Here is a 230,686-nt window from a genome sequence, read left to right as displayed (position 1 = left end):
TTTAACTGTTCTATTAAAAAAGTCAGATATTAGCAGTCAATTAGCCCAACACAGGCGTTTATTAATGGATGCCGTTATTGACGGTAATCCAGAACAAGCCCGTTTAGCAAGTAATGCGCACTTAGCATTTATAGAAGAAGCATTGCTTGAAGCAGGCAAAGAACATTCGCGAATTGAACGTAGTTTAAGACGCACTAAACAAAATTAAGTTAGTACATAATTACTTTGAACACACATTAAGTAGCTGTGATATTAAATTAACAATATTCGTATTTTAAACATAAGGAAACCTCCATATGTCTGAAGTCAATAAAATTGACGTAGACGCGCTAGAAACACAAGAGTGGTTACAAGCTCTTGAATCAGTTGTGCGCGAAGAAGGTGTTGAACGAGCTCAGTTTTTACTTGAGCAAGTATTAGAGCAAGCCCGTTTAGACGGCGTTGATATGCCAACGGGTATTACCACGAACTACGTTAATACTATTCCTGTAGATCAAGAACCTGCTTACCCGGGTGATGTAAATCTTGAGCGTCGTATTCGTTCAATTATCCGTTGGAACGCGATTATGATCGTTCTACGTGCATCTAAAAAAGATCTCGACTTAGGCGGCCATATGGCGTCTTACCAATCATCTGCTGCATTTTATGAAGTGTGTTTTAACCACTTCTTTAAAGCACCAAATGATGTAGACGGTGGTGACTTAGTTTATTACCAAGGTCATATTTCTCCAGGTATTTACGCACGTGCATTTGTTGAAGGGCGTTTATCTGCTGCGCAACTAGATAACTTCCGTCAAGAAGTTGATGGCGAAGGCTTACCATCGTACCCACACCCTAAGTTAATGCCTGAGTTTTGGCAGTTCCCTACGGTATCAATGGGCTTAGGTCCTATTTCATCAATTTATCAAGCACGATTCTTAAAATACTTAGATGGTCGTAGCTTAAAAGACACTAAAAACCAACGTGTATATGCGTTTTTAGGTGACGGTGAAATGGATGAGCCAGAATCACGCGGTGCTATTTCTTTTGCTGCACGTGAAAAGCTAGATAATCTTTGTTATTTAGTTAACTGTAACTTACAGCGTTTAGACGGCCCGGTTATGGGTAACGGTAAAATTATTCAAGAGTTAGAAGGCTTGTTTAAAGGCGCTGGCTGGAACGTAATTAAACTAGTGTGGGGCAGCGGTTGGGATATTCTTCTAGCTAAAGACACAACGGGTAAATTACTACAGTTAATGAACGAAACTGTGGATGGTGATTACCAAACATATAAAGCGAAAGATGGCGCGTACGTACGTGAGAACTTCTTTGGTCGCTACCCAGAAACAGCTGCTCTTGTTGCGGACATGACAGATGACGAAATTTTCGCGCTTAAGCGTGGTGGTCATGAATCGTCAAAACTATTTGCTGCATTTAAAAAAGCAGAAGAAACAAAAGGTCGTCCAACTGTAATTCTTGCTAAAACTGTAAAAGGTTACGGTATGGGTGAAGCCGCTGAAGGTAAAAACATTGCGCACCAAGTGAAAAAAATGGACATGTCGCATGTTGCACATTTACGTTCACGCCTTGGCCTTGATGACTTAGTATCTGAAGATCAATTAAAAGAATTACCATACCTAGAGCTTGAAGAAGGTTCACCTGAGTACAAGTACCTACATGCTCGTCGTGATGCACTTAAAGGTTATACACCTAAACGTATTCCACGTTTTAGTGAAAAACTAGCATTGCCAGAAGTAGACGCATTCAAGCCGCTACTTGAAGAGCAAAAACGTGATATCTCTACCACTATGGGCTTTGTTCGTGCACTTAATATCTTATTAAAAGATAAGGGCATTGGTAAAAACATCGTACCAATTATTGCCGATGAAGCGCGTACATTTGGTATGGAAGGTTTATTCCGTCAAATCGGTATTTACAATCCGCATGGCCAAAACTATACGCCGCAGGATCGCGATATTGTTTCTTACTATAAAGAAGCGACTTCTGGTCAAGTACTGCAAGAAGGTATCAATGAGTTAGGTGCTATGTCGTCATGGGTTGCTGCTGCAACTTCATACAGCACTAACGATTTGCCAATGATCCCATTCTACATTTACTACTCTATGTTTGGTTTCCAACGCGTTGGTGACATGGCATGGATGGCGGGCGATCAACAAGCACGTGGTTTCTTATTAGGTGCTACTGCGGGTCGTACCACGCTAAATGGCGAAGGCTTACAGCACGAAGATGGTCACAGTCATATTCTTGCCAATACGGTTCCTAACTGTATTTCTTATGACCCAACTTACGCGTTTGAAGTCGCTGTTATTGTACAAGACGGTATTCGTCGTATGTACGGTGATGACCAAGAAAATATTTACTACTACCTAACGCTTATGAACGAAAACTACCATCAGCCAGCTATGCCAGAAGGCGCTGAAGAAGGTATTCGTAAAGGTATTTATAAGCTTGAAAGTTACGAAGGTAAAAAAGCCAACGTACAGCTATTAAGCTCAGGTACTATTATGACTGAAGTACGTAAAGCCGCTACGATTCTAAGCGAAGAGTATGGTATTGCGTCTGACGTGTTCTCTGTAACGTCTTTCAACGAATTAACGCGTGAAGGTCAAGATGTTGAACGTTTTAACATGCTTAACCCTGAAAGCGAGCAAAAAACAGCATTTATCACAAGCGTATTAAACGACTCTGTGACTGTTGCAGCAACGGATTACATGAAAAACTACGCAGAACAAGCGCGTTCATTCATTCCAAGCAGCAACTACAAAGTGTTAGGTACAGATGGTTACGGTCGTTCTGATAGCCGTGAAAACCTACGTCGTCACTTTGAGGTTAACGCGGGCTACGTTGTTGTTGCTACGTTATCTGAACTTGCTAAACGCGGTGAAGTTGAGAAGTCAGTAGTTGTTGAAGCACTTAAAAAGTTCAACATCGACACTAACAAACTTAACCCACTGTACGCATAAGAGGTTTGCAATGAGTATTGAAATTAAAGTACCTGATATTGGTGACGACGAAGTAGAAGTAACCGAAATATTAGTAAGCGTTGGCGACAAAGTAGATGTGGACCAATCACTATTAAATGTTGAAGGCGACAAAGCATCAATGGAAATACCTGCTTCGCAAGCGGGTATAGTGAAAGAGATCAAAGTAAACGTTGGCGACACCGTTACAACGGGCTCTTTAGTGTTTTTGTTTGAAGGTGAGAGTGAAAGCACTGGCTCGACTAATGCATCCGCCGCTGCTCCAGCTAAACCTGAAGAGGCAGCACCAGCTGCTTCTACAGGTTCTTCGACTAAAGAAGTAACTGTACCAGATATTGGCGATGACGAAGTTGAAGTAACTGAAATCATGGTTGCTGTTGGCGACACCGTTGAAGAAGAGCAATCTATCTTAAACGTTGAAGGCGACAAGGCTGCAATGGAAGTGCCAGCACCATTTGCTGGAACGGTTAAAGAAATTAAAGTAGCCGCTGGCGATACAGTTAAAACAGGCTCGTTAGTGTTTGTTTTTGAAGTAGCAGGAAGTGAATCTGCAGCACCGGCTAAAGAGTCGGCTCCTGTAGAAGCGCCAGCAGTTAGCTCAACAGCAAACGCAGCACCAAGTACTAAAGAAGTTAATGTACCTGATATTGGTGGCGATGAAGTTGAAGTAACTGAAATTATGGTTGCAGTTGGCGATACGGTTGAAGAAGATCAATCAATCTTAAACGTTGAAGGCGACAAAGCTGCAATGGAAGTACCAGCTCCATTTGCAGGTACAGTTAAAGAAATTAAAGTAGCCGCTGGCGATAAAGTATCGACTGGCTCATTAATTTTTGTATTTGAAGTTGCAGGCAGCGCGCCAGTAGCAGCATCTGCACCAGTTGAAAAATCAGCACCTGCAGCAGCGGCTAAAACTGAGTCAGCACCGGCTCAAACAGCACCTGCAAAAGCAAGTAATGAAAGCTTCACAGAAAACAGCGCGTATGCTCATGCATCACCTGTTGTTCGCCGTTTAGCACGTGAGTTTGGTATTAACCTAGCTAACGTTAAAGGCACTGGTCGTAAAAACCGTGTGGTTAAAGAAGACGTGCAAAACTATGTTAAAACACTGGTTAAGCAAGTTGAATCTGGTCAATTATCAGCAGGTAGTAATGCTGGTGGCAGCGAGCTTGGTCTAATTCCATGGCCTAAAGTCGATTTTGCTAAGTTTGGTGAAATTGAAGAGAAAAAACTATCTCGCATTCAAAAGCTATCAGGCAAAAACTTACACCGTAACTGGGTACAAATCCCACACGTTACACAGTTTGACGAAGCTGATATCACCAGTCTTGAAGTATTTCGTAAAGAGCAAAATGCACTTAGCGAGAAGAAAAAGCTGGGTGTTAAAATCACACCTCTTGTGTTTGTGATGAAAGCAGCGGCTAAAGCACTTGCAGACTTCCCAACATTTAACTCTTCACTGTCTAACGATGGCGAAAGTTTAATTCTTAAGAAGTACATTAACATTGGTGTTGCTGTTGATACGCCAAATGGTTTAGTAGTGCCAGTGTTTAAAGATGTTGATAAAAAAGGCATTATTGAATTATCACGTGAACTAATGGAAGTATCTGTTAAAGCCCGTGACGGCAAGCTTACATCGTCTGATATGCAAGGTGGCTGTTTTACTATCTCTAGCCTTGGCGGTATTGGCGGTACGGCATTTACGCCGATTGTTAATGCGCCAGAGGTTGCTATTTTAGGTGTATCTAAATCTGAAATGAAACCTAAATGGAATGGTAAAGAGTTTGAACCTAAACTAATGGTTCCACTTTCTATGTCATACGACCATAGGGTTATTGACGGAGCATTAGCTGCACGCTTTACTGTGACTCTTGCAAGTTACATGAGCGATATTCGCCAGTTGGTGATGTAACCAGTTTAGAAAAATTGGTATACGCAATAAAATAAATAGAATCAAATCCCAGCCAGTTGTTTTTAGCTGGGATTTTTACCATTTGCAATGATACAATCTTTGTACGAATTGCATCACTTTGTGCGCTGCTCACTCTTTCTGCCTTGCAGAAACATGGCAGTTAAATTTTAGGGCAGTGTCCCGTTCAAACAATTAAGGTAAAAGCATGAGCAACGAATTAAAAACTCAAGTTGTTGTACTAGGCGGTGGTCCTGGTGGTTATTCTGCGGCTTTCCGTGCTGCTGACTTGGGCTTAGAAGTTACATTAGTAGAATCTCGCGAAACATTAGGTGGCGTATGTCTTAATGTTGGTTGTATTCCTTCTAAAGCACTTTTACACGTAGCTAAAGTGATTGATGACGCAGCTGAAATGTCATCTCACGGTGTTACTTTTGGCGCACCAAAAATCGATCTTGACCAAGTTCGTACTTGGAAAGATTCTGTAGTTGGCCAGTTAACTGGTGGACTAGAAGGTATGGCCAAAATGCGTAAAGTGAAAGTTGTATCTGGATACGGCAAATTCACTGGCAGCAATACTTTAGTAGTTGAAGGCGCAAACGGCGCTACAACTATCACGTTTGATAACGCGATTATTGCAGCAGGTTCTAAACCAGTTAACTTACCTTTCATCCCACAAGATGACCGTGTAATTGATTCAACTGGCGCGCTAGAGCTTAAAGATGTACCAGAAAAGCTACTTGTATTGGGTGGTGGTATTATCGGTCTTGAAATGGGTACAGTATACCGTGCGCTAGGTTCTGCAATTGATGTTGTAGAATTTGCTGATCAATTAGTACCAGCAGCTGATAAAGACATTATCAAAATTTACCAAAAATACGTAAGCAAAAAATTCAACGTAATGCTTTCAACTAAAGTTGTTGGTGTTGAAGCTAAAGAAGATGGCTTATACGTAACGTTTGAAGGTAAAAACGCACCAGCAGAACCAGTACGTTACGACAAAGTACTTGTTGCAGTTGGCCGTACTCCAAACGGTAACTTACTTGATGCTGAAAAAGCGGGCGTAAACGTTGATGAGCGTGGCTTTATTAATGTTGATAAGCAATTACGTACTAATGTAAGCCATATTTTTGCAATTGGTGACTTAGTTGGCCAGCCTATGCTTGCGCATAAAGCGGTTCATGAAGGTCATGTTGCTGCAGAAGTTATTTCTGGTCAGAAGCATTTCTTCGACCCTAAATGTATTCCTTCAATAGCGTATACTGACCCAGAAATCGCTTGGGTAGGTGTTACTGAGAAAGAAGCAAAAGAGCAAGGCTTAAAAGTTGAAACTGCGGTATTCCCGTGGGCAGCATCTGGTCGTGCAATTGCATCTGCTCGTACTGAAGGTTCTACTAAACTTATCTTTGATAAAGAAAGTGGCCGTATAATCGGTGGTGCTATGATCGGTATTAACGCGGGCGAAATGCTTGGCGAAATCGGTTTAGGTATTGAAATGGGTGCTGATGGTGAAGACTTAGCGCTTACAATTCATGCTCACCCAACATTGAACGAATCAATCGGCCTTGCAGCTGAAATCTTTGAAGGTTCGATCACTGACCTACCAAACAAAAAAGCAGTTAAAAAGAAGTAATTTAACTCTTTAGCATTTGTTTGAAAAACCCAACTTAGGTTGGGTTTTTTTATGTCTGATTTTTAATTTGAGAGATGTTGAATTAATTCAATGATACCAATCTGCTTATATATGGGGTCTATTTAACGTTAAGAAAATTACGCTAGAACTAGGCAAAAGTTTTTGTATCTAGTTGTTCTAAATAAAAAAATTTAACGACGTTATAGTGCAATTTAATTCGTTAAATTGATCAAAGATTTATGCAGGTTGGTATGGCTATAAATATAAGATTAAATAACAAGAAGTCGTTACAATGCGCGCTTAATTAATTGAAGGTAAATACAGTGAAAAACTCAGTTTTAGCATTACGCGCTCAACAAATAAGTGAATCCCGTCGAGAGTTTAATGCTCGAGGCGGTAAATTAGATCGCTGTGAGCAATGCTTAATAGCTAAGCACTACTGTATTTGTAAAGGTGTTGAACAGGCAGATTGTACGGCTGCGGTCTGTTTATTGATGTACCATAATGAAAGCTTTAAACCTTCAAATACCGGACGTTTAATTGCTGAAATAGTACCTGATAATCACGCTTTTAGATGGGACAGAACAGACCCTAACCCAGCGCTTTTAGCTTTAATAAATGATTCGCAGTATCAGCCAATGGTCGTGTTTCCCGCTGAAGATGTAGAAGAGGGCAGAGCTATTACCGAAGTGAGTATTGAATTAGGTAAAAAGCCGCTATTTATTTTTTTAGATGGTACGTGGCGAGAAGCAAAGAAAATGATTCGTAAAAGTCCCTATTTAGATAACCTGCCAGTGCTTTCTGTTACTGCTGATAAACTATCTGATTACCGATTACGTGTAGCCCCTCATGCGCATCAACTAGGTACTGCTGAAGTGGCTATTATGGTGTTAGCCCTTGCGGGCGAAATGGATGCATCAACAAAGCTTGAGCAACATTTTATAAAGTTTCGCGATGCGTATTTATTAGGTAAACGTAATAAAGGCAGGCCTGAGTCTGATCAGAGCTAACTTAAGCCGATTGTTTGATCGTGTATTCTAAGTAAGCTATCGCTTTATTTTGAAGTGCTGTAAAATTTTCTTCAGATGTTAACTTTACAACTGTTTCATATAGTTGATTCATACTTGTATGCACTTGACTAAATGAATGGAAGTCACTGCTTTCCATTTTTTTTGCTTCTTCTACTCTTTTTAAAAAATACTTATTAACTTTACCATTAAAATTTGTGCGGCCTATTGCATTTGCTAGCTTATTTAATTGATAACTAAATTCGTCATCACGGGCGGTTTCACCTCTTTGGGTTGTTCTTATATCACTTTCTAATTGAATAATAACGTTGAGTATCGTTTTAAACTCACTCATAGACATGTTAGAAAAATCGTATCCTTCTGGATTAAACAAAGCAGAATAAGGATTTTCTTTTGGGGTAGGAGCCGTAAAAATACAAATATACTCTGCTGTGCTATTTACTGGGCTATTAAGTGTGGAGACGTTTTTACTCGATTTAAAATTTATATCCATAAACTATTTATGTTCCTTCATATAAGTTGTGCTCTGAAGCTGATGAGATTGCTATTTCCTCTATTATTAATATGTTTGACTTAATTACCTATGCAAAGAAAAGCGCGCTCTATCTCTAGGCGCGCTTGCGGAATCTTCTAATTTTCTGCATCCTGCAATTGAACTTAATCAACTCCAATTTTTACTAATCCATGTTATTACAATATTACTTTTTAGTTCTATGTAATCTAGGCTATCCGGGCCTGTCTCCTTTAATTCCTGAACATCCTGTAAGGTAAATACTATTACCAAATCCTTCCATTGCACTTCCTAGTGCATCCGTGTATTAATCAATCCATTGTGTTGCCTAAAAGGCCTGTCCATCTATTCCTTAAACATCCTGTCGAACAACTTAAACCCTTGTTGTTATCCCTTTCGCACCTTCCTGATGCTATCCATTTTTACAACATTCCATTGTGTTACTCATCCTGAGCCTGTCCTAAAATCCGTATTTCCTTGGTAACCTAATCATTGGTTGGTCGAATAAATAATTTGCTTGTATTTAATCGATAAGCATCACTGCTTGGTTGATGAGTAAATTATAGGTGAATGGAGCAACTTAAATAGGGCTGAAACTATATTTAATTAGTATTTATGCAATAGCTAAAGTTTATTAATGCTTTATTTTCAATTGGTTATTTAATTAATGCTTGTTTTATATGTTGCTTTTTACTCATTAGCTGTCACATCCGTGAGAGATGTCTTACATGACATTTCTGTTTTAGACACCCTTTACCTACTTACATCTATTTAAGGTGTGCACTTTTTAACTGTTCACGGTAGAATTATTTGATAATAATTATTATTTAGGTGGAATAATGAAGACACTCGCTATCACTTTAGGATTAATAGTATCGGCGCCAGCCTTTGCAAACGACGTCGTTAATATTTACTCTTTTCGCCAACCGTTTTTAATACAGCCAATTTTGGATGATTTTACAAAACAAACCGGCATCCAAACGAATGTTGTTTTTGCTAAAAAAGGATTAATTGAACGTGTTAAGCGCGAGGGAAAACATAGCAAAGCCGATTTAGTATTAACTTCTAACTTTAGTGCACTTATTCAATTAGAAGATTTAAAGTTAACGCAAACTATTAAAAGTGACAGCGTAAATAATAATGTGCCTGCAGCATTTCGTGATGGCGAAGGCCAGTGGGTTGCGCTAACAAAGCGTGTGCGTAATGTGTATTCATCAAAAGAGCGAGTAGGTGCGTTACCAAACCTAACTTATGAAGAGTTGGCTGACCCTAAATATAAAGGGCAAATTTGCACTCGTTCGGGTAAGCATCCTTATAATTTGGGGCTTGTTGCATCAATGATAGCTCACCATGGTAAGGCTGATACTAAAACATGGCTTGAAGGCGTTAAAGCTAATTTAGCGCGCAAACCCCAAGGTAATGACCGTTCTCAAGTTAAAGCTGTTAAAGAAGGGTTGTGCAATTTAGCACTAGGTAATAGTTATTACCTTGGAAAAATGTTGCAAGATAAAGAACAAAAAGGTTGGGCGGAGGCGGTAAATATTAATTTTCCGAACCAAATTAATCGTGGCTCGCACATAAATGTATCGGGTGCGGTTATTACTAAGTTCGCTAAAAATCCTGAAAATGCCTTGAAACTCATAGAGTATATGACCGACAATAAAGCACAAAACATGTATGCCTCACTAAATATGGAGTATCCAGTTAAGCCCGGTGTGCAATTATCCAGTTTGGTTGCGTCTTGGGGGAGCTTTAAGGAAGACAGCTTGCCACTCGATGAGATCAGTAAATATCGTCCGTTAGCGCTTAAGCTGATTGATGAGGTGAAGTTCGATCTTTAATGACTTATAAATTTAAGCTGTCTAAATGGCAGCTCTTTGCGTGGTCGACGGGTTTGATTCTGTCGGCCCCGTTGTTTTTCCTTCTTTTTGAATCTCTGCAAGGTAACTCTGAGGTGTTTTCTCATCTTTGGGATACAGTGCTTTGGGATTACATTACTAATACTGTGTTGCTGGTTTTAGGCGTTTGTGTGCTTAGCTGTGCTATTGCGCTGCCACTCGGTTGGCTTACTGCTTACTGTAGTTTTCCTGGTAAAAAGCAGTTTGAATGGGCACTTATGCTGCCCCTTGCTATGCCTACCTATATTATTGCCTATGTATACACTGATTTATTAGACTATGCGGGCCCTGTGCAAATAGCACTTAGAAAATGGTTTGGCTGGCAATCACCTAGTGACTATTGGTTTTTTGATATACGTACACTACCTGGTGCTATCGTTATGATTGCCTTGGTACTTTACCCGTATTTATTTTTAATTTTTAAAACAGCCCTTCGCGAACAGTCATTCAAATTAGTACAAGCTAGTCAATTAATGGGGCTATCTCCTAAACAAAGTTTTTTTAAAGTAAGTTTGGTGCTCTCTCGCGGCGCAATTGTTGCGGCTCTTGCACTCATTAGTATGGAAACTATGGCTGACTTTGCAACCGTCAGCTATTTTGCCGTGAGCACATTAACGACCGCCGTATATGACACATGGTTTGGTTATTATTCGCTTACAGCGGCCGCTAAAATATCGGGTGTAATGCTCTTACTTTTATTTTTGGCATTAATGGCAGAACGCTTTAGCCGCCGTAACCAAGCGGTATTTGAGCGCCAATCAAGTGTAAATAGCGAATCTCTCTATGTATTAAAAGGAAAGTCGGCTTGGCTAGCAACTGCATTTTGTGGTTTTATTTTACTTATCGCTTTTTTAATTCCCATTACAGTACTCGTAAACTACGCAATTACCTACTTTGATAAAGCGTGGAACATTGAGTTTTTTAGCTATGCTTGGCAAAGTTTAAAAGTAGCAGGGATAGTGAGTGTAATAACCATTACGTTGAGTATTTTTGTGGTTTTTTATCAGCGTGTTGCAAAGCAAACGTATCCGCTTATTCCTGGGCGTTTAGCCAGTACGGGCTATGCATTGCCTGGTACAGTGCTCGCTATTGCTGTTTTATTACCACTTACATTATTAGAAAACACCATCAATGAAGCGCTCGAACCATATAATTTAGATATAGGTTTACTGCTTACAGGCAGTATTCTTACTATTATTATTGCTTATATTGTTAGGTTTTACGCCATCGCGCACGGAGCAATAGAATCGAGTTTTTTACGCATTAGCCCATCACTCGATATGGCAAGTCAGTCAATGGGTAAAAGCCAAGGGCAAACATTGCGTTTAATACATCTACCTTTATTACGCCGTGGACTACTTACGGCTGCATTACTGGTGTTTATTGAGTGCATGAAAGAGTTGCCAGCTGCGCTATTGCTCAGACCGTTTAACTTTGAAAGCTTAGCAACTCATGTATTTCAGTATGTGAGTGACGAGCAGTTAGAGCTTGCTTCAATTTCGGCATTATTTATTGTTATTGTCGGGTTTATTCCTTTGTATTTTATTAATCGTTCTATGGAGCAGCGTAGTTAAATGAGTAGTTTAATTTTACAAGGCGTGAGCTATCACTATAACGGCACAAAGGTTATTCACGATTTAGATTTAACGGTGGGTAAAGATGAAATTGTTTGTCTACTCGGAGCGAGTGGGTGCGGCAAAACGACCACATTAAAAGCGATTGCAGGTTTAATTGAAGCCAAACAAGGGTCTATTTTTATAGACGGAAAATTGGTGAGTGATGAGCAATCGTTTGTCTCACCTGAGCATCGCAACATCGGCATGATGTTTCAAGATTATGCGTTGTTTCCGCATTTAACGGTGGCAAATAATATTGCATTTGGGCTCAGTAAAATGAGTAAAACTCAAAAACAGCAACGCGTTGATGAAATGCTTAAGCTCGTACATTTAATTGGTTGTGCCGACAGGTTCCCGCATCAATTATCGGGTGGTCAGCAGCAACGCGTAGCGATTGCTCGCGCATTAGCTTATAAACCTAGTTTATTACTCCTTGATGAGCCTTTTTCAAACATTGATACACAAGTACGCTTTGAACTAATCGCCGATATACGTCGAATTATTAAGGCAACACAAGTCTCTGCTGTATTTGTTACGCACTCAAAAGAAGAGGCATTTGCCTTTTCCGATACACTTGCCATTATGCATCGCGGTAAAATTGCGCAACAAGGCACGCCAGAACAGCTTTTTGCAGCCCCAAGCTCAAAGGAGGTTGCAGAGTTTCTGGGTCAAGGCATATACTTAGAGGCAGAAGTATTAACGACAACTGAATATAATACACCGTTTGGCTTAGTTAAATCATATATTGGACATGAGCATAGAGCGAGTGTAGGGAAAATATATGTTCGTCCTCACCAGATTGAATTGGTAAGTGACAATCTATGTGACAGACACTGTGAACGAGCTACAATATTAAGTAGTCGCTTTATTGGTTCAGCGTATGTTTACACAGTCGTTATTGCTGAGCAAGAAGTTGAAGTTGCTGCACAATATGACCAATCATTTGAAAAAAATGAGCAGGTTATAATAAAAATAAAACCTCACACGGTGAACTTTTTCGAATCATAATTAATTTGTTATTCGCTGTGTTTTTATCTATAAAACTAAGGAATAACAATGGCGCAAGCGCAATCAGGGATTTGTGCTGAAGCAAACTTACACGGTTTGCACTTATTTTTTAATGTGTTTGATGGTCAAGATGAATCGTTACGCGTAAAACTAAAGCAAGTAAGCGCTATTGAAGAAGAATTTAGCGATCAGTTTTCAGAATCAATGCTCTCTTGTATGGTCGCTATTGGTGCGCAATATTGGCCACATATCCTTCCTGAGTACATTCCAAGCGAATTACAGAGCTTTCCTAATATAAATCAAAGCGATCACCAAATGAGCGTACAACCGTGTGATTTGTTTGTGCAAATTCGCTCTGACCGTGAAGACGTTAACCATTTATTTGCCCTGCAAGTATTAAAGTTATTTGCTCCTGATGTAGAGCTGGTAGAGCAGGTTCGTAATTTTCGCTTTTTAGATGGACGAGACTTTAATGGCTTTATTTATGGTGGCGATTCTGCTCATGGTAGAAAAAAGCGTGCGACGGCACTAATAAATAAACCGGGTAGCTTTGAAGATCAAGGAAGTTATATTCATGTACAACGTTATAAGCATGACTTAACTGTGTGGCAGCATTTATCATTAAGTGAGCAAGAGCAAATAATGGGTCGTACGCGCCTTGATAACACACTAATTACCCCCGCGATCGAAACCAGCCATGCTTCGCGTAGTGAACTAAAAGACGAAGACGGGCAACCGCTACTATTAAATCAAAGCATGCCTTATGGCGATGTGTATGAGCAGGGAATGTTATCAATTACATGTGCATGTAAAGGAACCGCGTTCGAAAAAATACTTAAAAGCCGTTTAGGCGAAGGTGATTGTTACGACCACTGGCTTGATTTTACTCAAGCCGATATGGGTTCTGCTTTTTTTGCACCTTCGGTCGGATTTTTAAAACAGATTTAATTACGATTAATAATCAAACCGTATCAAATAAAATGCGAACGCGTTCAAGTGTCACGTCTATTTCAGATATTTTAGCCGGGGCGATAAAAATAGTGTCATCGCCGGCAATAGTTCCTAGTACGCCATCTGCTTTACCTAATGAATCTAATAAACGAGCAATAAGCTGAGCCGCACCTGGGCTGGTACGAATGATGATCATCATTTCGTTGTGCATAATGTCGATTACTAATTGGCGTAATGGGCTTTTAGCCGTAGGTACACCCATTTCAGCAGGTAAGCAGTAAACCATTTCTTGCTTGGCATTACGTGTGCGTACAGCGCCAAACTTACTTAACATGCGTGATACTTTACTTTGGCTTATATTGTCAAAGCCTTGCTCTTTTAACGCATCAACTATTTCGCCTTGAGAGCCAAAGTTTTCTTCTTTTAAAAGCGATTTAAATGCTTTTACCAGTGCTTCTTGTTTATCTTGTGGTTGCATAGTCTTTATTCATTTTTGTTATTTATGCTGCAAATTCTACACAATAATGAATAATTATGCAGCAGTTGTTTAGTTAACTTGCCAGTTTGATGCGTTAAATCACAAAAGTTTACGACTATGGTCGAAAATATACTTGAAATAGACAGGATAAATTTGTTTTTAGTCGCTAATTTCATTATCTTAAGAGCCACAAATATTTCCTACCTCAAATGACGGAGAATTCCAATGAAAGTTGCTGTATTAGGTGCTGCAGGCGGTATCGGCCAAGCGTTGTCTTTATTATTAAAAACAGGCTTACCAGCTGGCTCTGAATTATCACTTTATGATGTTGCACCAGTAGTACCAGGTGTTGCGGTTGACCTTTCTCACATCCCAACAGATGTTAAAGTAGCAGGCTTTGGCGCAGATGAACTAAACAAAGCGCTTGAAGGCTCTGACATCGTTCTTATCCCAGCGGGTATGCCACGTAAACCAGGTATGGATCGTGCTGATTTATTTAATGTAAATGCTGGTATTATCAAAACTTTAGCAGAAGGCATTGTTGCCAGCTGTCCTAAAGCGTTAGTCGGTATTATTACTAACCCAGTAAACGGCACAGTTCCAATTGTTGCTGAAGTATTCAAAAAAGCAGGTACTTACGACGCTAAACGCGTATTCGGTATTACTACGCTTGACGTTATTCGTTCAGAAGCATTTGTTGCTGAACTTAAAGGCGTAGACGTAGCAACTGTAAAAGTACCAGTAATTGGTGGTCACTCAGGCACAACGATTCTGCCTCTACTTTCTCAAGTTGAAGGTGTTTCTTTCACTGATGAAGAAGTTGCTGCACTTACTCCACGTATTCAAAATGCGGGTACTGAAGTTGTAAATGCTAAAGCAGGCGGTGGTTCAGCTACGCTATCGATGGGTGCTGCTGCAGCGCGTTTTTGTATGTCTTTAGTTAAAGGCCTACAAGGTGAAGAAGTTGTAGATTACGCTTACGTTGCTGTTGAAAATGGCGATGCAGAGTACTTTGCACATCCAGTACGTTTAGGTAAAAACGGCGTAGAAGAAATTCTTTCTTACGGCGAACTAAGCGCATTTGAAACAAAAGCAAAAAATGACATGCTTGAAACTCTGAAAAAAGACATTAAAGAAGGTGTTGATTTCATGGCGTAATAGCCGGTTTAAGCAACAAAAAAGCCTGCATTTGCAGGCTTTTTTGTTGCTCAGAATTAATGTCACACTGTGTAACTAGTTAAAACTAGTGGTCGCGGTCAACCGCAATACGGGCAAGGCTTATAAGTGCTTGCTTATAGTCAGACTCAGCTAAAAAATCTAAACAGGCAATGGCTTTTTCGGCCTCAAGCTCTGCTTTTTGCATTGTAAACTCAAGCGCATTAGTTTGTTTTAGTGCAGATAAAATTTCTTCTAAATGCTCCATACCATTACTGTGCTCTATTGCATCACGAATGAGCTGCGTTTGCTGCTCGCTACCATGTTGCATAGCATAAATAAGCGGAAGGGTTGGTTTGCCTTCAGCTAAATCATCGCCAATGTTTTTACCTAGCTGCTCAGCATCTGCATTGTAATCGAGTACGTCATCCACTAACTGAAACGCGGTGCCTAAATGCATACCGTATAAGTTTAGTGCATCAAGTGTCGCTTGGTCTTGCTCTGTGATAATGGCAGCAAGGCCTGTAGCTGCTTCAAATAATTTAGCCGTTTTAGAGTAAATAACCTGCATATAGCTGGCTTCAGTCGTATCTGGGTCATTGCAGTTCATTAGCTGCAATACTTCACCTTCAGCAATAATGTTTGTTGCATCGGCAAGTACTTGCATAACCTGCATTTTTCCAAGGCCAACCATAAGCTGAAATGAGCGAGTGTAAATAAAGTCACCAACCAATACGCTAGCAGCATTACCAAATTCAGCATTTGCAGTAGGCGTGCCACGTCGTAAGTTTGATTCATCTACAACATCATCATGTAATAGCGTTGCTGTATGAATAAACTCAACAATTGTTGCAAGTGTTATGTGATCTTTACCCTGATAACCGAGCGCCTTGGCTGCTAAAATTGCGAGCATTGGACGAACACGTTTGCCGCCACTGCTAACTATATATAAACCAAGCTGATTAACTAACGCCACATCTGAGCGCATTTGCGCATGTATAAGTTGATTGACGTCATTCATATCGCTTTCGATTAACGCCTGGATAGCTTTTATATCCATTGATCTCCGAGCCAATTTTTATGTGTGAACGGCGCAGATTGTACAACAAAAAATGCACTAGCTCGATATTTTGTGACGATTGATTGAAAAAACACTATTAAAGTACTGAATAAGAGCTTAATTGGTTGAGATAACTGATTAATAGATAACCAATATGCAGTCTGAGTCGCGCTTAGATATTATACAGCGAGAGCTCTATTTAAGCGCATTAACTTATTTCACTTAACAGCTAAAAAGCACTTGGCAAAAGGGTCAATTAATATAAACTGGGGGAAATATTGAATTACTCTCAATGCAGCTACTTTTTATTCATTTTAATTACAAAATAGGCTTGCTAGTTATTTCGCGTTAGCGTAAACTTCGCGCCCTATCGAAGAATATTTTAGTTGCACCGATTTGAGGGTGCACAGACGGAGTTAATTATGTACGCGGTTTTCCAAAGTGGTGGTAAACAGCATCGTGTGACTGAAGGTCAAACGATTCGTCTTGAAAAATTAGACGTTGAAACTGGTGCGGCAGTAGAATTTGATTCAGTACTTTTAGTTGCTGATGGTGAGAAAATCGAGATCGGTGTACCGTTCGTAAACGGTGGCAAGATAACAGCTGAGGTTGTTTCACATGGTCGCGGTGAGAAGATTAAGGTTGTTAAATTTAGACGCCGTAAGCATTCTCGTAAGCAAATGGGCCATCGTCAATGGTTCACTGAAGTTAAAATCACTAGCATTAGCGCTTAATTAGAGGTACTTAGAAATGGCACATAAAAAAGCAGCTGGTAGTACTCGTAACGGTCGCGATTCAGAAAGCAAACGCCTAGGTGTTAAGCGTTTTGGTGGCGAATCAGTTCTAGCGGGTAGCATCATTGTTCGTCAGCGTGGAACTCGTTTCCACCCTGGTACAAACGTAGGTATCGGTAAAGACCACACTATCTTCGCAAAAGCAGATGGTAAAGTTCAGTTTGAACAGAAAGGTCCTTTAAACCGTAAATACGTAACTATCGTAACTGAGTAATCAGTAAGGTAGTTAAAAAACCCCGCCTTTGCGGGGTTTTTTGTTTTAAGAAAAAAATATATACCCAAGCCAAGCCTGCAATCAGCTTGGCTTCGGTATATAATAGTTAAATTAACAAGCCAATCCCTAAAGTGAGTAATCATGAAGTTTGTAGATGAAGTAGAAATTCGCGCAGAAGCTGGAGACGGTGGCAGCGGCATCGTGTCTTTCCGTCGTGAAAAATATGTTCCAGATGGTGGACCAGACGGCGGTGACGGTGGAGACGGTGGTAGTGTTTATCTACAAGCTGATGAAAACTTAAATACCCTCATTGATTATCAGTTTGAGCGTTTCCATAGAGCTGAACGTGGTACTAACGGTCGTAGCCGTAACTGTACAGGCCGAAAAGCCGATGACTTATTTGTTATGGTGCCTGTAGGCACTCGTATCATGGATGTTGATACCCAAGAGGGACTTGGTGATTTAACGCAACATGGTCAACGTATTTTGGTTGCAAAAGGTGGTTTCCACGGCTTGGGGAATGCACGTTTTAAATCAAGTACTAACCGAGCACCTCGTCAAAAAACCTTGGGTACTGAAGGCGAAGTACGTAATTTAAAATTAGAGTTGCTACTATTAGCGGATGTAGGCTTACTAGGGCTTCCTAACGCAGGTAAATCTACGTTTATCCGTAGTGTATCAGCAGCAAGGCCTAAAGTAGCTGATTACCCGTTTACAACGCTTATTCCTAATTTGGGTGTAGTGCGTCCAGAAGCGAATAAATCATTTGTAATAGCTGACATACCAGGCTTAATTGAAGGTGCATCTGATGGTGCAGGCTTAGGCATCCGCTTCTTGAAGCATTTAGAGCGTTGTCGTGTGTTATTACACATTATCGATGTAATGCCGGTAGATGGTTCAAACCCTGTTGATAATGCATTCTCGATTATTAACGAGTTACATCAATACAGCCCTAAATTAGCTGAGAAGCCACGTTGGTTAGTTTTTAATAAAATAGATTTATTACCAGAGGACGAAGCAAAAGCGTTATGTGAAGCTATTGCAGAAGAACTGGGCGAAACTGAAAATATTTATCACATTTCAGCGATTAATAAACTCAATACTCAACCTTTAATTCACAACATAATGACACTACTCGATAGCATGCCTAAAGAGAAGTTTGTACAGGTTGAAGATGAAGAGATTGAATTCAAGTGGGATACCTATCATGAAAAAGCCACTAAAGGTAAGGGCAATGATGATGATTGGGACGACTGGGATGAAGATGATTACGACGTAGAAGTTGTCTACGAGCGCTAATTAAATAGAATTTATAAAAAGGAGCTTATGCTCCTTTTTCTTTGTTTAAAAATAAAGTACTAGGTATTTAATATGATAATTTCAATGATTGCAGCAATGGCAAATAACCGTGTAATTGGCCTAGATAATAAAATGCCATGGCATTTACCTGCAGATCTTCAGCATTTTAAAAAAGTGACTACAGGTAAGCCTGTAATTATGGGCCGTAAAACTTTTGAATCTATCGGACGTCCTCTGCCTGGGCGACGTAATATTATTATTACTCGTAATCTTGGGTATCAAGCTGATGGAATTGAAACGGTAGCAACACCAGAGGCCGCATTGAATTTAGTTTCTGACGCTGAAGAAGTAATGATCATTGGTGGTGGAAATATTTATCAGCAGTTTTTAGAGCGTGCAGAACGCTTATATTTAACGTTTATAGATTTAGATGTAGAAGGCGATACACAATTCCCAGATTATCAAAAAATAGCTAAATGGGAGCTTAAAGAAGAGTTAAGTATGCAGCCTGATAATAAAAACAAATCTAGTTATAAATTCGTAACTTTATATAAAATTCAATAACATTATTGCGAAAATCTACGTGTGTTGGTACAATATTAACCAATCAACATAGGTAAAAAGTACCATAAAGGGTTTTTCATGTTTAAATTACCAAAGCTAGTTATTGTTACTGCTATCGCAGTAGGTTCATTTTCGTATGTAGCGCCTGCAAACGCTGAAGATCAATTAGCTGTATCTATTTGCGAGTATATAGCAGCGGACGATAAAAACCGTTTACGTAGTAAACTTAAAAGTTCTCGTGTAAAAATTCGTAATATCTACGATGCAATACAATGTAATGGTAATAATTTATTACGCCATGCAGTTGCAAGCAATGCAGTAGGCACTGGTGAATACATTGTTAAAAACCTTTCAAAAAGTTCATTAGCTGATGGCGCAGATATCGCTTGGGCTGAAAGTAACCATGCTGGTTCACCACTTATTGCTGTAATTAAAGACCGTGCTGGTCTGTAATTAAAAAGCATTTAAAGCCGCGTTTCATACGCGGTTTTTTTGTAACTAAAAATCATGTAACTGTGATTTTTCAATAAAAAGCCGATTATCTTATACCAATCTGCTTATATATTGGGTCTATTTAACGTTAAGAAAATTACGCTAGAACTAGGCAAAAATTTTTGTATCTAGTGTTCTAAATAAAAAATTTTTAACGACGTTATAGTGCAATTTAATTCGTTAAATTGATCAAAGATTTAAACAGGTTGGTATTATACCAACCTGTTTAGATATGAGGTCTATTTAACTCTATGCAGATTGGTACTACTCTTTAATAAAGGCCTCACCTTCAACCATCCATTTAGCAGCAGGTTTACCTTTTAAGTAATGATCAAAATACTGCATCATACGCACTGAAAAGTTGACCTGATTAGGAAACTTTTTCAAATGATGCGGTTCGCCTTCGTACTGCAAGAAGGTGGCGTTCTTTCCTGCACGACGAAGTGCTAAATAATACTGGACGCTTTCATGCCAAGGTACGGCATCATCTTTATCACCAGACATTATCAAAATAGGCGTATTCACCTTGTCTGCAAAAAACACCGGTGAGTTTTCTATGTACAGATCTGGTGCTTCAAATAAGTTTTTACCTATACGGCTTTGCCCTGTTTCGTATTGGAATTGACGAGCAAGACCCGATTTTAATCGAATGCCGCTATAAGCACTGGTCATGTTTGATACTGGTGCACCTGATACAACTGCTTTGAACATATCTGTTTGGGTTATCATAAACGCACTTTGATAACCTGCCCATGAGTGGCCTTGTAAGCCAATTTTATTTTTATCAGCTATACCTAAATCAATAAGCTTTTGGGTGGCGTTTATCATGGTTTGTGTTGACGATTTACCCGGGTGACCTATTTCAAAACGAATATCAGGTAAAAATACAGCATAACCGTTTGAGGTAAACAGAGGGAAATTAGGGCGATGGTTTAACTCCATTTTTGGAAAGTCATACATACGCTGGCTCATGTAACGGTAAAAATACACAACTACAGGTACTTTATCGCCTGTTTTATATCCCGCTGGTTTTATTAGTACGCCTTGTAAGTCTTCGCCATCAAAGCCTTTATAGCTTATTAGTTCTGGCTTTTCGCCCCACGCAAAATTACTAATTTCTGGGTTTAGGGTGGTCACTTGTTTTGGTGAATTAAAGCTAAAGTCTGTTTGGTAGTAATCAGGAAATTGGCTATAAGTTTGTGAGGTAAACAAGTACTTGTCAGCTTTTTTGGCTTTTTTAACTACATCAAAGCGTTTATTACCACTAAGTACTTTGGTTATTGTGTTAGTGGTTAAGTCGAGTTTTGCAACTTCGCTTTGTTTAGTTTGTAAGTTAATAGCAGAGACAAGTAATGTATCGTCTTTTTTAAAGCCCACTTGGGTTTTATCAAGCTTAATAACACGGTACTGCGTATTGCTTTGCTTACCATTAGTTAGGCGTTTAGCTTGCTTAGTTTTTACGTCAAATGCCCAAATATCGTATTTGCTATAAGCAAGCACTTGGCTGCTATCGGTCATCCAACCAGCAAAACCATAACCAGGTTGAGTAGATGGGTAGTCGTGTTTATCATCAGCAAAGGTTGCCTGAATCGCTTTTGTAAGCGATGTTACTTTATTATTTTTTAAATCTTTTAACTGTATTTGGCTGTCGCTAAAATAAGCTGCAAACTCACCATTAGGGGCAAGGCTCGGTCTAAACGGGTAGTTGCTAATAATTGGAGTTTGTTTACCGGTATTTATATCTACTGCAAAGTAATCAGCAAAAAAACCGCCGTACATTATTTTTTCTAGGTAGGGGATGTTAGATGAGCCAAGTAAAGATACATCTCGCTGAGGGTTTAGTGCAACCTCAGGCATATTAGTGGTACTGAGCTGTACCACTTTTTGCGAGTTAACGTGATATACCGCGCTGTAATGGCGGTTTTTATTAACTTCGTTCCATTGCTGTTCTTCACGCGGTTTTATTTGCGCATCGTTGTTGTGCCATACATCTAAACCTTTATGTTCACGTATGGTATCAAAGTCGTACAATGAGGCTTCGTCGGTATATTCTTTGGCTTTTACTTTAGCTGCTAATTTTGGATGGTTTTCAAAATATAAGCGCTCGCCATTTTCTGACCATTTAAGGTATGCTGTTTTACCTAGGGTCCATGCTTTATTAGGTGAATCTATAGTTGCAAACTTCTCGTTTTTATATAGCTGTAAAGTGTAGCTTCGACGGCGCGTGTCATCATTTACATAGTTACCCAATGTAAATGCTGCAATATTGTCAGTTGGGTGCCACGCTATTTTATTTGCGATTACGCCCGGTTCATCAATTAATACACTGCTATTAAAGTCACTTAGCTCAATTAACGCTATTTGGTTGTTATTACCGTCGCTGTAACTTTGACTCACTAATAGCTGGCTGTTAGCTGAGTTAATAGCGTAGCTAAATACGTTTTCTATTGTATGGCTGCGTTTATCAGATAAATTTACGATAACAAGTGGATAGCTCTTATCTTTTTTATCGGGCGTGATAGCGTTGTCTTCTTCGTTTTTAGCGCTATCGGTTTTATCTTCTACTTTTGCGTCATCGTCTTTTTTATTTAAACGATAAGCAAGCCACATACCATCATCAGATAACGTGTAATCTTTTACATCAGCAAAGCTTTGTTGAGCACCTGATTGTGTGTTTACGAGTACCAGATTGTTTTTAAGTGTGTCTTTTTTTTTGGTTGTTTCTTTTTCAAGTAAGGTAGGTACTTGTGTAAAAGCGACCCAGTTAGCGGCCTTATTAATATGAGGCTTTGTACCGCGTTCTACTTCTGCGATGAGTGTATTGCTTTGTAGTGAGTAAACTTGGCCAGTTGCATTTCCACGATACGGCGTTGCACTAAAAGTGAGTACTTGGCCATTGTCAGATAGTTGCGTGCTTTTAGCTGATTTAAAACTAAATACGTCTTTAAATTGTAGCGATTCTTTGGCGTGTATGCCGGTGCTAGTTAAGCTGGCAATGAGTGCCGTGCTTAATAAGGTGAGTTTTGTTTTCATTATTGATTCTCGTATTATGACATTGTTTCATTGTAACGAGTTTGGTTCATAATTCGAGCGGATCAGATAAATGGCAGCTATATACGATAAAACGACCCGTAGGTCGTTTTATCGTATTTAATTTATTAATTTAGCAAACATTACAGCCAAATTTTTTGTAGCTCAAGCCATTGTTTTTCAAATTGAGTACTTGGTTTAACTTTAAAGTCGCTACGTACAAACTGATTCATTTTTCCTTCAACGTAAGCAAGTAAAAAGTTTGCAAGCGTAAGCTCATCACTTTGAAAGTTTTTACCTTCACGAAGCTTTCTCTCACGAAGTACTTGTTTAAACTGAGTTTCTAGTTTTTCAAAAAAACTTTGTACACGCTCACGTAATCGCTCTTGTTCACCTTGCAGAGCATCGCCAGTTAGAATACGTGTAATACCTGGGTTTTTTTCAGCAAATGTGAGTAGCAGCAATAAAATATTATATATACGTGCTTGGCTTTCTTTTTCGTTTTCTAAAATAAGGTTAATGCGCGATAAAAGAGTATCTTCAATAAACTCAATTAAGCCCTCAAACATACGTGCTTTGCTCGGAAAGTGGCGATATAGCGCAGCTTCAGATACACCTACCTCAGCAGCTAGCTTAGCTGTAGTGATTCGTTGCCCAGGGCTGGTTTCTAGCATTTGTGCGAGTGCTTGCAGTATTTGCTCTTTGCGATTACTTCTTTTTGTCGCAGGCATGAACATTCCTTTTTATTAGTTATTCTTAGTGGCGCAGTTAAGAACCCTAGTCATTTTTTGTTCAAATGAATGGCGTATGTTAATGTTTTATTCAGTTTGTTTCCAGCCTTTTTATAGATGTTTGGCCAGCTGTTCGATCACCTTGCGAGCTATTTCTGTTTTACTTGTTGGTGGTAATTCTAGTTGTTCATTATGCCAGTACAGTGTTAAAGCATTATGATCGGAATTAAACCCTAAGCCACTTTTTGACACGTCATTAGCGCAAATCATATCTAGGTTTTTGTTTTTTAGTTTACCTTTAGCGTAGTTTTCTACGTTTTGTGTTTCAGCGGCAAACCCTACTGTATAAGGGCGGTTTTGCTTAAGATTAGCAACAGCAGCAATTACGTCAGGGTTTTTAGTTAAAGTCAGTGTGAGTTCGTCGCCTTGCTTTTTCATTTTTTGAGTCGCAATATTTGCAGCTCGGTAATCTGCAACAGCAGCACAGCCAATAAAAGCATCTGATTGTGGCGCGTAAGCAAGTGATTCAGTTAATAACTGCTCAGCGCTTTCTATATTAATAAGATTTGCGCCAGTAGGGGCTTTTATAGTTACAGGGCCTGAAATTAAGTTAACCTTTGCGCCGAGTAATAAAGCCGCTTCTGCAAGTGCGTAGCCCATCTTCCCTGAGCTGTGATTTGATATAAAACGCACCGGATCGAGTGGCTCTCGCGTTGGACCTGCTGTTATTGTAATTGTTTTGCCAACAAGCAGTTGTGGGTGCTCTTTTGTAATACATAGCTGGACAAGTTCATGTGGCTCTAGCATGCGTCCTGCGCCAACATCGCCACAAGCTTGCTCGCCTTTGCCTGGCCCCCAAATAAGTACGTTACGTGCCTTTAGCGTTGCCAAGTTAGCCTGTGTGGCTGCGTGGGCATACATTTGTTGATTCATTGCTGGCGCAACAGCTACTTTTGCAGGTGTCGCCAGTAGCAGCGTAGTTAGTAAATCATCAGCAATACCAGCGGCCATTTTGGCGATAATATTACACGTTGCAGGAGCAACTAAAATTAGATCAGCCCATTTTGCAAATTCAATATGGCCCATTGCAGCTTCGGCTGAAGGGTCTAATAATGAATCTGAGACAATTTCGCCGCTTACAGCTTGCATAGTCAATGGTGTAATAAAGTGCTTAGCGGATTCAGTCATGACTACTTTTACTTCACAACCAGAATCTTTTAATCGCCTTACTAGCTCAGCGCATTTATAAGCCGCAATACCACCGCTAATGCCAAGTACAATTTTTTTGTTCGTTAAAGTGATCATGGTTGTTTATCAGTCTTATTTAATATTGTGTCTAAAATAACAAATCTTTGCTTATTGAGCTAAGTTTTAATACTAAAATAACGGGCAAAATTTGAATTTTGCATTACATTTATAGAACACTTTTGCTCCTCAAGGATGAATAATGCAACTCACTGCACTACCTAATTCGCTTCGCCCTCGTGAAAAGCTCATTGAAAAAGGGGCCAAAGCATTAAGTGATGCAGAGCTTCTAGCTATATTTTTACGTACTGGGTTACCGGGTATGAATGTTATTGAGCTGGCTCAACATTTATTGAATGAAAATAAAACACTGCATAATTTATTTAACGCCAGTATTGAAGAGTTTTGCTCTCAAAAGGGGTTAGGAACTGCTAAGTATGTGCAGCTACAAGCTGTACTTGAGTTAAGTCAACGTTACATGCAGGAACGTTGCCAACGAGACGCCGTATTTAATTCGCCAAATTCAGTCTACGATTACCTGACAATTCAAATGCGTGGTTTGCAGCAAGAAGTGTTTATGGTGTTATATCTCGATAGTCAAAATCGTTTAGTTAAAGACGAAATACTTTTTTATGGCACAATTAATTCTGCCAGTGTTTATCCGCGTGAAGTGGTAAAGGCTGCGCTAAAGAATAATGCGGCTGCTGTTATTTTTGCCCATAATCACCCAAGTGGCATTGCAGAGCCAAGCCAAGCAGATAAACTCATCACTAATAAATTACAACAAGCGTTGCAATTGGTCAACATAAGTGTGCTCGATCACATCATTGTTGGCGGTGAAACTTGTGTTTCGTTTGCTGAGCGAGGCCTAATTTAGCTCCTTAGATAGATAAATGTGCTAAAAATGAGCTGTTTAATACGTTTTGGCAAATTAGTTTAATTTAAATGCAGTTTTTACTTTCCCTAAGGGCATTCGATCTTTATAATTGGCCGCTATCAAATTTACATATGAGCTGGTTGGATAGATCAGTATTTGATCTTTGCCTGTAAAAGCTGTATAAAGAGCGCCCTTCGATTTATCTCTAGGGCAGAAATACACGGCCTTAGATTAAATTAAGCTCGAGCGAAGTTATTGGAGATATATAGACATGTCTAAAGTATGTCAAGTTACAGGTAAGCGTCCAGCGGTTGGTAATCACCGTTCACACGCGAGAAACGCGACTAGACGTCGTTTCCTACCTAACCTACAAACACACCGTTTTTGGGTTGAAAGTGAAAAACGTTTTGTAACATTACGCACTACTACTAAAGGTATGCGTATTATCGATAAAAAAGGCATCGACACGGTTCTTACAGAAATCCGTGCTCGCGGCGTTAAAGTTTAAGGATCTGAATCATGCGCGATAAAATCCGTTTAGTTTCAACTGCCGGTACTGGTTTTTTCTACACTACTGACAAAAACAAACGTAACATGCCTGAGAAGATGGAAATCAAAAAGTTTGATCCAAAGATTCGTAAACATGTTCTTTTTAAAGAAGCTAAAATTAAGTAATTTTAGTTCTTCTTTTAGAATGTAAAAACCCAGCCTAGGCTGGGTTTTTTGTTTTTGTGGTTAAGTAATTTAATATTGGTTTGAATAATTAACTAACCTGAACTCTGCTTGAGATAGATTTATTATCCAGAGTTCAGGTTAATTACATAGCTTTAATTTCTTAATTATACCAATTTTCTTGGGTCTGTTGATCTTTGCGGATTAAAATTTGTTCAAACTAGGGGCTATTTAATCATGGCGCGAGATTTGTAACCTAGTGGGCTCGGTAACTGCTCCTGCGTTACTCTACAGGCTTACATCCCTGTCTCTTGATCACAACTTTTCTGTCTGCTGAATTGATATTAACAATTCGGCAGATTCGACCATTTCTGCTAATTTCAACCACCCCTTCCAGAGTGCTTTTACGCCAACTCGACCATTTCTTTTACTGTCATACCACCCTCCCAATTTCGCTAAACTATAGTATAGCCAATGGAGAGACGGTACTTTATCCGGCAACACATCCTTTTCAACCTTTGCCCATAGTAATTTCCACGTCATCTCTTTAACACAAGTTGTACATCTCACTTCTTTGTCTAATTCACTCCTTTGCGCCATATTTTGCAGCTGTAATAACCTGACAGCAATAAACGCCTTAATGATCGCAATTCGTAAAATATTATCACTGTGCTGCAAACGTAAATCTTCTACTTCGGTTCCATCTGTTTTCCATGTTTTATGAAACTCCTCTACACGCCAGCGAAGTTCATAGTATCTTACTAATTTCTGGGCATCTTCTGCTGTATTTACGGGCTCTGTCGTATATAAAATCCAACATAATGGATTTTTTTGCGTACTTTCTTTTTCCTGACAGACAATGACATTGACGCTCAATGTCGGTGATTCTTGCCCTTGTACTCGCTTAGGCTTGGCGAGTGTTATAGGTTGATAGCTCAATGTAATTCGGGCCTGACGCGCTTTTCTTCCCGCACGTTGCGCTATATTAATAGTGTAACAACACTGACCCTGCGCTGTTTCTATTAACTGATTGAGATTGCATTGAGGCTCTATTAATTTTCTATTTTCTTTTGCACTGACTAAAAATCGATGCCCTTCATCTTTTTGGTAAGTCATGTACTCATAAATGTCAGCTTCTCTGTCGCAGATGTTAAGTATATTTGATAATTCACCTGTACGTTTTTTTATATCCATTAATGTTTGTTGCCAGCGATAGCTTTCTTTCTCTTCGTAAGGGCGTTGCTGTTGTTGATCTTTAGTCCCTTTAACCTTTGATTTCCTAAACCAATAGGACTGGTCGAGTAAACCAATAACGTGCTCCGTATCTGCATCAATTGCTAAAGTTGAATGCGCATATAGCGTTCTTGTTTTTGATGGTTTTCCTAATGTATTTGCACAGTTCACATCGCCTAATTCTTTGCAAACACTGTGTTTAAATGTCAATCCTGTCGTATCTTGGATAGCGAGAACCAAAGGCAACTGCTTTACCGCTTCACTCGTTTGTGAGAATCCTGAATCGGCAATCGCTTGAGGGGATATTTTCTCATTTCTAATGAAACGATAAGCGGCTTCAATTTTTGCGGGTGTATCAGAAGCCTTAACAATTGAGCTGTCTGCATTCTCAGCCATATCGCTTGCTAGTAGAGCTAATCGTCGGGTGCGTCTCGGATCTCCTAAATTAGCATTACCAAAAATTAATTGAGCCCATTCTTCAGAAGTGTTTGTGTGCATATGATAAATCTATGAGTGATGATGATCGATTAGATCACAGACTTAACGATATTCAAAGACTTGTGTATAAGAGACAGGCTTACATCCATGTAAGAATAAGTAAAAACCGAGCAAAGCTTAAGCGTCCTGCTCACGCCCCTTACCTACATCCATGCAGGCAACAAAGAATAAATAGCCCCTAGGAAGAACCCTTTGGGCAGCGCCTGTTTGGCATTAATGCTACGTTATCGCCCATTTATGGGGAATAACCACACTGCATAGGCTCTGCCTTGCTCAAATACCAAACAGGCTACTGCAAATTTAACCTTGAAAGAACAACATACCCTAATTAAGTGATCTACTTTGAGGTGAGAAAACCGTGTTGATAACAAGGCAAAAATTTCATTATTTAGTTGTCCTATATCAGAAATTTTTAACACAGTTAGCGTCAGATTTAATCCTCCAAATTGATTAAGTATTATTGCGGGTTGGTATTGCTCACCGTATTAAAAATGATTCATAGTCGAGTGTATGGATGTAGGAGATAAAGTAAGGCACGAAGCAATTAGTGATAACAACTATATGTCATACTTCACCTTGTTATTGCGCAATTATCTTATCGTTAAATAAACCCATATAAGCAGATTGGCATAATCCGAGTTGCTATAAATTGTTTTTAAATAAAAAAAGGCCAAGCTTTTCAGCTTGACCTTTGCTCTCAGGGAGTTGTTTCAATAAATTATGGCTGATATTGTCCGGTAAGAGTTAAGCCAGAGAATGTGCTGTAAGCGTTAACGCTTAAATGCCATGTTCCTGCTTGTGGGCTTGAGAATGTACATGTTTCAGCGTTACCATTTTTATATGGACGGCAGTCGTAACTTGATGCTGTTGGTTGGCTACCAAATTTAACAAATAAGTCAGCATCGCCAGTCCCACCTGATGTTGTTACGGTAAATGTAGACATACCGGCAGGTACATCTAGGGTGTAATGTTTCCATTGACCAGCATTAGCACTTACATCACTTACTGAGCCACCACCGGCTGCAGGTGGTGTTGTTGTCGTACCGCCACTTGCTGCAGCAACAGCGGCTGCTGCATCTACAATACCAGTGCCACAGTTATTACATGAAGCTGGGAATGAACGCGTTGTCGATTTTAGAATATTTTCTATTTCATCAGGCGTAGCATTTGGTTTGGCTTGCTTAATAAGTGCTGCAACACCAGCAACATGAGGAGCTGCCATAGATGTACCTTGTGAAAAACCGTAGCTATCGCTTGAAGGTGTTGACGAACCTGTATTATAAGTTGATAGAACGCCTTCAGAGTCGTTTGCAAAACTTTGTGCGCCGCCAGGTGCTGCAACATCAATATTGCTACCGTAGTTTGAGTAATAAGCGCGACCGCCGTTGCGCCCAACCGATGCTACGTTTACTACACCGCTACAGTTACCTGGATTATAGTTTGCTGAGTTGTCGTTATCGTTACCAGCTGCAATAACCACAACGGTGCCATTGCTACGTGCTGTGTTAATCGCATTTTGCGTTGTAGAACTACATGAACCGCTGCCACCTAAACTCATGTTAATTACATCTGCAGGGTTTGAGTTTGCAGGAACGCCTGAAACACTTCCACCTGATGCCCAAATAATGCCGTCAGCAATGTCAGATGTTAAACCACCACACTTACCAAGCACACGAACAGGAACTACTTTTGCATTATAAGCAACGCCAGCAACACCTTCACCATTATTAGTGACAGCAGCAACTGTGCCAGCAACATGCGTACCATGCCAGCTAGGGGCTGTTGATCTTTCACATTGGTAGCCAAATCATTGCACATGCCAGCGCTAACATACTCTCAAACTGTAATTTCAATTTATCGTACCTTGTCGCTATAGCACGGAAGTGCTTTAGCCTTGCAAAGGCATTTTCAACTAAATGCCTATATTTATATAAGCACCAATCAATATCACCATTACCTGTTTTTGAGTTTTTCTTTCTAGGGATCACTGGGCTTGAGTTTCTCTCTCGAACCTTATTTCTAATGACTTCACTATCATAGCCTTTGTCTGCGATAACAAAATCGCCTTGGGGCAATAATTCAATCAGTTCATTTGCCACTTTACTATCATGAACATCGCCGCCTGTAATAATAAATTCAATTGGTAAGCCATAACTATCAACAGCTAAATGAATTTTACTTGTATTACCGCCACGACTTAATGCTATCGCTTGTTCTTGTTGAGACGCAGCACCTGTACTGTGTTGATGTGCTTTAACATAACTGCCATCAATGAATTCCCACTCAGTGTCACTATTGGCGGATAATGATTTGAACAACCTTATTAATATTCCTTTTTTAGACCAAAGTAGAAATCGGCGGTAAATAGTATTCCATAAACCAAAACACTCAGGGAGGTCACGCCATGGGCAACCAACACGTAAGCGATATAAAATTCCTTCCATCGTTTGTCTGTGTTCAAGCTTGTTATAAACTCTATCTTCAAGCAAAATTGATTTTAGCTTCGACCACAACTTATCAGTGAGCATTAATCGGGGCATGGTAATCTCGTAAGGTTTGTTTTTGGCGAAGTAAATTATACGAGATTACCGCTTACGCACAAAATTCAAACAAAGATCAACAGCCCCTAGAGTTTTGTGCACCGTTAGAACCACATTCATTTGCTGCAACCGCATCGCCAGGATCGCGAGCATCGCTATCACGACCACCGCCATCATTTGCTACCGACAAGTTAGAAATCATATCGTAACCAGGGAGAATATTTGCATTCAAATCAGCATGAGGGCGGTAGCCTGTATCAAGCACCGCGACCACTACGCCGCTACCTGTTGCTGTATCCCATGCTGCTGGCAAGTTTAGACCACCCGCTTGCTCGTAGTAATGCCATTGATCATCAAAGCGAGGATCATTAGGTGTCGAAAAAGGTTGCAACATTTGATCGACTTCAATGTATTCAACATTGCCAGAAGCAATAACGTCTTGCATAAACTCTTGCGCTTCGGCTGCATTTAGCTTCTTGTCTGCACGCATAACATGGTGATTATTAAGTGCCATTGCACGTACATATTTACCTTTTACCTTCCCTTTTTTAGACGAAAAGTTTTTGTAACTATTCAGCCACATTTTCAATAAATATATCAGGTAACTGATTTTTGAAGAGTAATTCAAGGGCTAGGCTTGCTGATACATGCTGTTTTCTGCAAGTCGAGAGGTAGCTTCTGATTAAACAAAACATCTCTGCACCTTGCATGCTTCTGAAGCACCCAGATATCTTTTGATGAACCTTGGTCATCCTAATATCATTCTCACCTTGGTTGTTGCTAAAAGGCACCGCTGTTTCCGTCATGAACCGTAAGACATCATCTTGATAATCTCTTAACCGCTCTAACAACGCTCTAGACTTTGTTCGTTTCAATCTGCCTCGCTGGCCTTTTACTCGGCTGTTTCTATCCGGTGGAGGGCATTTAATGTCACCTTGAGCCAATATTTGTTGATATTTCTCTATATAGTGAGCTTTTGTGTCTGCATCTAGCTCGGGGTTATCTATTTGATGTTTATTGATTTCAGTCAGTAGGGTTTGCAAATCCTTTGCCCATTGCATACCGTCTTGCTCCCATGCCCTTTCTAACTCTCGGATATGATGTGCATTACACAAGGCATGTTGGCACTGTGTATATTGATAATACGGTTTCCAGTGGTCGTGGCATAGTACCCCAGTAAAGTGAGGTAAAATATCGGCGTCATCCATCGCTATTTTCCCTCTTTTCTCATGCGGGTAAAAATACGTCCACCACGTCGTTGATGCACCATGAAGCCATCGTCGTTTACCACCTATATTAATCCCCGTTTCATCAACGTGTAAGGCTTGATAAGTCGTTTTCAGGGCTTTCTTGAGCGCGGCTTCTGCGCCGGAGGACTTTACCAAGGCCGCTGCTTGTTCATTAAAGTTAAATAAACTACCCGCACTGATTGGAATACCGAGTTGATCACAAAAATATTCTTCAATGCGGTTGTAAGGGAGTAATTGATATTGGGATAGGTAAACTGCATGGGCTTTTACACCAACCCCATATTGAATAGGACTGTTAACGTCTTCTGGAAATTCACCAATAAAACGCTTACCTTGCTCATTTTCCAGAATTTGTGCTTGGTATTCAGTGACCACTTTCCTGATATCTATATCGACAACCTGTCGTTTTTGAAAGCCAATTTCACGGTAGTGACCTTTCGGTAAAAAATCACGTTCAACTAGGATGATTTTGATCTCATCAGGCGTCTGTGTTTGGGTTAGTGTTTTACCTGCACGGCCTTTTTGACCACCCGCTGACTTGGCTGATTTCTCTTTGTTTTGTTTTTTTCGGTTGATGTCTTTTGATGGCGGGATACTGCTATTGTTACTGTTAAGTCCTAATTTACTTGCTAACATAACAACGACAACCAGAATGAGTTCAATAGACATCTTCAGCGCAGGCGTGAGAGTTTTACCTTCTTGTAATTGAGCTTTGGTTTTCTCAACGATTTCGTCGATGTTGATGCTGTTTAAATTCATTGAAGCTAGGGCTATTAGGTCATAGCCCTAGCTTGGCATACTGGCGGGATCGGTCAATAGTTAAAAAAGATCCTTTGAAAATAATTTACCATGGTGAATAGTTACAAGTTTTTAACAAAACGTTGAGCGCGTTGTTTCATATTTGATGAGTTAGCGCTCGCTGTTGAAAAAGTGGCTATTTCATTATTGTTATTTTTATATTTAATAATGAATTGGGTTTCAAAACCGCTTTGGATTTGTAGTTTTGCTGTGGTTTCAGCCATTGAAGGAGCAATTGCTTGAGCTGGATTTGCCATACTTGATGTTGCTGAAAAAAGCGTACTTACAGTTAAAGCTATAGCGCACTTTTGAAAAGTTTTTCTTGTTGTCATAATTTTTCCTAGATTTTATTAGTAATTTCGTGATTAATGCTCACGATGTAGGAACAAAGGTAAAGTATTTGTTAATAAAGTTAAAGTATTAATTTCGTTTTATGTATTTTGTTTGGTTATAACTAAGAACTTTAATGATTTTTTAATACTTTTGTCGTTGTTTTTAAGGTGTTTCGTGCTTTTTATGATTTGTTAATATTATTGGTTGTTTTTCTGGTTTGTTTTGTTGCGTTATTATTGATAATGATTGCGCGCTGTTTGTTGTTAAACTTTGCTATAATCGAAAAAAATTTTAACGAGATAAATAAATGACCCAAGTAGATGTAATAGTAATAGGTGCGGGAGCTGCAGGATTAATGTGTGCAGCGCAAGCAGGATACCGTGGCCGAAGCGTTACAGTACTTGATATGGGGAAAAAACCAGGTCGTAAAATTTTAATAAGTGGTGGTGGGCGTTGTAATTTTACAAATGAAAATGCAACCCCCGATAACTACTTATGCGCAAATGCTCATTTTGTTAAATCATGTTTAAGTCGCTATACACAGCATGACTTTATTGAGCTGGTGGACAGGCACGGATTAGCGTATCACCATAAAACACTAGGCCAGCTATTTTGCGATAACAATGCACAAGACATTGTTGATATTTTACTGACCGAATGTGAGTGGGCAGGGGTAAATATAAAGCTACGCAATGAAGTGATCAGCGTATCAAAAACCGAAACCGGCTATAGCGTTACCACAGAGCAAGAAACATTAAGCTGTGAGTCGCTAGTTGTCGCATCAGGTGGCTTAACTATGCCAAAACTAGGGGCTACACCAATAGGTTATAAAATTGCAGAGCAGTTTGGCTTAAGCGTGTTACCAACTATGGCTGCACTTGTGCCGTTTACTTTGCATCAGCATGATAAAGAGCGTTTTGAAGGGCTCTCGGGAATTAGCATTTCATGTGAAGTTTCAAGCGAAGACGGCACCGTATTTAAAGAAAATATCCTCTTTACTCACCGAGGGTTATCGGGCCCAGCAATATTGCAAATAAGCTCATTTTGGCGAGCAGGGCAGGCTGTAACTATAAACCTATTACCTGAAATTGATTTAAGGCAGCAACTTGCTGATTGGCGAGAAACGCAAGCCCAAAAGTCGTTAAAAAATAGCCTTGCGACTATTTTACCTAAACGCTTTATAGAAATACTGCACGAAAGCAAAGCGATACCAGATTGTAATATTAATCAGCTTACACATGCTCAAATAGATGAGTTAGTAAATTACATTCACGCTTGGCAAATTAAACCCAATGGCACAGAAGGCTATAGAACAGCAGAAGTAACATTGGGCGGTGTAGATACCGACGAGTTGAGCTCAAAAACCTTTGAAGCTAAAAAAGCCAAAGGCCTATACTTTATAGGCGAAGTAACCGATGTAACGGGTTGGTTAGGGGGCTACAATTTTCAGTATGCGTGGAGCTGTGGATTTGCTTGTGGGCAGTATGCATAGGTTGTGCAGAGACAATAAAATTTGTAACCTTGGGGTGATCGCTTCACCCCTTAACCTTGGTGAAATGTGCGACTTAAATTATGGCGAGTGCTTGAAAGGCTTATAAATAGTGAATTATAGAGCTATATTAACTTGTCATAGTTTAAGTGATAAAGTGCGTTTATATTTGAATAAAAAGCATACATTTAAGTCATACTTTTTATTCAAATTTAGGGGAATACTTACAAGTATACAAATGATTGTGGAGCATGCAAAACATTAAAGTCTTTAAGGTATTTAGGTTTTGAATATCGCTTCGCTTTTATGGTGATAAATGTTTTGGCGCAGTGGTAACGCGTTATGGCTACGAAAGTAGCGGTGATACTGGGCGAATTAAAGTGCTTAGTGCAAACCACCCAACACCAGACGATAACAGCTTAGCTGCTGGCAAAGAGTTATTGGAGCTTGTAAGAAATAATCCGGCTGATATTCCTATTTTGTTTATTATTTCGGGGGGCGGTTCGTCGTTGATGTGCCTACCTGTTGATGATGTGCCTTTTTCACAAAAGCAAAAGCTTAATCAGTTTTTACTTAGAAGTGGTGCAAGCGTTGATGAAATAAATGTAGTACGTAAGCAGTTGTCACTTGTTAAAGGCGGTAAGTTAGCGCAGGCCGCTAAGTCGAATTACGTTACGCTCATTATTTCAGATGTAGTAGGGGACAAACCAAGTGATATAGCATCAGGCCCTACCATTAGCGATGGCAGTACTAAAGCCGCTGCACTGGCTATTTTACAAAAGTACAATTGGCCAGTAATGGCAGAGGTTGAAGCGCATTTATTAAAACCAGAGCAAGAACGAGTTGCTGATACTGTGGGTGAGTACTTTATTATTGCAAATGCGCAGCATGCTATTGATAGCGCTATAAGTGTTGCACAGCACGAAGGCTGGGAGACCCAGGTACTAGGGTATGATATTCAAGGCGAGGCTAAAGAAGTTGCAAAGCAACATGCGGCTATTGCTCTTGAGCAAAAAGCCCAAGGCAAGCGCGTTATGCTGTTCTCTGGTGGCGAGCTTACAGTAACTGTTGCTGATGTTTATGGCGATGGCGGGCCCAATCAAGAATACTTAATGGCGTTGGCTGAGGTACTTAATGGCGAAGCGGGTATTTACGCACTTGCTTGTGATACCGATGGTGTTGATGGTAGTAAAGATGTAGCGGGTGCGTATATAAATAGCAGTACGATTGCTCGCGCACAAGATGCAGGCGAAAACTTACACGCACAATTAGAAGGTCATAATAGCCATCAGTTTTTTAAAGCCATTGATGATTTAATTATTACTGGGCCAACTAACACAAATGTGAATGATTTTAGAGTGATAGTGATTGAGTAGGCGCAGTTTGCCCACTTGTTCTTTATAATGGTTTCACGTAATCTTGTGCTCCAATTTTGTTAGGGTTAATACCTATGTTTTCGTTAAACAACAGTAACTTATTACGCTCTGGTTTTGAGCTTGGAAAAGGCGAAAAACTATTTCAAGATATTGAGCGCGATATTATAAAAGTGGTGTTTTGGGAAAAGTGCGTAACTCAAAGTCATATTGTGAGCGCAACTCGTATTCCACAGCAAACTGTGTCGCGTTTACTTAAGTCGTTAACCCAACACGGTGTAATTGTACAAACTGATACGCTAATTCCTAATAAAAAAGGTAAGCCTGGGTTTGGCATTGCCCTTAATCCCGATTACGGATTTACCTTTGGCTTAGCTATTTTGCTTGATGCTATTTCGCTTGCTGTAATGGATTTTACGGGAAAGGTGGTTTACACCCATATGCAGCTAATGTCGGATATGAGCATTAATAATGTGCTTAAATGTGCACAAAAGCTGGTAGAAGATATAAGCGCTGAGCGTGACATTCCAAGTAAAAAAGTACTGGGAATGGGCGTGGGTATCTCTGGCTTTTTTAGCTCAATGGATGGGAAAATGAATACCCACCATATGCTAGAAGAGTGGTCGCAGGTTGATATTATCGATATTGTGTCGCAGCATTTTCAACTCCCTACTTGGGTTGTTAACGATGCTACAGGTGCAGCCGCAGGTGAGGGTGTTGCTGGTATTGGACGCGAGTATAAAAACTTTGTTTATATGTTTGTGTCGGCCGCATTTGGTGGCGGTATTGTAAATAATGGTGACGTACTGCGCGGTACATACGGAAACGCAGGTGAGCTTGGCGACATGCTACCGCCTAAATTATATGCCCACCCTAATCTTGAATTACTAAAACGTATTTTGAAAAAAAATGGCGTAGCGGTTACTTCTATTTACGACCTGCATGACAACTTTGACCCCGATTGGCCTGGCGTTGAAGAGTGGCTGTTTAAAGTTCAAGACTCATTTGATTTAGTGGCAACCTGTTGCTCGGCATTATTAGATGCTGAAGCGATTATTATTGGTGGCCATATTCCAAAAGAGTTGGCTGAAAAAGTTATTGCACGCACGGAGGTCTATGCACAATTTAGACGTGGCGCTAAACGTCCTATGCCAAAGCTGGTGGTTTCTAATATTGATAATTTTCCGGTATCAATTGGCGCAGCCACATTGCCATTTAGAGAGTTGTGTTTGTAGCTTAATACCAATCCGCAATAATACTTAATCATTTTGCGGGGCTAAACGTGTCACTACCTGCGTTAAAAAATTCTCATTTAGAACAACTAAATATCGAATTTTTTGCCTAGCTATCAACACGTTTTTCCAGCCTCAAAATAGCTTATTTAATTAAGCGAATTGGTATAAGAAATACACATTTTAAAAACAAAAAAGCCGATATTGCTTTATGCAATATCGGCTTTTTTAGTGCTATTTGTTAAAGCTATTAGGCTTTTGAAAACGCATCTTGCAGTGGTGGAACTACTTGCTTTTTACGGCTCAGTACACCATCTAACCATACTTTATCATTCTCTGGTTTTACACCGTAAGCCTGCTCAACTAAGTTTGCATCGTCAGATACAATTAGCATTTCTGAGCCTTCTTTCATTATATCGGTAAGCAGTAAAAATACAGAGTGGCGGTTGCCCTCTACTTTTAACTTAGCAATATCGGCTGCAAGGTCTGCTTTAATATCGTCAAAAACAGCAAGGTCGATTACTTCTAGTTGGCCAATGCTTACTAGGTTACCGTTCATGTTGAAATCTTTAAAGTCACGCATTACTAAATCGCGCGCTGGTGTGTTTTCTACCGCAGATTTAACGCGGAACATATCCATACCAAGTTCTTTAAAGTCTTCTATACCTGCAATTTCTGCAAGCGCTTCAACACATTTAATATCGGCAGTGGTACATGTTGGTGATTTAAATATGACAGTGTCGCTTAAAATTGCGCACAGCATAATACCAGCGATGTCTTTAGGGATTTCTACACTGTAAAAATCGTACATCATTTTAATAATGGTGTTCGAACAGCCAACAGGACGAATCCAACATTCAAGCGGAGTCGATGATGTTAAGTCACCTAGTTTATGGTGATCTACCACACCAACAACGCGAGCTTGGTCGATATCATCGGGTGCTTGTGTTTTTTCTGTGTGATCCACAATGTAAACGTCTTCGCCAGCGTAGCTTAATTTTAGCTCTGGTGCTTCGAAGCCAAATTTATCAAGGATAAATTGAGTTTCTGGTGAAATTTCACCAAGACGTGTTGGAATTGCTGGCTCATCGATTTGGTTTTTTAAATAAGCCAGTGCAATTGCACCACAAATAGAATCTGAATCTGGGATTTTATGGCCCACTACATACATAGACATTGACGGAACTCCTTTAAATTTGCCGATATTCTAACAAAGTCTGCACGGTTTAACATATAGACAGTGCAATTAAGTTTTAGTTACACTTTAAAATCTTGAATTAAATAGGAAGTGTGCACATGCAACTTGGTCGCAAAGGTTGGAACAACGTTATTATTTTTTCAATGTTGATTATGATCTTCTTTTTAAATGGCTGGCATAAGCAACTTTTTAATTCAGCTGATGAGCCTTCGGTACAGCCTGTATTACCAATTCAAAGCTTTGTATTGACGCTTACATTTGTTGATCAAAAAATTGAGCGTATTGGAACTAGTTGGCGTACAACAATGTTACAAAAAGATGCGCCATTTATCTGGCAAGCTTCTGAGCAACAACTTAGTGATTTAATTAACCAATGGCAAAGCGCGCAGTTAATGGGTGTTAACGAATCTGTTGTTTTTAATCCTAATGCGCCTTTATATGTTGCTACTTTTGAATTAGCTGGTGAGAGTTTACCTTGGATTTATTTGCTTTATAGAGGCGATGGGCAATATTACTTACTCGAAAAGAGTAGCCAACGAATACTCGCACTCGATTTAAAAACTGCACAGCAGTTATTTCCTAGTTTTGATTTTTCACAAAGTGAGTCTAATTAATGCCTGAATTACCAGAGGTAGAAGTGAGCCGAATGGGCATCACTCCCCACGTACAAAACCAAGTTGTCACAAAGGTAAATATTTACAATGCCAGTATGCGCTGGCCAGTGCCAGATGACGTGTATCAACTTGAAGGGCTAATTGTTACAAGTATTGAACGACGAGCTAAATATTTACTATTACATTGTGAGCTAGGCAGCACTATTTTACATTTGGGTATGTCAGGTAATTTACGTGTTGTAGATAAAAGTGAGCCGCTTAAAAAGCATGACCATGTAGAGTTTATTTTTGGTAACGGTAAAGCACTGCGCTTAAACGATCCTCGTCGCTTTGGTTGTTGCTTATGGCAAGAGCCAGGGCAAGTACATAAGTTACTCTCTAAGCTTGGTCCTGAGCCGCTTACCGATGATTTTTTTGCTAAACGTGTGTATGAACAATCGCGCAATAAAAAAGTACCCGTAAAGCAGTTTATTATGGATAACGCAGTGGTGGTTGGTGTTGGTAATATTTACGCGAATGAATCGTTATTTAAAGCGGGTATACATCCAAAGCGAGAAGCGGGAAAAGTTTCACAAAAGCGCTATCAAGCACTTATTCCAATTATAAAAGACACGCTTGCTGCGGCTATTATGCAAGGTGGTACTACGCTTAAGGACTTTGCACAAAGCGATGGTAAACCAGGGTATTTTGCACAAGAATTATTAGTATATGGGCGTAAAGGCAAGCCATGTATGACATGTGAAAGCGAACTGCAAGAAATACGGCTAGGGCAGCGCAGCACCGTTTTTTGCAGCCATTGCCAAAAGTAATAACACCAGCCTTCTTAATGAAGCGCATTGGCATAAGTAACCTGAACTCTGGATAATAAATCTATCTCGAGCAGCTATTTTAAGCGCTAACTGCGTTGAATTTATTTGCAATAGGTCAGCTATTGACGCGTAAATTCGCCTTGTTTTCACTAAAAATCTCTGGCTAGAGAAAATAAATTTAAATATCACTATGATTCAATACGTTAGTAAACTTATTAACCAGAGCTCTGGTTAAGTACTTTATTTAAGTAAACAAAAACCCCGTTGATACTTGGTATCAACGGGGTTTTTGTTTGCGCTAATTGCGCTAATTGCGCTAATTGCGCTAATTGCGTTATTTAAACTTTAAACTCATCGACTGATAAACGAAGTTCTTCAGCAAGTTTTGCTACTTCTGAACTTGAGATGTTTGTTTGGCTTGCGCCTTCAGCGGTTTGTTCTGCAATGGCTACGATTGATTCTAAGCGTTCACTAATCTCTTGTGCTACTTGTTGTTGCTCTAATGCAGCAGTTGATATTTCTTCACTGACATCGTGAGCTTGAGATACCGCAAATGTAATAGAATCAAGCGCGCTACTAGCTAAGTCTGTTTGCTCAACACACGATACAGCACGTTGTTTACCTTTGCTCATTGCTGTTACCGCAGCTTCTGCGCCTGTTTGTAGCGATTCAATCATTGATTGAATCTCTTGAGTTGACTCTTGTGTTTTACTTGCTAAAGAGCGAACTTCATCGGCTACAACCGCAAAGCCTCGGCCATACTCACCAGCACGTGCAGCTTCAATTGCAGCATTAAGTGCTAATAAGTTTGTTTGGTCTGCAATACCGCGTATTACATCTAATATGCTACCAATTGATGCGCTATCTTGATGTAGTTTATTGATAACTTGAGAGGCGTCGTCTACTTCACGAGCAAGCTGCTCAATCGTCGCTTTATTGTTGTTAGAAATACCTTTAACGCGTTCGGCTTCTTTGTCAGCATTTTTAATTTCACTAAGCGCTTGTTGAGCACTGTTGCTAACTGTTTGCGATGTACTGCTCATTTCAGTGGTTGCAGTTGCTGCTTGTTCAACTTGTGCTTGTTGATTGCGAATTGCTTGGCTTGATTCTGCAGTAATTGCAGACGTTTCTTCTGAAGCGGCGGCCAGTTGAGTCGAGCGAGAAATAATGCCTTTAATTAAGCTGCGTAAGCTATCAATTAAAGTATTACAACTTTTAGATAGTTCGCCAAACTCATCTTTAGCAGTGTCATCTAAGCGTTGTGTCATGTCGCCACTGGCAACAATATCTAAAATACGATTAACTTCAGCAAGCGGTTTGGTTATACGACTAACTGTAATAATGGCAATTGCTATCGCTAGAAGTGTTGCGATAACCATCCCTACCCATGTCCATAAATTAGCTGAATCTACATCGCTGCGCACACCTTTTTGTAACTCAAAGGCAACATTGCTTGCTTGTGTAACTAATTCATCAATTTGATTAAGTGCCATTTTTGTTGCTTGCTCTGATTCGGCAAGCTCTTTTTCGGTCAGTGTGATTGAGTCAATTAGGCGTTTTTTGTTTGCAGCTAAACCACTATTACCTTTAATATTATTTTCGAGGGTATCTACATACTCTTTTAAGTTATTGAATAAATCACTGTGAGTTTGCTCTATAGCAGGCTTTATTAACGCTAGAGTGCGTGTTACTTCATCAAAATAGTAGCTTTGTTCGTTTTTAACAATATCAAGTGTATTGAGTGTTTTAACTGTCAGCATGTCGGTACTATTACTTACAACCGATATAAAGTTATTCTCTAAATTATTAGCTGCTTGGAATGCGCGTGCATGATTTTGCTCAAAACCGTCTATGTCCAAAATGTCGAGTACGACAGAATTTGCATCTTCAGCGTTAAGTTCGATAATTTCTAATTGAGACTTTAATGTTTTATTAAGTGCTAATTGTTTACTCTTATCTACAAGCAAGCTCTCTACAGTACTTAAAAAACTTAGGTAGGTTTGTTCTACATTTCTACTGCTTTGGTTTAAAGCTGGATCATCTTTTACGACTGCTTGTAGTTCGCTATGAAGGCTATTAAATAGCTGTTTTTGTTCGAGTACTTGTTTTTTTATTGGCGCCAGTTCATTTGCAGATGAAGTGTAAAAACTCGCTTGAGCGGTTTTACTCATTAAAATGAATTCAGCTTGTAACTCAGCGCTTTTATTCAGAGCTGGAAGTGATAGTTGGTTCACTTTTTGAGTTGAGCGGTCAATATTTGCTATTTTTATTAAAGAATTGCCACCAATTATTAAAAGTAATAGCGTGATAAATATAAAACCACCCCAAATACGTTGGCTTACTGTTAGATTCATATAGGTTTCCACTCAAAAGTACTTCAGTTAGAACTTATCGGCGTTTGTACTGATAAGTTAAGTAATTAATTAATTTTAATTATTAGTCTATAAATCTAACAGATGTATTAGATTATTTCAGGTTATTTAGACAAAAGGTGGAAATTTTCTACAATTTTTTGTTTGCTAGGTAGTTTCATTAGCGTCATGCTGTTACCCCACACACACCCTGTATCTAAAGCGTGTACACATTTATGGTTTGTATTACCTTCAAGGGCAGCCCAGTGCCCAAAAATAATATCCTGTTTAATGTTTAATATATTTGGATGCATAAACCAAGGTGTTAACTCATTATTATTGATTATTGCGCCTTTTGCACTAAGTTCTAGTTGATTATTACTTGTTAAAAAGCGCATTCGAGTAAAATAATTAACTATGTATCTAAATTTTTCAAAGTCGTCTAGGTCATTATGCCATTTCACAGGGTGTGGCTTATACATTTTCTCAAAGAAGGTTTTTGCATTATTTGATTGGTAACAGCTTTGCGCAAACTGTGCATATTTTAACGCATTTTCAATTGACCAATCAGGATTAAGACCAGCATGAGATATAAAGCTATTATATTTTTTTAAGTATAAGGCAAGAGGCTGAGTTTGAAGATATTCAATGTAATGGGTGAGTTTATGGCTATTAAATATTGGGCTAAGTTTGTCTTTTGGGTTAGTTGGTTTATTTAAGTAATAACAGGCAATCATATGCAAATCATGATTGCCAAGTGTAATAGTTACGCTGTCTTGGTTTTGGTAAATGTAATCTAAGCAGGCTAAAGAGTCTGGTCCGCGAGCGACTATATCTCCTACTAAGTAGAGGTGATCTTTACCTGGGTTAAAATCTACCCGCTGTAGCAAGGTGCTAAATTCGCTAAAGCATCCTTGTAAATCACCTATTACATAATCAGCCATACAATTTAGTTATCATTTAATGCAAAATATTAGGGCAAGCTAAACGAAACACAGTAATAGGTGCCTGAAACTCAGAACCAAATTCATTGCGTAAAGTATAATGCCCTTGCATAGTGCCTACTGGTGTATCAAGTATAGCTCCACTGGTATATTTGTAGCTTTCACCAGGGCCTATGGTTGGCATTTCACCAACAACACCTTCACCTTCTACTTCAGTTTCCTTGCCATTTGCATCTGTAATCAACCAATAGCGGCTAAGTAACTTAGCGCTACACAGACTATGGTTTCGAATAGTTACCGAATAGGCAAAAACGTATTTTTCGATCTCTGGTTGAGACTGACCTTCTACGTAAAATGTTTCTACAGATACCTTAACAGGCGATCCAATATTACTGCTTGTTGTCATAAATCCAATTAGCTATATCAATAAATTGTTGTAAAGATAAGCGCTCAGCGCGCAACGTTATATCTATCCCAATGCTTGTAAGCTCTTCTGCTGTTAGTAAGTTGCCCAAGCTGTTGCGCAGTGTTTTACGGCGCTGGTTAAAGGCTTCCAAGCACACAGTGTTTAGAATTTTAACGCTTTTAGCCGTGCGTTGTTCTGGCTTTTTAGGGATTAAACGAATAACTGCAGAATCAACCTTAGGTGCTGGCTTAAAGCACTCAGGTGGCACTTCTATCACTGGCATTGCATTACAGTAGTATTGAGTCATTACACTTAAACGGCCAAAGGTTTTACTACCAGGGCCTGCAACCATACGCTTTACGACTTCTTTTTGTAGCATAAAATGCATGTGTTCAATATTGTCAGCAAATTCAAAAAGATGAAACAGTAAAGGCGTAGAAATATTATAAGGTAAGTTGCCAAACACTTTTAATTTTTTGTCGTCTCTTACCAGGCTTGCAAAGTCAAACGTCATTGCATCGCCTTGGTTAACGGTTAATTTAGGACCTAAAAATGGGTGCTCAATTAAACGTTGTGCTAAATCTTTATCTAGTTCAACAACCGTTAGGTGGCCACTAAGATCAGCGACAGGCTCTGTAATAGCGCCAAGTCCAGGGCCAATTTCTACTAAGTTGTCTTCTGGTTTAGGATCGATTGCTGAGACTATTTTATCGATGATCATTTCATCAAATAAAAAGTTTTGCCCAAAACGTTTACGGGCGCGGTGTCCTAAATGTACTTTATCGGTCATTGATTTTGTGCTTTTTCTTGGGCGAGCTTAATTGCTTCGCGGATCGCTAATTCAAAACTGCCAACGTCAGCTGTACCTGTACCGGCTAAATCTAGCGCCGTACCATGATCAACTGAAGTGCGGATAAATGGTAAACCTAATGTAATATTCACAGAATTACCAAATCCTTTGTATTTTAGCACAGGTAATCCCTGATCGTGATACATAGCAAGCACAGCATCAGCTTCAGATAGATATTTATCTTGGAATAACGTGTCCGCAGGTAATGGACCTATTAAATTCATACCTTGGCTTCTAAGTACATCGAGAGTAGGTGTGATTGTTTCAATCTCTTCACGTCCTAAGTGACCATCTTCTCCTGCATGCGGGTTTAAACCGCATACCAAAATACGTGGCTTTTCGATACCAAATTTAGTTTGTAAGTCGTGATTTAAAATACCCGCTACTTTAGTAAGACGTTCTTCGGTAATAGCACGCGATACATAAGCAAGTGGGATATGGGTTGTCACAAGTGCGACACGTAAGCCCTCAGTTGCCAGCATCATCACAACGTCAGCAGTATCTGATTGCTGTGCAAAGTATTCAGTATGACCGCTAAAAGAGATACCAGCTTTGTTAATAATACCTTTATGGACAGGACCAGTTACAACAGCATCGAATGTACCATCCATGTTTTTTTCACTTGCGATACGCAAGGTGTCTAAAACGTATTGGCCATTACCGTCGTTTAATGCCCCAAGTTCTACATCAACACCTAAATCAACTTGATGTATATAAACACTACCCGCAGGTGCTACTTTTGCGGGGGAATTTTCATCAAACTTAATTAAATTAATGGGCAAACCAAGATGTTTAGCACGTTCTTTAAGCAGTTTACCATCAGCTAGTACGACAAGCTGAGCATCCCACGCTTGCTGAGCAAGCGTAAGAAGTAAATCTGGGCCGATGCCTGCTGGCTCGCCCGGGGTAATCGCAATTCTTAAGGTCATATTTATTGGTCTGTAGGGAAAATTTCAACGTGAGCTTGCTCGCGCATTTCTTGTTGCCAGTTAAAACTTTCTTCTTTAAATTTACGATTGAATAACATGCCATGAGCACGATTGCGTTTAGCAAGCTCTGTTTTATCAGCTACACGTTTACCAAGTAACTGAACAATATGCCAACCAAATCGAGTTCTGAATGGTTCACTAATTTCATCTTGTTTAAGAGAAAGTAAAGTATCTCTAAAAGCTGGAACGTAAGTTGTTGGATCAGTCCAATCGTATTCGCCACCTTTGAGAGCTGAACCTGGATCTTCAGAATATTCTTTAGCTAGTTCACCAAAATCAGCGGTACCAGCACGTAAGTCTTTTGCAAAACCAGCAAGCATATTTCGTGCTTTTTCTTCGCTTAAGATAATAGAGGGTTTGATTAGTATATGACGTGAGCGCACTTCAGTTGTTTCTACAACTTGTAGTCCACGAATTTCTTGTACTTTAATTATATGAAATCCAGCGCCAGAGCGAAGAGGGCCAATAATAGCACCACTTTTTTTGCCTTTAACTGCTTCTGCAAATAATGATGGCATTTCATTAATACCCATCCAGCCTAGTTGTCCGCCTTCAAGTGCTTTTGAACCGCTTGATGATGAAATGGCAATACGTTTAAATTCTTGATCATCATTTAATAGTTCTATTACTTTATCTGCTCGTGTTTTTGCTGCAGATATTTCATCAGCAGTCGCATCATTAGGAATATCGATAAGAATGTGACCGATATTATACTCTTCAGAGTTTTGTCCCTGACTTTCCATAATTTTTAGCAAATTATCAACTTCTTGATCGCTAATATAAATTCGGCGATCTACATTGGCGCGTGTAACTTGTTGAGTGGTTATTTCTTTACGGATTTCTTCACGGTATGCTTGAAAACTCTCGCCAGAACCTTCAATGGTTTTACGTAGATCAGCAATTGTACCGCCTTGTTCTTTTGCCATATTTGCTAGCGTTTGGTCTAGCTGGCTATCAGATATTTGTAATCCCATACGTTCAGCCATTTGCATCATCAATGTTTGGCTAACTAAGCGTTCTATTGCTTGTACACGTAAGGTTTCATCTTTAGGAAGTTGTTGCCCTTGCTCTTCGGCTTGTTTTTTAACACGATTTACAATGGTGTCTACTTCACTATTTAAAATAACGCCTTGGTTTACAACGCCAATCACCTTGTCGATTTCTACAGGGGCTGCTAATGCACTTTGGCAAAGGCTGATACTTAAAACTGTTGATACTAATAATTTTTTTAAAGTCATGTTCTCTTTACTACTCTTGCTAATAGTACTGTTGTGATACTAGTTACTAAGAAAATACGGTCTACGATAGCCAAAAATACCTTGTTGTAATAGTTTTTGTGCATCATAGCGGCTTTTACTACCCAGTCCTTTTAATACAAAATTAAAACCAATACTTGAGTCAAAAGTTGCTTGTTCTTGTCCTATTGACTGATTTAAGTCAGTTTCGATTTGGCGATGACCAGTAATTTGGAATGCCCAACAGCATGATTCATACTGTAATCCGCTCAATATTTCGATACTTCTGTTATTTTCAAGATCTCGATGATAGCTTGCAATAAATTGCCATTCGTCACTAATGGGAATACTTGTAAATACACCCGCTTGCTCGATTGTATTTCCTGAGACATCATTTGCATAGCGATGGTTCAATTGTACTAGCTGATTATTATCACCTTTGTAATCAAGAGTTACATTTGACTGAACCATTTGTTTACCATCTGTATCGTATTGAATACCTCCAGCAAGGTACCAACGTCGATGCCAATGTAACATGGTTTGGGCTGCAAATAGTGCATTATAATTAGTGTCTGAGTTTAAGCCTTGCTCTGTAGGTTTAGCTGAGTCACTTAAATAAAATATTTGTCCAGCGCTAAAGTTAAACACTTCTTCTTGTTTTTTATTAAACAAACGCGTTGTTGCACCCAATGTAAATTGGTTTGCAGCGGCAATACGGTCAACACCCGAAAATCGAGTGTCTCTAAATAAGCCATAGTAATCGTCTTGTAGCTTAGTTGTATCGAATAACCCAATATCAGATTGGTCTTTATTGGGGGTATATAAATACTGAACTTGAGGCTCCAAAGTTTGAATACCATCTTCAATAAAAGATGATGTATTACGTTCAAAATTTAGTTGGGAATATAAACGAACTTTAGGGATTGTACGTGATACGCTTTCGCTGTATTGCGTGCCATCTAAATCACCATGTTGTTTATAATTTGTTTGCAATAAACTTACTTCAGATAAAAACGACCATGCATGTTGTTTGTAGCCAAAGCGGGCTTTAGGCTCTAAATGCACTCGCGTTGCTTGATCTATAATGGCTGAGTCGTTAGTAAAATGACTGATTTCGCCAGAAACTGTAAAATCAAAATTATCAATACGCCATGGGGCTGTTTGAGTAAAGTTGATTTGAGGTATAGCGGTATATGATTCTAAGTGATCACCGAGTACTTCAAAGTTTTGCACTTTAATATCTGTACGCCATGTCTCACCTAAGTGTGTTAGTGCGCCAGTTCGGTAAAGTTGGGTATCGGTTTTATTTGCATAGTTAGAATCAAGATCAGTAATGTAATTGTCATCACTTACGTTGGTAATATCTACATTAGCTCGCCAGCTCTCACCTAAATAACTTCTTTGTTGCCAATGAAACATATAACGTGAATCAAGAGTTGGCTCTGAATCGTCTTTATTTAAGTACTCTACACCGACCAAACCTTCATGTTGCTCAGTTAAGTACCGAAACTCTGTTTGCAGTTGCAAGCCTTTACGAGACATATAGCGCGGGGTAATAGTGGCATCAAAATTTGGCGCTATGTTCCAGTAATAAGGTGTAATTGTTTCAATACCATAGCGATCTGAGCTGGAAATATTAGGCTTTAGTAATCCTGATTTACGACGTTCATCGAGTGCAAATGTAAAATAAGGCAAATATAAAACAGGTGTATCAAGAATTCTTAGTACCGCATTGTGAGTTTCACCCCAGCCTTCCTCGCGGGATAAATTAATTTCGTCTGCTTCTATTTCCCATACAGGGCTTTGACCAGGACAAGCAGTAAAGCTTGCATTCATGAGCACTAAGCCAGAATCATTCACGGTCAGCTTTTCTGCACCACCTTTGCCTTGTTGATCGGTTAAACTGTAATCTGCACCAAGTAGGCTAATTTCTGAGTTGCTCAAATCGGCGTTTAGCCCTTTGCTGCTTATTTTGCTAATTGTGTCACGGTAAGTAATTGGTCCGGTTGCATTTAATAAACCACGCTGTTTATCTATCAACGCAGTTTGTGCGGACAAACTCATATTAACGGTGTTAATATCAACATTGTCGGTAAATTCAGCACTTTGAGTGCCGAGGAACTCTACATCATCAGCTTTAATATCAACAGTACCAAGCTCAAGGCCTGGAAGTGGTTGCCAAGCTCTGGTTTGCATTGAAATGCCACAAAGGTTGTGCGTCAGTTCAGTTTCGGCAAGCGATGGTGCGCTAACTACGCTTAGCATCAATATGCCCCAGGTTTTGCTCATTTATTGACCTTAATGCTTTGTGATTAAATATAATTTACACATAATAAAGGAAAATAATGGCAAATACAGTAATTGACCTAATTAACTTAGTTAAAAATAGATATCTTATAAAATGACACGCTTTGATAATTTACAACAATTTATAAACACACACTTTAATACGCAGCCTACTTTGTTAAGTGCGATAACAGGAGATGCTAGTTTCCGTCGCTATTACCGTTTAACGTGCAGTAATGAGCATTTTATTGTGATGGATTCAGAACCCCAAAAAGTAAATAACGCGCCTTATATATCACTTAATAAGGTATTTACCGAGCAAGGCTTTTTACTTCCAAAAATAATTGCTAGCGACGAGCAGCAAGGCTTTTTTATACTAAGTGATTTAGGCAGTAAGCATTTGGCTGACATGCTAGATGATGAAAATCGTATTGAGTATTACAAAGCTTTAATAAGTTTAAGTGCTCAATGGGCAAAAACACCACCCTCAGCTGTTATGCAAGCTTACAATACAGACTTTATAAAACTTGAGCTCGATATATTTAGTCAGTGGTTAGTAAACGACTTTATAGATGAATCCCCAACTGCAGCGTATCAAGCTATGTGGCAAACAAGCTGTGAGTTACTCACTCAGGCTATGCTTGTGCAGCCTACAGTAACCGTGCACCGTGATTATCACAGTCGAAATATTATGAATAGTAATGGCCTGTGGGCGATTATAGATTATCAAGATGCGGTACGTGGTCCGCTTTGTTACGATTTAGTATCGCTGCTCCGAGATTGCTATTTTAAACTTCCGGCAAAAGAGCTAACAAGCTTGCTTGATTTTGCTTATAGCGAGTTCACTGCTCAAAATTTAATGGTTAATACCTCATTTGATGAGTTTAAATATTGGTTTGATTTAACCGGTATTCAGCGCCACTTAAAAGCAGCTGGTATATTTTGTCGATTATATTTACGCGACGGAAAAACGGGTTATTTAGATAATATTTTACCCACACTTGATTATATTATTGAAGTGGCTGCTAATTATCCCGAGCTTAAAGCATTGAGTGATTGGACTAAACATACCATAGTGCAAAAAGTGACTGAAAAGTTAGCAAAGGAGCGCACATGAAAGCGTTGATTTTAGCCGCAGGACGCGGACAGAGGATGATGCCGCTAACACAGCATATGCCAAAGCCAATGTTAAAAGTAGCAGAAAAACCACTTATTGAGCATCATATAAATAACCTCAAAGCTGCCGGAATTACCGATATTGTAATAAACCTCGCTTGGCAAGGTGATAAAATAAAAGATTACTTTAACGATGGCAGTCAATTTGGGGTAAACATACTTTACAGTCAAGAGGTTGAAGGTGGTCTTGAAACTGCTGGCGGTATTATTCAGGCGCTACCTCTGCTTGGAGAGTCTTTCATTGTAGTTAATGGCGATGTATATACCGATTATGATGTAAGTGCGCTAATGCAGCTGCATTTGCAAGCGGGTGAGGCGCATATTGTGCTAATACAAAACCCACCACATAATCCAGATGGTGATTTTGCATTAAGTCATTTATCGCCAGAAAGCCAAAAGTATACATTCTCAGGGATCAGTCGGTATCAGGCTGATTTTTTCAAAGGGTTAACGCAAGGGAGGCGTCCTTTAGGGCCTATTTTACGTGAAAAGCTAAGTAAGCATGTAATCTCTACTGAGCTTTATATTGGTCAGTGGGATGATATAGGTACACCCGAACGTTTGAATGACTTAAACAAACGCCTTGCGGCGCATTAACTAAATTTTTTAAAAAGGCAGCATTATAAATGTGGGGAAAAATACTCGGTTTTTGTTTTGGCTTTATGTTTGGCAAGATTTTTGGTGCCATTTTAGGTTTATACCTTGGCCATTTATTTGATAAAAGCTTAAAAAGTAACTTTGATAAAGCAGGTGGCTTTTCAAGCTTGTTTAACGATGCAGATGTAAACGAGCGCCAAGCTTTGTTCTTTTCGAGCTGTTTTGCCGTAATGGGGCATATTGCTAAATCGAATGGCAGAGTTAGCGAAGTGCATATAAAAGCCGCCAACTTGTTTATGGATGAAATGGGTTTGAAAGGCGAAGAGCGCCGCGAAGCACAGCAGGCTTTTCAGTCGGGTAAAGAGGGCGACTTCTCACTTAAAGAAACCGTGCACGACTTTAAAGAACGCTTTGCTAAGCGAAACGACTTGATGCAATTGTTTTTAGAAATACAAATTCAAATGGCATTCTCTGATGGGGTGTTAGCCGAACAAGAAAAGCAATTGTTAGCAGAGGTAAGTAAGCAGTTAGGGATTTCGAAAACGCATTTTGCATTTGTATTAAAACGCTATCAAGCAGAATTTAATTTTAGAAAGCAACAACAGCGCTTTAATCAACAGCAACAAAGCCAAGGGCAAAGTAGCAGCTACCGTGAAGGCTCGGGTCATCATGTCCCACCCAATAATAATATGAATCGTACACAGGCATTGGCGTTATTAGGGCTTAATGATGGCGTGACTGAGCGTGAGATAAAAGTAGCGTACCGTAAACTTATGTCCCAACATCACCCAGATAAATTGGTATCGCAAGGTTTACCAAAACACATGATGGAGCTTGCAGTTAAAAAGAGCCAAGATATTCAAGCGGCTTATGAATATTTAAAAAAGGCGGCGTAAAAAGCCGTCTATTTCTTTTGTTAGGCGTGCGTGTTGATCCGGTTGATCGCGCAGGCCAAATAGCTGGCGTTGGCGATAATCAAATTTCGCATTTCGGTTAACCCAGCGTTGGCGATTTTTAAGGCTCATTAAAATATCATTGCTGTCATTAGCATAGTAAATATCGAGTAAAGCTGGCGTAACAAGTGATGTTGTTTGGCTCAAATCTTTATTACGTTTAGTATTAGGTAAGTAACTGCTTAAACTTATAAATGCATCTACTCTCTGTTCTGGAAAGTCGGCATAGTGCTCAAGTAATACGCCAGCACTGGTACCTTGTGCAATAACCACTACGTTACCTGGCTCTTGCATTGCAGTTTGGTATAGCGCATTAAAGCGAGCAATCAGATTTATTTTATAATTGTCGAGTACTTCATTAGTCACTTTTTCTAAAGCATTAACATAATGAGGTTCTGCATTTTTCTTCATATCTGCAGTCGCAGGCTCTGTGCTTGTAGCTGCATCAGGTGTCGTTGTTTCTGCAGGCATTTCTGTTGATGAGTCTGGTACTTTGCTGGCTTGCCAGTCTATGTCGGGTACCGTCATTGCGTAAGTGGTATAGCCTAAGTTATTAAGTTCTTTTCGTAAAAAACTCATGCCAGCATTGTTTGTTGGCACTGATTGCCAGTCGGGTATAAGTAATACAACACCTCTAAAGTCGGCGCTCATATATTCGCTGTATAAACTCAAAAACTCGGTTTCACCTGCAAGTATTGATTTTATTTCGTCATTTGGAAGCAAGCGTTCAATATCGTTGTTTTCAATACTTGATAATGTAGGAGGGGCAATATGCTCTGCAGCTGTTACCTGTACGCTTAAAAATAGCGTACACATTAGTAATACGTTAAGTATACTTTTTAAAAACTGCGCAGATACCATAAGAAGCTCAAATAATGAATACTAATTAGGTATCGGCGTAGTACGGTAAAAGTTTAGCACTATGGCTTAATAATCATTAATGCAATGATTAAAACTCAGGTTCGGCTTCAAATGTAAGTACTTGCTCAGTTGTAGGGTGCTTCAACTTCAGCATTTGCGCGTGTAATTGTAAGCGAGGAGCTGCGGCAAGTGCGTCTTTATGGGCATAGAGCCTATCACCTAAAATAGGATGTCCTAAACTTAGCATATGCACACGTAACTGATGTGAGCGCCCAGTTATTGGCGTTAGCTCTACACGGGTAGCATCGGCTTCGCGCTCAAGTATTTTAAAGTGCGTAAGTGATGGCTTACCATTTTCGTGATCAACCATTTGTTTTGGGCGATTAGGCCAATCACAAATAAGCGGCAGATCCACGGTTCCCGTATCGACCTCAAGCTGCCCAAATACACGTGCAATATAACGCTTAGCGGTTTCGCGTTCTTGAAACTGCATACTTAAATGCCTGTGCGCTACTTTATTCATAGCAAGGCAAAGTATGCCCGATGTTGCCATATCTAAACGATGAACTATTTTAGCTGTTGGAAAAACACGATTAACACGGCTTATTAAACAATCGGCATGTTTAGGATCTTTACCCGGGACGGTTAATAACTCGCTTGGCTTATTAACGATGAGCAAATCGTCGTCTTGGAAAAGTATTGTTAAATACGGGCTCATTGGGGGATTATAGTTAACTAACACAGCCTGCCTTAATGATTTTTAAGGGCGCTATTTTAGTGGAGCGAGGCTGAAGGCTCAAGGGAAAAATTTATTGCGTGTTTTTTGTTCTGGTGTAAAATTACACCAACTATTGCAAGCAAGGTTTAATGTTATGGCTAGACAAAGTATTTCGCTTACTGAGCAAAATGATTTATGGTTGCGTAATCACGTTGAAAACGTGGGTGATTACGCAAATAAAAGTGAACTGGTAAACGACCTGATCAGGCGTGCTCGAAGAGCTGAGGTAATAAATAGTAAGCTTGCAAAGTCTGAGCAAAGTGGCTTTAGCACTCAATCTGCAGATGAAATGCTAGCAGAATTCAAATCAAGCACGAAGTAATGCGTACATACAAGCTTTCAAACGATGCTAAAGAAGATTTACGTCGCATTTACCAGTACGGCTGTGATGAATATTCACAACAGCAAGCAGATAATTATTTTTATGCTTTTTTTACTGTGTTTGAAAAACTAGCAGCAAACCCTTATTTCTACCAATCAGTTGAGCATATACGTAAGGGTTATCGGCGAGCAGTCTGTGGTTCAGACAGTATTTATTACAGGGTTACCGAAGAAAATGTAGAAATTATGGCTATTTTGGGTGGACAAAATACACAAGAGTGGTTGTGAAAATTTAATCTGGATACCAAGCAAAGGAGGTTTCATGTATGGAAATATAGAGTTTTATTGCAGTCGATGTGGTCAATTAAATAGTCATGAGCCCGATTCTAATAATGACTTACCTCTTGCTATTGACGGGGAGGTTGAGCACCAATTAGAAATCCTTAATTGCACTAACTGTGACAATCCTTTTCAGGTGCATGTAAGTAAAGATCCTAACTCTTTAAATTTTGATTATCACCTAAATGATGGTTATAAGCTAGGAGAAGGAGAAAGTGAGTATCAAGCTGTATTTAAAAGTGCCGTATTTAACTTAGAGCAATTAACCTATCATCTTTTATCAGAAAACTATGTCAATAATACTTATTTTAATAGACTGTTTTATACTCAATGTATCATTACGTTGGAGACTTACTTTGGTGATGCATTAAGGTGCCATGTACTCAGTTCAGATGAGTATATAAAAAAGTTCATCCTTACTTCGGAAAAGCTTAAAAATGAGACGTACTCTCTTAAGCTTATTATTCAAAAACCTAATTTATTAGAAGATATAGTCACCGGTAGATTATCAGAAATTCTTTATCATAATCTCGGGGTAGTTAGTAAAATATATATGAATGTATTAGATATTGATCTTCAAAAGCTGATAGTAAATGAAAGGCGATATTTTGAGACTGCAATACTTATTAGGCATGATTGTGTTCATCGAAGTGGAAAGACAAAAGATGGAAAAGCTCATTATATTTCAAGGGATGATATCCAAAAGCTTGCAATCTCAGTCAGCCAATTGATTTTAAATTTACATGATGCAATGCAATATCTCGACGTGAACATAAGCGAAAATATTGGAGGTATTAGCTTCTAGTTAATATAGATTGTGAGTCTAGTGACGGAATAGTTACTGTGTTTTAGATGTATTTTTATGAAAAAAAGTGCGATATAAATACCGCACTTCTATTTAACTTACGCTTATTGGCAGTCTTTTCTGAAACCTTAGTGCGAAACAACAATTAAGCGAATGGCATCAAGTTGTAACTGCGTTTTTTCAATATACGTAGTTAGGTCGTTGCGTTGCTTATCGTAAAACGTTATTTCTTCTTGTCGAATATTAGGGTTAATTTGCTTAAGGGCAACAAGTCGCTCTTGCTCTTCACTAAGTGATGTTTGCATTTTAACAAGCGACGCTGCACGAATAACTTCAAGTTTTTCTTGTGCCATATCTTTAGCGGTAGTGATCATCGGGTGAACAGCGCTTTGCAGTGCTCCCGCAAGTTTACTGGCTGTTTGGCGGCCAACGGCTGATAGCTGCTGATTAAAGCCTTCAAAAGCTACATTCTCACCTAAGTTATTGCCTGCTTTATCAAGCAATATACGAATTGGTGTAGGCGGTAAAAAGCGACCAACTTGCAATACTTTTGGTGCCATTGCTTCTGCAACAAAAATAAGCTCAACAAAAAAGGTGCCAGGCGGTAACTTTTTGTTTTTAAGCAGTGCAACTGATGCGCTACCAAAGTCGTCGTCACAAATCATATCCATGGTGCCTTGCACCATTGGGTGATCCCAACTAATAAAGTGTACGTCTTCTTGCGAAAGTGCCGTATCGCGATCAAAGGTAACCGTCATACCGTCTTCTTTAAGCGATGGGAACGATGCATTTAACATATGTTCCGTTGGCTTTAAGATAATGGTGTTTTCGCCTTTATCTTCTTGGCTTACGCCAAATGTGTCAAACACGTTGATCATGTAGCTTGGCAATTCAAACTGGTTATCGAGTTTTTCAATATCAGCTACAAGCGAATCTGCAGCACCTTGACCCGATGAATGTAGCTCTAGTAAACGATCTCGTCCGCTTTCCATTTTTTTACGCAGTACTGCATTTTGCTGTGCTACTTGCTCAAGTAATGGATCGAGTTCGTCTTCATCGCAGTTATGCGCAGAAATATATTCAAGTAGGTCATCACGGAACTCTTTATAAAGCATTTGGCCTGTTGTTGATGTAGATTCGAATGCATCTAGACCTTCGTTGTACCAACGTAGCAATACTTCTTGAGCGGTGTTTTCAAAATATGGCACATGAATGTTCACATCTTGCGTTTGACCTATACGGTCTAATCGACCAATACGTTGCTCTAGCAAGTCAGGGTTTAGTGGTAAATCAAATAATACTAAGTGATGCGAGAACTGAAAGTTACGCCCTTCTGAGCCAATTTCTGAACACAGTAATATTTGTGCATTATCGTACTCGTCTGCAAAAAATGCAGCAGCGCGGTCACGCTCAATAATCGACATACCTTCGTGGAATACCGACGCTTTAATTGCTTCGCGTTCACGCAGTATTTGCTCAAGGCTGATAGCTGTTTCAGCTTTAGCACATATAAGCAGTACTTTTTCGCGCTTAAGTGTTTTAAGGGTGTCGATTAACCAATCTACACGTGGATCGAATAAACCCCAGCTTGCGCTTTCGCCTTCAAATTCTTGAAATATTTTTTCAGGAAACAGAGCACGGTGTGCACTTAGTTCAGCATTTTGAATGCCGCCCATGTTACCAAGAACCGACATAGCCGTTTTATACTGTTTTGGCAGTGCCATTGGGTAGGCGTGTAATTTACGGCTTGGGTAGCCGTCAATACCGCTGCGGCTGTTTCTAAATAATATGCGACCTGTGCCATGGCGATCGAGCAGCATATTAAGTATTTCTTTACGCGCTGGTAAATCACCTTGCTGTGCTTTTGCAAGAATATCAGTAATGTCGGTTTCTTTTAATAGCTCAATTAGCGTGGCTTTGGCTGCGTCGTCCAGAGCTTGCTCTTGCAGTAATTGATTTGCAGCTTGCGCTACGTCTTTATAATTTGCTTCTTCTTCTTTAAACACGTCGTAGTCGTAAAAACGATCCGGATCGAGTAATTGTAAACGCGCAAAGTGACTGCTGTGACCAAGTTGATCAGGCGTTGCTGTAAGCAAAATAAGGCCCGGAATATCTTGGCTAAGCTCTGCCATACGTTGGTACTCTGAGCTTGGCTTGCCGTTATTGATACTTAGATGATGGGCTTCATCTATTACTAAAAGGTCCCAATCAGCAAGCGTTGCTTGTTCAAACCAGCGTTTTTTCTTGGTTAAAAACTCAAGGCTGGTAAGTACTAGTTGCTCTGTATCAAATACGTTTGGAGAATCTGCAAACGCTTCGTCGCAGCGCTCTTCATCAAAAATAGAAAAACGTAAGTTAAAGCGGCGTAGCATTTCTACTAACCATTGGTGCTGTAAGTTTTCAGGCACCACAATAAGTACGCGGCTTGCACGGCCACTAATAATTTGTTGATGTAGTATCATGCCCGCTTCAATTGTTTTACCAAGGCCTACTTCATCTGATAAAAGTACGCGTGGGGCAAAACGTTTACCCACTTCTTGGGCAATATAAAGCTGGTGCGGAATAAGATTAGCACGCTGACCAATTAAGCCTTTAATAGGCGATTGCTCACGTTCAAATTTATGTAACCACGTTTGGTAGCGAAGTGTGTAGCGATCAAAACGATCTACTTGGCCTGCAAATAAACGATCTTGTGGTTTATTGAATTTAATAAAATGATCTAAAAAGGTTTCTTTTAACTTGGCTGTTTCGCCGTTATCAACACGGGTGCCGTGATAACACAGTAACTCGCCTTGTACTTCAATAGACTCTACTTCTAATTCCCATTCTTCAACGCTTTTGATCACATCGCCAGGATTAAATGCCACACGGGTAACAGGTGCTTCTGCACTAGAATAAACACGGTTTTCACCACTGGCAGGAAATAATATGCTGACCTGACGGCCTTCAATGGCAACAACGGTGCCTAATCCTAAATCTGACTCTGTATCACTGATCCAACGCTGACCTAAGGAAAAATTCATGTATGTCTCGTCTATGATGAAAAAGGCGGCTATGTTACCTGTAAGCTAACACCACTGCAAGGCGCTATTTGGCTCACTTTTAATTAATTTTGTAAGTGTTAATTATTACTATTAAAACAACTTGTTTATGGCTGCTTTTTTTATAAATTAAAACTAATTATGGTTTGTAATAAAACGGACTTTTATGACAAATAGACTAAACTTACATTATGCCTTGGCAATTAAGTATTGCAGGTTTAAGTTTTGCCCGTTTTACTTAGTTATTTTGGTATAGCATAAAAATCATAAAACGTAAGGAAAGTGCTATGGAAAAAGCTTCGAACCTTGAAAGTAAAATGTATGTGCTAGATACCAACGTACTACTTCACGAACCACTCGCTTATTTGTCTTTTCAAGAGCATGACGTTGTAATTCCGATGACGGTGCTTGAAGAACTTGACCATATAAAAGACAGAAAACACGACGTAAGCCGTGATGCGCGCGTCGCTATTCGTGGATTAGATGAAGTTCTTAAAAATGCAACGCCCGAACAAATGCTACAAGGCGTGGCGCTGCCGAGTAACAAAAAGGCAAAAGCGAGCTCTGCAGGTACCCTCATTATTGTAAACGATCATTTATTTGCCGACTCCATTTCTGGTTTACCAGGTAACGAAAACGACCATCGTATTATTAATTGCGCCGTGTATTTACAAAAGCAACACAGTGATTCAAAGGTTATATTGGTTACAAAAGACATAAACATGCGCCTAAAAGCCAAAGGCGCTGGGCTTAAATATGTTGAGGATTACCGCACCGACCAACTTATTGACGATATAAGCCTGCTTACTAGGGCGTGTTGATCTTTGCGGTATAAAAAACAAACAGCATAAGGATAAGGTATAATTGAATTCGCTAAAAAACATTACACGAACCCTCATGCCAAGATTAATGTTAACAGACGCGACATGGAATGTCTTATCAAAAGTAATGCACTTAAGTGGTCGAATTTATAATAAGCCTGAACATAGAAAAACGCTCGAAGGCATACTCTATAGGATGCGTACCGGTATTCCTTGGCGAGATTTACCGTCTTATTTCGGCTCGTGGAGTGCTATTTATAGACGATTTAATTTATGGTCCAAAAAAGATATTTTGAATGAATTATTTCGAGTGTTATCCCACTATGCTGATATGGATTGGATCTTTATTGATGGCAGTATTGTCAGGGCTCACCAGCATAGTTGCGGTGCAAGAACCGCTGACAATGAATCAATCGGTAAGAGTCGAGGTGGTAATTCGACTAAAATTCATCTTGCAGTAGATAGCGGAGGATTGCCTGTTTATTATGAATTATCCTGTGGAAATACGCATGATATCGTCCATGCAGAGTCACTTGTAGCCAATTGCCCAACGAGTAATGTTGTTGTCGCAGATAAAGGCTACGATAGTGAAAAACTAAGAGAGTTTATTCGTGACAATAGCGCTACACCCGTTATTCCACGCAAGGATAACAGTTTAGTGGGTAATGAAGATATTGACTGGTGCATGTACAAATATAGGCACTTAGTTGAGAATGCCTTTGGTCGGATCAAACAATATAGAGGGATAGCCACACGGTATGAAAAGCTTGAGCGGAATTATCATTCCATGCTCGCTTTAGCATTCACTATGATGTGGCTACCAATATGGGCTGATTAATATATATACTACAAAGATCAACAGCCCCTAGTGGTTATAAAAAAATTGAAGGGGATTTTTGGGAGCATGTAGGGGAGTGTAATACGCAGCAACACGGACGTGATACGTTTCATCATGTGCCTAAAAACTTAATACCTGATGTATTTTGTAATGAATATTTATTTGATGGAGGGGATCAGTTTGCGGCACGTGTTAAATCGTACGATGACGAGCACATAACGCTAAAAGATATTGGCGTTGAGCGTTTAATGCATCAACAAGCATGGGGCGTTAAACCTAAAAACATTTATCAAGGTATGGCGCTTGATGCACTACTGGATACAAGTATTGAACTTGTTATTTTAACCGGCCCTGCGGGGTGTGGTAAAACCTTGTTAGCGCTTGCCAGCGCCCTTGAAATGGTCATCGAAAAAGGTATTTACGATAAAGTAATAGTCACCCGTAATACCCTAAGGGATCCCCAAAAATAATCATTAAGTTTCAATTACATCACTCACATCCATATTTTTCCAATTGAGTTGCACTACCACTTGTGCGAAATAGGCGAGCCCTTCTAAATAATCTCGCCGTCGCAGTTTAATGGACTGTTTTTTGAAGTATCGCAACCCAACAAATGCCCATGACACTACTCGCCTGCTTTTGGTTGAGTTAGCTTGAAAAGATCCTGTCTTTCCTGCTTTGTCTATCACTGCACCCAGCATCATTGAGAACCAATGCGCCAGTGTTGCGAGCAGTAAAAGTATGTCTAATCGGTAGAGTTTGTTCGTTCTGTGTAGATCTGAGCCTAAGCCGAACCTAACACTTTTTTGATCTCGAAATCCGGCTTCTATTTGCATTCTCATACCATATAATTTGAGCACTTTTTCGAGAAAGTGGTGCTTTTTTGGAAGTGAAGAAACGAGTAGCCAAGGCTCCTTATAACCACGTTTTTTATCTCTTTTTAATAACTTATGCCCCTTGCCAACCAGCACTGCATGCGTTTGATATTTTGCACTTTTGGTCAACTCGGTCGCGCCAAGATACTGGCTCTTACGTTGATTGCTCTTGAATAGTGACTGGCATGGAACAAACTCATCGCTGCCCTGCGTTTTCAAGTGTGCCGTACCTCGAACTCGGCTAATATAATGCCAGCCATTGTTTCGCACGGCTTTGAGCCAAGGAACTTTAAAGCCCGCATCCGTCACAATGACGGGCCGGCAATCACTCGGCAAGATCAGTTTGAGCATCTTCAAGAACCGTTTTTGTACTTTTGGGCAATGATATTGAAAGCTGAGTGCACTTTCCTGATACAGGGTTAAAGAGCGACCTTCACTGACAATGCTGGCACGCAGAATACAATATTTGGTTTGTGTATCGGCATGACTCCAATCAACCAAAATGACGGGATGCTTTTCAGTGACCACAAAACGGCTTAAGTGAACATAAACCGTTGTTGATTCACGTAAAAGCTCGTGGTTACTGAGCAGTCGATCAATACGTTTAATATCATGTTTTTCAGTTGTTTTTGAATTCAAATTGCGACCGATAGACGTCAAGGTGCATTGCTGACAGTGCAAAAGAGATTTAACGGCAGCGACTAGAGTATTAAATCTGGCTTTATGAATTGATTTAGGGGTGACAGCGCGGAGCATATTGTGCAAAATAGTAAAAGCATTCATGGTGTTTAGCTCTGTTGTTTGTAAGTGATTCATAAGATCACAAAACACCATGAATGTTCCCTCGCTTCCCACATTTTTTAATACTGTTAGTTTATTGATATATAAAGGCTAATTCTGGGGATACTTTAGCGTAATACCCCTGAAATAGCAGAGTCCATTGGTTTTTTACCCGGCACAGAAGAGGAGAAAATGGCGCCATGGCTTGCAGCCATTACCGATACGCTGGAGGTATTGCACAAAGGCGACGAAAATCCGATATCAAGCCGAAACTACATTATGGAAAAAGCCAATGTGCAGTTTAAATCGGTTAACTTTATGCGTGGGCGTAGCATTCAAAATGCGGTGGTAATTTTAGATGAGAGCCAAAATTTAACGGCATCTCAACTTAAAACGATTATTACTCGCTGCGGCGAAGGTACTAAATTAATTTGTACGGGTAACTTGGCGCAAATAGACAGTAACTACCTAACACCGGTGACTTCGGGCTTAACGTACATAGTAGAGCGTTTTAAAAACTTTGAGGGCAGTGCAACGATAAACCTTAACGGGGTTGTACGTAGTCGCTTAGCGTCATTTGCAGAAGAAAATTTATAACTTGCGCTTAACAAATTGGCTCGATAGTCTATCGATTGATTTTCGAGCCATAACGCAGGCAGTACGTTGAATTTTTTACCTCTTAAACATTATTATCGTTCTTTATTTGTTGCGCTTTTGGTTCCATTAGTTGTAGCTCTTTTATTATGCTTACATTTATATAATATTAAGCTTGAACGCATTGTTGAAAAGCGCGAAGCCGATTTTATCAATGTATCTGCACAAGTAAGTCATGGCATGCAAGCGGCAAGTGACTTACTTACTACGATGTTTACACTGTACGAACTGCCTCCTTATAATCAATTAAATAGCACTCTTCTTGAAGGTATTAGCCAGTATGATGGTTACTACTACCGTCATTTTATAAACCAAGGCACTGAAATTGTTGGTAAAGGAGATTTTTCACTTTCTACTCGTGAGCTTTTACAGTGGCAGCAATTAGTCGCGTTAGGCCCTTCTTTTAATACGACGCTTTCGCTGATGCAGTCACTTTCAGCAGTCGCTTATGTGGATGAGCGTGGTATTGCATATGTGGCAAGGCGTAATAAAAGTAAAAGCTTTTTATTAACCGAAATTTTAGACGGGCAATTTAAACCCGAGTTTTCTCCAAATAACCTTTCATCAAGCCCAATAATTAATATAGATGGTAAAGCTTATTTTGCTATAGGCCGTCAGCGAGAACTTGGTTCAAGCGATTACATTATTTTAATTTACGATGTGCAGGCAATGTCTACTTGGCTAAAAAAAGTATCACCTAACCACGGTGAATATGTATTTATGAATCAGTTCCATCACATTATTGCCAGCTCAAAAAATCTAATTGACGAAGCCATCGATCTAAAAACCTATTGGCCAAGCATCGCAGGTCCGGAGAATAAACTGACGATATTAACCAGTAACACTAATTATTTTATGCAACCAATGGGCAATTTGCCTATTCATGCTGCATTTCACGAACCTAAATCAAATTTAGTAAACTCTATTCGTTACGAAGTATTATTAGAATTTATATTTTTAACACTATTTTTAAGCATTATGTTTGGTGTGTTTTTTTGGTTAAGCCAGCGTATTTTTATAAAACCGATGACGCATTTAATGCACTATTTAGAGCAAAATGATACACAACAAAATAAACAATTAGATTATCAAATACCTCTTAATTGGCAGCCTTGGTTTTCGAAAGTAAAACGCGTATTTGCTAAAAATAAGCAACTGGTGGAATCACTGCAAAATGCTAATAAAGATCTTGATGAGCAAGTGCAGCTGCAATCCGAAAAGCTAAAGCGTAGCTATGAAGCAAAAGAACGCCACCTAGCATTACTCAACACGATGCTTAACAGTGTGCCCGATTTAATTTATTTTAAAAATATTGACGGTTTGTTTTTAGGGTGTAATAAGGCATTTGAAGCGTATATAGGTAAAGAGCAAACAGCATTAGTGGGTAAACGCATGGAGGAAATTAGCAATGATGATGAACAAATTAGCGTTTTAGAAAAGCAAGTTCTACAAAACCGTCACGATATACAACAACGAATAGACACAGAGAATAAGTCCTATCAATTAACCATAGCTCCTTTTTATAATGAGCATCAACATTTTTTGGGTACAATGGGAATAGGACGAGATATAACTGAGCAACAACAAACGTTGTACGCTTTAAAAGCTTCAGAATCTAAATTTAGAAGTGCGATTGAATTTGCTGCTAATAGCGTTGTGCTGCTGTCGCTTGAGCACACGATTGTACAAGTTAATAAAGCGACCAGAAAATTATTTATAGAACATCCTGTTTTAGTAGGAGAGCAGCTTAAAATGCTCTTTGACGACAGCCAATGGCAAGAAATAAAAATCACTTTAGCAAAGTTACTCGACGACAAGAAAAAGGTATACCATTTAACCTTAGCGCAAGGGAAATTAGCCAATTGGTTACAATTGAGTGTATCACTCGTGTGGGATGAAAAACGTGATCCTTCTTATTATGTTATTCATTTACAGGATGTAAGCGCACTAACTAAAGCTAAGCATGATGCTGAGCGAGCAACCCTTGCTAAAAGCCGTTTTATTGCTAATTTAAGCCATGAAATACGCACTCCACTTAACGCGGTATTGGGCCTACTTGATATGTTAATAGATCAGGGGCTTACCCAAAAGCAACTACAACAAACAGGCCAGGCTAAACACGCTGCGCAAAGTTTATTATTGATGCTTAACCGAATGCTGGATTTTGCACGCGTAGAAAGTGCGCAAGCTGAACTTAAGTTAGCGCCATTTAATATTGTAGAGCTAATTGATATTTGCGATAGCTTAACGGCGCCGCTGTGTGAAAATAAAAATGTTGAGTTTATTATTGATGTAGACCCTTTAATTGCTCCTGTTTTTATATGCGATAGTATCCGCTTACAGCAAATTTTAGGTAATCTACTAACGAATGCGGTTAAGTTTACAAGCTCGGGCTCTATTGTACTAAAAATGGATTTAGTACAAAGCGTAAGTATTGAACAACAGCTTATCTGTTTTCGTGTAATTGATACTGGCTGCGGGATTGATAAAGCTGATCAAAGGCGTTTGTTTGATGCTTTCACGCAAGGTGATGAATCATCAACAAGGATCCACCAAGGCGTTGGATTAGGACTCGCTATTGTTAAGCATGCGGTATCACTAATGGGTGGTGAAATTGCATTAAATAGTGAGAAAGGTCATGGTTGTGAGTTTTATTTTAGTATTTTGTTACAGGTGGATACAACAAAAAGTAGCGTATTACCAGCAAATGCATTAGCCGTTATATCTGAGCAAAGCTATGAGCTACAACGTGTTGTGGGCGCTTTACCGAAGTTAATAAGTATTGACCTAAAGGAAGCGTTAGAATATCCCATAAAGTTAACCGAAACTGAAAACTTAATTATAGATGCTGATGACTTACCTAAATTACTAAGTGTGCAAGCAATCAACGATTCATTATCTTCAAAAGCAATTTCAGTGGTTATCATCAACCATCAACACACATTAAATTTGTCAACAAGTCAGCTGCTATCAGTTCAACATGTTAAAGCATCAGCACTTGCTCAACGCTTGCTTAATTTGGATGTTGCCTCGCAGCCTAATATAAACAGTGAAATAGTAGTAACGAATGAACAGGTGTATAAAAGGGGTATAGCGGGATTATTAGTGTTAGCAATTGATGACAACCAATTAAACTTAGACATTATTAGCAGTGTGTTGCATCAAGCTAAAGCTAATGTTGTTACAGCTATGAGTGCCGTTGAGGGAATAGAACTATTACGCGTTTTAAAGCCTGATTTAATTTTAATGGATGTACAAATGCCGCATATTGACGGCTGTCAAGCAACGGCTTTAATTCGCCAACAGTTTGACACTAAGCAATTACCTATTTTTGCATTAACCGCTCATTGCGAACCAGCTGATGTTGAGCGCTCATTAAAATGCGGTATGAATAAACACTTAACAAAGCCTGTAGTGGCTGACGTACTCATTGATGCAATTGCAGACTTAGGGCTCTCCAAACCTAGCTTTTTTGAAGAATCATTTGCATTAACGCAGTTCAGTTTTGATGAGGCATTACTCAAAACCATGATTGATAAGTTTGCTAATTTGTGCCAAACCCAGCTCACCCAAATAGAAGGAAGTACCAATAGAAATGATTTGGTACGCTTAGTGCATAGTATAAAAGGTGTGGCAGGCAATTTAGGCTTCAAGCGGTTATCACTTTGTGCCCAACAATGTGAACATCAGTTTAAGACAACCAATGAGTCTGTTGAAATTTCGTTAAAAGAGCTTATTATGCAGCTAGAGCAGGTAATTGTTTTTATAAAAGGCTTGGGAGCAATGGATGTCGAAAAAAGCTAAGGTATTAATTGTTGACGACGATCCTCTTAACCGTTTAGTGCTCGAAAAAACACTCAAAGGTGAGCATGATGTGTTTTTAGTTGAAAGCGGTGAAAAAGCACTGACTTTTGTGAAAACAACACAGGTTGATTTGATCATTCTCGACGTTGTAATGCCGGGTATTGATGGCTACGAAGTACTTGTGCAATTAAAAGAAAACCCAATCACACACTCTATCCCCATTATTTTCATATCAGCTAATCAAAGCCATGAAGATGAATCTAAAGGTTTAGAGCTGGGGGCTATGGATTATATAATTAAGCCATTTAGTGCTTCAATTGTCAGGGTGAGAGTACGTAATCAGTTACTCATTAAACAAAAAAATGACTTGCTTGAGATGTTAGCTTCAATTGATGGCCTAACAGAAATACCTAATAGACGTTATCTTGATGAAAATTTATCTCGTGAATGGCGCAGAAGTAAACGAGGTAGCACACCCCTGTCGGTATTACTGATGGATATAGATCACTTTAAACGTTATAACGATTGTTATGGGCATCGTGCCGGTGATGAGTGCTTAAAAAAAGTGGCGCAAGTACTTGTTGCTCAGTGTAAACGTGGTGGTGATTTTGTTGCACGTTATGGCGGAGAAGAATTTGCTGCCGTGTTACCTGGTGTTAATAAACACGAGGCTATTCAATTTGCTAACACATTACGAAATGCTGTAAACGCACTGAAGATAGAACATAAAGCGTCACTTAATGCTGAACATATAACTATTAGTATCGGAGTAGCAACGACTGAAAGTGGTAAAGTGTATGCTGAGCAAACACTTTTAGAAGAGGCTGACTTAGGTTTGTATGCAGCGAAAGATGCTGGGCGTAATCAAATTATTGCACGCTAATTGAGCTTTTATCTCCTAAGTGACCTGTATTGCGTATAATAAACTACTTTTACTTCTTATCTTATAACAATTAACACCAGCGTGTTGAGTGGATTTACAATAAGAAAAAGTTGGTTTGTATATGCCATACCAACTTGCATAAATCGTTGATCAATTTAACGAATTAAATTGCACTATAACGTCGTTAAAATTTTTTATTTAGAACAACACGCCCTAGATACAAAAACTTTTGCCTAGTCCTAGCGTAATTTTCTTAACGTTAAATAGACCCCATATATAAGCAGATTGGTATCACACTCCTACAAATAACCTAACCTAAGTTCCATCAATAAAGGCGGCAATAACAATGTAGTGACGGTTTTTTAATTATTTATCATTCCCAAAGCACTTTCGCCCATACCGACTAATTTGTCATTTTTAAATACCAGTGGAGTACATTCATCTTTCGTTGTTTTTCCGTCAGAATGAACGCTATGCGTTACGTAAAACAGTATTTGATAAACATCATCACCTTTTTTTAATAATTCAGTGAAGTCAGGTGTTTTTAATTTAGTTAACACGGATTGATAGCTACTATCCATTGCAAGCTCTGAGATGGCTTCACGATTATTTTTATTCTTAGTTTCCCAACTAGATGAATTTTTACCAGCCCAATGTGTTTCTGTTTCGCCATCTGACACTGCAATAACACAGCCTGTTAAAAATGGAGCGATTAAAGCTGCAGCTAAAAGTGATTTTTTCATTTTTATTTACCTTAATAAAGTTTTTAATTTGTTATTAGCTGTATTAAAGCAAAGGGTATACCATAATTATAAGTTGTTATTAATCATTGTCTTAAGTTGTCTTGGCTGTTTTTATCTAGCAAAATATTAAATGTGTTAGTAAAAACAGCCATTTTTTAGTTTTTTTGATTACTACAATAAAATCACTACACCAAGCGGTTACGTGATTCACCATTATTAAATGCAGTAATATTTAAACTTACTTCATTAATTAAGCGCACGATAGATTCAGTACTTGCCCATGCAATGTGTGGAGTGAGTAATAAATTATTGCCTTTGTAATTAGCAAGTGGATTTGAAAGCTCGGCAGGCTCTTTAGTTAGTACATCAACACCTGCGCCTGCAATTAGGTTTTGCTCAAGTGCTTTAGCTAGGTCGGCTTCGTTAATAATGCCACCACGTGCGGTATTAATAATAATGCTACTTGGCTTCATCATTTTAAGCTCATTAAGCGAAATTAAATCACGTGTTTCATCTGTTAGCGGGCAGTGTACGCTGATTATATCTGCTGTTTTAATGGCGTCTTCAAAAGGCGTACGACCATCTCGACATTTAACCCCTTTACGCTCTGCTACAATAACATTAGCGCCAAATGCCTCAGCCACTTTCGCAACACCCTTGCCTAACGTACCACCGCCTATAATGGCAAATGTTTTACCTTGTAGGTCGTTAAAGCTGTAATCGAGTATGCAAAACATGTCACTTTTTTGCCACGCGCCTTGCTGGCAATCCGCCTGATAGCGGTGTGTGTTACCCAGTAAATTAGTAATTAAAGAAAACGTATGTTGAACAACAGAAGGTGTTGAATAGCCAGCTACATTAGTTACGGCAATACCAAATTCTTTAGCGGCTTCTAAATCAACATTATTAGTACCAGTTGCGCTAACGCAGATTAGTTTAAGCTGAGTCAGTTGACTAATCGTGTCGCGATTTAAAACTGCTTTATTAGTGATTAATACATCAGCATCTTGGCAATGTTCAATAACTTGCTCTGGGCTAGTAAGTTCATAAGTCGTTAATTTACCAAGTTGTTCAATACAAGTAAGAGATGTTTTAGCTAATGTAGCGTTATCAATAATAGTAATGTTCATTATGAGCCCTAAAAATAGATCGAAAATATGGGCTTAAGGTACTACGAAAGAAAGTCTTTGTTAATGGTATTACTACCAAATGATTAGGGCTTGTTTATCTTTCGAGGTTGAATTTACAGCGGCATGCTTGGTATTTAGGCAAGGCAGAGCCTATGTAGTGTGGTTATTCCCCATAGAATAAATGCCAAACATGCGGTGCCTGTAGGATTCTGCCAGGGGTAATTTACTCTTTGTTGCGCGGTTTTTAATTATTCTTACATGGATGTAAGCCTGTCTCTTGATCACAACTTTTCTGTCTGCTGAATTGATATTAACAATTCGGCAGATTCGACCATTTCTGCTAATTTCAACCACCCCTTCCAGAGTGCTTTTACGCCAACTCGACCATTTCTTTTACTGTCATACCACCCTCCCAATTTCGCTAAACTATAGTATAGCCATTGGAGAGACGGTACTTTATCCGGCAACACATCCTTTTCAACCTTTGCCCATAGTAATTTCCACGTCATCTCTTTAACACAAGTTGTACATCTCACTTCTTTGTCTAATTCACTCCTTTGCGCCATATTTTGCAGCTGTAATAACCTGACAGCAATAAACGCTTTAATGATCGCAATTCGTAAAATATTATCACTGTGCTGCAAACGTAAATCTTCTACTTCGGTTCCATCTGTTTTCCATGTTTTATGAAACTCCTCTACACGCCAGCGAAGTTCATAGTATCTTACTAATTTCTGGGCATCTTCTGCTGTATTTACGGGCTCTGTCGTATATAAAATCCAACATAATGGATTTTTTTGCGTACTTTCTTTTTCCTGACAGACAATGACATTGACGCTCAATGTCGGTGATTCTTGCCCTTGTACTCGCTTAGGCTTGGCGAGTGTTATAGGTTGATAGCTCAATGTAATTCGGGCCTGACGCGCTTTTCTTCCCGCACGTTGCGCTATATTAATAGTGTAACAACACTGACCCTGCGCTGTTTCTATTAACTGATTGAGATTGCATTGAGGCTCTATTAATTTTCTATTTTCTTTTGCTCTGACTAAAAATCGATGCCCTTCATCTTTTTGGTAAGTCATGTACTCATAAATGTCAGCTTCTCTGTCGCAGATGTTAAGTATATTTGATAATTCACCTGTACGTTTTTTTATATCCATTAATGTTTGTTGCCAGCGATAGCTTTCTTTCTCTTCGTAAGGGCGTTGCTGTTGTTGATCTTTAGTCCCTTTAACCTTTGATTTCCTAAACCAATAGGACTGGTCGAGTAAACCAATAACGTGCTCCGTATCTGCATCAATTGCTAAAGTTGAATGCGCATATAGCGTTCTTGTTTTTGATGGTTTTCCTAGGGGCTGTTGATCTTTCACATTGGTAGCCAAATCATTGCACATGCCAGCGCTAACATACTCTCAAACTGTAATTTCAATTTATCGTACCTTGTCGCTATAGCACGGAAGTGCTTTAGCCTTGCAAAGGCATTTTCAACTAAATGCCTATATTTATATAAGCACCAATCAATATCACCATTACCTGTTTTTGAGTTTTTCTTTCTAGGGATCACTGGGCTTGAGTTTCTCTCTCGAACCTTATTTCTAATGACTTCACTATCATAGCCTTTGTCTGCGATAACAAAATCGCCTTGGGGCAATAATTCAATCAGTTCATTTGCCACTTTACTATCATGAACATCGCCGCCTGTAATAATAAATTCAATTGGTAAGCCATAACTATCAACAGCTAAATGAATTTTACTTGTATTACCGCCACGACTTAATGCTATCGCTTGTTCTTGTTGAGACGCAGCACCTGTACTGTGTTGATGTGCTTTAACATAACTGCCATCAATGAATTCCCACTCAGTGTCACTATTGGCGGATAATGATTTGAACAACCTTATTAATATTCCTTTTTTAGACCAAAGTAGAAATCGGCGGTAAATAGTATTCCATAAACCAAAACACTCAGGGAGGTCACGCCATGGGCAACCAACACGTAAGCGATATAAAATTCCTTCCATCGTTTGTCTGTGTTCAAGCTTGTTATAAACTCTATCTTCAAGCAAAATTGATTTTAGCTTCGACCACAACTTATCAGTGAGCATTAATCGGGGCATGGTAATCTCGTAAGGTTTGTTTTTGGCGAAGTAAATTATACGAGATTACCGCTTACGCACAAAATTCAAACAAAGATCAACAGCCCCTAATGTATTTGTACAGTTCACATCGCCTAATTCTTTGCAAACACTGTGTTTAAATGTCAATCCTGTCGTATCTTGGATAGCGAGAACCAAAGGCAACTGCTTTACCGCTTCACTCGTTTGTGAGAATCCTGAATAGGCAATCGCTTGAGGGGATATTTTCTCATTTCTAATGAAACGATAAGCGGCTTCAATTTTTGCGGGTGTATCAGAAGCCTTAACAATTGAGCTGTCTGCATTCTCAGCCATATCGCTTGCTAGTAGAGCTAATCGTCGGGTGCGTCTCGGATCTCCTAAATTAGCGTTACCAAAAATTAATTGAGCCCATTCTTCAGAAGTGTTTGTGTGCATATGATAAATCTATGAGTGATGATGATCGATTAGATCACAGACTTAACGATATTCAAAGACTTGTGTATAAGAGACAGGGATGTAAGCCAGCAGGGTAACGCAGGAGCAGTTACCGAGCCCACTAGGTTACAAACCTCACGCCGCGATTAAATTACCCCTAGATTGAACAGATTTTAATCCTAAAATGCCAACAGGTCCTAGTTGGTTTTAATTTAAAATGGAGTTGCTCATGTGGTCAGCCCACTAACAGTCTAAGAATATGGTATTTTATTGGATTGGTTAGCTAAATTTGTTGCACTAATACCAGGTTTCATGGTCGAACTTTATGTAAAGTAAAGAGCATGATCCACTTAAGTAATAAAAGCCGTTTATTGGTTATTTCGCATTTTAGATTGGCTGAGTTATAATTGAACATAGACATAAACGGTGCGCTTTGGCGTGCCGTTTTTTAACATTATAGATGTAGTAATGAGTGAATTAGAAGATAAATACACAGATATACGCCCATATAATGACGATGAAGTTGCGGCTTCGCTTACGCGTTTAATCAACGATAATGCGTTTATTGATGTAATAGCAAAATACAACTTACCGCGTTTTTTATCGTTTGTGCCATTCATTACACGTCCACTGGTAAGAAGCCAGCTGCGTAAAAAATGGGGGCAGGTAAAAACTGTTGAAGACGTACAGAACGAGGTTGCACAATACCTTGATAAGCTAGTAAAACGCACCACGTCAAAAGTTACTTTTTCAGGTCTCGATGAATTAGACCCTAAACAAGCTTATTTATTTATCTCTAACCATCGCGACATAGTACTGGATCCAGCATTAGTCAATTGGGGTTTGTTTCAACACAAAATGAAAACAGTGCGTATTGCCATTGGCGATAATTTATTACAAATACCTTATATCACTGAACTTATGCGCTTAAATAAAAGCTTTATAGTTAAGCGCTCAGCTAAAGCACCTAAAGAAATGCTAAAAGCACTTACTCAACTTTCATCCTATATTTATGATTCGTTGATGAGTGGTAATTCAATTTGGATTGCACAAAAAGAGGGGCGTGCGAAAGATGGATTTGATCAAACGGATCCTGCGCTTCTAAAAATGCTGCAACTTAATGGGCGCAAGCAAAAGAAAGAATTTGGTGATTATATAAAAGAGTTAAAAATAGTCCCTGTTTCTATATCTTATCAATACGAGCCGTGTGCTATTTCTAAAGCTAAAGAGTTATACCATAAGCAACTCCACGGTGAATATATTAAGTCTGCTGGTGAAGATATTGCCAGTATCGTCGAAGGCTTTAGTACCGCCAAGGGACATGTTCATTTAGCGTTTGGACGGCCTATTGAATCCCATTGTGATAGCGCAGAAGCGTTGGCAAAAACGATTGATCAGCAAATAGTGGATTCATTTTATTTACACCCCGGAAATTATATTGCTGGTGGCTGTAAAAAAGCAGTAATTGACTCACCAGATACAGCCACCTTCGAACAGCGAATGGCTAATGTACCTGAAGAGCTTAAACCGCTTGTACTTGCAATGTACGCTAAGCCTTTTCATCGTAAGAGTGAGATTAATATTAAAAGTTGTGAGCACTAAGCGGGGTCTGCTTACCTTTTTTAGATTAAACATACGCAGCCCTTTGAGTTAGCTCTTGGGCGACTTACTCTTTGTTGCTCTGTATTTACTTTGCCCACGAGGTTGCAGACCTCGCGCCGTGATTCAATTGCGTCTAAATAGAACTTTTATGCTGAAAGGTCACAGGTGAGTTTAATAACCTTTGAAAAGTGACTGTTTATTTGTCACTTTTTTTTTGCTTAAAAAAAACGCTATACTAAAAGTCTGACCTTCTTAAGTGGTATTAATACAATGCAACAAATTGAAATATTTGATATTCCAAGCCCTTGCAAAAGTATTTGTCTAGTGAATAATAGAGGGTATTGCAAGGGATGCTACCGCAGTCGCGATGAGCGTTTTACTTGGAACTCACTAAGTAATGCCCAAAAAAAGAAAGTGCTTAGTTTATGCCAACAACGCTACAAACGTTACCTGCAAAAAGATCAAAAAAATTCAGTGCTAAATAGTAAAACCAAACAGCAAGGATTTGATTTTTAATTCTTATCTGCCTTTTGGCACATATAATGCCAATGCTGCATAGAATTCGAACAATTTAGCGAGTTGGGATAATTTACATTAAGTTTAATTTTATGGCGACTCGAATTTTTATAGTTTTATTTACAGGCCTAATACAAGTAAATTCAAGGCAGTTAGCGCTGAAAATAGCTGCTTGGGATAGATTTTTTATCCAAAACTTCGATTAATTAGCCAGTCACTAAAGTACTATTTACGGCCACAAAGCTACTGTTACGACTATTAATCTATAATCGATACCTCATAACTAATTTCATCTAAAGCTTGCTTTTCTATGTGCCAATTGTGTTCTTGGAACACACAAAACGGTTGTTATACCAACCTGCATAAATCTTTGATCAATTTAACGAATTAAATTGCACTATAACGTCGTTAAAAATTTTTTATTTAGAACAACTAGGGCGTGTTGATCTTTGCGGTATAAAAAACAAACAGCATAAGGATAAGGTATAATTGAATTCGCTAAAAAACGTTACACCGAACCCTCATGCCAAGATTAATGTTAACAGACGCGACATGGAATGTCTTATCAAAAGTAATGCACTTAAGTGGTCGAATTTATAATAAGCCTGAGCATAGAAAAACGCTCGAAGGCATACTCTATAGGATGCGTACCGGTATTCCTTGGCGAGATTTACCGTCTTATTTCGGCTCGTGGAGTGCTATTTATAGACGATTTAATTTATGGTCCAAAAAAGATATTTTGAATGAATTATTTCGAGTGTTATCCCACTATGCTGATATGGATTGGATCTTTATTGATGGCAGTATTGTCAGGGCTCACCAGCATAGTTGCGGTGCAAGAACCGCTGACAATGAATCAATCGGTAAGAGTCGAGGTGGTAATTCGACTAAAATTCATCTTGCAGTAGATAGCGGAGGATTGCCTGTTTATTATGAATTATCCTGTGGAAATACGCATGATATCGTCCATGCAGAGTCACTTGTAGCCAATTGCCCAACGAGTAATGTTGTTGTCGCAGATAAAGGCTACGATAGTGAAAAACTAAGAGAGTTTATTCGTGACAATAGCGCTACACCCGTTATTCCACGCAAGGATAACAGTTTAGTGGGTAATGAAGATATTGACTGGTGCATGTACAAATATAGGCACTTAGTTGAGAATGCCTTTGGTCGGATCAAACAATATAGAGGGATAGCCACACGGTATGAAAAGCTTGAGCGGAATTATCATTCCATGCTCGCTTTAGCATTCACTATGATGTGGCTACCAATATGGGCTGATTAATATATATACTACAAAGATCAACAGCCCCTAGTTATAGCGTAATTTTCTTAACGTTAAATAGACCCCATACATAAGCAGATTGGTATTAAAATACGGCGGGATAAAAATAAATTAATCAACAATAATAAGATGCTAAAATGTTGTGGCTGCTATTTTAAATTACTACAGAAGTAAATAAAATACGCGGCGTATAATGCAATATGGCCACCTTATTGGTTGGTTTATAGCATTATTGCTATTTAAGCTGGTAATTTATTGGAATGAATTAGGAAATACTATGAGCTTTAACTTATGTCTGTTACCACGTGAAGAAAAATACCAAATTCAGCTCGATTATGAAGCGTCATTTTGGGCGTATCAAATTAAACGCAATAAAAAAACGCGTGAACAAGTGTATAACACTATTCATAGCCGTCCGATTGCTGAGCAAATGTTTTTAAAACAGCAATTTGAACAGTATTTGTCAATGATGCTAAGTTAGGTATGTATAAGGTTGAAATATTAGAACAAGTTAAAAGTCCACTTGTTAATAAATTTTATAAGCAATACAGCGTAAGGGGGCGTGCTAATAAGCAAGATCAACTTTGGGTTGTTTATAATAAAACAGATATTGTTGCTGCGTGCCGCTTACAACATAAAGCCGAATTTTTATTTTTGTCGACCGTTTTTGTCGCTCCTCAGCATAGATCTAAAGGTTTAGCAAAGCTATTAATAACAACACTCTTAGGGAAGCAAAATAAAGTTGTTTATACCTTTGCCTACAAAACACTAGTTGATTTATACCGCACTGTTGGTTTTAACCAAGTGTTAACATATACTCTTGCTTTACAAGTACTTTTCGATACTTATAAACACCGCAATGTAGTCGCCTTAAAATACCCATAGCATCAAATAATATGGAATAAGCATGAGCAGATGTGTTAACTGGATCATATGTAGTTTAATAGCTTTTACTGCTATTTTAAGCTCTCAAGTAGGCGCACAAGTGAAGCGTTTATCTCCAAACGAAGGTTTGTCACAGAGCTACGTTAACACTATGCTTATTGATAATAGCGGTTACTTATGGCTTTCGACAGAAGCGGGATTGAATCGTTATGATGGTTATCAGATTATTCCTATTAATGGCCCTAATGGTGAATTAGAAGATGCTATTATTGACCGCATTTACCAAGACCCTCAGGACCATATTTGGATTGTATCATTGCTTGCTGGCTTGTTTAGGTACGACCCTGCAACTAACTCATACAAACAGTTTCTAGAAAAACCCACCAGCGAAGAACAAATTATTAACAAATTTGCTTTTAGCATGCTGGCGATTGATGAAAAAACACTGTGGATTGGGCGAGGTAGAGACTTTGCAAAGTTAGACATTGAAAGTGGCATAGTAACTTCTATTTTTGAGCTTTCACATGAATATAAGAACACTTTAGTTAGGGAACTTTTTCACTACAATGGCTATATTTTTATTGGCACTAGCCACGGTGCTTATATATTTGATATCGCGACGGAACAAATACGTCCACTACAGCATTTAAAGGGGGAGCCTGAACATATTTACCAAAATAATGTGAAAGCGTTCGCCTTAGGCGAAAGTAATCAACTTCTCGTTGGTACTGTAAAGGGGTTGTATCAAGTAGATATCACTAATTTATCGAAGATGTTTGAGCGCCCCGACCTACCATTTAAAAATAAGGCTTTGTTAGCAGATTTAAATATTTGGCAAATTGTTAACGCTCATGGAAAAGTAGATTTAGCTACAGATAAAGGATTGTTTAAGTTTGACTTAACCAGTGGTGAATTGATTAAAAATACGCGTATAACGCAAAGTAAATATACGCTTGCTGATACTAGTATTATTGATATGGTAAAAGATAAATCAGGCGGCACATGGGTGGCGACCAAAACAGATGGCGCATTTTATTTATCAAACGATAATTATAATTTTAGCAATGTTGATGGCAGTTTATTAGGTGGTGATGGATTGTCGCATCATTCGGTGTGGGGCATTACCGAATACAATGATAAGTTATGGTTAGCCACGCACAATGGCATAACCGAGGTCGATTTAAAAGCCAATACAGGAAAGGTCTATTTAAAAGACTATAAAGTAGATTTACTAACAACCGAATTTACTGTTTATGAAATAATGCCCTATAAAAATAAATTGTGGCTTTACAGTAACCGAGGGCTGTTTGTTTTTGATCCAATGACACATGATGTTAGTAAACCAATAACAAAAAATCCTGCTAACCAAAATAAAATAAAAGGCTGGGTGCATGGTGTTACACTTATGCCAAATGGCGATTTATATTATGTGCACTCAGATCATGGCGTGTTTATTTATAACATTGATACGCAAATAGTGACTCGTTTAGGTGGTGAATTTGCACAATTTCAACCTTTCCTAGCCCATGGTTTTTTACCACCACTTTCTAGTAAACCCGATTCACCATTGTTTTTTAATGCGGGAATTTTATATCAAGTAAACCCTGAAAATTTTGCATTGAAAATGATTTATAAAGTACCCAAACAGCATGAAAATGTTGCTATTAGTGTGTTGTCGTATGTTATAGATAACAACAATATTTTATGGATATCATTGTCTAATTTTGGCCTAATAGGACTTGATGCTTTAACTTACCAGCTAGTACATACAATTGATTTGGAAAAAAATAAATTGGGCACTTTACTCTATGACATGGTGCTAGATGATGACGGCATGATTTGGATGAGTAGCCACAAAGGTATCTGGCGGTTAAACCAAAAAACATTACATTTTCAACAGTTTACTGTATCTGAAGGGCTGCTTTCGGCTGAATTTAATAGCAACGCAATGGCACGCCTAAAAGATGGCCGTATTGCATATGGTGGCTTAAAAGGTCTCACCTATTTCCAGCCAACGGAAAATAAAAATACTCAGGTGCTAATTGATCATGTCAATATTACACGAGTCAATTTGATGTCGCGTGATTTATCGTTTGATTTAAAGCAGCCGCTAAATGAAGTTATTTTGAACCATGATGACATAGGACTTGAAGTTGCTTTTTCAGCTATGGCATTTAGTAATCAAGAGCGTATTATTTATGAGTATCAATTAGGCAATGGCCAGAAAACGTATACTCGCAATAATAATCGCGTTTTATTCCCTAAACTTAATCCGGGTAACTATCAATTAAAAGTGTGGGCGAAAGATCCACTTACAGGCAAATACACAGCACCTGCAACTTTAAAAATAAGAGTAAAATACCCGCTTTGGCGAGCGCCTTATTTTATGGTGCTATATGCAATGTTACTCGTTGCATTTGTAACAATGTGGGTGATGCGACGCAATAAAATTCAACGGATTCTATTAGCAGCAAATAAAGAGAGCAAAGAAAGTGAAGCCCGCTTAAAAATAGCGTTAGAAGGCAGTGAATCTGGGGTATGGGATTGGCAGTCAAGTAACCCCTCCATTTATCAGCCTCGGTTAAAAAATGAACTTGGCTACGATAATGAAACAGTGAATTTGGATGATTATTTAGCTAAAATTCACCCGCAAGATAAACAATTATTTCGCTTAGAATGGTTAGAATTTTTATCTACTGATAAAGGTTACTTTAACTGTACCTACCGCTTGCGCCACGCAAAAGGCTATTGGCGGTGGTATAAAGATTTTGGCAAAGTTGTAGAGTGGGACGAAAAAAATCCACAAAAAGTGGCGGGGACCTACACTAATATGACCCGTGAGATGGTATTTGAAGAGCATGCATTGCTGTTTACCGCAGCATTTGAGCAAACCCGTGATTGGGTGCTTATACTCGATAAAAACTTTAATATCCGTGCCTCAAATAAATCACTTCAAACAGCCTTTAACTTCTCTGCTGAGTCGCTTTCTAGTCGCTCTTTAAATTTAGGAATTTCACGGAGCAATCGTTTTGGCTATTTACGGATTATACAAAAACTATTAGTTGGCGAGCATTTCACTTGCGAAGATACTGTAGTGCTCGCAAATGGTGAGTCTCATTATGTATTAGTGAAAATAAGTGCGGTGGCCGATAACGAGCAACGATTAAATAGTTATGTTGTTATATTAACTGATATAAGTGCTCAAAAATCAGCTGAAAATGAACTTCATTTGCTCGCTAATTACGATGTATTAACGGGATTACCAAACCGTATGTTGTTTAACGATCGTGTTGGGCATGCGTTAGAACAAGCAAAAAAGCACAGCTGTAAAGTTGCACTGTTATACATAAATATTAAGCGCTTTAAGTACTTTAATGATTCCTTAGGGCATGAAGCGGGTGATGAATTAATTAAAAAAGTCGCAGAGAGATTAAAATGTGTATTACGCCCATCAGATAGTGTCGCACGTTTTAGTGGTGATGAATTTGTTGCGCTCGTAGAGGATATTCATAAAATAGAAGAGGTTTTACTTATATGCGTAAAACTAATGGATTGCGTAAACCAAAATATTAGTATTAGCGGACAGGTCGTTAATATTAACTTAAGTATTGGTGTTGCTATATGTCCTGATGATGCAAAAGAAAGCTCTACATTATTAAAAGCGGCTAACATTGCGCTTTATCATGCTAAAGATTCACTTGAAAGTAGCTATCAATTCTATAAACAAGAAATGAATCAGCATGTACAAAAAACACTTCACCTGGAGTCACAACTTACTAAAGCTTATCAAGAACATGAATTTTGTAATTATTACCAACCCATTGTTAACGCAAAAACTTATATAACTGAAGGGTTTGAAGTGTTATTACGTTGGCCTGAAAATAATCTTATCCAAACTCAAGAATTTTCTTTAGCGGCTGAAGGTATTGGTTTAATAACAAAGATAATGCTGCAAACATTGGCGCGTGCTTTAGAGGATTTGAAAGAATGGCGTAAGGTATCGCCGAAGCTTTATTTATCAATAAATTTATCGGCACTTGATTTTGAGTTTATAGAGTTGGTGCCAGAGATCAGAAAAGCGCTAAGTAATGCCAATATACCGTCAGACGCGATTGTATTTGAAATTACCGAGTCGATACTTATGCGTGATTCAAAACAAGCATTGCACAGTATGGAGAAGCTTAAAAGTTTGGGCTGCAAGTTTTATATGGATGATTTCGGTACTGGTTATGCTTCATTGACTTATCTAAAACGTTTTCCTATCGACGTACTAAAAATTGATAAGAGCTTTGTACAAGACATAGGAATTGACTCTGATGACGAAGCCATTATTCAATCAATACTTGCCCTTGCACACAGTTTAGGTAAAGAATGTGTAGCAGAGGGGGTTGAAAGCTCACATCAGCTCGCCTTTTTAAATGAAAGGGGATGTAGCCATTTCCAAGGTTACTTATTTAGTAAGCCTGTACCAAATAACGAAGTACTACCGCTTATTAATCGCGATTGGAGTGATATGTTCAATTGATAATATTGCACTCATTTAAGGCCTTTTACCGCAGTGCCTGCAAAACAAATGGCTATTATGCTCATTTAACTGCGTTTTAATGGCCTTATTAGCTTCTAGTTTACTCAAGCCTAATTTATAGCGTAGTTCTTCTAGGTGTTCTTGTTGAGTATCATTAAGAGTGCCATCTTGAATTTGTTCATGTACGGCATCTTCAAAAAACTGGCGGCGTTTACGTATTTGTTCTGAAAAACTAGACGCCAGTAAACCTGTTGGTATCGCAACCATACCCATGCTCAGTAGTGTGATAACGCCGCCGAAAAACTTACCCAATGGCGTTATAGGTACTACATCACCATAACCAACGGTCGTTAGTGTGGCCATTGCCCACCACATAGCTGCAGGAATAGAGCCAAATTTATCGGGCTGTATGTCGTGCTCAATTAAATAAATTCCGCATGAGGCTAAAATAAGCACCACTGCCATAATAAAAAAAGCGGCCATTAATGAACTACCTTCATCGTTAAAGGCTTTTAAAAGTAGCTGCATGGCACGTGAGTAGCGTGTGAGTTTAAACACTCTTAATAGTCGAAGCACACGTAAAAAACGTAAATCGAGAGGAAATAAAAACATCATTAAGCTCGGCAAAATCGCGATTAAATCAACAATTGCCAAAGGGGAGAAAAAATAACTAAGCCGACGTTTGGTATTAGATCCTTTTATTGCAGCATATTGTGTTTTATCTACGCAAGCCCAAAGTCTGGCTAAGTACTCAATAGCAAAAATAGCGACTGAGACAATTTCTAAAACTAAGAATTCGTTGTAATACTGCTCTACCACACTTGGGATTGATTCAATAACGATGGCTACAACGTTGATCATTATTAAGCTAATGAGTGCAATATCAAGAATATGCCCTGCTCGGCGGTACTGGCCTGTGCATTCAAACAGGCAAGCCAGTTTTTGTCTTAAAGTCTGCGAATTATTCATTATGTAAATTTAAGTACCATGTTAATACTGCCTTCTTCAAAGTCGCGGCTAATTTTAAAACCTAGCTTACGGGCAAGCTCAATCATCCCTGTATTCTCAGGTAAGGTTATGCCTTCAATCGACTCCACACCTTGGCGTTTGCAGTGATTAATTGCAGCACTCATCAGTATGCGACCAAGCCCTAAGCCTTGGCAGTCTGAGCGTACTACAATAGCAAATTCAGCATGTAGGTTATCGGGATCCATAATGACGCGAGACACACCCAGAGTGCGGGTTTTACCTTCAAAGCGTTGGCAAACAATAAACGCCATTTCACGGTCGTAATCAATTTGGGTCATTTTAGCGAGTTGATCGTGGTTAAACTGTGGAAGCTCGCCAAAAAAGCGTTTATATCTGTCTTCTTTGTTAAGTGACTCGTCAAATACTTTATGAGCTTGTTCATCTTCTGGTTTTATCGGCCTGAGCGTAGCTTGGGTGTTATTCTTAAGTGTTACCACTTCAACAAGTTCAATAGGGTAGGGACGAATAGATAACCGCTTACGATTGCTCTGAGCTTGATAGCGATTAAGTGTCATAGTGGCATCAAGCACTAAAAACTGCCCATTACTGGCAAGAATAGGATTTAGTTCCATTGAGCTAATGTCAGGTTGATCAATTACTAACTGAGAAATGCGTGTTAGCAGTGCACATAAACGATACTTATCAACCTTTTCTGGGAGTATGCGCTCCTTTAATACGCCTTTGTCGTGCGCTGCAGCAATTAAATACTTTGCCAAGTTCATATTTAGTGGAGGCAGTGCAACGGCGGCTTGTGCATATTCAAGGCCAGTGCCTGCTTCACCTAATAATATAACAGGGCCAAAATTAGGCTCTGTTTTGATCGCAATTCGCAGCTCATTTGCTCCTGCTCGTGGCGCCATTTTTTGTAATGAAAACCCTTCAATAACAGCATCCGGATACGTGTTTTTAATACGGATAAGCATTGCAAAAGCAGTTTGTTCAACCTCGTTGGCGTCGTTTAAGTTAAGTACCACACCACCGACTTCAGACTTCGAGGCAATACTTGGACTAATAAGTTTCAACGCGACCGGAAAGCCAAGCTCTATGGCTTGCTCTTTGGCTTCTGTTGGGGTGTAAGCGACCTCAGTTTGAATGCATTTAATACCATAGTGGTTTAATATTTGACTTGCCTGATGAGTAGGTAAGTAGCTTTGTCCGTCATCTAAAAACTCATTAATAAGCGCTTTAGCTGCCACTTTATTTATTTTAGCGTAATCAGTGTTCGACTCAGGTGTTTGCGTTAAATGCTTTTGGTTACGACGATACGTTACCAAGTGCATAAACGCGCCTACAGCACCCTCTGGTGTTCTATAAGTTGGTATTGCGTTGTTTGAGCACACTCTTCTGGCGGCGTAAGATGCGTCTTCACCCATAAAGTTAGTTATAACGTAAGGGCGCGCCATTTTGGGTAATGTTTGTAAGGTTTCTACAATAATGTTGGCGTAGTCTTCGCTGGGCGCAAGCGCTGAGGGAGTATGGATAATCAGTAAGTTTTTAACTTCTTTTGCGTGCAGTAAAATTTCTAATGCTTGCTTATAACGCGCAGGTGCTGAGTCGCCAAAAATATCCACAGGGTTTGAGGTGGTTTCTGATTGCGGAATGACTTTATTTAGCGCATTTCGGGTTTCAATGCTTAGTTCTGCTAATTTACCGGAGCTTTGAATAAGTTCATCAACGGCCATAACACCTGGGCCGCCACCATTAGTTAAAATTGTCAGTTGTTCTACTTTTAATAATTTTGGATGCATGGCGAGTGTTTGTGTCGCTGCAAATAGCTCTCGTAAATCATTTACACGCAGCATACCCGCTCGTTGGAATAACGCATCATAAACAGCATCAGAGCTTTGCTTTGCGCCGGTGTGAATTTCGGCTGCAAGTGCGCCCGCAGTTGTTTTACCTGTTTTAATCGCAATTACAGGCTTACTAAAGGCCGCTGCTCTTGCTGCTGATATAAAGCCACGAATATCTTCAATGTTATCTATGTAGAGTAAAATAGCTTTAGTTTTAGCATCACGACCTAAAAAATCGAGTAGTTCATTAAAGTTTATATCAAGGCAATCACCTACCGAGACAAAATATGAAAAGCCAATTTCTTTGTTTTTAGCCCAATCTAAAATGGTTGAGCATACTGCTGCTGATTGCGATACAAATGCAATTTTACCTGGGCTTGCCACAGTATGTGAAAAGCTCGCATTTAAACCAATATGAGGGATCAGCAAGCCTAAACAATTGGGTCCAAGCAAAGTCACTTGCTGGGTTTGAGCACATGCTTTAAGCGCGCTTTTTTGCTCTCCAGAAAGTCCATCTGCAATAACAATAGCCGTTTTACAGCCAAGCTCTCCAAGCTGCTCAATAACATCAATTAAGGTATTTTTATTAGTACAAATAACAGCAAGATCGGGGACTTTTGGTAAATCAGCAATAGAGGGGTAAGCAAGTACGCCATGTACTGCGCTATGGCTTGGAGTAACTGGCATTATCGGCCCTTTAAAGCCACCTTGGAGTAAGTTGCGCATAACTACAAAACCAGCACGAGTTGATGTATTAGAGGCGCCAATAACAGCCACTGAGCTTGGGTTAAAAAACTGGGTAATACGCTTAAGGCTCATGGCTTTTCCTAGGTTGATTAAATTTTGCGTTATTTATAGTCTCAATGTACCTTGTTTACTGTGTTATTTCGAGCGTCTCGATGCTTATTATTGATATCAATCAAGGAGATTATTGTGAATAAACAACCCGGTTTTTACATTGTTATAGCGGCTATTTGTTTAAGTATAGGCTTAATTAGCTTAGGGTTTATTTTAAAAAGTACCGCTCTGGGTGTGAAAGGAATGGAACGTACTGTGCAGGTTAAGGGATTGGCCGAGCGAGAAGTAATAGCTGATACGGTAATTTGGCCTCTGCAATTTAGTGATGCCGACAATGATCTTGAAGAATTAGTCAGCCGAGTTGAGAAAAAAAATGATGCGGTAACTGCTTTTTTAAAACTCCATGGTTTTGACGACGATGAAATAACTATAGGTAGCCAGTCAGTTATTGATAAACAATCACGTGAATACAGTAATGAAAATCAAAAGTTTAGATACATAATACGCTCAAATATTATTGTTTATTCTGCTGCGCCAGATAAAGTACAAAACGCCCTGAGTAAAGTAAGCCAGCTTGCTAAACAAAATATCGCAATAGTGCAGGATAGTTACGAAACAAAAGTTGAATACATTTTTACAGGCCTCAATGATGTAAAACCTGCGATGGTGCAAGAAGCAACTGAAAAAGCGCGTGAAGTCGCTAATAAATTTGCTAAAGACTCTAATTCAAAATTAGGCAAAATAAAAACAGCTCGCCAAGGGCAATTTAGTATCAGTAATCGCGATTCAAACACTCCACAAATCAAAAAAATACGCGTTGTTACTAGTGTTGAATATTATTTAGATGACTAAATTGCTCTAATTAAATGCGCCACCTGTGCGGTTGAACGCTGCAAGTAAGCAGCACTAAGTAAAATGCTAGTTTCGTTAAGGCCTGCGCCTTTTAGTGTATTTGCCAGTTGCTGTTTAGCCATTGGGTTTTGTTTTTGCTCTATTTCCATGAGTGCTAATAACGCTGAAAACTCATGTTTTACCGGCGTGCTTGGCTTATTCGCATACGCAATGTAACAAGCTACGGGTGTTAGGCCGCGATCGTTTGGCTGGGCAAGCGCTTTTACTAAATTATCGTTAGATTCAAACAGCATTAAAGAGCGCACATAATTAAAAGGTAATTTTTGATCGTCGGCGTGTTTAAATACATTATGCAGCGCGTTATTGCCCCGCACGTCTTGCGCTAAAAAGCCTTTATTAACTTTAAGTGCTGGGGTAAAAAAGGTTAACGTATCTGTTGTTGTCAATTGGTTTATAAACGCGGCTGGAGGTGCATTGGTAGTTAAAATACGCGTTGCCACATTTTGCATAAAGTCGTATTTAATGCTCATACGCTGAGTGCTTTCATATAAATGATTTAGCTGCAATGTCTGTTGGGCTGGGCTTAACTGTTTAAAGTCGTTATCAAGCTCATCTAGCTGATGCTTTGAAATACGTGCGTTAAGTAGTTGTATGCTTAAATCCATTATTATTTCCAAAGTCTTTTTTGCTACTATAAAACAAAAAAGGTCGCAAATGCGACCTTTCATCTTAAAACCAATTGTTTAAATTGGTTTTAAGCTTTTTTGCTTGCTACCCATTCATTAACAAAGTTTTCTAGTACATTAAGTGGTACAGGACCATTTTTAAGGACAACGTCGTGGAACTGGCGAATATCAAACTTATCACCCAGTTGCTTTTTAGCGTCTTCACGAAGTTCTAAAATCTTAAGCATACCCACTTTATAAGCCGTTGCTTGAGAAGGCATTACAATGTGACGCTCAACCATTTTAACACCGTCAGATGTTGCATTAGGCGTGTTATTTACGTAGTAATCAATACCTTCTTGGCGAGTCCACTTCATTGCGTGAATACCCGTATCAACCACTAGACGACATGCGCGCCACAGCTCCATTGAAAGGCGACCAAAATCTGAGTAAGGGTCTGAGTACATGCCCATTTCTTTAGGAATGAATTCTGAGTATAAACCCCAACCTTCAATATACGCAGTGTAGCCACCAAATTTACGAAACTTAGGCACGCCTTCTAGTTCTTGCGAAATAGCTATTTGCATGTGGTGACCCGGAATACCTTCGTGGTATGCCAGCGCTTCCATTTGATACGTTGGCATAGCTTCCATATCGTAAAGATTCGCGTAGTAAATACCTGGGCGTGAGCCATCAGGAGCTGGCTGTTGGTAAAATGCTTTGCCCGCTGCTTTTTCACGGAATGCTTCAACTGCTTTTACTTTTAAATCAGCTTTTGGTTTAACAATGAATAGCTCATCTAAACGTGTTTTCATTGTATCGATAAGCCCTGTTGCTTCATCAAGGTAGCGTTGTTTACCTTGTGCATCATTAGGGTAGTAAAATTGTTTGTCAGTTTTCATAAACTGCATAAAGGCTTTTAAGTCGCCTTTAAAGCCAACTTTATCTTTAATTTCACGCATTTCATCATGAATACGTGTTACTTCAGACAGGCCAATTGCATGAATTTCTTTAGCCGTTAAATCTGTAGTTGTAGTGCGCTTAAGTGCGTTGTTATAAAACGCTTCGCCATCAGGTAATTTCCATGCGCCATCACGGTTATCTGCACGTTTTTCTAACTGTGCTAGGTAGTTAATTAGCTTAGAGTAAGATGGTTTAACAGCCGATTTTAATGCATCTGATGCATCGCTGATTAACGAGTCTTTTTCGTTTTGGCTAATTTCAAGCACTGCTACTTTACGTTTAAAATCAGCAAGCAATGTAGAATCATCGCCTTTTTCGAATGGGGCACCGTGAATAATGTTTTTACTTGAATCAATAACATGCGGGAACACAAATTTAGGAGCGATAATGCCTTTTTCTGCACGTACATTTAAATCAGTAATAAGCTGATCAATAACCTCAGTAACACCATTTAAACGTGAAATGTAGTCTTTAGCTTCTTTTGCATTACTAATTGAGTGCTGATTAATTAAAAACGCAGGGATCATAGAATGCGTACCAAACATTTGGTTCACAGGGTAATTATGGTAACGCCATTTAAAGTCGGCAATTGAACTTTCAAGATCTTGTTTTTTTAAGTCGTAACTTACTTTTGTTGCATCATCTAATAAATCACGATTAATTGCTTTTAATGCAACTAGGTCAGCTTTTGTTTGTGCTAAATCTTTAAGCTTTCTTTCTTCGCTGCCATCGTCCCACTTATCGTAATCTTGCTTAATACCCATATATGTTTGATATACAGGACTGCTCATTACATCGCGATTAAATGTATCTTCAAAAAATGCATTCGCTTTGTCTATTTCACTTTGTTGTGATTGAACTGCTTGTGCAACAGAGGCTGGAGTTGATTGTTGTGTTGTTTGCTGGCAACCAGCAAGCAGTGCAACGCTTACAGCCGCTGCAATAAAAGTAAGTTTACGCATTGTTTTCCCTTTTGTTGTTAGAAACCCATTAGGGTGTTTTATATTTATTCGCTTTATATTGTCGTGTAGTGCCTTAGCACTACACGAACAATTCTAGTAGGTCATTTAAAAAGCGATGACCTTTTAAGGTTACCTGCCAATGACTGTCTGTTTGAGTCAATAAACCTTTATTAAGTGCTTGGTTTAGTGCGCTTTGTTGACTTTTCAGTGGCAGTGTTGTTAGTTTATTAAAATCATTAATTGGGCAAGGCTCAACAAGGCGAAAGCGATTCATAAAAAATTCAAATGCTAAATCGTCTTGCTCTACATGCCAGTTTTTGTACATATATGGTTTAATTAAATCCATATAACCGCGCGGGTGCTTAACCTTTTCGGTGCGCGTTATAAGCCCTGTATTTTCATCAGTAACCTTACCATGTGCGCCGCAGCCAATACCAAGATAATCGCCAAAACGCCAATAATTCAAGTTATGTTGGCATTGATAGCCCGGTTTTGCATAACCCGATATTTCGTATTGCACGTAACCGGCTTGCTTGAGTAATTCTACTCCTTGTTCTTGAATGTCCCACAGTGTTTCGTCTTGTGGCAAGGTAGGGGGTTTTGAAGCAAACTGCGTATTGGGTTCAATAGTTAGTTGATACCAAGATATATGTGGTGGATCGAGCGCTATAATTTGCTTTAAATCACTCAGTGCATCGTCAAGTGTTTGCCCTGGTAAGCCATGCATTAAATCAAGGTTAAAGCTGTTTAAACCGGCTTCTTTAGCCTGCTGCGCAGCATAATTAGCCTCGTCGCTGCCATGAATCCGACCAAGTGCTTTTAACTTGTCGTTTTGCATGCTTTGCACGCCAATAGAAATACGGTTAATGCCTGCTTTTACGTAATCTTTAAAGCGACCTGTTTCTACTGTACCAGGGTTGGCTTCAAGGGTAATTTCGCAGTGTTCTTCAAGCCCAATTAGGTTGTCGACTTCATTTAATAATCGGGTATAAGCTGCACCAGTTAATAAGCTCGGCGTGCCGCCACCAATAAAAATACTGTGAATTTTACGCCCTTGTACTAAGTGCAAATCAGCTTTTAAGTCATCAATTAAGTGTTGAACATATTCAGCTTCAGGTATTTCACCTTTTTGTCCGTGGCTATTAAAATCGCAGTACGGGCATTTTTGCACGCACCAAGGCACATGCACATATAAGCTCAGTGGTGGAAGGTTCACAGGCCGCCTTTTTGCTGTAGCTCTAGTAATAATTTTTGCAGCGCTTGTCCGCGATGACTCACTGCATTTTTTTGCTCTTTTGTAAGCTCAGCACTGGTGCAATTTTGTTCTGCTACAAAAAACACTGGATCGTAACCAAATCCACCGTTGCCATTTTGAGTGAGCGTAATTTCGCCCTCCCAACTAGCACTACAAATAAGCGGAGTCGGGTCGTCTGCGTGGCGCATTAACACCAGTACACACCAAAAACGTGCACTTCGGATAGGATTATTACCTAAATCAACGAGTAACTTATCAATGTTATCTTGATCACTGGCACCTGTACCTGCAAAGCGAGCAGAATACACACCGGGCGCACCATTTAAGCCATCAACTTCTAAACCGGAGTCATCGGCAATAGCTGGCATGCCGGTAATTTTAGCGGCATGGCGCGCTTTAATAATGGCATTTTCAACAAAGGTAGTACCGGTTTCGGCAACTTCACCTACGTTAAAGTCGCTCTGTGGAACTACATTAATATTCAGAGAGCTTAGCATATTAGCTAGCTCTTTTACTTTGCCAGGGTTACCTGTAGCAAGTACTAAAGTTTTGGTCATGTTATTAATCTACGTAAAATTTTTGCTGAAACTGTAATTTTTGAAATTGATTACTTTGCTGTATTTCAATCTCAAAGCGTAAAATCTCTTCGTTGGTGTAATCAACTTGGGCAAGGTAATAAATTGAATCACCTTCTTTTACTTCTTTAAAAGTAAGCGTTTGTTTGTTGCCAAGTAGGTTTCTAGCTGTGCCAGTAAGCTTTGCTGTTTGGGCTGTATTTTCGGCATCATTTTTTAAAACAGAAATATTCACAATGCCTTTGTATCCGCTTCGCTCAAGGCCATACGCTTTTGCTATTTTTGGCTGAATAAAAGTAGAAGGAAAAGCAATGTAATGCACTTGCCATGGGCCAAGCTCTTTGTATTGTGCGCCTTGCATTTCTTCGCTTTGCGCGTTAAATGCAAATGCTAAACAAGCAATAAAACAAAACTTAATTAAACGGTTCATTATGTATTCCTCAAAACATATAAAAAAGAGGCCTTTGGGCCTCTAATTAAAAAATCCATATTAGACTAAAAAATCCATAAGCAGCATTTGCAAAAACTGAATACCAATAATAAGTACTAAAACTGATAAATCTAAGCCACCCATTGATGGCAATATTTTACGAATTGGTTTTAGCATTGGTTCAGTAAGCTGATGGAAAACCGCTTCTATAGGGTTATAACCTTGGCTAACCCAACTTAAAATAGCGCGAATAATAAGTACCCAAAATACTAAATTAAGGCCTTCTTTTAGTACCGTTATAAGTGCTTGAATAAGTACAGGCTGTATTGCCCACGCATTATATATAACAAGCATTAAAGTACTGATTTTGGCTACAGCGACTATAAATGCCAGCAACAGAGAAGCTAAATCAAGCCCACCAAATCCAGGAATGATTTTACGCAGTGGTTTTACTGCAAACGAAGTGGCTTTAACCACAAACTGGCTCATTGGGTTGTAAAAGTCGGCTTTTGCCCACTGCAGCCAAAAGCGCAGTAATACCACCATTAAAAACAAATCAAACAAGGTACTGATTAAAAATTGCATGGCATTCATAGTGTAACCTTCAATAAAAAAGTAGTTTTAAAGTTCTTTTTCCATTTGCTCTGCACGCGCAATACACGCATCCATTGCATCGCCAACGGTTTTAGTTAAGCCTTCATCTTTTAAGTGCTCAACAGCTGCGTGAGTAGTACCGCCTTTAGATGTTACGTTCGAACGTAGTTGCGAAATACTAATATCAGGCTGGCTAAGTGCCATTTCGGCGGCGCCAAGGGCTGTTTGTTGCACTAAACGACGAGCGTCTTCGTCGTTAAAGCCCAGTGCTTTGGCTTTTTCTTCAATGGCTTCCATAAACAAGAAAAAGTAAGCAGGTGATGAGCCGGTCACAGCAATAATATCGTTTATTTGTGACTCTTCTTCAACCCATACCACAATGCCAGTGCATTCAAAAACTTGTTGTACAAATTCGTGTTCGCTTTGTGTTTCGCCCGCACCATATAAACCTGATACTCCGCGACCTAATAAAGACGGTGTATTTGGCATGCAACGTATCATTTTAACGTCTTGACCTAGCATTTCGCGCAAACGTTTTACGGTTAAGCCCGCAGCAACAGAAATAAACAGTTTATTGCTAAAGTCTATGCCTGACTCTTGAAACGATTTACATAAATCGCCCATCATTTGTGGTTTAACAGACAAAACAATTACATCAGCATCGCGCAGGGCTTCGTTATTGTCACTGGTGGTTTGCACCTTGAAATCAAATGCTACCTTTGCAAGCTTTTCTTGGTTGCGGTTAGTTGCAATAATATTACTTGCGTTAAAACCGTTTTTTACCATGCCACCAATAATGGCGTAACTCATATTACCTGTGCCTATAAATGCGATTTTTTTATCTGACATAAATCTGTTATCACCTTTTAAGTTCGTGTTCCAAAAATGTCTGTGCCGATCCTCACCATGGTTGAACCTGCACTAATGGCAGCTCCAACATCGTTACTCATACCCATCGACAAAGTATCTACTTGAGGATATTGGGTCTTTAGTTTATCAAAGCAAGTTTGCAATTGCTCAAAAGATTGAATTTGTGTATCCAGTTTGTCGCTTTTAGCAGGAATTGCCATTAAACCTCGAAGTGTTAGGTGCTCACATTGGTTTATATAATCGGCAAGTTCATCTATTTCATCGCGGTGGCAACCTGACTTTGCTTCCTCATTACTTATATTTACTTGAATAAGTACATTTAGAGGCGCTTTATCGCCTGGGCGCTGGGAGTTTAATCGTTTCGCTATTTTCATGCGATCAACGCTTTGCACCCAGTCAAAATTGGCAGCCACTAAGGCACTTTTATTGGATTGAATAGGGCCAATGAAATGCCAAATGATGTCGCTATATGACTGTAGTTGAGCTATTTTATCTATAGCCTCTTGAACATAAGATTCACCAAATTCGCGCTGGCCGTGTTTGTAAGCTGCAATTATATCTTCGCTTGGTTTCGTTTTAGACACTGCCAGCAAGGTTATTTCATTGTTATTTCGCTGTGTGTTTTTTGCAGCCGTTGCAATTCTAGCGTAGGCGGATGTGAGTCGTTCTGCTATTGTAACCATATATTTATCAGTTAGTTGTGGAGTCATAAATGGATATTACCGAATTATTAGCGTTTAGTGTGCAACATAAAGCATCCGATTTACACCTATCCTCGGGTGTTTCACCTATGATACGCGTAGACGGTGATGTTCGTCGCATTAATATACCTGCATTAGAAGATAAAGACGTAAACAGTCTGGTTTACGATATTATGAACGATAATCAACGCAAGGACTACGAACAAAACCTCGAAGTGGATTTTTCGTTTGAAGTACCTAATTTAGCACGCTTTCGTGTGAATGCGTTTAATTCTAATCGCGGACCAGCAGCAGTGTTTCGTACCATACCAAGTGAAGTGTTAACGCTTGATGATTTAGGTGCGCCAGAAATCTTTAAAAAAATATCTGATACTCCTCGAGGACTAGTTCTGGTTACAGGGCCTACGGGATCGGGTAAATCAACGACACTTGCCGCGATGGTTGATTATATAAATCAAAATAAACATCATCATATTTTAACAATTGAAGATCCAATTGAATTTGTTCACGATAATAAATTAAGTCTAATTAACCAGCGAGAAGTCCATCGCGATACACATAGTTTCTCAAATGCGCTACGTAGTGCTCTGCGTGAAGACCCTGATGTAATACTTGTGGGTGAGTTACGTGATTTAGAAACAATTCGTCTTGCAATGACCGCAGCCGAAACCGGGCACTTGGTATTTGGTACGCTACATACCACTTCAGCACCAAAAACGATTGACCGTATTATCGATGTATTTCCTGGTGAAGAAAAAGCAATGATCCGTTCAATGTTGTCTGAATCATTACGTGCAGTAATTTCACAAACATTACTTAAAAAAGTGGGTGGTGGGCGAGTCGCTGCACATGAAATTATGATTGCAGTGCCTGCTATTCGTAACTTAATTCGTGAAGATAAAGTAGCGCAAATGTATTCATCTATCCAAACTGGCGCATCCGTTGGTATGCAAACAATGGATCAGTGTTTAACAAACTTAGTTAATCACGGTATTGTTAGTAACGTTGCAGCTAAAGAAAAAGCACAAGACAAAACACAATTTGGCGGTTAAGGAACTATTATGACGTTATCTTTAAATCATTTTTTACTGTTAATGATTGAGAAAAAAGGCTCTGATTTATTTGTATCAAGTAGGTTACCTGTAAGCGCTAAAATAAATGGCGAACTTATCCACTTAGGTGATGAAAAGTTAACTGATGAAGAAGCGCTCGAGCTTGTTGAGTCTGCTATGAGCGAAAAGCAAAAAGCGGAGTATCACGCAACTAAGGAATGCAACTTTGCGATTGCAACTGACGAAGGGCGTTTTCGTATTTCTGCCTTTTGGCAGCGTGATAGAGCAGGTATGGTTATTCGTCGAATAGTTACGCAAATACCTGATGTAGAAGAGTTAGGTCTGCCCTCTACGCTCACGGATGTAATTATGTCTAAGCGTGGGCTTGTGTTATTTGTGGGTGGTACAGGGACGGGTAAATCAACGTCTTTAGCGGCGCTTATTGGTTATAGAAATCGTCATCAACGTGGTCACATTTTAACAATTGAAGATCCTATTGAGTTTGTTCACGAACATCGTAAAAGTATTATTACTCAGCGCGAAGTAGGGCTTGATACAGAAAGTTTTGAATCAGCACTCAAAAGCTCATTGCGCCAAGCACCCGATGTAATTTTGATTGGTGAAATACGCTCACAAGAAACCATGGAATATGCACTTAGCTTTGCTGAAACAGGTCATTTATGTGTTGCTACACTACACGCTAATAATGCTAACCAAGCTATTGATCGAATAATGCATTTAGTACCTAAAGAAAAGCACGATAAGCTTAAATACGATTTAGCGCTAAATTTGCGCGCTATTATTGCTCAACAGTTATTACCTACTTCTGATGGTGAAGGTCGTGTTGCAGCAATCGAAATACTACTTAACTCGCCGATGATTGCAGAGCTCATTAAAAATGGTGATATTGGTGGTATTAAAGAGGCGATGGCAAAATCGAAAGAAATGGGCATGCAAACTTTTGATCAAGCATTATTTGAACTTTATAAACAACAATCAATTAACTATGCTGATGCGCTGCACCATGCTGACTCGCCGAATGATTTACGTTTGATGATTAAACTACGTAATAATGAACAACAAGGAGCTGGTTTTTTACAAGGTGTAACGATAGATGGTTTAGATGGAAAAGACAGTAATTACTAAATGCTAAATGAAAAATATAAAAGCGCCAAGTTGGCGCTTTTATATTTTATACGGCCTTATTATTCACCGTAACTAGATTCAAAAAAACTTTCTAAAATAATAACCGCAGACATATTATCTACATTACCTTTACCCAAGTTTTTATAGCCGCCTTGCTCGAATAAACGAGCTTTAGCATCGGCTGTTGTTAAGCGCTCGTCTTGCGTTTGCACAGGAATGCCGTAATGGTTATGCAGCCTGTTAGCAAACTTTTTAGCTTTAAAGGTTACTTCTTGTGAAGTCCCATCCATATTTAGCGGCAAACCAACAACCATTAAGTCGGGCTGCCACTGCGACACTTGTACTGCAATATGATCCCAATTTGGAATACCATCTTGCGCTTTTACAGCCTTTAGGCTCGATGCACTACCAGTGAGCTCTTGACCAATAGCAATGCCAATACTTTTGGTGCCAAAGTCAAAGCCCATTACGGTTCGCTCGCCTTGCGGTTTAAGCGTTTTTTTTGTCATGTTTGTCTTGTTTAAGTTTTAAATAATTAAAATTACTATGCGTGACCGGCTTCAGGGCTTAGTTGGCTTATATCAAAGCCCAGCATTGAAACCGCTTTTTCCCATCGTTTTTCAACGGGCGTATTAAAAATGATCTTCGGATCAGCTTCTATAATTAACCAACTATTATCAAGCAGTTCTTGCTCTAGTTGACCTTGCTCCCAACCTGAATAACCTAAGGTAATGATAAACTGCTCGGGTGCTTGTGCGGTTGTTAAACTTGCGAGTACATCTTTAGATGTAGTGATCATAATGTCACTACTGAGCTTTTGACTTGAGGTGTAACCCAGTTTTGGAGAATGCAGTACAAAGCCTCGATCGGTTTTAACCGGGCCACCTGCATATACAGCAACTTGTGCAGCTTGCTGGGTTTTATCATTATCTATTTCTATTTTGTCCAGTAGTTCGCCAACGGTAACATTAATAGGTTGGTTGATCACCAAGCCCATAGCCCCATCTTCATTGTGCTCACAAATATAGGTAACGGCACGTTTAAAAAAAGGGTCTTGCATCGACGGCATCGCGATTAAAAAATGATTTTCTAATGACTGCATAGATTTCACCCTTTTAAGTTAGTGGACTTTGAGTATGGCATATACCTATGTTTTTAAAACTAAATAAGCTTATGTATATCATTAAAAATTAATGCAGCAGTTACTGCATTAATTTTTAATGCGAAAAAGCTATAAGTAACGATTAGGTATGTGCTTATTTACCTAGTTTTTTCTCAATTGCGTCAAATAAAATACCCGTAATTGAAATATCATAAGCAGCTTCAATTTCGCGCACGCACGTTGGTGCAGTGACGTTAATTTCAGTTAATTTATCGCCAATAATATCTAAGCCTACAAATATTAAGCCTTTTTCTTTAAGCGTTGGTGCAACAGCTTGCGCTATTTTTAAATCTGATTCGCTAAGAGGACGCGCTTCGCCTCGACCGCCTACAGCTAAGTTACCGCGTGTTTCACCATTTTGTGGAATGCGCGCTAAACAATACGGAATGACTTCGCCATCAATAACCAATACGCGCTTGTCGCCTTGTTTGATCTCAGGAATATAATTTTGCACCATAGCAAAGCGACTGCCGTGTTCGGTTAACGTTTCACAAATTACACCAATATTAGCGTCGTCTTCTCTAATGCGGAAAATAGATGCGCCACCCATGCCATCAAGTGGTTTTAAAATAATGTCTTTATGCTCGGCTAAAAACTCACGAATTTGTTTTTGACTACGTGTAACCAGGGTATCTGGCGTATGTTTGCTAAACCATGCTGTAAATAGCTTTTCATTAGCATCGCGAAGGCTTTGTGGCTTGTTAATTATTAACGTACCTTCTTGTTCTGCACGCTCTAAAATATACGTCGCGTAAATGTATTCAGTATCAAAAGGAGGGTCTTTACGCATTAAAATTACATCAAGGTCGGCAAGGGCTATAGTGGCTTTTTCTTCAAGCTCGTACCATTTTTCTGCATTGTTGAATACTTGCGCTTTAGACGCCGTAGCGTAAGATTTACCTTTACGAAGAGATAAATCATCCATCTCCATATAATAAATTTCGTAGCCGCGTTCTTGCGCTTGCATCATCATTGCAAAACCGGTGTCTTTTTTGATGTTAAATCCACTAATAGGATCTGAAATAATACCTAACTTAATTGCCATGCGCTGTGCCTTACTATAAATGTTACTGTTTATATGAGGGTGCTTTTAGTTATTTCAATTAGCTAAATCGCCAAATTGAAGCTGTAATGCACTTAAGACCGTTAAAGCGGCCGTTTCCGTTCGTAAAACACGCGGGCCTAAACGAATATCTACAAAATCTAGTTGCTTAGTTAGTGCCATTTCATCATCGGTAAAACCACCTTCAGGACCGACTAAAAAGCGCACGCCATCTTTAGGTACTGTAATAGTTTTAATGCTGTGCTCAGCACTAGGGTGGAGTGTGAGCTTAATTGCATTGGTTTGTTGTGCAAGCCATTGTTTTAAATCAATCGGTGGATTAATGATTGGTATAAAGTTACGTCCTGACTGCTCAGCTGCTGCAATTGCGATTTTTTGCCATTGTTGGTGTTTTTTCTCAAGGCGATCACCCATTAGTTTTACGCCACAGCGCTGACTAAAAATAGGCGTAATTTCGGTAATCCCTAGTTCAACTGATTTTTGAATCGTAAAATCCATTTTATCGCCACGTGAAACACACTGACCTAAATGAATTTTTAAGGGGGATTCAACATCATGAGCATTAAATTCATATGGCATTACTACAACTGTTTTTTTAGTTACTTCAATTATTTCACTAAGGTATTCGCCGCCTTCGCCATTAAAAATAGACACATTTTCGCCTACTTTCATACGAAGTACACGGCCAACGTGGCCTGCAGCGTCTTCATCTAACGAAACGGGGGTATTTAAGATAATGTTAGATTTTTGATAAATATGAGGAACTCGCATGTAATGTCACTTATAGGTTAGCGCATAAAAGTTATATACCGCTATGGTAAGTAAGCTGTGAGCTTGGTGCAATTATTTATTTTCTATTAAGTTGTTCTGTTAACTCAACTAGGTTCAAAGGAGTTTCCGCTATATCGGTGTGGCAAGATAGATGATTTGAGTGACTTTGGTCTGTTAGTGGGCAAAAGTTAAAACCATTTTCATCTTGGCTAACTAAAATGCGATTTTTATGCAAAGAGTTATAAATAAATCGCTGTGCATCATCGGCCAGTAAGTAGTCAACTTTATTTAGTAAAATACCTTCGATACTGTGATGCTCATGCAAGTAGCTGGCAAGTTCAGAAACACTTATTTCGTTTTCAAAATCGCAATAGCAATAGTCTTTTATAAGCTCATCAAACATCATTTTTACTAATTGGCGCATATTAGAACCCGCTATGACTAAGGGGCTCGATGTATTTCGTCGTTCACTATTAAAATAGTGCTCAGCAAATGATCGGCTAAACTCTTTATCTATGTCTATTAATAAATAGTTAGTCACTTGGAATGGCATAAGTCCCCATCGTATTTAGGTCAGTGTATACAAACTTAATTAAAAGTAGATTGTTTACAGTCGTTTAATTTAAAGAACTCACTGAAAAATAACTTGAGCCAAAAATAGCCAATTTATCTTACACAGCTGAATTCAACATTAACGATGTTGAATTCACGTGCAGTAAGCCCACTATTGATGTGTAAATTCACCTTATTTTTCCAAGCGCTAAATAAATTTTAATATCATAGCAATCTAGTACGCTGGCCAACCTTTTCAGTCAAAGGGAGGCTAAATAGAAAACATGCTAATTAGCAAGTAGCCAATAGCACAAAAAACAGCAAATTCAATACAAGCAATCCCTATGTTATCTTGATGATCAACCTCAAGCGCTGTATCAATATTAGGTAAGGATATAACTTTTATTACAAAAGTAAGCGCATACAGTAATATCCACATTACACCGCAGTGCATGACGAGAGTGAATAAATTTTCTACCATTTTACCATTTTGAAATTCAGCACTGGATAAACCAGCATACACAGCGAGTGCTAAACCAATCGACTTACCAGCATAGCGTATCCCTATCGAGGTGTTCTCTAAATTAAAGTTGCTCTGTAATGAAGCTCCTTGATTCGCTTTTGCAAAGCGGTACTCGCGGATTTTACTATCAAAAGCGAACATACCTTGCAGGACAAAAAAACTAACAAAAGCAATTAGCAAGTTACTTAGACCTTGTGTATGGGTCCATGTATAAAGCCCTAAAGTCATAATGCAGTTAGCGATTAACATACCTGAATCGACTAATGCAGCACATACGTTTTGTTTTAATATAGCGGCTTCTTCATTAAAACGATGGAGAATCCATTTTCGATGAATTAAGTGTCCCGCTTTGATAAAAATAAACAGTAGAATAATTAGTACAATCACTTTTAAAGGGTTGGATTGCGCAGTACTTACGCTAATTTCATCAAACAAAAAAGCCATAGTTGCAATAACAACTGATATTTCAGAGGCAAAACTAATCCCCATTGCAAAGTTATCGTGCTGCGCAAGTTCATCTTTAAGCGCTTGTTTTGCTTTAATTTGAGTTACGACTCGTAGGCAAAATATAGTTATGCAAATAACCGCAAAACTAATAGCAATCGCAACAAAACTAGTGTTAGATAATGACAAATAAGACATGGTATTCCTAAGTAGAGTTAACCTTTCTAGGTTTTAATCATTCTAGTACGGTTACTGATGATATAAAAGAGAGTATTGATGAGTAACGTAAAGCAACTTCCTATTCAATTACAAAAACTTGGCTTAATGCGCTTTGAGCAGTTGTACCCAGAGCAAAATAAAGAGCCCGTTATTGTAAAGTTACTCGGATTAAGTGACTTTGCGTGGCGTAGTTTAAGATCCCAACCAGACTTAAAAGAGTGGCTAACATGCAAAGACGAAATACAAAGCCGAATTATTAACTCTCCTTTTGAAAATAGAAATTTAGCTGAGATAGATGAAAATGAATGCCATAAGATACTTCGTCAGTTTCGAGAGAAGTACTGGCTTAAGGTCGCATTTTTAGATCTATGCTGTAATCACCCAATTGCTGATAGCATAAAATACATTAGTCAGCTTGCTGATATATTGATAGAAAGTGCGAATCAATGGGCGCATACGCACGTTGCTAAAATTAATGGCGAACCTTTAGATGAGGGTAACCGAGCAATGCCATTAATGGTACTTGGTATGGGTAAGCTAGGGGGGCAAGAACTTAATTACTCATCAGACATAGATCTTATTTTTGCTTATCCCCGCAGTGTTAAAACACAAGGTGGACGTCGAAACTTAGAGGCGCAAATATTTTATACAAAGGTGGCACAAAAGCTAATTGCAGCGCTAAATCAAACGACCGGTGACGGGCAAGTATTTAGGGTTGACATGCGACTTCGCCCGTTTGGTGAAAGTGGCCCACTTGTTATGAGCTTTAACGCAATTGAAGACTATTACCAAGAGCAAGGACGAGATTGGGAACGTTATGCCATGTTAAAAGGGCGTTTAATTGGTACACCTAATCAGTATTGGGATGAATTTAATCAGCTTTTAAAGCCATTTGTATATCGTCGCTATATTGATTTCTCAGTGATTGAATCACTACGAAAAATGAAGTTAATGATTGCCCAAGAAGTGCGGCGAAAAGGTTTAACTAATAATATCAAACTAGGTGGTGGTGGTATTCGAGAGGTTGAGTTTATTGTTCAAGCGTTGCAAATGGTAAGAGGTGGACGAGAAGCTAACTTACAAACGCAATCATTACTTAAAGCGTTAAAGGAGTTAACGGTTAACCAAGTTATTAATGAGCTTGAAGCGCAAGGTCTTGAGAATAATTATCTTTATTTACGTAAAGTTGAACAGTACTTGCAAATATTCGACGACCAGCAAACACAAACATTGCCGGATGATGAGTTAAACCAGCAACGCCTAAATACTTTATTAGAACAGGATGATTTTGGCGCAACATTGGTTGAAATAGATCACGTCATGCAGCAAATACATAACGAATTTACACAGGTGATTGGTGAAGAAACGGAGCCTTTAGATACAAGTGAAGGGGCATTTGTGAGTGCATGGGATCATGGTGATATTAGTTTTTTAAATGAGCCAAAAGATGATTGGCAATTACCATTAAAAGATTTTAAACAACGTATATCAAAGGCAAAAATAGGTAATCGGGGGCGCGATATTCTCGATAAATTAATGCCAGCTTTACTAAAACAGTTAAATAATTTTAACGCCAGTGGTGCAGCATTTTCTATGGTTTGCCAAATACTAAATAAAATTATTTCGCGTACTGCGTACTTGGAATTATTATACGAAAATCCAGGAACATTAAAGCAGCTGGTACTATTGTGTTGCCATAGCAAATGGATAGGAGAACATATATCTCGCTATCCTATCTTACTTGACGAGCTTATTGATCCTGCAGTTTTGTATAAGCCGACCCCTTTAACTGCTTATAAATATGAAATAAGGCAATATTTCTTACGCATTGAACATGATGATTTAGAACTACAAATGGAATCTCTAAGGCAGTTCAAACAAACACATCAATTACGTATCGCAGCAGCTGATGCTACTGGAGTAATTGATGTTATGAAAGTAAGCGATCACTTAACAGCACTGGCCGAAGCGATTGTTGATCAAGCTGTTAATATTGCATGGCATAATACGGTTAAGCGTTTTGGCATGCCGCCGGGCACTGACGATGAAAATAAAGGGTTTGCCGTAATTGCTTACGGTAAAACAGGGGGATTTGAAGTGGGTTACGATTCAGATCTTGATTTAGTTTTTGTACATAACCACGACGGTTCTAGTCAAACTGATGGCGATAAGCCAATTGATTCAAGGCAGTTTTATCTAAAACTCGCACAACGCCTAATGCATTTATTTAATACACGTACCGCATCGGGGATTTTATATGAGCTTGATACACGCTTACGACCTGAAGGTGCATCAGGGTTGCTAGCGATCAACCTTGAAAGCTTTAATCATTATCAGCAAACTCAAGCATGGACGTGGGAACATCAAGCACTTGTTCGTGCTCGCTTAATTTTAGGTCAAGATGAGCTAGTTGAACGCTTTCTAGAAATTAGAAAAAATATACTGAGTCAACAACGCGATGCTACAACACTAAAAGATGATGTTATAAAAATGCGTGAAAAAATGCGTGATCATCTAGCAAAAGGAAATACTGATCAATTTGACTTAAAGCAAGATATTGGTGGTATGGCTGATATTGAATTTATTACGCAATATATAGTGCTCAAATATGCCTATAAATTTGAAAAGCTAATAGTTTATTCTGACAACGTAAGAATTTTAACTGAGGCTGCTAAAATTGGTTGTATTACTGAAGAGCAAAAGCAACAGTTGGTCAAAGCGTATATTGATTATCGTTCTTGCTACCATGTACTGAGCTTAGATCAGCAAGGTAAATTAGTATCACGAGAAGCATTCCAGAATGATATTACTCATGTAACACATATTTGGAATAGCATTTTTGCGTTAAGTTAAATTTAAAAACCCAAGCTAAAGCTTAATGCCGATCAGTTAAGAAATATTTGACGATCCATTGACCGATCTTCTGGTTAGTTTATAAAGGCTTCTGAATTTATTCAGGAGCCTTTTATTTTGCAACTCACTACCGCACTTTCTCTTGCCAATAGCTACGCACCCAATTCAGAAGGCTTAGGTCAACTGAGTGATTTTTTATGTCCTGAGTTTATCAAACAATGCGCTGAAACCGCTGGTGTCGCGACGATAAGGAAAAGAAGGCTTCCTGTTGAGATGGCCGTTTGGACAGTCATTTGTATGTCGTTTTATCGTGAAGACCCACTGTGGAGTATTGTCAGTAAATTAGGGCTCGCTTTACCAGGTAAAAAAGAACTCGTTGCACCCAGTGCGGTTGTACAGGCTAGGCAGCGGCTTGGGGCTGATGCCGTTAAACAGGTTTTTGAGAAAAGTCAGCAAATGTGGAATGCTGATGCGAACCATCCCACATGGTGCGGGCTATCACTACTGGGTGTTGATGGTGTTATTTGGCGCACACCGGATACTGCTGAAAATCAACATGCATTCTCCGTGTGGAAAAATCAGCATGGTGACACGGCTTTCCCTCAGGTTCGCATGGTGTGTTTGATGGAGTTAACTAGCCATTTATTAATGGGGAGCGCCTTTGATAGTTGTCGTACTAGTGAAATGGTGTTGGCTGAAGACTTAATCGAGGCAACACCCGATAACTCACTGACGTTATTTGATAGAGGCTTCTATTCTCTAGGCTTACTCAATCGTTGGCATCATGCTGGGGAAAATAGGCATTGGCTTCAACCGATGAGAAAAGGCACGCAATATGAAATTGTTCGCTCTTTAGGTCGTCAAGACAAACTTATCAAGCTAAAAGCAACAGCACAAGCGAGAAAAAAGTTCGACGATTTACCACAGAGCATTGAAGTCAGGCTAGTCACAAAAACGGTTAAGGGGAAAGAGGTGAATATACTCACTTCACTGACTGATCCAATGCGTTTCCCTAAGGCTGACATTGTTGACCTCTATAGTGAACGGTGGGAAATTGAACTTGGTTATCGAGAAATGAAACAAACGTTACTGAATAGTCACTTCACGCTACGCAGCAAGAAACCTGAGATGATAGCGCAAGAATTATGGGGCGTAATGTTGAGCTATAACTTGCTCCGATATCAGATGGTGAAAATGGCGCAGAAAAAGTCTGGAATATATGCAAAACACCTGAGTTTTACGACGTGTGCTATTAGTATTATTAACCTTATTCATACAATGTTTATAGAAAATGCAGGACGGATACCTAAATCAATAGAGCAATTACAAGCTCAAGTTGAACATCACATATTACCGATAAAACAGGAGCGGGCGTATCCGAGATGTGTGAAACCAAAACCCAGTAAATACCCCAATAAAAAACGCCAGTCAGCTGTTAACTGACTGGCATTAAGCTAAAGCTTGGGTTTTTATTTTAAGTGGTTAAATGTTTAATTTTAAGCAGTTAGCACGTACAAATTCAGACGGTTTTTCAGTAATTATTGCGGCACGTTGCTTGTGGCAAAAATAAGTGTAGACCTCATATTCAAAGTCATCATTAATAGCTCTGCCTACTTGATATAATGCAGAGGTGAAATTACTGTCAACTCTAAAATGATCTTTTACTACGTAGTCTTTACTTAAATACCAATAAAGCGCAATACCTTCATTATCAGCATATTGAGAAAGTGCTTTTTTTAACGTTGTTCCACTTTTAAAGCGTCTGGGCTCAATTCCGCCCGTCCAGCTAGTTGGCATAGGATCAACCGTTCGGCCTCGCTCCGCTAACACGCGATCAAGAGTCTGATCTGGCTTTTTGAGTTGGAGTACAAATTGATCTCGCTCTTTATTGCTTTGAACTTGATTACGGATGGATGAATAAAAGCGAGATAGCCCTTCAGCTGCCGCATTTTTAGAATCTCTAATATCAAATGTTGGCCCATCACTGAATAAAAAATAGATAGCCAGTATAATCAATACTGCAGCAAATGATAAATGTTTAACCCAAAACCACATAATCTCTACTCACTTTTTGTATTTAGTGTTATCCCACTGCTACTTCTTATAAAAAGAAGGGGTATTTTTGTCTGGTCTCGTTTTAAAACGGCGATGGAGCCACATATATTGCTCAGGCGCCGCGTTAATTGAACGCTCCATACGTTGATTTACACGTATTACATCCGCTTTATCGTCACCACTTGGGAAATCTTCAAGTTCAGGTAGTATTTCTAAGTGATACTTACCATTGTCGTCACGACGCGTGATTAAGCTCATTGTTTCGCAGTTTTTACTACCAGCAAACATCAGTGTGCCTGTTGTGGTTGCTGTATCGGGTACTGCGTAAAAAGGAACAAACTCACAACGGTTACGACCGTAATCTTGATCAGGCAAGTAATAACAAACTTTTTTATTTTTTAATGCTTTTAATAGACCTTTTACGTCCTTACGACCAATTAAATATTCGTTAGAGCGGAGGCGTCCATTGGTTGTAAAGTATTCCATCAATGGGTTGTTATGAGGACGATAAAACCCAACTCCTTGGCACGCTAATCCCATTATGCGACTAGCCATTTCAAGATGTAAAACATGAGGAATAAGTAATAATACGCCTTTGCCAGAAGCTTGCACCCGCTCAAAGTGTTCAAGCCCTTTAAAAGACCCTAATGCTTTTTGAGCACGCCATTGCGGCCACCACCAAGCCATACCGGTCTCGACCATCGCAATTCCTGTATTTTCCATATTTTTGAGCACTAGGTCTTTTTGATCTGCTTCGCTCATATCAGGAAAGCATAGTTTAATGTTTACCTGTGCAATATGGCGACGGCGTTTCATGAATTTATAAACTAAACGCCCCAGCTGTTTACCCATGGCTAATTGTAGTTTTTGTGGCAACCAAGAGAGTAAATATAAGAATAAAACGCCAATCCACGTTAGCCAGTATCGAGGACCTAAAAAAGATGCTTTAAAAGGAGATGAGGTGACCACAAAAAACTCTCTATAAATAAAAATGCTAGTTTAACGCTAAGCGCTATAAAATACAAAAAGCCAGCAATGTCGCTGGCTTTTCTAGTTTTACATTACAAAAAGTGTAATTTAAGCGGCTTTTAACCCTTGGTTTATTGCCACTAAATCTTTACTTGTTAATGTTCCTGCTGCTTGTTTTAAGCGAAGGGTAGATAGTACATACCTATAACGCACATCAGCAAGGTTACGCTTTGCATTGTATAAGTTTTGTGTACTAACCAGTACGTCAACGATAGTTCGTGTGCCTACTTCAAAACCTGCTTCAGTTGCTTTAAGCGCACTTTGGGCCGAAACAACCGCTTGCTCAAGTGCTTTGTAAGTTGCAATGTCTGAAACAACTTGGTTGTAGGATGTAATAACAGTGCGTGTTATAGCACGGTAATTTGTTTCATAATCTTGACTTGCAGCTACGTAAAATGCACGGGCTTGATTAGTTGCTGCAACCGTTGCACCACCCGAGTAGAGTGGGACGCTGAAGTTAATACCGACCGAGGATAAATCTTCACGCGGGCGGTTATTGAAACTCAAATTGTTTGTTGTTGTATCAGTCAGAGTGTCACCATAGCTAGCGTTTAGAGTTAGTTTTGGGTAATGCCCCGCTTTAGCTAGCTCAATTTGATCTCTTGCAATATCAACGGTTACTTTGGATACTTGTAAACTAATATTTTTATTTTCAGCGACTTTAACAAAATCTGAAGAAAGTTTAGCTGGCTTAGTTGTAGAGAAAGTATCGGTATTTAAAAAATCTAATTTTGCATGGTACTTACCCGTGATTTCACGAAGTTGCTCACGGGCTGTTTCTACTGCATTGCTTGCAATAATTTCTTGAGCTACTGAATTATCAAACTGTGCTTGTGCTTCGTGTACGTCTGTAATAGCTGTTAAGCCTACCGCATAGCGTTGTTTTGTTTGTTCAAGTTGGCGTTCAATAGCACGTTTTTCGGCTTCTATAAACTCAAGATTGTCAACCGCACTTAATACGTTAAAATAACCTTCAGCAACGCGTACAATTAAGTTTTGCTTAGCTGCATCGTATTGCGCGCTTGCTTGCAGAGCTTGTTTATCTGCAATATCTAATGAGTTCCAAGCGCCTAAATCAAATAAAGTTTGACTTAAACTTAAGCCTCGAGAAAACTCATCGTTATCAGTATTAAACTGATTAATAGCCGACAAATCTTCAGATTGTCTATAAGTGGTTGAATCAGTTTTTTTGTAACCCATGCTTAAACCAATTTGAGGTAATAATGCACTCATAGCACGATCACTTTCGTAAGATTGTGCATCTGCTTGGGCTTTTGCCTTTAAAACGGTAGGATCATTAGCTGTCGCTATTTCAAAAACGTTTAGTAAATCTTCAGCATTAGCTGCTGTTGAGCCTAGTGCACATGATAAACTAATCAGTGCCGCAAGAATGTTCTTTTTCATATGGGTTCAGTCCTTAGACAATTTTTATACTAAAAGCATGTTAACCTGTTTTACTTAATAAAAAAAAAAAATTTGTAAAACCGCATGTTCAAATGTAACAGAATATATTAACGCATTTTAATCGTTTAGATATACAGGAGTCGATGCATGGTAAATAAAAGTTTGGTTAAATTTACACATAAAGATGTGAAAATAAAACCTGTAATAAATCTTTATAAAGGTTTTTTTCAGGTGAACTTATATCAGTTCGAACACGCATTATTTGCAGGTGGAAAATCAAAAACTATTCGTCGCGAAATATTAGAGCGCGGTGATGCTATTGCTGTATTGCCGTACGACCCAGTATCAGACACTCTCCTTTTAATTGAGCAAATACGTATTGGCGCTATTAAAAGCAAGGACTCGCCATGGCTGCTAGAATGTATTGCTGGCATGACCGATGGTAGTGATGATTATGAAGCTGTCGTTAAAAAAGAAGCATTTGAAGAGGCTGGGCTTGAGTTAGATGAGTTGGAGTTTATGCTTTCATACTTATCAAGCCCCGGTGGCACAACTGAACGCCTACATTTGTATTTAGCACGCGCTGATTTAAGCCAAATAGAGTCGGGTGTTTATGGGCTGGAAACGGAAGGTGAAGACATAAAAACCCATATATTAACGGTTGATGATGCCTTAATTCGCCTCAATAACGGTGAAATGGATAATGCAGCAACGGTTATCTGTATGCAATGGCTTGCACTTAATCGCGAAAAGATGGCAAGTAAATGGGCATAAATTCTTACTAATATTATGGTGGTACTTTGACAGCACGATTAGCAACAAAACGATATATTCAAAGCCTCCCAAAGTATTTAACGCTTTGCGAGCATAATTATGTGCGACTATTAAAATTACTGCCTAGCGAGCGCAATATAGGAAGCATTCGTGAAGTAAAACTTGGCAACAGTGAGTTTGCTACAAAAATTGATGGTAGTGCAAAATACACTATGGATATTTCAATTAAGCAGTTAACAGGAATGGTTAAAGGCATAGCACCGCTTTACTTAACGGTTAGATTGTATCATGACGCTAAAGTAGCTGAGATTATTCATCACGATTATCATCAAAGGATAAAGCCATCTTATGGGTATCCTAACCCTAAAATGCATCAAAAAGATGAAAAATACCAACTTAACGCTTTTTTATATGATTGGCTTGTTGCCTGTGTTGAACACGGACAAGCGACCCTTAATTGGGATGTAAATAATGGCTTGGTTTGATGATAAACATACATTTAATAAATCGGTGCTGCGCATAGCGCATGTAACCGATTGCCATTTATTTGCCGATAAAGACGGTGAGTACTTTGGAGTAAACACTGCATCGCATTTTGAACAAGCACTAGCTCACATGGCTCAAAAACCACTTGATTGTGTGATATTTGGTGGTGATTTAACACAAGATCACAGCTTTGAGTCTTATCTATTGTTTAGTGAGCTGATACATAAAAGTGCATTAACATGTCCCGTATTCTGGTTGCCAGGTAATCACGATGAGATAACAATGCTTAACCGTATAAGTGGTGGGCAAATAAATAGTGCCAAACACATAGCGGCAAGCGGCATTGAGTTACTACTTATTAATTCGAAAGGTCCTACACCTGCTGGGTGGGTGACTGGCGCGCATTTAGATGAAACAACGGAGTGTTTGGTTCAATCAAGCAGTAAAAAGATCATATTTTGTCATCATAATCCGTTACCAATAAATGGCTACCTTGATAAGCACATGCTCGAAAATGGGCCTCAATTATTAAATGTACTGGTAAATAGTGGTAATATTATTGGGGTTTTCCATGGTCACGTTCATAATGAATATGAGCAAAGTTATAGAGAGTTAAGCGTGTTTGCAACACCGGCGAGTTCTACGCAGTTTAAAAAATACAGTGCCCAGTGGCAACAGCAAAACTGCGGCCCAGCTTATAGAATGCTTTATATAGATACAGAAAAAGATAAAATAGGCATGAAAACGGAAGTAGTATGGCTAAACGGGTAATTTATGTTCATGGTTTTAATAGCTCACATAAGTCATATAAAGCTGTGCGCTTTGGCGAGCTTATGGCACACTATGACGTTGATTATTGTGTACCGTGCCTAAGCCATGAGCCTATACAAGCTATCATTAAGCTTGAGCAATTACTAACACCTAATACAGTATTATTAGGGAGCTCGTTAGGTGGTTTTTTTGCCACATATTTATCGCAGCGTTATCAAATTCCTGCAGTGGTTATTAATCCAGCGGTAGCACCATACAATTTATTACAAGCGTTACTTGGGCCAAACTATAATCCTTACCAAGATTATCATTATGATTTAAATAGCAGTCATATAAATGCCTTAAAAATACTGTCTGTAGATAAGCTAAAATACCCTGAGTTGCTGTATTTATTACAGCAAACCGGCGATGAAGTGCTTAATTTTCAACACGCAGTAAACTATTATTCACAATGCAAACAACGGGTAGAGTTTGGTGGCGATCATAGCTATACAGGTTTTGATAACACCTTTACCAGTATTGTAGATTTTCTTAAAATCACGTAAAACTAGCTAAGCATAGCCTTAGCGCATATAAAGATAAAAACTATGAGTGATCAAAATTATAACGCCGAAGCCATTGAAGTACTTAATGGATTAGATCCGGTAAAAAGACGCCCAGGGATGTACACCGATACCGTACGCCCAAATCATTTAGGCCAAGAGGTTATCGATAACAGTGTCGATGAAGCTATGGCTGGTCATGCTACACGTATCGACGTAATTCTGCATGAAGATAACTCACTTGAAGTGAGCGATGACGGTCGTGGTATGCCTATTGATATCCACCCTGAGGAAGGTATTCCTGGGGTTGAGTTAATTTTCACTAAATTACACGCAGGTGGTAAGTTTTCTAATAAAAACTACCAATTTTCGGGTGGTTTACATGGTGTGGGTATTTCTGTAGTGAATGCGCTATCTACGCGCGTAGAAGTAACCGTAAGGCGCGATGCTCAACAATACAGAATGGCATTTGAAAATGGCGATAAAGTAGAAGACTTGAGTGTCATAGGTACGGTCGGTAAACGCAATACGGGTACCACCGTTCGTTTTTGGGCTGATGTTAGCTACTTTGATTCACCAAACTATTCAATTACCAAGCTTAATCATTTATTAAAAGCCAAAGCGGTTTTATGCCCAGGGCTGCGTATTAAGTTTGTTAATAAGCAAACGAAAGAAACTCAAGAATGGTTTTACGAAACGGGTTTAAAAGATTACCTAATTGAAGCCGTTAAAGGTTTTGAAACATTACCACAAGACCCGTTTGTAGGTGAGTTTAAAAGCTCTATTGAAGGCGCTGATTGGGCTGTTGTATGGCTACCTGAGGGTGGAGAATCAATAGCTGAAAGTTACGTAAATCTTATTCCTACCGCGCAAGGTGGTACACATGTAAATGGTCTGCGCCAAGGTTTACTTGAAGCAATGCGTGAATTTTGTGAGTTTAGAAACTTACTCCCGCGTGGTGTAAAGCTAACGCCTGATGACATTTGGGAACGTTGTAGTTATGTATTGTCAGTTAAAATGCAAGATCCACAATTTGCAGGGCAAACCAAAGAAAAACTTTCATCACGTTCATGTGCCGCATTTGTATCGGGTGTTGTAAAAGATTCGTTTAGTTTATGGCTAAATGAACATACCGATACTGCAGAATTATTAGCTGAACTATGTATTTCAAACGCACAAAGCCGTTTGCGTGCAGCTAAAAAAGTAGTACGTAAACGAGTTACTGCAGGCCCTGCATTACCAGGTAAACTAACCGATTGTAGTGCTGCCGATAACGATCGTACCGAATTGTTTTTAGTGGAAGGTGATTCTGCTGGTGGTTCTGCTAAACAAGCGCGAGATCGTGAGTTTCAGGCAATTATGCCGCTACGTGGTAAAATTTTGAATACGTGGGAAGTCGAATCAGGCCAAATATTAGCATCACAAGAAGTACACGATATTTCAGTGGCACTGGGAATTGATCCAGAATCAACCGATATGTCGGGACTGCGCTACAATAAAATTTGTATATTGGCCGATGCAGACTCGGATGGACTACACATTGCAACACTATTGTGTGCATTGTTTGTTCGCCATTTTCCAGAGTTAGTAAAAACAGGGCATGTGTATGTTGCAATGCCGCCATTATTTAGAATAGATATTGGTAAAGAAGTTTATTACGCACTAGATGAAGGCGAAAAAACCGCTATTTTAGCGCGTATAGAAGCAGAGAAGAAACGCGGAAAAGTAAACGTGCAACGATTCAAAGGTCTGGGTGAAATGAACCCACTGCAATTGCGCGAAACAACCATGGATCCAAATACACGACGTTTAGTACAGCTTACGCTTGATGAAGAAATAGAAACCATGGAAATGATGGATATGCTGCTTGCTAAAAAACGATCGCCGGATCGTCGTCAATGGTTAGAAGATCATGGTAACAAGGCACAAGTTTGATCGCCTGTGTTTAATACTGGGAGATATGAATGAATAAACTACTAGGAAGTTTGCTATTACTTGGGCTAACTACTGCTCCTGCAATGGCTAAAAATATACTCGATAAGCTCACCGTAGCACCGGGATTTGAAATAAGTTTATTTGCAAATGATGTAGAAAATGCGCGTCAAATAGCTGTTTCAAAAAAAGGTATTGTGTATGTTGGCTCTCGTAAAGCGGGCAATGTATACGCGCTTATTGATCATAATAGCGATGGCGTAGCAGATAAAAAAATTGTTGTGGCTAAAGGTTTAAACATGCCCTCTGGCATAGCGATTAAAGACGGCGATTTATATGTAGGCGAAGTGCATCGTATTATTCGCTTTAAAAATATTGATACCCAATTAAAAGAGCCAAAGTTTGATGTGGTTTATGGCGCATTACCGAGTGAGCGTCATCATGGTTGGAAATTTTTACGTTTTGCACCAACGGGAGAATTAATCATTCCAGTGGGTGTACCGTGTAATATTTGTGCTGAAGATGAGCGTTTTGGCCGTATTTTTGCGCTTAATGTAGAAACAAAACAAATAAAAACAATAGCCAAGGGCGTTAGAAACACAGTGGGTTTTGATTTTCATCCAGCGACTCAAGCCTTATGGTTTAGTGATAACGGTCGCGACATGATGGGCGATGATATTCCACCTGATGAATTAAACCGCGCAACGCAAGAAGGTGAGCATTTTGGTTTTCCGTATGTTCATGCCGGTGCGATTATTGACCCTGAGTTTGGTGAAGGTAAAAACATTGCCGATTACACGTCGCCAGCACTTGCGCTTCCTGCGCATGTAGCGCCACTAGGTATTCATTTTTATAACGCTAAGCAATTTCCAGCAAGTTATAAGCACCAATTATTTGTTGCTGAACATGGCTCATGGAACCGTTCTAAAAAGGTAGGTTATAAAGTAGGGCTAGCAACAATTGAAGTAGGTCGCGTAACTAAATATACGCCATTTATTACTGGCTTTATGAAAGACGAAACAACATTTGGACGCCCTGTTGCATTTGCAGAATTAGGTGACGGCAGTCTGTTAGTAAGCGATGATTACGCCAATGTAATCTACCGTGTAAGCTATAAGAAAAACTAGGTAAGCTTTAATGAGTGATACAGATACCTTGCTAATGCAAGGAATTGAGCAACAAACAATGGGGCGTTTTACCGAAGACGCCTATTTAAATTATTCCATGTACGTGATCATGGACCGCGCCTTACCGCATGTAGGTGATGGTTTAAAACCAGTACAGCGTCGTATTATTTATGCGATGAGCGAACTGGGTTTGTCGGCTAATGCCAAGTACAAAAAATCAGCTCGTACTGTGGGTGACGTACTCGGTAAGTACCATCCACACGGCGACAGTGCATGTTACGAAGCGATGGTATTAATGGCGCAGCCGTTTTCTTACCGCTACCCTTTGGTAGATGGACAAGGAAACTGGGGCGCGGCAGATGACCCTAAATCGTTTGCAGCAATGCGTTATACAGAAGCGCGTTTATCTAAGTTTTCAGAAGTACTATTAAAAGAGCTTGGCCAAGGCACCGTCGATTGGACACCAAACTTTGATGGCACAATGGATGAACCAGTAGTACTGCCTTCTCGCTTACCGCATATTTTACTCAACGGTATAACGGGTATTGCCGTAGGTATGGCAACCGATATTCCGCCACATAACGTACGTGAAGTGGCTAGTGCATGTTGTTTATTACTTGATAAACCAAAAACAGAGCTTGAAGAATTACTTGAGCTTGTCCATGCACCAGATTACCCAACAGATGCTGAAATAATTACCCCAAAAGCCGATATTCATAAAATATATAAAACCGGTCGTGGGTCAATCAAAATGCGTGCGGTTTACACCGAAGAGCATGGCGATATCGTTATTACAGCGCTGCCGCATCAATGTTCTGGTGGTAAAGTACTTGAGCAAATTGCAGCGCAAATGAACGCTAAAAAATTACCAATGATTGCCGATTTACGTGACGAGTCAGATCACGAAAATCCAACACGCATTGTAATTATTCCACGCTCAAACCGCATTAAAGCTGAGCCATTGATGGCGCATTTATTTGCAACCACCGATCTTGAAAAAAATTACCGCGTAAATTTAAATATGCTAGGCCTAGATGGCCGCCCGCAAGTTAAAGACTTGCGCTGTATTTTAAGTGAGTGGCTAACATTTAGACGCGAAACAGTGCGCCGTCGTTTGCAGTATCGCTTAGATAAAGTATTAGCGCGTTTGCATATTTTAGAAGGTTTATTAGCCGCCTTTTTAAATATTGATGAAGTGATTGAAATCATCCGCAGTGAAGATAAACCAAAGCCTGTACTAATGGAGCGCTTTGATTTAACTGATACACAAGCAGAAGCTATTTTAGAATTAAAACTTCGTCATTTAGCAAAACTTGAAGAGTTTAAAATTCGCGGTGAGCAAGATGAACTAGCCAAAGAGCGTGATAAATTAGCGCAAATACTTGGCTCAGAACGTCGTATGTTGACACTGCTTAAAAAAGAAATTCAAGAAGCCGCTGAAATGTACGGTGACGATCGTCGCTCGCCAGTGATTGAGCGCTCAGAAGCGAAAGCACTTAACGAAAAAGATTTAATTCCATCAGAGTCAGTCACTGTTGTGCTATCAGATAAAGGCTGGGCACGCGTTGGTAAAGGCCATGATTTAGATGTACAAGGCTTAAATTATCGTTCAGGTGATGGCTTTAGAGCCTCGGCTCGGGGTAAGAGCAATCAACCGGCTGTATTTTTAGATTCAGCAGGGCGGGCATTTGCAACCGATGCGCACAGTCTGCCTTCGGCGCGTAGCCAAGGCGAACCAATGACAGGTCGTTTTAACTTAACACCAGGTGCTAATTTTGAGCACGTGGTAATGAGTGAAGACGAGCAAGTCTTACTTATGGCGTCAGATGCAGGTTACGGCTTTATTACCGACTTTAAAGATTTAGTGAGTAAAAATAAAAATGGTAAAGCGCTGGTAAGTGTTCCTAAAGGAGGCATATTACTTTCTCCTATTAGGGTGAACGATGTTGCTAGCGATTACTGTATGGCTATTTCTAACGAAGGTCGAATGCTTTTATTCCCACTGCGAGACTTACCAAAATTAGGTAAGGGTAAAGGTAATAAAATCATTTCTATACCAGGTGCTAAAGTACAAGCCCGTGAAGAGTTTGTAAAAGTGCTAGCTGTTGTGCCATTAGGAAGCAGTGTTACGCTTCATGCTGGTAAGCGTAAACTAACACTTAAACCAAGTGATTTAGAGCATTATCATGGTGAGCGAGGTCGTCGTGGTAATAAGTTACCACGTGGCTTACAGCGTGTTGACGAAGCCGTTGTTGAGCTAACTCCTCAAGATGATGAGCCAATAGAAGCCATTAACGAAGAGTAATCAATTACTTTTTGTATAATTAGAAACGGTCTGCATTTGCAGGCCGTTTTTGTTTTAAAATAAAGCACTTAAAGTTTTTCAGCGTACACTTGTGCGCTATTGTCTCGTTTGTGTCACAAAATAACGCTATAATAGTTGTAACTGATTTTTGGAGAAGCCGATTTGCTCGCTGTTATACGTATTTTTATTATGCTGCTATTTATACTATTGAGTTGTTTTTTTGGCTTACTATTGTCGTTAGTAAGGCCATTTCATCCCAATAACGTACACATTATAGCGGGCTGGTTTGGCTCAATGGCTAAAATGATTGGTGTTAAATTAGTTTTAACACGTCATAAAGATGCTGTTGATATTGGTCCTGCCGTTTATGTTGCTAATCATCAAAATAGCTACGATTTATTTACAGTGCCAGCAATGGTGCCCAAAAACTGCGTAAGTTTAGGCAAAAAGAGCTTAAAGTGGATTCCATTTTTTGGTCAGCTTTATTGGCTTTCGGGTAATATTTTAATTGATCGGGCAAATCGTTCAAAAGCAGCAGGTACAATCTCGAAAGCTGCTGAAAAAATAAAGAAATATGGGTTGTCTGTTTGGGTATTTGCCGAAGGCACACGCAGTTATGGAAGAGGGTTGCTACCGTTCAAAACAGGGGCTTTTCATACTGCTATGAGTGCTGAAGTACCGATAGTCCCAGTGTGTATGAATACAACACATAAAACCATTAAGCTAAATCGTTGGGATAATGGTACAATCTACATTGAAATGTTAGCGCCTATATCACTTGATGAAAGTATTAGCGCGCGCGAGCACGCCCAGAATGTACACAATATTATGGCTGCTAAAATAACTGAATTAGATGCTCAAGTGAGAGATAAATAATGGAAAACTGGCGTGAAATAAGTGAAGACATTGTATCTTCATTACTCGAAGACGGGTCTGATCCTGAAATACTTTATGAAGTAGAGCACCACTTTGTGTGTGAAGATTTCCCTAAATTGGAACAAGCAGCCCTTGCTGCGTTCAAATTGGGTTACGATGTTGAAGAGCCTGCAGAGCTTGAGCTTGAAGATGGCAGTAAAATTTGGAGTTTTGACATCGTTGTTGAAGCCGAACTTGATGTAGACGTGATAATGGAAGACGTTGATAAATTAGCGCAATTAGCCGTCGAATGTGAAGTAGAATATGATGGTTGGGGCACTTACTTTCAAGAGTAGTTAGCTGCACAACCATAAATAAAAGGCGAGCATTATAGATGCTTGCCTTTTTTAATGTCTTTTGAAAGTGAGTATTATTGAGGTGTGTGATACCAATCCGCAATAGTGCTTAATCAATTTGAGGGATTAAATCTGACGCTAATTGTGTTAAAAATATCTGATATACGACTACATGCTTGCAGAAGGTAGAGTCATGTAAGAACAATTAGTTATAACAACTAAATAACTAACTTTTTGTTTTGTTATCGACACGGTTTTTACCTCAAAACAGGTCACTTAATTAAGTGAATTGGTATTAGTTCAATGCAGTTAGCGCTGAAAATAACTGCTTGAGATAGATTTATTATCCAGAGTTCAAGGTGACTTAGTAAAAGATCCAGCATTACCCTACTGTCTTACATCTACACAAAATGAGTAGAAGCCGAGCAAAGCTTCTGTGTCCAGAACATTCACCTTAACTATAGTCATATAGACAAAAAACAAAGAATCAATCGGCCTAGGGCGAACTCAAAGGGCTGATAATGTGTGGTGTTTATGTTGTGTTATCGCCTATTTAGGGGAAATAACCACACACTATAGGCTCTGCCTAAAAAAATACATTGCTGTAAATTTAACCTCGAAAGATAAATAAGTTTTAATACCTCACTAAAATAGATGAAATGTATGAAAGTGATAACTGAATTTTTTATTTTCTTAATAAACTTCATGTACAGGTTAAGGCTTGCTTAAGTGTATTAGTATCTATTTTTTAAAGCATTGACCGTTCGAGCCACATGAATAATTCACTTGCTGCGTTAACTCCCCATTTGAACCTGTATTTTTTACCTTGTTATTAAACCATTTACCCATTGCTTAATTTATTAATGCAACGGGTACGAAGTTTCATGTTTAGAGCATTCTCTATGTTGCCATTGTTAAGTGACTTTTTATCTTATATTTACTTTAAGTAAGTTTAATTGGTCAACCAATGTTGGCGTGGTATTTATAAAAAAGACTAGACCAGTATTTTTGTTTATGCAAATTTTTAAATTGTATTTTATTGGTATACCAATTTTTTGTTTTTTTGATACTTATTCATTATTTTAAAAAATTTAAATTCTATCATTTTTATATTTTAATTAATGTTAGTTATTGTTTTAAATCATTTTTAGTATGTATTTAATCAAAAATAGAAATGGTATTAATACTTATTACCTATTGAATTAATTATTGAAAATTTATTTCAAGAGATATAACTTGTGTCTCGCCACACTGGCAGTATCAATTGGTAATTTATTTTTGTAAGTCCATTTGTTGGTTTTTATCTAAAATTAAATTACCAGTTACACAAACACAAATACAAGTTGAAACCTGTTTACAGGCGGTGATCTAGGTTCGGTGGAAATGCCACTAAACTGGGCAGTTAGATTATTTTCATGTGCAGGTTCGGAGAAATGAAGATAATGATTAATCAAAAATCCCTATTTATTTTTGCAATAATGACTACAAGCTCAAGTTTTTTGCAAGCAGCAACGATTAATAATGCTGGTTTTGAAGACGGCTGGAGTAATTGGAATGAAGTCGAACCAGCAGCTATTTCGGGAAGTGCTTACAAAGGATCCAAATCCTTAAAAATTCAAGGTAGCCCTGGTCGTGTACATCAAGTTGTTGATATAGAAAGAAACACTCAATACACATTAAGTGCGTACGTACTAGGCAAAGGTGAAATTGGAGTCAATGATCTGAATGGTTTGTTTAAAAGCGAGAAGTTTGATGTTTCTTCGTGGACTAAAGTATCTAAAACCTTTACTTCTGCGAATACGGATTCATTACAAGTTTTTGCTAAACATAATAATAGTTCGAATGATGTACGTTTTGATGATTTTACGCTAAGCAGTGGCGGCTCTGGTGGGGGTGACACTGGTGGGGGTGACACTGGCGGCGGTGATACTGGTGGCGGAAGTAATATTCCAAGCAGTATTACAAGTGGTAGTATTTTTGATTTAGAGGGGGATAATCCTAATCCATTGGTTAACGATAGCACATTAGTATTTGTGCCATTAGAAGCGCAACATATTACGCCTAATGGAAATGGTTGGCGTCATGAGTATAAAGTTAAATCTAATTTACGTGTTGCGATGACTGACACTTACGAAGTATTTGAAGCTAATGTTAAAGTTGAAATGTCCGATGGTGGAAAAACTATTGTTGCCCAACACCATGCAAGTGATACAGGCACTATTATGAAAGTGTATGTGTCTGATTCGTCAGAGTCAGGTTTTGATGATAGTACTGCAAATAATGGTGTTTTTGACGTGTATGTACGTTTGCGTAACACCAGTGGTAATGAAGAAAAGTTTGCACTAGGTACTATAACCAGTGGTGGTTCATTTAATTTAAAAGTTGTGAATAATTACGGTGATGTTGATGTAACCGCACTTGGCAGTACTTTTGGTATTCCGGTCGAAGATGATTCCGAATCTTACTTCAAATTTGGTAACTACCTACAATCGCAAGACCCATATACATTAGATAATTGTGGTGAATCGGGTAATTCAAACTCCTTTAAAGAGTGCTTTAAGGATTTAGGTATTACTAAATCTAGGGGCTGTTGATCTTTCACATTGGTAGCCAAATCATTGCACATGCCAGCGCTAACATACTCTCAAACTGTAATTTCAATTTATCGTACCTTGTCGCTATAGCACGGAAGTGCTTTAGCCTTGCAAAGGCATTTTCAACTAAATGCCTATATTTATATAAGCACCAATCAATATCACCATTACCTGTTTTTGAGTTTTTCTTTCTAGGGATCACTGGGCTTGAGTTTCTCTCTCGAACCTTATTTCTAATGACTTCACTATCATAGCCTTTGTCTGCGATAACAAAATCGCCTTGGGGCAATAATTCAATCAGTTCATTTGCCACTTTACTATCATGAACATCGCCGCCTGTAATAATAAATTCAATTGGTAAGCCATAACTATCAACAGCTAAATGAATTTTACTTGTATTACCGCCACGACTTAATGCTATCGCTTGTTCTTGTTGAGACGCAGCACCTGTACTGTGTTGATGTGCTTTAACATAACTGCCATCAATGAATTCCCACTCAGTGTCACTATTGGCGGATAATGATTTGAACAACCTTATTAATATTCCTTTTTTAGACCAAAGTAGAAATCGGCGGTAAATAGTATTCCATAAACCAAAACACTCAGGGAGGTCACGCCATGGGCAACCAACACGTAAGCGATATAAAATTCCTTCCATCGTTTGTCTGTGTTCAAGCTTGTTATAAACTCTATCTTCAAGCAAAATTGATTTTAGCTTCGACCACAACTTATCAGTGAGCATTAATCGGGGCATGGTAATCTCGTAAGGTTTGTTTTTGGCGAAGTAAATTATACGAGATTACCGCTTACGCACAAAATTCAAACAAAGATCAACAGCCCCTAAAATCACAATGACAAATGTTAGCTATACTCGAGTAACTAAATAATTAAGTATTATTTATAAAGCCACTTTAATTCAAAGTAGAGTGGCTTTTATACTCGTTGATAGTATATGAATTTAATTTATAACCATTTTTTGTTTTTAAAGTAAATGCCAATACTGCCCGTTAATACGATTAAAAAAACCACAAATAACGTAAATGCATATGGACTCTCTGTGCCAGGTATGCCCCCTACGTTCACACCTAATAAGCCAGTTAAAAACCCCAGAGGTAAGAATAAAGCAGCGACAACCGACATGACGTACATGCGCTGATTTAATTGCTCAGACACTTGGTTTGTGATTGTTTGTTGAATAATTTGTGCCCGCTCTATGGAACTATCTAGCTCTTCTAGATAGCGAATAAGCAAATTTGTCGTTTCATTTAACTTTGCTTTATCGTCATCAAATAACCATGGATAGTGGTTGTTCACCATACTGCTTAATGCTTCTTTTTGCGGCCTTAAGTAGCGCTTTAAGGCGATTGTTTGGCGACGCAGTTGCGATAACCCTTGGTTATCAAAAGGTTTACTTGGTTCGTCTATTTCTTCTTCAAAATCATCTAATGTTTCATCAAGCGAATCAATGACGCTTTGCATTCGTGATGTCAATTTTTGTGCTATTGCGCATACTAATTCTGATATGTTGCATGGGCCGGTATTACTACTAAACGATGTTAAAATATCTTGAATTGATAATAATCGACGTTTACGTGTCGTAATTACAATATCTTCATTAATGAAAAAGCGAATTGATACCATATCTTCAGGGCTTTGCGCCGGGTTTAAATTCACCCCGCGTAAAAATAGCATGTGACCATTTGTGGCAGATGTAATACGTGGGCGAGTCTCATCTGCGGTTAACGACTCTAGCTCGTAATCGGTTAAAAACTCACAATTTTTAAGCCATGTAACGACTTCTGTTTGACTGTAATCCATGTGTACCCAAAGCTTACCCTGTCCAGGTTTCCAATTATGTAGCTCATCAGTGTTTGAAATGGGGCGTGCACCACCTCGTTCGTCAAGAACTAGGGCGTGGAGTAAACCATTAATCATATTAGTTTCTCATAATAGTGTATTTTTAATACTGTTAACTATAGTGTATCTACTTAATCAAAATAGACTTATCTTTATTTTTAATAAGTTAGTTTTTAAATTAATAAAGCATAAATTTGGTGTGAATTAAATTGCTAGCAAACCAAGATAGTTAACTGTGCAGTAGAAAAATATAGTGAAGCTTGCGGTCGATATTTATCAATCAAATTCACTTGTCAACGGGATAAATTTATTTTGTTGGTGTTTTTTTACCTGTAGCGTATAAGTCACTTTTTTATTAAGGGCACATTTATGACGACAAAGATCACTATTGGTTGGCGTGAGTGGTTGAGCTTACCTGAACTGGGTATTGAGCGAATAAAAGCTAAAATTGATACAGGCGCTCGTACATCATGTATTCATGCTATTAACATTGAAGAGTACGAAGTTGATGGAGAAAAATGGGTTAAGTTTACAGCCCAGCCATTGCAAGATGATGAACAAACGAAAATCACTTGTAATGCAAAGGTTAAAAAAATAAAAAACGTAACAAGCTCAAGTGGACAAAAAGAATTACGTTATTTTATAGAAACAACATTGCATGCGGGTAAGCATAGCTGGCCTATAGAGATGACTTTAACTAGTCGAGCAACAATGAAGTTTAGAATGTTATTAGGGCGTACAGCCATGGAAAATCGTGTCATTGTTGACACGGCTTTATCTCATTTATTATAAAAGTATTGAATTTTATGTCTGAAAATCAGCCATAAATAATTAATGCATACAATTTAGTTAAGGTTTTAACTATGAAAATCGGTATTTTATCTCGTAACAAAAAATTATATTCAACACGTCGTTTAATCGAAGCGGCAGAAGCGCGTGGTCATGAAGTTAAAGTAATCGACGCACTACGCTGCTATATGAATATAAATTCAGAGCAACCAGAAATTCACTATCGCGGTGAAAATTTAAAAGAATTTGACGCAATCGTCCCGCGTATTGGTGCATCGGTTACATTTTATGGTTGCTCGGTACTTCGTCAGTTTGAAATGATGGGTGTCTACCCTGTAAACGAATCCGTGGCTATTTCTCGTTCGCGCGACAAATTGCGCTCGCTTCAGTTACTTTCGCGCAAAGGCGTTGGTATGCCAGTAACAGGTTTTGCTAGTAAACCAGATGATGTAAAAGACTTACTGGAAATGGTAGGCGGTGCACCGGTAGTTATTAAATTACTTGAAGGTACACAAGGCATTGGTGTGGTACTTGCTGAGACGCGTAAAGCGGCTGAAAGTGTTATTGAAGCATTTATGGGCTTAAAAGCTAATATTATGGTTCAGGAATATATTAAAGAGGCAGGTGGTGCAGATATTCGTTGTTTCGTATTGGGCGATAAAGTAATTGCAGCAATGAAGCGCCAAGCACAAGAAGGTGAGTTCCGTTCTAATCTTCACCGTGGTGGTAGCGCGACATTAGTACGTATTACTCCTGAGGAGCGTAAAACAGCAGTTGCAGCCGCTAAATCAATGGGCTTAAATGTGGCTGGTGTCGATTTACTTCGCTCATCTCGTGGGCCACTTGTGATGGAAGTAAACTCATCACCTGGTCTTGAGGGTATTGAGATCGCAACAGGTAAAGATATTGCAGGTATGGTGATTGACTTCATCGAAAAGAATGCTTCAAGTAAAGGAACAGCGACACGTGGCAAAGGTTAAAATTAACCGTCCTTTTACCTTATTAGGTGAACAGATTGGCGTAGGCGAGCGTAAAACGCTTGCCTTAGAAGCCGCAAAGCTTTACACCCATTCACCACTTAATATTCCTATAGAAGTGGTAAATGGTGTAATGGAAGGACCTGTGCTAATGGTCTGTGCTGCTATTCATGGTGATGAGCTAAATGGCGTAGAAGTTGTACGCCAGTTACTTGCTAAAATAGATCCTAGTCAGTTACGTGGCACGTTAATCGCTGTGCCTATTGTGAATGTGTTTGGCTTTATTCATAAATCGCGTTACTTACCAGATCGACGTGATATGAACCGCAGTTTTCCAGGCTCTGAACGTGGCTCGTTAGCAGGACGTATGGCTTATATGTTTTTTAATCAAGTAGCAGTACATTGTACGCATATCATTGATTTACATACGGGGGCTATTCACCGGACTAATTTGCCACAAATTCGTGCTAATTTAGCAGATGAAGCAACAGCTGAAATGGCTAAAGCATTTGGCACGCCAGCGGTTATAGATGCATCACTGCGTAATGGCTCTCTTCGCAGCGAAGCGGCTAACTTAGGCATACCTGTTATAACCTATGAAGCAGGTGAAGCACTACGATTTGATCCTATTGCAATTGCAGCCGGTGTGCAGGGCGTTGATTATGTTATGCGTCATTTAAAAATGATTCGTGGCAAACGCCCGAAAAAATTACCAGATCCGATTATTGCAGGTTCTACAAGTTGGATACGCGCAGAAGTTGATGGCATTGTACGTGCTCAAGTATCATTGGGCGAACGTGTAATTAAGGGCCAAATACTTGCTTATATTAGTAGTCCGTTGGGTGACTCTGAACTTGAGCTTTTAGCACCTAAAGGTGGGATTGTTATTGGCCAACAAACGATGCCATTAGTAAATGAGGGCGATGCAGTCTTTCATCTAGCTTACTTTGCGAGTGACAATGGTTTAGTTGAGCAGCAGCTAGAGAGCTTTATAGACGAAATAAATGATTTAGATGACGAACTTAAAACTGCGGAACTAAATAATTAATCGTTAACCTAAGTTCTGTTTAGTTAAGCATTAAAAAGCCGCAGAAGGTATTTACCTTCTGCGGCTTTTTTGTGACTATTATTTTTTAAGTATGTTTTTAGGGCCAATAATACGCTTTATAACAGGCGTTTTTGTTGGTTTTGGTTCTTTATTTAAAACCATGACAGGGCGCGTCACAAATAAATTGTTAGGATAAATAACACGATGGCCATCAATGTGTTCAAGTACTACATTCATCAAACCCATTTCGACAATGCGACCTTCAACATGATTCGCGCCATCAATAATTCGTACTCAATAACCAACGCGGCAGTCGTTTTGAATAAACATTAATAAGAATGCAGTTAAGTTACTTAATAACGACCATGCGGCAAAAAGTGCAACACCTAGCATGGCAAATAATGAGGAGCCAAGTACAAGTAAGCCACGTAATTCAATGCCCCAAAATACCAGTACTAAGCATATCATTACACAGGCAAGTATTATTTTAAGCAGTAGTTCTGCGCGCGATTTGTGATGTAAATCTACTTTACCCTTAATGGTTTTTTCGAGAAGCTTTTTAGTCAGCTTTAATAGCAACGGATAAAGTAGTAAGGCGATTAGGGTCACAATCAGTTTATATTGTGTACCAAAAAAATCTAAAATCTCTAACGGTTCCAAAATACATTCTCATATGGGGAGTAAGTAATAATTAAGTAATTAAGTAATTAGTTTAACGTTTTAAGATGATGCGAAATAGTTATTTAAAAAGATTTTTTCACATTAACTAACCATTGTACTGAGTCTACATCGTCATAACTATCAAGCGGTGCGGCGATGTCAATGTGGATCATAGTACCTGCGTTAGCTCTGCTTGGGGCTAAGCGTAAACCTATACCAATATTTTTAAGTACGTGATCGTTCTCGCCATTGTCTTTGTCGTTAAACCACGCTCGGCCAACGTCAATAAACCCAGCGGCACCTACTTTAAATAGCTGAAGCAAATCGTACTCCCAATAATAGCGTTTTTCTAAACTAACTAAAAAACTGCGATCGCCGTGTTGATAATCCATAGGGTAGCCTCGTAAACCAGTTTCACCACCCAAAGTAAGTTGTTGGTCGGCAGTTAAGTTTTTAGCATATTGCAAACGTCCTTTTACATACCACGATTGATCAACACTGGTGTTTAAGTAGTATTGAATTTGACTAGTGGCCCTAAAGTTTTCTAATTGTTTGTGTTCTTTATTCCAATATCCTTCAATGTCAGTGTTAAAACGCCATAGAGTATTATCGCCAGAAAAATGTGCTTTTTTAAAATTTAATGAATAAATAGCACGACTATCATCATCACTCAAAGATTCATCAGAGTAACCAATAAGGGCTTTAACATTCCAGCCTAGGTTTAAATCTTCAGTGCGGTACATACTGTCGAAATTGCGTACTTTTATAAAGTTATCTTCAAACCAGTGGCCGCTTATAAATGGGTAACTTAAACTTCTGTCATCGGCAAGTGGTGCAAAGGTGGTGTCTATAGCTTCAAAGGTATGCTGCTCGTCGGTATAACCTAAGGTTAAGCGCTGGGTCCAGTTATTATTAAGCGCTTTAGAGTGCCCTATAAATGCACTGGTTAAATCGCTAGTTTGATCAAATTCGCTAAACTCTTCGCCGCGTTTATATAATGACTCTTCGCGCTGTTCTGAATAGCTTAAAATACCGTAACTAAAAGGGGTGTCTATCGCGTAAAATGGATAGGTTAACTCAAGCAAATGGCGCTTGCCATCGCTGTTATCGGCGTACTCTAGACGGCCGCGGTAGCGAGTAGATAAAATATTAGGATCGTCGTAAACAAATAAGTAACCACTGCGGTCGCTGTCAGTCGTGCGTGAAAACGATAGGCGTTTACCCCAACCAAAGAGGTTGGATTCTCTAAAGCCAATGCTTGATTTATTTTCACCACCGCTGCGGCTAAAGTTTATTTCAGGTAGAAGCGTCCATAAATCACGAGTCACTACCTTTACATCAATGTCACCATCGCAGTTCTCAGTTGCACTAATTTGGGCGTCATATAAGTAACTTTCTTTGCGTAGGAGGCGCTCTGATTCAGCTAATTTTTTAGCATCATATTTATCGCCGGTGGCAAACAGTAGGAGGTTATTAATTACATCCGGTTCGGTTTGAATATGTGCGCGGTTGGCAAAGCGAAATAATGCATTATTTTCTTCTTCGAGTTCGGTATTAAATACATTGAGTTGCTTAAGTGAAATAGTGGCAATTTTAGCATTGGGTTTAGCGCTTACAATGGAGATATCGTCGTTGAGTTGGCGGCGTAAGCTTTTATTATTAGAGTGGTCTAACTTTTCAACTTGGCAACGAGTATTATCATGAGTTTGTGCTAATGCACTTTGCATGAATAAGGCTAAAATACTTAAGCTAATACAGTACTGTGTGATCCATTTCTTAGTTACCATTCAAACCCTTTACTGCTACGTAGCAAATTACTACCGTAATATCAGCTTACATCATAGTTACTAAAATGTAAGTTAAAAGTATTGAGTTTGAAAATTAAATATAACGACTTTGAACTAAAGCCGCTAACTTAAATAAAAGTTGAGTGCAGCAAGTAGATGATCGGCCTCAGTGCCTTCTCCATTTATCCAAATACTTTGGCTGTAGTGCTCATAGTTTAAATTAAAGGTTTGCTGCTGGTAGCTAAAGCGAACTTGATGACGGTCAGCACCAGCAGAATACTCGTTGAGCGATATATCGTCTGAATGTAAAAATAATGTACTCCACAGCTCAAAGTCTTCATCATGCGGAGGCTCGATGGGCGTAATTACAATACATTTATGAGTATGGTCGTATTCTATTTTTGTCATAATGCTCTTAATTTGTAGCTAAGTAATTACGAATTGCAGTTAAAAAGGCGCCGCCATATTTATTTAATTTAGTGAAACCAACTCCCGACACTTTTAAAAACTCACTGTCATTTGTTGGCATAAGCTGCGCCATTTCAGCCAAGGTTTTATCATTAAATACTACATACGGTGGTACATCGTCGGCATCAGCAAGTTCTTTACGCAGTGCTCTTAAGCGGGCAAAGAGCTTTTTATCATAATTAAATTGCGCTAATTTATCTTGGTACACGTGCTTAGCTTGTAGGCGAGGTTCAGCCAATTGCAAAGCATATTCACTTTTTAAAATTGCACGCGCGGCTTCTGTTAATCTAAGTGACGCACCTTGTGTTATATCTTGGCTTAGTAAACCCTGATGAATAAGTTGACGTAAAATACTAAGCCAAAATTCACTGCTTTTATCTTTACCGATACCGTAAGTACTTAACTCATGATGGTTGTTATCGCGTATGCGGCTCGTGTTTGCACCGCGAAGTAATTCTACAATATAACCTAGGCCAAAACGTTGCTCAGCTCTATACACGCACGAAAGCGCTTGCTGTGCGACTAAAGTACCATCAAAGCTTTTAGGTGGGTTTAAGCAGATATCACAGTTGCCACAAGGTTCGCGCTGGTATTCACTAAAGTAGTTTAGCAATATTTGGCGGCGACACGTTTGTGCTTCAGCAAAGCTAGCCATGGCGTTAAAGCGTTGTTCTTCTACACGGCGACGTTGTTCGTCATCAATGTCTTCAAAAAAGCGCCTTACACGGCCAATATCAGCCGGATCAAAATACATGATGGCTTCTGCGGCAAGGCCATCTCGCCCAGCTCGTCCTGTTTCTTGATAGTACGACTCTATACTTTTTGGAATATCGTAATGTAATACAAAGCGTACGTTAGGTTTATTAATCCCCATCCCAAAAGCAACAGTTGCTACTACAATTTGAATGTCGTCGCGGGCAAACCCAGTTTGCACAAATTGTCGTTGTTCGTTGCTCATACCTGCATGGTAAGCGGCAGCGTTTAGCCCTGCATCTGCAAGTTTTTCAGCAATGTCGTCTACGCGCTTACGACTGGTGCAATAAATAATACCGCTTTGGTTTTTTTGCTCTTTTAAGTAGCGAAGCAGTTGCACCATAGGTTTAAATTTTTCTTCTATGGTGTAACGAATATTGGGACGATCGAAGCTACCAGTATGAATATAAGGCTGCTGTAGTTTGAGTTGCTCAACGATATCAAACCGGGTCGCTTTATCAGCCGTGGCGGTAAGCGCCATCATAGGAACATGTGCAAAACGTTGCTTTAATTCGTTTAAGCGAAAGTAATGAGGTCTAAAATCGTGACCCCAATGCGACACACAGTGCGCTTCGTCAATGGCAAATAAGCTCACATTTAAATGCGATAAACGTTCTAAAAAGTCACGCTGCAATACTTTTTCAGGCGCAACATATAATAGTTTAATTAAACCTTGGTGAAGTTGTTGATACACCAATTGCTGTTCTTCTCGCGCTAAGCTGTTATTAACGTAAGCGGCTTTTACGCCAAGTGCTTGGAGTTGCGTTACCTGATCTTGCATTAGCGATATAAGCGGAGATATAACAATGGTTACGCCTTCAAGCACTAAAGCGGGTATTTGATAACACACAGATTTCCCACCACCTGTGGGTAGCAATACAAGCGAGTCATGCCCATTTATAGCTGCATCAATAACTGCTTTTTGACCGTCGCGAAATTCGCTGTAGCCAAACACTTGTTTGAGGACAGTTTCTGGTTTACGCACAAGCGTACTAGAAGGTGGTGTTAATGTATTCATTGGCGGGTATTTTAGTGGTTTTTTAACGAGATGTCTTTAGCTGAGTTACTTGATGAATTATTTAAGTGGAGTCTCGTAGTTTTGCACTATGTATGTTTTACTCATCTTACCAGTTTTGGCATAGAGAATAATAATGAATAAAGAAATGTTAATTGAACAAGTTGGGGCGTTGTTTGTAAATGGCATGCCGTTTAATCAGTTTTTACAAATATCGGTAGAATCACTGAGTCCTGAACAAGCAAAAATTACCTTTCCTTGGCAGGATGTATTTATTGGTAATCCAGCGCAAAAAATATTACACGGAGGCGTTATTTCAGCCGTGCTTGATAATGTGGGAGGAATGCTTGCTGCAGCAAGTGTGATTGATAAATTAACAGACTTAGATATTGATAGTGTGCAAGCGAGGCTAGCTACGCTTGGAACCATTGATTTACGTACTGATTATTTACGCCCAGGCAAAGGCGAAGTGTTCACCGCGAGTGCAACGCTTATTCGTTCAGGCAACAAAGTGTGTGTATGTCGAATGGAGTTACATAATGAAAAAGCAATTCAAATTGCGTTTGGTACTGGTACGTATTTAGTTGGATAAACAATCCATGGAGAGTAAACTAGCGACCTTTTAGTATCACTAAGTGTTTTTATTATGTCGATTGATACAGAGCAGCGTAAAGGCGCTGTTTTTGCTTGCCTAGCATTTGTGATGTGGGGTTTAGCACCTATATACTTTAAATTTATCCAGCATGTGTCAGCTTTTGAAATATTAATGCATCGCGTTGTTTGGTCTGTCGTTTTTTTAGTACTTGTAGTAAGTGTTCTTAAATACTGGCACAAAATAAAGCGTATTATTGTTCAACCCAAACTTGTGTTAATGCTTGTTATTACTTCAGCGTTACTGGGATTTAATTGGGGACTTTTCATATGGGCGATAAATAATAACCATATGCTGGATGCAAGCTTGGGATATTACATAAACCCGTTGTTAAATGTATTGCTGGGTATGCTTTTTTTAGGCGAGCGTCTACGTAAGTTTCAGGGCGTTGCCGTTGCACTCGCGTTTTCGGGAGTATTATTGCAACTCGTTAGCTTTGGCTCGTTTCCGGTAGTTGCTTTTTCATTGGCAATATCATTTGCACTTTATGGCTTATTACGTAAAAAACTCCCCGTTGAAGCTCTGCCAGGGATATTGCTAGAGGCACTTATATTATTACCCGTAGCGCTTGTTTATTGGTGGTTAATGGCACCTTCTGACACATCAAGCCTTCCCGCTAACGATTGGCATACTAATGCGTTACTAATTAGCGCGGGCATTATAACTACATTACCTTTATTGTGTTTTACTGGCGCTGCTAAGCGTTTGCAATACACTACATTAGGCTTTTTTCAGTACATTGGGCCAAGCTTAATGTTTATGCTAGCAGTGGTGTTTTACGGTGAGGTATTTGATGCAGAAAGGTTAGTTGCATTTGCATGTATTTGGAGTGCGCTTGCTATATTTAGTTGGGATTCTTACCATCAATCACGTAAACGAAGAAAAGCGGCAGTGGCGACAGCACAAGTGGCTAGTTAACTATTTTAGCTAATAATTTTGTTACGGCCAGTTTCTTTTGCATCATAAAGTTTTAAGTCGGCCTGTTTTAATAGTTCATCAATTTGATAAACAGGCCCTGACGAAAAACCAATAGAAATTGTGAATCGAATGTTGGCTTTACTAAATTCTTGGCTATTAGCTTCTATAAAACATCTAAATCCTTCAAGTTTTTTGAGTGCTTCTTGTTTATCGGTATCGGCAAAATAAACAGCAAACTCTTCGCCACCCAGACGTGCTACTAAATACTTTTTAAAGTATTTGCTAAAACAAATAGATAAACCTTTTAGTACTTCGTCGCCTGCATCGTGGCCATAGGTATCATTAATTGCTTTAAAGTGATCAATATCAAGCATAGCTAATGCGCCATTACCGTTATCAAGTTCAATTTTTTTAAGGGATTTTCTAGCCTCTTCAAAAAAGTAACGACGATTGGGGATTTTTGTAAGGTAGTCAGTATTAGCTTGGTTTTTTATGGTTGCTAAAAGCGTTAACATATCGACGTTTTGGCTTAATCGACAATAAAACTCCTCACTATTGAAAGGCTTATGTAGGTAATCATTTGCCCCATTTTTTAAGAATAAGGTAGATAAATCTGAAGAATCAGCGCCTGAAATGCCAATTATTGCTTTTTCATCGTTATCATATAAACGCCTGATTTCTGTGCATAGTTCATCGCCGTTCATATTAGGCATTTCATTATCAGTGATAATAACGGAGATATCAGGTGATGCTTCAAGCATAACAAGTGCTTGTTTACCATCTTCAGCTTGTAAAGTTTGATATTTATGACGGGTTAACAAGCTACATATATACTGTCGTGTGGATAAAGAGTCGTCAACAACGAGTACTTTTACATTTTCGTTTCGAGGTAGTCGTAATAGCTGTTTTTCGAGATACTGATACGCTTGTTTATTTTCTTTGATTATGTAGTCAATTATAGGGTATTTTTCTACTGTTTCACGGGTTTTTTTGTCGATATTACCCGTCATAACAATTGTTGGAATTTCAGCGGCGATAGTACAAGGAACTGCTTCGCCATTAGGCGCATCAGGTAAAATAAAGTCAACTACAGCACAAAAGTAGCTATTTTTACTGATAAGTTCTTTTGTTTGAGTTAGAGATTCAGCTATATCTACTTCATAACCCGCTTTAAGCGCGATGTGTTTTTGCACCCGCGCTATTGTTGGCGTATCTTCAACTATTAGTATTCTTCGCGTCACGTCACAACCTTGTTTATATTTTTGCAAAAGTATTTGCTTATACAAGTTGTAACTGCTAAAACGCAAAAAAGCAAATAAGTGAAGAGCTTATAGGTTATCTGCTTCAGAATAATACTCTTGGCTTATAGGAGCTGGCCCTGATATTTTTGAGCGCCCAAATAGGGTATGAAACTTACTCTTACATGTTGTAAGTTTAAGGTATTTAATCCAAGCACGCTCAATCGGATTTGTTGGCTCTAAAGTCCCCATTGCTACGGCTAAAAATTGTTCTTGGTGTTCGTTTTGTGGCTCAATAGTTTTATTGTGTAAGCCTTTTAAAACAACGCCATGTTGGTCTAATATGCTGGCTTCTAATAAGGTGAAGTTTCCACTACGGCTAAAACCGCGTGGGAAGTTGTGATCATCATAAAACTGACGTTGGCTAACAAATGCTTGACGAAGTAGTGAAATATCATTGCTCATAGCTTTATCCTCATGCCTTAGTAATTAGCTGGAGTATGATGCAAGTTTGGCAATTTATTAAACAAGTTATTTTTATCGTGAGGATAAAAAATTGGATATAGATTTATTAAAAACATTTGTTGAAGTTGTGCGTACACGTCACTTTGGTAAAGCGGCCGAAAACCTTTATATCACCCAATCTGCGGTGAGCTTTAGGATTCGTCAGTTAGAGCAGGGACTTGGGGTTAATTTATTTATACGCCAGCGTAATAATATTCAACTTACAGCGCCGGGTGAGCGTTTGTTGCCACATGCTCAAATGATTATTACGGGTATGCAACGCGCCAAAGTAGATGTTGCGCTTGCCGATAATATGCATAAGCAAATTAGCTTAGCAGGAACGCCTAATATTTGGGATGCTTTTTTACAGTTTGGTATAACAAATATTGTATCGGCGATGCCGGGCGTGTCATTAGTCGCAGAGGTTAAAGCACAACAAGAAAGTACTCGGTTGTTATTAGAGCGAACTCTCGATTTAGCCATTTTATTTGATCCGCCTAAAGTAGATGAATTAGTAGTAGAGCGAATTTGTGAACTGCCTATTATTCCAGTGAGTGGCTATGATACTGCAACTAACGAAAACTTTTTTGATAACCAATATGTATATGTTGATTGGGGAACAACTTTTTCACTTTGGCATGCGCGTCAGTTTACAGGTAAAACGCCGCCTTACTTCAGAACAAGTACTGGTCGTATAGCACTTGATTTAATATTACAGTGCGGCGGGAGTGCGTTTATTCCTCAAGTACTTGTAGAGCATCATTTAAATAAAGGTGATTTATTTCATGTAAAAGATGTAAAAAATACGTCACGAGATGTATTTATTGCCTATCATAGAGATAATGAACAGAAAGAATTAATAGAAACGTTGGTAAATTTGTTATCACAAATGACACCTAGCTTGACGTTGGAGCCTAATTTATAGGTACAAATGAGTTGCTGAGTATCGATGTTGTTTTGATTTCATATTTAATACACTTTTATTAATTTAAAATTACAGAAATATTTCGATTGTAATACTTCTGTAATTTTACAGTGACAAACTGCTGCTGTTTTAAAATTAGTCTTTTGTGATTATCCAAGGAAATAACATGAAATTTGTAAAATCGAGCTTATGTTTAGCGTTATTAAGTGGCTTATCTTTTAATGCTCTTGCTGATGTAAACGTGTACGGCAAAGCTAATGTAACTATTCAATCATCTGATGACGGTGAAGGGTCGTTCACTGAAATTAAAAGTAATAATTCTCGCTTTGGTCTTAAAGGTTCTGAAAAAGTAACAGAGGGCTTAGAGGCTGTTTATAAATTTGAGTTTCAAGTTGACGTGTCTGATGCGGACTCAAAGGGTGATAATGATGACAATATTTCTGCGCGTAATCAATATATAGGGTTAAAAGGCACATTTGGCCAAGTTGTTGTTGGTCAACACGATACTGTACTTAAGTTATCTCAAGGTAAAGTTGATTTATTTAGCGACCTTGAAGGCGATATTAAAAGTATATTTAAAGGTGAAAACCGTTTAGGTGATTCTGTTACTTATTCATCAAATACTTACGAAGATTTTAGAGTACTTGCTACTTTTATTGCAGAAGATGACGAAGATGCAAAAAATGGCTATTCACTAGGACTTACTTATGGCGATTCTTCACTTAAAAAGAGTAAAGTATATGCATCAATTGGTGTTGATAGTGAAGTAAATGGCTACGATGTAGTTCGTGCAACTGTTCAAGGTAAAATTGATGATTTTAAAGTAGGCGCAATGTACCAAACACAAGAAAAAGTAGACGGCAGCGCAGAGGCTGACGGGTACTTATTAAGTGCAGCTTACATAATGGGAAACAATACATTTAAAGTGCAATACCAAGCTATGGATTTTGACGATAGCGATGATAAGTCAGCAATCTCAGTAGGTGTTGATCACAAGTTAAATAAAAACATTAAAGTATTTGGTTTTTACTCGGGCTTCGACATGGACAACAACGTTGACCAAGATTACTTAGGCTTAGGTATGGAATACAAGTTTTAACTATTCGCTAAATTAGTTAAAACACTCCCTTTTTAACCGCACTCTTTTGAGTGCGGTTTTTTTTGCTTTAAATTATTTACTTAGCCGCCCATAATAGAGCTTAATTTGGAATGAGGTGCGAGTCCTCGACTGTTCCCGCAACTGTAATTAGCGCAAAGCTTTAAGTCAGATACAAATGGTATAGTACCAATTTTATTAAAAACATGATCTTTCTAGTGAATTAAATAACTTACTAACTTCGTTAAAAATTATTCATATAGAACAACTATATGTCATAATTTCCGCCTTGTTATTAAGCTGTTTATTTGTCGCTATAATAAATCACTAATTTAATGCAATTGGTATGAATTCTTTTAACGAGCGGGTTTACTCATTTTTCTTGTAGTGCATTAGTATTTTTATCGCATTTTTGGTGAGTTTAATCTAGGGTCTGTTGAACTTTGCGGATTAAAATTTGTTCAAACTAGGGGCTATTTAATCGCGGCGCGAGGTTTGTAACCTAGTGGGCTCGATAACTGCTCCTGCGTTATTCTAATGGCTTACATCCATGTAAGAATAAGTAAAAACCGAGCAACAAAGAGTAAATAGCCCCTAGGAAGAACCCTTTGGGCAGCACCTGTTTGGCATTAATGCTACGTTATCGCCCATTTATGGGGAATAACCACACTACATAGGCTCTGCCTTGCCTAAATACCAAACAGACTGTTGCAAATTTAACCTTGAAAGATCAACAGACCCTAGCCTAGGACTGACTATTGCACACTCAAACGCCATTAAATACACCATTACTAAACGTTAAAAACGTATCGTGGGGTATTGGCAATAAAACGATTCTCAAAAAAATAGACCTTAAAATAACTACAGGTAAATTTGTTGGTTTGATTGGCCCCAATGGCGCTGGTAAATCGAGCTTATTGCGTTGTTTATATCGTTTTAGTAAACCCAGTGATGGCGTTGTAGAATTTAACAACACCGATATTTGGCAATTAAAAAGCGATGAGTACGCAAAAAAAGTAGCAGTCGTTTTACAAGAAACCCCGTCGCAATTTAACTTAAGTGTATTTGACGTTATTGCGCTTGGGCTAACGCCTCATAAATCGCTATTTAGCTCGGTAACTAACATTGATAAACAAAAAATTACCCAAGCTATCAACACTGTAGGGTTGGCAGATCATAGCGAACAAAGCTTTGAGTCACTTTCGGGTGGTGAAAAGCAACGTGCCTTGATAGCCCGTGCGATAGTCCAGCAACCTCAGCTGCTAATAATGGACGAACCAACTAGCCATTTAGATGTTAAATATCAAATACAGGTAATGGAGCTTGCTAAATCGTTGGGTGTAACGGTGTTTGCATCGTTTCATGATTTAAACTTAGCCTCTGCAATGTGCGATGAACTAGTGGTTATTAAAAACGGTGAAATTACACATACAGGCGCGCCAAGTGAGGTATTAACCGAAAACATGCTAGGCGACGTTTTTGGTGTATGCGCCCAAGTAAATAACCATCCGCAAATATCGAAGTCGGGAAATAGCATCCCTCATATCACTTACTTTTATGGTTACGAATAATATGCGTGCAGTTAATACTCGTCACTCACTTGCACTATATATAAGTATTGCAGCTGCTTTATTTAGCTTATTTGCAGCACTTAGTTTTGGCGCCGCAGAAACCTCGCTTCAAGACGTACTTAATAGTTTTTTACTCTCAAATGATGCGTCTTTTAATATGCGTATTATTTTTGAACTAAGAATGCCACGCACATTACTCGCCTTTTTAGCAGGATCTGGCTTAGCAATTGCGGGGCTTATTTTACAAACGGTAACGCGCAACCCTTTAGCCGATCCTTACTTATTTGGTATATCGTCGGGTGCCTCATTTGGCGTGGTATTACTTATGGCATTTGCCGGTATTAGCGCAGGCTTTATGCTATCGGCAGCGGCACTGTTAGGTAGCTTACTCGCTATGAGCTTATTAATACTCATTGCAGGCAGGCAGCAAAGTGCACAGGTAGAGTCAATGTTATTAGCTGGCGTTGCTCTGTCGTTTTTATTTAGTGCATTTACCAGCTTGTTGCTTTATTGGAGCGACCCTCAGGCGGTAGCCGCTATCCTATTTTGGACACTGGGCAGCTTTGCACGTGCGCAGTGGGCAACGCTTTGGTTGCCTTTGTTGGTAATTACATTATGTACGTTTGTAATGCTGAGTTTTAGAAGGCAGCTCAATGCTATGTTACTTGGCGATGAAAGCGCAATTACATTAGGTGTTAGGGTCCAGCGCTTTAGAATACTTATGCTGGTTTTGAGCTCATTAATTACCGCTGTGCTGGTGGCTATGTGTGGTGGGATTGGGTTTGTAGGATTAATGGTGCCGCATATTGTGCGCTTTTTTATATCCCAAGGCACTATAGCGGGATTGCTGGTGACCAGCTTAGTGGGCGGTACATTTATGGTGTGGGTTGATGTACTTTCGCGCTCATTGCTTAAAAACCAAGAGCTGCCCGTAGGCGTTATTACTGCAGCTATTGGTAGCGTGTTCTTTCTAAGTTTATTGTTTTTTAGAAAGCGAAAGGTGTAATTCCATGAAAACCATAATGGTGCAAGGCACTACATCAGATGCTGGTAAAAGCACTTTAGTTGCTGCCCTTTGCAGGGTGTTTGCTAAGCGTGGGGTAAAGGTTGCGCCTTTTAAACCACAAAATATGGCACTTAATAGCGCAGTAACAAAAGATGGCGGCGAAATAGGTCGTGCGCAAGCTTTGCAAGCAATAGCAGCTAAAGTAGAGCCCGAAATAGACTTTAATCCTATTTTGCTTAAACCTAATAGCGACACGGGCGCACAAGTGATTATTCACGGAAAAGCCATTAGTAATATGGAAGCGGGCAAATATCACGACTATAAAAAAGTGGCGATGGATGCAGTAATTACCTCACATAACCGCTTAGCTAAATGCTTTGAATTACTCCTTGTTGAAGGAGCGGGTAGCCCTGCTGAAATAAACCTGCGTGAAAACGATATTGCCAATATGGGCTACGCCGAAGAGGTAGATTGCCCAGTAATTATAATTGCTGATATTGATAAAGGCGGTGTGTTTGCACATTTGGTAGGTACGCTTGCGTTGTTAAGCGAGTCAGAACAGGCGCGCGTAAAAGGCTTTGTTATAAACCGCTTTAGAGGCGATATAGGTTTGCTGCAAGGCGGGCTTGATTGGCTTGAAGAATACACAAACAAACCCGTGCTTGGCGTATTACCTTATTTGCACGACCTCGCGCTTGATGCTGAAGACGCCGTCGCAATTGATAATAACGTAACTAACGCCACAATTAATATTGCAGTGCTACTTGTTCCCCACATTAGTAACCACACCGATTTTGATGCACTGCGTCTGCACCCAAACATTAATATAAATTATGTGCGCCATACGCAAACGATCCCAGACGTTGATCTGATAATTCTCCCAGGCAGTAAAAATGTACTGGGTGATTTAAGTTTTTTGAAAAATGAAGGCTGGGACACTCAAATTAAGCGCCATTTACGCTATGGTGGTAAAGTACTTGGTATTTGTGGCGGCATGCAAATGCTGGGCAATACAATCAACGATCCCGAGGGTATTGAATCGTCATTAAAGCAAGTAAATGGACTTGCTCTGTGCGATTTTGAAACCACGCTGACAACACAAAAAGTATTAACTAAAATAACCGCTACACTGCTTTTAAATAACCAACAAACACCCTGTAGTGGTTACGAAATACATGCAGGGATTAGCCAAGGTGCAGCGCTTAATAAGCCATTTTTAACCTTTGATGAAAGCCACCCACATGGTTTTATGTTCGATGGCTTTATTAGCGATGATAACGCCATTGCGGGCACTTATTTACATGGCTTATTTGATGAAGCCGATGCGACATCGCAAATTTTAAAATGGGTAAAACCAAGCGCCTCAATTAACCCAATTAGTATTGCCACTCATCGCGAGCAGCAGTTAGAACGATTAGCAACCATGTGCGAAACGCATTTAAACATACAGCAAATTATCTCGATTTATGAAGGGCACAATAATGACTGAACAAAACAACGATAAGCATAAGCAGCGCCAACAAAAAGTAAAAGAACAAGTGGATGCACGTGTTGCCGCCGCACAAGATGTAAAAGGTATTTTTCAGGTAATCACCGGTAACGGTAAAGGTAAATCAACCTCGGGCTTTGGCGTTGTAGCACGTTGCGTAGGGCATGGTAAAAAAGCAGCCGTTTGCCAATATATTAAAGGTACGTGGGAATGTGGCGAGCGTAATTTATTACAAGGTGCAGGCGTTGAGTTTGTTGTAATGAACACCGGTTTTACCTGGGATACGCAAAATAAAGAAGCCGATACCGCAGCCGCCCAAGCAACATGGCAAGAGTCAAAACGTATGCTTGCTGATAGCAGTATTGATTTAGTATTACTCGATGAGCTTACGTATATGGTGACCTACGGCTACGTTGATTTAGATGAAGTGGTAACAGCGCTTAATAACCGCCCACCAATGCAGTCAGTTATTATTACAGGGCGTGCAGCGCATCGTACTTTAACCGACCTTGCCGACACAGTAAGCGAAGTGCGTAATGTAAAACACGCATTCGACTCAGGTATAAAAGCGCTCGAAGGGTTTGATTACTAATGTTTAGAGCGTTTTTTATTGGGCTACTGCTTTTTAGTGTATCGGGCAGTGCACTTGCAGAGCAGGCTAATGATTCTAAAAAGCTGAGAATAATTGCGCTTGCACCGCACATTGTCGAAAACCTATTTGCCATAGGAGCGGGCGATAATATTGTGGGCACGGTTGATTACGCCGACTACCCAGGTGAAGCCCAAAGTATTGAGCGCATAGGGGGTTATTACGGCATCTCGCTTGAAAAAGTATTGGCGCTTAAACCCGACTTAGTTATTGCGTGGAAAAGCGGAAATCAAAGCGAAGATTTAGCCCAAATAGAGCGTTTAGGTATAAAAGTATATTTGAGTAATCCCACCACAATCGCTGGTGTAGCCGACGAGTTACTTACTTTTGGTGAATTTACAGGGAATATTGAGCAAAGCCAGCAAGCGGCAAATGCATTTAAACAAAAGCTAAACGCGATTGTTAAAAGCCAGCAAGATAAAAAAAATATTACCGGATTTTATCAGTTATGGGCTGAGCCCATGATGACAGTAAGTAAAAATACATGGATAAGCCAACTGATTGAAACATGTCATGTAAGTAATGTATTTGCACAAAGCATTACAGATTACCCGCAAATTAGTATCGAAAATGTTATTGTTACTAAGCCGCAAGTTATTATTATCCCTGATGAAAAATCAAAAACGCCACAGCCGGTTGTTAATTGGCAAAAGTGGCCAGAAGTGCCCGCTGTTAAAAATGATCAATTTATTAGCGTAAATGCCGATTTATTACATCGTTTTACTGTGCGCATGCTAGATGGACTCGCGGATATGTGTGATAAAATAGACGCATCACGTAAACAGATTAAGAGTACACAATGAGCAATTGGGCTACATTTTTAGAAAGTGAATTACAACAACCTTACATGCAGCAAACGTTAGAGTATGTGGCTAATCGCCGCAATGAAGGTGTTGCTGTTTATCCGCCTGAAGCTCAAGTATTTAGTGCTTTTGATGCCACCGCACTTAATGACATCCGCGTTGTAATTTTGGGACAAGACCCATACCACGGAGAAGGGCAAGCGCATGGCTTGTGTTTTTCGGTATTGCCTGATGTAAAAAAGCTGCCGCCGTCGCTTAAAAATATGTACAAAGAGTTAGCTACCGATATCAGCGATTTTATTATTCCTGAGCATGGTTACCTGCAAAGCTGGGCAGATCAGGGCGTGTTTTTACTCAATACAGTATTGACCGTTGAACAAGGGCAAGCGCATTCACATAAGCATTTAGGATGGGAGCAATTTACCGATAATGTAATTGCGCATATTAATAAACACTGCGAAGGTGTGGTATTTATTTTATGGGGTGCACACGCACAAAAAAAAGGGAAAGGCATAGATAGCGCTCGCCATCATGTTTTAAAAGGGCCACACCCATCGCCGCTTTCGGCGCATAGAGGCTTTTTTGGCTGTCAGCATTTCTCACAAACGAATGAGCTATTGCAAGCCCAAAGAGATAAGCCAATTAACTGGCAAATCTAATTTATTCCAAAGAACTCAAATTGTTTAAGCCATTAAAAAAGGCTTCCAGATTCTGGAAGCCTTTTTGTTTAGTTGGGGCGTATTGAATTAAAAATCGAGCTCATCAATTGCAATACTGTCTGTAAAATAATCTAGTTCTTGTAGTTCTTTGCGTAGGCGCTGTTTGTCTTTTATTGCTTCTATTTCACGCCACTTCCTTTTTTTATTCTTTTGAGAGGTTTTTCTAGTTGTATCAGGGCCTTCTAATATCTCTAATATATCGTTTAGGCTATCCATGAATTTCTCCTATTGATTTATGACCTCAAGAATACCTATACCACAGGCCTAGCTAAAATAGAACAAAAAAGTGACAGTTATGTTACGTAAGTGTGATTAATTGATGAAGGTTTATACGAGGATTATATGAAGTCGATATGAAGATTATATAGAGGGGTAGCGTATTTTAGGCATAAAAAAACGCCGCTATTGCGACGTTTTTAAAACACGATTATAGCAAATTACATTGCTTTAAAGCGCGCCTCTAGTTGTTCTTGTGCATCAGCAAAAGAGCGAATACCTTCAGCTAGTTTTTCAGTAGCCATAGCATCTTGGTTATGTAACCAACGGAACTGTGCTTCTGTTAATGGCTCTGGTTTTGGCTCTTGTGGAACATCGCTTTCAAGCAAATATTCTTGTGCGCCTTCAAGGTTGCCTAAATCTTCTAAAAGATTAGGGCTAATAGTTAGCTTGTCACAACCTGTAAGTGCAATAATTTCGCCTGTGTTACGGAAACTTGCACCCATCACAACTGTTTTGTAGTCATGGCGTTTGTAAAATTCAAAAATGCTGCGTACAGACTGAACACCTGGATCTTGTAGCGGATCGGTTGGTTTTTCCATACCGTTAGCAACGTGCCAATCTAAAATACGGCCAACAAATGGCGAAATTAGAAATACGTTTGCATCGGCACACGCGCGGGCTTGGGCATCGCTAAATAATAAAGTAAGGTTACATTTAGTCCCTTCTTTTTCTAGCTGCTCAGCGGCTTTAATACCTTCCCATGTAGACGCTACTTTAATTAAAATTTTGTCTTTGCTTACACCTTCTTTTTCGTAAAGGCTAAGTAGGGTATGTGCTTTATCAATCGTAGCTTGCGTATTAAATGAAAGGCGTGCATCTACTTCAGTAGAAATATAACCAGGTGCAATAGCGCTAATTTCTTTACCAAGTAATACGGCAAAGTAATCACATGCTAATTCAAGTTGTTTAGCCGGCTCTTGCTCGGTTTCTTTTGCATAGCTCCAAGCTTTATCTAGGTAAGGCTTATATGCTTCAATCTCGCTCGCTTTTAATAGAAGCGACGGGTTTGTAGTTGCATCTTCTGGTTGATGCTTTTTAATAGCTTCAATATCACCAGTGTCGGCTACGATAGATGAATGTTGTTTTAGCCTTTGTAGAGCTGAAGTCATTTGCTTTCCTCATTCCAAGCAAGTTAAAAGAAAAATCTAATCACTCTTAATATATACAATCCATACTGCAACAGTGTGACAATGCTTGATAGGTCTTATGTCCTGATCAATAAAAAAACGGTAATGCATGGGTTATTAAGAGAGGATTTATTTAAACAAAACGTGCTTTTCGTTTCATTTAATGTTGAAATTGACACTAAATAAATTACAAGTCAATAGCTAACTATGATCACTGTTATTTCACCTGCAAAAAATCTTGATTACGAAACGCCACCCGCAACAGACAAGTTCACTCAGCCTGAATTACTAGAGCACAGCGAAGAGCTCATGAAAGTATGCCGTGAACTAACACCAGCGCAAATTGGCAGTTTAATGAAAATTAGCGATAAGCTATCTGGGCTTAACGCAGCACGCTTTAGTGAGTGGACACAGCCGTTTACACAAAGTAATGCTAAACAAGCCGTGCTTGCCTTTAATGGTGATGTATACGGCGGTTTAGATGCAAGCACGCTTAAAGCTAGCGAGCTTGATTACGCACAAAACCATTTACGTATCCTTTCTGGCTTATACGGCTTATTAAAACCACTTGATTTAATGCAAGCTTATCGCCTTGAAATGGGCACCAAGCTTGAAAACTCACGTGGCAAAAACTTATACGAGTTTTGGGGCAGCGTAATAGCGAACAAACTAAACGAAGTATTAAAAGCACAAGACGCGCAATACTTAGTTAACCTTGCTTCAAACGAATACTTTAAAGCGGTAGATAAAAAAGCATTAAATGCACAAATTATTACCCCACACTTTAAAGACTGTAAAAACGGTCAATACAAGGTAATTAGCTTTTACGCTAAAAAAGCACGCGGCATGATGGCGCGCTACATTATCGAAAATAAAGTAACGCAATTAAGCCAACTTAAAGAGTTTACTGTAGCGGGTTATTACTTTAGCCCTGAGGCAACGGTTAAAGAGCTTGAGCCGGTATTTATGCGCGACGAACAAAATTAGGTCATAAGCTTAAATAAACAATTGAAAAGCCATGCATTGCATGGCTTTTTTGATGTTGGCGTTATATTTGCAACCTCATCTAATATTAATGAGAACACTAGGGGCTGTTGATCTTTCACATTGGTAGCCAAATCATTGCACATGCCAGCGCTAACATACTCTCAAACTGTAATTTCAATTTATCGTACCTTGTCGCTATAGCACGGAAGTGCTTTAGCCTTGCAAAGGCATTTTCAACTAAATGCCTATATTTATATAAGCACCAATCAATATCACCATTACAGGGCGGGATCACACTTTGTAAATAAACAAATTTTATGATCTAATACCATAAATTTCATCACCTTAAACTTATTATGTCACTCTTCTCACATTTAGAACTCGTCAAAGATAATCGTTCACATATAAATCAGCACCATAACTTAGTTGATGTGCTTTTTCTTATTATTACTGCCGTTACATCAGGGTGTGAAAACTGGCAAGACATTGAAGTCTATGGCGAAAGTAAGCTTAATTGGTTAAGAGGATTTCGTTCTTTCAAAAATGGCATACCCACTCGACATAGTATTGCTCGGATTTTTAGAACCGTTGATACTGACTCATTACTACTCGCGATGTATAGCTGGGTCAATCAAAACCGCGTTAAGTCAGCGCATCCTGTCATTGCCTTCGATGGCAAAACTATTCGCGGAGCAAGTAAACACATTGCTGATAAATTACATCTCGTCTCAGCATTTGATTGTGAAGCAGGTCTCACATTATTCCACCAAACAGTTGGCAGTAAGACGAATGAAATACCGGCAGTTCGGGATTTATTGAAAATACTCGATATCAATAACACCGTCATTACACTTGATGCTTTGCACTGCCAAAAAGAAACGCTAAAACAGCTAATTAGCAGACATGCAGATTATCTAGTGCAAGCAAAGGGTAATCAAAAGAAACTTTATAGCGCGATTCAAGATGCATTTACACACCAGTATGAATCTGAAAACTCAGAGATACTTAGTCATGTAACACAAGATGAAGGGCATGGGCGAAAAGAAGTACGCACGATAGATTGTCTTGATGCGCGTTTATTACCGAGTGAAATTAAAGAGAGCTGGCCATCAGTTAGAACAATCGTTGCGGTGCAGCGAGAGCGAACGAAGGGTAATAGAACGAGTATTGACACACATTACTACCTAACATCGTTGACAGACAATATATTGATAAGTAAAGCAATAAGACAACATTGGCTGATAGAAAATCAGCAACACTGGATACTGGATGTCGTATTTAAAGAAGATGCCTGTCAAATACATGAGCCATTAAGTGCGCAACATATGGCACTATTTAGACGCGTCGTTAGGAACATGATAAAGCAGCATACGAAAAGCAAGGGGTCAATAAGAAGTAAGTGTGTAAGAGCTTGTTATGATGATGCTTTTAGAGAAGAACTTCTTTTTGGTTAACATTTTTAACAAAGTATGCTCGCGCCCTGATCACCATTACCTGTTTTTGAGTTTTTCTTTCTAGGGATCACTGGGCTTGAGTTTCTCTCTCGAACCTTATTTCTAATGACTTCACTATCATAGCCTTTGTCTGCGATAACAAAATCGCCTTGGGGCAATAATTCAATCAGTTCATTTGCCACTTTACTATCATGAACATCGCCGCCTGTAATAATAAATTCAATTGGTAAGCCATAACTATCAACAGCTAAATGAATTTTACTTGTATTACCGCCACGACTTAATGCTATCGCTTGTTCTTGTTGAGACGCAGCACCTGTACTGTGTTGATGTGCTTTAACATAACTGCCATCAATGAATTCCCACTCAGTGTCACTATTGGCGGATAATGATTTGAACAACCTTATTAATATTCCTTTTTTAGACCAAAGTAGAAATCGGCGGTAAATAGTATTCCATAAACCAAAACACTCAGGGAGGTCACGCCATGGGCAACCAACACGTAAGCGATATAAAATTCCTTCCATCGTTTGTCTGTGTTCAAGCTTGTTATAAACTCTATCTTCAAGCAAAATTGATTTTAGCTTCGACCACAACTTATCAGTGAGCATTAATCGGGGCATGGTAATCTCGTAAGGTTTGTTTTTGGCGAAGTAAATTATACGAGATTACCGCTTACGCACAAAATTCAAACAAAGATCAACAGCCCCTAACTAAATAGGTGCAAATAAAATGATCAGCATTCCGTCAGTTGGCGAAGCCGAAAAACTAATAGAAGAAAAGCTCGGAGGGTGGTTTGATGTTGTAATAAGCCATATTCCTAATTTTATAGTGGCAATTGTTATTGCTATTGTTTTTTCAATTTTGGCGCGCTTTGCTGGCAAACTGGTGAAAAACGTACTGCGCCGCTCTCTCGACTCAACACAAATTGCCGATTTAATGGCATCAATTTTTAAAGTTATTGTGTTGTGCATAGGTTTATTTATAGCGCTCGATTTTGTTGGCCTAAAAGGCACCGTTACTTCGCTACTTGCTGGTGCGGGTATTGTGGGTTTGGCCATTGGTTTTGCGTTTCAAGACATGACCGAAAACCTAATTGCAGGTATAGCAATGGGTGTACGCAAGCCATTTAAAACAGGTGATGTAATAGAAACCGATGATGTGTTTGGTTCAATACATTCAATAAACCTACGTAACACGCTAATAGAGAGCTTTTACGGGCAACTAATACTTGTACCAAACAAAGTCTTATTTAGAAATGTACTCAAAAATTACACCACGCTAGGTATAAGACGTATAGAAGTACCCGTAGGTATTTCGTATGGCGACGACATAGAAAAAGCATCTCAAGTTATTACCGATAAAATAAATGAATTTAACTTTGTAATACGTAAAGACGAAACCGCCGTATACGCTGAAGGTTTTGGCGACAGCAGCATTAACTTACTGGTATGGTTTTGGATTAAATACCCAGGCGAGCCTGACTTTATGACGGTACGCCACAAAGGGGTTGTTGCCGTTAAGCAGGCACTCGACGAAGCTGATATTAGTATTCCTTTCCCAATTCGTACGCTCGACTTTGGCATTAAGGGCGGTGAGAAACTCGATGCCATGATAAGCGATAAAATAAGCCCGCAGTCATCAACTAAAAATAGTAGCAACGGTGCTGAATCTAGCCAAAGTGAGTAATTTAGTTAAAACACATTAGCCAAAAGCATTGGGAAATAGTTACTTACCAACAGCGCATTTTTACAGAGTAAAATTGCGCTTTTTAGTACATGCTTTTAATAATTATTAAGCCTGAACAGGGTAAGCCAAATTTAATCGGTTTTTGTTTATTATGATAACCGTGTTATTTGCCATAACTGATAATGTGATTACAATATGACCATTATTAATTTAAATAGTTTATCAATGCGTAAAGTAGCATTACTACAGTTCATAACCCTTACTTTATTAAGCTTCATGCTTGGGTGTACATCAATAAGTAATAAGCAGAGTACGAGTGAAAAACATAATTTTAAGTATGGTTTGAGCTATAAATTAAATGTAGATGACAATACTGCTGAAATACTTTTTCTTAATAAGAATGATACCCCTATAAACGCACTTACCCTACCAAATAAAACGGTATACATTGTAAAAGAGCAGTTACGAGAATTTTGCAGATCGGATGGTATTTTATGCGCTAGAGAAAAGTCTGAAAGTAACTTTGTTAGTTGGTCTCCCGATGGTGAGTTTTTAGCCGTTTTTGCAGGTGACATATATGGACGCTCCCTTGAAGTCAAGACGAGCTAATGTATAAACATCAAAATTGATGCCTTTATTCTATTATCACGTATCTCATATCACAGTAATGATGCGTCACAAGCTTGCTGAAAAGCAAAGGTACTGACATATATTCGAGCTATGGTGTCATGGTTATCATGCGCCATGCTCCTAATGAGCTTCGTACCAAGGGACCTAAAAAATATTCACCCAAGCGAGATTAAATCTCGTGTCTTTATCTGGTTAACCTTGGTTAGCGTGCGCTTTTTATTTCATTATAAGTGAAGTACATACAGGATAAGTGTATGTTACGACTTAAGTGCCCAAACACCCACTCAGGTTTTAAAACCTATGTCATAACCAGGCTGTCTTAAGTCGTAAACTCGGGTGTGATTGGCGTGTAAAATACGCATAATTAAGCATCCTTCTGTGTATTTTGCACAAACTGAGGTGAGTAGAGAGTTTGCTTGGTCAGCAATATCCACATCAGTCGAGCCAATCTGTGTGCGGTGGCGACCACCACACAATTAAAGTGTTTTTTCTCGCGTAATTGATTTATCCACTGGCTTAGCGCATCTGTTTTATGGTGGCTTCTGGCGATAAGGGCGCGAGCACCGTGAATAAGTTGTTTTCGTAGGTAACTGTTGCCGCGCTTAGTAATACCAGACATTTTACTTTTATCGCCTGACGCATATTGTTTAGGTGTTAATCCTAGCCACACCCCGAGTTCTTTTGCGCTCTTAAATGCCTGACCGTTCCCGATTGATGCTGCATAAGCAGAGGCATTGAGTACACCCACGCCAGGAATGGAGTGAAGTATTTTAGCGTTTGTATCCCGTTCAACGTGTGCAGTAAGCATCGCTTCAATAGCTTTAATGCGTTTAACAAGGGTTTTGTACTCAGTGTAAATATCACTCACCATAATGCGCAGCTGAGGGCGAAGCTCAGAATCACTTTCTAACGCAATTATCCCTTGCTGAAACGCCTTAATACCGACAGGAAATACATACCCAAAATCGACCAATAAACCGCGTAATTGGTTGGTTGCAGCAATCCTGTTTTGCAGAAGTCGCTCACGTATCTTATGGAGCATGAGTATTTCTTGCTGAGCTTCGGTTTTAATAGGAACGAATTTAATATTAGGGCGTAAGCTTGCTTCATAGATAGCAAGGGCATCGTTACTATCATTTTTATTGCCGCGAACAAAGGGGGTAACGTGTTGTGCAGGAATAAGGTCAACGGTATGACCGTAAGGCGTAAATACTCTCCCCCAGTAGTGGGAAGAATAACAGGCTTCCATCACCACGCGACACGGTGGGGCATTTGCCATGAAGGCGTTGAGTTTAGGTCTGTTTAAGCGTTTATTGCATTCTCTTTTGTGATGATGATTAAAGCCAGCGACTTGGAATACATTTTTTGCCAAATCAATTGATAATGTGCTAATTTTCATGATGGACGTTCCCTTTAACTGAGTGTGAGTTAACCAGTTTGGCGCATTGACGCCGTTTAGGGGAGCGTCCATCTCATCACCCAAGGTTTTTGGTTTTTACCAACAATTGAAATAACCAAGTCTGCATTTAATGAAGAGTTATTGTCAAATCTGGTGTATGAGCTCATCTTGATGCTCTGTTTGATCTTGAGTTATTCTTTCGCCGTCTTTAAATTTTACCCCTGTAATTACTTCAGCCAGTAACTTAAACCCTCGCAAGCGGTACCATTTTTTCTCTGCCGACTGCGCGAGTTTAAAAACCATCATTAAGGTGGTTGTCCGGCTGCCACAACTCTTCACTTTATGCGTTCTCAGCCTTACCGTCGCAAACGTTGACTCTATCGGATTACTCGTTCTTATGTGCATCCAATGCTCAGCAGGATAATCATAAAATGCCAGCATTTCATCTTTATCCTTCATCAAGCAATCCGTCGCTTTTGGGTATTTGACTGAGTAATTTTTAACAAATAAATCATACGCTTTATAAGCAGAAGCTCGACTCTCTGCCATCCAGATATCTTGTAAATTCGCTTTGATTTTAGGTTGCATTGATTTCGGCACTTTGTTTAGCACATTCGCGATTTTATGCACCCAGCAACGTTGATGTTGGGTTGTTGGCCATACTTTGGTGAGGGCATTCCAAAACCCCAGCGCACCATCCCCTATGGCCAATTTTGGTGGTATTGTTAGACCCTGTGAGCGCAGTTGATTTAACACTTCAGTCCAGCTCTGCTCAGACTCACGAACCCCGTCAACCACCGCCAATAGCTCCTTTCTGCCCGTTTCATCTACCCCCATAATTACCAGTAAGCACAGCTTATCATCCATTCGAATTTTACTGTAAATCCCATCGGCCCAGATATACACATATCGACGTTTAGCCAAGGAACGTTTAGACCACTGCTGATACTCCGTTTCCCAGGTGGATTTCAACCGAGAGACACTATTGGCCGACAAACCTTTGGCTTGCTCGCCTAAAAGAGACACTAAAGCGGGCTGCATATCACCCGTCGAAATTCCTCGTAAATAGAGCCATGGGATCAGCTCTTCGATATTTTTTGTCCGTTTCAGATAAGGCGGGATCAAGGCACTATTGAATTTAATGCCTTCCTTTTTTCGATCCCTGACTTTAGGTATTTTGACCTCAATATCACCAAGGCCTGTTTGGATCGTACGCTCAGGCTGGTGACCATTTTTGACGATCCGCTGAAGTCCCTCGACGGTCTCATGCTGGTATTGAGCCAATAAAACAGCCAACTCAGCCTCAATCGCTTGAGCTAACAACTGCTGCGCCCCGCTTTTAAGCAACTGCTCTAACGGATTGTCTGGTTTTTCAATGGAAATAACATTATCATTTTCAGTCATTGCGATGTCTCTCTGGTTAATTGTTGATCTGGTCAAGATCAATTAACAGATTACATCGCAATGACTTTTTCTCATACACCAGAAACGACTATAGCTCTAGTTCGTAGGGTGTTGGTGATAGCTTGTTGTAAGTTAGGTTGAGTGGCTACACTGCTTACTACGGCCATGTTGGTTGCTGCACTTACCTTTGTAGCGCAAGCTAATAAAAATAAACAACAAAATGATACTAAAGCGATAGTTAACTTGAAGCGGTTCATAACTTAATCCTTACATTACGGTGAATAGTGCAGCCACAATATGGAAATTCCATCGGCTAGGTTATCTTTGTAGTTACAATTTCGGTGCCAATATTAACGCTATGAAATATAAGGGAATTTTATTAAGTGGGAATTCAGGTGGGCAAAAATTACATTTAAATGAGTATGAGTTACATGCTTGGGTTACATATGTAACAGGTACAAACAGCAGAGCCTGCAAGGCTTGCATTAAAAAGCCGACAAAAGTCGGCTTAGTATAAAAATGTTTTAGGTTACTTTTTCTTTTTAACCTTAGCCTTTTTCTTGGCTTTCATTTTTACTGGATCTTTACGCTTTTTAGCTGGTGGCTTAGCTTCTTTATGCTGTGGCTCAACACCTCTAATTACACGGCGTTTTAATTTTTGTTCAACGTAGCGCTCTACTTTATATAAAATACCAATATCGTGTGCTTCAACTAGCGATATTGCTATCCCTTTTTTACCAGCACGGCCAGTACGACCAATACGGTGTACATATACGTCGGCAGTACGCGGCATATCAAAGTTAATAACGTGGCTGATGTCAGATACATCAATACCACGTGCAGCTACGTCGGTAGCAACTAATATGCTTGTTTTGCCACTGTGGAAGTTTTCCATGGCTTTCATACGTTTGTCTTGTGGCATTTCGCCGCGTAACCACGCCGCTTTTACATCATTAGTTGTAAGTTCGCCAATCAATGTTTCTAAGCGTTCGCGAGTTTTAACAAACACAATCGCTTTAGTTACGTCAGGGTTTTTTAGCGTATTAACTAATAATTCAAGTTTGTGATGATAATCGTCGGCTAAATGTACCCACTGATGAATTTTTGCTTTTTCTTTACGTGACGATTCGGCTTCTAATAGAGCTGGGTCGTTTAATGTTTTTTCAGCAAACCTTTCTACGCTGTCACCTTCAAGTGTTGCTGAGAATAAAAAACATTGGCGACGATTTTTAGCTTCGTCACAAATACGGCTCATTTCTTTTTTGAAACCCATATCTAACATGCGATCTGCTTCATCAATAATAAGCATTTCTACATGTTCAGCATGAAAGTTTTCGGTTTCTAGGTATTCCATTAATCGACCTGGTGTGGCGATTAAAATATCGTTATTTTTTTCGAAAATTTCTTTATGCGTACCGTAGTTAATACCGCCCGTTACTACACCAATTTTTAGGTGTGTGCGTTTAGCTAGTAGTTCACATTGTTCATGAATTTGATAAGCCAACTCACGAGTCGGGGTCATAACGAGGACGCGCGCAAAACCAGGGTCACGACGTGGGAAATCCAGTAAGTACTGAATAGCCGGAATTAAAAATGCCGCTGTTTTACCTGTACCAGTAGGAGCAGATGCTAAAATATCGCGCCCCTGTAGTGCTTCAGGAATAGCTTGTTGTTGAATGCTGGTTGGCGTCTCGTAGCCCATTTTATTAATGGCATCGAGTAGCTTGTTATCAAGATCAAATTCAGAAAATTGCATAGAGTGTCTAAAATAAGGGACAATTACCCTGATTATACGCGCTATGCTGCGCTTGGTGAATGAAAAGGTGAAAAAATGTCTGGTTTTGTATTTAAACAATTTAAAGTTGAACACGACCACTGTGCAATGAAAGTTTCTACCGATGGCATTTTGCTTGGCGCATGGGCTAATTTAAGTGGTGCAAAGTCATTACTTGATATAGGCACAGGCACCGGCTTACTAGCATTAATGTGTAAGCAGCGCAGTAATGAGCTTGATATAACTGCGGTAGAAATTGACGAAAGCGCCCATACCCAAGCATTACAAAATATAGCTAATAGCCCGTGGCCAACAATAAGTATTAAGCACCAAACTATTCAAAGCTTTAGTAGTGAAGTTAAATTTGACGTGGTTATTTCTAATCCGCCGTATTTTAATCACAGTTTAAAAGGCGAGAATACTGCGCGTAATACCGCGCGCCATACCGACGGCTTAAGTTTTGAAGAGTTAATAAATGCGTTTAAACGTCTAAGCCATAGTCGCTCTCGCTTTAACTTAATACTCCCAAGCGTTGAAGGCGCATTATTTATTGAGCTTGCTACTCAAAATGGGCTTTATTTAAATACTCATTGCCAAGTAAAAGCCACGCCCAATAAAGATATTAGCCGCAGTTTAATGGCATTTAGCTACGTAAAAAGCGATATAGAATTATCAACCCTGTGTATTAGAAACTTAGATAATACCTACACTGCTGATTATATAGCTCTGTGCAAAACATTTTATTTAAAAATGTAAGTTACTTTGTAATGAAGGTTATTTAGTAATAAAGGTTATTTAGTAATAAAGGATAGTTTACCCGTTATGCATACGTATTCAGTTTTTATTTTATCAACTATAAGCCTAGTGTTAACCACTTGTAAATAACATCGAGTAGTTGTTTTGCTCGCTCAACAATTGGATCACACACTATGAAACTCAATAAAATAATCACCACCGCAGGTTTAAGTCTAGGGTTGCTCTTACCGAGTATTGCCACAGCTACGCCCACCACATTTGTGCATTTGTTTGAATGGAATTGGCAAGATGTAGCGCAAGAATGTGAACAGTATTTAGGACCAAAAGGCTATGCTGCAGTACAGGTTTCTCCCCCAAATGAACACATCACAGGCAGTCAATGGTGGACACGCTATCAGCCTGTAAGTTATGAACTGCAAAGTCGTGGCGGTAACCGTGCACAGTTTATTGATATGGTAAATCGTTGTAGTGCAGCTGGGGTTGATATTTACGTCGATACGCTTATTAACCATATGGCAGCAGGAAGTGGCACAGGCACAGCGGGTAATAGTTTTGGTAATAAAAGCTTTCCTATTTATAGCCCACAAGATTTTCATGAAAGTTGTACCATTAATAGCTCTGATTATGGCAACGATCGCTACCGAGTACAAAATTGTGAACTCGTTGGACTTGCCGATTTAGATACCGCTTCAAACTATGTGCAAAATACCATTGCAGCATATATTAACGACTTACAAGTTATTGGCGTAAAAGGCTTTCGTTTTGATGCTTCTAAACATGTTGCCGCAAGCGATATCCAAAGTTTAATGGCCAAAGTAAATGGCTCGCCAGTGGTTTTTCAAGAAGTGATTGATCAAGGTGGAGAGGCTGTTGGCGCCTCTGAATATTTAAGCACTGGTTTAGTAACTGAATTTAAATATAGCACTGAGCTTGGTAATACTTTTAGAAACGGCTCGCTTGCATGGCTGAGTAATTTTGGCGAAGGGTGGGGCTTTATGCCTAGCTCTTCTGCGGTGGTTTTTGTAGATAATCACGATAATCAACGTGGTCATGGCGGCGCTGGTAATGTAATTACCTTTGAGGATGGCCGCTTATATGACTTAGCCAATGTATTTATGTTGGCTTATCCGTACGGTTATCCAAAAGTAATGTCGAGTTATGATTTTCATGGTGATACAGATGCTGGTGGGCCAAACGTACCTGTACATAATAATGGTAACTTAGAGTGTTTTGCTAGTAATTGGAAGTGTGAGCATCGCTGGTCATATATTGCAGGCGGGGTCGATTTTAGAAATAACACCGCCGACAATTGGGCAGTAACAAATTGGTGGGATAACACGAATAATCAAATATCATTTGGTCGAGGTAGCTCGGGTCATATGGCTATTAACAAAGAAGACTCAACACTCATTGCAACGGTGCAAACAGACATGGCGCCTGGGCAATACTGTAATGTGCTAAAAGGCGAGTTGTCGGCTGATGCTAAAAGTTGTAGTGGCGAGGTTATAACGGTTAATTCCGACGGTACTATTAATCTCAATATTGGTGCTTGGGATGCAATGGCAATTCATAAAAATGCCAAGTTAAATACAAGCTCTGTGCCAAATACAGGGAGTGACTGGCAACGCACGGTTATTTTTATTAATGCACAAACGCAAAGTGGACAAGATATGTTTTTGCGCGGTGGTGTAGATCACGCTTATGCAAACGCAAATCTGGGTCGAAATTGCCAAACAAGTAATTTTGAGTGTGCAATGCCTATTCGTCATAATAATTTAAAAAACGTGACAACAAGCCCTTGGAAAGCAAATGATAACTACCTTGATTGGTATGGCATAGAAAATGGGCAAAGTAGCGAGGCAGAAGGTTCTGCGACCGACTGGACAGCGAATGTTTGGCCAGCAGGTTGGGGCGCTGAAAAAACGGTAAACACAGATGGTTTTGGTGTGACATCTTTAAATATATGGGGCGAACACTATTGGATGCTTGATGTAGATATGGATTGCAGTAAAGCGGTTAATGGATGGTTTGAACTAAAAGCATTCATTAAAAACGGCCAAGGATGGGAGACTGCTATTGCTCAAAACAATACACCTTATACAAGCACTAATCATATGGCGCAATGCGGAAAAATTAATAAATTTGAGTTTAATAACTCAAGTGCAGCCATTCGTAGTTTTTAAAAAATAAATAAAAAGCCTATATTTGAACCTAAGCCTAAGCTAATGATTATTAGTTTAGGTTTTTTAGGTACTGTTCTTTCATAGTGTGTTTATAAATCACCTATTATGATTCACTCATTAGTTACATTGAATTAAGACAACACAATGAAAAAATTAAATAAAATAATACTACTAAGTACATTCTCTACGGTTGTTTTGGCAAGCCAAAGTGCACTGGCAGCCATGACCCCAGTTGGGCTTTGGAAAACGATTGACGAGGATACAAACCAAGCTAAGTCGTATGTACGTATTACCCAAACCAACGGTACTTTAAGCGGTAAAGTTGAAACTATTCTAGACCCTACAAAACAAAATGATATATGCAATAAATGTGATGATGAGCTAAAAGATCAGCCTATTTTAGGAATGACTATTATTACTGATGTAAAAGCTGAGGATGATGACGTTTGGGGAGATGGCGAAATACTTGACCCAACAAATGGTAAAACCTACACCTTACAGCTCACAGTGCAAGATGAAGGTCAAAAACTTGAAGTTCGTGGTTACATTGGCTTTTTTTTCCGTAACCAATATTGGCTAAGGGTTGAGTAATTACTTTGTAGCGTAGCAATAATGGCTACGCAATTTTAATTAAAGCGTTTCGCCGTATTCAGTCATTACTTGTTCAACCCAAGTCGCAATACGCTCATCACTTAGCTCGTATTGGCTGTCTTCGTCCAGTGCGAGCCCTACAAATTGTTTACCATCGGGAGTTAGCGCTTTTGAAGCTTCAAACTCGTAACTACTGTCGTTGGACCAAAAACCAAGTTGGGTAAATGTTTGCGTATTTATTTCGTCGTGCAGCATCCCTAGCGCATCTTGAAACCACTGCCCGTAACCTTGCTGATCGCCCATGCCAAATAAAGCAATGGTTTTACCGGTTAGGTTTACGTCGGCTATGTCGTCCCATTTTGACTCCCAGTCTTCTTGTATTTCACCAAAATCCCATGTTGAAATACCAAAGATGATAAAGTCGTACTGCTGCGCATTTTTTAGTGGCTCGTCTTTAATATTGTGCAGGGTAACTATATCGGCACCAATAATGTCGCGAATCTTTTCTGCTGCCATTTCGGTGTAGCACGTAGTAGAACCAAAAAATAAACCAATTTGCATCGTATTTATCACTGTGTAATTGCCTGATATGATAGGCTCAAGTTTACCGTAAGGTATTTTTAATTGATACCTTAGCAAAGCATGAGAGCATAATGTGACAACGCTATCTGACGATTCTTTTGAAAATGACAGCAGTATGAGCAGTAATAGCGACTACCTAGAAACCTTTTTAGATAGCCTGTACTTAGAGCAAGGCGTAAGCGAAAACACATTAAGTGCTTATCGCAGCGATTTAGATAAGTTTTGCCTATTTTTAAAGGGCGAAAACTTAATGACGGTAACCGGGCTTGATATAGAGGGTTACTTAGCTCACAGAGTTGATTTAGGATTAAAACCACGTAGTACGGCACGTAGTATTAGTGCGCTAAAGCGTTTTTATCAGTACTTTGTGCGCGAAAAAATAATTAGTGATTCGCCCATGCTAAATATTGCTCAACCAAAAGCAGGGCAGTCGTTACCTAAAACACTCTCAGAAGCTGAAGTTGAGGCATTGTTAAATGCGCCCAATACAGAAGAAGCGATGGGACTGCGCGATAAAGCGATGCTTGAACTACTTTATGCAACGGGTTTGCGTGTAAGTGAGCTTGTTGGGTTGCGTATGGAGCAAATTAATTTGCGCCAAGCTGTGGTGTTTGTAAAAGGTAAAGGTAATAAAGAGCGCTTAGTGCCACTTGGCGAGGAAGCCATGTACTGGCTTGAGCAATTTTTAAAGGTCGGGCGTGCGCAAATGATAAAACACGCCACCGATTTTGTGTTTCCGTCTAAGCGCGGTGTTGGCATGACGAGACAAACCTTTTGGCATAGAATTAAACACTATGCTATTTTGGCAGCAGTTGAGTCTCCAATATCGCCCCATACAATGCGCCATGCTTTTGCTACGCATTTATTAAACCATGGGGCAGATTTACGTGTGGTACAAATGATGTTGGGCCACAGTGATTTATCAACCACACAAATTTATACCCATGTTGCTAATGAACGTTTAAAATCGGTGCATGCGCAGCATCACCCGCGTGCTTAATTTGAAATTAAATAGCACTAAGCCGGTCAATTTATAAGTACTTTTGGAATAGAGAAAATTATGAAAAAATTAATGTTAGCAGGTGCCATTTTGTGCACAAGTATTAGTGCATTTGCAAATGGCGTTGCTGTAGCTCCTGATGCTAATGATCCTATAGTGACTAAATTTGCGACTTTAGGCGTAACGGTTAAGCAAATTAACCCAAGTCCAGTTGCAGGGTTAAAAGAGCTTATTACCAACAAAGGCGTGCTTTACGCAAGTCCAGATGGTCAATTTTTAATGCAAGGTACGTTAATCGATTTGAATAATCGTAATAACCTAACTGAGCAAGCATTAAACGGCGTGCGCGTTGAAGGCATTAAAGAATACGAAGATTCGATGATTGTGTATAAAGCACCAAACGAAAAGCACAGCATTACCGTATTTACTGATATTAGCTGTGGCTACTGTCGTAAGTTGCACCGTGAGCTAGATGATTTACTCGATGAAGGTATTACCGTTAAGTATCTTGCATTTCCGCGTGGTGGGCTACAAGGTTCTGGTTATGCTGATTTAATGAATGTGTGGTGTGCTAAAGATCAGCAAGAAGCACTGACTGAGGCTAAATCGGGCGCAGACACTAAAGTAATTGCAGGGTGTAATGCACCCGTTGCTGAGCATTACCAGCTAGGTCAAAGCTTTGGTATTAGCGGCACGCCGGCTATTGTTTTAGAAGATGGTACGATGATCCCAGGTTACCAGCCTGCAGCAGCATTAAAAGCAGCATTAGATGCTAACAAAGCGTCGTAATACGTTTTATAGTTAATAAAAAGGCCTTAATGGCCTTTTTTTGTCTTTTTAGTACGACTCAATAAGTTAAAACTCTGCATGAAAAAACTAATCATTGCGCGTGAAAACGTTGACGACTCGCATTTACCGAGTAATTTACACCCTGTAATTAAACAAATTTATGCTAACCGCAATGTATTCAATGCCGAAGAGCTAAATAACAGCGTAGCTACGCTTCACGACTTTAAATTGTTCAAAGACATCGACAAAGCCAGCGATTTATTAATTGAAGCATTAAAAGCGCAAAGCCAAATATTAATAGTCGGCGATTTTGATGCTGATGGCGCAACGAGTACGGCCACTTTAATGCAAGGCCTTGAGATGTTTGGTTTTAAGCATTTAGATTACTTAATTCCGGACCGGTTTAGCTTAGGTTATGGCTTGAGCCCCGCACTTGCAGAGCAAATAGTACAAATTAAGCCTGATTTAGTGATCACCGTAGATAACGGTATATCGTGTATTGCCGGTATTGATATTTTAAAAGCGGTTGGCATAAAAGTGCTGGTAACAGATCACCATTTACAAGGTGAGCAGCTGCCAAATGCCGATGCAATAGTAAATCCAAATAGGCACGAATGTAACTTCCCGTCTAAATCTATAGCAGGCGTTGGCGTTGCTTTTTACTTACTGATAGCACTGAGAAGCGTAATGCGAGACCTTGGTTATTTTGAGCAGCAACCGCCGCCTAATTTAGCTAACTTGCTCGACATTGTAGCGCTTGGTACGGTTGCTGATGTTGTCGCACTTGATGCAAATAACCGCACCTTAGTACATCAAGGTTTAGCACGTATTCGCAGTGGTAAAACACGCCCAGGCATCACCGCGCTTATTGAAGTGGCTAACCGCAATGCAGCGCGCTTAAGCGCAAGCGACTTTGGCTTTTCACTTGCGCCTCGTTTAAATGCAGCAGGGCGATTAGACGACATGAGTTTAGGTATAGCGTGCTTGCTCAGCACCGACATAAACCAAGCGCGCAGTATAGCGAGCGAGCTCGATAGCTTAAACTTTGCAAGGCGCGAAATAGAACAAGGCATGCAAGTGGAGGCACAAGCCGTGCTTGATAGGCTCGCATTTAGCGACGATAGCATTCCTGATGCAATTTGTTTGTTTCAAGACGATTGGCATCAAGGTGTTATTGGTATTTTGGCTGGTCGCTTAAAAGAAAAATACCACCGTCCAACCGTTATATTTGCTGGTGGCGAAAACGGTGAAATTAAAGGCTCGTGCCGCTCTATTGAAGGGCTACACATGCGCGATTTACTCGAAGGACTCAATACAGCCGACCCACACTTAATTAATAAATTTGGTGGCCACGCAATGGCCGCTGGTTTAAGTATTAACGAGCAGCACTTTAACGACTTTAAAAAAGCGTTTGATGCCGCAGTTAGCGCGCAACTGAGTGAAGAAAGTAAGCGCTGCATTGTATTTACTGACGGTGAGCTGCCAAACGACTGCTTTACTATGGAGTTTGCTCAACTATTAAAGCAATCGGGCCCGTGGGGGCAGCAATTTCCTGAGCCAGTGTTTGAGCACACCTTTGAAGTAATACAGCAGCGCATAGTCGGCGAAAAGCATTTAAAGCTCGTTTTAAAGCATCAATCAGGGAGATTAGTAGACGCCATTGCCTTTGGTATTGATGTAAAAGAATGGCCCGACACAGAAGCGAAGTTTGTAAAAGTAGCGTACCAACTCGATATAAATGAGTTTAGAAGTAAATTTACACTGCAATTAATAGCCAGAGAACTTGAAAAAGTGTACTAAAAAATATGCACAAAGCATGCATAAAAGGCTAATAAAGCGCGCGGTTTTTTGTTAAAATCGGGCGTTTTTATCATTTGACGATAATTTATTGCGAAAATCCCATGTAAAGGGGCGCAATTACCTAGCCATTTTGGAGTAATGACCATGTTTGAAGTGAATCCTGTGATTAACCAAATCAAGGAAATTCGCGAACGTACTGAATTGCTTCGGGGGTACCTTTGACTACGCTCTTAAACAAGAACGCTTAGAAGAAGTTAACGCCGAACTTGAAGATTCAGCCGTATGGAATGAGCCTGAACGCGCACAAGCGCTTGGCCGTGAAAAATCAGCATTAGAAGCCGTTGTTGAAACAATCGACAACCTTGTAGCCGGTACTGATGACGTTGAAGGTTTACTTGAACTTGCAGTAGAAGCTGAAGATCAAGATACCTTTGATGAAGCACAAAGCGAACTCGCTGATTTGAATGCGCAGTTAGAAGGCTTAGAGTTTCGTCGTATGTTTTCAGGTCCTCATGACTCAAACGATGCGTACCTTGATTTACAATCGGGTTCTGGCGGTACTGAAGCACAAGACTGGTGTAACATTCTACTTCGTATGTACTTACGTTGGGGCGAGGCTAAAGGCTTTAAAGTTGAGCTAGTTGAAGCAACCGACGGTGATGTTGCTGGTATTAAAGGTGCAACAGTTCGCTTTGTTGGCGAATACGCTTACGGTTGGTTACGTACAGAAACAGGCGTTCACCGTTTAGTACGTAAAAGCCCATTTGACTCAAGTGGTCGTCGTCATACTTCGTTTGCTTCTGCGTTTGTATACCCAGAGATTGACGATAATATTGAAATTGATATTAATCCGTCAGATCTACGTATAGACGTTTACCGTGCATCGGGCGCGGGTGGTCAGCATGTTAACACCACCGAATCGGCAGTTCGTATTACTCACGTACCAACAAATACCGTAGTGCAGTGTCAAAACGAGCGTTCACAGCATAAAAATAAAGCCCAAGCGATGAAGCAATTAAAAGCTAAATTATTTGAGCTTGAGCTACAGCAGCAAAATGCTGAAAAACAAACGCAAGAAGATGCTAAATCTGATATAGGTTGGGGTAGTCAAATTCGTTCATACGTACTTGATGACGCACGCATTAAAGATTTACGTACCGGCGTTGAAAACCGCAATACCCAATCGGTACTTGACGGTAACTTAGATAAATTTATTGAAGCCAGCCTTAAATCTGGCCTATAACCACCAAGCTAATAAAGAGCTAAAAAATGACTGATAAAATCCAAGACGAAAACAAGTTAATCGCTGAGCGTCGCGGCAAGTTAGACGCGATACGCGAAAATTGCCCAGCCAACGGTCATCCAAACCAATTCCGTCGTGAGCATTACACGGCTGATTTGCAAGCCCAGTTTGGTGATAAGAGCAAAGAAGAATTAGTTGAACTACAAGAAGTTGTGTCTATTGCTGGCCGTATTTTAGCAAAGCGTGGACCGTTTTTTGTAATTCAAGACATGAAAGGTCGCGTACAAGCGTATGCATCTAAAGATGTTCAAAAAGATCTTAAAGAAAAATATGGTCAGCTAGACACTGGCGATATTATTGGTGTTAAAGGCGCGTTAAATAAATCGGGTAAAGGCGATTTATACGTAGAAATGACTGAGTATCAATTACTAACTAAGTCACTTCGTCCGTTACCTGAAAAATTCCATGGCTTATCAGATCAAGAAACAAAGTACCGCCAACGTTACGTTGATTTAATTACTAACGAAGCAACGCGCGAAACATTCCGCATTCGTTCACAAGTAGTTGAAGGCATTCGTCGCTTTTTAGCAGAGCGTGACTTTATGGAAGTAGAAACACCAATGCTACAGGTTATACCTGGTGGTGCATCTGCGCGTCCGTTTGTAACTCACCATAACGCGCTTGATATCGACATGTACTTACGTATAGCGCCAGAGCTTTACTTAAAGCGCTTAGTGGTAGGTGGCTTTGACCGTGTATTTGAAATTAACCGTAACTTCCGTAACGAAGGGTTATCTACACGTCACAATCCAGAATTCACAATGATTGAATTTTACCAAGCATACGCTGATTACATCGACCTGATGAACATCACCGAGGACATGCTACGTACAGTTGCAACTAACGTATTGGGTAGCCCAATTGTTATAAATACAACGAAAGACGAAAACGGCGAAGTAACTGACTCAGTTGAGTATGACTTTGGCCAACCGTTTACACGTTTAAGCATGAGCGATGCAATATTAAAATATAACCCTGAGTTTGATGCTGCGGTATTTAATGACCCAGAAAACCACTTTGACGAATTAAAAGCGTACGCTAAACAAGTGCACGTTAAAATTCCTGAAAACTGTGTTTGGGGCCCAGGTAAGTTTTTGTGTGAAATATTTGAAGAAACAGCAGAGCACATGCTTATTCAACCTACGTTTATTACTGGCTACCCGTGGGAAGTATCACCACTTGCACGTCGTAACGACGAAAACTCATTTGTTACAGACCGTTTTGAGTTTTTTGTTGGCGGTCGTGAACTTGCAAATGGTTTCTCTGAGCTTAATGATGCACAAGACCAAGCTGAGCGCTTTACTCGTCAAGTTGAAGAGAAAGACGCAGGCGATGATGAAGCAATGCACTACGATGAAGACTATATACGCGCACTAGAGTACGGCTTACCGCCAACGGCTGGTGAAGGTATTGGTATTGACCGTTTAGTAATGTTATTTACTGACTCATCAACAATTAAAGACGTTATTTTGTTCCCGCATATGCGTCCACAAGCTGACTAAGCTTTGGGTAGAACAAAGTAAGTTAATAAACGCCGCTTAATAGCGGCGTTTTTGTGTTTAAAGCCTAGACAATAAAGGTATGCTTTTAACAAGGTACTTCGTAAATAAAAAGATGTAATTTGTTAATTGTTTTTGATTAGGGTGGCGCTGTTTTTATAAACTTAAGTGTTTGATATTGTTTATTTTGATTCTTTTAAACAAATTTGGTTAGTATTATAACTTTTTATTATGACTGTTTTTTAAACATTTCGTTGTATTTATGTAACTTTTTTAGCTACACTATGGCGAAAATTTAAGCGGCCTAGGTTGTACGCTTTAACTAAGAATAATCAAACGGACTTATAGAATAATAAAATGAAAAATAAACGCGTTGAAGAGTCGTCAGAACTCTGTACGACAGAGCAAGAACGACAAGCTTACTATAGAGCCTGTATTGCTGAGTTTCAGCAGTTGGGGTATCAAGAGCAGTACCTTGCAAACCTAACAGATGAGTTAGTACCAGTTGAAGGTATTAATCCTCACTCTGAAGACTCATAAGCCGCTTAATTTTCAAACTAATTACACTTTAAAACCAAGCATATGTGCAATCTATAACCATATAGTCGTTTTTGGTAGAAAAGTGTTTGACATATTTTCTGAAATCTTTATTATACGCCCCACAAGACGGAGAGGTGTCCGAGTGGCCGAAGGAGCTCCCCTGCTAAGGGAGTATAGAGTTTGTAGCTCTATCGAGGGTTCGAATCCCTCCCTCTCCACCATTTCTTTTAATGGCGTGTTTTGTAAAGTTTTAAAGTATGGGTGCATAGCTCAGCTGGATAGAGTACTCGGCTACGAACCGAGCGGTCGGAGGTTCGAATCCTCCTGCGCCCACCATACTTTAATAACTCGCTTAGAGTCTAAATAAGCAAAAGCTCTACTTAGAGTTAAAATAAGTAAACTATAAAGTGGGTGCATAGCTCAGCTGGATAGAGTACTCGGCTACGAACCGAGCGGTCGGAGGTTCGAATCCTCCTGCGCCCACCACTTTATAGACTCTCACTTAGAGTAAAAACAAGTAATAGTAAAAATGAAAGTGGGTGCATAGCTCAGCTGGATAGAGTACTCGGCTACGAACCGAGCGGTCGGAGGTTCGAATCCTCCTGCGCCCACCACTTTCATATTTTCATACACTTTTAAGTGTAAGAAAAATAAACCGATGGAAATCGGTTTTTTTATGTCTGAATTTATACGCTCTGCTTAGAGTTTAAATAAGCAATCTATGAAAGTGGGTGCATAGCTCAGCTGGATAGAGTACTCGGCTACGAACCGAGCGGTCGGAGGTTCGAATCCTCCTGCGCCCACCACTTTCATAACAAGCCGACATTAAGTCGGTTTTTTTGTGCCTAAAATAAAGTGAAGTGTAAGTTTGGGCGAATTGAGAACCAAGCAGTCGGAGGTTCACTCTTACAAGATACGTCCTGCGCCCACCACTTTCATAAACAAGCCGACATTAAGTCGGTTTTTTTGTGCCTAAAATAAAGTGAAATAACAGAGAGGCACCTGTAGACGCTGAGCTTGCTCGCGTGAGAAGCGACAGCTTCTAATCACTTACCACCGATATAACTGATACTTTATTTACGAGCTTCGCTCGTCGCGTCAGCAAGCTGCACGCCTACAAGCAAAACCATCCCTAATCTTTAAATCTAAACTCCGAGCTTATTCATCCGTTGTAGACGCAGAGCTTGCTCGCGTGAGAAGTGACAGCTTCTAATTACTTACCACCGATATAACTGATGCTTTATTTACGAGCTTCGCTCGTCGCGTCAGCAAGCTGCACGCCTACAAGTAAAACCAACCCAATCTTTAAATCTAAACTCCGAGCTTATTCATCCGTTGTAGACGCTGAGCTTGCTCGCGTGAGAAGCGCCAGCTTCTAATCACTATATCTAAGTCCACTTAACCCCTTTCTAAAGCTGCTCTTTATTATTACCTATGTTATTTTAAACGCCTTGTTTAAAAGGATATTGCAGTATGTTTAAAACCCTATTTATTACTTTATTTTTTATTTTTAGCGCCATTTTTATTGCAAGCGTGCAAGCCAACGAAGTTAACAACTCACTTGTAGTAGGCGCGCAGCAATATGCTAAATATTTACCGCAGTTAAAAAATAAACGTGTAGGGCTAGTCGTCAATCAAACATCAACAGTAGGGCAAACTCACTTAGTCGATGCGCTGCTGACTAAAAATATTAATATAACTAAAATTTTTGCACCTGAGCATGGCTTTCGCGGCGATCACGATGCGGGCGCACATGTAAAAAATGCTGTTGATGGTAAAACTGGTATTCCGCTTATTTCTATTTACGGTAAAAATAAAAAACCAAGCCAAGCTGCTTTAGTCGATGTTGATGTGATTATTTTTGATATTCAAGATGTGGGAGTACGTTTTTATACCTACATAAGCTCTATGCACTACATGATGGAAGCCGCTGCAGAGCAGGGGATAGAATTTTTAGTACTCGACAGACCCAACCCAAATATTACCTACGTTAATGGGCCAATATTAGAGCCAGAATTTAAATCGTTTGTAGGCATGCACCCAATTCCTGTTTTACACGGAATGACAGTTGGCGAACTTGCCAAAATGATCAAGGGTGAGGGCTGGATCAATAAAGCGTCCGATTTAAATTTAACCGTGATCCCAGTTGATCATTACACTCGCAACAGTACTTACAGCTTGCCTATAAAACCCAGCCCTAATTTACCTAACGATCAGGCCATTGCGCTTTACCCGTCACTTTGCTTTTTTGAAGCAACGCCTATCAGTATTGGCAGAGGCACCGACTTTGCGTTTCAAGTAATTGGCTATTCACCAGTTGCATTAGGTGATTTTAATTTTACACCGCGCGCAATTAAAGGCGCTGCTTTAAACCCTAAATTTAAAAACCAAACCGTGCAGGGGCTCGATTTAAGACAGGCAAATATTTCAGGTCTAAATTTAACTTACTTAATAAATGCGTACACGGAGCTTAGTAAAAATAACATCTCGTTTTTTGAGCGCGCTGACTTTATGGATAAGCTAGCGGGTACTAATAAATTGCGCTTAGCTATTGAAACAGGGCAATCTGAGGCGCAAATAAAGCAAAGCTGGCAGGCGGGGCTTGCGCAATTTAAAGCGCAAAGAGCGCCTTACTTGCTATATAAATAAGGGCTAAGCATGTTTATCGCTTTAAAAAATCAAAGGTGTGGTTATATCAAACAAGCATTTATAGGGGCGTTAAGCTTTATTATTGTGGGTTGCAGTACACCACCTGAACCTATTAGCTCGGTGCTACCACTTACAAAAAGCCAACTTGTAGAGCTGCCTAATGCACAAGTGGTTGTAACGTTTCCTGAGGTAAATCCAAGTAGCCGGTTTTATGTAAATAACCGAGGAACGTTTAAAGCTTACAAAGGGCGCGGGCAATTATTAATACAAAACCACAACGCACAAAGCGCCGATATTTATATTAATAATCAAAAGCTCGACGTTAACCAGCTAAGCGCCAACACCTTATACAATTACAGTTTGGCAAAAAATACTCACAATGGTGTTAATACTTTTAAAGTTGAAAATATTCTCCCTGTTGGCGCAAGTTTAACACTGCGTTTTGCATTTCCTACTTTAAGCGATGAACCAATAAAGCTCGTAGATTTTAGTGAAGTAGATGCATTAATTGCACGCGATGTAAAAGCGGGTTTTCCTGGGGCTGTGTTGGCCGTTGTTAAAAATGGTGAGCTAATAAAATTAACCGCTTATGGCGATGCAAAGCAATACCAGCAAAGTGATTTAATGTTACTACGCCCAGAGCCCATGCAAACTAATACCTTGTTTGATCTTGCCTCAAACACCAAAATATTTGCCACAAATTTTGCGCTTATGAAATTAGTAAGCGAAGGGTTGTTGAATATTAATAAACCCGTACAAAGCTACCTAAGCGAATATAAAGGCGAAGGCCGAGCAAAGCGCACAGTAAAAGACTTACTCACACACAGCGCCGGATATCCGCCAGTATTTGACTTTCATCGTAAAGATGGCAGCTATGGTGACGCGTTTTATTCACAAAATAGTAAAACCACCAAACAGCTATTACTTACCAGCGTACCTTTTAGTAGCAAATCATCTGGGCAGCCTATTTATTCAGATATTGATTACATGATTTTAGGTGTGCTCATTGAGCGTATTACAGGGCAGCCCCTTGACGAATATCTAGAGCAGCAAGTGTACGCGCCACTAAAATTAACTAACACGTTATTTAATCCACTTAAAAAAGGCTTTAAGCCGCAGCAATTTGCAGCCACTGAGCTTAGCGGCAACACACGAGACGGGCGCATTAAGTTTGATAATGTTCGCACTGGGGTTTTACAAGGCCAAGTGCATGATGAGCGCGCTTACTACTCACTTGATGGCGTAGCAGGGCATGCAGGATTATTTAGTAACGCTCACGACTTAGCCGTGCTTTGCCAGCTATTACTAAATAATGGTGGCTACGGCGACCAACAATTATTTAGTGCAAGCGCCTTAGCGCAATTTTTAACGCCGCAATCAAGCGACGAAACCTACGGGCTTGGCTTTAGGCTTGCTGGTAATAATCAAGCAAGGCGCTGGCACTTTGGCCCTTATGCAAGCGCACAAGCTTATGGTCACACAGGTTGGACGGGGACCGTGACCGTAATTGATCCCGCTTACGACTTAGCTATTGTTTTACTTACCAATGCTCGCCATAGTGCCATTAAAGGCTCGCTAAAACGTTACGAATTTACAGGCAAACAATTTGAAACCGCACAGTACGGATCGGTTGTGTCGCTTATTTATGAAGCACTACTAAATCAATAAGCTATCGTATAGGTTAAAACGTACTAACTGTGCCACCTTAAGTGATTTATTTACAGGTGACTTGAGTAAGCCAATCCATTAAGCTAAGCGGTCTATAAAACTAAGCCGGTTTATGTTGTTAGGCTTAACAAATAAGCGTTAAAACGCGTACAAAGCGAGGTTTACTCGCTAATAATTAAGGTTAACTTTCTATGCATTGGTATTCTATTTTACCGCCGCTAATTGCGATTGCTATCGTGTTTTGGCGCAAAGAAGTGATTATGGCGCTACTTGTTGCTGTTGCTTCTTCTGAGTTTTTACTCGCCTTTCAGGGCGAAGGTAATAGCTTGTTTGACACTTTTTTAAATACCATTGAACGTATTATTTCGGTTGCCAGCTCGCCAGGTAATACACGCATATTAATATTTAGTATTTTAATAGGTGCCTTGCTTGCCTACATTCGCGAATCTGGCGGCGTTGCAGCAACCGTTAATATGCTAATGAACAAAGGTATTGCAAAAAGTAAGCGCCAAGTGGGCTTTTTAACCATGTTTACCGGCATTACGGTGTTTATAGAATCTAACCTGAGCGTACTTACCTCGGGTATTTTATCGCGTGGCTTATTCGACAAATTTAAAATGAGCCGAGCGCGTCTAGCGTACATTATTGACAGCACCAGTGCGCCAGTGTGTATTTTAATACTCCTTAATGGCTGGGGTGCGTTTGTACTTGGTTTGTTAGGTAACTACGAGCTAGGTGAGTCGGCGGTATCGGTGTTATGGGGCAGCGTAGGGTATAACTTTTACGCCATAATTACCCTTGTCATTGTTTTTTACACCATCGCGTTCGATAAAGTGCACGGCCCAATGAAAGAAGCCGAACAAAAACTAGAGCTTCAAAAAACTGACTTAAAAGAAGAAGTAAAAGGCTCTAAAGCACGTTACATGTTAATCCCGCTTATTACGCTTATTACCAGCATGGTTGGCTTTATGTATTACACCGGTAATGGTGTACTAGCCGAGGGCAGCGGTTCTAAATCAGTATTATATGCAACGGTTTTAGCCATTGTTGTCGCTTACTTTTTAATGATTGGCTCACGTAAATTTACGCATCATCAATTAGTTGATACCGGTTTTAAAGGTATGGGCGAATTAATGCCACTGGTCGCCATTGTACTGCTTTCGCTTACACTTGGCGCAAGCTTAAAAGAATTGGGTACTGGCGTATTTGTAGCATCGCTTGTTGGCGACTACCTACCTATTTACTTAATAGTACCGGTGCTGTTTTTAACCGGCGCAGTTATGTCGTTTACTACGGGTACATCATGGGGCACGTTTGCTATATTAATCCCAATTGGTGTGCCACTTATTCAAGCGCTAGGTTTACCACCATCGCTTGTTGTTGGTGCTATTTTGGGTGGTGGTATATTTGGCGATCATTGCTCGCCTATATCCGACACCAGCGCTGTATCGGCTATTGCATCAGGGTGTGACTTACTCACCCACGTTAAAACGCAGCTACCGTACGCCTTATTTGGCGGCGCACTCACGTTTATAGCGTACTTAGTAACAAGCATACTTGTGTTATAAAAACGTGTTATAAAAGTGTGTTGTAAATACTGAGTTTTAATTATTTATAAAATGCCTTGAAAGCCTGCAAATATGCAGGCTTTTTTTAGGGCACAAAACAAGGATTGTTTAAATGAAAAATAAAGCTTTTGTCTTTGTAACTATTCACCATGGTAAATTATTTTCAAAGGAACTTTTTTAACTATTGACCGATCCCGCCAGTATGCCAAGATAGGGCTATGACCTAATAGCCCTAGCTTCAATGAATTTAAACAGCATCAACATCGACGAAATCGTTGAGAAAACCAAAGCTCAATTACAAGAAGGTAAAACTCTCACGCCTGCGCTGAAGATGTCTATTGAACTCATTCTGGTTGTCGTTGTTATGTTGGCAAGTAAATTAGGACTTAACAGTAACAATAGCAGTATCCCGCCATCAAAAGACATCAACCGAAAAAAACAAGACAAAGAGAAATCAGCCAACTCAGCGGGTGGTCAAAAAGGCCGAGCAGGTAAAACACTAACCCAAACACAGACGCCTGATGAGATCAAAGTCATCCTAGTTGAACGTGATTTTTTACCGAAAGGTCACTACCGTGAAATTGGCTTTCAAAAACGACAGGTTGTCGATATAGATATCAGGAAAGTGGTCACTGAATACCAAGCACAAATTCTGGAAAATGAGCAAGGTAAGCGTTTTATTGGTGAATTTCCAGAAGACGTTAACAGTCCTATTCAATATGGGGTTGGTGTAAAAGCCCATGCAGTTTACCTATCCCAATATCAATTACTCCCTTACAACCGCATTGAAGAATATTTTTGTGATCAACTCGGTATTCCAATCAGTGCGGGTAGTTTATTTAACTTTAATGAACAAGCAGCGGCCTTGGTAAAGTCCTCCGGCGCAGAAGCCGCGCTCAAGAAAGCCCTGAAAACGACTTATCAAGCCTTACACGTTGATGAAACGGGGATTAATATAGGTGGTAAACGACGATGGCTTCATGGTGCATCAACGACGTGGTGGACGTATTTTTACCCGCATGAGAAAAGAGGGAAAATAGCGATGGATGACGCCGATATTTTACCTCACTTTACTGGGGTACTATGCCACGACCACTGGAAACCGTATTATCAATATACACAGTGCCAACATGCCTTGTGTAATGCACATCATATCCGAGAGTTAGAAAGGGCATGGGAGCAAGACGGTATGCAATGGGCAAAGGATTTGCAAACCCTACTGACTGAAATCAATAAACATCAAATAGATAACCCCGAGCTAGATGCAGACACAAAAGCTCACTATATAGAGAAATATCAACAAATATTGGCTCAAGGTGACATTAAATGCCCTCCACCGGATAGAAACAGCCGAGTAAAAGGCCAGCGAGGCAGATTGAAACGAACAAAGTCTAGAGCGTTGTTAGAGCGGTTAAGAGATTATCAAGATGATGTCTTACGGTTCATGACGGAAACGGCGGTGCCTTTTAGCAACAACCAGGGTGAGAATGATATTAGGATGACCAAGGTTCATCAAAAGATATCTGGGTGCTTCAGAAGCATGCAAGGTGCAGAGATGTTTTGTTTAATCAGAAGCTACCTCTCGACTTGCAGAAAACAGCATGTATCAGCAAGCCTAGCCCTTGAGTTACTCTTCAAAAATCAGTTACCTGATATATTTATTGAAAATGTGGCTGAATAGTTACTTGTCTTTTTTAGTTTTTTATTGTTTTTGAACGCATGCTCTTACCAAGAAAGCGAAACAGAACAAGCTAATAGGTTAGCAAAAACATACCAGCTCGATATTAAGGCTGGTGATACCCGTTTATTCTTTCCTGAACAATTTGCGGGAATTAATGGCAACCCCCCCACGCTTGAAATGAAAAGTACTTCTTTAGAAGATTCTTCAGACTCACTTGATGGTATTGAAACTGCGCTGCAGGTGTACCCCTTAGGCTTTGTTTCCAAAGTGATTGATGCTATTTATCTCTCTGGTCCTATGCTTATGGAGGGAGCTGAAGCGGGTGGGACATACTCAAGCAACTCGATAATATTAGTAAATATTTCAGATCAAAATGGCACGAACTTTAACTTCGAAAACTCATTGAAAGGTGTTCACCATGAATTAAGCTCATTAATCTATATACGTTCACCTTTCGTTATATTTGCATGGCAAGCTTTGCTGCCAAAAGAGTGGGAGCCTGTATCCTCGAATTATGAGGCTTTAACGCAAAATAAAAATATAGGGCCTGATTATGAAAATGGATTTTTATCTAGATATAGTAAAACTAATGTTGAGAACGACTTTAATACTTACGCCGAATTTGCCTTTGCTGAACCTGAAAAATTGCGGGAACTTGCCGCAACCTACCCAATAATAGCTAAAAAGTTGAGTGTATTTATTACCGCGTATACGCAGTTTTCGGCTAAATATCAGCAAAACTTTGAAGAATATTTTACTCGAACGGGTTTAAGTGATGTTGCGGTAGAACCTGAAAATGTAGAAATGACGATTCATTTAGACGTGAGTAGCGTTAAGCCGAAAATTATCAGATAACGCTATTTGATTACGATCTTACGTTTTTAGCGTACTTAGTAACAAGTATGTTTGTTTAAAAAAAGCGTACATAGGTTGGGTTGAGTGACACGAAACCGAACTGTTCTACAATGCGGTTTGCACCTATAAAGCTAAGTATATGTATATCTTTTGTAGGCGCATAGCTTGCTAGCGCGTCGGGCGTTAGCCCGAAAAGTTAGATTTAGTATTTACGCACTAGGTTACGCATCAACTACTGATTTCAGAATCATAGTATTAAGCATGACATCTGTGTTTTAGTTTTGTATAAAACAAAATCCGCCCTATGCCTTCTTAAAAAGGACTATTCATTTTGATTTGAGGGACTTTAAGTCACGAGTAAACTAATAAAAAGTGTATTTTTGTTATTGTGAGCTTAAAAATTATTTTTAACAATTCTTTACTCTTTTAATTCATGCAGTAAGCAAGTAATGCTGAAACTGATATCGAGTTGTATTATGATTAATTTAAAAAATAATAAGGCTAATAATGAAAATGGATCTAGATTCTAAACAGAGTGCACTTCAAAAAATATCAAAACAAAATGCACTTTCAGCTGCTTTAGGTGCTGCATTCTGGAGTGTTCCTATTTTAGTTCTATGGGCATTTCTGTTTGAGTTAAAACCAGCTGCAGGTCCTGTGATGTTACTCATTAGTGGTGCGTTAGTTGGTGCAGCTGTACGGTTTCATGGTCGAGGATACGAGCGTTTATTTTCGCTAATAGGTTTAATTGCTCATGCTTGTATTGTATTTGTAGCGTGGGATTTGCAGATTATTCTTGTTGGTGGCGTTTTAGCGGTTATTTTAGTTGGGGTTTATATTTTTGGCGCATGGGGAGCTGCTTACATATCACGCATTAATGTATCAATGCACGACCATAAAGAATTTGATAAATTATTTGAATCTGGCGATTATCAAAAACAAAAAAAGCTAAAAAATAGATGGTTCATTGTACTTCCTGTCGTTAGTGTTTTAACGCTTGTTGCAGGTTTTATCACGGCAATAGGTATCGTTATTTTTCAGCAACAGCAGCATATTGATATTGAGGTACAACAACATCAGCAGCGTGCCGCTGAATTTCGCAGTAAGCATATTGAAACAAGTAATGAAAACCTCGCCTCTATGAGCACCAAAAAAGCATTAACATATGCTTATGCGTATCAGTCAGGAAGACACTTCGATGAGCGAGGATATTATAAAGGAGCCTACCCGCAAGATAGCTTCCAAGCTTTAGTAATATTACGTTACCTAGCTAATGAAAAGAAAAACCCGCGCGCACAATTTATTTTAGGAAAAATACTTAATAACGAAAAAGGCCAGGCTTTATTATTACAAGCCGAAAAAGCAGGTGATGAATTTGCTATGCTTTATAGTATTTATGAATTTGGCTGTCGAATTGATGCGAAGAGAGGCAAACAGCTTCTAATGAGCTTTGCTAAAAATATAGAAGAGCAATCGGTTATTATTGACATACAGAGTATGAACAGCGACGACTTTAATGATCATTGTACAGTATTAGATAGTACTGAATTTGATTATCGTTATATACGAGATTATTAGTGAGTATTGAATTGAGAAGTATTGAGTTTCAATTCAAATCACTGCTCTAAGGTTTAGTTTTTTACTTTGAGTATTTAAAAACTTTATTTTAGATTTTGTGACGTATAGAGCTGCAGCCAATAGGTGTTGCCATGGATCCCTTTTTGCGATCTCATCTATTAGCGGCGACGTGTTTTCTATTGCATCGGGAGGCCTTACTTACCGGTGTTAAAACACGGCTATCGCCAGCTTATTTGATGACGGCCTGATACTTTTAACATACGTAGATTGAGCAGCACGAAACCCAACGAATCTCCAATGTAGTTTGCACCCATAAAGCAAAGTATATGTATATTTTTTGTAGGCGCATAGCTTGCTAGCGCGTCGGGCGTTAGCCCGAAAAAATAGAGTGAATAATTAAAAAATTGCACAGAACTCACGTTTACTTATTGATATGTGGCACTATATAAAAAAGTATTATTTAAAAGGAATTAAATGAAAGAATTCAATTGGAGTAAAGCAACTAAGCCTCCATTAGAAGAGTATTTTCCTGCAGATAAATTAGATCGTGCTCGCTACGCCACGTTCTTATCAAGGCTATTGGCTCAAGAGGGGTTTGACGAAAGCAGGCCGGATGATGAACAAAAGAAAAACTATGTATTAAACTTAAATGCTGAATGGGGGGCAGGTAAAACCTATTTTCTTAAGCGTTGGTCACAAGAATTAATAGTAGATTATCCTGTTGTATATATTGATGCATGGCAGCAAGACTATTCAGACGACCCATTTTTAACTGTAATTGCAGGTATTATAAAGCAGCTTCAACTGCAGGCTAAGTTTAATATAACAATACCTAAAAGCGCAGTTTCGATGTTTAAGGCTGTTGCACCTGCTATTGCACAAGGTTTAACTAAAAAAATATCAGGCATCGATTTAGATGAGTTACACACATTACTATTTTCTGATGAAGAAATTGAAAATGACCAAAATCAAAATTCTAATAAGCTGACGGGCAGCGACTTTTCACCGGCAGTAAAGGCGCTTGCACAAAACTTAATTAAAGATCATGAAGCTAAAAATAAGAGTATTGAAGTAATAAAGTCTAAGTTAGCTGATTGGGTCAGTAAGTTTGAAAAGCAGGAAGGTAAGTCGTTACCCATATTTATTTTTATTGATGAATTAGATCGTTGTCGCCCAAGTTATGCAGTAGAAATGTTAGAGACGATTAAACATATTTTTGATGTTAAAGGTATTGTATTTGTTGTAGCAACAGATACAGAGCAACTCCAGCATACAATCAAATCAATTTATGGTGAAGGCTTTGATGCTAAGATTTACCTAGGCCGTTTTTTTAATAGCCGCTATAGCTTAAAGCGACCTGTTTTAAAGGATTTTTTATCAGTACATAGTGATACAACTAAATTTGAATCTGGGTACTTAGAAAGTAAAGATATTGAGCTACTCCCCCGCACAGAAACACCGGAAACCGCTTTAGCTAATATCTCAGTTGTTTTAGATGCGTTCCAAGTGCCGCCTAGAACAGCCATTCAAATTACTGAACGCATTACTGCCATTATTGTAAATTTACCAAATGGTAAAAAAGTAGATGTGCTTGTGCTCGCTATTTTGTTTTGTATCTATGAAAAAGACCACCCACTTTATGAAGAAATTATAAATGGTAGATTTAAGAGAACAAAATTAAATAAGAAAGGTGAAACACAAAATATAAGGTTATCTGATTATTTATCAGAAAAAATACTACCCGGAGACTCAGGGCAAGATCACGAACTTTACCTTGACTTAAAAGTATGATCTTATACTCCTTTTTTAAGGAGCATCCCCATGTCTAACATTCAGCTATTTAAATATTTCGAATCAATCGACGACCCTCGCCAACAAGGTAAAGTTGTTCATAAACTATTTGATATCATATTCTTAGCTGTTAGCGCTGTTGTTTCAGGCTGTCAGGGCTGGGAAGAGATTGAAGATTTTGGTCATGATAGACTAGATTGGCTCAGAAAATATGTTCTTCTTGAACAAGGGATCCCTCGCCATGACACAATTGCTCGTGTAATGAGCCGTATTGACATGACGCAATTCCAAGATTCCTTTTCTTCTTGGATGAAAGCCTGCTCCAAATTAACTCAAGGCGGTGTAGTTGCTATTGACGGTAAACGATTGAAAGGTTCATTTAATCAGTCAGATAGACGCGATGCGCTTTATATGATCAGTGCATTTGCATGCGAAAATGGTGTTGTTTTGGCACAATGCCCTGTTGATAAAAAGTCGAATGAAATAAAAGCGTTGCCAGAGCTGCTTGAATTATTAGAGATAAAAGGCTGCTTAGTAACGATTGACGCTATGGGGTGTCAAAAATCAATTGCAAAAAAAATAGTTGGTAAAGAAGCCGATTACTTACTTGCGGTAAAAGCAAACCATAAAAGGCTACTGTCACAAATAGAAGATGTGTTATTACCTGAGGTAGCACGACAAGCATCTGATGGGCTCTTGTTTAACGAAGCCGATTATCAAAAAAATAGAGAAGAATTTAGGTGCTGTGCAGTGAGCCATAACGTGAGCGGTTTATCAGAAACGATACACTGGGAAGGTGTAAAAACAGTGGGTGTTATTGTTTCTTATAGAAAAGAAAAAGGTAAATTAAGCAATGAGTTATGCTATAGATACTATATTAGTTCAGCGAATTTAACAGCGGAAGAACTCGCGAGAGGAGCACGACAACATTGGCAAATAGAAAATGGATTACATTGGCGTTTAGATGTAGGATTTAAAGAAGATGAGTGTCGAATTAGGCGCGAAGGTGCAGCACCTGTATTTGCGGGGCTGAGACACATCGCATTTAATCAGCTAAAAGCAGAAAAAAGTTTTAGTAAAGGCATGCCCGCAAAACAGAAAAAAGCTATGCGCAGTACAGCCTACCTTGAAAAGGTACTGAACGCATAGACTTTTTTCATGCTCTTGCCCTGCCCGGAGACTTAGAAAGAGATGTTATATTTTTTATTGATTCAAAATTATATAGCAAGGATCTGAACTGTATAATCAACCGCTACAAAGATACAGAGAAAATAATTAAACTAAAGCAGTACATTGAATGTTTTTTCTGCCAAATTTTTGTAGTTGAAACTTCACTTGTTTTTGCAGGATTTGGAAATACTGATACAAGGAAGTTAACTAAATTAGGGCAAGCTGAAAAAGAATTACGGGAATGCAATGATTCTAATCAGTATGAAGTGGCTAAGTCTTTGATTAAATATATTTATGTAAAAGATACATATAACAAAATTACTAAAGAACACTATCGTGATTTTATAGAGCTTTCATCACCACTTGATTACATGGGTGATAGCTAATTTTTACTAAAAAGTATTTTGGGTGGTAAGTAAAGTAACTCACTCACTTAATTACCACCTAAGCCCCACACTGCCTAATCCCAGCACCCGCATGTTTAAGTGCAATAATCTGCCCCTTACCGTTATGCGCCATAGCGAGCATATCACCCGTATTTATATTACTTTCAACCGCGTGCTTACCTTTTAGCTCACTCAACAGTGAATGCTTAATTTGCACGAGCACCTCGTCATTGCAGCTGGCTATGTACCAGTCGTTATCTACCTTCACTAGAGTACCGTATTCTATGTGGCGCTGTTGGTGGCGGCGTAAATCGTTAGCTAATTGACTATCAAGCGCGTGTTTTTGCTCGTTTATAGAGCTTGCGTAGCTACCAGCTTGGTTTATTTCGTGTGTTTTTATAATTGAATAGTCGTGAATGTCTATGGTGTTAAATACGATTTTAGGCGCGTGGTTAAAGCCATCGTTATTATCAAACACAATAAAGGCGAACACACCCAGTGCGCAGGCAAGGCTGGTTAGCTGCAACGTAAAGCCGAACTTTTTAGGCTTTGTGTGCGTGGCTTTATTAAGTAGCGCTTTTTGCTGAGTGCTTGTAAGTGTAGTGCGCGCTTTTCGCTCTTTGTAATGTTGTGTGAGCTTTTGATCAAGCGGCTCATCAGGCTTGTTCATTGTTTGCTCCTAATAAACGTTTAAGGTTTTGTTTGGCATAGCGCAGCCTTGTTTTAATGGTCTCGAGGCTGCTTTGCGTTATAAGCTCTATGTCGGTGAGCGAAAAGCCTTCTTGTTGTAATGTTATGGCTTCGCGCTGTACAAAGCTGAGTTGTTTTAGGGCGGCGTCGAACGCGTCATAGCTTATGTTTGAGCTGCCTATATGCGAGTCTCTGCTAGTTAAGTCACCACTATTTAAGTCGCTTTCGCTCTTATCATTTTGTGCTGCTAAATACGTATTTTCGTCAAGCTCTACAAAGTGTTGTTGCCTGCGGTATTCGTCAATGAGTGTGTTGCGGGCAAGTTTAAACAACCACGCTTTAGGTGTGGTTTGCGCTTGGTAAAGGTGGCGTTTTTCGATTACTTTTAGCCATGTTTGTTGGCTTACGTCGTATGCTAAATGCGTATTAGATTGCGTAACAAGGTAGTGGTATAAGTCGTTACTGTAGAGGGCAATAAGCTGCTCTAAGTAACGATTGTCGCCACTTTTTGCGTAACTTGCCATGCAGTCCTTGCTTGGCGTTTCAAATAACCATGACTTAATACTTAGTAGCATAGGCTCATCGCTTTTATTGTTGTAATTTAAAATCGAGTTGTACGGTTTGACCTGTTTGTAATTGTGCCACACCTTCAATTACTTTGGGGCGATATTTCCAGCGTTTAATGGCTCTTATTGCTTCGCGGTCAAAGGTACGTTTTGGCTCGGCGTTAATAACTACTGGGTCGATTACTTCCCCCGTTGGCGAAATACTAAAGCTTAGTTGCACCCAACCTTCAATACCATCGCGCGCCGCTGTAGTTGGGTATTTAGGGTTTATGCGCACTATGGGTGTTGCATCCCCTGTTGGGCGATTAATGGTGTTGTTAATGTCGTCACCAAAATCATCAATTGTAACTGGCGTAAAGTCGCTAATTGCCAACACAGGATCGGCTGATGTATCAAGCGGTGGTGCTTTTGGCGGCACTTTAGGCATTGGCGGTGGCGGCTGTATTTTTTGTATATGCCTGACTTTTGAATCCTCAGGTGCCTGAAAAATCTCTACTATAATATCGCCCCCTGGTTTAACCGGTGCGCGTTGCTCGCCACTTATTAAATATTGCATAAACGCAAAAGCTGCAAAGGTCATTGCGGCGCCGCCAATAACGGCGGTCGATGTTTTAATAAATACTGGGTTGTTAGGTACTTCAAGTGTGTGCATAAGCCGCTCCAAATTAACGCATTAGGGTGTTTTCAAAGCTATAACGGGTGGCAAATCAAAAAGGGGTGAAATAATTTTATAAAAAATCTGGGGTTTAGTTACAATAGCCATTCGCATTCTTTTACTTATTAACTTTTTAGGCTGTTATGCAACTCATTGAAATAAATAAAGCGCGTTATCGTAAACATTTAAACCGTGTTATTACAGGATGTGGTATTGGTTTGGCTGTAGGCAGCTTGGCTATATCGCAAACGCTGATTGCTTTATTTCCTGATGAAAGTGGTAGCCACTTTCATTGGAACTTAATAGGCGTTGCTATTACAAGCGCTGGGCTTGCGTGGTTACTTAATAAATACCGTACACATAGCTTTATGACTGAAGTTGTTTATGTGTGGGAGCTTAAAAAAGCACTTAATAAAATAACCCGTAAAATGGCTAAGTTAAAAGCCGCTGGCCGTGAAGGCAATGCCGATGCGTTATTAGCGATTCATTATAGTTACGCGGGCTCTCGGTTATTGTGGCAGCTAGACGATAATCTAATCACTATGGACGATTTAGCCATTAAACAAGCTGAGCTTGAATCTGTTGCAGCGCAACATAACGTAACGCTAAATGCTGATGAGTATGATGCGAGCATTTTAAAACAGTTTTAGTTTTTAATGTTTAAAGGAGTGTCTAATGAAAAAAATATTAGTTGTTTGTTTAGGTAATATTTGCCGCTCGCCAACCGCAGAGGCGGTATTAAAAGCCCGCGCTAAAAAGCTAGGTGTTGATGTTAAAGTTGATTCGGCTGGCACTATTGGTTACCACGAAGGTAAAACGCCTGATAGTCGCTCAATGGCTGCAGGCGAAAAACGTGGTTATAGTTTTAAAGGTATTTATTCGCGTAAAGTACGCACAAGTGACTTTACTGAATTTGATTTAATTTTAGCGGCCGATACACAAAATTTAGCTGATTTAAAAGCCCAGTGCCCTGCGCATTTACAGTACAAATTAGCGTTGTTTTTAGAGTTTGGTGAACAGAGCGTTAGTGCGATTCCCGATCCTTATTACGGCGGTGATGATGGCTTTGAAAATGTGCTTGATTTAATTGAAGCCGCAAGCGACAAAATACTGTCAAAAATTTAAAAGATATGGTTAAGTTATAGTTAATGAATGACTGTTAATATGCCATTGGTAATTTAGGTATGAATACTGGGCTTATTGCAATTCACTCTATTGTAATTGGTACACCTTTTTGGAGAACGATATGAATTCAGTTAAGAAAATAGCAATGACAATGTGTATAGCACTCCCTGTATTTGCTCATGCTGGGGAGTCTATTGTTAAATGGCATGACTTTAACGATTATCGTGATGTACGAGCGTCGAATCAAGCCAGAGGGTCGTATCATAAACACATTGCAAGTAGCTTTGAAAAACATATGGCTAAGCTTGCTGAGCAGCTACCAAAAGGTTATAAATTAAACGTAGAGTTCACTGATTTAGATTTAGCCGGTGATGTGCGATACGGCGGTATGGATGAAATACGTGTAGTAAAACCAATCTATTTTCCGCGCATTAAGCTCAATTATTCGTTAACAGATAAAGATGGTAGCGTACTTAATAAAGGCAGTGATGTAGAGCTTAAAGATATGGGCTTTATGGATAAAATTAAAATGGGCCGCGAAGAATCATTTTATTACGAAAAACGCTTATTAACGCAGTGGTTTGGTGAACAAATATTACCAAGTTTAGATTAACTTAAAATAAAAATGCCGCTAAATAGCGGCATTTCTATTTTTAAGTTTTACTTAAAAGTAGCTAACAGCGTGAGTATTTGCTGTAACTTAATAACGGTAGTTTTAAGTTTTTCTTCATCAAAACCATCGTTAGATAAGCTTTCAACGTCAGCGGCTACGTCAAGAACATAAGGCTTAAAACGTTTAGCTTCAAAGCTAAATCCAGCATCTTGTGCAAATAAGGCTTTAAATTTGCCATGGCCTTGCTGCTGTAATTCATCGAGTTTTTTGTCGGCATCAAGCGCCTGACGATAAACAATTTTTAAATTAGTATTGAGTTGTTCAATAATTGAATCCATGGTTTTCCTAAAGCTTTGTACTGCATGGCCGACATAATACTTGGATTACATTTAAAAGTCAGGTTTGTTATATGAATATATCAGGCACAAGTTTACCCGCTGTTTCCGGCTCAGGCCAAGGCAGTGAGCTTTATAGCGCTGCTTTATCTAAAAAGCAGCAACTAGCAGATGGCGCAGCAGCACTTGCACTTATTGAAGGTGCTGCACAATCGTCAAGTGCACAAACACCAGCTAAGTCGGTAACTGCATCATTGGGTAACAACGTAAATATATACGTTTAAATTAGCTTAAGATCGATAGGTGTTTTGCTTTTTTGACCACCTATTTCTCTAACTAACTTAGGCACTAAAAATCCAGGCAGAGCTTTTAATAGCTCTGCCATTATTTTTATTGCGTCTTCTTCGTTAATATCAAAGTGGCTGGCCCCTTCAACTTTATCTAGCAAATACAAATAATACGGTAATACGTCTGCGTCAAATAACGCTTCGCTTAAATTTATTTGCGCATCGAGCGTATCGTTCACATCTTTTAAAATTACAGCTTGGTTTAGAAGCGTTACGTTTGCTTGTTTAAGCTTTTGCATGGCAGCTTTAAAATCAGCGTCTATTTCGTTTGCGTGGTTTATGTGATTAATAAAAATAATTTTTAATGGCGATTTTGCTAATCGCTCACATAACTCATTGGTAATACGTGCAGGAATAACAACAGGTAAACGGCTATGAATTCGCATTCGTTTAATTTGTGGTAATTGCTCAAGCTCATCTAAAAACCAACTTATGGCATCGTCTTTGGCCATGAGCGGATCGCCACCACTCAAAATCACTTCGTTTATATCAGCATCTGATTTTATGTAGCTTAGTGTTTCAAGCAGACTTTTTTTATTAAGTTGGTTTTCTTGATACGGGAAATGCCTTCTAAAGCAATAACGACAATTTACTGCACAACCGGTTTTGAACATCACTAAAACCCGTGATTTATACTTATGTAAAAGACCTGGTTGGTCGTTATCTTGCTCAAGTAGGGGATCTTTATTAAAACCCGACTTAGTTAAAAATTCTTGATGGCGTGGCATGACTTGCAATAAAAGAGGATCGTTTGGATCGCCTTTGCGTATTTTTTTTATAAAAGGGGTAGGCACGCGTACCGCAAATAAACTGCGGGCTTTTAGGTCGTTTTCATGGACTTGGCTCGATAAACCGACCATTTCAAGCAAGGTTTTTGGGCAGGTAACTACATTTGCTAATTCTTTTTGCCAGTTTTTATGCAAATTTGCTTCATTTCTTTGTATCATTGGCATGTAGATTACTCGAAAAAATATAAATAGAGGAAACGATGGCGAATTATAGCACCAACGAGTTCAAGGGCGGCCTAAAAATTATGATGGACGGCGAGCCTTGCAGTATCTTAGAAAATGAAATGGTAAAACCTGGTAAAGGCCAGGCGTTCAACCGTGTTCGTATCCGTAAACTTATCTCTGGTAAGGTGCTTGAAAAAACCTTTAAATCGGGTGAATCAGTTGAAGGTGCTGATGTAATGGATACAGATTTAGCGTATCTATACACAGACGGCGAATTTTGGCATTTCATGAACAACGAAACATTTGAGCAAATTGCCGCTGACGAAAAAGCACTAGGCGATGCAGTTAAATGGTTAGTTGAAAATGATTTATGTACAATCACATTATGGAACGGCAGCCCTATTGCTGTTACACCACCTAACTTTGTTGAGCTTGAGATCACTGAAACAGATCCTGGCCTTAAGGGCGATACAGCGGGCACTGGTGGTAAACCAGCAACGCTTAGCACAGGCGCTGTAGTACGAGTTCCATTATTCGTACAAATTGGCGAAGTAATTAAAGTAGACACTCGTAACGGTGAATACGTAAGCCGTGTTAAGTAAGCTTTAACATTGTTTATAAAATCCCAGCTTAAGCTGGGATTTTTTTTGGAGAAAATATGTCAGCAGATCTTTGGGCCCCAAGCGCTAGCATTGAAACACTAAAACAACGTGCAGCGATATTACGTAGCATTCGTGAGTTTTTTTATGCACGTGATGTTTTAGAAGTCGAAACGCCAAGCTTAAGTGCTGCCAGTGTAACCGATGTGCACTTAGCTAGTTTTAATACCAAATTTGTAGGTCCAGGGCACGCAGGTGGGCTTCCTCTATTTTTACAAACATCTCCAGAGTTTGCTATGAAACGCTTGTTAGCGGCAGGCTCAGGCGCTATTTTTCAGCTTTGTAAAGCATTTAGAAATGAAGAAGCCGGTAGTCATCACAATCCTGAATTTACAATGCTGGAATGGTATCGCCCAGGCTTTGATGAATTTGCACTTATGGATGAAATGGATGAGCTAATGCGGCTTGTTTTAGATGTCGAGCCGGCAACAAGGCTTACCTATCAGCAAGCGTTTGAACAAGCACTTGGGCTCGATCCGTTAACAGCAAGCATAGAGCAATTAAAGCAACTAGCGTGTGAGCAGGGATTTGCTGATATAGCCCAAAATGAAACGCATAAGGATACCTTACTGCAATTATTATTTTGTATGAAAGTAGAGCCCACAATAGGACAAGATAAGCCATGTTTTGTGTATCACTTTCCAGCTTCTCAAGCAGCACTTGCACAAATTTGTGAACACGATACACGTGTAGCAGGGCGCTTTGAGCTTTATTATAAAAATATGGAATTGGCTAACGGCTTTAACGAACTCACAAATGCTAGTGAGCAAGCTAAACGTTTTAATGAAGATAACGCATACCGCGCTGAAAACGGTTTAAAGCAAGTGCCAATGGATACGCGTTTAATTAAAGCGCTGGAGCATGGATTACCACAGTGCGCAGGAGTGGCTTTGGGGATTGATAGATTGGTAATGCTCGCAACAAATAAAGAAAAAATTAAAGACGTAATCGCGTTTGATGTGCAAAGGGCGTGATGCTTGGCTTGTAGGCGCACAGCTTGCTGGCGCGTTAAAGCGAAGCTTTAAGCTTTTTTTATTTGGTTAGTTTAAAGTAATTAGAAGCTTCGCTTCTCACGTGAGTAAGCTCTACGTCTACAACACGTTTTATTATTATTTATGTTTGATATGCAAAGAGCGTGATGCTTGACTTGTAGGCGTAGGTGGAATATTTGTAGGTGCGAATTTATTTCGCGCTCGTGTAATTTCACTTTATAAAAAAGCGAGGTATAAGACCTCACCTACAATAAACATCAAATCCAACAACCTACGGCCAACCTGTAGGTGCGAATTTATTTCGCGCTCGTGTAATTTAACTTTATAAATAAGCGAGGTATAAAACCTCACCTACAATAAACATCAACCCCATACGCTAAGCCTGTAGGTGCGAATTTATTTCGCGCTCATGTAATTTAACTTTATAAAAAGCGAGGTATAAAACCTCACCTACAATAAACATCAAACCCATACGCCCAACCTGTAGGTGCGAATTTATTTCGCGCTCGTGTAATTTAACTTTATAAAAAGCGAGGTATAAAACCTCACCTACAATAAACATCAAACCCATACGCCCAACCTGTAGGTGCGAATTTATTTCGCGCTCGTGTAATTTAACTTTATAAAAAGCGAGGTATGAAACCTCACCTACAAATAAAAACACCGCGTTTAATTTAAACGCGGTGTTTTTATTGCTTGCTGTAGCTTTCATTTGAAAGCCAACGGCTATGCTTTACAGATTAAGTGTAAACGTAACACCGGCTACGCGAGGCTCACCTAATTGTGTGTAGGTATGTGTTGCGTAGCCATCTTGTGGGTCGTTACCAAATTCAAAACCACGTGTAGGGACTGTTTCGTCAAACACGTTACGAGCCCATGCGCGAACTGCCCACATGTCTGCTTCATAGCCAAAGCTTAAATTAACTAAGTTGCTGCTTGGTGCTTGTGAGTTGTGGCTATCAGAGAAGTAATAATCATCCTTACCTTCAATACCAACCATACCGTAAAGCTCACTTGTAAAGTTATAACGAGCAGTAAACGCATATTGGTATTTAGGTGACTGTGCCTGTTCACGACCGTCTTGATTTAAGCCAGACTGCGTTACAAAATCATCTATTTCAGTATCTAAGTAACCAGCGCTGCCGGTAACAAATAAGTTATCAGTTACTTGATAACTACCTTCAATTTCAAGTCCGTAGTTACTGCCAGAACTTGCGTTATCAACATAACCGGTAAATTGCTGACCTTCTACTTGCCATGCTTTTAGCTGTATGTCGTCGCGGTGCATGTAAAATGCAGCTAAGCGAAGCGTAAATTTGTCATCAAGTGATGAACCTTTAACACCAAATTCGCCGCTCCATAAATATTCAGGGTCGAAATTGGTGTGTTGCTGGAAAAAATCAGCGCTTAGGTTTAAGCCTTCATCTTTTGCTTTAGCCAGTGCTTCTGAGTTAATACCACCGGCTTTGTAACCACGGGTAATGCTGGTGTAGATCATAGTGCGGTCAATTACTTGATACTCTAGCGCAATTTTACCGCCAACCATTACATCGTCAGTGTCTTGTATAAAGCCATTGCTATCGTTGTAGTCACCTTGGTATTGCTCTACACGTAAACCTGTAATGAGTGTTGTTTTAGGACCAATTGGAGTCGCTACTTGACCATATACTGCAACGTTACTCGTTTCGTAAGTTGAAGAGAATGGGCTTGCTAACCATGTGTATTGGCGCTCTAAATCAACATCACGGTTTTGGTAATAAATACCCGCAACCCAGTTACCTGTTTTAGAATTAAATTGTAAATCTACAGATTGGTCATCGCGATCACGGCTGTATAAATCAGTTGAGCTGTATCCATCAGGATGTAAACCTGCAGCACATAACTTTGGCTCATTTGTATCGTTACATACCCAGTCTTCATCAAAGCTATAAAGCAACTCGGTATCAATAGCCGATAGGTTTAGATTTACATCAAAAGCGTCAAAACCCGTGTAAGTATTATTAACGCCTATAGCGTAGCTTTGTTGATTATCTTGGCCTGGTTCATCGGCAACACTATTGCGGCTGTTATCAAGCGTAAACGCATCGTAACCATTGTTTATGTCAATATAGTGAAGGTTTAACTCAGTATTTAAATGCTTTGTAAGCTGGCTGTTTAATTTAAAACGCGCTACTTGCTCGTCTTGATTTTGTGTTTCGTCATTTAAGTACAGGTTATCTACGTAACCGTCTGACTTTCTGCGAAAGTAGCTAACGCGTGCGCTAGAGTCATCTGTTAAGCCTGTGCTTGCTGCAATGCCTGCTTCACGTGTATTGTAGGTGCCAGCACCTACTTGTAATTTTAAACTTGGATCGCTTGTGGCTTTAGCTGAACCCATTTGGATCATGCCGGCCATACCGTCTGCGCCAAAGCGAGTGCCTTGTGGGCCGCGATAAATTTCTACTTGGTCTATATCAAATAATAATGAGCTGCCACCAAGGCCAGAATAGTTAATACCATCAATAACTAAACCAACTGATGGATTAATCGGGTCTACAAATTGTGAGCGAAGCCCCACGCCACGGATTTGGATATAGCGTCCGCGCGACGCGCCAGAAGTAAAGTTTACATTGGCGGTACTGCCTAATATTTCGTCTAAGTAACTTGCACCACGTAGATTAATTTCTTCTTCGCTGAATAAGCTTGCGCTTGCGCTTAAGGTTTGAATGCTTTCGCGTTGAAAATCGCCAGTTACAACAATTCTTTCTAGGTTGCTATCGTCAGCGTTAGCTGCAAGTGGTGCACCAAGCAGCGGTAAAAGTGCTGCGGTAATTAAAGACAAACGTAAGTTCATTAGGTTACTTAACTCCATTTTAGGGACTCGTATGGTAGCAATTATTTGAGCACATGTGCTATAAACTCGGCAATTATACGTTAAATAATTAGGATTATTAATATGACCTTTAAAGTTGACTTTAAAGTGCGTGATTACGAATGTGACTTACAAGGCATTGTAAATAACAGTGTGTATTTTAATTATTTGGAGCACGCTCGCCACGAATTTTTATACGCAAATGGTATTGATTTTGCTCAGTTAGCAAAAGATAAAATTAATCTAGTCGTGATGCGCAGCGAAATGGATTATAAGCATTCGCTCTTACCGGGTGATGAGTTTTATGTGGCTGTAGAGCCGCAGCGCATAAGTCGCCTTAAATTTGCTTTTAAGCAAACGGTTGTTCGTAAATACGATGAAAAAGTAATGCTCAATGCACTAATAATAGGAACGTCGGTTAATGAAAAAGGCCGCCCATTTTTGCCTGAGCAAATAGATAATGTATTCAAAACTACAACTTAGTGCGTAGTAGCGTAACTTTTGAACTATCATAGAACAAAAATTTACATTTTAAACATGCATTTTTAACGGATAAATCGCATAAATATTGTTATTATTACAGTAATTAGACAATTAGTTAGTAGTAGCATGAAATTAGCAGCAATACCGATGCTTATAATCGGTTTATGTGTTGGTTGCGCATCGACAGGGACGGTTACCAGTGAGCAGCTAAAATACACCCAATGGCAATTATCACATGTTGATGGTTTAGCAATTCCACCTTCTTTTAACGCATCAATGAGCTTTATTGAAGCGCTGCAAGTAAATGGTTTTGCTGGCTGTAACAAATTTTTTGGTGAGGGCTCGCTTGAAGAAAGTAATCTTACCGTAAGTAAATTAGGTATGACGCGCAAGTCGTGCGGAAAAGAACTTGATGAGTTTGAGCAGCAGTTATTACAAGCCTTAAATCAAGGCGCAGAGCTTAAAATGCAAGACCAGCAATTAGTCATGCAAGGCGAGCAAACATTTGTGTTTATCCCTAAATAATTTTAAGTTTTTGAAAAACAGCCCCTTGCGGGCAGTTTTTAACTGACGTACACTCAGCGCAGATTTGATGAATAATATATCAAATCAACGAACAAAATTTATATATCAATACTTGTCGGAGTGCCAAAGCTAAGTAATTAGTTTTTGGCTGAGATCGCGAAAGCGGGATCCGTGAACCTGATCAGGTTAATACCTGCGTAGGGAACAAGCTGCCTAAAATAGGACGCTTGTGCGTCTTTTTTTATGCGCACAATAAAGTGATTTTGTTTTTTTAGGCTGCAAAGTAGCATGTACGCTACTTTACGATCTTTCTCTATTCCTCGGAATATCTGATAAGACAACCCTTAAGCAATGAGGCAAGTCATGTCAAATACTACAAATAAAGCGTCACGCCGAGAAACTCGCGCTGCCGCGTCTGAATATATTTATAACTTAACGGGTCAACCGTTCCCAAATTCTCATAAAGTATACGTTGAAGGTACTCAACCAGGCGTGCGCGTTGGTATGCGTGAAATCACGTTAAGTGATACGTTTATTGGCGGTACAGATGAAAACCCTGTTTATGAGTCAAACGATTCGCTTCGCGTTTACGATACGTCGGGCCCGTATACCGATCCTAATTTTGAACTAGACGTGCGTAAAGGCTTACCAAAATTTCGTGAACAATGGATTGAAAACCGTGGTGACACTGAAATTTTAGAATCAGTGACGTCGCAGTTTTCGCAGCAGCGCATGGCAGATGAAGGGCTGGATCATATTCGCTTTGATCACTTGCCAAAAATTCGCCGTGGTGTCGCTGGTAAAAACGTAACGCAAATGCACTACGCACGCCAAGGGATTATTACTCCTGAAATGGAATACGTAGCCGTTCGCGAAAATATGGGACGTGCAGAAATTCGTAAAGAATTACTAGCCGCGCAGCATAAAGGCGAGTCGTTTGGTGCGAGTATTCCTGAATTTATTACCCCAGAGTTTGTACGCGACGAAATAGCCCGTGGTCGCGCTATTTTACCAAATAATATAAACCATCCAGAAACAGAGCCTATGATTGTCGGTCGTAACTTTTTAGTTAAAGTTAACGCCAACATTGGTAACTCGTCGGTCAGCTCATCTATTGAAGAAGAAGTAGAAAAAATGGTGTGGTCTACTCGCTGGGGTGCAGACACCGTGATGGACTTATCAACGGGTCGTTACATTCACGAAACGCGTGAATGGGTTGTACGTAACTCGCCTGTACCTATTGGCACAGTACCGATTTATCAAGCGCTTGAAAAAGTAAACGGTGTGGCTGAGGATTTAACGTGGGAAATTTTTCGCGATACGCTAATTGAGCAAGCCGAGCAGGGTGTTGATTACTTTACTATTCATGCGGGTGTATTACTGCGTTATGTACCAATGACCGCTAAACGTGTAACCGGTATTGTGTCGCGCGGTGGCTCAATTATGGCTAAGTGGTGTTTAGCGCATCACAAAGAAAACTTTTTATACACGCACTTTGAAGACATTTGCGAAATTTTAAAACAATACGATGTGTGTTTTTCACTCGGTGATGGACTTCGTCCAGGTTCTATTGCTGATGCCAACGATGAAGCGCAGTTTAGTGAGCTGCGCACATTAGGTGAACTGACTAAAATTGCGTGGAAGCACGACGTACAAGTATTTATTGAAGGCCCAGGGCATGTGCCAATGCACATGATTAAAGCCAATATGGATGAGCAATTAAAGCATTGCGACGAAGCGCCATTTTACACTTTAGGCCCGTTAACGACCGATATTGCACCAGGGTACGATCATATCACCTCAGGTATTGGGGCGGCCCAAATAGCATGGTACGGCTGTGCAATGCTTTGTTATGTAACACCTAAAGAGCATTTGGGTCTGCCAAATAAAGAAGATGTTAAAGAAGGTTTAATTACTTACAAAATTGCAGCGCATGCCGCCGATTTAGCAAAAGGGCACCCTGGCGCGCAAGAGCGTGATAACGCCTTATCAAAAGCGCGTTTTGAGTTTAGATGGCATGACCAATTTAATATAGGTTTAGATCCAGAGCGTGCTCGCGAGTATCACGACGAAACCCTTCCGCAAGAGTCAGGCAAAGTGGCTCACTTTTGCTCTATGTGTGGCCCTAAATTTTGCTCTATGAAAATTAGCCAAGAAGTACGCGATTACGCTAAAGATTTAGAAACACGCGGTATTGATCCAAATGACGCTGGCGACGCTATTGAAATAAAAATGATTGATGTAGAAGCCGAAATGAAAGCTAAATCTGCCCAGTTTAAGCAAACAGGCTCAGAAATTTACCACAAAGCGGTATAACAAGAAGTTAGATACAGATGTAGGTGAGGTTTTATACCTCGCTTCTTTAAACATTGAAGAAGTGCGAGTGAGTTCGCACCTACTAATAACTGCTTTTGGAGGTTTTATGTTTTATAACATTGCTGTGGTGGGTTTTGGTTTAGCAGGGCGCTTAGCTGCCCTGGATCTAAGTAAGTTGCATCATGTAACGGTGTTTGAAGCAGACGACGAGCAAACCCCAAATAGCTCCGGTAAAGTGGCAGCAGCAATGCTTGCCCCGCTTGCTGAGTCGGTATTGTGTGAGGCTGATTTAGCTTTAATGGGGCTTGATTCAATGAAACGCTGGCCGGGCATTATTGCAGAACTTGAAAGTGAAGTTTTTTTTCAGCAGCAAGGCACATTGGTCGTTGCGCATCAGCAAGATAAAGGCGATCTACAAAGCTTTACCCAGAGAATAAAGCCTATAGCAGGGCACAGCGCTCAGGCATTGAATGCTCAGCAAATAGCGCAGTTAGAGCCAGAGCTTGCTAATCGGTTTAACCAAGGTCTATTTTTACCCTGCGAGGGGCAAATAGATAACCAAGCCTTTTATAAAGCAAGTTTTACCATGCTCAACAAGCGCAAAGTTAAGTGTGTGTTTAACCAGCGCGTAACCATTAAAAACGGCGAAATAAATAATCGACCATTTGACTACATTATAGATTGTCGTGGGCTTGGTGCTAAAAGCGATAAACCACTTAGAGGTGTGCGCGGTGAAGTCGCAAGGATATATGCACCTGAAGTAAATTTAACGCGACCTGTGCGTTTAATGCATCCGCGTTACCCAATTTATATAGCGCCTAAACCTAATCATGAATATGTAATTGGTGCGACCGAAATAGAATCGCAAGATAGCGGCGCCGCAACAGTGCGATCAACTCTTGAGTTACTTTCAGCGGCTTATACCGTACACAGCGGATTTGCCGAAGCACGACTACTTAATATTCAAGCCGGATTACGCCCTGCATTTAGCGATAACCGCCCAGAAGTATCACAAGTTGGCAATGTAATTAGCATTAACGGCTTATATCGTCATGGTTATATGCTGGCACCGGCATTAGTGGCGCAAGTAGTTTCACGAATAGAGTGAGAATAAAATGAACATTACAATTAATGGCGAGCTACTTAATGTTAATAGCAAAGCACTCGTCGAGGTACTTCAAAGTTTTGGTGCAGTTGCGCCTTTTGCTGTGGCTGTTAATGGCGAATTTATTCCACAAAGTCGGCACAGTAACTATGTATTTAATGAAGGCGACAGTGTTGAGTTACTGTCACCCATTCAAGGCGGATAAAGCTCATGCAAACTAAAGACTGTTTAACTATTTATGGAGAGCAAATAAAGAGTCGTTTATTGATAGGCTCTGCGCTTTATCCGTCACCCGACATTATGACCCAATCGATAGTCGCCTCTGGCGCTGAAATTGTAACCGTGTCGCTTAGGCGCCAACAAAGTGTAGCAGCCGGTGATGACTTTTGGCAGTTAATAAAAAATACAGGCTTAAAAATACTCCCTAATACTGCAGGGTGCCACAGTGTAAAAGAGGCGATTACACTCGCAAAAATGTGCCGAGAGGTATTTGCCACAGATTGGATTAAGCTAGAGCTGATTGGCGATGATTACAATTTACAGCCTGACCCTTTTGCGCTACTTGAAGCCACAAAAATATTAATTAATGATGGCTTTAAAGTATTGCCTTATTGCACCGATGACTTAGTACTTTGCCAGCGCTTAAATGAGCTAGGGTGTGAGGTGCTTATGCCGTGGGGTGCGCCAATAGGCACCGGTAAAGGCTTGTCAAATAGCTATAATTTAAAAACTATTCGAGAGCGTTTACCCGATACCACATTAATAGTAGATGCAGGTTTAGGTTTGCCATCGCATGCCTGCCAAGCACTCGAAATGGGGTATGATGCGGTATTATTAAATTCAGCCATTGCAGGGGCGGGCTGCCCAATTACTATGAGCCGCGCATTTAAAGTCGCAGTTGAAGCAGGGCGCTTTGCATATCAAGCAAAAGCAATGCCTGAAAAAGACGTTGCAGCCCCATCAACCCCTACAATGGGTATGCCATTTTGGCATCAGCAGTGAAGGAGAGAATATGAATAACTTAGTGTGGACAATTGCCGGTTCTGATTCGGGCGGCGGTGCCGGTATTCAAGCTGATATAAAAGCAATGCAAAGTTTTGGTGTACATGGTTGCACGGCAATTACGGCGCTTACTGCGCAAAATAGTTTAGGTGTAGAAGCTATTAATGCAGTGTCTACCGATATTATTGAATCGCAGTTACTAGCGCTTGAAAAAGACATGAAAGCCAAAGTGATAAAAATTGGCATGCTTGCCAATGTGCAGCAAATTCAGCTGATCAGCGAACATATAAGCCACTATAAAGCTAAGTGGCCTGTGCCTCCCGTTATTGTATATGACCCTGTTGCGATTGCCTCAAGCGGTGACTTACTAACAGAAGAAGACACCGTCAGTGCAATAAAAGAATGCCTACTGCCGCTGGTGGATGTAATAACCCCAAACACCCACGAAACACAGTTATTAACCGGTGTGTATTTAATTGGCCCGGCTGCAATAAAAGAAGCGGCTAATAAGCTATTAAGCTGGGGTGCAAAAGCCGTTGTTATTAAAGGCGGACATTGGGATTACCCAAGTGGCTACTGCATTGATTATTGTATTGATAGTAATACGCAAAATGGTGAAGAATACTGGTTAGGCAATCAAAAAATACAAACCCCGCATAACCACGGCACCGGATGTAGCATGGCTTCGGTAATTGCAGCATGTTTAGCTAAAGACTACCCATTAAAAGATGCCTTTATTTTAGCTAAAGCATATATAAACCAAGGGCTAAAACAGTCTGTACGCTACGGCGAAGGGATTGGACCGGTTGCTCATACATCGTTTCCCACTAATTTAGCTGACTACCCACAAGTAATTGAGCCTGGTAGCTGGCTGGGTGATGAGCTTGATTTTGATGTGCCGCTTGATTTTAATATGGCTGCTGATTTTGCACCTTGTGAAAGTAAATCGCTTGGCTTGTATGCAGTTGTAGATAGTACCGATTGGTTAGAAAAGTGCTTACAACAAGGCATTAAAACAGCGCAGTTACGCGTTAAAAATAAAACGCAAGATGAGCTTGATGGGCTCATTAAGCATGCTGTTGAGCTGGGCAAGCAATACAACGCACAGGTATTTATAAATGACTACTGGCAGTTAGCTATTAAGCACGGTGCATATGGCGTGCATTTAGGGCAAGAGGATTTAGACATTGCTAATTTAGCGGCAATTAAAGACGCTGGGCTAAGGCTTGGGCTTTCTACTCATGGTTTTTATGAAATGCTACGTGCGCATAATTATCGCCCTAGTTATATGGCATTTGGTGCTATTTACCCAACCACCACCAAAGACATGACAGGGCAAATACAAGGTCTTGAAAAGCTGATTAAATTTGTGCCGCTTATGCAAAGCTACCCAACAGTAGCAATAGGTGGGATTGATTTAAGCCGTGCTGAGCAGGTAGCTAAAACAGGCGTAGGCAGTGTTGCCGTAGTGCGTGCGATTACCGAGGCTGATAATTACGTAGAGGCTATAAGCGCTCTGCAAGTGGCCATAAGCAGTGCCAATTAAAACTAACAAGGGTAATACTAATAAGGCTGATAAACGTGAGTGAGCTAAGCGATAAAGAAACCCTGCGTTACAGCCGCCATTTATTGCTTGAAGAAGTTGGGCTTGAAGGGCAGTTAGCACTTAAATCCTCAACGGTTGCAGTAGTTGGGGCTGGTGGTTTAGGTAGCCCAGCACTTTTATATTTGGCCGCTGCGGGTATTGGAACGCTTATTTTAATTGACGATGATGAGGTTGAGCTTTCAAACTTACAGCGCCAAGTGCTTTATAAAATAAACCACTTAGGGCAAAGCAAGGTCGCTGCAGCGGGTAAAGTATTAGCGAGCCTGAATAATCAAATAAACATAGTAACGCATTGTCAAAAGCTAGATGAGAGTAATGCCACTAATATTCTAAAAGGTGCTGACATAGTACTTGATTGCTCTGATAACTTTAGTACTCGCTATAGTGTTAATCGTTATTGTATTGCTAATAAAACACCGTTAATTTCTGGTGCTGCACTCGCAACCAAAGGGCAGTTAATGGGCTTTGATTTTAGGCAAAGTGATAGCCCATGTTATGGCTGTGTTTTTCCACAAAGCGAAGCTACACCGGTTATAAATTGCAGTAACGCAGGAGTAATTAGCCCGCTACTTGGTGTAATAGGCTCTATGCAGGCGCAACTTACGCTTAACTTATTGCTAGGGCATGCAGAGGGGTGTGAATTTATAACCTTCGATGCGCTTACTTTAAAGCAGCAGCACTTTAAAGTGATTAAAGATTCAGAGTGTAAAGAGTGTGGTAAATAGGTTTTGAAGGGGCTTGTGTCTGTTATTACATGTGGCTTTAAGAAACTAAAAGTTGCGCTTTTCACGTGAGCAAGCTCTACGTCTACAACACATCAAAATTTTTGCGCCAGACTTGTAGACGCACAGCTTGCTGGCGTGATGGGCGAAGTCCATAAAGATATAAACGCTATAAGCCTGCAATTACATATAAACCAAAAGCTGCGCTTTTAACGTGAGCAAGCTCTACGTCTACAACACATCAAAATTTTTGCGCCAGACTTGTAGACGCACAGCTTGCTGGCGTGATGGGCGAAGTCCATAAAGATATAAACGCTACAGCCTGCAATTATATATAAACCAAAAGCGGCGCTTTTCACATGAGCAAGCTCTACGTCTACAACACATCAAAACTTCTGCACCAAGCTGTAGACGAACAGCTTGCTGGCGTGATGGGCGAAGCCCATAAAAATATAAACGGTGCAGCCTGCAATTACTTATAAACCAAAAGCTGACGCCTTTCACGTGAGCAAGCTCTACGTCTACAAAAATAAAAAACCGCGTTTAAATAACGCGGTTTTTTGATTTCTAATTAACGATTGATTTTAGTCGTTAATTTTTGCAAACGCAGTACCTAAGCGAGTAACCACTTCTGGTAGTTGATCTTCCAGTATTTCAGCTTTATCAGCACCCCATGCAAGTACCACAGTAGAGCCTAATTTAAAGCGACCCATTTCTTCACCCTTTTTAAGCGTGATAGCGTTATCGCCAGTGGTTGGGTATTTCCAACTAAATACATCGCTACCAGCTGGTGGCGTGACAGTACCTGCCCAAATAGTTTCTATGCTGGCTACAATTGTTGCACCAACAAGTACCATAGCAAGCGGACCAATCTCAGTTTCAAAAATTGCTACTACTCGTTCATTACGTGCAAACAAGTTAGGCACGTTTTGCGCTGTAAGTGGGTTTACTGAAAATAAATCACCTGGCACGTAAATCATTTTGCTTAGTGTGCCATCAACTGGCATATGAATACGGTGGTAATCTTTAGGTGCTAAATAAATAGTGGCAAACTTACCGCCTAAAAATGGTGTTGTATCATCTTGTGAACCGCCTAATAGCGCTTGTAAGCTGTAATCGTGACCTTTAGCTTGTATTAGCTGTCCGTCAACAATATCACCTAGCTGGCTGATTGCGCCATCCACTGGATGAATGATGATATTGCTATCATCATTCATTGGGCGCATGCCGTCTTTTAAAGGGCGAGTAAAAAATTCATTAAAGCTTTTATAATGAGCAGGGTCTGAATATTTCGCTTCGCTCATGTCTATTTTATATTGCTTAATAAATAGTTTAATTAATGTGGTTGTTAATGCGCCCGCTTTAGCAGCAGCTAATTTTCCTACTACGCGTGAAATAAAATGTTTTGGCATTGCGTACTGCATTGCGATTTTAAATTTGTCTAAACTCACAGTATTTTTCCTAAATTATACGCGAGGCGCACGGGCGCCTGCACGGCCATCGGCCATTGTTTCTAAAATTCGGTGGTAGCTGTCAAAGCGCAATTGAGAAATTCTTCCATCGGCTACAGCTTCTTTTACTATACAGCCCGGATCGTTTAAATGTTTACAGTCTCTAAAGCGGCATCCGCCTATAAATTCTCTAAACTCTTTAAAACACCACGTTACACGCTCAACATCTAAGTGCCACAAACCAAACTCACGAATTCCTGGTGAATCGATTAGGTTACCGCCACTTGGTAAATGGTGAAGGCGTGAAACAGTTGTTGTATGCTGGCCGAGGCCGCTGTTTTCAGATACTTCTTTAGTTAATATTTCAGCGTTGGGCAATACAGTATTAACGAGGGTTGATTTACCCACACCACTTTGACCAACAAAAATGTTATTTTTACCAACAAGTACTTCTTTTAATTCATCAATACCATCGCCGGATATATTACTAACAAGGAGTACTTGGTAATCAAGTTTACGATAGATATCGAGCATTTTTTGTATTTCGCTAAGGCCTGCTTCGTCAATTAAATCGGTTTTATTGAGCACTAAAATTGGCTCAATACCCATATCTTCACAGGCTATTAAATAGCGGTCGATAATACTTGGGGTAAACTCAGGTAGTACCGCCGATACCATGAGTATTTGGTCAATGTTAGCTGCGATAACTTTTACGCCGTCGTAAAAGTCAGGGCGGGTAAGTTGCGAACGACGCTCTTGCGTGGCTTCAATTACTCCGGCTAAATCACCTTCACTTACTTTGGCACGGCGAAATAATACTTCATCACCACATACTAAATTAGACACAGTACGGCGTATATTACAGCGAAGTACATCGCCGTTCTGTGTTTCGACATCGGCGTGTTGGCCAAAACGACTGATCACAATTGCGCTCTCGACCTGACCTAAATTATCGGTTTGCCATTCTTGCGCGCCTTTTTTAGCTGGTTTTGAGTCTGCGCTATTAATGCGCTTTTGGTGATTGGCCTTGATCTGACGCGATTGGCCTTTACTTAATTTTTTCTGTTTTGCCACTGGAGGCCTATAACCTTAGTTAAATGTCGCTTTTCCTAAAAAAAGCTTTAGCTCGACGGTTGATGCTAATATGATATATCGAAATGCGTTGGATCTAAAGGAAAGCACCGCTTAGGTATTATGACTATTAATAAATCAAATTTAATTTGGCTCGATCTTGAAATGACAGGGCTCGAACCAGAGACCGATAAAATACTCGAAATTGCGACGGTTGTCACTGACGCAGACCTGAATATATTAGCCGAAGGGCCAACTATAGCTATTCATCAAAATGATGAATTACTAAATGGTATGGACGAGTGGTGTACGACTCAGCATGGTAAATCGGGGTTAACAGCGCGCTGCAAAGCAAGTACCTTCGATGAAGAGCATGCTGTAGCGCAAACGTTAGATTTTTTAAAACAGTGGGTGCCTGCGGGTGTATCACCAATGTGTGGTAATTCAATTGGGCAAGATCGTCGCTTTATGAATAAATACATGCGTGAACTTGAAGATTTTTTCCATTACCGAAATCTCGACGTAAGTACTATTAAAGAATTAGCACGTCGCTGGAAACCTGAAGTGCTTGCTAAAGTGAACAAAAAAGGCTCACACCTTGCTTTGGACGATATTAAAGATTCGATTATGGAATTAAAAATCTATAGAGAAAATTTCTTTAATTTGTAAAAAACACTTGCAAACACTCCGTATTATTGTAAAATCCTGCCCCGCTCAAGACGATAACCCACGCGGGGTTAGTGTGTTTGAGTGATTGAATTACCATCAATAAATGCGGTACTAGCTCAGTTGCTAGAATGTTGAACGCGACCTGTCGCGCTTAAGCGTAAAATAACTGAAGAAATAGAAAATGCGGTACTAGCTCAGTTGGTAGAGCGCGACCTTGCCAAGGTCGAGGTCACGAGTTCGAGCCTCGTGTACCGCTCCAATTTCTAACCAAAAGAAATTGTAGTGTTGAATGAAAATATAATGCGGTACTAGCGCAGTTGCTAGAATGTTGAACGCGACCCGTCGCGCACCAACGTAAAATAACTGAAGAAATAAAAATGCGGTACTAGCTCAGTTGGTAGAGCGCGACCTTGCCAAGGTCGAGGTCACGAGTTCGAGCCTCGTGTACCGCTCCAATTTCTAACCAAAAGAAATTGTAGTGAATAAAAGCTAGCTCAGTTGCTAGGATGTTGAACGCAATTTATTGCGCACCAATAAAATAACTGAAAAATGCGGTACTAGCTCAGTTGGTAGAGCGCGACCTTGCCAAGGTCGAGGTCACGAGTTCGAGCCTCGTGTACCGCTCCAATCTTTTTATATCCTCAAAATTTTCTGTATTAAAAATCACAAATAAAATTATAATTTAAAATCTCTCTTATTTATTTTATTGCATATGTAATACTCAGCATTGAAGTTTTGGTTGTTAGAAGCTATCGCTTCTCGCGCGAGCTCTGCGCCTACAATAAAGGTATTGTACTTTGAAGTTATGAGGTATGAGTGAGGTAGGAGGAGTCAATAATTTGAAACCGAGAGCTTTTATTAAAGCCGCTCCCCCTGAATCGTTGATATAATACGCCTAGCGCCACCAGAGTTGCGATGTTCACCTAAGTAAATACCTTGCCATGTACCTAGTGCTAAATACCCATTAGAAATAGGAATAGTTAATTCACAGCCCAATGTGCTTGTTTTAATATGTGCAGGCATGTCGTCATCGCCTTCATAATCATGACGATAATAAGACTGGCATTCAGGAACGAATTTATTGAAATGGCTTTCCATATCCATACGCACCGTAGGATCGGCATTTTCGTTTATAGTAAGGCTAGCGGATGTGTGTTGGATGAATAGGTGCAACAAGCCTACTGTGTAAGTAGTAAGCTCAGGGAGTTGAGACAATATTTCGTCGTCAATTAAATGAAAACCCCGCGAGCGAGGTTTTAATACTATGACCTTTTGTTGCCAACTCATAGCTTATCGAAACTAACTTCAATATTTGCATTACCAGCATCGCTAGTGAATGGCATGATGATTTTTTTACCTTGGCTTTTATGCGTTATTGTATGCCCTTGGCCGGATACTACAATAGGCGTTGCCATATCAAAATCAAACCCTTTTTCACCCAATAAATTTTTGGCGCCACCGGTTACCATATTGGTTATTTCGCCAACCATGTCAGTGACTTCTTCATCTATTGAATCAGGGCGTTCACCCAGCATACGTTCCATGATAGTAAGTGCAAGCTCTTCATCAAAAGTAATTGAAAATGAACCGCGAGTTTGCGGGCCCACCATACCAATCAGACCTGATACATCGCCACACGCAATTTCATCTGTTTTGATACGCGGCTTACCAGGCTTTAATTGAGTTTGAGCCATTGTACTCAATACATTGATTAAAGAAGATAAAAAAGGATTGATGAACTCTACATTCATATTTGTTCTCTTAAATTAGTGCTATGAAATGGTTATATCATACGAGTATAGCCATTAGGAATAACTTTGGGAATTATGATGCTCTACAAGACTCACATTTACCATGCGCTTCTATAGTTTGTCCTGATACAACAAACCCGCCTTCAGCTGCTAAGTTATTTAACTCATGTGAGATAACGGTTGAATGAAGCTCTTTAACAAAACCACATGTATCGCAAATTAATAGCTGCACAGGATGAATATGATCAAAATGATGACACAGCATAAATGCATTTGTGCTTTCAATTTTATGTATAAAGCCCAGTTCCGCCAAAAAATCTAAGGCGCGATATATAGTGGCGGGTTTAGCACCTGACTCAGTTACTTTTAATTGTTCAAGTAAGTCATAGGCCCCCACGCCACCTTGGGCACTAGCGAGTAAGCGAAATACTTTCTCACGAATGGGTGTGAAACGTGCGCCACGGTTATCACATACTTGTTTTGCTTTACCTACGAGTGATTCTATATTCATCATTCTCTTATCCTTACGCTACCGTGATATACTAACATACTGTGTTGTAGTTGCAGCGTTTTTATTAGACGCTTTTTATCTAGGAAACCCAGTAATGCATGAATTATTAGCCATATTTATCTTCTTTTTTGCGGTGATAGACCCCATTGGTACTGTACCTGTATTTATAGCAGTTACTCGCGGTGAAGATGAAAAATTTAAGCGCAAAGTAATATTTAAAGCCGTAGGTGTATCTGCCATAGTGCTTTTATTTTTTGTTGTAGCGGGTGAGCAACTACTTAATGCCATAGAAATTCCGCTTTCAGCATTTCAAATTGCTGGCGGCATAGTATTACTTATTTTTGCACTTTCAATGATATTTGGTGAAAGCAAACCAGAAACAGAAATAAAAAGTGTTCGAGATAGCACTGAGACCGCCATTTTCCCACTGGCTATTCCTTCTATAGCAAGCCCTGGTGCTATGTTGGGGGCCGTGTTGATGACTCGTAACGAAGAGCATACATGGGTTGAGCAGCTAATAACATCATCAACGATGTTAGCGGTGTTGGCTATTGTCCTAATTTTATTGCTCTTGGCTACGCATGTGCATAAATTAATTGGTGACAGTGGTGCAAGTATAATAAGTAGAATAATGGGGCTTATTTTGAGTTCAGTTGCGGTAACAAATATTTTAAGCGGTATTGCTCATTACTTTGGTTTGCAAGTGTTTACTTAAAGTCGTTGCGACTTTAAGAGACCATGACATTATATTTACTAACTTGAATTTTAAATAATTAATCACACGTAACGATATTTATGACTGGGAAATATTGGGTTTGCGGGTAATCGGCCTGCTGCTTATATGCAAATTATTCTTGCTGCTATTATATGAGTTTTAAATGTAAGTCTCTAATTTTAAATTACATTGTTGTTTTTGAATGCTGTTTGGCCGTGTTTTTTAGAACGATATAATACTAAACGCAACCCCTTACTATATCGTTACAGTCTTAAATTGCTCACTCGTAGCGTTGTGTAAATTAAAATAGGTATTTTTTATAGTACCAATCCGCATAAAAGTTTTAGCCTAGGAGCAGTTTATCTTTTGAGATTTAATTTTTAGCTGTGTGTTTTTTTTAGGCAAAACAGAGCCTATGTCGTGTGATTATTTCCCATAAATAGGCGATAATGCAGTACAAATATACGCCGCCCTAATGGGGCTTTTTAGGGATGATTAACCTTTTGTTACTTACACTGATGAAGTTAAGTAGGCGGGAGCTCGGCATGGATGCTTTACTCGGTTTTTACTTACTTTTACAGGGATGCAAGCCATTAGAGTTACGCAGGAGCAGTTACCAAACCACTTGATTACAAACCTCGCGCCGCGATTTAATCGCCCCTAGATTGAACAAATTTCTATTCACAAAGATCAACACGGCCTAGCTACAGTGCAATTTAATTATTGTTAATAGACCTCAAATCTAAGCCGATTGGTGTAAGTAAAATAGTATTGTTTTTATTTTTTAACTGATTTTATAAAAAATTTTACTAAGTAAATAATCCTGCCTATATTTATTAACAACATCACCCTCCATGTAGAATAAATGTTTTTCTTAATTGTTTATTGTTTATTGTTTATTAGTTATTACATTTTTGGCTTTGTTGTAAGGAATACTAACGTTGATGTGATGCTGGAGGGCAGGGCGGGATCACACTTTGTAAATAAACAAATTTTATGATCTAATACCATAAATTTCATCACCTTAAACTTATTATGTCACTCTTCTCACATTTAGAACTCGTCAAAGATAATCGTTCACATATAAATCAGCACCATAACTTAGTTGATGTGCTTTTTCTTATTATTACTGCCGTTACATCAGGGTGTGAAAACTGGCAAGACATTGAAGTCTATGGCGAAAGTAAGCTTAATTGGTTAAGAGGATTTCGTTCTTTCAAAAATGGCATACCCACTCGACATAGTATTGCTCGGATTTTTAGAACCGTTGATACTGACTCATTACTACTCGCGATGTATAGCTGGGTCAATCAAAACCGCGTTAAGTCAGCGCATCCTGTCATTGCCTTCGATGGCAAAACTATTCGCGGAGCAAGTAAACACATTGCTGATAAATTACATCTCGTCTCAGCATTTGATTGTGAAGCAGGTCTCACATTATTCCACCAAACAGTTGGCAGTAAGACGAATGAAATACCGGCAGTTCGGGATTTATTGAAAATACTCGATATCAATAACACCGTCATTACACTTGATGCTTTGCACTGCCAAAAAGAAACGCTAAAACAGCTAATTAGCAGACATGCAGATTATCTAGTGCAAGCAAAGGGTAATCAAAAGAAACTTTATAGCGCGATTCAAGATGCATTTACACACCAGTATGAATCTGAAAACTCAGAGATACTTAGTCATGTAACACAAGATGAAGGGCATGGGCGAAAAGAAGTACGCACGATAGATTGTCTTGATGCGCGTTTATTACCGAGTGAAATTAAAGAGAGCTGGCCATCAGTTAGAACAATCGTTGCGGTGCAGCGAGAGCGAACGAAGGGTAATAGAACGAGTATTGACACACATTACTACCTAACATCGTTGACAGACAATATATTGATAAATAAAGCAATAAGACAACATTGGCTGATAGAAAAGCAGCAACACTGGATACTGGATGTCGTATTTAAAGAAGATGCCTGTCAAATACATGAGCCATTAAGTGCGCAACATATGGCACTATTTAGACGCGTCGTTAGGAACATGATAAAGCAGCATACGAAAAGCAAGGGGTCAATAAGAAGTAAGTGTGTAAGAGCTTGTTATGATGATGCTTTTAGAGAAGAACTTCTTTTTGGTTAACATTTTTAACAAAGTATGCTCGCGCCCTATGCTGGAGGGTTTGTTTGTTTCCTTATTTACAAGAGAAGATTATGAAAAATAAAGTTTTAAAATTTACAGCGTGTTTTTTATATTTTTGACTCCTGCTGTTCAAGCGGGTGACGAGGTGAAACATATACCAGGCGTTTTTATTGGCACTACATATTTTGACAGTGAAAGTGAGTTTACGTTTGGTGTTGAGTATGAATATAAGTTTACTCAAGATTGGGGAGCTGGAGTGGTATTTGAGCGTACAAATGATGCACATCATGGAGATGGAACGGCGGTTGCTTTAGCTTCACTATATTATCACCCGACTAAAAATGTTCGTTTAGGTGTTGGTTACAGGGCAAGATCACGAACTTTACCTTGACTTAAAAGTATGATCTTATACTCCTTTTTTAAGGAGCATCCCCATGTCTAACATTCAGCTATTTAAATATTTCGAATCAATCGACGACCCTCGCCAACAAGGTAAAGTTGTTCATAAACTATTTGATATCATATTCTTAGCTGTTAGCGCTGTTGTTTCAGGCTGTCAGGGCTGGGAAGAGATTGAAGATTTTGGTCATGATAGACTAGATTGGCTCAGAAAATATGCTCTTCTTGAACAAGGGATCCCTCGCCATGACACAATTGCTCGTGTAATGAGCCGTATTGACATGACGCAATTCCAAGATTCCTTTTCTTCTTGGATGAAAGCCTGCTCCAAATTAACTCAAGGCGGTGTAGTTGCTATTGACGGTAAACGATTGAAAGGTTCATTTAATCAGTCAGATAGACGCGATGCGCTTTATATGATCAGTGCATTTGCATGCGAAAATGGTGTTGTTTTGGCACAATGCCCTGTTGATAAAAAGTCGAATGAAATAAAAGCGTTGCCAGAGCTGCTTGAATTATTAGAGATAAAAGGCTGCTTAGTAACGATTGACGCTATGGGGTGTCAAAAATCAATTGCAAAAAAAATAGTTGGTAAAGAAGCCGATTACTTACTTGCGGTAAAAGCAAACCATAAAAGGCTACTGTCACAAATAGAAGATGTGTTATTACCTGAGGTAGCACGACAAGCATCTGATGGGCTCTTGTTTAACGAAGCCGATTATCAAAAAAATAGAGAAGAATTTAGGTGCTGTGCAGTGAGCCATAACGTGAGCGGTTTATCAGAAACGATACACTGGGAAGGTGTAAAAACAGTGGGTGTTATTGTTTCTTATAGAAAAGAAAAAGGTAAATTAAGCAATGAGTTATGCTATAGATACTATATTAGTTCAGCGAATTTAACAGCGGAAGAACTCGCGAGAGGAGCACGACAACATTGGCAAATAGGAAATGGATTACATTGGCGTTTAGATGTAGGATTTAAAGAAGATGAGTGTCGAATTAGGCGCGAAGGTGCAGCACCTGTATTTGCGGGGCTGAGACACATCGCATTTAATCAGCTAAAAGCAGAAAAAAGCTTTAGTAAAGGCATGCCCGCAAAACAGAAAAAAGCTATGCGCAGTACAGCCTACCTTGAAAGGTACTGAACGCATAGACTTTTTTCATGCTCTTGCCCTGGTGTTGGTTATGGTGAAGAGCGTATAGGCGGAGCTCATCCTCATAATGAGGATTTATATCGTATTAGCTCAGCCTATGATTTTCATGTCGGTGATTTTGGTATAGCACCAACGATAGCTATTGATGATGAAGAAGCAGTAGTTGTCGGTTTAGCTATTACTCGACCTTTTTAAGTTTTTACTTTGTAACAGTAAAGTTAGGTTTAAGCCTAAAATATGAAGGGGTCTAAAATGTTAAATAAGTTATCTATTACAAGTAAAATATACTGCCTAGGAATATCACAAATATTTTTAATGGTGGTAATTGGGATTATATCTTTAACACAAATGAACAAAATTGGTATAGAGCTGGTTGATATAGCTGAGCGAGATATTCCGCTCAGCAACATGCTTACTACAATGTCTGAGCACAAATTAGAACAAACGATATTTTTTCAGCGAGCTTTATTACACGCAAGTTTAGAACCAGGTAAAGCCAATGAAGAAATCGAGAATAAACTCACGTCATTAACGCAAAAAATTCAAAGTGAATTTAATAAGTCAGAAAAATTTGTCACCGATTCTATTGATTATTTACACAGTGAAGAGGCAAAATCGAGTTTTACTTCGCTAGCGAGTGACCTGAAGCTTTTAAATAAAGAATACCAAAGTATTTCTCTGAATATTAATGACATTATTGAGGCCACTAAAACGCAATCCGTTGGCAGCTTGGATGATAAAATAAAGTTAATAGAAGTCGCAGAAGATAAATTTGAGGAAAAACTTATAGCTTTACTCTCTCAGATCCAGCAGTTTACTTTAAACTCAGCTTTGCAAGCTGAAAATGATGAAAAGCAAGGTATTAACCTTATTCTTTATATATTTATCTTCTCCGTTATTGTGGGTGTTGTTTTATCATATATGATTAGCAGAGCAATCGCTTTGCCTGTGAATATGCTAAAAAATAGATTAGTTGAAATAGCTGATGGCGATGGCGATTTAACGTTAAAGCTTGATGAAAGCGCCGGCGATGAAACTGGCGATACAGCAAGAGCGTTCAACAAATTTTTATCAATGCTAAGAGAAACAATAAATGAAGCTAATATACATTTATCGCAATTAGACGACTCATCAAAGTTTGCCGTAACTGTTATGCAGGAAACGGTAGTTAATGTTGAAAAGCAAAGAGCTGAAACCGAAATGGTTTCAATAGCAATAGAAGAAATGAACTGTACAACTTTAGAAGTTGCGAGTAATACCCAGAATGCTTCTGATGTAACAGAGGCAGTCAAAGAGCGTGTATTAAAGGGCAAGGCAGAAGCTTCTGAGGCAAAAGTTGTTATTCAGCGTTTAGCTAAAGAAATAGATGAAGCAAGTACCGTAATTGAGTGCCTTATAGTTACTCCGTTCCATTAATTAATGTATTTACCTATCTCATTAATACATGGAATATGCTTCTGTTGATCACGAATATTTGAGCGGAAACAATCAATGTTTGTAACAAGACTTTCGGATCAACAGGAGTTATTTGTTTCAATACGCATACTCAGGGATTGTCGTAATGCCGACTATCTATAAGACCTGCGAGAAACACTATTAGCCTCTATCTATTCTTTCACTTTACCTCTAGGAGGCCCAAAATGGAAGCCTTTAACGTCTCAGATTTTGCAGCCCTTATCGGGATCGATTGGGCTGACCGTAAACACGATATTTGTGAAATAAATCGTGACACAAATACACAACATTTAAGTGTGATTTCCTCTGAGCCTAAGTCAATTAATGCATGGGCGCTTGAGTTAAAACAACGCTACAACGGCAGATCTGTTGCTGTCGCGTGTGAGCTAAAAAAAGGCCCACTTATATATGCACTCAGTAAATTTAAGCACATTGTATTATTTGTGATTAACCCATCAAGTGTTGCTAAATACCGTGCTGCATTTACGCACAGCGGGGCTAAAGATGATCCTACTGATGCAATTATTCAAGTTGAAATCTTACAACTTCATATGGATAAATTAACGGTTATTAGGCCGGATTCAGAGGACGTTAGGTGTCTTGCGCAGCTTGTCGAATACAGACGTAAACTAGTACAAGATCGTGTTAATTTAACCAATAAAATAGCCACAACGCTAAAAAATTATTATCCCCACGTGATTGATTGGTTTAAAGAAAAAGACACTCAAATATTCTGTGACTTCTTACTGCGCTGGCCCTCTCTTGCTCACGCTAAAAAAGCGAGGAAACAAACACTACTCGACTTCTTTAATCAACATAATTCCCGCTACCCACTCGTTAATGAAAAGCGGATAAAAGAAATAAAAGATGCTGAAATTCTCACCGAAGATATGGCGGTGATCACGCCAAACTTATTACTTATTGAATGCCTCGTTCCGCAACTTAAACAGCTAATGTTGGCAATAACACGATTTGATGACGAAATTAAAACACTTTATAAGCAACATACAGATCGCGCTATTTTTGATAGTTTACCTGGGGCGGGGCCACAATTAGCACCTCGATTATTAGCCGCTATGGGGTCAAATCGTGACCGCTATAAGTGCGCCGCTGACATACAAAAATACGCAGGCATTGCTCCAGTAACCGAACGCAGTGGCAAAAAGGAATGGATACACTGGCGATACTCGTGCACTAAATTTTTAAGGCAAACATTTGTGGAATGGGCTGGATTATCTGTGCGTTATTCATTTTGGGCTAAAGCCTATTATCGGCAGCAAGAAGCCAAAGGAAAACCTCATAATACCATCATCAGATCATTGGCATTTAAGTGGATACGAATCCTATTTAGGTGCTGGAAAACACATACGCCCTACGATGAATCAACTTACTTAACCGCATTGAAAAGTAAGGGATCACCGCTGTTAAAATTTGCGGTGGAAAGTGAGCTTTAGCGCTTGCTGTCCACCTCAGGGCGTGTTGTTACAGAAACAAATAATATCGGCAGCGTTTTAGATACAATACAGAGTATTGCCGAACAAACCAATTTACTCGCTTTAAATGCTGCAATAGAAGCCGCTCGTGCTGGTGATACTGGTAGAGGTTTTGCTGTTGTAGCGGACGAAGTCAGGGCACTTGCTCAACGAACACAGGTCTCAACTGTTGATATACAAGGGCTGGTTACTCGCTTACAAAGTGAGGCGAAAAATGCGGTTGTTAGTATGAATAAAGGGATTAGTAGTGCTGACGAATGCCTTAAAAAAAGTACTGAAACGTCAGAAATATTTGCCAACTCAGCCATTGCTGTTAATGAGATTACGGACCTAAACTTACAGATTGCTACCGCAGCAGAAGAGCAGTCTGCTGTTGTAAGCGAAATAAATCAAAATTTAATTAATATTACTGATATTGCAATAGAAACATCTACAGGAGCAAAAAATACGTCAGAAGCAAATGAAAGTATCGCTCGTTATATTGCTAATTTAAGAGTTAATTTGAATAAATTTAAAGTTTAAATTATGTTTTTATATAGAAGCAATGGAAGTGTGGCAATGCGGTAACATCATTACTAATTAAAAGATGTATATTACTTTGATAATTAATGATTTTATGGGTTATGTAATTGTCTTGGGGCAGTGGTATTAGTTTAATGACTATCGTGTACACAAATTAATGATATTTGCGTAAATTTATTAGTAGAGCCATATGGTTTATTTTAAGCTCGGCTACACCGATTGTCTTTTAAATGGTGTAGCTCATTATTTTAGTTTTTAGGTGTTTGCTTTGCATTGATGCCCGCTAGGCTTTTGTGTAAAATACAGCGCCTTTTAAGCTGTGCTTAATAACTTAATACCCTGAGGTTTGCTTTGAATAAATGTACTTTGGATAGACGCTTTTCTGTAGCACCGATGCTTGATTGGACTGATCGTCATTGTCGTACTTTTCATCGCAAAATGACTAAACACACTGTGCTTTATACCGAAATGATAACCACAGGGGCTATCTTATTTGGTCGAGGCGATTACTTACATTTTAATAAACACGAAGGCCCAGTTGCGCTGCAACTTGGTGGCTCTGATCCTAAAGCGCTTGCGCAATGTGCAAAGCTAGCTGGTGAGCTTGGCTATGACGAAATAAATTTAAATGTAGGGTGCCCGTCAGACCGAGTTCAAAATGGCCGATTTGGCGCATGTTTAATGGCTGAACCTCAATTAGTTGCTGAGTGTGTTGCAGCAATGAAAAACGAAGTAAGCATTCCTGTTACCGTTAAAACGCGTATTGGTATTGATGAGCAAGATTCGTATGAGTTTTTGTGTGCGCTTATTGAAGCGTCGCATAAAGTAGGGTGTGATGATTTTATTATTCATGCTCGTAAAGCATGGCTCAATGGTTTAAGTCCAAAAGAAAATCGTGAAGTTCCACCGCTTGATTACCCACGTGTTTACCAACTTAAAAAAGATTATCCGCAGCTAGACTTAAGCCTAAATGGCGGTGTTAAAACAATTGAGCAGAGCCTAGAACATTTACAACATATTGATGGTGTAATGATTGGGCGTGAAGCTTACAGTAACCCATTTATGCTCAATGACGTTGATGAGAAAATTTATGGTGATACTGCAAACACGCAATCACGCCACGATGTAGTACGCTCAATGTACAGCTATATTGAAGAAGAAATGCGTTTGGGTGCTAATTTTTGGCATATTGCACGTCACATGCTCGGTATTTTTCAGGGGCAGCCTGGTGCGCGAGGTTTTAGACGCCACCTTTCTGAAAGTGGTCACGGTAAGCAAGCCGATTTATCAGTAATGGATAAAGCATTAAGCTTTGTACCCGAATAAAGCTAAGCTATAAAAATTCTAAATTTAAGCCACTTTCAAGTGGCTTTTTTGATCCTAAAAATTAGTCAAAAGCATAATTTATTGGCTAATTACACTCTATGCTATTCAGCTTAAAGTCACTAAAAATTTAATTGTTTATTAATTATGTTGTTGATATTAGGCTTTTTTTCATTGTTTTTATGAACTTGGCACAACTCTTGGAATCTTCTTGTTGAAATTAATTAAAAATCAACAGGAGAATACCATGGGAATATTTAACCGCGTAAATGATGTAATTCAATCAAACATTGTGGCCATGCTTGATAAAGCTGAAGACCCTGAAAAACTTTTAAACCTAATACTTACCGAGATGCAAGATGCATTGAATGAGTGTCGTAGTACAGCAGCCGCTTTATTGTGTGAAGAGAAAGTAATTAATCGCCAAATTGATACTAAAAAAACAGAATTAGCAGCTTGGCAAATTAAAGCAGAACGTGCGGTTGAGAAGGGCAGTGATGACCTTGCTAAATCAGCCTTACTTGAGAAGCAACGCGTTAACGAAAGCATTGAAAATAAGCAAACTCAACTAGAAACACTGCAAGAGTCTATTGCAAAAATTAAGGTTGATTGTGATCGCCTTCAGCAAAAAATGGCACTGGCTAAAACAAAGCAAGCTCAGTTAATGCAACGTCATCATGTTGTTATTGCTAGAGAGCGAATTAATACGCAATTACAAAGTGATAAAGTTGCCCATGCGTTGTCTCGTTTTGAACAAATAGAGCAGCGTGTTGAAGGCATTGAAGCTCAAGTAGAGGCTTATGAGCTGACTGATACAGCAAGCTCTACCAGTGCCCAAATTGAGTCGTTAGTTAAAAATGAAAAAATTGATGCTGAACTGGCTCGCTTAAAAGCGAACTTAAATACTAATTTAAAACACACTGCTTAGGAGATTGCTATGAACAGCTTTAATCGTCAACGAGGTTGGTATAAAGATACTTTGAATAAAAAAATATCGGGTGTTTGTAGTGGTTTAGCACATAGATTGGACTTTCCAGTATGGGCAACCCGCCTAGTTACTATTTTATTATTTTTGAGTTTTCCGTTTGCAATTGCACTTGGTTATTTTATAGCGCATTGCTGCCTTGAAAATAAAGAGTATTAATACCAACAGGCATAAATATTTGAACAATTTAACGAATTAAATCACTCTATAACGTTGTTGAATTTTTTATTTAGAACAACTAGATATAAAAATTTTTGCCTAGTTATAGCGCAATTTTCTTATCGTTAAATAGACCCATATATAAGCCGGTTGGTATAAGGATAATTACTATGAAAGCTTTGGCCGTATGTGTATTTATCTATTTATTACTGTTTACTGATTTAATAGCGTTTGTGCATGTTGATTCTTGGCAGTTACCATTATGGATTGCTGATATTAGCTGGGCAGGGCTCGAGCTTGTAGGTGCTTTGGCCGCAATTGTTGCTGTGGTTGCTGTAGTGGCTTTAATTACTATGGGATTAGTTGGAGCGGGTGTTGTGGCATTAGCTGGGACTGTTTTAGCGTTTTTATTCGGATCAATAATGATTGCATGGCCGTTACTATTTGTTGCAGTGTTGTGTTGGCTTGTTGCTGATAACAAAAAAGTAGCCTCTTAATCCTTAATTTGACTGACTATTATGGGTTAACTATGTTAAATTTAGCCTGTAATTTAATGTTTTCACTAGGGATGAAATGATGACAAAGCAGTTTTTTTCGATGGCTTCAGCGTTAATGTTAGGTTTATTTACGTCATCATTGGCGGCGCATTCAGGGCACGAGCATGGTTCTGATGTGGCTGTACTCGAAGTAACTAACGCGCAAGTGAGGGAGTTTTTACCTGCCAGTACTTCAACTGTAGGTTATTTAACCCTTATTAATCACAGTGGAGCCGCAGCAACTTTAACTAAGGCAACGATTGATGGCTTAGGGCGTGTGGAAATACACGAGCATTCACATGTAGACGGCATGATGAAAATGCAACAAGTTGAATCGGTTGTAATTAAAGCGCATGAAAGTGTTAGCTTCCAACCAGGCGGTTATCATTTAATGGCATTTGAACCATTAGAGTCATTAAAAGTAGGGCAAGAACGTAAACTCACGCTATATTTTAGTGACGGTAACCGCTTGTTTACTAATGCTCAAGTGGTGTCGCTTGAAACGCAAGCTAAGCAGTCAAAACCATCTACTCAACACGCTCATCATTAGGAGTACACATGTCGCAACATAAAGGAAAAATAGCAGGAACAATTGTTTTACTGCTTATCATATTTTACGCAATTGCTGTTTATTGGAGTACTGAACCGGCACGTTTTGATGTTGTCGCTAATGCAAAAGAGCAAGCGCAGTTACGTAATGAAAAAATAGTTACAGGTTATACAACAACGGCAACGCTTATTGAGGTAGCGAGTACGATACTAAATAAACCGGGTGGTTATTTATCGAATGATGTTATACCGCCAAGTATTATTATGGATGACATGCCTGCGTGGGAATATGGTGCGTTAGAAATGACGCGTGATTTAGCGCTTTCTATGCGAAAAGATTTTAGCCGTTCGCAATCGCAATCAACAGAGCATGAAGCACTTAAAAAAGCACAGCCACAGTTTAATATAAGCTCTGAAGCGTGGGCATGGCCAAGCGCGGAGGGAGAGTATCAAAAAGGAATTGATTATCTAGTCGTTTATCGTACACAAATAGCGAATCAGCACGAACGTGATAGCCAATTTTATGCGCGAGCTGATAATCTACGTAGTTGGTTAAAAGAAGCGGAAAAGCGCTTAGGTAGCTTAAGCCAACGTTTAAGTGCCAGTGTCGGCCAAGAAAAAGTGAATACTGATTTAGCTGGAAATTCGTCAAATAAACAAGCGACTCTTGCACCATTACAACAGCAAGTCAGAACACCTTGGCTAAAAATTGATGATGTTTTTTATGAATCTCGTGGCGCAACTTGGGCGTTGTTACACTTTTTACAAGCGGTAGAGTATGACTTTGCAGATGTACTTGAGAAGAAAAATGCCCGTGTTAGTGTGCAACAAATAATACGTGAACTTGAGGCAACCCAAGAAACGGTGTGGAGCCCAATAATTTTAAATGGGAATGGTTTTGGCTATGTGGCTAATCATTCCTTAGTTATGGCAAATTATATTTCTAGAGCCAATGCGGCTTTAATCGAACTTAGCGAACTACTAGCTCAAGGATAAAAAATGAAAAAGTATTGTTTAGCAGCAGCCCTTTCAATGGCATGTTTAGCACCTGCAGCACACGCTGACACTTTATTAGGTTTATATGTAGGGGTTGATGGCTGGAAATCAGATAATGATGGTCAGTTTTCTTATAAAAATAATGCATCTCAAGATTTCAATTTTGAAGATGAAACATTTATAAGTTATTACGCAGCCCTTGAGCACCCAGTACCGTTAGTACCTAATATTAAATTAAAGTATACCGAACTTGAACTAAACGGTTCTGCAGTTTTAACTGATACATTTAGCTTTAATGGTTCAGACTATGTAGTTGGTACGACAGTTAATTCAATTAGCGATCTAACACACATTGATTATATTCTGTATTACGAAATTTTTGATAACGATTTAATCTCTATTGATTTAGGTTTGAATGCGAAACAGTTTGATGGTGAGGTTGCTGTAACGGGTACTACTCAAAGTGGCAACACTAACTTTACTGAAACCGTTGATTTTTCAGGTTTTGTACCACTTGCTTATGGTCGTGCAGAAGCCGGCCTGCCATTTACTGGTTTAAGTGTGTTTTTTGAAGGTAGCTTTTTGGCTATAGACGATAGTAAAGTACAAGATTACCAAGTGGGTATTGCGTGGGAATTTATTGATAACCTAGCGATTGATGTTGCAGTTAAAGCTGGATATCGCTCCATGGTATTAGAACTTGATGATGTAGATAATATTACTACAGATATCGATGCATCTGGCCCATTTGCAGGTATTCAGATTCACTTTTAATTACTCACTTGATAACTAGTTGAGTGATTTTATAGCGTGGTTTACTACTTAGTAGCATGCCACGCTAAATCAAATTCTACTTCTAATGCACTATTTATTAATTGTTTATACACTTTATTTACTGGAACGTTTATTAGTTTAGATAGCTCATCACCCGTTTGAGTGAATTTGTAATAACTCAGTACTAAATCATTGCTTTTTGCTTTTAACGTTACTTTTTGAGAAAAAAATGAAAGCGTAAGTTCTTGCCCTGATTTTAACACGGCTGATTCAATTTCTTTTCGATACAATAAGTTAAGATCCATTAAAGTTAAAATGTCAGGAAAGCTGATACCTGTTTTTCCTAAATTTAGAGATACTTTATTGCCTTTGCGTAGTAAGTCAAAAATCGATGGTTTTTTATAAAATCCGAGTAAAATAAAGTGACTGTCGTCTTTTTCGTTATAGCTACTTAGTGATACACATTTTTGTAATGCATCGGCTTCGCGCTGAGTCATGTGCTTAAGTGTTTGCAGGCTCTTAATTGAAAATGTTCCAGGATTGAGAGTTTCGCCTGTAAGTATTTTTGCCCATAATGTTTGCATTGATTCGTTTGAGGTGTCTTCACAGAGCCCAATAAAGTGCTCTACCCAATCCGCATCAGGTTGTTTGCTACTTGCTACATCGGGACAAAACGCCATTGCCATCGCTAAGATTGTTTCAATATTTTGCTGTTGCTTAATAAGTAGTAAATCTTGTCGCTTTTGAGCGCGAGCTAAAACTGAATTATCGCTACTAATATGGTACAGCGGTTTTATTTTCCCCTGTGGGTTATAGTTTTTTTCATCGTTTGAGAGTGCGCCATTACTTCCTACCTTGGTTATAGAGTAACCAAGTAATGATTCTATGATGTTTGCGAGATTAATTCTTGCTTGTGCTGTTTTGACTGTCATGACTTTCCATTACATTTTGTATATCACTTAGTTGAGCAACTGTTTTTAAATTATTTAGCCCTAATGCAATTGTATTATTGAGCACATATTCGCTAAATATAGCCATGTAACCAGAAACAAGTATTGTCGTTGCTTGCCCTTCAATATGGCACTCTACATTTACACTGTTGTTACTATTAATTGTAAACGTCAATGTGCCTTGTACGATATGTTCATTATTTAATAAGGTATTAAATACCATCTTACGATCATTTAATGCAGTAATTGTCATCTCACCATGCCCCCATTTACTGATCCATGATTGATGAGCTCCAATACCAGCACTTGGTTCACTAACTGCAAATTTAATTGATGGATCGACTTGTTGCCAAGGAGACCATTTATGCCATTCATCAAAATCGGTTGTTAATGATTTGATAGTACGAATACTTGCATTCACTTCGATAGTCTTATTGACGCTATAGTTTTGAGGAAGCATTAAGCCAATAATAATAATAGTGAGTAACAAAATTAAGAGACATTTTAACAGTGTTTTTAATAATTTAATAATTAGGCCTTAACTGAATTATTTACTTAAAATATAACAACTTTCCATTAGTAGACTATAGTATGAGTAGAGTTGTAAACCAAAATCTAAATCTAAAGCTGTAAACTTAGAAGTTCAAACAATCTAATCCTAACTAAGGTGTTGACGAGAATGTTGAGCTGTTATTTTTACTAAGTTATTGTTTTTAAGTTGGTTGTTTTTTGCTTGTTATTAATAGGATCATGAATGTCATCAGAATCGAGCGGTTTTTTATTTTTAAAAGAAGACCATGATGAAGTCATCTCAGAGCCTTCTGATTGTTGGGATATTTTAATCGTCGATGACGATCCTGCTATTCATTCTGTAACTAAATTAGCTCTCTCTGGATTGGAATACAAAGGAGCTGGATTTCGATTTCATGATGCTTATTCTGGTGCTGAAGCTATTGCTATATTATCTCAAAAAAACTCAATCTCAGTCATTTTTTTAGATGTGATAATGGAAACTGATGATGCAGGTTTGCAGGTTGTAAGGCGAGTCCGTGAGGAGCTTAATAACCAACATGTTAGGATTATTTTACGTACAGGGCAAGCCGGTAGCATACCTGAAGAAAAAGTAACTCGTGAATATGACATCAATGATTATAAAACAAAAACGGAATTAACACGTTCTAAGCTCGTCACCTCTTTAATTACTGCAATTCGCTCATATGAACAAATTGGCCAATTAGAGTACCAGCATAAAGCAATGGACTCTATTTTATCGGCTTCGAAGTCTATTTTAGGACAGACCGACATAAAAGTACTGTGCAGAAGAATTATAAAGCACTTAAGTGTTATTTTACAGTGTCCGGATAAAGGCTTAATTTGCAGTAAACTAGACGGTAATAATTACATTCAAGTCTTGGGCGGTTGCACGCGCTATGAAACATACTTTGGAGAAAATTTAGCTGAGGTTGATAGTCGGATATACGATGAAGTAGAAGCGTCTTTTAGTCAAAAAAAACATCAATATACAGATACTAGCGCTACATTTGTTTTAAGAAGTAAGCACAGAAAAGCAGCCATTTATATTGAATGCGACGAAGTGATAACGCGTACTCAATTGCAATTTGCAGAAATATTTTTTGCAAATGTAAGCATTGCTTTAGATAACGTTAGGCTATTTGTTAAGTTGAGAGATGCGGCTTACAGAGACGTACTGACAGGTATTTCCAATCGAACTAATTTTATTGAGCGAATAGAGCGCTATCAAAAACTACAAAAAAATGACTACCTTCTTGTTTTACTTGATGTAATGAATTTTTCTGATGTTAATAATGGTTTAGGGCAAGAGGTTGGTAATAAGTTATTAATTGCTATTGTTGAGCGTTTAAAGGAAATTTACCCAACAGCTAAATTACTATCACGTATTGGGGCTGATGTATTTGGTTTTGTTATCCTTAAAAATGAATTTAATATTACAGACTTTAACGAAAAACTTAGTATTTCATTTTGTGCTGCAGAGCATATATTACCGGTGGGGTTTAAAATTGGTTTATGTCAACAGCAAGATTTTCAAAGTACAGGTATTGAAACCCTCAAAGTAGCTTATATTGCGCTTAATCAAGCTAAAAAGAATAAACATAAAGAAGGTGTTTATTACTGCGTTGATATGGAGGACGCCATTGCATGGCGACTCGGTATTATTAGGCAACTAAGGCATGATTTTGCTAGAAATAAACTAGAGGTGTGGTATCAGCCTCAATTGGCGTTTAATGATCTATCATTAATTGGCTGTGAGGCGCTTCTGCGCTGGCCTTTAGAAAATGGCACTTATATTTCACCTGCTGTATTTATTCCCTTAGCTGAAGATGCAGGGCTAATAGTTGATATAGGACAATGGGTATTAGAGCAAGCATGCCAGCAACAAAAACGATTGGAGAGTGCCGGCGCAGATATTTGCATTGCAGTAAATGTATCTGTTCCACAATTTAAAGTAAAAGGGTATGCACAAACCGTTAAAAATACATTATTAAAATATGGTGTGCAGCCAAAAAATATAGAGTTGGAAGTAACTGAAAGTGTGGTTATGGATGAGTTAGAAACTGTCATTAATACACTCCAAGAACTCAAAAAATTAGGTGTTGAGGTGGCTATTGATGATTTTGGTACGGGCTTTTCATCTTTAAGTTATATCCAGAGTTTACCAATTGATAGATTAAAAATAGATAGGGCGTTTATTAAAGGTTTACCGAATGATGACACCGGTGCAATAGCTGCTTTGGTTATATCACTTGGTGCTAAGTTGGGTTTAAAAACGATTGCAGAAGGAGTTGAAACGCAGGAACAAGCTAAATTTTTGAAAGATTTAGGATGCGATGAGGTGCAAGGGTTTATGTATGCCAAGCCGATGCCTGAGCACGAATTAATTGAGTTTATTAATAAACAAAATAATTAAAGTTAAATTATGATTTTACAGCTAAAGGCGCATCACACATTGTAATGTTGTATATATAAACAATGCTATAAGGTATAATTCGCGCCTTTTGTTATTCTACGGCTAAATTTATGAGCACACTCAAAGCTAAGCGCGCCTTATTTTCATACCCTAAATATTGGGCTGAATGTTATGGCACCGCGCCATTTTTACCTACTACACGTGAAGAAATGGATGCACTTGGCTGGGATAGCTGCGACATAATAATAATTAGTGGCAACGCGTACGTTGATCATCCTAGTTTTGGTATGGCGGTAATTGGCCGTGTACTTGAAGCGCAAGGCTTTAGAGTGGGCATTATTGCCCAGCCAGCATGGGACTCTAAAGATGCATTTATGGAGCTAGGCAGACCGAATTTATTTTTTGGTGTAACAGCTGGGAACATGGATTCAATGATCAACCGCTATACTGCCGAAAAGCGTATGCGTCATGATGATGCTTACACACCTGATAACGTCGGCGGTAAACGCCCCGATCGTGCCGTAATGATTTACTCGCAAAAATGCCGTGAAGCATACAAAGGTATCCCAATTGTTATTGGTGGTATTGAAGCTAGCCTTCGTCGTATTGCTCATTATGATTATTGGCAAGAAAAAGTACGTCGTAGTATTTTGTTTGATGCAAAAGCGGATATTTTAATTTATGGCAACGCAGAGCGCCCGTTAGTTGAAGTTGCACACCGTATTGCGGCCGGTGAAACGATGGATACGATTCAGGATATTCGCGGCACGGCTGTTATTCGAAAAGAACCCCTACCTGGTTGGCGTGGCAGTGATTCTACCGCTATTGATAAAATTGGTAAAATCGACCCTATTCCAAACCCATATGGCGCGGATGATGTTGGCTGTAGTAAATCTGAATTTAAACAAGCCGGTATTGATTTAAAAGCTGAAGCTGCAAAACCAATTATGGTTCAGCCTGCGCGACCTAAACCGTGGGAAAAAACCTACGTTAAGTTACCTGCTTATGAGCAAGTAAGTGTTAACAAACCTTTGTACGCCCACGCCTCGCGCATTTTGCATCAAGAAACAAATCCTGGTTGTGCAAGAGCGCTGTTTCAGCGACACGGCGATCGTTCTATTTGGGTAAACCCGCCAGCATATCCATTAGAAACACATGAAATGGATGCTGTATTTGGTTTGCCGTATCAGCGTATTCCTCACCCGAGTTATGGTGATGCTAAAATCCCTGCTTACGATATGATTAAAACGTCAGTTAATATTATGCGTGGCTGTTTTGGTGGTTGTTCGTTTTGCTCAATTACAGAGCATGAAGGGCGCATTATTCAAAGTCGTTCGCAAGAATCTATTATTGAAGAAATTGAACAAATTAGAGATAAAGTTCCCGGCTTTACTGGTGTTATTTCTGATTTAGGTGGCCCAACGGCAAATATGTATAAACTGCGCTGTACGAGCAAAAAGGCAGAGAGTACCTGTAGACGCTTATCATGTGTGTATCCAGATATTTGTAAACACATGGATACAGATCATACGCCAACAATAGATTTGTATAAAAAAGCACGTGAAGTTAAGGGTATTAAAAAGGTATTGATTGCTTCAGGTGTACGTTATGACCTAGCTGTACGCGACCCTCGTTACGTTAAAGAGTTAGTAACTCATCATGTGGGTGGCTACTTAAAAATAGCGCCAGAGCATACTGAGGACGGTCCATTATCAAAAATGATGAAACCAGGCATGGGAGCGTACGATCAATTTAAAGAACTATTTGATAAGTACTCTAAAGAAGCAGGTAAAAAGCAGTATTTAATTCCGTACTTTATATCTGCTCACCCAGGTACAAAAGATGAAGACATGGTAAACATGGCTTTATGGCTTAAATCAAACGACTTTAAGCTTGATCAGGTACAAAATTTTTACCCATCACCTATGGCTAATGCGACGACTATTTACCATACAGAGATGAACTCTTTACGTAATATAAAAAACAACTCAGAAGTTGTTCCAGTACCTAAAGGCGCTCGCCAACGTAGATTACATAAAGCTATTTTACGCTACCATGATGCAGCAGGTTGGCCGATGATACGTGAAGCACTACGTAAAATGGGTAAAGCTAATTTAATTGGTAAAGGACCGAACTGTTTAGTGCCTGAAGAAGGGCGTGATGAAAAAATAGGTAAAGGCGGTAAAAAAGGCGGGCGTCCGGCACTAACGCGACATACTGGTTTTAGCCAATTTAAAAAGGCAAACACTAAGCCAAAAGTGGGCGGTAATCGTCAAAGTACACGTTAGTAATTTTATTTGCTAATCGATAAGTTTAATTGCGGTACGCGCTTTTCAGCCTTCGTAATACGTAAGTTGAGTTAACCTTGCTCTTTATTATCAATATTATTGTAGATGATAAAGAGTGAGCTTTTAGAGCCCCCTCTTTGAGCTGCGCGTATTTAGTGCCTATATATTTGCAGTCAGTTCTTCCTTATAACGTTGATGATAACCACAAACGTAATTTAAGTGACCATAACGGCTGAATACCTGTTAGCCCTTGCGTCATTTTATTATCTTTTAAGATTATATAAGATGGCGTGACTTGCCCTTGCCAATCGGTAAATATCTCACTGTGTTGATCGTTGACGGTCGTAAAACTGTAGCCATGATCATTTAGATAGTTATGTAGTTCTTGATCAGAACCTGATTTTATTGCGATGCTCACGACAGGATAATCATTCTCGTTTGCGAGTTCGTTTATGGCAGGGGAGGTAATACTACAAATAGAGCACCAAGTTCCCCAAAAATACACAAGGGTTGGTTTATCTTGGCTCATTGCTGCTAGATCAATGTTTTGCCCTTTATAATCTGTTAATTGTAATTGAGGATTTGCTGGCATGACAGGTTGCCGCCACCAATTGACGGCGGTATAAATGACGAAAAATATAGAGCCATATACCAATACACTTTTTAATATGGATACGCTTTTTTGTTTTAGCGTTTTTTTGGGTGTCACTTTTTTATTCTTGATATTCGTTGTCATAATTGCTGCTTTACCCTAAGTATTTTTTACTTTAGTTATTTGCAAAAAATTCTAATTTATACCAGCAACCAGGTAGCAGTTCCTAAAAAGGCGAATATACCAACAATATCTGTCACTGTGGTTAGCACCACACTCCCTGCAAGTGCGGGGTCTATATTCATTCTTTTAAGTATTATTGGAATACTTGCGCCAGCCACACCAGCCACGACTAAGTTCATAAACATAGCGAAGGCAAGTACACCACCAAGCATAAAGTCCCATTGCCATAGGGCAATAACACCTGCAATTAATAATGACCACAAAATACCGTTTAACGCACCAATGGCAAGTTCTTTCATCATTAAAAAGCGTTGGTTTGTTTGGTTTATATGGCCTACCGCAATACCGCGTATAACAAGCGTTAACGATTGACTTCCTGCAACGCCACCCATAGAAGGGACAATACCGTTTAGTACCGCCAAAATAGGTAAAACATCTAGTGTTCCTTCAAAAAAGCTAGCAACAAAGGCCGCTGCAAGTGCGGTTAGTAAATTGACACCTAACCAAACTGAGCGCTTTTTAGAGCTTTTGAGTACTGGCGCAAAGGTATCTTCTTCATCATCTAGACCGGCTAAGCCTAGTAAACTATGCTCTGCATCTTCTCGAATTACGTCAACAATATCATCGATAGTGACACGACCAAGTAATTGATCGTTATCATCCACAACAGGTGCTGATATCCAATTATGGCGCTCAAATAGTTGCGCGACTTCACTTTCATCCATTGAAATTGGGATTGATTCACAATCTTCATCCATTAAATCACGAACAATTTTTTCAGGTGGGTTCGTTAATAACGTACTCAGTGATAGAGCGCCTATAAAACAGTTGTGTTTATCAACAACATATAGATCATCTGTACCTTCTGGTAGCTCCCCACGTAGCCTAATATATCTAAGTACAACATCGAGCGTTACATCAGGGCGAATGGTTACCGTATCTGTGTTCATTAGCGCGCCAGCTGAACGCTCTTGATATGAAAGTGCTTGTGTTGCACGTTCACGGTCTTGAATATCCATCGCGCTGACAACGTCTTTATAAACGGTGTCTGGTAAACTACGGAGTACTTCACCTAAGTCATCGTGGCCCATGTCTTCAGTTGCGGCTGCAATGTGCTCAGGTTCCATTTGGGCAATAATGCCTAAACGAACATCTTCGGAAAGCTCTTCAAGAACATCACCTTGTACATCAGGGTCAACCAATTGCCAAAGTAGTCGGCGAATTTTATGCGGCGATGACTCTAATAATAATGCGGTATCACAAGGAGCTGTTTTTGCTAACATCCGCCTAACTTGAACAAATTGACCACTGTTAAGCGACTTTGTCACTTGTTTTAATTGTTGTAGTGGATAGTCTTGTTCAAAAGCTTCAGGCATTGGCGTCCTTATTGATTTTTATATAACTATGGATAGGGAGGTTTATTAATGGGGTAATTAACCACATTTAGTTTATCTTAGTTTCGGTTTTTAGCTAAGTGCTATTCTTCTTCATTAAAGCGTTGTGCTATCAATTGACCAACGGCATGTAAAGCTTGTTCGGCATCAGGGCCCTCACACACTACTTTCACCTCTTTTCCTTGACTGCTTTCCAGTAGCATTAAAGCCAATACACTGTCCCCAGGCGCTTCTTTATCATCTTGATATATCATGATTGAGGCATCAAATTTAATAGCAAGTTGCGCTAATACTGTAGCGGCTCTTGCATGAAGTCCTAATTTATTTTTTATTAAAAAAGTGTCTTCTAAACGCATAAGTTACTCTACCTAAGCTGAACAGATGATTATTTTGAATGAGTTATTTTTCTTGTTCTCTATGGCGGATTTTTACATTTGGATGTGTCATCGAAAAACTTTCACCAATCGTTTGTGCTAAATATACTGAGCGATGTTGCCCACCAGTACAACCTATAGCAATAGTTAAGTAGCTACGGTTATTTCGCTCTAAATGTGGCAACCATGTTTGTACAAAAGTTTGAATTTGCCAAGTGAACTTTTGGACAATGCTGTGGCTGGCTAAGTAATCCTTTACGGGTTGGTCTAAGCCATTTAAAGGTTTTAATTCTGGCTCCCAATGTGGGTTCGGTAAAAAGCGTGCATCAAAGACATAATCAGCTTCCTTAGGAATGCCGTGTTTAAAGCCAAATGACTCAAAAGTAACAATGAGTTGTTTATCTTTTTTACCCAGAATTTTTTCACGAATTGATTCAGCAAGTTGATGAACACTTAAATCACTCGTGTCGATCATATAGTCAGCGCGAGTAGTGAGAACATCGAGTAGTTCTTTTTCTTTTTTTATTGCTAAATCAAGAGGTAATGAGTCAACTGATAACGGGTGTAGACGGCGAGTCTCAGAAAAACGTTTAATTAATGTTTGATCCTCACTGTCTAGATAAAACAGAGTCGGTTTAGCAAAGCCAGGTAAGTATTCAAGGATATCGTTAAATTCATCTTGCTCTTTTGGTAAATTACGGACATCAATACTAACTGCAATTTTGTCGTAGTTATCAGATACACTTCTCACTAAAGAAGGTAGCAGATTAATTGGAATATTATCTACGCAATAATAACCTAAATCTTCAACTACGCGTAAAGCAACCGATTTTCCAGAACCGGAACGGCCACTTATGATAATTAATTCCATTTATCACCCATTATGTTAATTACGATTGTTCTACAATAACTTGATACAGCTCAGTATCTGATTTTGCGCTGCGTAACTGTTTACAAAAATCTTTATTATTTAGTTTATCAGCTATCGTTGCGAGCGTCTTTAAGTGCTGCTGGTTATCGCCATCAGGTACGATGAGAGCAACAAATATATCAACAGGGCGATTATCTATAGCATCAAAATTAATAGGTGTTTCGCTTACTAATACGAGTGCTAAGGGCTCTTCTGCGCCGCTCATTCGCCCATGAGGGATTGCAATGCCTCTTCCTATACCAGTGCTTCCCAGTTTTTCTCTATTCATTAAGGCGCTGAGAATATCTTGTTGAGAAAGATATGGGAGCTTGTCATGAGCAAGTTGACTGATGAACTCTAAAATTCTTTTTTTACTATTAAAAAGGACCGCAGCTCTGCTGCAGTCCTGGCATATAAGTGAACTTAATTTCATAATATTAGTGTCGAGCAAGCTTCTCTTTGTGTTTAATAACTTGGCGATCGAGCTTGTCAATCAGCGAGTCAATGGCGGCGTACATATCTTGATGTTCAGTAGAGGCAAATAACTCAGCTCCACTTACATGAATCGTTGCCTCAGCTTTTTGGTTTAATTTTTCTATATCAAGAATGACATGAACATTATTAATATGATCTGAGTGTCTTTCTAGCTTCGCAAATTTGGTATTTACATAATCTCTTAATGAATCAGTTACTTCTACGTGACGACCAGTTAAGTTTAGTTGCATAAGCATTACCCTCTTTGTTTAGCGTCTTAAATCAAACTTTTTCGCTGATTTGACGGTGGAATAGCTAGAGATTCGCGATACTTTGCGATTGTACGTCTCGCTACTTTTATTCCTTGCTCAGCTAATATATCTGCAATTTTACTATCACTCAATGGTTTTGCTGAGTTTTCTGCTGCGATTAATTTTTTAATGAGAGCGCGTATTGCTGTTGATGAGCATTCGCCTCCATTTTCAGTACTTACATGGCTTGAGAAAAAATATTTAAGCTCAAAAATACCGCGAGGTGTATGCATATATTTTTGAGTTGTTACGCGTGAAATAGTTGATTCGTGCATTTCGACCATTTCTGCTACATCATTTAAAACCATTGGTTTCATGGCTTCTGGGCCATGCTCAAAAAAACCTTGTTGTTGCTTAACAATACAATTAGTTACTTTTAATAGTGTATCGTTTCTACTTTCTAAACTTTTAATAAACCATTTAGCTTCTTGTAGATGCGAGCGAATAAACTGGCTATCACCACTTGATTTAACGGTGCGTGACATTGCTGCATATTGGCTGTTGACTCTGATTTTAGGCATGCTATCTGGGTTTAGTTCAACAACCCAGCGACCTTTTATTTTTTTCACCGATACATCAGGAATTACATACTCAGATTCTTCTCTAACTATAGTATCCGCCGGTTTTGGGCTAAGAGTATGTATTAAAGTCATTATTTCTTTAAGCTCTTCTTCTTTGAGCTTTGTTTTTTTCATTAATGTACGATAGTCGCGAGCAGCTAATAGATCAATGTGCTCGGTTAAAATCATTTTTGTTTCATTAATATAGGGTGTTTCTTTATCGTATTGGTTCAGCTGAATACATAAGCATTCTTGTAAACTACGTGCTGCAATACCAACAGGGTCAAACAATTGAATTCGTTTTAAAACAGCTTCTATTTCGTCAAGTTCAACTTCGTTGTCTTCTTCGTTCTCTTGATTAAAACTTTCTAAAATTTCTTCGCAGCTTAGCGTTAAAATACCCGAATCATCGACGGCTTCAACAATCGCAATCGCAATCGCTTCATCGGTAGGACTAAAGGGAGTCAGTTGTAGTTGCCACATTAGGTATTCGTGGAGCGTTTCAGTCGAGGAGCCTTGGTATATAGATTCATCTTCAGGCATTGGTCCTGATGATGATGCTGGGGCTGCGCTCATATATTCATCCCAACTAACATCCATAGCCATTTCATCACTTAGCGTATCTTTAGCAAGTGCTTCACCACTGTCTTGCTCATATTCGCTCGGAACATCATCAGCATTTGCGCTAACAGTTACATCGTCGTTATCTGCTTTTTGCTCGTTTTTACCAGCAGAATCTTCGGCGTAATCTTGCTCTTCAACCTCTAATAGGGGGTTGCTGTCGAGTGCTTCTTGTATTTCTTGCTGGAGATCCAATGTACTGAGTTGCAACAGGCGAATTGCTTGTTGCAGCTGTGGAGTCATTGTAAGTTGCTGGCCCATGCGCAGCTGTAATGATTGCCTCATGTATCTCTAACAATCCTTTTATGTTGTTATAATTAATACTAGCAGATGCTTAAAGACATGGCGTAAATGTTACAGCCTAAATTGCTCGCCTAAATAAACATCACGTACTGTTTTATCGTTTAATACGTGTTCTGGAGTGCCTGATGCAATTAACTCACCATGAGAAACTATGTAGGCTTTTTCGCAAACATCAAGAGTTTCTCTTACATTATGGTCGGTAATTAACACACCAATACCACGATTTTTAAGGTGTTCTATTATTTTCTTTATATCTAACACTGAAATAGGGTCAACACCAGCAAAAGGCTCATCAAGCAATATAAATTTAGGAGCAGCGGCTAGTGCTCGCGCTATTTCAACTCGGCGACGCTCGCCTCCTGATAATGCCATACCTTGGCTATCACGAATGTGCTGAATACTAAATTCATCTAATAAATTGTTAAGTGTGTCTTCTCTTGCTTGCTTATTTAGCTCTTTACGTGTTTCTAAAATAGCCATTAAGTTTTGATAAACAGTAAGCTTTCTAAAAATTGATGATTCTTGGGGTAAGTAACCAATGCCTAATCTAGCACGACTATGCATAGGTAAAAGAGTAATATCGTTATCGTCGATAGAAATCTTGCCTTTATCACTAGGTACAAGGCCTACAATCATATAAAACGTTGTGGTTTTACCTGCACCATTAGGGCCAAGTAACCCGACTATGCTGCCAGCCTTTACTTCCAGACCTACATTTTTTACAACTTCACGGCCTTTATAACTTTTAGCTAATAGTTCTGCTTTTAATGTACTCATGGCTGACCTTTATCGTTTTTTTCTTTTTTAGTCTCAATAGGTACTAAAATAGTATGCACACGATCGGTTGAGTTTTCGTCTTTTTCAGCGCTAATTAATTGCTGTTGCATATCGTAAGTAATACTCTTGGCATTTATTTTTTGACCCGCTTGCGATACTTGTGCATCGCCAATAAGGGTTAAAAATCGTTTAGCTACATCATAACGAACTTCGTTTGCGCTGGCGCTCATTATAGTGCCATCAGTTTGTTTTTCTTCGAAATATGCAGGGCTACCAGTTGCAATTAGTAGCTGTTTATTATCGCCTAATTCATCACGTTTATGTACTTCTAAACGGTCGGCTGTAATACGACGGTTGCCGTGAATAATCTCAACATTTTTTTCAAAAATTCCGACGTTTTCTTTTAATTGGCCTTCTTGTTTGTCGGCACTTATTGATATTTGATTCGCTGCAAGTTGAATCGCTTGTTCAGCAGCGCTAAGGTTGAAAGCTAGTATAAGTGTCGGAATAATAAGTATTTTTGAAATTTTATTGGTCATAATATATAGTTCGCGTATGGTTAATAAGTTTTATCACTTCAGTTTTTAAATCGGCTTCAAGGCCTTTACCGGTGATCTTTAAATTGGGTCCCGTAACAATAACGGGTTGCTCTGAACGCATCGTGAGTAGTTTTATATCTACTTGAATATTATCCGCATTAATCTTGTCTATCATTGCATTATCAGTAAGATTCTTGGCAACCACGTTACCTTCTAAGATTAATTGTTTTCCTTCATATAACGTTGCTTCGTCTGCATTTATTCGCCATGTTTGTTTTTCGTTATATAAGGTGAAAATGGGTTTTTCAAAAAAGGTAAAGCCTAACTGTTGATATAATTCCATTTTAGCAGCTGTAACTTTATGATTAATTTTACCATTTTCATCATAGGCCGTTTGTTTTAGCTCAATAGCAATATAATCAGGCTTAGCGATAACTTCAGCTTCAACCTGAGCTGTCATATTTGTTTGTGCAAAATAAGGGTACCAAAGCCAAACCATACAGCTGATGAATAAAACGCTTAAAATTATGCGCGCTGTATTCATGAACTAGTACCTTTGCTAGTAAGTGGTTTGTCGTTCTCTAGCATAAGTAAGTCGGTTAGTTCTCTCACTGCGCCAAAACCACCCAGCATCTGTGTCGTGTAATGTGATAAACGCTTGATTAGTGGGTGAGCATCGTTAACTGCAACGGCAAACCCGACTAATTCCATTACTGGCATATCGGGGCCATCATCACCAATATAGGCAATTTGATCATCACTTAGGTGAAGCTTGTTTTTTAGCTCTTCGTAAGCAATAAGCTTGTTTTCTTGACCTTGATAAATATGTTGTACTGTTAAACTGGTCATACGTTGTTGCACTATCTGCGAATGGCGACCAGTAATAACAGCCACTTCAAAGCCACTGTTTATAAGCGTTTTAATGCCAAAACCATCTTTTGTATTAAATGCTTTGAGCTCTTCACCTTGATTGCCAAGATAAATTCGGCCATCAGAAAATACACCATCAATATCGCATATAAGTAGTTTTACTTTTTTAGCACGTGCTTTTGCATCAGCACTCAGCGGTTGATAGAGTTCTTCAAATTGCATTTATAATACTCCTGCTTTTAATAAGTCTTGCATATTTAGTGCGCCAATAGGCTGGTTTTGTTCATTAACAACAATCAAGCCATTTATACGTTTGTGTTCCATTATATTAAGCGCTTCAGCAGCTAAAATATCTTGTGTCGCTGTTGTGCATGACCTAGTCATAACAAGGTCTATTTGTGTTGTATGAATATCTAGTCTTTGCTCTAAAATACGGCGTAAATCACCGTCGGTAAATAATCCCACTAGCTGATTACTTTTATCAACAATGGCTGTCATACCAAGGCCTTTGGCTGACATTTCAATAAGTGCATCTTTTACGGTTTGTGAGACGCTAATAATAGGTGTATTTGCGCCGCTGTGCATAACATCTTTTAAGGTTAGTAATAATCGTTTGCCTAAACTGCCCCCAGGGTGAGAAAGCGCAAAATCATCGGCGGTAAAACCACGAGCTTCTAACAGAGCCACTGCCATCGCATCGCCCATAGCAAGAGTCGCTGTAGTGCTCGCCGTTGGTGCTAACCCTAAAGAGCATGCTTCTTTTTCTACTTTAATGCATACATGTACATTTGCATGTGTTGCCATGGTCGATTTAGTATTGCCTGTCATGGCGATTATTTTTGCGCCAAGGCGCTTTAAAACAGGGATAATATTTAAAACTTCACTCGTCTCACCTGAGTTTGAAATAAGCATGACAACATCGTTTTTGGTGATCATTCCTAAATCGCCATGGCTAGCTTCGCCTGGATGTACAAAAAAGGCAGGGCTTCCTGTACTTGCAAGTGTTGCTGCAATTTTATTACCTATATGGCCTGATTTACCCATGCCAATAACAATAATTCGACCTTCGCAGTCAAACATTAATTGGCATGCTTGATGAAAATTTTCATCTACATATTGCGCTATGTCATTAAGTGCTTGGCGTTCAATATTGAGAACACGAAGACCCTGTTCGATAAAGTTCAGCGTCGTCATTATTTACCCTACTTGACTAAAAATATACCCTTGGTAGCCCAAAAATGCGATAAGCAATAAGCCACCTTCCACTCTATTAATGCGTTGGGTGCCTCTAAAGTTCAATGACATGATGATAAGAGCAAATGTTGCACCAATCATAATGAGTATATCTCGACTCGCTACTGACGGATCGATAATGGATGGATTAATAATACCTGCGAGCGGTAACACAGCCAATATATTAAAAATGTTTGAACCAACAATATTGCCTAGAGCTAAATCATCTTCATTTTTTAATACTCCGGCAATTGAAGCTGCAAGCTCCGGTAAACTCGTGCCAATGGCAATAATAGTTAAGCCAATGACTAGATCGCTTAGGCCAAAGTATTTAGCTATGTCAACTGCTGAACCAATTAAAAAATGTGAGCTAACAGGGAGTAGAACCATGCCAATAACTAACCAAAATAACGCTTTTTTAGTTGGTACATCGTTAGGTACGTCGTCACAGGCTTCTGTTATAAATGGGTCATCTTGATTTTTTGCGCGCAGTGAAATAATAATCAAACCGCCTATAAACACGATAAAGCCAATAAGTAAGGCGATACCTTCGGCTAATGAAAAATAATTGTCTGAAAAAATATACCAGGTAGCGAATGATATCAGCAAGACCAGTGGCATTTCGCGTTTTAATGTACTTGAAGATACAGACAGAGGTCTAAATAACGCTGTAATACCTAACACAAGTAGAATGTTTGTTATGTTTGAACCGACAGCGTTACCAACTGCAGTATCTGTTTTATTTGCGAGCGCTGCAGAAGCGGAAACCATCATCTCTGGGGCTGACGAACCCATTGCCACAACAGTTAAGCCTACAATTAGGGTTGGTACGCCAAAGTTTTTTGCAAGTGCCGCTGCGCCATAAACAAACCTGTCTGCACTCCAAACAAGAGCCGCAAAACCAAGAATTAAAATAACAAACGAGGTAACCATTATATTAAGCCAGTTATTCAAAATACAGATGGCGCGAATAGTAACAAAAGCAAAGGTGAAAGTATAAATAAAAGAGTCAGGTCAACTCTAATTACAATAACTTGTTGAATAATATTTTAAGGCGCTTATATCAGCACCTTAAGCTGCAGTTAAGCCGTTATAAACGAGTCTTATACTCCTTTTTGCAAGTGTATTACAAAATCTTACGAATTGTTTTTTCCATCTTGGTTAAAAAAGCTTTAAAATAGGTGCACTAGTGAACATTGTTATGGAGAGCGACTTGTCGCAATCAATAGTAGAAGTCAAGGATGTTAGCTTTTCGAGAGGCGATAGAAGCATATATAAAAATATGAGCTTTAGCGTTCCTAAAGGTAAAATCACTGCGATTATGGGGCCAAGCGGAATTGGTAAAACGACCATGTTGCGTTTAATTGGCGGTCAACTTAAGCCTGACTCCGGTGATATTTTATTTGAAGGAGGTAGTATCCCAAATATGTCGCGCAAAGAACTCTACGAAGCGCGAACTAAAATGAGCATGTTATTTCAAAGTGGGGCACTGTTTACTGACATGTCGGTATTCGATAATATGGCGTTCCCAATTAGGGAGCACACTGAGTTGAGTGAAGACCTAATTCGGTTGGTTGTGCTAATGAAATTGCAAGCTGTTGGGCTACGCGGGGCGAAAGATTTAATGCCTTCTGAATTATCAGGTGGTATGGCTAGGCGCGCAGCTCTGGCGCGTGCTATTGCGCTCGACCCTGAACTTATAATGTACGATGAACCATTTGCAGGCCAAGATCCTATTTCGATGGGGGTGTTGGTTAAATTAATTAAATCACTCAACGAAGTGCTTGGTTTATCTTCTTTAATTGTAACCCATGATGTTAACGAGGTAATGAGTATTGCTGACCACGTTATTATTATCGCTGATCAGGGTGTAATTGGTTGTGGAACACCTGACGAAATGCGCAATCATGAGTCTCCTTTAGTGCAACAGTTTTTAAAAGGTTTGTCTGATGGTCCCGTGCCTTTTCATTTTCCAGCTCAAACATATGCAGATGAGTTGCTTGGAGAAAAAGCATAATGTTGGATTTATTTCAAAAATTAGGGCATAAGACGCTAGGTCGTTTTGCGGCTCTGGGTCGCTCAACTTATATGCTTTTTGGCGCACTTGTAAATGTACCTAACTTTAAAAAGGGTACACCTCTACTTATTCGTCAGCTCTACATGGTGGGTTCGCAATCTTTGCTCATTATTATGGTGTCAGGTTTATTTATCGGTATGGTCTTGGCGTTACAAGGTTATACGGTATTAGTTGGATATGGTGCAGAGGATAGTTTAGGGCCATTAGTGGCATTAAGTTTATTACGAGAACTCGGGCCTGTTGTTACAGCGTTATTATTTGCAGGGCGAGCGGGCAGTGCGCTTACTGCCGAAATAGGCTTAATGAAAGCAACAGAACAGTTATCGTCATTAGAAATGATGGCAATTGATCCACTAAAACGAATTATTGCACCGCGCTTTTGGGCAGGCTTTATAAGTATGCCGTTACTAGCGGTGATATTTTCAGCAGTGGCAATTATTGGTGCTCACTTAGTCGGAGTTGACTGGCTTGGTGTTGATACGGGTAGTTTTTGGTCAATTATGCAATCACAAGTATCGTTTCAGCAAGACACACTAAACGGTATTATTAAGAGCTTTGTATTCGCCATTGTGGTGACTTGGATAGCACTTTATAAAGGGTATGACTGTGTGCCGACCTCTGAAGGGATCAGTAAAGCAACCACCGAAACGGTTGTTCATTCGTCATTGGCGGTTTTAGGGTTTGACTTTATTTTGACAGCGGTAATGTTTACCAGCTAATAGGGTATAGATAATGAATTCACGGAAATTAGAAATTTTAGTTGGTTTTTTTGTGGCGTTAGGAATTTTAGCGTTTGCTATGCTTGCGCTTAAAGTGGCCAATTCAGGTATTAGCGGCTCAGGCGAGACGTACACGCTTAATGCTAAATTTGAAAACATAGGGTCATTAAAGGCACGTGCACCAGTAAAAGTGGGCGGAGTTGTTATTGGTCGAGTAGAGTCAATTTATGTTCATCCACAGGAGTTCTTGCCAGTGGTTAATATGAGCATTGATGCACAGTATTTATGTCGTTTTTCAGACACGAGCTCAATCTCAATTTTAACATCGGGTATTTTAGGTGAGCAGTATCTAGGTATCCACCCTGTTATTTCTCCTAATTCAGCAGAGCAACGCTGTTTAGGTCAAGCCGTAACCGAAAATAAGCAAGACGAAGCAATTGATGATTTATTTGGTGTAGACAGTAAAGCGTTAGGTGACGGTGATTCAATCACTGATACCAAGTCTGCCATTGTACTTGAAGAGTTAATTGGGCAGTTTTTATTCAACCAAGGTAGTGAGTAATTATTATGTTGAAAAAGTTTCTAGCTATTGTAGCAATTAGCACAATGACGCTAACTCAAAGCGTAAGTGCTGCAGATGTTAAACTAAATGATCCAAACAAAATGGTGCGTCAAGTAGCGGACAATACGTTTGCACGTATCAAAAAAGATCAGCCATTAATCATTAAAAATCAAGAGCATCTTCGTGTCATTGTTGAAGAAGAATTAATGCCTTATATTGACTACAAATATGCAGCACTTCGCGTGTTAGGTAGTGAAGTATCTAAAGTACGGGCAATTACAGATGAAGCTGAAAAAGCCCAAGCGATTAAAGATATTCAGCGCTTTATTGGTGTATTTAGAGAATATTTAGTTGCCACTTACGCTGGTGTATTTACACAATATACAAATCAAAAAGTTGAGTTTGGTGCTGAGCAACCATTTAAAGGTAAAGATGTCGTTGTTGTTAAAACTAAAATTCTTGAAGATGGTAAACCTGATATCAGAATAGACTTTAAAGTTCGTGAAGATCGCGATGGTGAATGGCGAGCTTACGATATGATTGCTGAAGGTATTAGTTTATTAGACGCCAAACAAAGCGAACTACAAGGTATTTTACGTCAGCAAGGTATTGACAATGTAAGCAACCTTTTAGAGCAAAAGAGTAAGTTACCTGTTCAATTTAGAGGCAGTAGCTCGAATGATTAAATTGGCAATTAGCCAAGTTGATGAACAGCAGTTTCGAGTAAGTGGTGAACTTACTCGAAATTCCATTAGTAATGAACGGCTTTTGAACGATAAGTTAATAACTAAGCATAAAACCACTTATTTTGACCTTAGTGAGGTATCAAGGGTTGACACAGCGGGCTTAGCTTGGTTAATTCACTCTTTTGCAGAATTTAAGCAGCAAGGCATTCGTCTTGAATTGCAAAATCCACCTGAACAATTGCAAAATTTAATGCAGTTGGGTCAAGTTACAACCCTATTTGAGTGAGAGTTATGGAAACTAGCCAAGTCGAAACATTATTACGCGATGAACTTCAATTAGCTGAAGTGCATGTAAAAGCTAATGGTAGTCATTATGAAGTCATTGCAGTTGGTGAATGCTTTGACGGTTTAAGCCGTGTTAAAAAGCAACAGCTAGTTTATGGTCCGTTGATGAATACAATTTCAGATGGCACAATTCACGCAGTTTCTATTCGCGCTTTCACTCCAACAGAGTGGAAACGTGAACAAAAATTTATTTTACCGCAATAAGTAAGGCCTCCTAAATGGATCAATTTGTAATTCAAGGTGGCACTTCACTTGCTGGTGAAGTTACTATTTCTGGTGCTAAAAATGCAGCGCTTCCTATTTTGTTTGCTGCTTTACTTGCTGATGGTAAAAGTACATTTACTAATGTTCCACGTTTACGTGACATTGTTACCACCGAAGCACTATTAAAAACTTTAGGTGCAGATGTTAATTGGCAAGGCGACACACTTATTATTGATGGCGCAACGGTAAATCAGACGCTTGCCCCTTACGAGCTCGTTAAACAAATGCGTGCTTCTGTGCTTGCACTAGGCCCTTTAGTGGCACGCTTTGGTGAAGCTCAGGTTTCATTACCAGGTGGTTGTGCTATTGGTGCTCGTCCTGTTGATATCCATATTCAAGGTTTAGAGCGCTTAGGCGCACAAATAAGCGTTGAAAATGGTTATATTAATGCAAAGGTAAATGGTCGCTTAAAAGGCGCTGAAATCTTTATGGAGATGGTTAGTGTTGGTGCTACTGAAAATTTACTGATGGCAGCAGCGCTTGCTGATGGAAAAACCATACTTGATAATGCCGCGCGTGAGCCTGAAATTATCGATTTAGCTAATTGTTTAATTGCAATGGGGGCTAAAATCACTGGTGCAGGTACTAGCCGTATCGAAGTAGAAGGTGTTGAGCGCTTGGCGGGTTGTGAGCATAGTATTTTGCCAGATAGAATTGAAACAGGTACATTTTTAGTGGCGGCTGCAATGGCTGGCGGTGAGGTACTTTGTAAGAATACTGATTTCCATTCACTTGAACCTGTGATTGAAAAGCTGCGTGCAACGAATGCATTACTTGAGGTGCATGATGACAGTATTTACTTAGATATGCGTGGCCGAGAGCTTAAAGCTGTTAATATTAAAACCGCTCCACATCCTGGTTTTCCTACTGATATGCAAGCTCAATTTACAGCATTGAATGTTGTGGCAAATGGCAGTGCAACGATTACAGAAACGATTTTTGAAAACCGTTTTATGCATGTGCCTGAGTTACAGCGCATGGGTGCTAATATTCGTCTTGAGGGCAACACGGCTATTTGTGGTGAAACCAAAAGCCTAAGCGGTGCGCAAGTTATGGCAACTGACTTACGTGCTTCAGCGAGTCTAATTTTAACAGGTATAGTCGCGCAAGGTGAAACCGTTGTTGACCGTATTTATCACGTTGACAGAGGATATCAGCGCATTGAAGATAAGCTCAGTGCATTAGGTGCTAATATTAAACGTAGAAGCAGTTAAAAGCGCCTAATATATGTAGGTCGGATATGTAAATACACACCGACCTACAATTAGTAGTTATAGTTTTGTTTCAAGCTCTGCGACCATCACCATGATTTTTTCTATTTTGCCATTTCGATAAAGCTCAAACTCTATTTCTTTCCCAGGTTCTGTATTGCCTATTTTTTCAAGTACTTTTTGCGGGTTTGCTACGGAAAGCCCTGCAATTTTAATAACGATATCTTGTTCTTCAATACCTGCTTGCCAAGCTGGGCCTAAGGGATCTAAGTTCGTAATTCGCATACCTGAAACAGGAGTTAGGCTATCGTTAACTTCTTTACCTGTGCTGTCTACTGCGGTGCCTTCAAAACCAAGGTAGCCTCTAACTACACGACCATGTCGAATCAATTTTCCCATCACTTTTTTAGCAA

At 39.4% G+C, this 230,686-nt stretch carries 211 protein-coding genes, 8 tRNA genes, 11 pseudogenes and 2 riboswitches (2 of these 232 running past the window's edge); of the genes and pseudogenes, 137 read left to right on the top strand and 93 right to left on the bottom strand.

Features of this window, described 5'->3' with window-relative positions; genetic code table 11:
* The 5 genes from pdhR to AC0VZ4_RS17565 form a co-directional block, all read left to right on the top strand.
* A protein-coding gene (pdhR, locus tag AC0VZ4_RS17585; protein ID WP_002957764.1) for a pyruvate dehydrogenase complex transcriptional repressor PdhR crosses the window boundary here: on the top strand, window positions 1–208 show its end. It extends 542 nt beyond the left edge of the window; the window shows 208 of its 750 coding nt (coding positions 543–750); the start codon falls outside the window, past its left edge; the stop codon is at window positions 206–208.
* Window positions 209–296: 88 nt separating this feature from the next.
* The gene (gene aceE / locus AC0VZ4_RS17580; RefSeq protein WP_475440293.1) at window positions 297–2,963 is read left to right on the top strand and encodes a pyruvate dehydrogenase (acetyl-transferring), homodimeric type; all 2,667 of its coding nucleotides are present in this window, start codon (window positions 297–299) and stop codon (window positions 2,961–2,963) included.
* A 10-nt stretch (window positions 2,964–2,973) separates the two neighbouring features.
* Window positions 2,974–4,893, top strand: coding sequence for a pyruvate dehydrogenase complex dihydrolipoyllysine-residue acetyltransferase (gene aceF, locus AC0VZ4_RS17575; protein WP_475440292.1), 1,920 nt, complete (start codon window positions 2,974–2,976; stop codon window positions 4,891–4,893).
* 205 nt (window positions 4,894–5,098) lie between these two features.
* A complete protein-coding gene (lpdA, locus tag AC0VZ4_RS17570) occupies window positions 5,099–6,523 on the top strand; it encodes a dihydrolipoyl dehydrogenase (protein WP_342863826.1) in 1,425 nt (474 codons plus the stop codon).
* Between the two features lie 323 nt (window positions 6,524–6,846).
* Entirely contained in the window at window positions 6,847–7,533 is a 687-nt protein-coding gene (locus AC0VZ4_RS17565) for a tRNA-uridine aminocarboxypropyltransferase (protein WP_007378727.1), read from the top strand.
* 1 nt (window position 7,534) lies between these two features.
* On the opposite strand, the gene AC0VZ4_RS17560 is transcribed toward AC0VZ4_RS17565, so the two are convergent.
* Window positions 7,535–8,044: a hypothetical protein gene (locus AC0VZ4_RS17560; protein ID WP_475440291.1), complete on the bottom strand. Its 510-nt coding sequence runs from the start codon at window positions 8,042–8,044 to the stop codon at window positions 7,535–7,537.
* An 854-nt stretch (window positions 8,045–8,898) separates the two neighbouring features.
* Between AC0VZ4_RS17560 and AC0VZ4_RS17555 the strand changes: the two genes are divergently transcribed.
* The 4 genes from AC0VZ4_RS17555 to AC0VZ4_RS17540 are packed head-to-tail and all read left to right on the top strand — an operon-like array spanning window position 8,899 to window position 13,532.
* Window positions 8,899–9,903, top strand: coding sequence for an extracellular solute-binding protein (locus AC0VZ4_RS17555; RefSeq protein ID WP_475441680.1), 1,005 nt, complete (start codon window positions 8,899–8,901; stop codon window positions 9,901–9,903).
* Window positions 9,903–11,534 (top strand): ABC transporter permease, encoded by a 1,632-nt coding sequence (locus AC0VZ4_RS17550; RefSeq protein ID WP_475440290.1) that lies wholly within the window; start codon window positions 9,903–9,905, stop codon window positions 11,532–11,534. The genes AC0VZ4_RS17555 and AC0VZ4_RS17550 overlap by 1 nt, the downstream gene beginning before the upstream one ends.
* A complete protein-coding gene (locus AC0VZ4_RS17545) occupies window positions 11,535–12,584 on the top strand; it encodes an ABC transporter ATP-binding protein (RefSeq protein ID WP_475440289.1) in 1,050 nt (349 codons plus the stop codon).
* Between the two features lie 48 nt (window positions 12,585–12,632).
* Window positions 12,633–13,532 (top strand): Dyp-type peroxidase, encoded by a 900-nt coding sequence (locus tag AC0VZ4_RS17540; RefSeq protein ID WP_475440288.1) that lies wholly within the window; start codon window positions 12,633–12,635, stop codon window positions 13,530–13,532.
* A gap of 13 nt (window positions 13,533–13,545) precedes the next feature.
* Here AC0VZ4_RS17540 and argR read toward each other — a convergent pair whose 3' ends face one another.
* A complete protein-coding gene (argR, locus tag AC0VZ4_RS17535; RefSeq protein ID WP_006794541.1) occupies window positions 13,546–14,013 on the bottom strand; it encodes a transcriptional regulator ArgR in 468 nt (155 codons plus the stop codon).
* A 225-nt stretch (window positions 14,014–14,238) separates the two neighbouring features.
* On the opposite strand from argR, the gene mdh reads away from it, so the two are divergent.
* Window positions 14,239–15,171 (top strand): malate dehydrogenase, encoded by a 933-nt coding sequence (mdh, locus tag AC0VZ4_RS17530; RefSeq protein ID WP_007586102.1) that lies wholly within the window; start codon window positions 14,239–14,241, stop codon window positions 15,169–15,171.
* An 85-nt stretch (window positions 15,172–15,256) separates the two neighbouring features.
* On the opposite strand, the gene ispB is transcribed toward mdh, so the two are convergent.
* Entirely contained in the window at window positions 15,257–16,228 is a 972-nt protein-coding gene (gene ispB / locus AC0VZ4_RS17525) for an octaprenyl diphosphate synthase (protein ID WP_475440287.1), read from the bottom strand.
* Between the two features lie 422 nt (window positions 16,229–16,650).
* On the opposite strand from ispB, the gene rplU reads away from it, so the two are divergent.
* The 5 genes from rplU to AC0VZ4_RS17500 all read left to right on the top strand — a co-directional run bounded on the left by rplU (window position 16,651) and on the right by AC0VZ4_RS17500 (window position 19,552).
* Entirely contained in the window at window positions 16,651–16,962 is a 312-nt protein-coding gene (gene rplU / locus AC0VZ4_RS17520; protein WP_002957748.1) for a 50S ribosomal protein L21, read from the top strand.
* Between the two features lie 16 nt (window positions 16,963–16,978).
* Window positions 16,979–17,236, top strand: coding sequence for a 50S ribosomal protein L27 (gene rpmA, locus AC0VZ4_RS17515; protein WP_002957747.1), 258 nt, complete (start codon window positions 16,979–16,981; stop codon window positions 17,234–17,236).
* A 141-nt stretch (window positions 17,237–17,377) separates the two neighbouring features.
* Window positions 17,378–18,535 carry an Obg family GTPase CgtA gene (gene cgtA / locus AC0VZ4_RS17510; protein ID WP_007378734.1) on the top strand — a complete coding sequence of 386 codons (1,158 nt, stop codon included), beginning with the start codon at window positions 17,378–17,380 and terminating at the stop codon, window positions 18,533–18,535.
* 72 nt (window positions 18,536–18,607) lie between these two features.
* On the top strand, window positions 18,608–19,099 hold the full coding sequence (gene folA, locus AC0VZ4_RS17505; RefSeq protein ID WP_007378735.1) for a type 3 dihydrofolate reductase: 492 nt from the start codon (window positions 18,608–18,610) through the stop codon (window positions 19,097–19,099).
* Between the two features lie 78 nt (window positions 19,100–19,177).
* Window positions 19,178–19,552, top strand: a complete 375-nt coding sequence (locus tag AC0VZ4_RS17500) for a DUF3718 domain-containing protein (RefSeq protein WP_475440286.1) — start codon at window positions 19,178–19,180, stop codon at window positions 19,550–19,552.
* A gap of 303 nt (window positions 19,553–19,855) precedes the next feature.
* On the opposite strand, the gene AC0VZ4_RS17495 is transcribed toward AC0VZ4_RS17500, so the two are convergent.
* The 3 genes from AC0VZ4_RS17495 to coaBC form a co-directional block, all read right to left on the bottom strand.
* Window positions 19,856–22,624 (bottom strand): S9 family peptidase, encoded by a 2,769-nt coding sequence (locus tag AC0VZ4_RS17495; RefSeq protein ID WP_475440285.1) that lies wholly within the window; start codon window positions 22,622–22,624, stop codon window positions 19,856–19,858.
* A 140-nt stretch (window positions 22,625–22,764) separates the two neighbouring features.
* Window positions 22,765–23,352 (bottom strand): nucleoid occlusion factor SlmA, encoded by a 588-nt coding sequence (slmA, locus tag AC0VZ4_RS17490; RefSeq protein WP_007378613.1) that lies wholly within the window; start codon window positions 23,350–23,352, stop codon window positions 22,765–22,767.
* A gap of 111 nt (window positions 23,353–23,463) precedes the next feature.
* Window positions 23,464–24,657: a bifunctional phosphopantothenoylcysteine decarboxylase/phosphopantothenate--cysteine ligase CoaBC gene (gene coaBC / locus AC0VZ4_RS17485; protein ID WP_008138084.1), complete on the bottom strand. Its 1,194-nt coding sequence runs from the start codon at window positions 24,655–24,657 to the stop codon at window positions 23,464–23,466.
* Between the two features lie 142 nt (window positions 24,658–24,799).
* On the opposite strand from coaBC, the gene radC reads away from it, so the two are divergent.
* From radC to rpmG, 3 genes are all read left to right on the top strand, one after another.
* Entirely contained in the window at window positions 24,800–25,474 is a 675-nt protein-coding gene (gene radC, locus AC0VZ4_RS17480; protein WP_475440284.1) for a RadC family protein, read from the top strand.
* Window positions 25,475–25,745: 271 nt separating this feature from the next.
* Window positions 25,746–25,982 (top strand): 50S ribosomal protein L28, encoded by a 237-nt coding sequence (rpmB, locus tag AC0VZ4_RS17475; protein ID WP_004335549.1) that lies wholly within the window; start codon window positions 25,746–25,748, stop codon window positions 25,980–25,982.
* An 11-nt stretch (window positions 25,983–25,993) separates the two neighbouring features.
* A complete protein-coding gene (rpmG, locus tag AC0VZ4_RS17470) occupies window positions 25,994–26,149 on the top strand; it encodes a 50S ribosomal protein L33 (protein ID WP_004335545.1) in 156 nt (51 codons plus the stop codon).
* A 312-nt stretch (window positions 26,150–26,461) separates the two neighbouring features.
* Here the strand turns inward: rpmG and AC0VZ4_RS17465 are convergent, their stop codons facing one another.
* The 6 genes and pseudogenes from AC0VZ4_RS17465 to AC0VZ4_RS17440 form a co-directional block, all read right to left on the bottom strand.
* A complete protein-coding gene (locus AC0VZ4_RS17465) occupies window positions 26,462–27,877 on the bottom strand; it encodes an IS4 family transposase (protein WP_475440283.1) in 1,416 nt (471 codons plus the stop codon).
* Between the two features lie 718 nt (window positions 27,878–28,595).
* Window positions 28,596–29,651: pseudogene (locus AC0VZ4_RS17460) on the bottom strand (S8 family serine peptidase); the annotation flags it as partial.
* Between the two features lie 16 nt (window positions 29,652–29,667).
* Window positions 29,668–30,417 (bottom strand): IS5 family transposase, encoded by a 750-nt coding sequence (locus tag AC0VZ4_RS17455; protein ID WP_475439649.1) that lies wholly within the window; start codon window positions 30,415–30,417, stop codon window positions 29,668–29,670.
* Window positions 30,418–30,505: 88 nt separating this feature from the next.
* Window positions 30,506–30,982: pseudogene (locus AC0VZ4_RS17450) on the bottom strand (peptidase S8); the annotation flags it as partial.
* Between the two features lie 4 nt (window positions 30,983–30,986).
* The gene (tnpC, locus tag AC0VZ4_RS17445) at window positions 30,987–32,426 is read right to left on the bottom strand and encodes an IS66 family transposase (protein ID WP_475439674.1); all 1,440 of its coding nucleotides are present in this window, start codon (window positions 32,424–32,426) and stop codon (window positions 30,987–30,989) included.
* A gap of 107 nt (window positions 32,427–32,533) precedes the next feature.
* Window positions 32,534–32,797: pseudogene (locus AC0VZ4_RS17440) on the bottom strand (peptidase S8); the annotation flags it as partial.
* 308 nt (window positions 32,798–33,105) lie between these two features.
* Between AC0VZ4_RS17440 and AC0VZ4_RS17435 the strand changes: the two are divergent.
* The 3 genes and pseudogenes from AC0VZ4_RS17435 to AC0VZ4_RS17425 all read left to right on the top strand — a co-directional run bounded on the left by AC0VZ4_RS17435 (window position 33,106) and on the right by AC0VZ4_RS17425 (window position 36,895).
* Entirely contained in the window at window positions 33,106–34,290 is a 1,185-nt protein-coding gene (locus tag AC0VZ4_RS17435; protein WP_475440282.1) for a BaiN/RdsA family NAD(P)/FAD-dependent oxidoreductase, read from the top strand.
* 296 nt (window positions 34,291–34,586) lie between these two features.
* A pseudogene (locus AC0VZ4_RS17430) lies at window positions 34,587–35,663 on the top strand (glycerate kinase type-2 family protein); the annotation flags it as partial.
* Between the two features lie 74 nt (window positions 35,664–35,737).
* Window positions 35,738–36,895: an ROK family transcriptional regulator gene (locus tag AC0VZ4_RS17425; RefSeq protein ID WP_342863806.1), complete on the top strand. Its 1,158-nt coding sequence runs from the start codon at window positions 35,738–35,740 to the stop codon at window positions 36,893–36,895.
* Between the two features lie 247 nt (window positions 36,896–37,142).
* Here AC0VZ4_RS17425 and AC0VZ4_RS17420 read toward each other — a convergent pair whose 3' ends face one another.
* Window positions 37,143–38,069: a manganese-dependent inorganic pyrophosphatase gene (locus tag AC0VZ4_RS17420; protein WP_475440281.1), complete on the bottom strand. Its 927-nt coding sequence runs from the start codon at window positions 38,067–38,069 to the stop codon at window positions 37,143–37,145.
* Window positions 38,070–38,188: 119 nt separating this feature from the next.
* Between AC0VZ4_RS17420 and AC0VZ4_RS17415 the strand changes: the two genes are divergently transcribed.
* Window positions 38,189–38,704 (top strand): hypothetical protein, encoded by a 516-nt coding sequence (locus AC0VZ4_RS17415; RefSeq protein ID WP_007376558.1) that lies wholly within the window; start codon window positions 38,189–38,191, stop codon window positions 38,702–38,704.
* Window positions 38,704–39,513, top strand: a complete 810-nt coding sequence (gene mutM, locus AC0VZ4_RS17410) for a bifunctional DNA-formamidopyrimidine glycosylase/DNA-(apurinic or apyrimidinic site) lyase (protein ID WP_306724226.1) — start codon at window positions 38,704–38,706, stop codon at window positions 39,511–39,513. Before AC0VZ4_RS17415 ends, mutM begins: the two co-directional genes overlap by 1 nt.
* Window positions 39,514–39,851: 338 nt before the next feature.
* Here mutM and AC0VZ4_RS17405 read toward each other — a convergent pair whose 3' ends face one another.
* From AC0VZ4_RS17405 to lptD, 7 genes are all read right to left on the bottom strand, one after another.
* On the bottom strand, window positions 39,852–41,867 hold the full coding sequence (locus AC0VZ4_RS17405; protein WP_475440280.1) for a methyl-accepting chemotaxis protein: 2,016 nt from the start codon (window positions 41,865–41,867) through the stop codon (window positions 39,852–39,854).
* 122 nt (window positions 41,868–41,989) lie between these two features.
* Window positions 41,990–42,808, bottom strand: a complete 819-nt coding sequence (locus tag AC0VZ4_RS17400) for a symmetrical bis(5'-nucleosyl)-tetraphosphatase (RefSeq protein ID WP_475440279.1) — start codon at window positions 42,806–42,808, stop codon at window positions 41,990–41,992.
* A gap of 16 nt (window positions 42,809–42,824) precedes the next feature.
* Entirely contained in the window at window positions 42,825–43,214 is a 390-nt protein-coding gene (apaG, locus tag AC0VZ4_RS17395; protein WP_475440278.1) for a Co2+/Mg2+ efflux protein ApaG, read from the bottom strand.
* Complete coding sequence (rsmA, locus tag AC0VZ4_RS17390) at window positions 43,198–44,004, bottom strand: 16S rRNA (adenine(1518)-N(6)/adenine(1519)-N(6))-dimethyltransferase RsmA (RefSeq protein ID WP_007376553.1); 807 nt, start codon at window positions 44,002–44,004, stop codon at window positions 43,198–43,200. The genes apaG and rsmA overlap by 17 nt, the downstream gene beginning before the upstream one ends.
* A complete protein-coding gene (gene pdxA, locus AC0VZ4_RS17385; RefSeq protein ID WP_475440277.1) occupies window positions 44,001–44,993 on the bottom strand; it encodes a 4-hydroxythreonine-4-phosphate dehydrogenase PdxA in 993 nt (330 codons plus the stop codon). The genes rsmA and pdxA overlap by 4 nt, the downstream gene beginning before the upstream one ends.
* Before the next feature lie 2 nt (window positions 44,994–44,995).
* Window positions 44,996–46,291, bottom strand: coding sequence for a peptidylprolyl isomerase SurA (gene surA / locus AC0VZ4_RS17380; RefSeq protein ID WP_007376551.1), 1,296 nt, complete (start codon window positions 46,289–46,291; stop codon window positions 44,996–44,998).
* Window positions 46,292–46,330: 39 nt separating this feature from the next.
* Window positions 46,331–48,577, bottom strand: a complete 2,247-nt coding sequence (gene lptD / locus AC0VZ4_RS17375; RefSeq protein ID WP_475440276.1) for an LPS assembly protein LptD — start codon at window positions 48,575–48,577, stop codon at window positions 46,331–46,333.
* Between the two features lie 112 nt (window positions 48,578–48,689).
* On the opposite strand from lptD, the gene AC0VZ4_RS17370 reads away from it, so the two are divergent.
* From AC0VZ4_RS17370 to djlA, 3 genes are read left to right on the top strand one after another with little or no spacing between them, the layout of a single operon-like run.
* Window positions 48,690–49,691 (top strand): aminoglycoside phosphotransferase family protein, encoded by a 1,002-nt coding sequence (locus AC0VZ4_RS17370; RefSeq protein WP_475440275.1) that lies wholly within the window; start codon window positions 48,690–48,692, stop codon window positions 49,689–49,691.
* Window positions 49,688–50,347, top strand: coding sequence for an N-acetylmuramate alpha-1-phosphate uridylyltransferase MurU (gene murU / locus AC0VZ4_RS17365; protein WP_033028345.1), 660 nt, complete (start codon window positions 49,688–49,690; stop codon window positions 50,345–50,347). The genes AC0VZ4_RS17370 and murU overlap by 4 nt, the downstream gene beginning before the upstream one ends.
* 29 nt (window positions 50,348–50,376) lie before the next feature.
* Window positions 50,377–51,243: a co-chaperone DjlA gene (djlA, locus tag AC0VZ4_RS17360; RefSeq protein ID WP_033028344.1), complete on the top strand. Its 867-nt coding sequence runs from the start codon at window positions 50,377–50,379 to the stop codon at window positions 51,241–51,243.
* Here djlA and AC0VZ4_RS17355 read toward each other — a convergent pair.
* A complete protein-coding gene (locus AC0VZ4_RS17355; RefSeq protein ID WP_475440274.1) occupies window positions 51,226–52,116 on the bottom strand; it encodes a DUF3530 family protein in 891 nt (296 codons plus the stop codon). The genes djlA and AC0VZ4_RS17355 overlap by 18 nt on opposite strands.
* A gap of 133 nt (window positions 52,117–52,249) precedes the next feature.
* Window positions 52,250–52,903, bottom strand: a complete 654-nt coding sequence (gene rluA, locus AC0VZ4_RS17350) for a bifunctional tRNA pseudouridine(32) synthase/23S rRNA pseudouridine(746) synthase RluA (protein WP_096793790.1) — start codon at window positions 52,901–52,903, stop codon at window positions 52,250–52,252.
* Between the two features lie 130 nt (window positions 52,904–53,033).
* Here rluA and AC0VZ4_RS17345 point away from each other — a divergent pair, with 130 nt between their 5' ends.
* Genes AC0VZ4_RS17345 through AC0VZ4_RS17335 form a run of 3 tightly spaced genes read left to right on the top strand, consistent with a single transcriptional unit; the run spans window position 53,034 to window position 54,404 of the window.
* Window positions 53,034–53,261: a ribbon-helix-helix domain-containing protein gene (locus AC0VZ4_RS17345; protein WP_033038999.1), complete on the top strand. Its 228-nt coding sequence runs from the start codon at window positions 53,034–53,036 to the stop codon at window positions 53,259–53,261.
* Window positions 53,261–53,548, top strand: a complete 288-nt coding sequence (locus tag AC0VZ4_RS17340; RefSeq protein ID WP_475440273.1) for a type II toxin-antitoxin system RelE/ParE family toxin — start codon at window positions 53,261–53,263, stop codon at window positions 53,546–53,548. Before AC0VZ4_RS17345 ends, AC0VZ4_RS17340 begins: the two co-directional genes overlap by 1 nt.
* 34 nt (window positions 53,549–53,582) lie before the next feature.
* On the top strand, window positions 53,583–54,404 hold the full coding sequence (locus tag AC0VZ4_RS17335) for a hypothetical protein (protein WP_475440272.1): 822 nt from the start codon (window positions 53,583–53,585) through the stop codon (window positions 54,402–54,404).
* Between the two features lie 128 nt (window positions 54,405–54,532).
* On the opposite strand, the gene rapA is transcribed toward AC0VZ4_RS17335, so the two are convergent.
* Window positions 54,533–57,427: an RNA polymerase-associated protein RapA gene (gene rapA, locus AC0VZ4_RS17330; RefSeq protein WP_475440271.1), complete on the bottom strand. Its 2,895-nt coding sequence runs from the start codon at window positions 57,425–57,427 to the stop codon at window positions 54,533–54,535.
* Window positions 57,428–57,732: 305 nt separating this feature from the next.
* Between rapA and AC0VZ4_RS17325 the strand changes: the two are divergent.
* The 3 genes and pseudogenes from AC0VZ4_RS17325 to AC0VZ4_RS17315 all read left to right on the top strand — a co-directional run.
* Window positions 57,733–58,254, top strand: a pseudogene (locus AC0VZ4_RS17325) (PIN domain-containing protein); the annotation flags it as partial.
* A gap of 88 nt (window positions 58,255–58,342) precedes the next feature.
* The gene (locus AC0VZ4_RS17320; RefSeq protein WP_475439680.1) at window positions 58,343–59,104 is read left to right on the top strand and encodes an IS5 family transposase; all 762 of its coding nucleotides are present in this window, start codon (window positions 58,343–58,345) and stop codon (window positions 59,102–59,104) included.
* Between the two features lie 17 nt (window positions 59,105–59,121).
* Window positions 59,122–59,574: pseudogene (locus AC0VZ4_RS17315) on the top strand (PhoH family protein); the annotation flags it as partial.
* 3 nt (window positions 59,575–59,577) lie between these two features.
* Here the strand turns inward: AC0VZ4_RS17315 and AC0VZ4_RS17310 are convergent.
* On the bottom strand, window positions 59,578–60,795 hold the full coding sequence (locus AC0VZ4_RS17310) for an IS4 family transposase (protein WP_475439829.1): 1,218 nt from the start codon (window positions 60,793–60,795) through the stop codon (window positions 59,578–59,580).
* Between the two features lie 96 nt (window positions 60,796–60,891).
* Here AC0VZ4_RS17310 and AC0VZ4_RS17305 point away from each other — a divergent pair.
* The 3 genes and pseudogenes from AC0VZ4_RS17305 to AC0VZ4_RS17295 form a co-directional block, all read left to right on the top strand.
* Window positions 60,892–61,356, top strand: a pseudogene (locus AC0VZ4_RS17305) (PhoH family protein); the annotation flags it as partial.
* A gap of 66 nt (window positions 61,357–61,422) precedes the next feature.
* Window positions 61,423–65,217, top strand: coding sequence for a PAS domain-containing hybrid sensor histidine kinase/response regulator (locus AC0VZ4_RS17300; protein ID WP_475440270.1), 3,795 nt, complete (start codon window positions 61,423–61,425; stop codon window positions 65,215–65,217).
* On the top strand, window positions 65,201–66,100 hold the full coding sequence (locus tag AC0VZ4_RS17295) for a diguanylate cyclase (RefSeq protein ID WP_475440269.1): 900 nt from the start codon (window positions 65,201–65,203) through the stop codon (window positions 66,098–66,100). The genes AC0VZ4_RS17300 and AC0VZ4_RS17295 overlap by 17 nt, the downstream gene beginning before the upstream one ends.
* 362 nt (window positions 66,101–66,462) lie before the next feature.
* Here AC0VZ4_RS17295 and AC0VZ4_RS17290 read toward each other — a convergent pair whose 3' ends face one another.
* The 5 genes from AC0VZ4_RS17290 to AC0VZ4_RS17270 all read right to left on the bottom strand — a co-directional run bounded on the left by AC0VZ4_RS17290 (window position 66,463) and on the right by AC0VZ4_RS17270 (window position 70,524).
* Window positions 66,463–66,843, bottom strand: coding sequence for a DUF3192 domain-containing protein (locus tag AC0VZ4_RS17290; RefSeq protein ID WP_475440268.1), 381 nt, complete (start codon window positions 66,841–66,843; stop codon window positions 66,463–66,465).
* 185 nt (window positions 66,844–67,028) lie between these two features.
* A complete protein-coding gene (locus AC0VZ4_RS17285) occupies window positions 67,029–67,973 on the bottom strand; it encodes a D-2-hydroxyacid dehydrogenase (protein ID WP_475440267.1) in 945 nt (314 codons plus the stop codon).
* 281 nt (window positions 67,974–68,254) lie between these two features.
* Entirely contained in the window at window positions 68,255–69,343 is a 1,089-nt protein-coding gene (locus tag AC0VZ4_RS17280) for an IS4 family transposase (RefSeq protein WP_475440266.1), read from the bottom strand.
* On the bottom strand, window positions 69,340–70,089 hold the full coding sequence (locus tag AC0VZ4_RS17275; RefSeq protein ID WP_475439649.1) for an IS5 family transposase: 750 nt from the start codon (window positions 70,087–70,089) through the stop codon (window positions 69,340–69,342). Before AC0VZ4_RS17275 ends, AC0VZ4_RS17280 begins: the two co-directional genes overlap by 4 nt.
* 45 nt (window positions 70,090–70,134) lie before the next feature.
* Complete coding sequence (locus AC0VZ4_RS17270) at window positions 70,135–70,524, bottom strand: IS4/Tn5 family transposase DNA-binding protein (RefSeq protein ID WP_475440265.1); 390 nt, start codon at window positions 70,522–70,524, stop codon at window positions 70,135–70,137.
* Window positions 70,525–70,992: 468 nt separating this feature from the next.
* Between AC0VZ4_RS17270 and AC0VZ4_RS17265 the strand changes: the two genes are divergently transcribed.
* The 6 genes from AC0VZ4_RS17265 to AC0VZ4_RS17240 all read left to right on the top strand — a co-directional run bounded on the left by AC0VZ4_RS17265 (window position 70,993) and on the right by AC0VZ4_RS17240 (window position 79,337).
* On the top strand, window positions 70,993–72,126 hold the full coding sequence (locus AC0VZ4_RS17265) for a 1-acyl-sn-glycerol-3-phosphate acyltransferase (RefSeq protein WP_475440264.1): 1,134 nt from the start codon (window positions 70,993–70,995) through the stop codon (window positions 72,124–72,126).
* 270 nt (window positions 72,127–72,396) lie between these two features.
* Window positions 72,397–72,642, top strand: a complete 246-nt coding sequence (locus AC0VZ4_RS17260) for a DUF1289 domain-containing protein (RefSeq protein WP_096793784.1) — start codon at window positions 72,397–72,399, stop codon at window positions 72,640–72,642.
* A 523-nt stretch (window positions 72,643–73,165) separates the two neighbouring features.
* A complete protein-coding gene (locus AC0VZ4_RS17255) occupies window positions 73,166–73,927 on the top strand; it encodes an IS5 family transposase (RefSeq protein ID WP_475439680.1) in 762 nt (253 codons plus the stop codon).
* 277 nt (window positions 73,928–74,204) lie between these two features.
* Window positions 74,205–74,408, top strand: a complete 204-nt coding sequence (locus tag AC0VZ4_RS17250; RefSeq protein ID WP_008136617.1) for a DUF3283 family protein — start codon at window positions 74,205–74,207, stop codon at window positions 74,406–74,408.
* Between the two features lie 2 nt (window positions 74,409–74,410).
* Complete coding sequence (locus AC0VZ4_RS17245; RefSeq protein ID WP_475440263.1) at window positions 74,411–74,812, top strand: GNAT family N-acetyltransferase; 402 nt, start codon at window positions 74,411–74,413, stop codon at window positions 74,810–74,812.
* A gap of 22 nt (window positions 74,813–74,834) precedes the next feature.
* A complete protein-coding gene (locus tag AC0VZ4_RS17240; RefSeq protein ID WP_475440262.1) occupies window positions 74,835–79,337 on the top strand; it encodes an EAL domain-containing protein in 4,503 nt (1,500 codons plus the stop codon).
* Window positions 79,338–79,352: 15 nt separating this feature from the next.
* Here the strand turns inward: AC0VZ4_RS17240 and AC0VZ4_RS17235 are convergent, their stop codons facing one another.
* Window positions 79,353–80,306 carry an ion transporter gene (locus tag AC0VZ4_RS17235; RefSeq protein ID WP_096793781.1) on the bottom strand — a complete coding sequence of 318 codons (954 nt, stop codon included), beginning with the start codon at window positions 80,304–80,306 and terminating at the stop codon, window positions 79,353–79,355.
* Complete coding sequence (locus AC0VZ4_RS17230; RefSeq protein ID WP_475440261.1) at window positions 80,306–82,975, bottom strand: bifunctional acetate--CoA ligase family protein/GNAT family N-acetyltransferase; 2,670 nt, start codon at window positions 82,973–82,975, stop codon at window positions 80,306–80,308. Before AC0VZ4_RS17230 ends, AC0VZ4_RS17235 begins: the two co-directional genes overlap by 1 nt.
* Window positions 82,976–83,089: 114 nt before the next feature.
* On the opposite strand from AC0VZ4_RS17230, the gene AC0VZ4_RS17225 reads away from it, so the two are divergent.
* On the top strand, window positions 83,090–83,806 hold the full coding sequence (locus AC0VZ4_RS17225; RefSeq protein WP_475440260.1) for an SIMPL domain-containing protein: 717 nt from the start codon (window positions 83,090–83,092) through the stop codon (window positions 83,804–83,806).
* On the opposite strand, the gene AC0VZ4_RS17220 is transcribed toward AC0VZ4_RS17225, so the two are convergent.
* The 8 genes from AC0VZ4_RS17220 to AC0VZ4_RS17185 form a co-directional block, all read right to left on the bottom strand.
* Entirely contained in the window at window positions 83,803–84,471 is a 669-nt protein-coding gene (locus AC0VZ4_RS17220; protein WP_475440259.1) for a hypothetical protein, read from the bottom strand. The genes AC0VZ4_RS17225 and AC0VZ4_RS17220 overlap by 4 nt on opposite strands.
* Window positions 84,472–84,560: 89 nt before the next feature.
* Entirely contained in the window at window positions 84,561–86,396 is a 1,836-nt protein-coding gene (locus AC0VZ4_RS17215; RefSeq protein ID WP_007376529.1) for a DUF885 domain-containing protein, read from the bottom strand.
* A 79-nt stretch (window positions 86,397–86,475) separates the two neighbouring features.
* Window positions 86,476–87,612: a radical SAM family heme chaperone HemW gene (gene hemW, locus AC0VZ4_RS17210; protein WP_475440258.1), complete on the bottom strand. Its 1,137-nt coding sequence runs from the start codon at window positions 87,610–87,612 to the stop codon at window positions 86,476–86,478.
* The gene (locus tag AC0VZ4_RS17205) at window positions 87,609–88,208 is read right to left on the bottom strand and encodes an XTP/dITP diphosphatase (protein ID WP_033028329.1); all 600 of its coding nucleotides are present in this window, start codon (window positions 88,206–88,208) and stop codon (window positions 87,609–87,611) included. The genes hemW and AC0VZ4_RS17205 overlap by 4 nt, the downstream gene beginning before the upstream one ends.
* 4 nt (window positions 88,209–88,212) lie before the next feature.
* Window positions 88,213–88,656, bottom strand: a complete 444-nt coding sequence (locus AC0VZ4_RS17200; RefSeq protein ID WP_007376526.1) for a DUF4426 domain-containing protein — start codon at window positions 88,654–88,656, stop codon at window positions 88,213–88,215.
* Between the two features lie 60 nt (window positions 88,657–88,716).
* Window positions 88,717–89,250, bottom strand: coding sequence for a YggT family protein (locus tag AC0VZ4_RS17195; protein WP_002962568.1), 534 nt, complete (start codon window positions 89,248–89,250; stop codon window positions 88,717–88,719).
* 27 nt (window positions 89,251–89,277) lie between these two features.
* On the bottom strand, window positions 89,278–90,099 hold the full coding sequence (gene proC, locus AC0VZ4_RS17190) for a pyrroline-5-carboxylate reductase (RefSeq protein ID WP_008136620.1): 822 nt from the start codon (window positions 90,097–90,099) through the stop codon (window positions 89,278–89,280).
* Window positions 90,100–90,116: 17 nt separating this feature from the next.
* Window positions 90,117–90,830 (bottom strand): YggS family pyridoxal phosphate-dependent enzyme, encoded by a 714-nt coding sequence (locus AC0VZ4_RS17185; RefSeq protein ID WP_475440257.1) that lies wholly within the window; start codon window positions 90,828–90,830, stop codon window positions 90,117–90,119.
* A 2-nt stretch (window positions 90,831–90,832) separates the two neighbouring features.
* On the opposite strand from AC0VZ4_RS17185, the gene AC0VZ4_RS17180 reads away from it, so the two are divergent.
* Together AC0VZ4_RS17180 and AC0VZ4_RS17175 are read left to right on the top strand one after the other, a co-directional pair.
* The gene (locus AC0VZ4_RS17180) at window positions 90,833–91,873 is read left to right on the top strand and encodes a type IV pilus twitching motility protein PilT (protein ID WP_008136622.1); all 1,041 of its coding nucleotides are present in this window, start codon (window positions 90,833–90,835) and stop codon (window positions 91,871–91,873) included.
* Between the two features lie 9 nt (window positions 91,874–91,882).
* Window positions 91,883–93,019, top strand: coding sequence for a PilT/PilU family type 4a pilus ATPase (locus tag AC0VZ4_RS17175; RefSeq protein WP_033040501.1), 1,137 nt, complete (start codon window positions 91,883–91,885; stop codon window positions 93,017–93,019).
* 59 nt (window positions 93,020–93,078) lie between these two features.
* Here the strand turns inward: AC0VZ4_RS17175 and ruvX are convergent, their stop codons facing one another.
* The 6 genes from ruvX to AC0VZ4_RS17145 all read right to left on the bottom strand — a co-directional run bounded on the left by ruvX (window position 93,079) and on the right by AC0VZ4_RS17145 (window position 97,732).
* Complete coding sequence (ruvX, locus tag AC0VZ4_RS17170; RefSeq protein WP_096793772.1) at window positions 93,079–93,528, bottom strand: Holliday junction resolvase RuvX; 450 nt, start codon at window positions 93,526–93,528, stop codon at window positions 93,079–93,081.
* Between the two features lie 35 nt (window positions 93,529–93,563).
* Window positions 93,564–94,121: a YqgE/AlgH family protein gene (locus AC0VZ4_RS17165; RefSeq protein WP_007376520.1), complete on the bottom strand. Its 558-nt coding sequence runs from the start codon at window positions 94,119–94,121 to the stop codon at window positions 93,564–93,566.
* Window positions 94,122–94,275: 154 nt separating this feature from the next.
* Entirely contained in the window at window positions 94,276–95,226 is a 951-nt protein-coding gene (gshB, locus tag AC0VZ4_RS17160) for a glutathione synthase (protein ID WP_475440256.1), read from the bottom strand.
* A 54-nt stretch (window positions 95,227–95,280) separates the two neighbouring features.
* Entirely contained in the window at window positions 95,281–96,015 is a 735-nt protein-coding gene (gene rsmE, locus AC0VZ4_RS17155; RefSeq protein WP_475440255.1) for a 16S rRNA (uracil(1498)-N(3))-methyltransferase, read from the bottom strand.
* A gap of 76 nt (window positions 96,016–96,091) precedes the next feature.
* Entirely contained in the window at window positions 96,092–96,568 is a 477-nt protein-coding gene (locus AC0VZ4_RS17150) for a hypothetical protein (protein WP_007376517.1), read from the bottom strand.
* A gap of 270 nt (window positions 96,569–96,838) precedes the next feature.
* Window positions 96,839–97,732, bottom strand: a complete 894-nt coding sequence (locus AC0VZ4_RS17145) for a DUF350 domain-containing protein (RefSeq protein ID WP_007376516.1) — start codon at window positions 97,730–97,732, stop codon at window positions 96,839–96,841.
* A 78-nt stretch (window positions 97,733–97,810) separates the two neighbouring features.
* Between AC0VZ4_RS17145 and glnE the strand changes: the two genes are divergently transcribed.
* The gene (gene glnE, locus AC0VZ4_RS17140; RefSeq protein WP_475440254.1) at window positions 97,811–100,606 is read left to right on the top strand and encodes a bifunctional [glutamate--ammonia ligase]-adenylyl-L-tyrosine phosphorylase/[glutamate--ammonia-ligase] adenylyltransferase; all 2,796 of its coding nucleotides are present in this window, start codon (window positions 97,811–97,813) and stop codon (window positions 100,604–100,606) included.
* Window positions 100,607–100,723: 117 nt separating this feature from the next.
* Window positions 100,724–102,049, top strand: a complete 1,326-nt coding sequence (locus tag AC0VZ4_RS17135) for an IS4 family transposase (protein WP_475440253.1) — start codon at window positions 100,724–100,726, stop codon at window positions 102,047–102,049.
* Between the two features lie 39 nt (window positions 102,050–102,088).
* Here the strand turns inward: AC0VZ4_RS17135 and AC0VZ4_RS17130 are convergent, their stop codons facing one another.
* The 3 genes from AC0VZ4_RS17130 to tolC all read right to left on the bottom strand — a co-directional run bounded on the left by AC0VZ4_RS17130 (window position 102,089) and on the right by tolC (window position 105,094).
* Window positions 102,089–102,661 carry a toxin co-regulated pilus biosynthesis Q family protein gene (locus tag AC0VZ4_RS17130; RefSeq protein WP_475440252.1) on the bottom strand — a complete coding sequence of 191 codons (573 nt, stop codon included), beginning with the start codon at window positions 102,659–102,661 and terminating at the stop codon, window positions 102,089–102,091.
* Window positions 102,662–102,700: 39 nt separating this feature from the next.
* Window positions 102,701–103,630 carry an LpxL/LpxP family Kdo(2)-lipid IV(A) lauroyl/palmitoleoyl acyltransferase gene (lpxL, locus tag AC0VZ4_RS17125; protein ID WP_007376513.1) on the bottom strand — a complete coding sequence of 310 codons (930 nt, stop codon included), beginning with the start codon at window positions 103,628–103,630 and terminating at the stop codon, window positions 102,701–102,703.
* A 108-nt stretch (window positions 103,631–103,738) separates the two neighbouring features.
* Window positions 103,739–105,094, bottom strand: coding sequence for an outer membrane channel protein TolC (gene tolC / locus AC0VZ4_RS17120; protein ID WP_475440251.1), 1,356 nt, complete (start codon window positions 105,092–105,094; stop codon window positions 103,739–103,741).
* A 147-nt stretch (window positions 105,095–105,241) separates the two neighbouring features.
* Here tolC and AC0VZ4_RS17115 point away from each other — a divergent pair, with 147 nt between their 5' ends.
* From AC0VZ4_RS17115 to AC0VZ4_RS17070, 10 genes are all read left to right on the top strand, one after another.
* Window positions 105,242–105,868, top strand: coding sequence for an NUDIX domain-containing protein (locus AC0VZ4_RS17115; RefSeq protein WP_007376511.1), 627 nt, complete (start codon window positions 105,242–105,244; stop codon window positions 105,866–105,868).
* Window positions 105,869–105,894: 26 nt separating this feature from the next.
* Entirely contained in the window at window positions 105,895–106,353 is a 459-nt protein-coding gene (locus AC0VZ4_RS17110; RefSeq protein WP_007376510.1) for a DUF1249 domain-containing protein, read from the top strand.
* On the top strand, window positions 106,340–107,125 hold the full coding sequence (locus AC0VZ4_RS17105) for a metallophosphoesterase (RefSeq protein ID WP_008136370.1): 786 nt from the start codon (window positions 106,340–106,342) through the stop codon (window positions 107,123–107,125). Before AC0VZ4_RS17110 ends, AC0VZ4_RS17105 begins: the two co-directional genes overlap by 14 nt.
* Window positions 107,110–107,670, top strand: coding sequence for a YqiA/YcfP family alpha/beta fold hydrolase (locus AC0VZ4_RS17100; RefSeq protein WP_475440250.1), 561 nt, complete (start codon window positions 107,110–107,112; stop codon window positions 107,668–107,670). Before AC0VZ4_RS17105 ends, AC0VZ4_RS17100 begins: the two co-directional genes overlap by 16 nt.
* A 42-nt stretch (window positions 107,671–107,712) precedes the next feature.
* Window positions 107,713–109,602: a DNA topoisomerase IV subunit B gene (parE, locus tag AC0VZ4_RS17095; protein WP_008136372.1), complete on the top strand. Its 1,890-nt coding sequence runs from the start codon at window positions 107,713–107,715 to the stop codon at window positions 109,600–109,602.
* A 29-nt stretch (window positions 109,603–109,631) separates the two neighbouring features.
* Window positions 109,632–110,726: a PQQ-dependent sugar dehydrogenase gene (locus tag AC0VZ4_RS17090; protein ID WP_033031388.1), complete on the top strand. Its 1,095-nt coding sequence runs from the start codon at window positions 109,632–109,634 to the stop codon at window positions 110,724–110,726.
* Between the two features lie 10 nt (window positions 110,727–110,736).
* On the top strand, window positions 110,737–113,031 hold the full coding sequence (gene parC, locus AC0VZ4_RS17085; RefSeq protein ID WP_475440249.1) for a DNA topoisomerase IV subunit A: 2,295 nt from the start codon (window positions 110,737–110,739) through the stop codon (window positions 113,029–113,031).
* Window positions 113,032–113,193: 162 nt separating this feature from the next.
* Window positions 113,194–113,907 carry a 1-acylglycerol-3-phosphate O-acyltransferase gene (locus tag AC0VZ4_RS17080; RefSeq protein ID WP_475440248.1) on the top strand — a complete coding sequence of 238 codons (714 nt, stop codon included), beginning with the start codon at window positions 113,194–113,196 and terminating at the stop codon, window positions 113,905–113,907.
* Window positions 113,907–114,242, top strand: coding sequence for a ribonuclease E inhibitor RraB (rraB, locus tag AC0VZ4_RS17075; protein WP_007376503.1), 336 nt, complete (start codon window positions 113,907–113,909; stop codon window positions 114,240–114,242). Before AC0VZ4_RS17080 ends, rraB begins: the two co-directional genes overlap by 1 nt.
* Window positions 114,243–115,684: 1,442 nt before the next feature.
* Window positions 115,685–116,836 carry a polysaccharide lyase family 7 protein gene (locus tag AC0VZ4_RS17070; protein WP_475441679.1) on the top strand — a complete coding sequence of 384 codons (1,152 nt, stop codon included), beginning with the start codon at window positions 115,685–115,687 and terminating at the stop codon, window positions 116,834–116,836.
* 4 nt (window positions 116,837–116,840) lie between these two features.
* Here the strand turns inward: AC0VZ4_RS17070 and AC0VZ4_RS17065 are convergent, their stop codons facing one another.
* Together AC0VZ4_RS17065 and AC0VZ4_RS17060 are read right to left on the bottom strand one after the other, a co-directional pair.
* Window positions 116,841–117,590 carry an IS5 family transposase gene (locus AC0VZ4_RS17065; protein WP_475439649.1) on the bottom strand — a complete coding sequence of 250 codons (750 nt, stop codon included), beginning with the start codon at window positions 117,588–117,590 and terminating at the stop codon, window positions 116,841–116,843.
* Window positions 117,591–117,799: 209 nt separating this feature from the next.
* Window positions 117,800–118,771 (bottom strand): zinc transporter ZntB, encoded by a 972-nt coding sequence (locus tag AC0VZ4_RS17060; RefSeq protein WP_007376501.1) that lies wholly within the window; start codon window positions 118,769–118,771, stop codon window positions 117,800–117,802.
* Between the two features lie 291 nt (window positions 118,772–119,062).
* Between AC0VZ4_RS17060 and AC0VZ4_RS17055 the strand changes: the two genes are divergently transcribed.
* From AC0VZ4_RS17055 to AC0VZ4_RS17045, 3 genes are all read left to right on the top strand, one after another.
* Window positions 119,063–119,485 carry an ATP-dependent zinc protease family protein gene (locus AC0VZ4_RS17055; RefSeq protein ID WP_007376500.1) on the top strand — a complete coding sequence of 141 codons (423 nt, stop codon included), beginning with the start codon at window positions 119,063–119,065 and terminating at the stop codon, window positions 119,483–119,485.
* A 71-nt stretch (window positions 119,486–119,556) separates the two neighbouring features.
* Window positions 119,557–120,462, top strand: a complete 906-nt coding sequence (gene rimK, locus AC0VZ4_RS17050) for a 30S ribosomal protein S6--L-glutamate ligase (RefSeq protein WP_007376499.1) — start codon at window positions 119,557–119,559, stop codon at window positions 120,460–120,462.
* Window positions 120,449–121,507 (top strand): succinylglutamate desuccinylase/aspartoacylase family protein, encoded by a 1,059-nt coding sequence (locus AC0VZ4_RS17045; RefSeq protein ID WP_007376498.1) that lies wholly within the window; start codon window positions 120,449–120,451, stop codon window positions 121,505–121,507. The genes rimK and AC0VZ4_RS17045 overlap by 14 nt, the downstream gene beginning before the upstream one ends.
* 78 nt (window positions 121,508–121,585) lie before the next feature.
* On the opposite strand, the pseudogene AC0VZ4_RS17040 reads toward AC0VZ4_RS17045, so the two are convergent.
* The 4 genes and pseudogenes from AC0VZ4_RS17040 to recQ form a co-directional block, all read right to left on the bottom strand.
* A pseudogene (locus tag AC0VZ4_RS17040) lies at window positions 121,586–122,167 on the bottom strand (mechanosensitive ion channel domain-containing protein).
* An 83-nt stretch (window positions 122,168–122,250) separates the two neighbouring features.
* Entirely contained in the window at window positions 122,251–123,954 is a 1,704-nt protein-coding gene (locus AC0VZ4_RS17035; RefSeq protein ID WP_475440247.1) for a BamA/TamA family outer membrane protein, read from the bottom strand.
* A 123-nt stretch (window positions 123,955–124,077) separates the two neighbouring features.
* The gene (locus AC0VZ4_RS17030) at window positions 124,078–124,362 is read right to left on the bottom strand and encodes a DUF3630 family protein (protein ID WP_475440246.1); all 285 of its coding nucleotides are present in this window, start codon (window positions 124,360–124,362) and stop codon (window positions 124,078–124,080) included.
* Window positions 124,363–124,369: 7 nt separating this feature from the next.
* The gene (gene recQ / locus AC0VZ4_RS17025; RefSeq protein WP_007376494.1) at window positions 124,370–126,193 is read right to left on the bottom strand and encodes a DNA helicase RecQ; all 1,824 of its coding nucleotides are present in this window, start codon (window positions 126,191–126,193) and stop codon (window positions 124,370–124,372) included.
* Window positions 126,194–126,326: 133 nt separating this feature from the next.
* On the opposite strand from recQ, the gene AC0VZ4_RS17020 reads away from it, so the two are divergent.
* Complete coding sequence (locus AC0VZ4_RS17020; protein WP_475440245.1) at window positions 126,327–126,782, top strand: thioesterase family protein; 456 nt, start codon at window positions 126,327–126,329, stop codon at window positions 126,780–126,782.
* 54 nt (window positions 126,783–126,836) lie between these two features.
* Window positions 126,837–127,760, top strand: coding sequence for an EamA family transporter RarD (rarD, locus tag AC0VZ4_RS17015; RefSeq protein ID WP_475440244.1), 924 nt, complete (start codon window positions 126,837–126,839; stop codon window positions 127,758–127,760).
* A gap of 5 nt (window positions 127,761–127,765) precedes the next feature.
* Here the strand turns inward: rarD and AC0VZ4_RS17010 are convergent, their stop codons facing one another.
* A complete protein-coding gene (locus AC0VZ4_RS17010) occupies window positions 127,766–129,001 on the bottom strand; it encodes a diguanylate cyclase (RefSeq protein WP_475440243.1) in 1,236 nt (411 codons plus the stop codon).
* An 87-nt stretch (window positions 129,002–129,088) separates the two neighbouring features.
* Window positions 129,089–129,463 (bottom strand): MaoP family protein, encoded by a 375-nt coding sequence (locus tag AC0VZ4_RS17005; protein WP_008136380.1) that lies wholly within the window; start codon window positions 129,461–129,463, stop codon window positions 129,089–129,091.
* A 91-nt stretch (window positions 129,464–129,554) separates the two neighbouring features.
* On the opposite strand from AC0VZ4_RS17005, the gene AC0VZ4_RS17000 reads away from it, so the two are divergent.
* The 8 genes from AC0VZ4_RS17000 (at window position 129,555) to ung (ending at window position 137,700) form a co-directional block, all read left to right on the top strand.
* The gene (locus tag AC0VZ4_RS17000; protein ID WP_033031370.1) at window positions 129,555–130,427 is read left to right on the top strand and encodes a LysR family transcriptional regulator; all 873 of its coding nucleotides are present in this window, start codon (window positions 129,555–129,557) and stop codon (window positions 130,425–130,427) included.
* Window positions 130,428–130,593: 166 nt separating this feature from the next.
* A complete protein-coding gene (locus AC0VZ4_RS16995) occupies window positions 130,594–131,526 on the top strand; it encodes a porin (RefSeq protein WP_475440242.1) in 933 nt (310 codons plus the stop codon).
* Window positions 131,527–131,569: 43 nt separating this feature from the next.
* Window positions 131,570–131,721, top strand: a riboswitch (cobalamin riboswitch).
* A gap of 560 nt (window positions 131,722–132,281) precedes the next feature.
* Window positions 132,282–133,094: an ABC transporter ATP-binding protein gene (locus tag AC0VZ4_RS16990; RefSeq protein WP_342865430.1), complete on the top strand. Its 813-nt coding sequence runs from the start codon at window positions 132,282–132,284 to the stop codon at window positions 133,092–133,094.
* 1 nt (window position 133,095) lies between these two features.
* Window positions 133,096–134,100, top strand: a complete 1,005-nt coding sequence (locus AC0VZ4_RS16985) for a FecCD family ABC transporter permease (RefSeq protein ID WP_475440241.1) — start codon at window positions 133,096–133,098, stop codon at window positions 134,098–134,100.
* Between the two features lie 4 nt (window positions 134,101–134,104).
* Window positions 134,105–135,589: a cobyric acid synthase gene (locus AC0VZ4_RS16980; RefSeq protein WP_475440240.1), complete on the top strand. Its 1,485-nt coding sequence runs from the start codon at window positions 134,105–134,107 to the stop codon at window positions 135,587–135,589.
* Window positions 135,582–136,181 carry a cob(I)yrinic acid a,c-diamide adenosyltransferase gene (gene cobO / locus AC0VZ4_RS16975; RefSeq protein WP_007376484.1) on the top strand — a complete coding sequence of 200 codons (600 nt, stop codon included), beginning with the start codon at window positions 135,582–135,584 and terminating at the stop codon, window positions 136,179–136,181. Before AC0VZ4_RS16980 ends, cobO begins: the two co-directional genes overlap by 8 nt.
* Window positions 136,181–137,041 carry a cobalamin-binding protein gene (locus AC0VZ4_RS16970; protein ID WP_475440239.1) on the top strand — a complete coding sequence of 287 codons (861 nt, stop codon included), beginning with the start codon at window positions 136,181–136,183 and terminating at the stop codon, window positions 137,039–137,041. The genes cobO and AC0VZ4_RS16970 overlap by 1 nt, the downstream gene beginning before the upstream one ends.
* On the top strand, window positions 137,038–137,700 hold the full coding sequence (gene ung, locus AC0VZ4_RS16965; RefSeq protein ID WP_475440238.1) for a uracil-DNA glycosylase: 663 nt from the start codon (window positions 137,038–137,040) through the stop codon (window positions 137,698–137,700). The genes AC0VZ4_RS16970 and ung overlap by 4 nt, the downstream gene beginning before the upstream one ends.
* Window positions 137,701–137,787: 87 nt before the next feature.
* Here ung and AC0VZ4_RS16960 read toward each other — a convergent pair whose 3' ends face one another.
* Together AC0VZ4_RS16960 and tal are read right to left on the bottom strand one after the other, a co-directional pair.
* A complete protein-coding gene (locus tag AC0VZ4_RS16960; protein ID WP_002961395.1) occupies window positions 137,788–137,976 on the bottom strand; it encodes a DUF3545 family protein in 189 nt (62 codons plus the stop codon).
* Window positions 137,977–138,197: 221 nt separating this feature from the next.
* The gene (tal, locus tag AC0VZ4_RS16955; protein WP_475440237.1) at window positions 138,198–139,148 is read right to left on the bottom strand and encodes a transaldolase; all 951 of its coding nucleotides are present in this window, start codon (window positions 139,146–139,148) and stop codon (window positions 138,198–138,200) included.
* Window positions 139,149–139,373: 225 nt separating this feature from the next.
* Here tal and yaaA point away from each other — a divergent pair, with 225 nt between their 5' ends.
* Window positions 139,374–140,153, top strand: a complete 780-nt coding sequence (gene yaaA / locus AC0VZ4_RS16950; protein WP_033040403.1) for a peroxide stress protein YaaA — start codon at window positions 139,374–139,376, stop codon at window positions 140,151–140,153.
* A gap of 115 nt (window positions 140,154–140,268) precedes the next feature.
* On the opposite strand, the pseudogene AC0VZ4_RS16945 reads toward yaaA, so the two are convergent.
* Window positions 140,269–140,433, bottom strand: a pseudogene (locus AC0VZ4_RS16945) (IS5/IS1182 family transposase); the annotation flags it as partial.
* A 76-nt stretch (window positions 140,434–140,509) separates the two neighbouring features.
* Between AC0VZ4_RS16945 and AC0VZ4_RS16940 the strand changes: the two are divergent.
* Window positions 140,510–141,607 (top strand): ISAs1-like element ISPsesp1 family transposase, encoded by a 1,098-nt coding sequence (locus AC0VZ4_RS16940; protein WP_475439755.1) that lies wholly within the window; start codon window positions 140,510–140,512, stop codon window positions 141,605–141,607.
* A 29-nt stretch (window positions 141,608–141,636) separates the two neighbouring features.
* On the opposite strand, the pseudogene AC0VZ4_RS16935 reads toward AC0VZ4_RS16940, so the two are convergent.
* Window positions 141,637–142,230 (bottom strand): annotated as a pseudogene (locus AC0VZ4_RS16935) (IS5 family transposase); the annotation flags it as partial.
* 109 nt (window positions 142,231–142,339) lie between these two features.
* Between AC0VZ4_RS16935 and AC0VZ4_RS16930 the strand changes: the two are divergent.
* Window positions 142,340–143,296, top strand: coding sequence for a mechanosensitive ion channel family protein (locus tag AC0VZ4_RS16930; RefSeq protein WP_475440236.1), 957 nt, complete (start codon window positions 142,340–142,342; stop codon window positions 143,294–143,296).
* 195 nt (window positions 143,297–143,491) lie between these two features.
* Window positions 143,492–143,905 (top strand): hypothetical protein, encoded by a 414-nt coding sequence (locus AC0VZ4_RS16925; RefSeq protein ID WP_475440235.1) that lies wholly within the window; start codon window positions 143,492–143,494, stop codon window positions 143,903–143,905.
* A gap of 385 nt (window positions 143,906–144,290) precedes the next feature.
* Here AC0VZ4_RS16925 and AC0VZ4_RS16920 read toward each other — a convergent pair whose 3' ends face one another.
* The 4 genes and pseudogenes from AC0VZ4_RS16920 to srmB all read right to left on the bottom strand — a co-directional run bounded on the left by AC0VZ4_RS16920 (window position 144,291) and on the right by srmB (window position 148,485).
* On the bottom strand, window positions 144,291–145,325 hold the full coding sequence (locus tag AC0VZ4_RS16920) for an IS110 family RNA-guided transposase (RefSeq protein WP_475440234.1): 1,035 nt from the start codon (window positions 145,323–145,325) through the stop codon (window positions 144,291–144,293).
* A gap of 144 nt (window positions 145,326–145,469) precedes the next feature.
* A complete protein-coding gene (locus AC0VZ4_RS16915) occupies window positions 145,470–146,729 on the bottom strand; it encodes an IS256 family transposase (RefSeq protein WP_475439694.1) in 1,260 nt (419 codons plus the stop codon).
* 98 nt (window positions 146,730–146,827) lie between these two features.
* Window positions 146,828–146,986, bottom strand: a pseudogene (locus AC0VZ4_RS16910) (BON domain-containing protein); the annotation flags it as partial.
* Between the two features lie 272 nt (window positions 146,987–147,258).
* Window positions 147,259–148,485, bottom strand: a complete 1,227-nt coding sequence (gene srmB / locus AC0VZ4_RS16905; RefSeq protein WP_007376476.1) for an ATP-dependent RNA helicase SrmB — start codon at window positions 148,483–148,485, stop codon at window positions 147,259–147,261.
* A gap of 75 nt (window positions 148,486–148,560) precedes the next feature.
* Here srmB and AC0VZ4_RS16900 point away from each other — a divergent pair, with 75 nt between their 5' ends.
* The 3 genes from AC0VZ4_RS16900 to AC0VZ4_RS16890 all read left to right on the top strand — a co-directional run bounded on the left by AC0VZ4_RS16900 (window position 148,561) and on the right by AC0VZ4_RS16890 (window position 152,033).
* Window positions 148,561–149,259: a tRNA1(Val) (adenine(37)-N6)-methyltransferase gene (locus tag AC0VZ4_RS16900; protein ID WP_475440233.1), complete on the top strand. Its 699-nt coding sequence runs from the start codon at window positions 148,561–148,563 to the stop codon at window positions 149,257–149,259.
* Between the two features lie 173 nt (window positions 149,260–149,432).
* Complete coding sequence (locus AC0VZ4_RS16895) at window positions 149,433–151,442, top strand: alpha-amylase (protein WP_475440232.1); 2,010 nt, start codon at window positions 149,433–149,435, stop codon at window positions 151,440–151,442.
* 144 nt (window positions 151,443–151,586) lie between these two features.
* A complete protein-coding gene (locus AC0VZ4_RS16890) occupies window positions 151,587–152,033 on the top strand; it encodes a DUF2147 domain-containing protein (protein ID WP_475440231.1) in 447 nt (148 codons plus the stop codon).
* Window positions 152,034–152,072: 39 nt separating this feature from the next.
* On the opposite strand, the gene fldB is transcribed toward AC0VZ4_RS16890, so the two are convergent.
* Entirely contained in the window at window positions 152,073–152,594 is a 522-nt protein-coding gene (gene fldB, locus AC0VZ4_RS16885) for a flavodoxin FldB (RefSeq protein ID WP_007376471.1), read from the bottom strand.
* Between the two features lie 94 nt (window positions 152,595–152,688).
* Between fldB and xerD the strand changes: the two genes are divergently transcribed.
* The 19 genes from xerD (at window position 152,689) to AC0VZ4_RS16790 (ending at window position 172,485) form a co-directional block, all read left to right on the top strand.
* Complete coding sequence (gene xerD, locus AC0VZ4_RS16880) at window positions 152,689–153,615, top strand: site-specific tyrosine recombinase XerD (RefSeq protein WP_008136396.1); 927 nt, start codon at window positions 152,689–152,691, stop codon at window positions 153,613–153,615.
* Window positions 153,616–153,675: 60 nt separating this feature from the next.
* The gene (dsbC, locus tag AC0VZ4_RS16875) at window positions 153,676–154,404 is read left to right on the top strand and encodes a bifunctional protein-disulfide isomerase/oxidoreductase DsbC (RefSeq protein ID WP_475440230.1); all 729 of its coding nucleotides are present in this window, start codon (window positions 153,676–153,678) and stop codon (window positions 154,402–154,404) included.
* Between the two features lie 78 nt (window positions 154,405–154,482).
* Window positions 154,483–156,204 carry a single-stranded-DNA-specific exonuclease RecJ gene (gene recJ / locus AC0VZ4_RS16870; RefSeq protein WP_475440229.1) on the top strand — a complete coding sequence of 574 codons (1,722 nt, stop codon included), beginning with the start codon at window positions 154,483–154,485 and terminating at the stop codon, window positions 156,202–156,204.
* A gap of 144 nt (window positions 156,205–156,348) precedes the next feature.
* Window positions 156,349–157,447 (top strand): peptide chain release factor 2 gene (gene prfB / locus AC0VZ4_RS16865; protein ID WP_096793749.1). Its coding sequence is split into 2 segments (ribosomal slippage): window positions 156,349–156,423 and window positions 156,425–157,447, totalling 1,098 coding nucleotides; the frame shifts between segments, so codons are not numbered across the junction.
* Window positions 157,448–157,473: 26 nt separating this feature from the next.
* The gene (gene lysS, locus AC0VZ4_RS16860) at window positions 157,474–159,009 is read left to right on the top strand and encodes a lysine--tRNA ligase (protein ID WP_149606908.1); all 1,536 of its coding nucleotides are present in this window, start codon (window positions 157,474–157,476) and stop codon (window positions 159,007–159,009) included.
* Window positions 159,010–159,363: 354 nt separating this feature from the next.
* Complete coding sequence (locus AC0VZ4_RS16855) at window positions 159,364–159,546, top strand: hypothetical protein (protein ID WP_007376465.1); 183 nt, start codon at window positions 159,364–159,366, stop codon at window positions 159,544–159,546.
* Between the two features lie 128 nt (window positions 159,547–159,674).
* Window positions 159,675–159,767: transfer RNA gene (locus AC0VZ4_RS16850), tRNA-Ser, on the top strand.
* A gap of 38 nt (window positions 159,768–159,805) precedes the next feature.
* A tRNA-Arg gene (locus AC0VZ4_RS16845) sits at window positions 159,806–159,882 on the top strand.
* A 73-nt stretch (window positions 159,883–159,955) separates the two neighbouring features.
* Window positions 159,956–160,032 (top strand) — tRNA-Arg (locus tag AC0VZ4_RS16840).
* Between the two features lie 51 nt (window positions 160,033–160,083).
* Window positions 160,084–160,160 (top strand) — tRNA-Arg (locus AC0VZ4_RS16835).
* A gap of 115 nt (window positions 160,161–160,275) precedes the next feature.
* A tRNA-Arg gene (locus AC0VZ4_RS16830) sits at window positions 160,276–160,352 on the top strand.
* Between the two features lie 667 nt (window positions 160,353–161,019).
* Window positions 161,020–162,195 (top strand): exo-beta-N-acetylmuramidase NamZ family protein, encoded by a 1,176-nt coding sequence (locus AC0VZ4_RS16825; RefSeq protein WP_475440228.1) that lies wholly within the window; start codon window positions 161,020–161,022, stop codon window positions 162,193–162,195.
* Window positions 162,196–162,204: 9 nt separating this feature from the next.
* Window positions 162,205–163,863 carry a penicillin binding protein PBP4B gene (pbp4b, locus tag AC0VZ4_RS16820; RefSeq protein ID WP_475440227.1) on the top strand — a complete coding sequence of 553 codons (1,659 nt, stop codon included), beginning with the start codon at window positions 162,205–162,207 and terminating at the stop codon, window positions 163,861–163,863.
* Window positions 163,864–164,054: 191 nt separating this feature from the next.
* Window positions 164,055–165,431 (top strand): Na+/H+ antiporter NhaC family protein, encoded by a 1,377-nt coding sequence (locus tag AC0VZ4_RS16815; protein WP_475440226.1) that lies wholly within the window; start codon window positions 164,055–164,057, stop codon window positions 165,429–165,431.
* A gap of 241 nt (window positions 165,432–165,672) precedes the next feature.
* On the top strand, window positions 165,673–167,112 hold the full coding sequence (tnpC, locus tag AC0VZ4_RS16810; RefSeq protein WP_475440225.1) for an IS66 family transposase: 1,440 nt from the start codon (window positions 165,673–165,675) through the stop codon (window positions 167,110–167,112).
* Window positions 167,113–167,136: 24 nt separating this feature from the next.
* Window positions 167,137–167,967: a hypothetical protein gene (locus AC0VZ4_RS16805; protein WP_475440224.1), complete on the top strand. Its 831-nt coding sequence runs from the start codon at window positions 167,137–167,139 to the stop codon at window positions 167,965–167,967.
* 513 nt (window positions 167,968–168,480) lie between these two features.
* Complete coding sequence (locus AC0VZ4_RS16800; RefSeq protein ID WP_475440223.1) at window positions 168,481–169,545, top strand: hypothetical protein; 1,065 nt, start codon at window positions 168,481–168,483, stop codon at window positions 169,543–169,545.
* A 474-nt stretch (window positions 169,546–170,019) separates the two neighbouring features.
* Window positions 170,020–171,336 carry a KAP family P-loop NTPase fold protein gene (locus tag AC0VZ4_RS16795; RefSeq protein ID WP_475440222.1) on the top strand — a complete coding sequence of 439 codons (1,317 nt, stop codon included), beginning with the start codon at window positions 170,020–170,022 and terminating at the stop codon, window positions 171,334–171,336.
* A 30-nt stretch (window positions 171,337–171,366) separates the two neighbouring features.
* Window positions 171,367–172,485 carry an ISAs1 family transposase gene (locus AC0VZ4_RS16790; RefSeq protein ID WP_007378406.1) on the top strand — a complete coding sequence of 373 codons (1,119 nt, stop codon included), beginning with the start codon at window positions 171,367–171,369 and terminating at the stop codon, window positions 172,483–172,485.
* Window positions 172,486–172,950: 465 nt separating this feature from the next.
* Here the strand turns inward: AC0VZ4_RS16790 and AC0VZ4_RS16785 are convergent, their stop codons facing one another.
* From AC0VZ4_RS16785 to AC0VZ4_RS16775, 3 genes are read right to left on the bottom strand one after another with little or no spacing between them, the layout of a single operon-like run.
* Window positions 172,951–173,562, bottom strand: coding sequence for a hypothetical protein (locus AC0VZ4_RS16785; protein ID WP_475440221.1), 612 nt, complete (start codon window positions 173,560–173,562; stop codon window positions 172,951–172,953).
* Window positions 173,549–174,157 carry a sigma-70 family RNA polymerase sigma factor gene (locus AC0VZ4_RS16780; protein WP_475440219.1) on the bottom strand — a complete coding sequence of 203 codons (609 nt, stop codon included), beginning with the start codon at window positions 174,155–174,157 and terminating at the stop codon, window positions 173,549–173,551. The genes AC0VZ4_RS16785 and AC0VZ4_RS16780 overlap by 14 nt, the downstream gene beginning before the upstream one ends.
* A gap of 13 nt (window positions 174,158–174,170) precedes the next feature.
* Entirely contained in the window at window positions 174,171–174,800 is a 630-nt protein-coding gene (locus tag AC0VZ4_RS16775) for an energy transducer TonB (RefSeq protein WP_138584150.1), read from the bottom strand.
* A gap of 146 nt (window positions 174,801–174,946) precedes the next feature.
* Between AC0VZ4_RS16775 and AC0VZ4_RS16770 the strand changes: the two genes are divergently transcribed.
* From AC0VZ4_RS16770 to AC0VZ4_RS16760, 3 genes are all read left to right on the top strand, one after another.
* A complete protein-coding gene (locus tag AC0VZ4_RS16770; RefSeq protein ID WP_475440218.1) occupies window positions 174,947–175,453 on the top strand; it encodes a DUF3087 domain-containing protein in 507 nt (168 codons plus the stop codon).
* A gap of 25 nt (window positions 175,454–175,478) precedes the next feature.
* Window positions 175,479–175,928, top strand: a complete 450-nt coding sequence (locus AC0VZ4_RS16765; RefSeq protein ID WP_008137282.1) for a low molecular weight protein-tyrosine-phosphatase — start codon at window positions 175,479–175,481, stop codon at window positions 175,926–175,928.
* A gap of 121 nt (window positions 175,929–176,049) precedes the next feature.
* Window positions 176,050–176,541: a DUF3016 domain-containing protein gene (locus AC0VZ4_RS16760; RefSeq protein ID WP_007378815.1), complete on the top strand. Its 492-nt coding sequence runs from the start codon at window positions 176,050–176,052 to the stop codon at window positions 176,539–176,541.
* Window positions 176,542–176,588: 47 nt separating this feature from the next.
* On the opposite strand, the gene AC0VZ4_RS16755 is transcribed toward AC0VZ4_RS16760, so the two are convergent.
* Window positions 176,589–176,879 (bottom strand): hypothetical protein, encoded by a 291-nt coding sequence (locus tag AC0VZ4_RS16755; RefSeq protein WP_002960798.1) that lies wholly within the window; start codon window positions 176,877–176,879, stop codon window positions 176,589–176,591.
* Window positions 176,880–176,950: 71 nt separating this feature from the next.
* On the opposite strand from AC0VZ4_RS16755, the gene AC0VZ4_RS16750 reads away from it, so the two are divergent.
* The gene (locus AC0VZ4_RS16750) at window positions 176,951–177,160 is read left to right on the top strand and encodes a hypothetical protein (protein WP_002960797.1); all 210 of its coding nucleotides are present in this window, start codon (window positions 176,951–176,953) and stop codon (window positions 177,158–177,160) included.
* Here the strand turns inward: AC0VZ4_RS16750 and epmB are convergent.
* Window positions 177,157–178,170 carry an EF-P beta-lysylation protein EpmB gene (gene epmB, locus AC0VZ4_RS16745; protein ID WP_475441678.1) on the bottom strand — a complete coding sequence of 338 codons (1,014 nt, stop codon included), beginning with the start codon at window positions 178,168–178,170 and terminating at the stop codon, window positions 177,157–177,159. The two genes, AC0VZ4_RS16750 and epmB, sit on opposite strands and share 4 nt — an antisense overlap.
* A gap of 41 nt (window positions 178,171–178,211) precedes the next feature.
* Here epmB and efp point away from each other — a divergent pair, with 41 nt between their 5' ends.
* Window positions 178,212–178,778 (top strand): elongation factor P, encoded by a 567-nt coding sequence (efp, locus tag AC0VZ4_RS16740; protein WP_024596699.1) that lies wholly within the window; start codon window positions 178,212–178,214, stop codon window positions 178,776–178,778.
* A 56-nt stretch (window positions 178,779–178,834) separates the two neighbouring features.
* Complete coding sequence (epmA, locus tag AC0VZ4_RS16735; protein ID WP_475440217.1) at window positions 178,835–179,809, top strand: elongation factor P--(R)-beta-lysine ligase; 975 nt, start codon at window positions 178,835–178,837, stop codon at window positions 179,807–179,809.
* A 394-nt stretch (window positions 179,810–180,203) separates the two neighbouring features.
* On the opposite strand, the gene AC0VZ4_RS16730 is transcribed toward epmA, so the two are convergent.
* Together AC0VZ4_RS16730 and AC0VZ4_RS16725 are read right to left on the bottom strand one after the other, a co-directional pair.
* Entirely contained in the window at window positions 180,204–180,539 is a 336-nt protein-coding gene (locus AC0VZ4_RS16730; RefSeq protein WP_475440216.1) for a hypothetical protein, read from the bottom strand.
* Between the two features lie 21 nt (window positions 180,540–180,560).
* Window positions 180,561–182,660, bottom strand: a complete 2,100-nt coding sequence (locus tag AC0VZ4_RS16725; RefSeq protein WP_475440215.1) for a TonB-dependent receptor — start codon at window positions 182,658–182,660, stop codon at window positions 180,561–180,563.
* Window positions 182,661–182,762: 102 nt separating this feature from the next.
* Here AC0VZ4_RS16725 and AC0VZ4_RS16720 point away from each other — a divergent pair, with 102 nt between their 5' ends.
* The 9 genes from AC0VZ4_RS16720 to AC0VZ4_RS16680 all read left to right on the top strand — a co-directional run bounded on the left by AC0VZ4_RS16720 (window position 182,763) and on the right by AC0VZ4_RS16680 (window position 190,919).
* Window positions 182,763–183,161, top strand: a complete 399-nt coding sequence (locus AC0VZ4_RS16720) for an acyl-CoA thioesterase (RefSeq protein WP_008135779.1) — start codon at window positions 182,763–182,765, stop codon at window positions 183,159–183,161.
* 126 nt (window positions 183,162–183,287) lie between these two features.
* Window positions 183,288–183,686: an META domain-containing protein gene (locus AC0VZ4_RS16715; protein ID WP_033023856.1), complete on the top strand. Its 399-nt coding sequence runs from the start codon at window positions 183,288–183,290 to the stop codon at window positions 183,684–183,686.
* Between the two features lie 106 nt (window positions 183,687–183,792).
* Window positions 183,793–183,907, top strand: a riboswitch (TPP riboswitch).
* Between the two features lie 142 nt (window positions 183,908–184,049).
* Window positions 184,050–186,002: a phosphomethylpyrimidine synthase ThiC gene (thiC, locus tag AC0VZ4_RS16710; protein WP_475440214.1), complete on the top strand. Its 1,953-nt coding sequence runs from the start codon at window positions 184,050–184,052 to the stop codon at window positions 186,000–186,002.
* A gap of 106 nt (window positions 186,003–186,108) precedes the next feature.
* Window positions 186,109–187,110, top strand: coding sequence for an FAD-dependent oxidoreductase (locus AC0VZ4_RS16705; RefSeq protein ID WP_475440213.1), 1,002 nt, complete (start codon window positions 186,109–186,111; stop codon window positions 187,108–187,110).
* Window positions 187,111–187,117: 7 nt separating this feature from the next.
* Window positions 187,118–187,312 (top strand): sulfur carrier protein ThiS, encoded by a 195-nt coding sequence (thiS, locus tag AC0VZ4_RS16700; protein WP_096793732.1) that lies wholly within the window; start codon window positions 187,118–187,120, stop codon window positions 187,310–187,312.
* Between the two features lie 5 nt (window positions 187,313–187,317).
* Window positions 187,318–188,109 carry a thiazole synthase gene (locus AC0VZ4_RS16695; RefSeq protein WP_475440212.1) on the top strand — a complete coding sequence of 264 codons (792 nt, stop codon included), beginning with the start codon at window positions 187,318–187,320 and terminating at the stop codon, window positions 188,107–188,109.
* Between the two features lie 10 nt (window positions 188,110–188,119).
* Window positions 188,120–189,655 (top strand): thiamine phosphate synthase, encoded by a 1,536-nt coding sequence (gene thiE, locus AC0VZ4_RS16690; RefSeq protein WP_475440211.1) that lies wholly within the window; start codon window positions 188,120–188,122, stop codon window positions 189,653–189,655.
* Window positions 189,656–189,690: 35 nt separating this feature from the next.
* Window positions 189,691–190,440: a HesA/MoeB/ThiF family protein gene (locus AC0VZ4_RS16685; RefSeq protein WP_475440210.1), complete on the top strand. Its 750-nt coding sequence runs from the start codon at window positions 189,691–189,693 to the stop codon at window positions 190,438–190,440.
* 356 nt (window positions 190,441–190,796) lie between these two features.
* Entirely contained in the window at window positions 190,797–190,919 is a 123-nt protein-coding gene (locus tag AC0VZ4_RS16680) for a hypothetical protein (protein ID WP_475440209.1), read from the top strand.
* 102 nt (window positions 190,920–191,021) lie between these two features.
* On the opposite strand, the gene asd is transcribed toward AC0VZ4_RS16680, so the two are convergent.
* A complete protein-coding gene (gene asd, locus AC0VZ4_RS16675) occupies window positions 191,022–191,888 on the bottom strand; it encodes an archaetidylserine decarboxylase (RefSeq protein WP_475440208.1) in 867 nt (288 codons plus the stop codon).
* 15 nt (window positions 191,889–191,903) lie between these two features.
* Window positions 191,904–192,962, bottom strand: a complete 1,059-nt coding sequence (gene rsgA / locus AC0VZ4_RS16670; RefSeq protein ID WP_475440207.1) for a small ribosomal subunit biogenesis GTPase RsgA — start codon at window positions 192,960–192,962, stop codon at window positions 191,904–191,906.
* 120 nt (window positions 192,963–193,082) lie between these two features.
* Here rsgA and orn point away from each other — a divergent pair, with 120 nt between their 5' ends.
* The 4 genes from orn to AC0VZ4_RS16650 all read left to right on the top strand — a co-directional run bounded on the left by orn (window position 193,083) and on the right by AC0VZ4_RS16650 (window position 194,255).
* Window positions 193,083–193,628, top strand: a complete 546-nt coding sequence (orn, locus tag AC0VZ4_RS16665) for an oligoribonuclease (RefSeq protein WP_007378746.1) — start codon at window positions 193,083–193,085, stop codon at window positions 193,626–193,628.
* 183 nt (window positions 193,629–193,811) lie between these two features.
* Window positions 193,812–193,887 (top strand) — tRNA-Gly (locus AC0VZ4_RS16660).
* A gap of 120 nt (window positions 193,888–194,007) precedes the next feature.
* Window positions 194,008–194,083, top strand: a tRNA-Gly gene (locus AC0VZ4_RS16655).
* A 96-nt stretch (window positions 194,084–194,179) separates the two neighbouring features.
* Window positions 194,180–194,255 (top strand) — tRNA-Gly (locus AC0VZ4_RS16650).
* Window positions 194,256–194,486: 231 nt separating this feature from the next.
* On the opposite strand, the gene AC0VZ4_RS16645 is transcribed toward AC0VZ4_RS16650, so the two are convergent.
* From AC0VZ4_RS16645 to AC0VZ4_RS16635, 3 genes are all read right to left on the bottom strand, one after another.
* Window positions 194,487–194,915 carry a secondary thiamine-phosphate synthase enzyme YjbQ gene (locus AC0VZ4_RS16645; RefSeq protein WP_475440206.1) on the bottom strand — a complete coding sequence of 143 codons (429 nt, stop codon included), beginning with the start codon at window positions 194,913–194,915 and terminating at the stop codon, window positions 194,487–194,489.
* The gene (locus tag AC0VZ4_RS16640; protein ID WP_077536036.1) at window positions 194,912–195,379 is read right to left on the bottom strand and encodes a chemotaxis protein CheX; all 468 of its coding nucleotides are present in this window, start codon (window positions 195,377–195,379) and stop codon (window positions 194,912–194,914) included. The genes AC0VZ4_RS16645 and AC0VZ4_RS16640 overlap by 4 nt, the downstream gene beginning before the upstream one ends.
* 73 nt (window positions 195,380–195,452) lie before the next feature.
* The gene (locus AC0VZ4_RS16635; RefSeq protein ID WP_475441677.1) at window positions 195,453–195,890 is read right to left on the bottom strand and encodes a transcriptional repressor; all 438 of its coding nucleotides are present in this window, start codon (window positions 195,888–195,890) and stop codon (window positions 195,453–195,455) included.
* 94 nt (window positions 195,891–195,984) lie between these two features.
* Here AC0VZ4_RS16635 and AC0VZ4_RS16630 point away from each other — a divergent pair, with 94 nt between their 5' ends.
* From AC0VZ4_RS16630 to AC0VZ4_RS16565, 14 genes are all read left to right on the top strand, one after another.
* Window positions 195,985–196,605, top strand: a complete 621-nt coding sequence (locus AC0VZ4_RS16630; RefSeq protein WP_007378742.1) for a MarC family protein — start codon at window positions 195,985–195,987, stop codon at window positions 196,603–196,605.
* Window positions 196,606–197,640: 1,035 nt separating this feature from the next.
* A complete protein-coding gene (locus AC0VZ4_RS16625) occupies window positions 197,641–198,738 on the top strand; it encodes an ISAs1-like element ISPsesp1 family transposase (RefSeq protein WP_475440205.1) in 1,098 nt (365 codons plus the stop codon).
* A 145-nt stretch (window positions 198,739–198,883) separates the two neighbouring features.
* Entirely contained in the window at window positions 198,884–199,129 is a 246-nt protein-coding gene (locus AC0VZ4_RS16620; RefSeq protein ID WP_475440204.1) for a hypothetical protein, read from the top strand.
* A gap of 43 nt (window positions 199,130–199,172) precedes the next feature.
* A complete protein-coding gene (locus AC0VZ4_RS16615) occupies window positions 199,173–200,282 on the top strand; it encodes an ISAs1 family transposase (protein ID WP_475440203.1) in 1,110 nt (369 codons plus the stop codon).
* Between the two features lie 261 nt (window positions 200,283–200,543).
* Window positions 200,544–201,707 carry a methyl-accepting chemotaxis protein gene (locus AC0VZ4_RS16610; RefSeq protein ID WP_475440202.1) on the top strand — a complete coding sequence of 388 codons (1,164 nt, stop codon included), beginning with the start codon at window positions 200,544–200,546 and terminating at the stop codon, window positions 201,705–201,707.
* Between the two features lie 224 nt (window positions 201,708–201,931).
* Window positions 201,932–203,200, top strand: a complete 1,269-nt coding sequence (locus AC0VZ4_RS16605) for an IS110 family RNA-guided transposase (protein WP_475440201.1) — start codon at window positions 201,932–201,934, stop codon at window positions 203,198–203,200.
* A gap of 3 nt (window positions 203,201–203,203) precedes the next feature.
* On the top strand, window positions 203,204–203,761 hold the full coding sequence (locus tag AC0VZ4_RS16600) for a methyl-accepting chemotaxis protein (protein ID WP_475440200.1): 558 nt from the start codon (window positions 203,204–203,206) through the stop codon (window positions 203,759–203,761).
* 393 nt (window positions 203,762–204,154) lie between these two features.
* Window positions 204,155–205,087 (top strand): tRNA dihydrouridine(20/20a) synthase DusA, encoded by a 933-nt coding sequence (gene dusA / locus AC0VZ4_RS16595; protein ID WP_475441676.1) that lies wholly within the window; start codon window positions 204,155–204,157, stop codon window positions 205,085–205,087.
* 244 nt (window positions 205,088–205,331) lie between these two features.
* Window positions 205,332–206,012: a PspA/IM30 family protein gene (locus AC0VZ4_RS16590; protein WP_475440199.1), complete on the top strand. Its 681-nt coding sequence runs from the start codon at window positions 205,332–205,334 to the stop codon at window positions 206,010–206,012.
* Window positions 206,013–206,021: 9 nt separating this feature from the next.
* Window positions 206,022–206,228, top strand: a complete 207-nt coding sequence (locus AC0VZ4_RS16585) for a PspC domain-containing protein (RefSeq protein WP_096793722.1) — start codon at window positions 206,022–206,024, stop codon at window positions 206,226–206,228.
* Between the two features lie 170 nt (window positions 206,229–206,398).
* The gene (locus tag AC0VZ4_RS16580; RefSeq protein ID WP_007378285.1) at window positions 206,399–206,725 is read left to right on the top strand and encodes a hypothetical protein; all 327 of its coding nucleotides are present in this window, start codon (window positions 206,399–206,401) and stop codon (window positions 206,723–206,725) included.
* 79 nt (window positions 206,726–206,804) lie between these two features.
* Window positions 206,805–207,314: a copper chaperone PCu(A)C gene (locus AC0VZ4_RS16575; RefSeq protein WP_008135815.1), complete on the top strand. Its 510-nt coding sequence runs from the start codon at window positions 206,805–206,807 to the stop codon at window positions 207,312–207,314.
* An 8-nt stretch (window positions 207,315–207,322) separates the two neighbouring features.
* The gene (locus AC0VZ4_RS16570) at window positions 207,323–208,309 is read left to right on the top strand and encodes a DUF2333 family protein (RefSeq protein WP_007378287.1); all 987 of its coding nucleotides are present in this window, start codon (window positions 207,323–207,325) and stop codon (window positions 208,307–208,309) included.
* 3 nt (window positions 208,310–208,312) lie between these two features.
* Entirely contained in the window at window positions 208,313–209,083 is a 771-nt protein-coding gene (locus AC0VZ4_RS16565) for a TIGR04219 family outer membrane beta-barrel protein (RefSeq protein ID WP_007378288.1), read from the top strand.
* Between the two features lie 44 nt (window positions 209,084–209,127).
* Here the strand turns inward: AC0VZ4_RS16565 and AC0VZ4_RS16560 are convergent, their stop codons facing one another.
* Both AC0VZ4_RS16560 and AC0VZ4_RS16555 read right to left on the bottom strand, forming a co-directional pair.
* Complete coding sequence (locus AC0VZ4_RS16560; RefSeq protein ID WP_007378289.1) at window positions 209,128–210,015, bottom strand: TIGR03899 family protein; 888 nt, start codon at window positions 210,013–210,015, stop codon at window positions 209,128–209,130.
* On the bottom strand, window positions 209,984–210,523 hold the full coding sequence (locus tag AC0VZ4_RS16555; protein WP_342862985.1) for an SRPBCC family protein: 540 nt from the start codon (window positions 210,521–210,523) through the stop codon (window positions 209,984–209,986). Before AC0VZ4_RS16555 ends, AC0VZ4_RS16560 begins: the two co-directional genes overlap by 32 nt.
* 264 nt (window positions 210,524–210,787) lie before the next feature.
* Here AC0VZ4_RS16555 and AC0VZ4_RS16550 point away from each other — a divergent pair, with 264 nt between their 5' ends.
* Window positions 210,788–212,980, top strand: coding sequence for a GGDEF/EAL domain-containing response regulator (locus tag AC0VZ4_RS16550; protein WP_475440198.1), 2,193 nt, complete (start codon window positions 210,788–210,790; stop codon window positions 212,978–212,980).
* Window positions 212,981–213,090: 110 nt separating this feature from the next.
* Complete coding sequence (locus tag AC0VZ4_RS16545; RefSeq protein WP_475440197.1) at window positions 213,091–215,268, top strand: YgiQ family radical SAM protein; 2,178 nt, start codon at window positions 213,091–213,093, stop codon at window positions 215,266–215,268.
* A 184-nt stretch (window positions 215,269–215,452) separates the two neighbouring features.
* Here AC0VZ4_RS16545 and AC0VZ4_RS16540 read toward each other — a convergent pair whose 3' ends face one another.
* From AC0VZ4_RS16540 to AC0VZ4_RS16480, 13 genes are all read right to left on the bottom strand, one after another.
* On the bottom strand, window positions 215,453–215,860 hold the full coding sequence (locus AC0VZ4_RS16540) for a protein disulfide oxidoreductase (protein WP_475440196.1): 408 nt from the start codon (window positions 215,858–215,860) through the stop codon (window positions 215,453–215,455).
* Between the two features lie 200 nt (window positions 215,861–216,060).
* Window positions 216,061–217,419, bottom strand: coding sequence for a magnesium transporter (gene mgtE, locus AC0VZ4_RS16535; RefSeq protein ID WP_007378295.1), 1,359 nt, complete (start codon window positions 217,417–217,419; stop codon window positions 216,061–216,063).
* A gap of 101 nt (window positions 217,420–217,520) precedes the next feature.
* Window positions 217,521–217,793: an HPr family phosphocarrier protein gene (locus AC0VZ4_RS16530; RefSeq protein WP_033029547.1), complete on the bottom strand. Its 273-nt coding sequence runs from the start codon at window positions 217,791–217,793 to the stop codon at window positions 217,521–217,523.
* A gap of 43 nt (window positions 217,794–217,836) precedes the next feature.
* The gene (gene rapZ, locus AC0VZ4_RS16525; RefSeq protein WP_007378297.1) at window positions 217,837–218,682 is read right to left on the bottom strand and encodes an RNase adapter RapZ; all 846 of its coding nucleotides are present in this window, start codon (window positions 218,680–218,682) and stop codon (window positions 217,837–217,839) included.
* A gap of 19 nt (window positions 218,683–218,701) precedes the next feature.
* Window positions 218,702–219,154 carry a PTS IIA-like nitrogen regulatory protein PtsN gene (gene ptsN, locus AC0VZ4_RS16520; RefSeq protein ID WP_033015583.1) on the bottom strand — a complete coding sequence of 151 codons (453 nt, stop codon included), beginning with the start codon at window positions 219,152–219,154 and terminating at the stop codon, window positions 218,702–218,704.
* 4 nt (window positions 219,155–219,158) lie between these two features.
* On the bottom strand, window positions 219,159–219,446 hold the full coding sequence (gene hpf, locus AC0VZ4_RS16515; protein ID WP_007378299.1) for a ribosome hibernation promoting factor: 288 nt from the start codon (window positions 219,444–219,446) through the stop codon (window positions 219,159–219,161).
* Window positions 219,447–219,472: 26 nt separating this feature from the next.
* Entirely contained in the window at window positions 219,473–220,972 is a 1,500-nt protein-coding gene (locus tag AC0VZ4_RS16510; RefSeq protein WP_007378300.1) for an RNA polymerase factor sigma-54, read from the bottom strand.
* Window positions 220,973–221,041: 69 nt separating this feature from the next.
* Window positions 221,042–221,767 (bottom strand): LPS export ABC transporter ATP-binding protein, encoded by a 726-nt coding sequence (lptB, locus tag AC0VZ4_RS16505; RefSeq protein ID WP_475440195.1) that lies wholly within the window; start codon window positions 221,765–221,767, stop codon window positions 221,042–221,044.
* Window positions 221,764–222,306 (bottom strand): lipopolysaccharide transport periplasmic protein LptA, encoded by a 543-nt coding sequence (gene lptA, locus AC0VZ4_RS16500; RefSeq protein WP_475440194.1) that lies wholly within the window; start codon window positions 222,304–222,306, stop codon window positions 221,764–221,766. Before lptA ends, lptB begins: the two co-directional genes overlap by 4 nt.
* Window positions 222,296–222,850: an LPS export ABC transporter periplasmic protein LptC gene (gene lptC / locus AC0VZ4_RS16495; protein ID WP_007378303.1), complete on the bottom strand. Its 555-nt coding sequence runs from the start codon at window positions 222,848–222,850 to the stop codon at window positions 222,296–222,298. The genes lptA and lptC overlap by 11 nt, the downstream gene beginning before the upstream one ends.
* A complete protein-coding gene (gene kdsC, locus AC0VZ4_RS16490; RefSeq protein ID WP_475440193.1) occupies window positions 222,847–223,398 on the bottom strand; it encodes a 3-deoxy-manno-octulosonate-8-phosphatase KdsC in 552 nt (183 codons plus the stop codon). The genes lptC and kdsC overlap by 4 nt, the downstream gene beginning before the upstream one ends.
* Complete coding sequence (locus AC0VZ4_RS16485; RefSeq protein ID WP_007378305.1) at window positions 223,399–224,370, bottom strand: KpsF/GutQ family sugar-phosphate isomerase; 972 nt, start codon at window positions 224,368–224,370, stop codon at window positions 223,399–223,401.
* A gap of 3 nt (window positions 224,371–224,373) precedes the next feature.
* Window positions 224,374–225,342 (bottom strand): calcium/sodium antiporter, encoded by a 969-nt coding sequence (locus tag AC0VZ4_RS16480; protein ID WP_475441675.1) that lies wholly within the window; start codon window positions 225,340–225,342, stop codon window positions 224,374–224,376.
* 268 nt (window positions 225,343–225,610) lie between these two features.
* Between AC0VZ4_RS16480 and AC0VZ4_RS16475 the strand changes: the two genes are divergently transcribed.
* Genes AC0VZ4_RS16475 through murA form a run of 7 tightly spaced genes read left to right on the top strand, consistent with a single transcriptional unit; the run spans window position 225,611 to window position 230,276 of the window.
* The gene (locus AC0VZ4_RS16475; RefSeq protein WP_475441674.1) at window positions 225,611–226,426 is read left to right on the top strand and encodes an ATP-binding cassette domain-containing protein; all 816 of its coding nucleotides are present in this window, start codon (window positions 225,611–225,613) and stop codon (window positions 226,424–226,426) included.
* Window positions 226,426–227,205: a lipid asymmetry maintenance ABC transporter permease subunit MlaE gene (gene mlaE, locus AC0VZ4_RS16470; RefSeq protein ID WP_475440192.1), complete on the top strand. Its 780-nt coding sequence runs from the start codon at window positions 226,426–226,428 to the stop codon at window positions 227,203–227,205. Before AC0VZ4_RS16475 ends, mlaE begins: the two co-directional genes overlap by 1 nt.
* Before the next feature lie 13 nt (window positions 227,206–227,218).
* A complete protein-coding gene (mlaD, locus tag AC0VZ4_RS16465) occupies window positions 227,219–227,767 on the top strand; it encodes an outer membrane lipid asymmetry maintenance protein MlaD (RefSeq protein WP_475440191.1) in 549 nt (182 codons plus the stop codon).
* 5 nt (window positions 227,768–227,772) lie between these two features.
* Window positions 227,773–228,453 carry an MlaC/ttg2D family ABC transporter substrate-binding protein gene (locus tag AC0VZ4_RS16460; RefSeq protein WP_007378310.1) on the top strand — a complete coding sequence of 227 codons (681 nt, stop codon included), beginning with the start codon at window positions 227,773–227,775 and terminating at the stop codon, window positions 228,451–228,453.
* A complete protein-coding gene (locus AC0VZ4_RS16455; protein WP_033029543.1) occupies window positions 228,446–228,739 on the top strand; it encodes an STAS domain-containing protein in 294 nt (97 codons plus the stop codon). Before AC0VZ4_RS16460 ends, AC0VZ4_RS16455 begins: the two co-directional genes overlap by 8 nt.
* Window positions 228,740–228,744: 5 nt before the next feature.
* Window positions 228,745–229,002 (top strand): BolA family protein, encoded by a 258-nt coding sequence (locus tag AC0VZ4_RS16450; protein WP_007378312.1) that lies wholly within the window; start codon window positions 228,745–228,747, stop codon window positions 229,000–229,002.
* A 14-nt stretch (window positions 229,003–229,016) separates the two neighbouring features.
* Complete coding sequence (gene murA, locus AC0VZ4_RS16445; RefSeq protein ID WP_007378313.1) at window positions 229,017–230,276, top strand: UDP-N-acetylglucosamine 1-carboxyvinyltransferase; 1,260 nt, start codon at window positions 229,017–229,019, stop codon at window positions 230,274–230,276.
* Window positions 230,277–230,333: 57 nt separating this feature from the next.
* Here murA and AC0VZ4_RS16440 read toward each other — a convergent pair whose 3' ends face one another.
* Window positions 230,334–230,686 carry the final stretch of a trypsin-like peptidase domain-containing protein gene (locus tag AC0VZ4_RS16440; protein WP_007378314.1) on the bottom strand. The gene runs 730 nt beyond the window's last position, so the window shows 353 of its 1,083 coding nt (coding positions 731–1,083); its start codon lies off the right edge, out of view — the gene reads right to left on this strand; the stop codon is at window positions 230,334–230,336.

Source organism: Pseudoalteromonas sp. QJM3NY_22 (assembly GCF_056173065.1).
The sequence above is the reverse complement of the archived record's forward strand: the minus strand, read 5'-3'. Positions and strand labels throughout refer to the sequence as shown.

Coding starts and splice junctions, on each gene's coding strand:
- aceE (WP_475440293.1), top strand. CDS start 297: ATGTCTGAAGTCAATAAAATTGACGTAGACGCGCTAGAAACACAAGAG.
- aceF (WP_475440292.1), top strand. CDS start 2,974: ATGAGTATTGAAATTAAAGTACCTGATATTGGTGACGACGAAGTAGAA.
- lpdA (WP_342863826.1), top strand. CDS start 5,099: ATGAGCAACGAATTAAAAACTCAAGTTGTTGTACTAGGCGGTGGTCCT.
- AC0VZ4_RS17560 (WP_475440291.1), bottom strand. CDS start 8,044: ATGGATATAAATTTTAAATCGAGTAAAAACGTCTCCACACTTAATAGC.
- AC0VZ4_RS17550 (WP_475440290.1), top strand. CDS start 9,903: ATGACTTATAAATTTAAGCTGTCTAAATGGCAGCTCTTTGCGTGGTCG.
- AC0VZ4_RS17545 (WP_475440289.1), top strand. CDS start 11,535: ATGAGTAGTTTAATTTTACAAGGCGTGAGCTATCACTATAACGGCACA.
- AC0VZ4_RS17540 (WP_475440288.1), top strand. CDS start 12,633: ATGGCGCAAGCGCAATCAGGGATTTGTGCTGAAGCAAACTTACACGGT.
- argR (WP_006794541.1), bottom strand. CDS start 14,013: ATGCAACCACAAGATAAACAAGAAGCACTGGTAAAAGCATTTAAATCG.
- mdh (WP_007586102.1), top strand. CDS start 14,239: ATGAAAGTTGCTGTATTAGGTGCTGCAGGCGGTATCGGCCAAGCGTTG.
- ispB (WP_475440287.1), bottom strand. CDS start 16,228: ATGGATATAAAAGCTATCCAGGCGTTAATCGAAAGCGATATGAATGAC.
- rplU (WP_002957748.1), top strand. CDS start 16,651: ATGTACGCGGTTTTCCAAAGTGGTGGTAAACAGCATCGTGTGACTGAA.
- rpmA (WP_002957747.1), top strand. CDS start 16,979: ATGGCACATAAAAAAGCAGCTGGTAGTACTCGTAACGGTCGCGATTCA.
- cgtA (WP_007378734.1), top strand. CDS start 17,378: ATGAAGTTTGTAGATGAAGTAGAAATTCGCGCAGAAGCTGGAGACGGT.
- folA (WP_007378735.1), top strand. CDS start 18,608: ATGATAATTTCAATGATTGCAGCAATGGCAAATAACCGTGTAATTGGC.
- AC0VZ4_RS17500 (WP_475440286.1), top strand. CDS start 19,178: ATGTTTAAATTACCAAAGCTAGTTATTGTTACTGCTATCGCAGTAGGT.
- AC0VZ4_RS17495 (WP_475440285.1), bottom strand. CDS start 22,624: ATGAAAACAAAACTCACCTTATTAAGCACGGCACTCATTGCCAGCTTA.
- slmA (WP_007378613.1), bottom strand. CDS start 23,352: ATGCCTGCGACAAAAAGAAGTAATCGCAAAGAGCAAATACTGCAAGCA.
- coaBC (WP_008138084.1), bottom strand. CDS start 24,657: ATGATCACTTTAACGAACAAAAAAATTGTACTTGGCATTAGCGGTGGT.
- radC (WP_475440284.1), top strand. CDS start 24,800: ATGCAACTCACTGCACTACCTAATTCGCTTCGCCCTCGTGAAAAGCTC.
- rpmB (WP_004335549.1), top strand. CDS start 25,746: ATGTCTAAAGTATGTCAAGTTACAGGTAAGCGTCCAGCGGTTGGTAAT.
- rpmG (WP_004335545.1), top strand. CDS start 25,994: ATGCGCGATAAAATCCGTTTAGTTTCAACTGCCGGTACTGGTTTTTTC.
- AC0VZ4_RS17465 (WP_475440283.1), bottom strand. CDS start 27,877: ATGCACACAAACACTTCTGAAGAATGGGCTCAATTAATTTTTGGTAAT.
- AC0VZ4_RS17455 (WP_475439649.1), bottom strand. CDS start 30,417: ATGCCCCGATTAATGCTCACTGATAAGTTGTGGTCGAAGCTAAAATCA.
- tnpC (WP_475439674.1), bottom strand. CDS start 32,426: ATGAATTTAAACAGCATCAACATCGACGAAATCGTTGAGAAAACCAAA.
- AC0VZ4_RS17435 (WP_475440282.1), top strand. CDS start 33,106: ATGACCCAAGTAGATGTAATAGTAATAGGTGCGGGAGCTGCAGGATTA.
- AC0VZ4_RS17425 (WP_342863806.1), top strand. CDS start 35,738: ATGTTTTCGTTAAACAACAGTAACTTATTACGCTCTGGTTTTGAGCTT.
- AC0VZ4_RS17420 (WP_475440281.1), bottom strand. CDS start 38,069: ATGTCTATGTATGTAGTGGGCCATAAAATCCCAGATTCAGATTCTATT.
- AC0VZ4_RS17415 (WP_007376558.1), top strand. CDS start 38,189: ATGCAACTTGGTCGCAAAGGTTGGAACAACGTTATTATTTTTTCAATG.
- mutM (WP_306724226.1), top strand. CDS start 38,704: ATGCCTGAATTACCAGAGGTAGAAGTGAGCCGAATGGGCATCACTCCC.
- AC0VZ4_RS17405 (WP_475440280.1), bottom strand. CDS start 41,867: ATGAATCTAACAGTAAGCCAACGTATTTGGGGTGGTTTTATATTTATC.
- AC0VZ4_RS17400 (WP_475440279.1), bottom strand. CDS start 42,808: ATGGCTGATTATGTAATAGGTGATTTACAAGGATGCTTTAGCGAATTT.
- apaG (WP_475440278.1), bottom strand. CDS start 43,214: ATGACAACAAGCAGTAATATTGGATCGCCTGTTAAGGTATCTGTAGAA.
- rsmA (WP_007376553.1), bottom strand. CDS start 44,004: ATGACCGATAAAGTACATTTAGGACACCGCGCCCGTAAACGTTTTGGG.
- pdxA (WP_475440277.1), bottom strand. CDS start 44,993: ATGACCTTAAGAATTGCGATTACCCCGGGCGAGCCAGCAGGCATCGGC.
- surA (WP_007376551.1), bottom strand. CDS start 46,291: ATGACTTTAAAAAAATTATTAGTATCAACAGTTTTAAGTATCAGCCTT.
- lptD (WP_475440276.1), bottom strand. CDS start 48,577: ATGAGCAAAACCTGGGGCATATTGATGCTAAGCGTAGTTAGCGCACCA.
- AC0VZ4_RS17370 (WP_475440275.1), top strand. CDS start 48,690: ATGACACGCTTTGATAATTTACAACAATTTATAAACACACACTTTAAT.
- murU (WP_033028345.1), top strand. CDS start 49,688: ATGAAAGCGTTGATTTTAGCCGCAGGACGCGGACAGAGGATGATGCCG.
- djlA (WP_033028344.1), top strand. CDS start 50,377: ATGTGGGGAAAAATACTCGGTTTTTGTTTTGGCTTTATGTTTGGCAAG.
- AC0VZ4_RS17355 (WP_475440274.1), bottom strand. CDS start 52,116: ATGTGTACGCTATTTTTAAGCGTACAGGTAACAGCTGCAGAGCATATT.
- AC0VZ4_RS17345 (WP_033038999.1), top strand. CDS start 53,034: ATGGCTAGACAAAGTATTTCGCTTACTGAGCAAAATGATTTATGGTTG.
- AC0VZ4_RS17340 (WP_475440273.1), top strand. CDS start 53,261: ATGCGTACATACAAGCTTTCAAACGATGCTAAAGAAGATTTACGTCGC.
- AC0VZ4_RS17335 (WP_475440272.1), top strand. CDS start 53,583: ATGTATGGAAATATAGAGTTTTATTGCAGTCGATGTGGTCAATTAAAT.
- rapA (WP_475440271.1), bottom strand. CDS start 57,427: ATGAATTTTTCCTTAGGTCAGCGTTGGATCAGTGATACAGAGTCAGAT.
- AC0VZ4_RS17320 (WP_475439680.1), top strand. CDS start 58,343: ATGCCAAGATTAATGTTAACAGACGCGACATGGAATGTCTTATCAAAA.
- AC0VZ4_RS17310 (WP_475439829.1), bottom strand. CDS start 60,795: ATGAATCACTTACAAACAACAGAGCTAAACACCATGAATGCTTTTACT.
- AC0VZ4_RS17295 (WP_475440269.1), top strand. CDS start 65,201: ATGTCGAAAAAAGCTAAGGTATTAATTGTTGACGACGATCCTCTTAAC.
- AC0VZ4_RS17290 (WP_475440268.1), bottom strand. CDS start 66,843: ATGAAAAAATCACTTTTAGCTGCAGCTTTAATCGCTCCATTTTTAACA.
- AC0VZ4_RS17285 (WP_475440267.1), bottom strand. CDS start 67,973: ATGAACATTACTATTATTGATAACGCTACATTAGCTAAAACATCTCTT.
- AC0VZ4_RS17275 (WP_475439649.1), bottom strand. CDS start 70,089: ATGCCCCGATTAATGCTCACTGATAAGTTGTGGTCGAAGCTAAAATCA.
- AC0VZ4_RS17270 (WP_475440265.1), bottom strand. CDS start 70,524: ATGCACACAAACACTTCTGAAGAATGGGCTCAATTAATTTTTGGTAAC.
- AC0VZ4_RS17265 (WP_475440264.1), top strand. CDS start 70,993: ATGAGTGAATTAGAAGATAAATACACAGATATACGCCCATATAATGAC.
- AC0VZ4_RS17260 (WP_096793784.1), top strand. CDS start 72,397: ATGCAACAAATTGAAATATTTGATATTCCAAGCCCTTGCAAAAGTATT.
- AC0VZ4_RS17255 (WP_475439680.1), top strand. CDS start 73,166: ATGCCAAGATTAATGTTAACAGACGCGACATGGAATGTCTTATCAAAA.
- AC0VZ4_RS17250 (WP_008136617.1), top strand. CDS start 74,205: ATGAGCTTTAACTTATGTCTGTTACCACGTGAAGAAAAATACCAAATT.
- AC0VZ4_RS17245 (WP_475440263.1), top strand. CDS start 74,411: ATGTATAAGGTTGAAATATTAGAACAAGTTAAAAGTCCACTTGTTAAT.
- AC0VZ4_RS17240 (WP_475440262.1), top strand. CDS start 74,835: ATGAGCAGATGTGTTAACTGGATCATATGTAGTTTAATAGCTTTTACT.
- AC0VZ4_RS17235 (WP_096793781.1), bottom strand. CDS start 80,306: ATGAATAATTCGCAGACTTTAAGACAAAAACTGGCTTGCCTGTTTGAA.
- AC0VZ4_RS17230 (WP_475440261.1), bottom strand. CDS start 82,975: ATGAGCCTTAAGCGTATTACCCAGTTTTTTAACCCAAGCTCAGTGGCT.
- AC0VZ4_RS17220 (WP_475440259.1), bottom strand. CDS start 84,471: ATGGATTTAAGCATACAACTACTTAACGCACGTATTTCAAAGCATCAG.
- AC0VZ4_RS17215 (WP_007376529.1), bottom strand. CDS start 86,396: ATGCGTAAACTTACTTTTATTGCAGCGGCTGTAAGCGTTGCACTGCTT.
- AC0VZ4_RS17205 (WP_033028329.1), bottom strand. CDS start 88,208: ATGACCAAAACTTTAGTACTTGCTACAGGTAACCCTGGCAAAGTAAAA.
- AC0VZ4_RS17200 (WP_007376526.1), bottom strand. CDS start 88,656: ATGAACCGTTTAATTAAGTTTTGTTTTATTGCTTGTTTAGCATTTGCA.
- AC0VZ4_RS17195 (WP_002962568.1), bottom strand. CDS start 89,250: ATGAATGCCATGCAATTTTTAATCAGTACCTTGTTTGATTTGTTTTTA.
- proC (WP_008136620.1), bottom strand. CDS start 90,099: ATGTCAGATAAAAAAATCGCATTTATAGGCACAGGTAATATGAGTTAC.
- AC0VZ4_RS17185 (WP_475440257.1), bottom strand. CDS start 90,830: ATGACTCCACAACTAACTGATAAATATATGGTTACAATAGCAGAACGA.
- AC0VZ4_RS17180 (WP_008136622.1), top strand. CDS start 90,833: ATGGATATTACCGAATTATTAGCGTTTAGTGTGCAACATAAAGCATCC.
- AC0VZ4_RS17175 (WP_033040501.1), top strand. CDS start 91,883: ATGACGTTATCTTTAAATCATTTTTTACTGTTAATGATTGAGAAAAAA.
- ruvX (WP_096793772.1), bottom strand. CDS start 93,528: ATGACAAAAAAAACGCTTAAACCGCAAGGCGAGCGAACCGTAATGGGC.
- AC0VZ4_RS17165 (WP_007376520.1), bottom strand. CDS start 94,121: ATGCAGTCATTAGAAAATCATTTTTTAATCGCGATGCCGTCGATGCAA.
- gshB (WP_475440256.1), bottom strand. CDS start 95,226: ATGGCAATTAAGTTAGGTATTATTTCAGATCCTATTAGTGGATTTAAC.
- rsmE (WP_475440255.1), bottom strand. CDS start 96,015: ATGCGAGTTCCTCATATTTATCAAAAATCTAACATTATCTTAAATACC.
- AC0VZ4_RS17150 (WP_007376517.1), bottom strand. CDS start 96,568: ATGCCATTCCAAGTGACTAACTATTTATTAATAGACATAGATAAAGAG.
- AC0VZ4_RS17145 (WP_007376516.1), bottom strand. CDS start 97,732: ATGTCTTATTTGTCATTATCTAACACTAGTTTTGTTGCGATTGCTATT.
- glnE (WP_475440254.1), top strand. CDS start 97,811: ATGAGTAACGTAAAGCAACTTCCTATTCAATTACAAAAACTTGGCTTA.
- AC0VZ4_RS17130 (WP_475440252.1), bottom strand. CDS start 102,661: ATGTGGTTTTGGGTTAAACATTTATCATTTGCTGCAGTATTGATTATA.
- tolC (WP_475440251.1), bottom strand. CDS start 105,094: ATGAAAAAGAACATTCTTGCGGCACTGATTAGTTTATCATGTGCACTA.
- AC0VZ4_RS17115 (WP_007376511.1), top strand. CDS start 105,242: ATGGTAAATAAAAGTTTGGTTAAATTTACACATAAAGATGTGAAAATA.
- AC0VZ4_RS17105 (WP_008136370.1), top strand. CDS start 106,340: ATGGCTTGGTTTGATGATAAACATACATTTAATAAATCGGTGCTGCGC.
- AC0VZ4_RS17100 (WP_475440250.1), top strand. CDS start 107,110: ATGGCTAAACGGGTAATTTATGTTCATGGTTTTAATAGCTCACATAAG.
- parE (WP_008136372.1), top strand. CDS start 107,713: ATGAGTGATCAAAATTATAACGCCGAAGCCATTGAAGTACTTAATGGA.
- AC0VZ4_RS17090 (WP_033031388.1), top strand. CDS start 109,632: ATGAATAAACTACTAGGAAGTTTGCTATTACTTGGGCTAACTACTGCT.
- parC (WP_475440249.1), top strand. CDS start 110,737: ATGAGTGATACAGATACCTTGCTAATGCAAGGAATTGAGCAACAAACA.
- rraB (WP_007376503.1), top strand. CDS start 113,907: ATGGAAAACTGGCGTGAAATAAGTGAAGACATTGTATCTTCATTACTC.
- AC0VZ4_RS17070 (WP_475441679.1), top strand. CDS start 115,685: ATGATTAATCAAAAATCCCTATTTATTTTTGCAATAATGACTACAAGC.
- AC0VZ4_RS17065 (WP_475439649.1), bottom strand. CDS start 117,590: ATGCCCCGATTAATGCTCACTGATAAGTTGTGGTCGAAGCTAAAATCA.
- AC0VZ4_RS17060 (WP_007376501.1), bottom strand. CDS start 118,771: ATGATTAATGGTTTACTCCACGCCCTAGTTCTTGACGAACGAGGTGGT.
- AC0VZ4_RS17055 (WP_007376500.1), top strand. CDS start 119,063: ATGACGACAAAGATCACTATTGGTTGGCGTGAGTGGTTGAGCTTACCT.
- rimK (WP_007376499.1), top strand. CDS start 119,557: ATGAAAATCGGTATTTTATCTCGTAACAAAAAATTATATTCAACACGT.
- AC0VZ4_RS17035 (WP_475440247.1), bottom strand. CDS start 123,954: ATGGTAACTAAGAAATGGATCACACAGTACTGTATTAGCTTAAGTATT.
- AC0VZ4_RS17030 (WP_475440246.1), bottom strand. CDS start 124,362: ATGACAAAAATAGAATACGACCATACTCATAAATGTATTGTAATTACG.
- recQ (WP_007376494.1), bottom strand. CDS start 126,193: ATGAATACATTAACACCACCTTCTAGTACGCTTGTGCGTAAACCAGAA.
- AC0VZ4_RS17020 (WP_475440245.1), top strand. CDS start 126,327: ATGAATAAAGAAATGTTAATTGAACAAGTTGGGGCGTTGTTTGTAAAT.
- rarD (WP_475440244.1), top strand. CDS start 126,837: ATGTCGATTGATACAGAGCAGCGTAAAGGCGCTGTTTTTGCTTGCCTA.
- AC0VZ4_RS17005 (WP_008136380.1), bottom strand. CDS start 129,463: ATGAGCAATGATATTTCACTACTTCGTCAAGCATTTGTTAGCCAACGT.
- AC0VZ4_RS16995 (WP_475440242.1), top strand. CDS start 130,594: ATGAAATTTGTAAAATCGAGCTTATGTTTAGCGTTATTAAGTGGCTTA.
- AC0VZ4_RS16985 (WP_475440241.1), top strand. CDS start 133,096: ATGCGTGCAGTTAATACTCGTCACTCACTTGCACTATATATAAGTATT.
- AC0VZ4_RS16980 (WP_475440240.1), top strand. CDS start 134,105: ATGAAAACCATAATGGTGCAAGGCACTACATCAGATGCTGGTAAAAGC.
- cobO (WP_007376484.1), top strand. CDS start 135,582: ATGACTGAACAAAACAACGATAAGCATAAGCAGCGCCAACAAAAAGTA.
- AC0VZ4_RS16970 (WP_475440239.1), top strand. CDS start 136,181: ATGTTTAGAGCGTTTTTTATTGGGCTACTGCTTTTTAGTGTATCGGGC.
- ung (WP_475440238.1), top strand. CDS start 137,038: ATGAGCAATTGGGCTACATTTTTAGAAAGTGAATTACAACAACCTTAC.
- AC0VZ4_RS16960 (WP_002961395.1), bottom strand. CDS start 137,976: ATGGATAGCCTAAACGATATATTAGAGATATTAGAAGGCCCTGATACA.
- tal (WP_475440237.1), bottom strand. CDS start 139,148: ATGACTTCAGCTCTACAAAGGCTAAAACAACATTCATCTATCGTAGCC.
- yaaA (WP_033040403.1), top strand. CDS start 139,374: ATGATCACTGTTATTTCACCTGCAAAAAATCTTGATTACGAAACGCCA.
- AC0VZ4_RS16940 (WP_475439755.1), top strand. CDS start 140,510: ATGTCACTCTTCTCACATTTAGAACTCGTCAAAGATAATCGTTCACAT.
- AC0VZ4_RS16930 (WP_475440236.1), top strand. CDS start 142,340: ATGATCAGCATTCCGTCAGTTGGCGAAGCCGAAAAACTAATAGAAGAA.
- AC0VZ4_RS16925 (WP_475440235.1), top strand. CDS start 143,492: ATGACCATTATTAATTTAAATAGTTTATCAATGCGTAAAGTAGCATTA.
- AC0VZ4_RS16920 (WP_475440234.1), bottom strand. CDS start 145,325: ATGAAAATTAGCACATTATCAATTGATTTGGCAAAAAATGTATTCCAA.
- AC0VZ4_RS16915 (WP_475439694.1), bottom strand. CDS start 146,729: ATGACTGAAAATGATAATGTTATTTCCATTGAAAAACCAGACAATCCG.
- srmB (WP_007376476.1), bottom strand. CDS start 148,485: ATGCAATTTTCTGAATTTGATCTTGATAACAAGCTACTCGATGCCATT.
- AC0VZ4_RS16900 (WP_475440233.1), top strand. CDS start 148,561: ATGTCTGGTTTTGTATTTAAACAATTTAAAGTTGAACACGACCACTGT.
- AC0VZ4_RS16895 (WP_475440232.1), top strand. CDS start 149,433: ATGAAACTCAATAAAATAATCACCACCGCAGGTTTAAGTCTAGGGTTG.
- AC0VZ4_RS16890 (WP_475440231.1), top strand. CDS start 151,587: ATGAAAAAATTAAATAAAATAATACTACTAAGTACATTCTCTACGGTT.
- fldB (WP_007376471.1), bottom strand. CDS start 152,594: ATGCAAATTGGTTTATTTTTTGGTTCTACTACGTGCTACACCGAAATG.
- dsbC (WP_475440230.1), top strand. CDS start 153,676: ATGAAAAAATTAATGTTAGCAGGTGCCATTTTGTGCACAAGTATTAGT.
- recJ (WP_475440229.1), top strand. CDS start 154,483: ATGAAAAAACTAATCATTGCGCGTGAAAACGTTGACGACTCGCATTTA.
- lysS (WP_149606908.1), top strand. CDS start 157,474: ATGACTGATAAAATCCAAGACGAAAACAAGTTAATCGCTGAGCGTCGC.
- AC0VZ4_RS16855 (WP_007376465.1), top strand. CDS start 159,364: ATGAAAAATAAACGCGTTGAAGAGTCGTCAGAACTCTGTACGACAGAG.
- AC0VZ4_RS16825 (WP_475440228.1), top strand. CDS start 161,020: ATGTTTAAAACCCTATTTATTACTTTATTTTTTATTTTTAGCGCCATT.
- pbp4b (WP_475440227.1), top strand. CDS start 162,205: ATGTTTATCGCTTTAAAAAATCAAAGGTGTGGTTATATCAAACAAGCA.
- AC0VZ4_RS16815 (WP_475440226.1), top strand. CDS start 164,055: ATGCATTGGTATTCTATTTTACCGCCGCTAATTGCGATTGCTATCGTG.
- tnpC (WP_475440225.1), top strand. CDS start 165,673: ATGAATTTAAACAGCATCAACATCGACGAAATCGTTGAGAAAACCAAA.
- AC0VZ4_RS16800 (WP_475440223.1), top strand. CDS start 168,481: ATGGATCTAGATTCTAAACAGAGTGCACTTCAAAAAATATCAAAACAA.
- AC0VZ4_RS16795 (WP_475440222.1), top strand. CDS start 170,020: ATGAAAGAATTCAATTGGAGTAAAGCAACTAAGCCTCCATTAGAAGAG.
- AC0VZ4_RS16790 (WP_007378406.1), top strand. CDS start 171,367: ATGTCTAACATTCAGCTATTTAAATATTTCGAATCAATCGACGACCCT.
- AC0VZ4_RS16785 (WP_475440221.1), bottom strand. CDS start 173,562: ATGAACAAGCCTGATGAGCCGCTTGATCAAAAGCTCACACAACATTAC.
- AC0VZ4_RS16780 (WP_475440219.1), bottom strand. CDS start 174,157: ATGCTACTAAGTATTAAGTCATGGTTATTTGAAACGCCAAGCAAGGAC.
- AC0VZ4_RS16775 (WP_138584150.1), bottom strand. CDS start 174,800: ATGCACACACTTGAAGTACCTAACAACCCAGTATTTATTAAAACATCG.
- AC0VZ4_RS16770 (WP_475440218.1), top strand. CDS start 174,947: ATGCAACTCATTGAAATAAATAAAGCGCGTTATCGTAAACATTTAAAC.
- AC0VZ4_RS16765 (WP_008137282.1), top strand. CDS start 175,479: ATGAAAAAAATATTAGTTGTTTGTTTAGGTAATATTTGCCGCTCGCCA.
- AC0VZ4_RS16760 (WP_007378815.1), top strand. CDS start 176,050: ATGAATTCAGTTAAGAAAATAGCAATGACAATGTGTATAGCACTCCCT.
- AC0VZ4_RS16755 (WP_002960798.1), bottom strand. CDS start 176,879: ATGGATTCAATTATTGAACAACTCAATACTAATTTAAAAATTGTTTAT.
- AC0VZ4_RS16750 (WP_002960797.1), top strand. CDS start 176,951: ATGAATATATCAGGCACAAGTTTACCCGCTGTTTCCGGCTCAGGCCAA.
- epmB (WP_475441678.1), bottom strand. CDS start 178,170: ATGATACAAAGAAATGAAGCAAATTTGCATAAAAACTGGCAAAAAGAA.
- efp (WP_024596699.1), top strand. CDS start 178,212: ATGGCGAATTATAGCACCAACGAGTTCAAGGGCGGCCTAAAAATTATG.
- epmA (WP_475440217.1), top strand. CDS start 178,835: ATGTCAGCAGATCTTTGGGCCCCAAGCGCTAGCATTGAAACACTAAAA.
- AC0VZ4_RS16730 (WP_475440216.1), bottom strand. CDS start 180,539: ATGAAAGCTACAGCAAGCAATAAAAACACCGCGTTTAAATTAAACGCG.
- AC0VZ4_RS16725 (WP_475440215.1), bottom strand. CDS start 182,660: ATGAACTTACGTTTGTCTTTAATTACCGCAGCACTTTTACCGCTGCTT.
- AC0VZ4_RS16720 (WP_008135779.1), top strand. CDS start 182,763: ATGACCTTTAAAGTTGACTTTAAAGTGCGTGATTACGAATGTGACTTA.
- AC0VZ4_RS16715 (WP_033023856.1), top strand. CDS start 183,288: ATGAAATTAGCAGCAATACCGATGCTTATAATCGGTTTATGTGTTGGT.
- thiC (WP_475440214.1), top strand. CDS start 184,050: ATGTCAAATACTACAAATAAAGCGTCACGCCGAGAAACTCGCGCTGCC.
- AC0VZ4_RS16705 (WP_475440213.1), top strand. CDS start 186,109: ATGTTTTATAACATTGCTGTGGTGGGTTTTGGTTTAGCAGGGCGCTTA.
- thiS (WP_096793732.1), top strand. CDS start 187,118: ATGAACATTACAATTAATGGCGAGCTACTTAATGTTAATAGCAAAGCA.
- AC0VZ4_RS16695 (WP_475440212.1), top strand. CDS start 187,318: ATGCAAACTAAAGACTGTTTAACTATTTATGGAGAGCAAATAAAGAGT.
- thiE (WP_475440211.1), top strand. CDS start 188,120: ATGAATAACTTAGTGTGGACAATTGCCGGTTCTGATTCGGGCGGCGGT.
- AC0VZ4_RS16680 (WP_475440209.1), top strand. CDS start 190,797: ATGAGCAAGCTCTACGTCTACAACACATCAAAACTTCTGCACCAAGCT.
- orn (WP_007378746.1), top strand. CDS start 193,083: ATGACTATTAATAAATCAAATTTAATTTGGCTCGATCTTGAAATGACA.
- AC0VZ4_RS16645 (WP_475440206.1), bottom strand. CDS start 194,915: ATGAGTTGGCAACAAAAGGTCATAGTATTAAAACCTCGCTCGCGGGGT.
- AC0VZ4_RS16640 (WP_077536036.1), bottom strand. CDS start 195,379: ATGAATGTAGAGTTCATCAATCCTTTTTTATCTTCTTTAATCAATGTA.
- AC0VZ4_RS16635 (WP_475441677.1), bottom strand. CDS start 195,890: ATGAATATAGAATCACTCGTAGGTAAAGCAAAACAAGTATGTGATAAC.
- AC0VZ4_RS16630 (WP_007378742.1), top strand. CDS start 195,985: ATGCATGAATTATTAGCCATATTTATCTTCTTTTTTGCGGTGATAGAC.
- AC0VZ4_RS16625 (WP_475440205.1), top strand. CDS start 197,641: ATGTCACTCTTCTCACATTTAGAACTCGTCAAAGATAATCGTTCACAT.
- AC0VZ4_RS16615 (WP_475440203.1), top strand. CDS start 199,173: ATGTCTAACATTCAGCTATTTAAATATTTCGAATCAATCGACGACCCT.
- AC0VZ4_RS16610 (WP_475440202.1), top strand. CDS start 200,544: ATGTTAAATAAGTTATCTATTACAAGTAAAATATACTGCCTAGGAATA.
- AC0VZ4_RS16605 (WP_475440201.1), top strand. CDS start 201,932: ATGGAAGCCTTTAACGTCTCAGATTTTGCAGCCCTTATCGGGATCGAT.
- dusA (WP_475441676.1), top strand. CDS start 204,155: ATGCTTGATTGGACTGATCGTCATTGTCGTACTTTTCATCGCAAAATG.
- AC0VZ4_RS16590 (WP_475440199.1), top strand. CDS start 205,332: ATGGGAATATTTAACCGCGTAAATGATGTAATTCAATCAAACATTGTG.
- AC0VZ4_RS16585 (WP_096793722.1), top strand. CDS start 206,022: ATGAACAGCTTTAATCGTCAACGAGGTTGGTATAAAGATACTTTGAAT.
- AC0VZ4_RS16580 (WP_007378285.1), top strand. CDS start 206,399: ATGAAAGCTTTGGCCGTATGTGTATTTATCTATTTATTACTGTTTACT.
- AC0VZ4_RS16575 (WP_008135815.1), top strand. CDS start 206,805: ATGACAAAGCAGTTTTTTTCGATGGCTTCAGCGTTAATGTTAGGTTTA.
- AC0VZ4_RS16570 (WP_007378287.1), top strand. CDS start 207,323: ATGTCGCAACATAAAGGAAAAATAGCAGGAACAATTGTTTTACTGCTT.
- AC0VZ4_RS16565 (WP_007378288.1), top strand. CDS start 208,313: ATGAAAAAGTATTGTTTAGCAGCAGCCCTTTCAATGGCATGTTTAGCA.
- AC0VZ4_RS16560 (WP_007378289.1), bottom strand. CDS start 210,015: ATGACAGTCAAAACAGCACAAGCAAGAATTAATCTCGCAAACATCATA.
- AC0VZ4_RS16550 (WP_475440198.1), top strand. CDS start 210,788: ATGTCATCAGAATCGAGCGGTTTTTTATTTTTAAAAGAAGACCATGAT.
- AC0VZ4_RS16545 (WP_475440197.1), top strand. CDS start 213,091: ATGAGCACACTCAAAGCTAAGCGCGCCTTATTTTCATACCCTAAATAT.
- AC0VZ4_RS16540 (WP_475440196.1), bottom strand. CDS start 215,860: ATGCCAGCAAATCCTCAATTACAATTAACAGATTATAAAGGGCAAAAC.
- mgtE (WP_007378295.1), bottom strand. CDS start 217,419: ATGCCTGAAGCTTTTGAACAAGACTATCCACTACAACAATTAAAACAA.
- AC0VZ4_RS16530 (WP_033029547.1), bottom strand. CDS start 217,793: ATGCGTTTAGAAGACACTTTTTTAATAAAAAATAAATTAGGACTTCAT.
- rapZ (WP_007378297.1), bottom strand. CDS start 218,682: ATGGAATTAATTATCATAAGTGGCCGTTCCGGTTCTGGAAAATCGGTT.
- ptsN (WP_033015583.1), bottom strand. CDS start 219,154: ATGAAATTAAGTTCACTTATATGCCAGGACTGCAGCAGAGCTGCGGTC.
- hpf (WP_007378299.1), bottom strand. CDS start 219,446: ATGCAACTAAACTTAACTGGTCGTCACGTAGAAGTAACTGATTCATTA.
- AC0VZ4_RS16510 (WP_007378300.1), bottom strand. CDS start 220,972: ATGAGGCAATCATTACAGCTGCGCATGGGCCAGCAACTTACAATGACT.
- lptB (WP_475440195.1), bottom strand. CDS start 221,767: ATGAGTACATTAAAAGCAGAACTATTAGCTAAAAGTTATAAAGGCCGT.
- lptA (WP_475440194.1), bottom strand. CDS start 222,306: ATGACCAATAAAATTTCAAAAATACTTATTATTCCGACACTTATACTA.
- lptC (WP_007378303.1), bottom strand. CDS start 222,850: ATGAATACAGCGCGCATAATTTTAAGCGTTTTATTCATCAGCTGTATG.
- kdsC (WP_475440193.1), bottom strand. CDS start 223,398: ATGCAATTTGAAGAACTCTATCAACCGCTGAGTGCTGATGCAAAAGCA.
- AC0VZ4_RS16485 (WP_007378305.1), bottom strand. CDS start 224,370: ATGACGACGCTGAACTTTATCGAACAGGGTCTTCGTGTTCTCAATATT.
- AC0VZ4_RS16480 (WP_475441675.1), bottom strand. CDS start 225,342: ATGGTTACCTCGTTTGTTATTTTAATTCTTGGTTTTGCGGCTCTTGTT.
- AC0VZ4_RS16475 (WP_475441674.1), top strand. CDS start 225,611: ATGGAGAGCGACTTGTCGCAATCAATAGTAGAAGTCAAGGATGTTAGC.
- mlaE (WP_475440192.1), top strand. CDS start 226,426: ATGTTGGATTTATTTCAAAAATTAGGGCATAAGACGCTAGGTCGTTTT.
- mlaD (WP_475440191.1), top strand. CDS start 227,219: ATGAATTCACGGAAATTAGAAATTTTAGTTGGTTTTTTTGTGGCGTTA.
- AC0VZ4_RS16460 (WP_007378310.1), top strand. CDS start 227,773: ATGTTGAAAAAGTTTCTAGCTATTGTAGCAATTAGCACAATGACGCTA.
- AC0VZ4_RS16455 (WP_033029543.1), top strand. CDS start 228,446: ATGATTAAATTGGCAATTAGCCAAGTTGATGAACAGCAGTTTCGAGTA.
- AC0VZ4_RS16450 (WP_007378312.1), top strand. CDS start 228,745: ATGGAAACTAGCCAAGTCGAAACATTATTACGCGATGAACTTCAATTA.
- murA (WP_007378313.1), top strand. CDS start 229,017: ATGGATCAATTTGTAATTCAAGGTGGCACTTCACTTGCTGGTGAAGTT.